This is a genomic window from Thalassospira sp. CA1, from assembly GCF_059052855.1.
This window is the reverse complement of the sequence record NZ_JBZCIA010000006.1, coordinates 1-230,686: the sequence shown is the minus strand read 5'-3', so window position 1 is coordinate 230,686 and position 230,686 is coordinate 1. Positions and strand designations below refer to the sequence as shown.

Sequence of the window (230,686 nt, the reverse complement as noted above, 5' to 3'; positions counted from 1 at the left end):
GAGGCCTACTTCACTAAAATTGTCGGCGCTGGCGTCATTCCGATTGCCGTCGGCGGTGATCATTCAATCAGCTATTCAATCCAGAAGGCGGTGGGCAAGGATCGCCCGGTTGGCATGATCCATCTTGATGCCCATTGCGATACCTGTGGGGCCTATGACGGTTCGCGCTTTCATCATGGCGGCCCGTTCCGCGAGGCGGTAATGGATGGCGTCCTTGATCCGGAACGCACAATCCAGATCGGTATTCGCGGTGCGTCGGAATATGTCTGGGAATTCTCCTATGACAGCGGCATGACCGTGATCCACGCCGAAGAAGTGCCGAAAATGGGCATTGATGCCGTGATCGCCAAGGCCCGTGAAGTGGTCGGCGATGGCCCGGTTTATCTGTCCTTTGATGTTGATTGCCTCGATCCGTCCTTCGCACCGGGTACCGGCACGCCAGAGGTCGGTGGCCTCACCTCGCGCGAGGTGTTGGAGATCCTGCGCGGGCTCAAGGGGCTTGATTTTGTCGGTGCCGACGTTGTTGAAGTCGCCCCGCAATATGATGCCACCACCAACACCGCCCATATCGCCGCACAGGTTCTGTTCGAAGAACTGTGTCTGGTGGTCGATGCGATGAAACGCCGCGACGCTGGCGCGTAAATACAAATGATGTCGCCTGCCCACGTCATTCACATGACGGGCAGGTGATGTCGGTTTTATGCCCGATTAGGGATCAAGACTTGCGATAAACGCGCCGGGGCTGACACCCCACATGGCCTTGAAGTGCCGGTTCAGATGGCTTTGATCGGCAAAGCCGGTGGCGGCGGCCGCATCGGCAATGCTCGCCCCGTCAAACAGCAACCGCTTGGCCCGCCGTAACCGCATATGATTGAAATAGGTGTGCGGCGGAAGTCCGGTTGCCGCGCGAAACACGCGCAGCAAATGAAACCGGCTGAGCCCGGTAATCATCGCAAGATCATCAAGGGATATGTTCGCATCCAGATGTGCCGCCATATAGTCAATCACCGCCCGAACACGTTTGTCCTCTGACCCCGGCTGATAGAGATAGGGCGGGGCATCGGCATGGCGCAGTGCAAGGCGGGCGGCACTGTAAAGAAGCTGACTGTCACGCTCCAACAAGCTGTTGTTGCCGTTGCTGCCATCGTCATTCGGGCGAAACAGGCGGTGCAGGCCTTGCAGTTGCAAATGCAATTCCGGGTCGTTGACGACACAGGATCCGAAAAACGGCAGGCCGCTGTTTTTGGGCGAAAGCTCCGTCACCAGATCGCCAAACACCTTCGGGTCGATGAACATGATCTGGTATTGATAGCCATCCTCGGATGCCGGACTGCCATCATGCACCTGCATTGGGTTCATCATCAAAAGCTGCCCACGGGCGGCGACATAATTTGTCCCGCGGGTCGTAAACTGCTCCGCCCCGTTCAGGACAGTGCCAAACGCGTAATAGTCGTGGCTGTGCTTGGGGAAAGAGAAATTCTTGTAATCGGCTTCGAACATATCAATGCCGTCGGCTGCCCGCCAGTGGCGGGCAATCTCGCGGGGGCGGCCGGTCGCCGGTCGCGATGACGTCTGGCGACGCTGGGCTGCCGTGTTCTGTCGCGCAGCACTGTTCATAAGGCCATTATAACGCCAAGGCCGGGTGCCAGCTTGTACAATATTGTCATCATGACATTTTAGTTGGCATCATTCCAAAAAATCGCCGGAGGCCTGCGAAACCTTGCGGCGGAGGGTCGAGTCGCGGTCGATTTTTGGAAAATCACAGTGTTGACCCGCTTCGAAACGGATAATGACCTTCGTCCAATTGTATAATGTGATGTTCATATGAACATTTTCGGGCGGCCAGAATGTTGTTTTGCGCAGCGCAAATCACCATCCGGCACCTTGTTTGATCGACAAATGCGGGTTTCATCCAACTGTTACAAAACCGCGCCCTGCACCCATGTATGAATCGCGCCAAACGTAAATTTTGCTGTTTGGATGTCCCATGTTTCTTGATCGCATTCGTATCGGATCGCGCATCTTCGCCGGTTTCTTTGTTCTGGTTGTTCTGCTGGTTGGCCTGTCTGCCTTGTCATCAACCTATCTTCTGGGCTTTGGCGCGCATGCAGACCGCATTGCCAAAAGTACCGGTCTGGTCGGGCTTGCCAATGACTATGCACTGCGTCTGGAACGTCTTTCAAATCAGGTCCTGTTGTTTGCCCAGACGGTTGATCCGCTTGACCGCGAAGGCATTACCACCATGCGCGAGGCAGCCGAGCAAAGCGGTGCGACCCTTGTCACCCAACTGCGTCAAAACGGCGATAGCGATCGCGCAGATGCGCTTGAAAGCCTCAGTGCTGATTACATCGCAACGCTGGAGCCCCTTGTGCTGCGGGCGGAAAACCTGTCGGCAGCATCGGAAACCATGCTGCTTGGCGCCAATCAGCTTGGCAAATCCGCAAGCCAGCTTGAAGATTTCATCGCCAAACGCGATCCGGTGATTGCCGAGAAATATGCAGACAAGCTTGGTGCTGCCAATCTGGCCGCCATCGTCAATTCCCTGCAATTCCCGATCCTGCGTACCGCGGACTCACTTGATGCCGCCCGCACGCAGACCTCGGCCCTGACCGATCTTCAGGAAGAAATCAAAGCGTCCTTTGATGGCCTGACGCGCAACGAGAAAAAACTGTTCTCCTACGCGATCCGCGACAATGACTTGCTAAAACAGGGCGCGAACCAGCTCGAAGCCTCCATCGCAGGCTTCCGCCAATCGATGGATGACTTCAAATCGGCCGTCCGTGAAGTCCAGACCATCACCCAGAATATCCGAACAGACGCCATGACCAATCAAACTGCCCTGGTCGAGGCCGCCCACAATCAGTCGGAAAACTCGGCCCTGACCAACATCGTGGTTGCCGCCATCGGGGTTCTGATTGCCGTCGCCCTTGCGCTTGGCATCGCGATGAGCATCCTGCGTCCGCTGCGTCGGGTGAATGGTGACATGACGCGGCTGAGTGAAAACGACACCGATATCGCCCTTGCCGATATCAAGCGCCGCGATGAATTCGGCGCGATGTCGCGCACCGTTGCGATCTTCCGCGAAAACGCGCTCAAGATCGAAAAAATGGCCGAAGAACGCATCACCCTTCAGCGCATCGAAGAAGAAAAACGTCGCGCATCGCTTGGCGCGATGGCCGAAACGATTGAGGGCGAGACCACCGGTCTTGTCAAATCGGTCAATCATCAGGTGACCCGCATGCGCGAAGCCGTGGTCGAAGTCGCGGCCGCCGCCGAACGCGTCACCGGTCAAACCGAAACCGCAACCAGTGCCGCACATGACAGCCAGTCACATTCCAATGCCATCGGCGATGCTGCCAACCGTCTGCGCGAAGCCATTGTCTCGATCGCCAATCGGGTCGAACATCAACGCGACATCGCGCAAAGTGCTGTTGGTTCGACCGAGGAATCGGCAAAGGCCGTCGATGACCTGCGCGAAGTCGCCACCAGCATCGAACAGATTGTCGACCTGATCCGCGGCATTGCCGGGCAAACCAACATGCTGGCGCTTAATGCCACCATCGAGGCCGCCCGTGCGGGGGATGCCGGCAAGGGCTTTGCCGTTGTCGCGGCAGAGGTCAAAAACCTTGCCAGCCAGACCGAACGTGCGACCGAGCAGATCACCGAACATGTCAACGCCATGGGCGCTGTCACTGATCGGTGTGTTGCCTCCATGGAGGATGTCGGGGTCACGGTGCGGTCGATGATGTCAATTTCCGAAGAAGTCGCAGGCGATGTTGAACATCAACGCCGCGAGACCGAGGAAATTACCGGTGCCATCGCCCTTGCCGGCGATGCGGTGCGCAATGTTGCGACCGCCATCGGTGCGGTATCCGAAGACATTGAAGTCACCCGCAAGCTCAGCCTTGATCTTAATCGTCGTGCCGACGAGGTTGATCGCAATGTGACCGAGCTCACAGCATCCCTTGACCGTGCGGTGGCTTCTGCGGCTGGGAGCGAGGACGCTGATGGCACTGACGACAACGCCGAAGAAACCACCATATGGCACGATGATAATCTGGTGGTCTTCCCGCAAACGCAACAGCGTGGTGCCGCCTGATTTACCTGCACCGGCCCGCGGTTTCACTGCTGAAATTCAAAATTGAACAACAAAGGCCTGCACACCGTATAGAGGGTGTGCAGGCCTAATGCATTTGGTCAGTGCTATCGGCGCAAAACGCAGGATTTGTCAGCAGTTAAGATACAAACTGCGACGTTTCTGATACACTTTTTGTGTGGTTCTCACTGGCGGGTTGCAATATCGTTCGGGGCAACGGTATTTCATCAAAAGCATAAAGCCTACTATTCGGTACTGAATTGAAATACCGGCACTTTCCCGGCGCGGGAACAGTGTCATTTGCAGTAAGGTTGTTTGGTCAGCCCGACTTGGAAGTATCAATGTGATGGCGCGTAAATCAACGCTTCTGATCGCAGGTGTTGCACTGATTGTTGTTGCGGCCTCTGCCTATATCTTTGCCAAAGACGACATCACGGCGTTAATCGCGCCCGATGCGCAACCCGCAAGCACCGGGCAGCGCGGTGGCGGCGAACGCAGTCTTCCGGTCATTGCCGAATATGCCAGCCTGATGGATGAAAAGACCGTTGTCGAAGCGGTCGGCACGGGCAAATCGGCCCTGGGTGTTTCGATCTATCCGGCCGTGTCGGGCGAAGTTGCCGATGTGCTTGTGCGCGCCGGTGACAAGGTAACCGAGGGACAGGTTCTTGTCATTCTGGACTCTGATCGCGAACGCCTTGCCCGCGATCTTGCCGCTGTTCAGGCCCGCGATGCCGAACAACTTCTTGCCCGCTATGAAAAGGCCCGCCCGCTGGGTGCCGTTGCCGAAAGCGAAGTCGACAGTGCCCGCACCGCCCTGGCCGAGGCCCGCATCGCCCTTGATCAGGCAGAGGTCAATCTGGCCGATCGCACCATTCTGGCCCCGTTTGATGGCATCGTCGGCATCCCGCAGGTCGAGGCCGGCGACCGTGTTGACAGCTCCACTGCCATCGTAACGCTTGATAATATCGATAGCATTCTGGTCGATTTCGAAGTTGCCGAAACCCGGTTTGACAATGTACGTCCCGGCCAGTCTGTCCGGGTTGAAACCTGGAGCCTGCCGGGCGAAGAATTCACTGGGGTGGTTGAATCTATTGGCAGCCGCATTGACCCTGAAAGCCGCACCTTTGCCGTGCGCGCCCGGGTGCCAAACCCCAATAGTCGTTTGCTGGCCGGGATGTCCTTTGCGGTTTACGTCGATATCGAAGGCAAACAATATCCCGCAGTTGCCGAAATCTCGGTCCTGTGGGGCGATGAAGGTACCTATGTCTGGCGGATCGACGATGAAGACAAGGTCTCGCGCGTTCCCGTCCGTGTTGTGAAACGGACCAATGGCCGGATCCTTCTGGATGGCGGGATTGCCGAGGGTGATCTGGTCGTGGTCGAGGGTGTCTTGCGTCTGCGTCCGGGCCGGACTGTTTCGGCAACCATTCGCGGGGATAACCCCGCGCCTGAAAATGCGCCGTCTGATGCGGGCGGCGTTGCCACCCGCGAAGGCGCTGGCGAGGGGTCCTGATCATGACGACAGGAAGCGAAAATCACGATCATAACGACCTTGCATCGCTAAGTATCCGGCGCCCTGTTCTGATCAGTGTGGTGTCGATGCTGATCATCCTGGCCGGTCTTGCTGCGATGCTGGGGGTCGAAATTCGCGAACTGCCCAATGTCGACCGCCCGACCATCACCGTGACCGCCGACTATGACGGGGCATCGCCGGAAACGGTCGATTCCGAAGTCACCGGGATCATCGAAAGTGCGGCATCGCGTGTCAGTGGCATCAAGGAAATCAGTTCGCAAAGCGAAGAGGCCAACGCCCGCATTCGCATCGAATTCTACCCAGATGTTGAAATCAACGATGCCGCCAGTGACATCCGCGAAGCCATCAGCCGTGCCGAACGCAGCCTGCCCGACGGGGTGGAAAACGTCCGCGTGGTCAAGGCCGATGCCGATGCCAGTGCGATCATGCGCATTGCGGTTGTCAGCAACAGCCTGACCGAGGAAGAACTCGCCAACATCGTCGAAGACCAGATCAGCCCGTCCTTGCTGTCGGTGCCCGGCGTGGCCGAGGTCGGGGTTAACGGGGATCGCGAACGTGTTTTGCATGTACGCATCGACCCGCTGCGCATGGCCAGTTACGGCCTGTCGGTTCAGGATGTCGCCGACCTTTTGCGCACAGCCCAGTTTGATATTCCCGCCGGCAGCTTTGAATCATCCGATCAAAAACTGTTTGTCCGTGCCGATGCATCCGTTTGGGAGGTCGACAGACTGAACCAGATGCTGGTGCGCGATGGTGTCCAGATGGGCGACGTTGCCGATATCTATTATGGCCCGGATGATGCGACGTCCTATGTGCGGCTGAATGGTCGCACCGTGATCGGGCTGAGTATTACCCGTCAGGCACAATCCAACACAATCGCGATTTCCAATGGCGTGCGCGATGTCGTTGAACGCCTTAACGAGCAGTATGACGATCTGGATGTGTTCGTGAACTCCGATGACGCGGTCTTTATCGAAGGCGCGCTATGGGAAGTGATCTTTAGTCTCGGTCTTGCCATCGCGATTGTGATCGGGGTGCTTTACCTATTCCTCAGATCCTTTACCGCGACGCTGATCCCGACCATCACCATTCCGATTGCCCTGATCGGTACGGTTGCCGCCATCTGGGCGATGGGCTTTTCGATCAACATCCTGACCCTTCTCGCACTTGTTCTGGCAACCGGCATGATTGTCGATGACGCGATTGTTGTGCTGGAAAATATTCAGCGCCGCCGTCATCAGGGGCTTGGCTCGATGGCCGCCGCAGTGCTGGGCTCGCGCCAGGTGTTCTTTGCCGTGATCGCCACCACGCTGACACTGATTTCGGTGTTCGTTCCGATTTCCTTCCTGCCAAGTACGGCGGGCCGTCTGTTCCGCGAGTTCGGTTTTGTGCTGGCCTTTGCGGTGGTGGTGTCATCCTTTGTCGCACTCTCGCTGTGTCCGATGCTGGCATCGCGCCTGAAACATATCGATCCGCATGATGGCAAAGCCGATGATGCGCCCAACATGCTGGAACGTTTCGGCTTTTTCTGTGCGGGGATTTATCGCCGCATTCTCGAAGCCGCCCTTGGCAGCCCGATCATTACCGTAATGATTTGTGTCGTTGCCGGTGGGCTTGCCTTCGGTGTCTATACCAACGTGACGCAGGAATTGCTGCCCGATGAGGATCGCGGACGTATTCTTGTTTCCATGCGGGGACCGGACGGGGTCGGCATCGACTATATGGACCGTCAGGTCGAGGCGGTTGAAGACATCCTGCGCCCGGTGGTCGAGGCAGGTGATGCTTATAACATCTACACCATTGTCGGCCTGTGGGATCCGAACCGCGCCCTTGTGATTGCTCCGCTAAAACCGTGGGAAGAACGGTCCCGCTCGCAGCAGGAAATTACCGCGTCAATCCGTGGGGATCTGAATGCCCTTCCGGGTGTGCAGGCCTATGTCTGGCAACCTAACAGTCTCGGCTTGCGCGGTGGTACGGGCGAGGGACTTGAGTTTGCCCTGACCGGGACAAGCTATCGCACGCTGGCCGAAAATGCCCGCGCCATGCAGCAGGAGATCGAGGCAAACTATCCCGGCCTCACCGGCCTTCGGGTATCCTATCAAACCACCCAGCCGCAGCTTCTGGTTAATATTGATCGCAAGCGCGCCTTTGATCTCGGCATCCCGATCGAAGAACTTGATACTACGCTGCGTGCGATGATCGAGGGTTATGAAGTCACCGAAATCAATGTCGATGATCAGAACGTCCCGATCAAGCTGCGCAGTGCGCTGGGCAGCATCAATGACCCATCGGACCTTGAAAACCTGTTTGTCACCGGCACCAATGGCCGCATCCTGCCGCTGTCTTCTGTCATCACCTTGACCGAGGAAGCCGTCGCCTCCGAACTTGAACGCGAAGGCCAGCAACGTGCTGTGACCATTTCGGCCAATCTGGCGCCGGGCTATACCCTGGCCGAGGCGGTTGCGGATGTGAACACGGTCGGCGATCAGTTGCTGCCGCCCGGTGTCGGCATCCTGTTCCTGGGTAATGCGGCGGCCCTTGGCGAAACCGCCAACGACGTGCAGATCACCTTCCTGATTGCGGTTCTTGTCGTGTTGTTGGTTCTGGCCGCCCAGTTCGAAAGCTTTACCTCCGCGCTTGTCGTGGTATTGACCGTGCCGTTTGGTTTGGCGGCGGCGATCTATGCGCTGGCGCTCAGTGGCACCTCGATCAATATCTACAGCCAGATCGGGTTGGTCATGCTGGTCGGGCTGATGGCCAAGAACGGGATTCTGGTTGTCGAATTTGCCGATCAGCTCCGTGATGCCGGTAAATCCGTGCGCGATGCCGTGCATGATGCCGCGATGGTGCGTTTGCGCCCGATCATGATGACCATGATTTCCACTGTTCTGGGCGGCTTGCCGCTTGTCCTTGGCACCGGTGCCGGGGCCGAGGCGCGCGCGGCCATCGGTTGGGTGGTATTTGGCGGTCTTGGCTTTGCCACGGTCTTTACATTGTTCCTGACCCCGGTGCTGTACTTGTTGCTCGCCCCCTTGGTGTCGGCCCGTGCCGATGGCGGCAAGAAACTGCAATCGCAACTGCGCGCCGCCGAAGCCATTCCCGATCATGGCGAGGCGGCATCACATGTCGCGGCGGAGCCCAGAAGTGGCGGTCTTCAAGGAAGTGCGAAATAATATGAATAATCCTCACATTTCTGCGATTTCGGGAATTGCCCTTCTGCTCGCACTGGCTGGCTGCCAGTCTGTCGGGCCGGATTATACCGCGCCGAACTTCGATCTTGTCGGCGCCTATACCCCGGAAATCCCGGTGATTGCCGCCAATCAAAGCAAACAGGACCGCTGGTGGGAAAGCACCACTGACCCGGTTTTAAATGGTCTGATTAATGAAGGGGTCGACAATAATATCGACCTTCAGATCGCAATCAGTCGCATCCGTGCGGCTGCGGCGACTGCACGTGGTGTTGCCGGGGCGAATGGGCCACAGGTTGGCGCATCGGTTAACGGATCGGCCAGCCGATCGACCTCCAGCCGCGCCAGCGGCGATCAGGTGACCGATATGGGCTATGGCGCGGGCATTGATTTGTCCTGGACCGCCGATATCTGGGGCGGTCAAACCCGTGAGGAAGAAGTCGCCGAGGCCGATTATCTTCAACAGGTTTACCTGCGTGAAGATGTTTATCGTGTGATGATTGCGGATATCATCCGCAACTATATCGAACTGCGCGGCGCGCAGCGGCGTCTCGCCCTTTTGCGGGACTCGCTTGATCTGCAACGCCAGACCAGCAACATCGTGCAGGTCCGTTTGCAAACCGGGCTGGGTTCCGAGCTTGATCTGTCACGGGCACGCGCCGAGGTCGCCGATCTTGAGGCAACAGTTCCGATCCTGCAGACCACCATTGACCGGTCGATCAACGCGATTTCCATTCTGGTCGGCGCACAGCCGGGCACCCATCGCGACCTGTTGCTGGATGCATCGCCACTGCCCGAATTTCAAAGCAGCCCGCCAATTGGCATCCCGGCCGATTTGCTGCGTCGTCGGCCAGATGTGCGCGCGGCCGAGTTGGCGCTGATTTCCGCGACCTCGCAAATCGGGGTGGAAACCGCAACGCTGTATCCGGAATTGACCCTTGATGGGTCGCTTGCGCTTGGGGTGACCGGCTATGGCACTGGCCCGATTGTTCGAACGGCCATGGCCGCCATCGGGGCACTGATTGATGCGACCCTGTATGATGGCGGCGAACGGCGTGCGAATATCACGGTGGCCGAGGAAGAGGCAGAACAAGCCTTCCTCACCTATCGTCAGACGCTTCTGAGCGCGATTGAGGAAGTCGAAAGTGCGATTTACGGCTATGTCGGGGCGGTGGCACAGCGCGATTCCCTGATCGCATCGGTGCAATATCACCGCGACGCCTTTGAACAGTCGCGTGTGCGCTACGTACAGGGATTGTCGGACTTTCTTGATGTGCTCGATTCCCAGCGCAGTCTGACCACATCGCTGCAATCACTGGCTGATTCCGAGACCGATCTGGAACTTGAAACCATCAATCTCTATAGCGCGGCGGGACTGAGTGTTGAGGATGTCGAACGCTATGCCAACGAGGCCGGTGTGACGTTGGTAAACGGTTAGAACCTGTTGCGGCAAATCACATATCAGCAAACTGTGGCTTGAGTTTCGCCGCCGTTCATCCTAGGTCTTTGGCAATCTGCATTCCGGGGAAAACCATGACCGGCGATCTGTTTGCCAATGAACCACCACGCAACCTTTTGCCCTTTGATGGCGAAGTGCTGTTGCTGCGTGACATCATGGATGCTGATGAAGCCGACAAAACCTTTGCCCGGCTTCAAAGCAACATCGTCTGGCAACAGGAAATCGCCAAACTCCATGGCAAGGAAATCCCGGTTCCGCGCCTGACCGCATGGTATGGCGAAGTCGCCTATCGCTATAGCGGGGTGTACCACCCGGCAAGCCCGTTTCCCTCTATCGTCGCCCCTTTACGCACCTTGGCCGAAGAACTGGCAGGGGCGTCGTTTAACACAGTCTTGCTCAACCAGTATCGCGATGGGCGTGATAGCGTCTCCTGGCACGCCGATGACGAGGAAGTTCTGGGCGAAAACCCGGTGATTGCCAGCCTGACATTCGGGCAGAAACGCCGGTTTCATTTCCGCCACAAGAAAACCGGTGATCGCCTCAGCATCGATTTGCCGCATAACTCTGCCCTGATCATGTCAGGCGCGACACAGCATTGCTGGCTGCATCAATTGCCCAAAACCGCCCGCCAGGTCGGGCCGCGGATCAACCTGACCTTCCGCAATACCCACCCCGAAAGCCGATAAGTGATCGTATCCTGACGCGGTAATGCGTTCTGGTAGTATCGTCCCGGTTCTGGCTATAGTGTCGGCAATTCAACTGGGTAAAGATCACACACGACAGTTTCGGGGATAAGGCACGCATGGCAAAACGCGTAAAACTTCTGGATGTCGCCAAGGCGGCCGGGGTTTCGCAAGGGACAGCCTCCAATGCGTTTGGTAAACCTGATCTGGTCCGCCCGGAAGTCCGCGAACGCATCTTTGAGGCCGCGCGCGAACTGGGTTATCGCGGGCCGCATGTGATGGCGCGCATGCTCCGCACCGGCAAGGCGGGGGCGCTGGGTGTCGTGTTTCCCGACAATCTTGAATATGCCTTTACCGATCCGGTGGCGATTGAATTGCTGCGCGGGATCGGGCGCGAATGCGCTCGCCACGGCGTCAATGTCATGATCATTTCGGCCGAAAACCCCGAACAGGCGATTGCAGCGGTCAATAACGCCGCGGTCGATGCCTTTCTGGTGCATTGCTATTCGGATAATAACGACATCATCGCGGCCATCCAGCGCCGCAATCAGCCACTGATCAGCATTGATACCGACATTGCCGGTGCGGCGGGGACCGTGGTGCTTGATGACTTCTCGGCGGCAAAAAACGCGGCCCAGCATTTACTTGATTGCGGCGCCTCGAAATTCGCCATTCTGTCGCTGCAGGCAACCGAGCACGATCATTTCGGCCCGATGAGCCCCAACCGTCTGGGCGCGGCCAGCCACCGGGTGGTGCGCGAACGCCTGGCGGGGTATCACGCGGCGCTTGAAGCCGCCGGAATTGCCGCAAGTGATGTTGTGCATATCGAATGCGACAACCAGTCCGAACAAAGTGCGCAAATGACGACAGAGCTTCTGTCAGACCATCCCGAAATCAACGGCATTCTCGCCATGTCGGACGTGATTGCCATCGGCGCAATCGACGCCGCGCGTGCCATCGGGCGCAACGTGCCGGGCGATCTCAAGGTCATTGGCATTGATGGTATTCCTGCTGGCGAACGCACCGACCCGCCACTGACCACCATGCATCAGGATTCGGTGGAAAAAGGCCGGCTTGCCGCTGAAATGGCGCTGTCCGATGAACCGGGCAAAACCATCACCCTGCAAACCAGCCTGTTGCTGCGCGGGTCTACTCAGGAAAGCTCGGGGTAACGGTAACAGTCGGTGGTGTGGTCCATCACGATCCCGGTGGCCTGCAGGAAGGAATAGATGATCGTGGTGCCGACAAACTTCATGCCGCGTTTTTTCAGATCCTTGGAGATATTGTCACTGAGGTCGGTCGAAACCGGCACGTCCGACATGCGCTTCCAGTGATTGATCACCGGCATTCCTCCGACAAATGACCAGATGTAGGAATCGAAGCTTCCGAACTCTTTCTGGATCGCGATGAATGTTTGCGCATTTTGAATAGACGCCGCGACTTTTAATTTATTTCGAATAATCCCCGGATCGGCCAGAAGGGCTTCCTGCTTGGCCGCGTCATAGGCCGCGACCTTATTCACATCGAAATTGTCATAGGCCGCGCGATAGGTATCCCGCCTTGCCAGAATGGTCAGCCAACTCAAGCCCGCCTGCGCACCTTCAAGGATCAGCATTTCAAAGAAATGTCGGTCATCATGCACCGGCACACCCCATTCCTTGTCGTGATAATCGACATAGAACGGCTTGTCGGCATGGCTCAGGGCCCAGCCGCAGCGCGGGTGGTGCTGGTGGCGCAGGTGATCTTGGTTCTGCATGCTAAATCCTCCTTGTGGCGTGCGCATTCTGGCCGTGGAGCATGCGAACCCGCAAGCTGTAATCGGGGTGCGCCTGACATCTCCTGACAGTTTCTGGCAGGCGTTTTGGCAAGCCGGTTGGTGAGCATGATCACAAAGCGATGAAAACTTCCCCTCATTTGCGGCAAAATCAACGCTGTGTGCTTGCGTTGGGGGCAATTGCCGACTAGGTTTTGCTGCGTGCAAACATCTTTCCGGGCCCAAAGCATCCGTGCGCCCGGCGATTGTAAGGAGCGGCGATGCTGGCGATTTTTTGGCTTATTGACACTGTGGTGGGTATCTACATTTTCATGCTGATTGCATCTGCAATCCTGTCATGGCTTGTGGCGTTCAACGTGATCAATACCAGCAACCGGTTTGTTTATTTGGTTGGTGATTTCCTCTATCGGGTTACCGAACCGGTATTGCGCCCGATCCGGCGGATCATGCCCGATCTTGGCGGCATTGATATTTCGCCGATCATCCTGATCCTGATTTTGCAGTTCGCCAACATGCTGATCCAGACCGATGTCCGGATGGCGCTTGTCGGCTATTGATGTCTCATTTCGCCTAGTAAAATGTCTCATTTAGACAATGTCTGATCACGCGCCCGTGTTACGGTCCGAGCCATCAGGGGTTCGGCTGTTTGTTCGGTTAACACCAAAGGCATCGCGCAATGCGATTGGCGATGTGGTCGCCGATGCCAATGGGCAAGAGCAGCTAAAAGTCTCGGTGACGGCGGTGCCGGAAAACCGCAAGGCCAATCAGGCACTGATAAAACTTTTGGCAAAAGCGGCCAAATGTCCTAAATCGTCGGTCAGGATTGTTTCCGGGCAAACTGATCGCACCAAAACGCTGCTGATCGACGGAAATCCCGAAGAGCTGATGGCGAAAATATCCCAACTCACGGGGCGGACAGACATATGAGTGACGCGAAAATCATCGACGGCAAGGCATTCGCAGCCAAACTGCGCACCGACATCACAGCCGAAGTATCGAAACTTAAAACCGAACATGGCGTAACACCGGGTCTGGCCGTCATTCTGGTCGGCGAAGACCCCGCCAGTCAGGTTTATGTCCGCAACAAGGGCAAACAGACCCTTGAATGCGGCATGAATTCCTATGAGCACAAGCTTCCGGCGGAAACCAGCGAGGAAGACCTGCTGGCCCTGATCGCCAAGCTGAATGCCGATGAAAATGTCCATGGCATTCTCTGTCAGCTTCCGGTGCCCAAGCACATCAACGAGCAGGCCATTCTGGCCGCCATCGACCCGGCCAAGGATGTGGATGGCTTCCACGTTGTGAATGCCGGTGCACTGGCAACAGGCGGCGAAGGTTTCGCCCCTTGCACGCCGTATGGCTGCCTGATGTTGCTCAAGGATACCCTTGGGGATTTGTCGGGCAAACGTGCGGTCGTGGTTGGTCGTTCGAACATTGTTGGCAAGCCGATGGCGCAGTTGCTGCTGAAGGAAAGCTGCACGGTCACCATTGCGCATTCGCGTACCCGTGATCTGCCTGAGGAAGTCCGCCGTGCCGATATCGTGGTTGCCGCCGTTGGCCGCCCGAACATGATCAAGGGTGACTGGATCGCCCCGGGTGCCACCGTGATTGATGTTGGCATCAACCGCGTTGAAGGTGCCGAGGGCAAAATGAAGCTGGTCGGCGATGTCGAGTTTGAAACCGCCTCCAAGGTCGCCGGTGCCATCACCCCGGTCCCGGGCGGTGTCGGCCCGATGACCATTGCGTGTCTTCTGAACAACACCCTGATTTCGGCTTGTCGTGCCAACGGCCTTGAAGTACCGAACCTTGGTTTTGATGGCTAAGACAAAACAGTAAAACAAATGTCAGAAGGGCGCTCCTGTTCAGCGCCCTTCTGCTTCTTGAAATAGTCGTGATCAGTTCGACTACAGTAATTCGGGTCTATTTGCCACCAGGACGTTAACTTTCCTTGATCGAATCTGATCAATGGCAATCATCTATGGCGACTTGGAAGTTTCGCTTGCCAACGGATCATATCAGCAATAATTGGGAAGATATCATTGTGTTTTGCTCCAAAGCGCATCAACCCATTTTGAAACGATCCAATATCCCGGTTTGCAGTACTAATACTCTCGGGTAGCCATTTTGTAAGCTCTTGGAGGCCGTATCGGTCGATTTCTTCCTCGCTTAGTTCATAGTATCGCCATACCGGATTAGAGTGGGAAAAATCAATCTCATCAAGAGCAGACATTAATTGATCGAACAGATCTTCTGCATTTTCTGGTCGTCGATTACTGAAGTTTAAGTCATAGGTTAGCTTCGCTAGAGCCTTTAAAGTTACAGGCTGTGCTGCAATCGTTTGCTCTTTTGCTCCCTTTTCACCAAAACCACTAATTTGCCCGATTTGATGCCACAAGCGTTCGACGATAGGTTGTCTTGGTTCTACAATGGCGGGTGTGGCGCCGGATGCATTAGATTTGTTTAGGAATGCAAGCGAAGTAACCGCAACAAGGTCCTTCATCGCCAGTTCACCTTCGTCTTGCGACCAATCTTTTACGTCAGCATTGCTCACGTTAACCAGCCCGTTGGCGACAATTGAATTCTTGATGAACTGAGTAATTGGGTTTGAGCTGTCAAACTCAAGCGCCATACTTGGATTAACTCGCTTTCCGAGCTTGTTTAAGTCATGGAAAAGCTGACGTTCTTGATCCACGCCTAGTCCAAGATGGACCTCAACAGTAAGTGTGGCGTACGATCTTGCCGCGTCATAGGCCTCATTCCAAACTTTCATTTCCTCAACGGAAACAACCTTCCCCTTTTCTGGGAACAGCACAGGGGCTTTGCCTGGATACTTTCCGCTCTGACGCACATCTTGCAAGAAAGTCATTACCATTTCTGCTCCGGCTCTACGATGCTGGCCGTCAATCACCCAGAGGATATGGCGCTCGGAGAGGAAAACGCGGAAGGCAGCTGTGTCTCCACGATCTGTCTGCAGGCGCATGCCTCGAATACCACCTGCTCCATTGCCGCCATATGGAATATTGCGAATGTTGCAAACAATAGGTTGTAGTGAGAAATAAGGCTGGTTGCCTAATGCATCCAATACATCGTCAAAAGCAGGTAGTGGTTCTTGGTCTTTAATTTGACGACGCAACTTTGCTGCGGAGACTAAGCCGCGAAGCATGTACTTCGCGAGGTTCCGCGCATGATTTTTATCTAAAGGCCTCTGGGCTACAGGACCGGCGTCCCTGTCATTTGCTACATCTGAAATTTCGTAAAACTGTCGGAAAGGCACCGACATTGTAAAAACACGGTGTCCAAGGTTATGGCCGATAAAAACATTGAATGGTGTTTCGTTGATATCGCCCTCTGCTGAGAGCGCATCGAGGTCGTCCAAGTTTTCGCGATCAGTGAGTGGTTGAGGTAGGCCATCAATTGAGGGATGCATAGTGTTGTTCCTTTTTTCTGGCAGGCAAAATCAGTTCGTAATTCAATTAATTATCCTCCTGGAATGTTTATGTCAAACGAAAAAATATCCCAGGATGATTGTAGTTATATATTTATCTGATTTTATTGATTTTTTTTGTGATGTAATTTATTCCCTGGTGTAAATAGGATTGGATTTTCCTCTTGGTGTAATGTGCACGGTTGGCTATTTCAGGGAGCTTAAGCGCGGAAACAATCTGCTTCTGATGCGTCTCGTGTAATTACAACGAGTTCTCCAGGAAGCTGCTGGAGGTCAATCGCCGGAAATTATAGCGGCCACACCCACAACAACATCGGCACACCAACCGCCACAACGATGATTTCGATCGGCAGGCCGAGGCGCCAATAGTCGCTGAAGCGGAAGCCGCCGGGGCCGAGGATAAGCGTGTTGTTCTGATGGCCGATGGGGGTCAGGAAGGCGCAGGAGGCGCCGATGGCGACTGCCATCAGGAACGGGTCGGAGCTGGCGTCGAGTTGGGCGGCACTGCCTATCGCAATCGGGCACATGACAGCGGCGGTTGCGGCATTGTTCATGAAGTCCGAGAGCGTCATGGTGACAATAAGGATCAGGGCAAGGGCAACTGGCGCGCTTCCCTGTGCGACGGTATCGAGCAGGAAGCGCGCAATCAGATCGGCACTGCCAGTACTTTCCATGGCATTGGCGACCGGGATCAGCGCGGCCAGCAACACAACCACCGGCCAGTCGACCGCATCATAAAGGGTGCGCGGCGAGACCACACCCACCAGCAAAGTGGCAAGCACGCCAAGTGCAAACGAAATGGCGGCAGGCAGGATGCCAAAGGCCGCAAGCGCAATCGCAACGGCCATGATGGCGGTGGCCTTAAGGGCCTGTGTCTTGTCGCCAAGGTTGAGCGACCGTTCGGCCAGCGGCGCGCAGCCCAGGCGATTGCCAAATTCGTTAATGGCCGCAGGCGTGCCTTGCATCAAAAGCACGTCCCCGGCCTGCATTTTCATGGTGCGCAAGCGTGACATCGAACGGTGTCCCTGACGGGACAGGGCCAGCAAGTTGATGCCATAGCGGCTGCGGATGCGGATATCGGCCGCAGATCGCCCGATGAAGGAGGCGTTCGGCAGGACCACGACCTCGATCAGGGAGATATCGTCTGACTGAAGGGCCGTTTTCTTTGTATCAGAGTCCTTTTTCTCCGATTTGGTGGTGTCATCCTTTTCGGCGTCAGCCTTTGGTGCGTCACCAGATTTTTCGGCTGCCTTTTGCGCCTTTTGCGCGCGGACCTGTTCCTTGGCCTCTTCCTTTTGTTCGGCGTTGGCTTCTTCGCTGCGCAGTTCGGCTTCCAGGGTCAGCTCAAGGCCAGACAGGGCACTTGCCAGTCCTTCGGGTTCGGCTTCGATCAACAGGATGTCGTCCTGTTGCAGTTCGCGATAGGGGCTTGGTGCCGGAATGCGGCGTTCGTTGCGGATCAGGCCGATCACCTGCGCGTCCGACTTTTCAAGCTCGTCATTGATGTCGCGCATGAACATGCCGATGGCCTTGCTGCCCTCGGTAATGCGGGCCTCGGTCAAATAGGATCCGGTCTCGAACCCTTCTGCCCCGGCACGTTGGCGGGTCGGCACCAGAAAGCGGCCCAGCAGAATGACAAATAGCAGTCCGGCAAGGGCGATGGCAACGCCGACCGGGCTGTAATCAAACATCGAAAATCCTGCCCCGTTTACCTCGGCCCGAAAGCCCGAAACGATCAGGTTGGGGGGCGTGCCGATAAGTGTTGTCATGCCGCCAAGGATCGAGCCAAAGGCAAGCGGCATCAGGATTTTGCCTGGTGGCAGGTCCTGTTTGTTGGCGATCTGAAGGGCAATCGGCATCAGAAGGGCCAGTGCCCCGACATTGTTCATGAAGGCTGACAGGATGGCCGCCAGAAGGCTGAGAGCTGCCATGGTGACAAACGGCCCGGCCGATTGCGGCAGGACAGTGCGCGAAAGGGTATCAACCGCCCCCGACCTTTGCAGGGCGGAAGACAGGATCAGGATACAGGCGACCGTGATCACAGCCGGATGGCCAAATCCGACAAAGGCGCCGTCAGTCGGAACCAACCCCAGAACCACACAGACCAGAAGGGATGCCATCGCCACCATATCATGGCGCCAGCGGCCCCATAAAAACAGCACGACGGTGCCAAGCAGCACGGCCAGAATCATGATTTGCGGGGTGGTCATTCGGGCTGTCCTGTTTGTTGGGGCGCTTTTGTCGCGATCAGGATTGAAGCCTATGAGGGCGGTGATGCGCGGTCAAGTTCGTCCGTGCGAACGACGGCAAAATCATCCTGCCAGAATTGTCAGGAGCGTGTGTTAGCATGCACCTGTTTTTATTCGATTTTCCAAGTGTGTCCTGATGCCGATTGACAGTGCTGCCACCCCGTCCCCGACCGTTTCGATATCTGCCAAACAGGCGCGTAACCTGGCACTTGTCGGGCAAGGATTTGCCACCAATCCCGACCGGGATGTGACCAAGCGCCAGATCCTTAAAACCATCCGGGCGACCAATATGTTGCAGGTCGACAGTGTCAATGTCCTGACACGGGCGCATTACATGCCGATCTTTTCGCGGTTGGGCGTTTATGACCCGAAGATGCTTGATGAAATGGTCTGGGGGACGGCGCGCCAGCGCAAGCTGTTTGAATATTGGGGCCACGAAGCATCGATGATCCCGGTTGAGGATTATCCGCTTTATCGTTGGCGGATGCGGGATGCCGAACGGGGCATGGGCACGTGGGGACGGATCGCACGGGTTCAGCGCGAACAACCCGATCTGATTGACAACATCCTGCGCCATATAGACCAAGAGGGCGCGGTTGCGGCCAGTTCCCTTGAGACCGAGGGACGCAGCAGCGAGAAATGGTGGGGTTGGTCGAATACCAAAACCGCGATGGAATATCTGTTCTGGAGCGGACAGGTGATGGCGCGCAGACGGCGCAGCAGTTTTGAGCGTGAATATGATCTGCCGCATCGGATCATTGGCGACGCGGCACACGAACCCGACCGGGATCGGCAGGATGCGATGTGCGATCTGATCTGTCAGGGGATTGCCGCCATGGGGGTGGCCGCCGAGATTGATCTGCGCAAATATTTTCGGCTGCCAACCGATGAAACCAAGGCCTGTCTGGCGCGACTGGTCGAAGAGGGCCGGTTACTGCAAGCCGACGTCGAAGGATGGAAGCAGCCGGGTTATCTGTGCCCGAAGGTCAATCCGCGGTCACGAGCCAAGCCGACATGCCTGATGGTGCCGTTTGATCCGGTGATGTGGGAACGTGATCGGGTGGAGCGGATTTTTGGCTTTAACTACCGGATCGAGATTTATGTGCCGGCCGAGAAACGCCAGTACGGCTATTACGTTCTGCCGTTCATGTTAAACGGCGAATTTGTTGCCCGGGTGGATTTGAAATCAGATCGGCAGGCCGGAGTGCTCAGAGTGCAGAGCGCGCATCTTGAAGACCATGTAAGGGCCGCCGATGTTGCCGGGCCGTTGATGGCAAACCTGCAACGCTTGGCGGTCTTTCTGGGACTGGGCGGGGTCGAAGTGATGCCCGCCAATGACTTTTCAAAGTATATAGGGTCAGCACCCATTAATTTGGTTTAAATGGTTAAACAGATTTGTGTGGATACGCGGAGCAAAGCCGCAGGAAGATATGCATCTTTCAAGGTTTTGCGACAAAGTAGCCCGTGCAAATCCGTTTAATCCGTAGGACAGGCGTTAAATTTGCAAACTCCTGCGTCAAAATCCTTGCGCGGGATACCAACCCGCTCGGCGGACTTTTCCTTGGATTTCGCAAATTTAACGTCTGCCATTCAAATCAAATTAATGGGTGCTGACCCTATCCAGCGTACCCATAAGGTAAACGGGGCGCAGGTCCCACATCCGCGCCCCGTTTATCCGTCGAACTGGCTGACCACAAAAGCTTCAGGACAATGTGGTCATATTGTTTCACCTGGCCTTACCAGCAGGTGTAACCCCCATCTGCCAGAACGATGGACCCGGTCATCAGGCTGGAAGCATCAGACGCGAGGAACAGGACAACCGATCCGATTTCTTCGGTCAGGCCAAGACGGGCCATCGGGGTGCCGTTGATCCATGCGTCATACATTTCCGGCTTGGATTTTACGAATTCATTGAGCGGTGTTGCGATATAGGTCGGTGCGACCGCATTGACGCGCACGCCACGGTTGCCCCATTCGGCCGCCAGCGACTTGGTCAGGTGATGGACCGCTGCTTTGGAGGCATTGTAATAGGCCTGTTCCTGCGGCTTGTTGACGATGAACCCAGACATGGAACCGACATTGACGATGACGCCGTTTTTCTTTTCAAGCATCTGCTTGCCGAATTCACGGCAGCACCAGAAGGTGCCGTTCAGGTTGACGTCAATGACATTGAGCCAATGTTCATCGGTAACGGTTTCCGCCGGGGTTTCCGAACGTGCGATACCGGCATTGTTGACCAGGATATCAACGCCGCCCTGCTTGGCCATTTTTTCGGCACTTGCACGGACCTGATCGGTGTTGGTGACATCCATGATGTCGATATCAGCCGAATAACCTTTGGATTTCAGGTAGTCGCGGCCTTCTTCAGCAACACCTTCGCTGATGTCACCGATGATGACGTGGGCGCCGGCCTCTGCCAGAGCTTCGCAGCAGGACAGGCCGATGGCACGACCGCCGCCAGTGACATAGGCCCGACGGCCCGTAAGATCGAACTTTTTCAGATACATTTTGGACTCACAAGTGGCTTGGTTGGTAAGACGGGATCGCAATGTTTGTGGGACATCGCGATCCGGTTTTTTGCACGTATCAGGATTTGGCCAGCGCCAGCCCTTGGGCATCAAAGCGATGGATGCGATCCTGTTCCGGGGTCAGGAAAATCTTGTCATGTTCGCCAAGCGGGATTTCCCCGGTGGCACGGACCGTCATCGGACCGAGACCGTCGGCTTCGACATGAAGATATGTTTCGGCACCAAGGTGTTCGGCGATTTTGACGGTTGCCGGGATTTCACCCTTTTCGGTGCTGACCGCGAAGTGTTCCGGGCGAATGCCGATTTCGTGGCAATCGTATTTTTTGGCAAGCTCCCCGCCCAGGAAGTTCATTTTCGGTGACCCGATAAAGCCTGCGACAAACTTGTTCGTCGGGTTGTTGTACAGTTCCATCGGCTTGCCGACCTGTTCAACACGGCCGGCCTGAAGGACCACGATCTTGTCGGCCATGGTCATGGCTTCGACCTGATCGTGGGTCACGTAGATCATGGTGGTTTTCAGTTCCTGATGCAGACCGGTGATTTCAAGCCGCATGTTCACACGCAGCGCCGCATCAAGGTTGGAAAGGGGTTCGTCAAACAGGAAGGCCGCCGGATTACGGACAATCGCACGGCCAATGGCAACACGTTGACGCTGACCACCCGATAGTGCGCCCGGACGACGTTCAAGATAGTCGGTCAGGTTCAGGATCTTGGCCGCAGACTGGACTTTCTCTTCGATAACTTCCTTGCTTTCACCGGCCATTTTCAGGCCGAAGGCAATGTTGTTATAGACGGTCATATGCGGATACAGCGCATAGGACTGAAAGACCATGGACAGGCCGCGTTTGGCCGGGGCCTCGTTGGCGACATCGGTTCCGTTGATCAGGATTTTGCCATCGGTGACGTCTTCAAGGCCTGCAATCAGTCGCAGAAGCGTTGATTTGCCACAGCCCGACGGACCGACGAAAACCACGAATTCACCGTCATTGATATCAAGATCGACACCGGGAATAACATCGAGTGTGCCGAAGGTTTTCTTGACTTTTTCCAGTCGGATAGCACCCATTTTGGTGTTCCTTCTTTCCAGATTGCTATCAGGCTGCGGTTACTTGACCGCGCCGAATGTCAGACCACGAACCAGCTGTTTCTGAGAGAACCAGCCAATCACGAGAATTGGGGCAACCGCGAGCGTCGATGCGGCTGAAAGCTTCGCCCAGAACAGGCCCTCGGGGCTTGAGTAGGAGGCGATGAAGGCTGTCAGCGGGGCTGCATCGGACGTTGTCAGGTTGAGCGTCCAGAAGGCTTCGTTCCATGCCAGAATGATGTTGAGCAGCATGGTCGATGCGATGCCGGGAACCGCCATGGGCAACAGCACAAAGATGATTTCCTTGGGCAGGGTTGCGCCATCCATGCGGGCCGCTTCGAGGATGTCGGTCGGGATTTCCTTAAAGTAGGTATAGAGCATCCAGACCATGATCGGCAGGTTCATCAAAAACAGAACCATGATCAGACCAAAGCGGGTATCAAGCAGTCCCCAATCGCGGAACACCAGATAGATCGGGACCAGAACGCCGACCGGCGGCATCATCTTGGTCGACAGCATCCACAGAAGGGCGTCCTTGGTGCGCTTGGTCGGGTTAAAGGCCATTGCCCATGCGCACGTCACGGCAAAGACCAGACCGACCAGGGTGGAGCCGACAGCCAAGATCACCGAGTTCATGGCGAACTTGAAATAGTTCGAGCGTTGCTGGACCTCGGCATAGTTTTCCAGTGTCCAGTCGAACGAGATGAAGCTCGGCGGGATGGACACCGCTTCGAGTTCGGTCTTGAAGCTGGTCAGCACCATCCAGAAAATCGGGAAGAAGATCAGAAGACCCACGATCCACGCGAAGACCGAGAAGCTGACATAGCCAAGGGGTGTTTGTTTGCTTTCCATGTCGTGCCCCTATTTGTCCAGGTTCTTGCCGATGAGGCGGATCAGGAAGATCGCCACGATATTGGCCAGAATGACCGCGACAATGCCGCCGGCAGATGCGCCACCAACATCGAACTGCAACAGCGCCTGCGTATAAACGAGGAAGGCGATGTTAGTCGTTGCCAGGCCCGGACCACCACCAGTGGTGACAAAGATCTCGGCAAAGACGGTAAGCAGGAAGATGGTTTCGATCAGAACGACCACCGTGATCGCACGGCTAAGATGCGGAAGCGTAATATAGAAGAAGATCGCGACCGGACCGGCACCGTCCATCTGGGCGGCTTCTTTTTGATCGCGGTCAAGCGATTGCAGGGCAGTCAACAGGATCAAAACGGCAAAGGGCAACCATTGCCAGGACACCATGATGATGATCGAGGTCAGCGGTGCATTGGTAAACCAGTCAATCGCGGGCAGCCCGAACAGGCTGGCGATCCAGGCAAACATGCCTGACACCGGATCCATCAAAAGGTTCTTCCAGACCAGCGCGTTCACGGTCGGCATGATGAAGAACGGTGCAATCACCAACAGGCGCAAGACACCGCGCCCGAAGATCGGCTGATCCAGCATCAGACCCAGAAGGATGCCACCCACCACCGTGATGACCAGAACAGACCCGACCAGCAAAAGGGTATTGGTAAGGGACGCGAAGAACGCCGGATCTGTCAGGAAGAATTCGTAGTTAAGTGTACCGATCCACTCTTCCATTCCCGGCGACAACAGGTTGTAGCGCAGGAAGGAGAAGTAAATCGTCATGCCCAGCGGGACGGCCATCCACAAGAACAGGACGATGATCGACGGTGCGGACATGATACGCCCGGTAAGGGTCGAGGCCCGTGTCGACATGATGTGCTCCCCGAAATTGTCGTTTCGATCCGTGACTTTAAGGGAAAAAAAGGGTGGTGTGTTTTGCAACCACCACCCAAGTTTCTCTCAGGTCAAGGAGGTTCAGACCGGACGTCGCATCAAGGACGGAAGTCCGGTCTGGGTAGTGTATCAGTAGTAACCGGCCTTGCGCATGGTGCGATCGGTGCTGGACTGAGCGGCCGAAAGGGCCTCTTCAACACTCATCTGACCTGCAAGGGCTGCGGAGAACTGCTGACCGACCGTGGTGCCGATACCCTGGAATTCAGGGATTGCAGCGAACTGAACACCAACATACGGCTTCGGTTCCAGGGTCGAGTTGATCGGGTCTGCGCTGTCGATCGCCAGAAGGGTCTCGTCTGCGAACGGTGCCGCTTCAAGATATTTCGGGTTCTGATAAAGCGACATACGGGTGCCCGGCGGTACGTTTGCCCAACCTTCTTTGGAGGCAACCAGTTCCAGATAGGCTTTCGAGGTTGCCCAGGAGATGAACTTCTGAGCTGCTTCTACTTTCTGGGAACCCATCGGAATGCCAAGGTTCCAAGCCCAGAGCCAGTTGGCGCCGGTGCAGGTGACAGCGCACGGTGCTTCGGTGAAGCCGACCTTGTCTGCAACTTTGGATTCTTTGGGGTTGGTCACGAAGGATGCCGCAACGGTGGCATCAATCCACATGCCGCACTTGCCGGAGTTGAACAGCGAAAGGTTTTCGTTAAAGCCGTTCGAGGTCGCACCGGGAGGACCGTAGTTGCCAAGGACGTTGGTATACATGTCGAGGGCATTTTTCCACTCGGCACTGTCGAAGGTCGGGTTCCAGTTCTCGTCGAACAGGCGTGCACCAAAGGCATTGCCCATGGTGGTGATCAGCGCCATGTTTTCACCCCAGCCGGCCTTGCCACGCAGGCAGATGCCATAGACACCTTCGTCAGGCTTGTGGAGTTTCTTGGCGATTTCAAGGGTCTGGTCCCAGGTCAGGCGACCGTTGATTTCAATACCGGCAGCTTCGAACAGGTCGGTGCGGTACATCATCATCGAGCTTTCGCCGTAGAACGGTGCAGCATAAAGCTGACCATCGTTGGAAACGGCAGAGCGGATCGCAGGCATCAGGTCATCGACGTCATAGTCGGAACCAAGATTATCAAGCGGTGCGAGCCAGCCTTTTTCAGCCCAGATCGGCACTTCGTAGGTACCAATGGTCATGACGTCATACTGACCGCCTTTGGTGGCGATGTCAGTGGTAACGCGCTGACGCAGGGTGTTTTCCTCGAGCGTGACCCACTCAAGGGAAATGTCAGGATTTTTGGAGGTGAAATCATCCGTCAGCTTCTGCATGCGGATCATGTCACCGTTGTTGACGGTAGCGATGGTCAGTTTCGTTTCGGCATTGGCGTGTGCAACACCGCCTGCCAGCAGCGCACAAAGCGCTACTCCCATTACGCGTTTCATATTTCCTCCCAAAGGACTATTTACCCGCTGAGCAACTTCGGTTGCCCACATTGATCATTTGTTCAGGTAATGAGCATTCACTCAATTTCACCATTGCTTGTCAAACAAAATCGTTTTTGCGGCGCACAAAGAAACGCCCTGCCGACACGGGTGGCAGGGCGCAGAACTATTTGCTGTGTGGGTGAAAAATGCCGCGTGCTAGCGCAGCAAACTTTCCGCGGTGGCTTCGTCGGTAATCAGCGTTGAAATCAGTTGCCCGCGCATCGCACCGCGAATCGCGGCAACCTTTTTCGCACCCTTGGCAACCGCAATGGTGTTTGTTGCGGGCTGGACAGCCGGCGCACTGGTGACACAGTGATTGACCGGGTGATCAAGGATATTGCCGTCCTGATCAAACGACCAACTGATCACTTCGCCGATGCCACCACTTTCGCGCAGCGACACCAGCTCGTCTTTCGAGATAAAGCCGTCAATATGCAGCGGCGCATCATCGCCAAGATGCCCGACCCCGATAAAGCGGATGTCAGCTTCGCGCGCGAGCTTGAGGATATTGTCCATCGGGGGCTGTTGCTGCATGCGTTCACGCATTTGCGGATCGGCAATGATCACCGGGATCGGCAGCGGGTAATGCGGCGCACGGGTGCGGTCGGCAAGATCGGTCACCGCGTCATAGAAACTGGCCGCCCCGTCATGGGCGATGGTGCCGACCAGCGAGACGATCTTGTGATGATAGGCATCAATACGCCCGATTTCATCGACCATGGCGCGCATGGCACGCCCGGTACCGAGTGCGATGATTTTTGGTTCCGTGGAATGCAGCGCACGTTCGAGATAGTTTGCCGCCGCCTGCGCCATGCCAAACATCGCATCGGGTGCCGCCGGATCGGTTGGCACCACATCACAACCGGCAATACCATAGGTCTCGCAGATCGCCTTGCCCAGTTCCATGCAACGCGCAATCGGATGATCAAGGCGAACCTTTACCAGCCCCTCGCTGACGGCAGCGGACACCAGACGCTGTGCGGTCGGGCGTGACACGCCAAGCTTCTGGGCGATTTCATCTTGCGTGTTGCCAGCACAGTAATAAAGCCAGCCAGCGCGGGCGGCTTCATCGAGGCGGGCCGCTTCCTTGCGGGTGCGTTTGACCATCTCATTCCCCGGACTTTTTGATCCGTTGCCAAAAGGCGAACAGGTATTTTTTGCTTTTGAAAATTTGTCTTCTTTTTCCCTAGCGCCTTTTTTTGCCTCTGACCAGCATCTTGCCGGGATATGGAACGACAAAACCCGCCCATGACAGGCGGGTTTTGGTTGAAATCTGTTGCGGACCTAAGGGATCGCTTATTTCTTCGGCAGGAATTCTGCGACCAGTTTTTCGGCAATCTGAACCGCGTTCAGGGCAGCACCCTTGCGCAGGTTGTCGCCAACACACCACAGTGACAGGCCGTTTGCGACCGTCGGGTCCTTGCGCACGCGCGAGACAAAGACATTGTCCTCGCCCTGGACTTCCTGCGGGGTGACATAGCCTTCGTCCTGCCGGTAATCGACAACCGAAACACCGGGGAAGTTTTTCATCGCCTTGCGGGCTTCTTCGACCGTGATCGGTTTTTCAAACTCGATATTCACCGCTTCGCCATGGCCGACAAAGACCGGGACGCGCACGCAGGTGGCGTGGACTGCGATTTCCGGTGCAAGAATTTTGCGGGTCTCGACCGACATTTTCCATTCTTCGCGGGTCGCACCATCATCCATGAAATTGTCGATATGCGGGATGACGTTAAAGGCGATCTGTTTGGTGAATTCCTCCTTCTTGGGCGGATCATTCACATAGATGCCTTTGGTCTGGTTAAACAGCTCGTCCATGGCGGCACGACCGGCACCCGACACCGACTGATAGGTCGCAACAACGATGCGTTTGATCGTGGCAATGTCATGAAGCGGCTTAAGGGCCAGAACCATCTGAATGGTTGAGCAGTTCGGGTTGGCGATGATGTTCTTTTTGGCGTATCCGGCCAGCGCATCGCCATTGACCTCGGGCACGACCAGCGGAACACCCGGTTCCATGCGCCAATAGCTGGAATTGTCGATGACAACGCAGCCTGCCTCGGCAGCCTTGGGTGCCAGTTTCTTGGCGGTTTCACCACCGGCCGAGAACAGGGCGATATCGGCCTTTGAAAAATCAAAGGTTGCGGCATCAAGAACACTGATCTCGTCATCTTCGCCATAGCCCACGGTGCGCCCGATGGATTTCGACGATGCCAGCGCAAAGATTTCGTCTGCCGGGAATTTGCGTTCGGCAAGGGTGTTAAGCATCTCGCGCCCGACATTTCCGGTCGCGCCGACAACAGCGATTTTGTAGCCCATCAGGGTGCCTCTTTCAGTCTTGTCGGCATGGCGGTCACAACGGTACCGGAACGGGAAAACCCCGTGCGACAACGGATGACGCAGCGACCATGCCTTTGGGTAATGTCTGATAATCTGCGGCGAGATGTAAGGGTTTCTCGGCGATTGCGCAAGCATGTCGTTGCCAATGTGATCATGATTACTACTTGAGATCGCAGAAAAATCTGGCAGAATTACCAAAGGGGTTCATGTAGCGAACCTGAAATCAGAAACGTTTTGCATCTTGCCAGGTTGATTTCTGAATTTCTGCCTGGTTGGCGTCCATGCCACCGATGTGACCACCTGACGATCCTCCGGACGGCCAGACAAAACGATCCTGATCACGGGTTCGATGCAGATATGCGGTGTTGCCGCATATGGGGCGATCACTACTCGGACTTTTATAAAAAGGACGGCCAATGACGTACCCGATGAGTTTGGATTGGACACAGAAAAAGGTTCTCGATTTCTTTCGGGAACATGTCACGCGCGGGACCTTGGTATTCCGTGTGGATGACAAGCACGAGGTTGTGCTGGGAGATGGATCAGAACCGCGGGCGGGTATGACCGTCCCGGATTGGACCAACACACTTAAAATGGCACTGAGCCCGGACCCGGGCTTTGGTGAAGCCTTCATGCATGGCGGGTTCGACCTTGTGAACTGCGAGATGGAGGACCTGATCAAGGTGCTGCGTCTTAATTTCGAAGGCGGGCATTCGACCAGCGGGTTTGGCAGCTTTATTGAAAAGCTGCAGGCGCTGAAATTCCAGATCGGGCAGTTTACATCGGTCAGGGCGGCGTCGCACCGCGTGCGCCATCACTATGATATCGGCAATGATCTTTACACCCGGTTCCTTGATCCGGAGATGCAATATTCATGTGCCTTCTGGGATGATGGGGCCCAGACCCTTGAAGAAGCCCAGCACCGGAAAATGAGCCTGACCACCCAGCGTCTCAAGATCAATGAGCCGGGCCTGCGTGTGGTCGATATCGGTTGCGGCTGGGGCGGGTTAAGCCGCTTTATCCACCGTGAGACCGGGGCGGAAGTGCATGGCATCACGCTTTCGACCGAACAATATAACTGGGCGCAGGAAAAGCGCTCAGAGATGGGCGGTAATATGAAGGCGGGGCTCGATTACCACCTGCTGGATTATCGGCTGTTTGCCGATGCCAATGCCGGGAAGTATGACCGCGTGGTGTCGGTCGGCATGTTTGAACATGTCGGTCGCCATCAGTTCAAAACCTATTTCGAAAAGGTCAGTGAGCTGCTTAAGGCCGGTGGGCGGGCTGTGATCCATACCATCATTAAGCCGCGGGCTGAGTTTACCTCGCCATGGATTGATAAATATATCTTCCCGGGCGGGTATATTCCGGCGGTGCATGAAGTGATCGAGGCTGCCGAACATGCCAACCTGACGGTAGAGGCTTCTAACTTCCATGCCGGTCGCAACTATGCTCAGACGCTTATTGCGTGGCGTGATCGGTTCCGCAAAGTCGCCGATGAACTTGACCCGGAAAAGTACGACGAAGAATTCAAACGCATGTGGGAGTTTTATCTGGCTGGATGCATCAATGCCTTTGATGCGGGCGAGGGCGGCGGCGGCATGCGGGTCGGCCAGTTCGTCTTTACCAAGCCGGGCTTTGAATATGCCTGAGGGTCGCAATGATAGAGGGCGGGGAGCGATGGTTTCCCGCCCTGTTTGTTTTCTGCTTGCTGCTTCCCATATTCAATAAAGAGCCGTGCGACCCTGTTGCGGCGAAATGCACCGCATGACTGCAAATCAAAATCAAAACAAAGAAGATCAAAGACGTGCCTTCAAACCAAGCCACATCGCGTGATGGACCGGCACGACAGATGTGAAAAGCGACATACCGGTCATTCAGTCGGGAGGAAACGACATGTTTGAAATGATCAACCGGGATGACGCGACCCACGCCAGAGACGGTGACACAGCGCTTGCACCGCATATCGGGCGGCCAGAGGACTATGTCCGGGCCCTGGCCGAAATTGAAATGTCGAGCTGCGAACGCGATATGCTGCGTGCGCACGCCAAAGCCCCGGGGCGCAAGATTACCGGCCTGAAACTGGCCGAGACGGTCGGGCATTTCGGATGCCGTATTGGAAATAAGAAGTATGGCCGGCTTGCCGCCAAGATCGCGGCCGCAGCAGACCTTCCGATGTGCAAGAGTGATGTCAGTGATTATCTGGCGGCGATATTCACCCTTGCCGAGGGAACGCAAAGTGATGGCGAGGACTGGACATGGGTGATGCATGACAATGTCGCCCGCGCGCTTGCGGATGCGGGCATTGTCTGAGGTCCCTGATTGCTGATTTGATAAATTTCGAATTTTACGGGCGGGTCGTGTAACGCGGGCCGCCCGTGTTTCGTCCTTGTGGGCAGAAGGGGAACATTTCCACTGTATTCCTCGTGTCACCAAGGAGAATTGCCATGACCCGCTTTGCCTTTCATGAAGTCAGCCCGAAACTGTTCCAGGCCCAGTTTGACCTTGCCACCAAGCTTGGCGAAAACCCGCTGATTGCACCGGTGCTGCGTGATCTTATTGAATGTCGGGTGTCGCAGATCAATGGCTGTGCCTATTGCGTTCGGATGCATTCTGACAGCTTTGCCAAACATGGCGGCGATCCGGTCAAGCTTGCGATGTTGCCGGTTTGGCAGGGTGCCGAAGGGTTCAACGCGGCAGAGCGTGCGGCACTGGCATGGGCCGAATGCCTGACCCGGGCGGAATGCCAAGTCACGATTTCGAAATGCCATCGCGTGCTTCTTGATCATTTCGAAGAAGCCGAGATTTCGGAGCTGACCTGCATCATTGCCACGATGAATGCATGGAACCGGTTGGGCATCGCGCAGCATGAATTTGCATGATCGTCGCAAGCTTCCTGACGGAGGCGTAAAAACCCCTTACAATCGGAGACACACAGCGATACGGGATTTCCCCGTATCGTTTCACGCGTTTGGTGGGACATCTGTGGCAGATCGGATTTTTGAACAACACAGGGCACGGTTGACCGCGTTGGCTTATCGTATGCTGGGCAGTCACGCCGATGCCGAGGATGCGGTTCAGGATGTCTGGTTGCGGTGGCGCAATCAGGATCTTGAGACGATCAATGACGCCACCGGCTGGCTTGTCCGGGTGTGCAGCAATATCTGCCTCGATGTTTTGAAATCAGCCCGCCGCCAGCGCGAAAACTATGTCGGTCACTGGTTGCCTGAGCCGTGGTTGCCGCCCGAACAACCCAAAGCCGAAACGCAACTGATCGAACAGGACGGCCTTGGGCAGGCTTATATGTTGATGCTTGAACGTCTTGCACCGGTGGAACGTGTTGCGCTTGTGCTGCATGAAGTTTTTGATTGGATGCATGACGATATCGCCCCGCTGATCGAACGCACGCCGAACAATACCCGTCAGATCCTGTTCCGCGCCCGGCGCAAGATGCAGCGCGACAGTGATCGCGATGCGACGCCCGAACCGAATGCAACCGCCTGTGATCGGGATCGTCTGGATGCGTTTGTCACGGCCATCGGGACGAGTGACGTTGGCCGGTTGCTAGATCTTCTGGCACCTGATGTTATTTTGCATTCCGATGGTGGTGGCAAGGCACTGGCGACCGCCAATCCGCTGTTTGGTGCCGATCATGTGTCGCGGTTCTTTCTTGGTGTCTGGGGCAAGCGCAGCCCGGGTGAGCGCATCTTTGGCGTCACGATCAAGGATCAATGCTGGATCCTTCTGGCCGAGGACGGAGTTGTGGCAACCGCACTCTGCGCGACCGAACGCGACGGAAAGATTGTTGATCTGTTTGTCCATCGGAACCCGGACAAGTTGGCGCTGTTTTCCGGCATTCTTGCCGATGCCGTCGAGATTATCCATTAATGCAAAAAGGCCGGATAACTATCCGGCCTTTTTAATATCGGGATCGCTTAAAACGATCAGACGAGCTTGTCGAGTTCGTTGATCAGCGACTCACCCATAACCGTGGTCGAGACCTTGGCCATGCCCGGCTGCATGATGTCTGCGGTACGCAGGCCGCCCTTAAGGACGTTCTGTACAGCGTCTTCGATCAGGGTGGCGTCGTCGCCCATGTCAAACGAATAACGCAGCATCATGGCGAAGGACAGGATGGTTGCCAGCGGGTTGGCGATGTCCTGACCGGCGATGTCCGGGGCGGAGCCGTGTACCGGCTCGTAAAGCGCCTTGCGCGCACCGTTTGCATCGGCCGCACCAAGGGATGCAGACGGCAACATACCAAGCGATCCGGTCAGCATGGCGGCACAATCCGAAAGGATGTCGCCAAACATGTTGGTGGTGACCATCACGTCAAACTGTTTCGGGTTACGCACGAGCTGCATGGCAGCGTTATCGACATACATGTGGCTCAGTTCGACTTCCGGGAAGTCCTTGGCAACACGTTCGACAACTTCGCGCCACAGAACGGTGGATTCCAGAACGTTGGCCTTATCGACAGAGCACAGGCGCTTGTTGCGTTTCATCGCCATGTCAAAGGCAACGCGCGCAATGCGTTCGACTTCCGGCTCCGAATAAACAAGGGTGTTGAAGCCGTGACGGACACCGTCGCGTTCTTCGATGCCGCGCGGCTGACCGAAATAGATGCCACCGGTCAGTTCACGCAGGATCATGATATCAAGACCCTTAACGACGTCTTCTTTAAGCGTTGATGCACCGACAAGTGCGTCAAACACCAGTGCCGGACGCAGGTTGGCAAACAGGCCCATTTCCTTACGGATCTTGAGCAGGCCACGTTCCGGTTTGATGTCGAACGGCATGTCGTCCCATTTCGGACCACCAACAGCACCCAGAAGAACAGCGTCGGCTGCCATTGCATCGGCCAGCGTTTCGTCGGTCAGCGGGTTTTTATGGGCATCAATGGATGCGCCGCCGATCAGACCTTCGGTGATTTCGAAATTCACGCTGCGCTTTTTCGCCATCCAGTCCATGACGCGCTGAACCTGACGCATGACTTCCGGGCCAATTCCGTCGCCCGGCAGCATCAGTACTTTTTTGGTGGTGCTCATAAATGCTTCCTTCCCATATTTTTTGGGGCCGCTCACCCCGTAACGATCAGAAAACGGGCGGCAAACCGATGTTTGCCGCCCGTTTTTGCAATTACAGCGACAGCCAGGGCTGCGATGCAGCGCGCTTGGCTTCGAAATCGTTGATGGCATCGGCCTTCTGCAGGGTCAGGCCAATGTCGTCGAGACCATTCAGCAGGCAATGCTTGCGGAATTCTTCGACTTCAAATTTGATGCAGCCGCCGTCCGGCCCGGTGATTTCCTGATTTTCAAGATCAACCGTGACGGTGGCATTGGCACCGCGTTCGGCATCGGCCATCAGTTTGTCGACATCTTCCTGCGGCAGACGGATCGGAAGGATGCCGTTCTTAAAGCAGTTGTTATAGAAAATGTCGGCAAAGCTTGGTGCGATCACGCAGCGAATGCCGAAATCAAGCAGCGACCAGGGTGCATGTTCACGCGACGAGCCACAGCCGAAATTGTCACCCGATACAAGGATCTTGGCGTTGCGATAGGCCGGTTTGTTCAGAACGAAATCCGGAATTTCGTTACCGTTATCGTCGTAACGCATTTCATCAAACAGGTTCTTGCCAAGGCCCGAACGTTTGATGGTTTTGAGGAACTGTTTGGGAATGATCATGTCGGTATCGACATTGATCATCGGCAGCGGTGCTGCAACACCGGTGAGCTTGGTGAATTTTTCCATTATCTTATCCCTTGCTTCCAGTTTCCCAGGCCAGACCGAGTGCTTCGATCAATTCTTCGGTCGCGTCGAGTTCCTGTGCTACGAAGTCCGGCAGGTTGATGCCGGTCAGTTGCGGCAGGAGGTGCTCAAGCACCGGTGCGCGGCCCAGACGAGGGGCACTTTCGCGGAAATTGATCAATGTGTGATCGGCCATGGGGAACCTTCCTTAACCGAGTTTGCGAATGTCGGTCAGATGACCGGTGATCGCAGCCGCAGCTGCCATGGCCGGGCTGACGAGGTGGGTACGACCACCACGGCCCTGACGGCCTTCGAAGTTACGGTTCGAGGTCGAAGCGCAACGCTCGCCCGGGGCCAGACGGTCCGGGTTCATCGCCAGACACATCGAGCAGCCCGGCTCGCGCCAGTCAAAGCCTGCTTCGATGAAGATCTCATGCAGGCCTTCTGCCTCTGCCTGTTCTTTCACAAGGCCGGAGCCCGGAACGATCATGGCATTGACGGTTTCGGCAACCTTGCGGCCCTTGGCGACTTCGGCAACAGCACGCAGGTCTTCGATACGACCGTTGGTGCAAGAACCGATAAAGACGCGGTCGATCTTGATTTCCTCGATCGGGGTGCCGGCGGTCAGACCCATATATTCCAGCGAACGGGCAATGGCCTTTTGCTTGCCGGCATCCTTGCCGTCAGACGGGAACGGAACGGTGCCGGTAACCGGAACGACGTCTTCCGGGCTGGTGCCCCAGGTAACCTGCGGGACGATTTCGGCGGCATCGATTTCGACAATCTTGTCGTAATGTGCGCCTTCGTCAGACGGCAGGGTCTTCCAGTATTCAACAGCCTGCTCGAACGCGGCACCTTTCGGGGCCATCGGGCGGCCCTTGATATATTCAAAGGTTTTCTCGTCCGGGGCGATCAGGCCTGCGCGTGCACCGCCTTCGATCGACATGTTGCAGACCGTCATGCGGCCTTCAACCGACAGCGAACGGATGGCCGAGCCAGCATATTCGATGACATAGCCGGTGCCGCCAGCCGTGCCGATGCGACCGATGATCGCAAGGGTGATGTCCTTGGCGGTCACACCCGGATGCAGATCGCCTTCGACCTTGACCAACATGTTCTTGGCCGGTTTCTGAACCAGCGTCTGGGTGGCCAGAACGTGTTCAACTTCGGACGTGCCGATACCAAAAGCCAGCGCACCGAATGCGCCGTGGGTAGAGGTGTGGCTGTCACCGCAAACCATGGTCACGCCAGGAAGGGTGAAACCTTCTTCCGGGCCGACAATGTGCACGATGCCCTGACGGAGATCGTTCATCGGGAAATAGTGAATGCCGGTATCCTTGGCGTTCTGGTCAAGGGTTTCAACCTGGATGCGGCTGTCTTCTTCCTTGATGCCTTCGGAACGGTCAGAGGTCGGAACGTTGTGATCCGGCACAGCGAGCGTCAATTCCGGATGGCGCACTTTGCGGCCCGAATTGCGCAGACCTTCGAAGGCCTGCGGGCTGGTCACTTCGTGGACGAGATGACGGTCAATATAAAGCAGGCAGGTACCATCATCCTGCGTGTCGACCACATGGCTTTCCCAAATCTTGTCAAAAAGGGTTTTAGGTTGACCCATCTCGACCTCCTCATAATACATCGATCTTTTGAGCAGCAACGATCAAGCCGCTGGGTGCGGTTCTGGATGGGACGAAGATCGCGGCAATACCTGCTTTTGACGGCGGGTAGGGCTTGGCGTTTCTCCGGCGCAACCGGCTTTATCCGGTTTGCGAAATTTTATTATCCAGAACCACGCGGGTTTGTTCGTTTTTGCCGCGGGAGTGCCTTTATACACGCCGCCTTCCAAATCGCAAGGTATCGGGCGCGTGTTTTTGGATGATGCACACTTTTAAATAGAGTGTGCCATTTTACAGCATCCCAGAGTAGCCAAATCAGTGTTTAACGATATAGGTAAGGGATATCTGATATAATGAAAGCTGATAAATTTATCGTCGGATTTCTGCGGGGCTGCATTCTTTGAGGTTAAATCCGGCGATTCGCTATAATGCAACTAAAGAGTGCATTCAGTGGTTTCTGATCTCGTTCTGACCAGGGACCGGAAACGAAGACGGGCCCACCCGAAGGTGAGCCCGTCTTTGTTCTGATGCTGAAAACAGCGAAGAATTACTTCTTCTTGCGTTCTTCGGCGGTCAGTTTGCCTTTGTGGCCGGTGGTCTGCTCGGCGATACGTGCAGATTTACCGGTACGGCCACGAAGGTAGTAGAGTTTCGCGCGACGTACGTCACCGCGGCGAACGACTTCGATTTTGTCGATGGCCGGGGAGTACGACTGGAAGATACGCTCAACGCCTTCGCCCGATGCGATTTTACGCACGGTGAAGGAAGAGTTCAGGCCGCGGTTCTTACGCGCAATGCATACGCCTTCGAACTGCTGGATACGCTCACGGGTACCTTCAACGACTTTCAGGTGTACACGGACGGTATCACCTGCATCGAATTCCGGAACTTCGCGCTGCGCAACGATTTTGTCGAGCTGCTCTTTCTCGAGCTGCTGGATGATGTTGGTCATGGTTTAACCCTCTTTGATGTTCCCGTTTGCCACGTACCGGTCCCAAAGGTCCGGGCGTCGCGCGCGGGTAATTTCTTCTGCCTGAGCATGCCGCCAGGCTTGTACCTTGGCATGATGTCCGGAAAGCAAGATCTCCGGCACTTCACGCCCGTTCCAGTTGGCCGGGCGCGTGTAATGCGGATATTCAAGCAACCCGGTTTCAAAGCTTTCCTCGTCGACAGACTCGGTCTTGTTGACCGTTCCCTCGATGAGGCGAATGCACGATTCAATCAGGACCATGGCCGGCAGTTCGCCGCCCATGAGGATGTAATCACCGATGCTGATTTCCTCGGCCTCGTGTTCATCCAGAACCCGTTGGTCGATACCTTCGTAACGACCGCAAAGCAGGATGGCACCCGGGCCTGCTGCCAATTCGCGGCAGCGTTTCTGGTTCAGCACTTTTCCCCGCGGGCTGAGATAAATCAGCGGCAACTGCGGTGCAGAGCCACGCAATTCACGCAGGGCGGCGTCGACAATATCCGGGCGCATGACCATGCCGGCCCCGCCCCCGAAGGGATTGTCGTCTACAGTGCGGTGGCGGTCGGTTGCATGATCGCGGATGTCTTTGACATCAAGCGACCAGATCCCGTTTTCAAGCGCCTTGCCAGCCAAAGACTGACCAAGCACACCCGGAAACATTTCCGGGAACAGGGTTGCAACTTTTGCCTGCCACACAGACATCGATCAGGCCTCCTTCCCGCTGCCGGTCGCGGTTTCCGCGCCTACTGCATCTGCAGCAACGGCATCAGAATCGCGGTCGGCCTGAGAGTCCTTGCGGGGTTTGTTCGGACGACGGTTACGATTACCGGGTCCGTCCTCATCCTGCAGTAGCCCCTCGGGCGGATTTACCACCATCTTGCGTTCCGAAAGAATGACCTCGGGCACGACTTCCTTGGTGAAGGGAAGAACAACTACCTTGTTTTTGGCTTCTTCGAGCGCGACTTCGATTACGTCGCCAGCGCCAAAATCAGCCACACCCCGTACGGTGCCAAAAACCGAACCATCAATGTGGAATGCTTTCAGGCCGACAAGGTCAGCAAGGTAGAATTCATCTTCTTCAACCGTGTCAGGCAGTGCAGCACGCGGTACATGCAGCTTGGTGCCCCGCAGCCGTTCGGCAGCGTCCCGGTCGTCCACACCTTCGATCTTGGCGATCAGCTGGTCGCGGACATGTCCGACAGGAGACAGCTTGTATTTCACGCGTCCCTTGGCGTCGAACAACGGGCCGTAACCGACAAGGTTATCCGGATCGACGGTATAGCTTTTGACGCGCACGGCACCACGCACCCCGTGCGGGGCGGTGATCATGCCGACGCAGACATAAGCTTCGTCGTTTTTGGATTTGCGGGTATCAGCCATTTCGGTTCACAAGTTTCCGGTATCTGATCAAAGCGTGCGTTCAGCGATTACTCGCCTGCAGCTTCTTCTTCAGCAGGTGCTGCTGCTTCGGCAGCGGCTTCCGCAGCAGCGGCAGCAGCAGCTTCGGCTTTCTCAGCTTTCTCACGAAGACGTTCCTGAGCTTTCGCTTTCGGAGCAGACTTCTGCGGCTGTTCGGTCGGTTTGAACGCGTCAGCCAGGCCAGCTTTGCCCAGGAAACGTGCAACACGATCGGTCGGCTGTGCGCCAACGGACAGCCAGTATTTGATGCGCTCTTCTTTGAAAGTCACGCGGTTGTCAGCATCCTTCGGGAGCATCGGGTCATAGGTACCGACGCGCTCGATGAAGCTGCCGTCACGCGGGGCACGAACGTCAGCAACTACGATACGGTAGTACGGACGCTTCTTGGCACCGCCACGGGAAAGACGAATCTTGACAGCCATTCGGATAAGTTCCTTTCAGCTTGGGTTTGTAGTCTTCTAAATCATGACCCCGAGGGGCCTATTCACTTGGTCTTTGATCCGGCTTTGTGGGCCGGTTTTGGTTCCTAAGAGGAATTCTTGAAGAACCCATTTCAGAACCGGGGGCTTGGCTATTTCTTTTTGCCGAACCCCGGGAATCCCGAAGGCAAGCCACCGCCGCCTCCCAATCCCGGCAACCCGGGCGGCAAACCGCCCCCGCCACCGGTAAATCCTTTTGGCAAGTTGTTGAGGTCGGGCATATCGCCGCCCTCAAGCATTGCCGGGTCCATTTTCGGCATGCCGCCAAACAGACCCTTTTTACCCATCTTGCCCATCTTTTTGATCATGGTGGACATGGTCTGGTACTGCTTCAGAAGCTTGTTCACATCCTGAACGCTCAAGCCACAGCCAGCGGCAATACGCTTTTTGCGCGATGCCTTGATCAGGGCCGGGTTTTCACGTTCCTTCGGCGTCATCGACAGGATGATCGCTTCCTGGTGGGTCAGAAGTTTGGGATCAAGCTTGGTCTGCGACATCTGCTTTTTCAGCGCGCCCATGCCCGGCAGCATCCCCATGATGCCGGAAAGATCACCCATTTTCTGAAGCTGTTTGAGCTGTGCCAGAAGGTCGTTCAGGTCAAACTGACCCTTGCGCAGCTTCTTGGCCATTTTCTCGGCGTCTTCAGCCTTGATGTTTTCGGCAGCCTTTTCAACCAGGCTGACAACATCGCCCATGCCAAGAATACGGTTGGCGATACGATCAGGATGGAAGGCTTCCATCTCGTCGATTTTTTCGCCGATACCGATCATCTTGATCGGGCAGCCGGTGATCTGACGCATCGAAAGGGCGGCACCACCGCGCGCATCACCATCCACACGGGTAAGAACGATACCGGTGATGCCGACCTTGTCGGCAAATTCCTTGGCAACGTTTACCGAGTCCTGACCGGTCATCGCATCGGTAACCAGAAGGGTCTCGACCGGGTTGACCGCATCACGGATCTGGGCGACTTCGCTCATCAGTTCCATGTCGATATGCAGACGACCGGCGGTATCAAGGATGACCGCGTCATAGCCTTCCTTGCGGCCGGTATCCATTGCACGTTTGGCAATCGAAACCGGTTTTTCGCCCATGACGATCGGCAGAATTCCAAGACCGTTATCGTCGGCCAGCACTTTCAGCTGCTGCTGGGCGGCCGGACGATAAATATCAAGCGATGCCAGAAGGACTTTCTTGTTGCGCTTTTTGGTCAGGTTCAGCGCGATCTTGGCGGAACTGGTGGTTTTACCCGAACCCTGCAGACCGACCATCAGGATCGGAACCGGCGGGGTGGAAGCGAGATTGATTTCCTCGCCTTCGCCCAGCATGTTTTTCAGTTCGTCATGGACGATCTTGACGACCATCTGGCCCGGCGTGACCGAGCGCAGAACATCAGCACCAACTGCACGTTCGGTGGCGTTGGAAATAAAGGTTTTAACGACCGGAAGTGCCACGTCCGCCTCAAGCAGGGCGACGCGTACTTCGCGCATGGCCTCCTTGACGTCGGATTCTTTCAGCGCGCCACGTTTGCGCAGCTTATCGAGAACCCCGCCAAGGCGATCGCTTAGTCCTTCAAACATTCCAAATCCCGTCTGTGTTGCTGGTGTTTCCACCGTGTGCGCACAAAAAACTAAAACCCAGTGCTCGAAACTCGAGGACTGGGGGAGTCACCTCTTGGGCGACCTTTGGTGGGGAGGGTTTATTGGATCAGGGTGTGGGAGTCAAGCGCAATCGGGCGCAAAAGCGCGTTATTCTGCGCTTTTCATCCTGTTTGGCGCGCAATCGGCGATTCCGCCACTGTGCCCGGGTGTTTAACCGGCAGTCATGCCCGGCTCATGCCCAGAATTACGCAGGCTCAATTGCGTGATTGTCAATCAGACGAGCCTTGCCCAGCCGGGCGGCAACAAAGATTCGGGCCGGTTTTGTCACCGTATCACTGATCAGTTCCAGCGTATCGGCATCGCGGACTTCAAGGTAGTCAATCGGATCAAACCCGGCAGACAGGATATCTTCGCGCCCCTTGGCCAGAAGCGGGCCGAGTTCGGCGCCCTTGGCGGCCTTGGCGGTGATTTCAGCAAGCACTTTGTTGAGTGTCGGGGCAATCGCACGTTCGTCAGGTGTCAGATAGCGGTTGCGCGATGACATGGCGAGACCGTCATTTTCACGCAGGATTTTTGCGCCGATGATCTCGACCGGAATGTTCAGATCTGCGCTGAAACGTCGGATGACCATCAGTTGCTGATAGTCTTTCTGTCCGAAAATCGCACGATCGGGCAAGGCCTGAAGCAGCAATTTGGTCACCACCTGTGCCACGCCATCAAAGTGGCCGGGCCGGGCCGCCCCACACAGTACATTGGTCATCGCGCCATCAACAGAAACCTTGGTGGCAAAACCGTCAGGATACATTTCCTCGACCGAGGGGGCAAAGCACAGCTCGACCCCGGCGTCATCAAGCAGTTTCTGATCGGCGGGCAGGGTGCGGGGATAGGCGCCGAAATCCTCGTTGGGCGCAAACTGGGTCGGATTGACGAAAATCGAAACAATCACCCGGTCGGCGTGTTCACGGGCAAGATGTGTCAGGCTGATATGGCCATCATGAAGCGCGCCCATGGTCGGAACCAGGGCGACACGCAGGCCTTCGGCGCGCCAGTTGGCAACAGTCGCGCGCAGATCAGCGACAGTGTGAACAGTCGTAAGGGACATCGTTTTCGTCGTATCGAAGATTGCAGAAAATCGCGGCGGTCTGGATCAGACCGCGCGCAACTTACCTTTTTTCGCTAACCCAAAGCAATGTTCATCCGTCGGGAACTGACGGGTGCGCACTTCGTCGGCGTATTGGCCGACGGCCTCGGATACCGCATCGCCAAGATTGGCGTAGCGTTTGACGAATTTTGGCGTGAAGTCGGAAAACAGACCAAGGATGTCTTCGGTGACCAGAACCTGCCCATCACAGGCGACCGAGGCACCAATGCCAATGGTCGGGATGTCGATGGCCTCGGTGATCTGACGTGCGACCGGCTCAACCGTGCCTTCGACGACAACCGAAAAGGCGCCGGCCTTGGCAACCGCCTTGGCATCAGCAACGGTTTTGCGTGCGGTTTCTTCATCGCGGCCTTGGCTTTTGAAGCCACCCATGGTGTTGACCTGCTGGGGCATCAGGCCGATATGGGCCATGACCGGCACGCCGCGCATGGTCAGGAATTCGATGGTTTCGGCAAGTTCGGCACCACCTTCAAGCTTAACAGCGGCACAGCCGGTTTCAGCCAGAATGTGGGATGCTGTGCGGAACGCCTGTTCTTTGGATTCCTGATAGCTGCCAAAGGGCAGATCAACAACAACACAGGCATTCTTTGATCCGCGCATCACGGCCTTGCCATGGTTGACCATCATATCGACGGTCACGGCAAGCGTGCTTTCCATGCCATAGACAACCATGCCCAGTGAATCGCCGACCAGAAGCAGGTCGCAATGTTCATCAAGGCGTTGCGCCATCGGCGCGGTATAGGCCGTCAAGCAGACAATCGGATCTTTGCCCTTGCGGGCACGGAGTTCTGGGACGGATGTCCGGCCCATCTTTTTGCTGGTGGCACTCATGACGTTTCTCCCCCGGTACAACCGGATTTCGCTGCCCGATCTTTGTCGAGCGTGCGGTCATGTTTACAATATCATGACCGCGATCGGGAAACCTTTTTTGCAATCGCGAAATAGGCAATTCGGCCAATAACCGGGATTTTGGGCGTGGTTTGGCTGATCGTTCGAAGGATCAGCGTCCTAAAATGCTATTGGCCGATTACAGGCACGCAGAAATCACAGACCTTCGGCAAGATCTTCAAGCATGTCGAGACCGACCGCCTCGATATGGCGGTTATCCTTGAGCGTAATCGTTGCTTCCTTGCGCAACTGGGTCAGGGTGCGTGACACGGTTTCAATGGTCAGACCCAGATAGTCGGCAATGTCGGAACGGCTCATGGGCACGTTGATGGTCTCGCTGCTTTCGCCCCGGTGTTCCTGACGGCGGGCCAGCATCAAAAGGAAGGATGCGACCTTTTCCTTGGCGGTCTTGCGGCCAAGCAGAAGCATCTGATCCTGTGCGGCGGCGAGTTCATCGACCGCCATGCCCAGCATGCGTTTTTCAAGATGCGGAAACTTGTCGAACAGTTTTTCCAGTTTCTGGCGCGGGAACCGACATGCGGTTACCGGTTCAATCGCCTCGGCGGTGTAGCTGTAATTGGCATTCAGAGCGAGGCCAAGAAAGTCACCTGCAAACAGGAAACCGGTAATCTGACGGCGGCCATCGCCCAGCAATTTATACAACTTTACAGAGCCGGATGTGACGTTGAAGACGTAGTCTGCGTCTTCTGCCTCGTGGAAAATCGTGGTGTGCGGGTCATAATGTGCATGCGTGAGCAATTGACGCAGCTGATCATGTTCATCGCCATGCAATGCGGAGCAAAAAGTTAAGTCCTTGATAGAACAGGCTTCGCAGATTTGGGGGCGGACTGCCATCGTAGACTCCGATGCTGGTGACCCGGTAGGGGCATTGTAAACAAATCTATCCGATGAGATAGCCCTGTTTCAAGCAATTCTAACTATCGCCTTCATGGAACTTCTTTGAGTTCCCCGGAGGCGTGACGTCATCGTCATCAAACAGAATGCGATTTGCCGCACCTTCCATATCGTCAAACTGCCCGGAACGCAACGACCACAAGAAGGCCCCAAGGCCCAGAAGGCCCAGAAACAATGCAATCGGGATCAGGAGAAGGAGGTTGCTCATGGCATTATATCCCTGCCTGCTGCGACAACGTGGTCGCCGGTTTGATGCCGACCCCGTCAGACTTGCCCGATTTTGCGTGTAAACGCAAGGCATTGGCGATCACGATCAGGGATGAGGATGACATGGCGATTGCCGCAAAAAGCGGGGTGACAAACCCTGATACCGCCAGCGGGATCGTGATCACGTTATAGGCAAAGGACAGGGCAAAATTTTGACGGACAAGCCGATCAGCCTTGCGGGCGACATCAATTGCCTCGATCACGGCGCCAAGCCGATCACCCTGAAACACGATATCGGCCGCATTTTGCGAAATTTCAGCAGCCGCCGCCGGCGACATTGATGCATGGGCGGCGGCAAGGGCCGGTGCGTCGTTGATGCCATCGCCGACCATCAAATCATGGTTGCCGCGATCAGCGCGGGCCTGAATATGGTTGGCTTTTTCGGTTGGCGACATCCGTGCCATCCAGCTGGTAATGCCAAGTGTTTCGGCAAGCTGGCGCACGGTGCTTTCGCGGTCACCCGACAACAGGGTCATTTCAAAGCCACGCGTGCGCAGGGTGTCGATCACTTCGGGTGCGTCGCTGCGCATCGTATCGCGGAAGACAAACCGGGTCGGGGCAATGCCCGGTTCAGATAGCCACAATTCCGGTCCGGTAATATCGGATGGCACATCGGCGTTTTCGGCAACATCGCAGAAAGCACGACTGCCAAGGCGGATCGGACCCGCGGGACCCTGCATCATCAGGCCAAGGCCAGCTTGTTCGGTAACATTGGTTTGCGGGGTTACGTTTCCGGCGGCACGCACCAGTGCGCGGGATAACGGATGATTGCTGTTGGCGGCCATGCCGGCGGCCAGCATCAGTTTGTCTTGTTGTGGTTCGCCGACCAGTTCGGGTTTGCCTGTGGTCAGTGTGCCGGTCTTATCGAAAATGATGCCGGTAATCTTGGTCAGTCGTTCAAGGGCGGTTGCCGATTTGACAAGAATACCCGCACGCAACAGACGCCCGGTCGCAATCACCTGAACCACAGGGACCGCAAGGGCCAATGCGCAGGGGCAGGTAATGATCAGAACCGCGATGGCGTTCATCAGCGCATCCTGCCAGCCAATCCCGCCAATCAGCCACCAGCCGATAAAGGTCGCCAGCGACAGGGTATGAACAACCGGCGCATAGGCCTTTGCCACCCGATCTGCGATCGCGACGTACTTGGCACGGCCTTGTTCGGCATTTTCCATCAGACGCACGATTTCGGACAGCAACGTATTGCCTCCGGTTGCCGTGACTTCGATACGAAGCGGGGCGGAAATGTTGGTGGTTCCGGCAAATACGGTGGTGCCCGGACGGGTCAGGACAGGGATGCTTTCACCGGTGATGATGCTGGTATCGACATCAGATTGACCGTCGATCACCTTGCCGTCGATGCCGATGCGTTCACCGGCTGCAGCCAGAACGATCATACCCGGTGTGGCCTTTTGCGGTGCGATCAGACGCCGCGTGCCATCAGGTTCAATCACGTTGATTGAGCGGGCATTCAGCGACAGAAGATGTTCAGCGGCCGAGCGTGCCTGCCCGCGTGCGCGACCATCAAGATAGCGCCCGATCAGCAGGAAGAACAAAAGGGTAATCGCACTGTCGAAATAGGCATGCGGTTCGCCGCGAATGGTTTGTGCCAAGCTCATGCCAAGTGCCAGAATGACGCCCAGACTGATCGGCACATCCATATTGACCCGGCGATTACGAATGGCCCCAATTGCAGAGCGATAAAACGGCAATCCGGCATAGGCCGCCGCAGGCAGTGCGATCAGGGCCGATATCCAGTGAAACAGATCGCGGGTCGCCCCGCCCATGCCCTGAAAATATCCGGCCCAGACCGAGACCGACAGCAACATCACATTGCCCGCCGCAAACCCGGCAACCGCCAGACAGCGCAGCAATTCCTTGTTGCGCGATGTTGTTGCCTGCTCTAGGGCGGCCGGATCAAACGGGATCAGGCGATAGCCCATCTGCATCACCGGGCGAATGATGTCTTCGATATCGGAAACATCGCCTTGCCAGCTCAGGCGCAGGCGGCGTGTCGTCATATTAACGCGGGCCTGCAACACGGCACTGTTTCGTTGCAACAGGGTTTCGATCAGCCAGACACAGGCCGCGCAATGGATGCCATCGACCATCAGGTTCAGATGATGATGACCGTCGGTATCGGTGCTGGCCAGTTCGGTGAAATCAAAGCTTGCGATTTCGTCTTCGTCCGGGCGAAGGGCCCGGACCTTGGGATCGATTGCACGTCGGTTGTAATAGGATGTCAGCCCCATTTCGCCCAATAGCTCAAAGGCGCCAGCACACCCGGCACAACAAAAGTCGGGTGCGGCAGGTGACATGGCTGTCACCGGCTCGCCGCAATGGCGACAGGGCTGAAGGGCGACGTTCATGGATTTACGACGACATACTCGACAGTTTGATAATCATCCCCCATCGCGTTGGCGATGGTGCGCAATTGCCAACGACCATAAACCGGGAAGGCAGCACTTGCACGATATTCACCCGGTGCGATTTCGGCCATCGCGATGGTGGTATCAAGATCATCACGATCTGCCCGCGACATCACAATGGACATCTTTGCCCCGGTGATCGGGTTGGAATCTTTGTCGCGGAACAGGACGGTGATGGTGCCGTTTTGATCAATGACACCATCGACACTAAGCTTGCTGCGCCAGCCCAGTTCTTCCTGACGGGCAGCACCGGAAATGGCCGCGTTATAATTGTTGCCCTCTTCGAAGGCATGCTTGGTCACAAGGCCATTCCAACTGGTCATCGAAAACGTGATCAGCGAGATATTGGCAATCAGCATGACGGCGAAGCCGCCGACAAAATACCACGGAATCCAGCGATCCGACTTGCGCGGGCCATTCTGATCTGTGGAAGGTGATGTCATCTGCATTGCCATATCTTGTCTCCTGAACTGAAACGCTTTTGCGATCAGCGGTCGTTTTCCGGACCGGCGAACACTGTATCATATGTTTCGGTATTGCCGGTTTCCTTATCGGTCACCGTGAATTCAAATGGTGTCGATTTACCATCAAGTGTTTGGGGATCCGCTGCCACAAAGACACGGAAACTTCCGACCCGGTCCGGGGCCACGTCCAGATCATAGGTGCCGTCCTGGTTCGGGGTCAGGCCGATGATCTGGAAGTCAGTTGCGTCAATCCCTTCAAGCGACAGAACATAGGTTTTTTCTGCCTGTTCCTTGTTGAGAACCTTAAGGGTATAGCCGTTGCGCACGTCACCATCAGACAGGGCGACGAACAGCGGGTTGCGGTCGCGCAGAACATTGAGCTCAAGCACCGAACGGTTGGCCAGACCAAACATCATGACCACGGCAATGATCACCAGCAGCAATGAATAGAAGATGGTGCGCGGGCGAATGATGCGCACGCGGGTCGCCTTGCCCTGTGAACGAAGCTGGGAGTTCTGGACCGAGTCGAACCGAACCAGATCGCGCGGGAAGCCGACCTTGTCCATCATCTCGTTGCAGGCATCGATGCACAGCCCACAGCCAATGCATTCAAGCTGCAGGCCATCGCGGATATCAATGCCGGTCGGGCAAACGTTCACGCAGGCGTGGCAGTCGATGCAGTGACCGGTTTCGGGCACTTCGCCGCGCACAAGGTTTTTACGTTTGATCGGACCACGCGTTTCCCCGCGCCAGCTTTCATAGGTGACGATCATGCTTTCATCATCAAGCATGGCGGACTGGAAGCGCGGCCACGGGCACATATAGGTGCAAACCTGTTCACGTGCCCAGCCTGCCAGAAGGTAGGTCGAGCCCGTCAGGAATGCGATGGTGACATACGTGCCAAAGGTGGCGTTGGCGGTGAAGATATCGACCATTACGGACGGGGCGTCATGGAAATAAAGGACAAAAGCACCACCGGTCGCCATGGAAATGACGATCCATGCCAGATGCGTTGCACTGATTTTCCAGATTTTTTCCAGCGTCCATTTCGATTTGTCGAGGCGGACACGGGCGTTGCGGTCACCCTGAATATAGCGTTCAACCAGCATGAACAGATCCGTCCACACCGTTTGCGGGCAGGCATAGCCGCACCAGATACGCCCGAACAGTGACGTTGCAAGAAACAGCCCAACGGCTGCCATGATCAGGATGCCGGTGATGTAATAGACTTCCTGCGGCCAGATTTCGATGAAGAAGAAATAGGCACGCCCCAGATCCATATCGATCAGAACGGCCTGATCCGGTGCGCTTGGCCCACGGTCCCAGCGCAGCCATGGCACGACCCAGTAAATGGCCAGAAGTGCAATCAGCGCAAACCACTTCAGGTTCCGGAAACGTCCTGAGACGCGCTTCGGATAGACTTTGTCGCGCTTTTTATAAAGCGGGACTTCATCATAATCGCCTTCGTCGACGATGTGCGGGACGTTTTTGGGTTCGATATCTGGTTGCTGCAAAGTGGACATGGCCATGTTCGCTACCTGGTTGTTGCTCTGAACCTTGCGACTGCTCTCTGTGCGGGGCGAACCCGCCAGTCGCTTTGAAGGTTGGTCTGTCAGGAGAACTTGGGTTTCTGGCAGCTTTGCAGAGCAAACTCTAATTATTCAAATCTCAGGCAGAAAATACGAGAGACCCGGCTTGTCCACCATGACACATGTCAATTTATTAGCCGATATTGGGATGAATTGTTGTGGCTGGGCTGCCCGGCAAAGAAAAAGGCCCGCGATTACAAATCACGGGCCTTTTTGGAAAAGTTGTCTTGGACTGCGGACTTCGTATGCGGACTTACTGGCCGCCACCGAGCGAGTGGACATAAACCGTCAGCATTTTGATGGTTTCTTCGTCCAGACGGCCTTCCCATGCCGGCATGACGCCGCGACGGGAATTCATGACCGTTTCGGTGATGGTTTCTTTCGAACCACCATAGAGCCAGATGGCATCAGTCAGGTTCGGTGCACCGAGATCCTGAATGCCTTTGGCATCGTCACCGTGGCAAGAAGCGCAATTTTCCTCAAAAACGACTGCACCGCGATCGGCCGCAGCGGCGTCAGTTGCACGGTCCGTGAAGGACAGAACATATTGAACCACATCTTCGATCTGGTCGCGTTCAAGCAGTTCGTCACGCCCAAATGCCGGCATATCATTGAAGCGGGTATCTTCATTGGCATCCCAGCGCACACCGACATGCAGTGTCTGGTTGATGGCATCAAGCGTCCCGCCCCAAAGCCACGCATCGTCCTGAAGCGACGGGAAGCCCGGGTTACCCGAACCACCGGTGCCATGGCACGGTGCGCAGTTATCGGCGAAAACGGCCTTGCCGCCAGCCATGGAGAAGTTCAGAAGTTCGCTGTCATTGGCGATTTCCGATACATCCAGGGCAGCCAGACGTTCCATGTAAGGTGCACGTTCGGCCGCAACACTGGCCATGGTTTCGTGCAGTTCGGTACGGTTGGTGGTGCCAAACATACCTTTGAGGTAGTCATTGGCAGTCGGCCAGGACGGGTAAACCACCCAATAACCAACTGACCAGATGACGGTGATCCAGAAGACATAGACCCACCAGGACGGCAGCGGAGTATTCAGTTCCTTGATGCCATCCCATTCATGACCGGTGGTATCTGTGCCCGATACCTGATCTTTCTCGACTTTTGTCGACATTGCTCTGTTCTCCCCTCAATCCTGATCCCGGAAGGGGATCTGCGCATGCGATTCCATGTCCTTGTTGCGCTTTTTGCTTGGCCACATGACCCAGGCAATAATCGCGCCGAACAGCAGCATCAGCCACAGACCCCACAGAGGGCGGAAAAAGTCAGCGAGTTGCGTAAAGAATTCCATGACGATCCCCTTGCATTAGCGCAGGTTCATCTGCGGGTTGTAGGTGGTGAAGTCGACCATCCGGCCCAGGACCTGCAGGTATGCGACAAGCGCATCCATTTCGGTCAGTTCTGCCGGGTTGCCGTCAAAGTCACCTGTTGCCGCATTCGGATAGCGCGCGAGGAAATCATCGTCATAGGCCGCATCCTCGCTGGCCTGCAGATACAGGTCTGCCTTGGCTGCCTCGATCATCTCGTCTGTGTAGGGGACACCTACCATCTTGAGGGTCTCGAGATGTGCCTGAGCGTCGTCGAAATTCAGTTTGCGTTCCGCCAGGAACGGATAACCCGGCATGATCGATTCCGGCACAACAGCGCGCGGGTCAATCAGGTGGGCCACATGCCATGCGTTGGAATATTTTCCGCCGACACGTGCCAGATCCGGACCGGTTCGTTTTGACCCCCACTGGAACGGATGGTCATACATCGACTCTGCTGCAAGGCTGTAATGGCCATAACGTTCGACCTCGTCACGGAACGGACGGATCTGCTGGGAATGGCAGTTATAGCAACCTTCGCGGAGATAGATGTTACGACCGGCCTGTTCGAGTGGCGAATAGGGACGGACACCTTCCACTTTCTCAATGGTCTGCTCCATCGTGAACAACGGTACAATTTCAACGATACCGCCGATGATGATGGTCAGGAAAATACCAAGGATCAGAAAGAAGACGTTCTTTTCTACGATATGGTGTTTTTTAAGAAGCATCTCTGGTTCCCCCCTTATTCGGCTGCAACGGGTGCAGGTGTACCGATTGGTGCTTCGTTACGGAGGTCACCCTTGATGGTCTTGTAGATGTTCCAGACCATCAGCAGCGAACCCAGCAAGAACAGCAGGCCACCAGTTGCACGAATGATGTAGTAGGGATGCATTGCCTCGACAGTTTCGATGAAGGAATACTGCAAGAAGCCAAGGTCGTCATAGGCGCGCCACATCAGGCCCTGCATGATCCCCGAAACCCACATCGAGGTGATGTAAAGAACGATCCCGATGGTGCCGAGCCAGAAGTGATGAGCCACAAGGCGCATCGAATACAGGCGTTCACGGTGCCAAAGGACCGGGATCAGGAAGTAGATTGCACCGAACGATACGAAGGCAACCCAGCCAAGCGCACCGGAATGCACGTGACCAATGGTCCAGTCGGTATAATGCGAAAGACCGTTAACTGCCTTGATCGACATGACCGGGCCTTCGAAGGTCGACATGCCGTAGAAACCGACAGCCGCGACCATGAAGCGCAGAACCGGATCCGTGCGCAGTTTGTCCCAGGCGCCCGAAAGCGTCATCAGACCGTTGATCATCCCGCCCCATGACGGCATCCACAGCATGATCGAGAAGGTCATGCCAAGGGTCTGTGCCCAGTCAGGAAGTGCGGTGTAGTGCAGGTGGTGCGGACCAGCCCAGATATACAGGAAGATCAGCGCCCAGAAGTGGATGATCGACAGGCGATAGGAATAAACCGGACGTTCGGCACGTTTCGGAATGAAGTAGTACATCATGCCGAGGAAGCCAGCCGTCAGGAAGAAGCCCACAGCGTTATGGCCGTACCACCACTGGGTCAATGCATCCTGCACGCCAGAGAACATCGAATAGGACTTCGTGCCCATGAACGAGACCGGAATGGCAAGGTTGTTGCCAAGATGGAGCATCGCAATGGTCACGATAAAGGCCAGATAGAACCAGTTCGCGACGTAAATGTGCGGCTCGGTACGTTTCAAAAGGGTGCCGACAAACATTGCCAGATAGCAAACCCAGACGATCGTGATCCAGATATCAACGAACCATTCCGGTTCGGCATATTCACGACCCTGGGTCACACCGGTAACATAACCGATGGCCGCCATCACGATGAACAGCTGGTACCCCCAGAACACGAACGCCGGAAGTGCGCGGCCGCCATAAAGCGGTGCGCGGCAGGTACGCTGCACGACATAGAATGACGTTGCCAGGAGCGCGTTACCGCCAAAGGCAAAGATCACTGCCGAGGTGTGCAGCGGACGCAGGCGTCCGAAGTTCAGAAATTCTGTATCAAAATTGAGAACCGGAAATGCGAGCTGCCATGCAATGACATCGCCCACCAAAAATCCGACTACTCCCCAAAATACGGTCGCAAGTGCGGCCCAGCGCACAACGTCCATATTATAATTGACAGCAACTGAAGGCGATGCTGCCTGTGCCATGCTCCCCTGGCTCATGCTTGACTCCCGTTCAAGGTGGTCGGGTGAACTGCCCAAAACCCTCTCGGGCAGTTTCAATAGTCCCGATGAACCGACGACCTTCTTGATCTTCGGTCCACCTGCACAAAAAGCCCCACCCAAAATGCACCTTGTCTGAAAGTCAGGGCGCGTTATTCCGGGCGAGGTTTCCCAATTCGTTCGGCGAGTATGCGGACAGTTCATCCAAAAGCCATTGACCTACGTCAATCTCGGCTTGCAAACCCGTCAGAAATTCAATCGGCGGAAACGTATTGGCCCTTCGGCTGGGTACTTCTGTACTGGCTGTGTTTATGCGCGCCAAACCCTCAAAAGGTGTTGATACACATCAAGGTGGGGCCGATTTATTTGCGGCATGATCTGCTAAATTCCAGAGGGCAGGATCATGTCAGAAGCCTATAAGTCACTTCCACTTACAGCACAGACAGCGGATATGACATATCCGCTGGTTCAGATGTTGAAAGTCGACATGTCTTTTGACCGTTGGCGTGCATTCGTCGATCAGTATTGCATGCCGGTTAACAAGGAGTCCGTTGGTGCAGGCACCGACGCTGATGACATCCTCTGGCAGCGTGAGCGCGGCATCATCGTGATCGCCAACGAGCGCGGCTATATCCATGGACTGTTTTCGTATTATGTCCGCGATGACATGACCGATGGCGTTGTCTTGCATGTCGACAACGTGATGGCGGTTGAAATCGTGTCGGGCGACTATGTCCTTGATGCGATGCGAGACGCCATGAGCCGACTTGCCCGCGTGCATGCGTGCAGCAATGTCTATGTCTCGCTTGGTGAACCGGATGAACGTCTCAGGGCCTATTTTTCCCGGGCCGGTTATGCGCCAAGCAAGGTGCGCTATTGTGCGCCGACAACCCCGCGGCTTTCTGCCTGATTTATCCTTTTTCGGATGCGTGACAGTGCAATTGGCGTTATGCCGATAAAGCTTGCGATCTGTGCCTGTGTCAGGCGCGGGACAATATGGGCGTAATCTTCAAGAAATCCCTGATATCGATCCTGGGCGGACAGGCACAGGAATTCGTATTCGCGCTTTTCCTTGCGCATGCTGACCTGTTCGTTGAAATCAAAAAAGATCGCCATCAGGTCGGGTGCACGCGCGGCAAGTTTGCGCAAGCCGTCATAGGGCACAGCGGTAATTTGGCAGTCCTCAAGACATGTGATGGCGAAGTGGCTGGGCTCGCCCAGGATTTGGCAGCGCCTTGCTCCCATGATCGCATTTTCCGCAAAGAAGCTCTTGATCCATTCCTTGCCCTCGAATGTGACATAGGACATCTGTGCAAGGCCTTTGCGCAGAAAGATCACATCGCCGCAAACCTCACCCTGTTTGATGATCTGGCTGCCTTTGGCATGGGTTGTGGTCCGTATCTTTGGTGCCAGATCCGGATCAGCCCTGAGCTGTTCGATCAAATCGTAAATGTTCATGCCCAATAAACCCAGGTTAATGCCAGTCCCACTGCGTAATGGCCAACTGTCGCTGATCTGAACTCCAGACTACGCGGATGGGAAGCCAATATGAACACAGAATCAGGAACTGTCCTTATTACCGGCGCAACATCGGGAATCGGACGCGAATTGCTGGGCATTTATCATGCGCAGGGTTTTAAAGTGATTGCGCATGGCCGATCCGAGGTGAAGCTTCATGACCTGAAAGACCACTATCCGGGTTTGCAAACCGTGTGCGCAGATCTGGCGCATCCTGCATCCGTTGATGCGATGATGGCCGATATTTTGCGCGATGTTCCACGCCTTGACCTTGTGATCAATAACGCCGCCGTGCAGGAAAGGGGCGTTTTGACAGATGTGGAATTCAGCGCGTCTTTGGCGGATCGGGAAATTGCGATTAACCTGCAGGCGCCCATCCGCATATGTCATGCGGTGATCAAGGGTTGGACTGAACAGGGCCATACCGGCACACCGCAACGGACCGGGGTCTGGAGTCGCATCGTCAATGTATCATCCGGGCTGGCCTTTTTCCCCAAGACGGGCAGTGCGATCTATTGCGCCAGCAAAGCTGCGCTTCACAGCTTTTCGCAAAGCCTGCGTTACCAGCTTGTTGCCGCAGACCTGCCGATTGCCATCAGCGAGGTTTTCTTGCCGGTGGTCGACACCCCCATGACCGCAAGCCGTGACATTGCCAAGATCCCCGCACAGCAGGCCGCACTTGCCATCCATGACGGCATTCTTGCCGGGCAGGATGAAATCTATGTCGGCAAGGCACGGTTGATCCCGGTGGTCACCCGGTTGTCGCCGTCTCTGATGAAATCAATTTTGCGCAAGGGGTAGGCAATCATGAAAGATCTTCTGAAAACCGGATTGGTGCTTGCGACCTGCTTTGCGGCGACCTTCGGGATATTGATCGCAACCGGGCTTCTACAACGCGATGATGTCGTGCGCTGGCTGGAATATGCCGAGCAAATTGATGCGTGGCTTGTCGCAACGATTGTCATTGCGCTTCTAGTGGCGGATTTGTTCATTGCTGTGCCGACCATGACCCTCACCGTGTTGGCGGGATATTTCCTGGGGCCGCTTGGCGGCGCATTGGCAGCGGCAACCGGTATGATCACCGCTGGTGCGATGGGATATGGGATCAGCACGAAATTTGGCCGTTCGGTTCTGCGTCGAATCATTTCCGATGAAGAACGTCTAGGCGAGATGGAGGAGGTCTTTTCACGCTATGGCCTGGTTGTCTTGATGATTTGCCGTGCAATGCCGATCCTGCCCGAAGTGTCATGCTGTCTGGCCGGTGTAACCCGGATGCGTTTTGTGAAGTTCGGCTTTGGCTATCTGATCGGCACGGTTCCCTATGTGATTGTGTGTGCCTGGCTCGGCGCGCAAAGTTCGGCCGCCGATCCGATGCCCGCCATTTGGGGGGCTGCGACAGTTTCGGTTGTCATGTGGTTGTGCTGGTTTTTCCTGATCCGTCATCACAGACGGTCGCATCGCCGGGTTTGATGGAGTGGTTGCGCCAGACTGTGAATAACCCACATATGGACGTGCTTTGGAATCACGACTATAAGGCGGGTATGAACGGTATTCCTTTTGTCAAAATGCATGGTTTGGGAAATGATTTCGTTGTCTTTGACGGACGACGCGATCCCGCTGTGCTTGATCTTGATGACGCGACCGCTGCCCGTATTGCCGATCGCAAAACCGGGGTCGGTTGTGATCAGTTGATCGTCATCGAACCGGCCCGCGATGATTTGGCCGATGCCTTCATGCGCATTCGCAACAATGATGGCGGCGAGGTTCAGGCGTGTGGCAATGCGACCCGCTGTGTGGCCAACATCGTCATGGGCGAACTTGGCCGCAAAGACGTAATCATTGAAACCGTTGTCGGTTTGCTGGATGCCAATGGCTTGGCCGATGGCCGTGTTACGGTTGATATGGGGCAGGTCAAACTCGATTGGCGTGATATTCCGCTGGCCGAGGCGGTCGATACCAACCATATTCCGCTTTCACTCGGCCCGCTTTCGGATGCAGTGGGTGTCAATGTCGGCAATCCGCATGGTGTTTTCTTTGTTGATGATGCCGAGTCCATTGATATCGAGAAATTCGGCCCGGTGCTTGAACATCACGAAATGTTCCCGGAACGCGCCAATATCGAAGTTTGCAGCATCATTGATGAAAACAAGATCCGTATGCGTGTTTGGGAACGTGGTGTCGGCGTGACCCGTGCGTGTGGGACGGGCGCCTGTGCGGCTGGTGTTGCGGCGGCACGCCGCGGCCTGACCGGTCGCAAGGTCGAAGTGATCCTTGATGGCGGGCCACTGACCATTGAATGGCTGCCTGACGATCACGTGTTGATGACCGGCCCGGTCGCGACCAGTTTTTCTGGCTTTTTGCACGCGTCCCTTCTGGGAAACCATTGATCAGGTTTTCCTGATTGGTTTTTTGACCGGTTTGATCTGGCCTTGCGTCGGGTGAGTTGATCGGGCAAAACAAGGCGCATCAGGATTTGGTTCAATCCATGTCGGGACACCCAATCCCGTCTTTTGTGAAACTCAAAAGCAGGTTCAGATAATGGCTGACTTCAATACGCTTGACGGTGTCAATGTCGCTGGCAAGCGCGTTTTGCTGCGCGCTGATCTTAACGTTCCGATGAAGGATGGTGTTGTTGGCGATACGACTCGTATCGACCGCACCGTACCGGGCCTGATCGAACTGGCGGATGCCGGGGCGAAATTGGTGGTGATTACACATTTCGGTCGTCCAAAAGGTGCACGCGTCCCGGAAATGAGCCTGAAACCGGTTGCCGATGCCCTTGCCAAGCAGCTTGGCCGTCCGGTGAAGTTTGCGGATGATTGCATCGGTGATGCAGCGGAAAGCGTGGTCAACAGCCTGAAAGACGGCGAAATCGCCCTTCTGGAAAACCTGCGTTACCACGCCGAAGAAGAAAAGAACGACCCGGCCTTTGTTGCTGAGCTGGCAAAGCTTGGCGATATGTATGTCAATGACGCGTTTTCCTGTGCGCACCGTGCACATGCCTCGACCGAGGGGCTGGCACGCGCGCTTCCGGCCTATGCCGGTCGATTGATGCAGGCTGAGCTTGAAGCGCTTGGCAATGCGCTTGAGGCACCCAAGCATCCGGTTATGGCGATTGTTGGCGGTGCAAAGATTTCCACCAAGCTTGATCTTCTGGGCAATCTCGTTGCCAAGGTCGATCAACTGGTGATTGGCGGTGGCATGGCCAACACTTTCCTGGCAGCCAAGGGTGTCAATGTTGGCAAGTCCCTGTGCGAGCATGACCTGCTTGATACCGCGCGCGAGATTTTCAAAAAGGCCGAAGCTGCCAATTGCGAAATCGTCCTGCCGGTCGATGGTCTGGTGGCCAAGGAATTTGCCGCCAATGCGCCGCATGATGTTTGTGACATCAATGACGTAGCTGCCGATGGCATGATCCTTGATGCCGGTCCTGCAACCATCGAAGACCTGAACAAGCGTCTTGAGACTTGTGAAACGCTGGTCTGGAACGGCCCGTTGGGTGCGTTTGAAATTACCCCGTTTGACACTGCAACCGTTTCGGTTGCCCAGCATGCAGCAGAACTGACCAAGGCCGGCAAACTTCTGTCGGTTGCAGGTGGTGGTGACACGGTCGCGGCCCTGCGTCATGCCGATTCTGATCAGGCATTTTCCTATGTCTCGACCGCGGGTGGTGCGTTCCTGGAATGGCTGGAAGGCAAGACACTTCCGGGGGTGGCGGCCCTTCGCGCCAGCTAAGCCATTTGGCTTGGGCACAAAACAACAAACCCCGCCAAATTGGCGGGGTTTTTCTTTGCGGCGCGCTTTGGAAGCCTAGTCCTTTTTGACGTCAGGCAGGCTGTTTTGGGCCGTGCTTTGCATGATTTCATCGCGTTCGGTCAGGAATCCTGCGTAGCCGTTTTCCATCATGGCTCCGCCCAGTTCGATATAGACGGTGAACAGGCGCGATAAGGTATCGGCCTCGTCCGTATCCAGAACCGACAGCAATTCACCCGATCTGGCTTGCCCGGTTTCGAAATGCTCCCAGGCATGTTCTAGCAGGATTTTACCGAGATAATCGAGATCACCATATTTGCCTTGGCCGATGGCATTGCGGATTTCACCAAGGGTGATGTCGGCAGCAATCAGGACTTCTGAGGGGATGGTGACAAGGCGGTCGGGACCTTTGATGTCTTCGGGCAGGTCGCGCAGGATGTGGATGATATAGCAAAAAATCGCCATGTCCCGCGCGTGATAGAGCGGCGGGTTGGTCAGTGGCGAAGTGTAGCCGATCTCTGCGTCATATCGGGCCGACAACAGATAAACAAAAATCGATGCCGGTGCCGCGGTTGCCCCTTCGCAATAGGCGATAAAATCTTCCCATTCGTCCATCGGTTCTTCGGCGATGTCACGATGAAGCGCGTCAGCCAGTTCGATCCATGGATCTGCGGGAAGGTCGCTGCGTCCCAAGGTCAGGCGCAGGGCCTGATAGACCTCGGTTGACAAAGGGCCGTTTTCGGGCAACGGATTATCCAAATCTGCCTTGGCGGCGATGACCTGTGCTTGCCATTGATGAATGGTTTGCAGGACAAATTCGCGTTGGGCATCGCGCTCTGCATCGGGAAGTTCAAGGAACCCGTCATCGACGATATCGTCGATCACACGCATCGAGGCATAGGCTGCCAGAAAGAAACGCTGCCGTTCAGGCGAAAGGCGCATTGCGGCACGATACAGATTGGCATTCTTTGCAGCTGCCAGTTCGTTGCAGGCATCGAATGGTGGTCCAAGTACAGCGTGTTCAGGAGGGAGCGAATGGCTCATGCGTGTCTGGATGTCCCGTTGGTTTGCTTTCAAACAGTCATACAGCACTGCCAGCGCTGCGCAACATCCGAATTGGGAATTGTCAGGGGCGTTGGCATCCGGTGCGCAATTGCATGATCAGAACTGGATCCGGTATCTGGCCGTCAGCCCCAACATGGCATCAATGCCATCAAGTAGACCGTCACTGGGGCTCGTTGTGGTCAAATCACGTGAAACCGAGCCATGCAGACCGATCCAGATATCTTCGAGCGGCATGTAGGATAGTGAGCCGGCAAGTCCGGCATCGTTGGTCAAGCCTGTGCCGGTAAAACCGAACCTTGGACGCGCACGATGTTGCATACCGAATGCATCGGTCTGGTAAACACCAAAATTGCCCGGTGTCGCGGCATCAAGATCAACGAACGGTCCGACGGTAAAACCAACATCAGGGGACGGTGAATAGCCAAAGCCGATTTGCGCATTCATGCCGTGATCAGAACGCGGTGTGCCACCAAATTCAAGCCAGTACTGTGCCGGATTGTGAGGATCTGTTGCATCAGGACCAAGCGTCAGGCCATAGCGCGCCGACGGGGTAAAGCTGCGATCAAAGCCGGTTGGGTTTGAGGATGAAATGCCGCCGGGGCCAAATGCGCTGCCGCCCGGGATCAACGTGACGCCGGTTTGCGATGTTGGTTCAGTTTGAAGCGATTGGGCAAAAGCCGGGGGGTTCTGAACCAGACCCGCATGCAGCAAAGCCGTCAGAAATATCCATATCCGGTGTCTTTTTGCCCAATTTGGCCAATGCAGCTTTTTCATGTCGCCTGTGCCCACAGGTGATCAAATAACCACAGCAATCGAGGCAACAGCCAGACGGCGTCCTTTGCCGGACGCTTGAATGGTTTGATTTTGTCGGTCCCAACCAACAACCGTTGAACCCTTGCTGCGTTCTCGGCGCGTAGCAAACTTCTTCGGGTTCTTGACGGACGGGGTTTTCAGGCGTGACTTGATCCTGCGATTTACCGGGGATTGCCGGTCAGGATGTGCTCGTGCTCAGAAAGTCCCGAATTGCGTCGATTTGCGCTTTATCATTTAAGTGGGGTGCGTGCCCGCAGTTCGCCACTGCAAAAACCGGCATTTGTGGTTTTTTCTGTTTCATTTTATCGACGATGGATTTCGGGATCAGGTCAGACTGTTCGCCGCTGATCAGCATGACCGGGCAGGGCAGGGCTTCAAATTCGGCCCAGGCATCAAAGTTATCAATATGTTCGGCGAAGACCCGCATCACTTGCGGGTCGTAATGCATCATGAAATTACCGTTCGGCAGACGGCGGACGGATCGGGATGCCAAAAACGCCCAGGTGGCGTCATCAGCCACCCCGAAGGATGCATAAACAAGCCGGACGAGCTGTTCGACTTCGTCAATTGTTTGAAATTCAGGTGCGGCCCCGACATAGGATTTGATGCGGGCAACCGCGGCAGGATCAAGTTCGGGGCCAATATCATTAAGCACCAGCCGTTCGATGCGTCCGGCAACTTCGGTTGTGGCATAAAGACCAATCAACCCACCCATGGATGTGCCGATCCAGTCGCAGGTATCAATGTTGAAATGATCGAGCAGTTCAAACATCTGCGCAACATAGAAGGGCACGGTGTATTCCGTGTCCGGATCGCTGGCCCAGCCGGAAAAACCACGCCCGATCATCGAAGGACACAGCACATAGTATTTGTCGGTGAAATGGGGTGCTACATGATCAAAGTCATCGGCCAGACGGGCAAGCCCATGCATCATCAGAAGCGGTCGATTGGCCGGATCGCCCCACGCCCTGACATGGACTTCATAGCCACAGCATTTGACGAAATGTTCGCGAAAATCGGCCATGGGGTGCTCCTTGTCAGGGATGTCTTGTTCGGGTTGTCAGGCGGACTTCTTGCGGGCGATCATGAATAGGCGATTGAACGGAAACAGGGTACGTCCGTCATCGCGTGACGGATAGACCTGATTAAGCCGTTCCTTGTATTTCGCAGTGAATTTTGCGCGCGCTTCATCATCGGGCAGGGCATCCATGACCGGTCGCAGGATGGTTGAACTGGTCCAGTTATAGACCGCGTCAGGCCCGGTCAGCACGTGGCAATACTGGGTTTGCCAAAGGTCGACTTCATCACATGCAGGTGTCAGCACATCGAAATAATCACCCGGGCGCATGATGCGGGCCGCGTGCATCGCGGTTGCCACTTCCTTGCGCCAGTCCATCCCGGCTTCGCCGATCAACTGGTGGCTGGGTGCCAGGAAATTGTTGGGCACCTGAATGGCGATAATGCCGCCGGGGCGAAGATGTTCAAGAAGGCGTGGAAACAGCTTTGAGTGATCGGGCACCCAGTGCAGGGCCGCATTGGAAAACAGCAGATCAACTGGCGCGTCCGGTTGCCAGTCGGCGATGTCAGCCTTTTGCCAGGTGATGTTTTCACCCCGCTTGCGCGCGGTTTCAAGCATCTCGTCAGACGAATCAACGCCCGTGATACGCGGTCCGTCAGGATCGCTTGAGCCATATGCATCGGCAAGTATGGCTGTTACCGAACCCGGGCCACAGCCCAGGTCGACAATATGACGGGGTGAAAACCCGCTTGCCGGTTTGGGCAAACGCGAAATCAGATCTATGGCCGGTCGCAGGCGTTCATTGCCAAACAAACCGTAACGGGCAGGATCCCAGTGTGTATTGCTCATGGGGAAAGTCTTATCGCGTTTCGGATGTCATTTGAAGCATCGAGGAGAGGTGCCGCCAAAAACAAGCGCCCCAGACCAGAGGTTGGGGCGCAGAAATCCGATGATACGTCAAACGCAGCGATCAGTGATCGGACGCTTCGAGCTGGTCATAATGGCCCTTGATCAGATGGAACATGAACAGCACGGCACCAATGAACATCGCAAGTCCGACGAAGTAGGAATAACCGTCCTGTGAACCTGACGCGTAAAACAGGCCGAAAAGACCGACCACGATGGTCAGAACACCAAAGATCAACCGATCCATACCCATGTTTGAACTCCTCTAAGCCGAATGTTTGTTATTCAAATTTATCGAAAACTGTACTGCGATCAAACCGCAAACATCGTCTTATGCCTGACCCTTTTCGCGAATTCTTTGCGGTATGTCATGAAACTCGGCGGCAATTTGTAAATAAACCGGCCTTTTGAACGGTACGATAAGGTCTGGCAGGGTTGCCAGATCGTTCCAGCGCCAGCTGTCAAATTCCGGATCCGGGACATCAATGTTGATGTGTTTGTCCTTGCCGGTAAAGCGCATGGCGAACCATTTCTGTTTCTGGCCGCGATACTTGCCCTTGAAGGCCTTGCCGATCAGGTGTTCGGGCAGGTCATAGGTCAGCCAGTTCGGTGTTTCGGAAATGATTTCGGCCTTGTCGGTGCCGATTTCTTCCTTGAGTTCGCGCATGGCGGCCTCAATCGGCGTTTCGCCGTCATCAATGCCGCCTTGCGGCAGTTGCCAGGCGCCTTCAAACCCGAAACGGTTCCCCATCCAGACCAATCCGTCTGCATTAAACAGGGCAATACCGACGCATGGCCGATAAGGAAGATCATCTGCCGTGACTTTGTCTGCGTTCGGGGTGTCGGACTTCTTTGCCATGACTGCTCCTGACTGACAGAGCCGGGGTACCGGCATCTGTCATTAGTTCTCGATTGTGTTGGCGGGTTCGTCGGGCTCCGCCGGACCGGCAGGTTCAGAAAGTGCTTCTTCCTGCTCTGCCTGTTCGGCCATGACCTCACGTTCGCGTTCCTCGGCTTCAAGGCGGGCGGCCTCTGCCTCGTCGGCAGATTGCGGCGTGACCTGCTGGCCTGATACGGCACTGACCGGGACCAGAACAACGCCCTGACGTTTCAGGCGGAAGGCCCAGTTGCGCAGTCGCTGGATCGTCACCGGATAGGATTGCGCAATCCCGACGGCAACGCCATTGCGTTTGGCGATCTCGACCAGTTCGGCCAGCCGCCTGTCGATGTGGCGGCGGCTTGGTGTGTCATCGATGATGACATTGCTGATCGCATTCGGTGTTCCATCGTTTGCCGCCAATTGCGCGCCATAGCTGGCGACACCGCTTCCGGTGCCTTCGACATACATAAGGCCAGTACGCGAAATGAATTCGATCACCGGGCGAATGGCGCTGTCCAAGCTTCCGAATTTCGATCCCTGACGGCTGACAAGACCGGCATAGCCGGGGAAACGGGCCAACAACCATTCCAGCCGGACAAGGTTTTCACCCTCTGACAGGGATGTCAAAAGTGCGCGCGGTCCGGGGTCTGACAGCGGGAAGTCCGCCGGCTCCATCGGAAGTTCGAGGAAAACCTCGTGGCCCATGGCGCGTGCTTCGCGGGCAACCGTTTGCAGATCGCGGGCATAGGGCGAAATTGCCAGTGAAATGTTAAGCGGCAGATCATTGATGGCCGCGTCGGTGCGCTCTTCGTTCAGGCCAACACCGGTCAGCATGACGGCGACAACCGGGGTACCTTCGGGCAGTTCGAACGGGCGTTTGTAGGCTTCAAACGGCGTGGTGCCATCATCGCCGATGCGCGGGATGCGGCCAAAACTGCCTTCCTCGTCAAGACCGGGCAAGGGGGCCGGGCGCAAGGGATCGGGTTCGATCGGTTCGTCAAACGATCCTTCTTCCTCGATCAGGGCGGCGAGTTCTTCTGGTGTCGGGGCCCCATCACCGGTGCCATCGGTTGCCCCCGGTGTTCCGATCAGGTCGGAAACGCCATCAAGGTTGCCGGCAATGTCTTCGGCCGACTGGCCTTGGCCATTTGCACCATTGGCGGCCTCCATCGCGGCGCGATCGCGATCCTGAATGTCCTTAACGCCGCGCGCGATTTCTTCTTGCAGTTCGCGTTCGGTGCCCGGAACCGTGATCGTGGCTTCCGGCCCGCCAGCATGAAACAGCCGCCAGCCGGTTTCCGGATCAAGCACAGGGATCATCGCGACCGCAGTTGCGCAAAACGGCGACAGGAACAGGGTAATAATCAGCAGTTTCGAAAGCCAGCTGCGCCGTGATTTTGGCCGCTTTGGCATTCGTTTGAACTGCACTTCGATCGGCAGTTCATTAAAGGGAAGGTCATCGAGATTGACGTTGTCTTCATCGTCGTCGGCGTCAGTCATCCCGTCGCCAAGGTCGTCGGCCAAATCACTGGCCATGTCCTCGTCGATGTCACCGTTCTTTTTCTTTCGGAACGGCAAGGAATTTAGGATTTTCCTGAACACGCGCAACTAGTCTCTCACGATGCCGGGTCCAACCTTACCCATTCGGACGCGGGCCAAACAGCGAAATACCCCGGATCATGTCAAGCGCGCGCGACAGCTGATAATCATCAATCGCCAGCTGTTCGGCCTCGTCACGGCGGGAATTTGCATCCTGTTCCGCATCTGTGATGCCTTCGTCCTCGTTACGAAGGGCGCCACTAAGCGATGCTTCGGAGCGACGGGTATCCGCCTCGATGCTTTCGACACGTGCCTGCGGAACGATGATGTCCGGCACAATGCCGACTTCCTGAATGGATTTGCCTGACGGCGTGTAATACCGCGCCGTGGTCAGACGAAGTGCCACGTTTCCGGGCATCGGCAGGATGGTCTGGACCGATCCCTTGCCAAAGCTGCGCGTGCCCATAATGACCGCACGGCGGTGATCCTGAAGGGCGCCGGCGACAATTTCGGATGCCGAGGCAGAGCCATCATTGATCAGAACCACAATCGGCAAGCCTTCGCTGAGGTCACCACTGCGTGCGTTGTAACGTTCGGTGTTTTCGGTGTCACGCGGACGGGTCGATACGATTTCACCCTTATCAAGGAAGGCATCGGAAACCGAGATCGCCTGATCAAGCAAGCCGCCCGGGTTGTTGCGCAGGTCAATCACCAGACCCTTGATTTCCGGGCCGATTTCTTCGCGCATGTCAGCAATGGCGCGCTGCAGGCCGCTGGCGGTCTGTTCGTTGAATTTGGTGATACGGATATAGCCGATATCGTCTTTCGGTTCGGCGCGGACCGACTGGATCTTGATCACCGCACGGGTCAGGGTGACATCGAACGGTGCCTGTTCGCCCTTGCGGATGATGGTCAGGACGATGTCGGTATTGACCTTGCCGCGCATCATCTCAACCGCGTCATTCAGCGTCATGCCGCGAATGGCGGTGCCATCGATATGCGTAATGAAGTCGCCCGGCTGAAGGCCAGCCTTTTCGGCCGGCGTGTCATAGATCGGGGCGATGACTTTGACAAAGCCGTCTTCCATGGTGACTTCGATGCCAAGACCACCGAATTCGCCGCGGGTATCGACCTGCATTTCCTCGAAATTATCCATGTTGAGATACGAGGAATGCGGATCAAGCGATGTCAGCATGCCGTTGATGGCCGCTTCGATCAGTTTTTTGTCATCGACTTCTTCGACATATTTGCTTTTGACCTGTTCGAACACATCGCCAAACAGGTTGAGCAGCCGATAGGTCTCAGCCGAGGAGGTTGAAGATTGCGCCAAAACTGGCGACGCAAGGCCGATAGTCATGCCGGTCGCGAGTGCGAGTACTGCCAATCGTGAGGTTTTCATCCACTTACCTTGCCGTTTTTCGAGGCCAGCCATGGAAGCGGATTGATTGCTTCCCCGTTCTGGCGCATCTCCAGATATAGTTTTGGCGAAGTTTCACCCATAATACCAACAGGTTCGCCCGCCAATAGATATTGTCCTACCACACTGTCCAGCCGATCAAAACCGGCGATAAGGCTATGGTATCCTTCGCCGTGTTCGATAATCAAGAGTCGGCCATACCCGCGGAACGGGCCAGCAAAGACAACTTTGCCGTCAAAAGGTGAGACAACCTGCGCATTTGCGCGTGTGCTGATCTCAATTCCCTTGGACCTGTTTACGGTCAAACCATCCGGGCCGCGTGATTTTTCACCAAAAAGTGTAACCACTTTACCACTGGCGGGCATGCGGAGGTTACCCTGTGCCAGTGTGATCGAGCTGCCAACAGCGAATTCTTCGTCACTTGTGTCGTTACCACCGGTCTTGCCCGCATCAGATTTGCTTTCGGGCGGCGGTGGCGGTGTGTTTTTGGCAATTGTTGTCGCACCAAGCGTGTCTGCATCCGGTTCGGTACGTGTCGCAACACGAACTTCCGGACGCGCGCGCGGACGTGGCAGCCCTTCGGCACGATTTTCCAGATTACGCAAAAGCTCGCCCAGCGATTTGGCTTCATCGGCAAGCACACTTACGGCCTTGGCGGCTTCCTCGGCTTCGGCCTCTGTCTGGGCGCGCAGGCGGCGCTTTTCATCCAGAAGGGCGGCAAGGGATGCGCGTTCTTGTTGCAATTCCTGGGTGGCAGCGGCCAACTCGCTGCGACGATTGCGAATATCTTCGCGCAGCGTGGCAATCTCGCCCAGTTCCTTGCGCAGATCGCGGGCATGCTGTTCGACACCGGGCAAGGCGGCCTTAAGCAATACCGCCGAACGCAACGTATCCTGCGGCGATGTCGGCAGGGCAATGACTGCTTCGGGCGGGGTGGTCGACAGGCGCTGCAGGGCCATCAGGATGCGAGCATATTGCCCGGCCTTGTCTTCAAGGCTGGTGGCCGCGACCTTTTCGCGTGCTTCAAGGGTTTCGAGCTGATCTTCCAGTTCGGTCAGCGTCGTTTCAAGGCGCTGGGTGCGTCTGGCGACAGATATCGCCTCGGACTGAAGGGCTTGTTCCTCGGTCCAGAGTTCCCGGGATTTGCGTGACAGGAACTCTTCCTGTTTTTGCTGTTCGGAAAGCTGGTTTTCAAGTTGATCAAGTTGCTGATCAACCTTTTGCAGCGATTGGGCAAAAGAAGGCGCAGCCCCGCCTGCAGCAAAAACCGCAAAAGCGATCAGCGCAGGCAGGGCGATCTCATAAGCTAACTTAGCTCGCAAGAAGCGCGTCATTCTGTTTCAGGCCCTTAAGCAAGGGTTTACCGGTCATTTCGGCCGGTTGCGGCACGCCAAGCAATTGCAGCAAGGTCGGTGCGACATCGGCCAAACGACCATCTTCCAATGTTACCCCTTCCGGACCGTTAACAAGGATGGTCGGAACGAGATTAAGTGTATGTGCCGTGTGCGGTTCGCCGGTTTCCGGATCAACCATCACTTCGCAGTTGCCGTGATCGGCGGTAACAAAGGCAACGCCGCCGACCGACTTGATCGCGTCAATCACTTTGCCAAGGCAGGTATCAACCGCCTCGGCGGCCTTCATCGCGGCTTCAAGAATGCCGCTATGGCCGACCATGTCCGGGTTGGCAAAGTTCAGGATGATGGTGTCGTATTTTTCCGACTTGATGGCAGCGACCAGTTTTTCAGTCACTTCCGGTGCCGACATTTCTGGCTGCAGGTCATAGGTCGCGACTTTGGGGGAGGCGACCAGAATGCGGTCCTCGCCCTCGAATACCTGTTCTTCGCCGCCGTTAAAGAAGAACGACACATGCGGGTATTTCTCGGTCTCGGCGATGCGAAGCTGCTTCATGCCGGCCTTGGAAACCACTTCGCCAAAGATATTCGGCAGGGTCTGCGGCGGATAGATCGCATCCATATATTTCGCATGTTCGGACGAATATTCAACCATCCCGGCCTGAACGGCAAACTTGACCGGCGTGCCGCGATCAAAGCCGTCAAATTCCGGTGCGCAAAGGGCTGCAAGGATTTCACGTGCGCGATCCGCCCGGAAATTGGTCATCAGAAGGCCGTCGCCATCCTTCATGCCGTCATAATCGCCAATCACGGTCGGCAGAACAAATTCATCGGTCGTACCGGCTTCATACGCGTTGGCAATCGCGGCCTCCGCACTATCAGCACTGCGGCCATCGGCGTAATTTTTGCCCTGAACCATGGTGAAATAAGCCTGGCTTACACGTTCCCACCGATTGTCGCGGTCCATGGCGTAATAACGGCCGGTGACTGTGGCGATTTCAACATTGGCATCGCCGATCAGGGCGCGGAATTTCTCAAGGAACTTGGCGGCACTTTTCGGTGCGGTATCACGGCCATCAAGATAGGCGTGAATTTTCACCGGTACACCGGCACCTGCAATGATCTTGGCCAGGGCCGCCATGTGCGCCTGATGGGAATGCACCCCGCCTTCGGACAGAAGACCCGCGATATGGCAAACGCCCTTGGAATCGGAAAGTTTGGCAATGATCTTTTTGACGGTGTCGGTATCGGCGATGGTGCCGGTTTTTACGGCCTCGTCAATTTTGGGTAGTTCCTGCATGACCACACGGCCAGCACCAAGGTTCATGTGACCGACTTCCGAGTTGCCCATCTGACCTTCGGGCAGGCCAACATCCAGACCGCAGGCCTTGAGAAACCCGGTCGGATTGTTGGCGTAAAGGTCATCCCAGACAGGCGTGTTGGCAAGGGCGACAGCGTTGTCCTTGCTTTCTTCGCGATAACCCCAGCCGTCCAGAATGCACAGCACCACAGGGCGCGGGCGCTTTACGGAATTCGATACAGTCACGTTCATAAACCCCACAGATAAAGGAAAAGGCTGAATGTCCCGTAAATATGGTGACTTACGGGTTCTTTCGCCATCAATCCCGCCATGCGGACAGGGTGGGTCAGTCTTCGCGCACGACGGGTACATCAATTACCAGGGCAATTTAGCACGATTACCGTTGCTTAACAGCATCTGCCGCAGAAAATTTTGCAGATGCAAACCAGTTCTTTTGACAGTGTCTAAAGACGCAGATAGTGTTCAATCTGACGGTGAACCTCTGAGGTGGCAGAAATGTTATCTCGCACCGTGACGGGAGAGTTCGGATATCACGCGATTTGCATGATGTACGGCGCCGAAGGAGCAATGCCTCATAAACACTCTCAGGCAGATGGACCGTCACGGAAGAGGCTCTGGAGAGAGAAACCAAAAAGCGCCTGGGAGAAAGCGCTGGTCAGGTTTCCACCGAAGGATGAACGCCCCAAGCCGATCTTGATCAGGCAGGGCGGATAATCTCAGGTCAAGGGACAGAGGGGGCAAAAACACCGGTTCGTAAACAGCGCGAAAACAAGCGCGTTATTGAGCCGTGAAGGAGGCCCTTGATGACAAATCCCGCGACCGATCCCTCTTCGGGATCGCAAAAGAAATCCCAACATGACGTCAACCTGTCGGTTGTCGATCTTTACACGATTGGTATCGGTCCTTCGAGTTCGCATACGGTTGGCCCGATGCGCGCGGGATATCGTTTCTGCCTTGAACTTGAGGCGCGCAATCTTTTGCAAAAGACCGGCAGTGTCGTGGTTGATCTTTATGGATCGCTTGCCCTGACTGGCAAGGGGCACGCAACCGATACCGCGGTGATCATGGGCCTGAATGGCAAGCGCCCGCGCAATATCGATCCTGATGATATCGTGCCGACTGTGGCTGCGATTGATGAAACCAGCCAGTTGCAGCTTTACGGGCAGTATCCGGTTGCCTTTAACCGCGATACCAATCTGGTGTTTCATTTCACAGAAACCCTGCCGCAGCATCCCAATGGCATGCGCATTACCGCCTTTGACCAAGATGGCGTGAAAATCCATACCCAGGAATATTTCTCGGTCGGGGGTGGCTTTATCGTATCCAGTGACGATCACGGTGCGGAATATTCCGGCGATAACATCACCTTGCCATTTCCGTTCTCGTCCGCCGATGAGCTGATGGAAATCTGCAAGCGTGAAGGGCGCTCCATCGCCGAAATCATGATGGAGAACGAGCAAAGCTGGCGCAGCTCTGATGAAACCATTGCCTTTGTTGATCGCGTTCATGACGCGATGATGAGCTGCATTGACCGTGGCATCCGCACTGACGGTATCTTGCCCGGTGGCCTGAATGTCAAACGTCGGGCATCGAACCTTTACAAGGAACTGACCGAAAAGCCCGAAGCAGGCCTGCGTGATCCGCTAACGGTGATTGACTGGGTCAATCTTTATGCCCTTGCCGTGAACGAAGAAAATGCCGCAGGCGGTCGGGTTGTGACCGCACCGACCAACGGGGCCGCAGGCGTTATTCCCGCCGTTCTGCGTTATTACGAAAAGTTCGGTGCCAACGCCAATCAGCACAAAATTCGTGAATTCCTTCTGACCGCGGCGGCCATCGGGTCGATCTATAAAAAGCGCGCCTCAATCTCCGCGGCCGAAGTTGGCTGTCAGGGCGAGGTGGGGGTTGCCTGTTCAATGGCTGCGGGCGCGTTGTGTGCCGTGCTGGGCGGAACGCCCGAACAGGTCGAAAACGCTGCCGAGATCGGTATGGAACATAACCTTGGCCTGACCTGCGATCCGATTGGCGGTCTGGTGCAGGTGCCCTGCATTGAACGCAATACCATGGGCGCGGTCAAGGCGATCAACGCTGCGCGTCTGGCACTGCGCGGTGACGGACAGCATACCGTGTCGCTTGATAAGGTGATCGAGACCATGCGCCAGACGGGACTCGACATGCAAAGCAAGTACAAGGAAACCAGTCAGGGCGGTCTTGCGGTCAATGTCAACGTGGTCGAGTGCTGATCCCAACTCTTAAGAATAGGGCGGAAAACCGGGCTTTTGGGCACCTGCGCTGTAAATTAGACGGTTTTCTGTTCTTGTTTCTTGCGACTTGCGGTTGGTGTTTTGCTATGATTTGCCGACTAAAAATAGGGGCAAAGACCCCAATATCGGTTGGACATAGACATGAGCAAAAAACTGTTCCGCATTTACATCGCGGTCAGTCTGGATGGCTTCATTGCGCGTGCTAATGGTGCGGTGGACTGGTTGGGGGAATATGACCCGGCCGAGTTCGGCTTTGATGACTTTCTGGACTCCGTCGGTACGCTGATCATCGGGCGAAACACCTTTGATCAGGTGATGGAATTTGGCGACTGGCCCTATGAGGCCCGCCGCACAATCGTTTTGACTTCACGCGAACTGCCCAAAGATCGGCCTGCCAATACCGAGGCCTATGGCGGGAGTATCATCGAACTGGTCGATCAATTGCGCGACCGGCGGTCGGCGGATGGTGACATCTGGGTCGTCGGCGGGGGCAGTGTGGTGACACAGTTCCTGTTTGGCGGCTTTGCCGATCAGCTTGATATCTTTACCATCCCGGAAGTGCTGGGTTCCGGTATTTCATTGTTCGGGCGTGACGCTGGTGGGCTTAAGCCCCGTCTTCTGGCGTCCGAGCGATACAATTCCGGTGTCGTGCGCAGCCAGTACGGTTTGGCCTAAGCCAGAAAATAAACAAAGCCCGCATCTGGTGAACCGGATGCGGGCTTTGTGTTCCTGTGCTGTTTTTGGCGCAGGATAAAGGCTTAGATCTCTTCAAGTGCCTCAAGCGATTCTGGCAGGATCTGGCCACCATCGACCACGATCTGCTGGCCGGTGATATAGGCGGCTTCATCGGATGCAAAGAACAGGGCGGCATTGGCGATATCCTCGACACTGCCCAGACGTTTCAGCGGGATCGAGTTCGCCATCGAGCTCAGATAATCCTCGCCAAGATCGGCCAGGCCCTCTGTCATGATATTGCCAGGCATGACGGCATTGATCGTCGTGTTATAGCGCGACAATTCCATGGCAGCCGTCTTGATAAAGCCAAGCTGGCCGGCCTTTGACGCGCCATAGTGCGACCATCCGGGATAACCGGTGATCGGCCCGGTGATCGAGGACGTGATCACCACGCGGCCCTTGCCAGCTTTTTCGAAATGGGGAATGCAGGCCTTCACGCACAAGAAGCTGCTTTTAAGGTTGGTCGACATCACCTGATCCCAGTCATCCGCCGTCATATCGACCATCTTGACCTGCGGAAAGATGCCGGCATTGGCGCACAGGATATCAATCCCGCCAAAGGTCTTGGCCGTGTAGTCGGCAAGCGCGGAAACCTGATCGAAATCCGAGACATCACACAGGAACATGTCGGCGGTGCCCCCGGCGGCCTTGATTTCATCCACGGTCGCGGCTGCATCCTTTTCGGTGCGGGCGGCGATCATGACCTTTGCTCCCTTGCTGGCAAATACCTTGGCGATGCCCTTGCCAATGCCCTTTGAGCCACCGGTGACGATGACGCTTTTGCCGGAAATCGAAGTCAGCATGGTCGATCCTTTCGTGAAGTCATTGGGCAATGCGCCAGCTTTGCAGTGTGCTGCGGATTGCCGGTTCCCTGATTGTGCGCTGCGTTATGTTTTCTTGATGATTGGTCGAAATATTCCGTGATGCAACAAAAAATGTTGCAAGTTACACATTTTGTGCCGCATTATTCACAAAATGACACTGAGACGGTCCTGAAACGGCGCGAAACATCCATTTCAAGGCGGTCACGAAACAGCGACAGGAGGCATCAATTGGGCGGCATTTACGATGACAACATGATTGATGTCCTGAAAGAGGGCGCCATATCAGTCCTGCCCGGTTGGGGCATGGGGCCGGATGCCGGGGTGTCGCTTTTGACCGTTTCGGAAAATGCGACTTTTTTGGCAACCGATCCAAATAGCGGGGCAAAACTGATCCTGCGCGTTCATCGGCCGGGCTATCACACCCGTGCCGAAATCGAGTCTGAACTCGCCTGGATCAATGCCCTTCGGGCCAGTGACATTGTCGAAACACCCAAGCCACGCATGCGCAGTGACGGGTCACTGGTTGCCGAGTTTGATCATGGCGGGGTCAGTCGCCATGTGGTCGCGTTTGATTTCATGCGTGGCGCGGAACCCTCTGCTGATGAGGCGCTGGTTGATGGATTTTTCAAGCTGGGCGCGATCAGTGCGCGCCTGCATGGACATGCGCGGCAATGGACGCGATCGGTTAATTTTGTGCGCAAAAGCTGGACATTCGATACTACCCTTGGCGCCAATCCGCATTGGGGGGATTGGCGGGACGCACCGGGACTTGATGAAGATGGTCTGGCGTTGCTTGAACGTTTATGCAGCCATCTTGATCAGAAGCTTGCGTCTTTCGGGATGGGCAATGATCGCTATGGTCTGATCCATGCCGATTTGCGTCTGGCAAACCTTCTGGTCGAAGGTGAGCGGCTGGGTGTGATTGATTTCGATGACTGCGGTTTTGGCTGGTTTGGCTATGACTTTGCGGCTGCGATCAGCTTTATCGAGCTTGATCCGATTGTCCCGGCGCTCAAGGAAGCCTGGGTCGAGGGATACCGGACCGTTGCGCCGTTTTCAGCCAGTGACGCGGCGATGCTTGATAGCTTTGTAATGCTTAGGCGTCTTTTGCTGACGGCCTGGATTGCCAGCCATCCGGAAACACCGACCGCGCAGGAAATGGGCACGGGCTTTACCGCCGGGACCCTGCAAATGGCGCAGGATTATCTGACAGCCGAGAGTGCGAAATGAAGCCTGTGCGCCCCATACTTGATATGAACGCCTATGATGGCAAAACCTCTTTCGCGCAGACCAAGGAGGGTGACGACCTTTTGTCGCGCCGCACCCGGAACTTTGGCGCGGCATCGGTTCTGTTTTACCGCGATCCGATTGAAATGGTGTCGGGATCAGGCTGCTGGATGACGGCGGCGGATGGCACCAGCTATCTGGATTTCTATAACAATGTGCCCTCGGTCGGGCATTGCCATCCGCGTGTGGTGGCCGCCATGTCCGAGCAGGCCGCGAAGCTTAATATCAACAGTCGATACCTGCACCAGACGACCGAGGAATATCTCGATCGTCTGAAGGCGACATTTCCGAATTACCTTGAAAACATCGTTCTGACCTGTAGCGGCAGCGAGGCCAATGACCTTGCGTTGCGGATTGCCCAGCGTGCGACGGGCGCGCGTGGTTTTATCGTGACTGAGTCCGCCTATCACGGCAACACGGCGGCAGTGACCGACATTTCGCCATCGGCATTGAAGCGGGGCAACCTGCCCGATCACGTCATTGCCATTCCAGCCCCGAGCAGATTGATCTACGGCGATGATATTGCCGCTGGTTTCGCCGATGAGGTCAACAAGGCCGCACTGGTTTTGCAGGATCGCGGATACGGGGTTGCGGCCCTGATCGCCGATAGCATTTTTTCCAGTGACGGTGTGTTTTCCAACCCGCGCGGTTTCCTGCGTCTGGCAGTCGCGATTGTGCATCGGGCGGGCGGGCTGTTTATTGCCGATGAAGTGCAACCTGGGTTTGGCAGAACCGGTGATGCCTTCTGGGGCTTTGCCCGACACGATGTCGAACCCGATATTGTCAGCATGGGTAAACCGATGGGCAATGGTTTTCCGATGGCGGGCATTGCCGTGCGTCCGGAATTGCTCAGCGCATTTTGCGACGATGTCGGATATTTCAACACCTTTGCCGCAAGCCCCGTGGCATCGGCGACGGGGCTGGCCGTTTTGAATGTCATCCGCGATGAAAACCTTCAGGCCAATGCGGCCCTATGTGGCAAATCACTGCGCGAAGGGTTGCTGCATCTGGCTGATATTGATGGCCGTATCAGCGACGTGCGCGGGGCTGGGTTGTTTATCGGTGTTGATCTGTCACCCGATGGCGACCCGACAAATCCCAGCGGGCAACTGGTCAGTGACATCATCAATGCCATGCGCGATAACCGGGTTCTGATCGGGGCGGCCGGGAAATACGGCCAGACATTGAAAATTCGCCCGCCGCTTTGCCTGAAATCGTCCGAGGTCGATTTCTTTATCGAGGCGCTGGCGAAGTCGCTTCGAGCCTGTAGATAAGCGTCCGGACTGCGATTTAGGGATCAGTTGCGCGTCGCTGCCTTGATCATACAACCACCGGCACGGATGGTTTCATCAAGAACCCCCATCGGGCTTTCATCAGTGACCAGAACATCGACCGACGTCCAGTCGCAATAGCGCGCCGGGAAGGCCTGATTGAACTTGGTGTGATCGGCAACGATCATGCTGCGTGTGGCGCGTTCCATCATGACGGAATAAACGTCAGCCGCCTCGATCAGCGCATCGCTTGCCCCGTCACCGTCAAGGCCACTGGCACCCAGAATGGCCCATTCCACCCGATAGTTTTCTAAAAACCGCACGGTCTGCGCGCCGTGCATCGCACCTTCCTGTGCGTGATAAAGACCCGGCGCCATGATCACCCGGATCGTCGGGTTGATGGCGAGAACCGTGGCGACGCCGAACGAATGGGTGATGACGGTGAGATCCGTCATGGTTACCGCCAGTCGTTTGGCGACATGAACCGTGGTGGCCCCTGATCCGATCATGATATGGCGCGCACCGGCCAGAACCGGCACGGATTGTTTGGCGATGCTTTCGCGTTCGGCAATGTGAAGCTGATGGCGTTCATTCAAGCCCGGTTCGCTGGCCTGACGACGGACAGCACCGCCATAGGTACGGTTGATCAGCCCTTGTGACGTCAGTTCGTCAAAGTCGCGTCGAATGGTCTCATTCGAGACATTCAAACGTTCGGCCAGATCCGCGATCCGCAATGACGGTTCGAGGTCTAGTTCGCCAAGAATGCGTTGTTGTCGAAGGGATTTCTTGTTTGCTGCCATGACGCGATGATAGTGCCCGGACCATCATCGCGCCAGCCGTTTTAAGCAATCCTTCAATCGGAATTCAGCCCGTATTTACGGCAGTGGGCGTGGTAGCTGCTGGCAAGTTCATCCGCCCCGATCAGATTGCCGGCTTCGTCCTTGTAGGTCAGGTGGTGTTCAATCGCCTGACCCTGCCAAAGCTTTTCAATCTCGGCCCGTTTCGGCGTCTTGCGGAAATCGGCAATGAAGTCGTTGATGGCGCAAAGCAACGGATAGGACGCCGGATCGGCTGCGACCGCCGCGACATAGAAGAACGGGTGCGGCAGGATCGGCTTGGGCAGGACTTCCAGACGGCCATGCCAAGGGCTTTGCGGGTTCTTCGACGCCCAGTAAAACACCGGATGGTCGCCGGCAAAGGCATCAATCGCCCCGTCGGCAACCGCATCATGCACGCGTGAAATATCGCCATAGGCGATCATGTTCGAGAGCTTGGCAATGCCACCGGGCTTGTTTTCATTATCCGCCCAGCGAAGACCGACATCTTCAAGCACGGCAAGGGCGGCGGGGTCATTAACCGTGCCCAGTACCTTCCCCTCAAGATCGGCAATGGTGTTGATGGATGTGTTGTCCGGTCGGCGGATCAGCGAAAAGTTCAGATAGGTGTAGGTATCTGAAAACGCGACACCCTTGTAAAAATCGCTGGGCGGCAAGGCGCACCAGACAACATCGGCGGGCGGTTGTCCGGCCTTTTTGCCAACAAACAGAAGTTCGGTCAAAAGATCCCACGGATGTTCAATGAACTCGCACTCAACGCCGATGGATTTGGCAAAGGCCTCGGCATAGTCGATATCAATGCCATGCAGCCGGCCCCCTTTTTGCGGGCGGAACGATGCCCCGACCAGTGCCGGGTCAATGGCGATGCGGATTTTGCCGCGCGCCTTGATGTCGGCAAGGCGGTCATAGGCCGGGTCTTCTGGAATGTAACTGGCGGCCAGAAACTGCGAAAGCTTGGTTGATACGTTTGCTGTATCGGTGGTGCAGTTTGAAAGTTTGGCGATTTCGCCCGACGCCCAGCTTACTTTGCTGCGTGTGCGGGCCGATGAGTCTTTGCTGGCATCAAGCAGTTCAAACACGACCTGATTGTGGCCGCTGATATGTTCAAGGCGTCCCGACATCTGGGCAAAGCGATCCTTAAGCCCGCCCAGCGCGTCTTCGATTTCACCACCCAGGCTATCAAGATCATTGCCGATATTGCCCATGCTTTCGCGCAAGGATTTGGTGACATCGGACAGATCAATCAGATCGACCGCTTCGTTGGTGCGCTGCATGGTGCTTTGCGCCAGATTGCCAACCTCCTTGGCAACAACTGCAAAGCCGCGCCCATGTTCGCCGGCGCGGGCGGCCTCGATCGTGGCGTTAAGGGCGAGCAACTTGATCCCCTTGCCGATATCTTCAATCGCACTCAGAACCTTTGCTGCACCTTCGGCCTTGGTTTCCAGGTCCTGACTGATCTTTTCAAGGTCGCCACGAATGGCATCGGTTTTCGACGTGACCGTTGCGCGCGTGCTTTCCTGCACATCGTTTGCGGTATGGGTGCTTTCTTCGATTTCGCGGCGCGTTTGTTCAAGACCGGTACGCAGATTGTTGGATCGCACATCGATCTCGCGCATCAGGCTGTCTTGGGTTTCGCCCGCCGTATTGGCGAATTTCAAAAGGTTTTCAATGTAATCAAGGGCCGTGGAAATACCGCGCATCAGCCCGTCAAGTTGGTCGGCTTGTTGTGGTGGGGTATCCGCCTGCATGGGCTGTGTGTTTGATGATTGTTGCGACCCGTCCTGATCGACCAGGTCCGCACGCGGCGCCAAGATGGTTTCTTCCATTTTTCAAAGCCTCACCACTGCCACTGAATTTTGTGAATTTTTATTTCTTATAAGGAAACTCTATCGTCGGGTGGAAAATGTTGCAAGGCAGCATATTATGAAAGTTGATAACAGGTGCTGTGATGCCTTGAAGTTGCAATGCTTTTCGAATCTCGCAGGGCGCCTGGCACCGGCACACCAGAATTTTGTGCTGCGTTGCATACCTAGTGCGCGGCAATGCCGAACTTGCGGCAATGAGCGTGATACAGGGTTGCCAATTCATCGGCCCCGATCAGGTTTCCGGCCTCGTCCTTGTAGGTCAGGTGATGTTCAAGTGCCTGGCCCTGCCACAGTTTTTCGATCTCGGCGCGCGCAGACGTGCCACGGAATTCGGCAATGAATTCGTTGATCGCGCACAACAACTTCCAGGATGCCGGTTCGGCGGCCACCGCGGCAGTATAGTAATAAGGCAATGGCAGGATATTACCCGGCAGGACTTCAATACGGCCATGCCATGGGCTTTCCGGATTATTTGCCGCCCAGTGAAAGATCGGCTGATCAACCGCGAAGGCATCAACGGTCCCGTCGGCCAAGGCATCATGCAGGCGTGTCTGGTCGCTATAGGCAATCAGGTTGGAAAGCTTGGCAACGCCGCCCGGCTTGCTTTCATTATCTGCCCAGCGCAGCCCCTGTTCTTCAAGAACCTGAAACGCCACCGGATCATTGATGATGCCCAACACCTTGCCATCAAGATCAGAAAGGCGATTGATCGCGGTATTCCCGGCCCGTCGACAAAGCGCGAAGTTGAGGTATGTGTAGGTATCTGAATAAGCGACACCCTTGTAAAAGTCGCTGGGGGGCAGGGCACTCCAGACCACATCGGCGGTCGGTGCACCGGGCTTTGCGCCCACAAAAAGAAGCTCTGTCAGAAGATCCCAGGGATGTTCAACGAATTCACATTCAACGCCCAGCCATTTGGCAAGTGCCCTTGCGTAATCGGCATCAAGACCGCGCAGCGGATCATTTGGCTTCAGGCGGAATGACAGCCCGACAAAGGCCGGTTCAATGGCAATACGGATTTTGCCGCGCGCCTTGATATCGGCCAGTCGGTCATAGGTCGGATCATCATGCAGGTGATGGGACTTCAAAAACTGCGCAAGGTTGTCGTGCGCCAGTGCCGCATCCGAAAGGCTTGTGCTCAGCGCCTTGGTGTCATTATGCGCCCAGGTGACCTTGCCGCGTGTGCGGGCCGAGGCATCCTTGCTGCCCGCCAGCAATTCAAACACCACCTGATTGTGCTCGGAAATATCAGCCAGTCGTTCCGACATGTTGGCAAAGCGTTCCTGAAGGGTGGCAAGCGACCCTTCGATTTCATTGCCAAGGCTATCAAGATCATTACCGATACTGGCCATGCTTTCGCGCAGCGCCTTGGTGACATCCGAAAGATCAATCAGGTCGACCGCCTCGTGGGTGCGCTGCATGGTGCTTTGCGCAAGGTTGCCGACTTCTTTGGCAACAACGGCAAATCCACGGCCATGATCACCGGCACGCGCGGCCTCGATCGCGGCGTTAAGCGCCAAAAGCTTGATGCCCTTGCCGATATCCTCAATCGCGCTCAGGACCTTGTTCGCACCGTCGGCCTTGGTTTCCAGTTCGGCGCTGATGCGTTCAAGGTCGGTTCGGATGGCGTCTGTCTTTGCGGCCACGGTGGCGCGGGTGGCTTCCTGAACGTCATGGGCGACAGATGTGCTGTTTTCGATCTCGCGCCCGGTGTCATCCAGACCGGCACGCAGATTGTTTGATCGCACGTCGATTTCGCGCATCAGGCTGTCCTGGGTTTCGCCCGCCGTATTGGCAAATTCCAGAAGATGCTGAATGTAACCCAGTGCGGTGGAGATCCCGCGCATCAGGTCTTCGATGCCAGCATTGGTTTGGGCGACCTTGCGCGCAGTTTCGCCGTCCTGCGTAGCCAAAACGGTTTGTTCCATATTCAACGCCTTACCATTACCCAAGAGTCATTCTTTGATTTTGGGAATATTTTTTTCTTGTGGGGAATGTTAGCGACGCTGTTTGCATGTTGCAAGGCAGCATGGGCTAAAACGAGAAAATATCTTTATTTTCTCGGGCATAAGTTGAGCTACGGTATAGGGTGCCTTGCACTGCAGGTAGGGCCTGTCCCTATCTTTATGCCGCGATGCGGCATTATTCGCGGTGATAAGGATGATTGGTCTGAATGGCGTGGGCGCGAAACAGCTGTTCGGCGATCAGGGCGCGGACCAGCATATGCGGCCATGTGGCCTTGCCCAGCGACCAAAGCGTATTGGCCCGTGATTTCAGGGCTGCGCCATGCCCGTCCGCCCCGCCAATGGCAAAGGCGATATTGCCGGCATATTGATCCATCCAGCCTTCAAGCTTCTGCGAAAACTCGATCGATCCATATTCCTTGCCGCGCTCATCCAGCGCGATCAGGAAGGCATTTTCCGGAATGACGCCAAGCAGGAGGTCTGCTTCGCGGTCTTTAAGCTGATTGGGCGGGAGTTTCTTTTTTTCTTCGACCTCGCGCAGCACAAAGGGCCAGCGCAGCCGGGCGGCGTAATGGTCAAAAAGATCTTTCTCGGGGCCGGCTTTCATCCGTCCCACCGCAGCAAGGGTGATTTGCATGTCGTCGATCCAGACCGTTACGCAAGATACCTGTTTGGCGCCGTTACCCGCCTTGGGCAGGCGCCAAACAGCGCGGGCTGTTAGTACAGCCGCGCTGCCTGCTGTTTCAGAGCCGGGTTTTCAACGCCCCACATCTCTTCGATGTTGTAAAAGGCACGAACTTCCGGACGGAAAAGATGAACGATGACATCGCCCGTATCGACCAGAACCCAGTCACCCTGTTCCTTGCCTTCGGCCAATGCACGGCCCTGACCGGCATCCTTGATGGCTTCGACAAGGTGTTCAGCCATGGATGCGACCCGGCGCGATGACGAGCCGGTTGCGATGATCATGTGATCGGCAAGGGAGGTTTTATCGGTCAGATCAATGGTAACAAGGTCTTCGGCCTTGTCATCTTCGAGCGTTCTCTGGATCAGCGAAAGCATTTCGCCGGAGGTCAGAGTCTGTTTTGCGGTACCTATGGTCGCCACCTTAATGTTTCGCGCGAAGGCCGGACTTCACCGGCCAAATACATCGCTGCGATGCTTACACCTGCCATCTGCCTTCGGCGCGAATTGCGGTCGAAGAGGCCGGATGGCGCTTGATTGGCAGGTATACCCAGGCCGGAACATCCAGATCGGCCAGCAAACCCGCCCTGTCCATGGGAATGCGCCAGCGTTCCATACGGCGCGCGGCGGTTCCGGACAATGCCTTGTTAGAATACCCTTCACGGTCGAGAACCGCAATGGGAGCACGTAAAATCAACCTTTCCCACCATTTCCATTTATGGAACTGGGCCAGGTTGTCTGCTCCCATCAGCCAAACGAACTTTGTTCGGGTAAAACGGCGCTGCAAGGCTGCAAGAGTGTCGGCCGTATAGCGGGTTCCAAGCTCGGTTTCAATTGCAGAAACAACAATGCGGGGATGCTTTGCCATCATCAGTGCCGAATCAAAGCGGTCGGCAAGGTCGGCCATGCCGGTCGATGACTTAAGCGGGTTTTGCGGCGACACCAGCCACCAGACCGCATCAAGCTGCAGGCGTTTCAACGCTTCGAGCGATATATGAAGGTGACCTTCATGGGCGGGATTGAACGACCCGCCCAACAGGCCGACCCGTGGTGGGGCCGCATGTGATCTGGGGGCAGATGACGTCATGGACGGGTCTGACCGTTACCACGAACAATGTATTTATAGCTGGTCAGCTGTTCGACTCCGACCGGACCACGTGCATGCAGCTTGCCGGTCGAAATGCCGATCTCGGCCCCCATGCCAAATTCGCCGCCATCGGCAAACTGGGTCGATGCGTTAACGATGACGATCCCGGAATCCACCCCGTTGAGGAAGGTGGCCGTTGCGGTGGCGTTTTCGGCAACGATGGCATCGGTATGGTGCGATCCGAACGTGTTGATGTGATCAACCGCCTCTTGCACGCCCGACACAACCTTGATCGACACAATCGCATCAAGATATTCGGTGACCCAATCGTTGGCCGTGGCCGGTTTGATGCGACCATCAATCGCCTGTGCGGTTTCATCACCGCGAAGTTCGCAGCCCTTGGCAACCAGTGCCTCGGAAATGCGGGGCAACAGACGGCCTGCAACTGAACTATCGATCAGGATGGTTTCCGTCGCGCCACAAATCCCGACGCGGCGCATCTTTGCATTGACGACAATGTCGACCGCCTTTTGCGGATCGGCACTGGCATGGACATAGGTGTGGCAAAGCCCTTCCAGATGCTTGAACAGCGGAATGCGGCTTTCATCCGTGATGCGCGAAATCAGCGACTTGCCGCCGCGCGGGACGATGACATCAATGTAATCCGACAGTTTCAGCATCTCGCCAACCGCGGCACGATCCGTCACCGGGATCATCTGAAGGGCATCCTCGGGAAGGCCCGCTTCACGGATGCCAGCCACCATGCAGTCAAAGATCGCACGCGATGAGTGGAAGCTTTCAGACCCACCGCGCAGGATGGCGGCATTTCCCGACTTGATGCACATCGCACCGGCATCGGCCGTCACGTTCGGGCGGCTTTCATAAATGATGCCAATCACGCCAAGCGGGACAGATACGCGCGCGATATCAAGGCCGTTATGTTCCGGGCTCCAGCGCGCCAGCTCACGACCGACGGGATCGGGCAGCTCGGCAACGGCCTCAATACCCTTGGCAATGCCTTCGATGCGATCAGAATCCAGCGCCAGACGGTCCAGCAAGGCCGCCGTCAGGCCCTTGGCGCGACCGGCTTCCATGTCCTTTGCGTTGGCGGCAAGGATGGTATCTGCGTTTTCGCGCAGTTTGGCGGCTGCGGCCTTAAGCGCGGCTTCCTTTGGCTCGGCCGGGACCTGTGCGAGTTCGAGTGCCGCCTTGTGGGCCTTGATTCCCATATCGCGCATCAGTGCTTCGATATCCTGGCTTTCGATACTGGCAAGCGCCGTCATGGTCCTAGTTCCGTTCCTGTCATTCTGGCCAGTGCAAAACGCACTTGGCCAATTGTTCTGAGATTTTATCAACAAATTGGCAAAATAGACATCAAACCGGCTATCTGCAATGTCCTTGAGTGGACAAAGCGCGCTGAATGCTTGCCAAATAGTGCGTAGCGGTCCATCTGTTGATGACACAAAGAGATGACATGCCGTGCACATACCGCAATGCTGCCCGGTTGCTGATTGGGGATAAGGTTTTGAAAAATATGGGTTCCGATCAACCGACTGCGCGTGCAGAGTTCGGCGTCGTGAAGACGTTCCTGCCCTATTTGTGGCCGCGCGGCGAGTTTGAGCTGAAGGTACGTGTTGTTCTGGCTCTGCTGTTTCTGGTCGGCGCCAAGGTGGCAAACGTTTATATCCCGGTGCTGTACAAATACGCGGTCGATGCGCTTGGCGGTGGTGACAAGGCTGGTGATGTGGCGGCAAACGCCGCCCAGTCGGGATCAACAGATACCACCGCCCTGATTGTCGTGCCGGTGGCGCTGATTGTCGGCTATGGGCTTGTGCGGATTCTGGTTTCGGCCTTTGGCGAGATGCGCGATGCGGTCTTTGCCAAGGTGGCCCAGCGGGCCATTCGCAGATCCGCCTTAAGCGTTTTTGAGCACCTGCATGGTTTGTCGCTGCGGTTCCATCTGGATCGTCAGATGGGCGGGCTTTCGCGTGCGATTGAACGCGGGGTGAAGGGCATTGAATTTCTTCTGTCCTTCATGCTGTTCAACATCCTGCCGACCTTGCTTGAGATCTTCATGGTCTCGATCATCCTGTGGGCGCTTTATGATGTCTGGTTTGCGCTGATCACCTTTACCACCATCGTGATCTATATCGTCTTTACGCTGGTGGTGACCGAATGGCGTATGAAGTTCCGTCGTGAAATGAACAAGCGCGATGACGAGGCCAACACCAAGGCCATCGACAGTCTGATCAACTACGAAACCGTCAAATATTTCAACAACGAAGCCCATGAATCGACCCGATACGACAAGGCGCTGAAGGGCTATGAAGTTGCCGCTGTGCAGTCGCAAGTCTCGCTTTCCAAGCTCAATGTCGGGCAGGGTGCGATCATTGCCGTCGGCCTTGTTCTGAACATGCTGCTGGCCGCGCAAGGGGTTAAGGACGGCACCATGACGGTGGGTGACTTCGTTCTGGTGAACACCTATTTGCTGCAGCTTTACATGCCGCTCAACTTCCTTGGCTTTGTCTATCGTCAGATCAAGCAGTCGCTGACCGATATGGAACGCATGTTCTCGCTCCTCGATGTCGAAAAGGAAGTTGAAGACAAGGCGGGTGCCAAAAGCCTTGCCTGTGATGCGGCAACCGTCCGGTTTGAAGATGTGCATTTCTCCTATAATCCGGATCGCAAGATCCTTAAGGGGGTCAGCTTTGAAGTGCCGGCGGGCAAAACCGTTGCCGTGGTTGGCCCAAGCGGGGCGGGAAAATCGACCCTGACGCGGTTGATGTTCCGGTTTTATGATGTGTCGGGTGGCAAGATCACGATTGATGGTCAGGATATCCGCGATGTGACGCAAAACTCGCTTCGTCGCGAAATTGGCATCGTGCCGCAGGATACCGTCCTGTTTAACGATACCATTGCCTATAACATTTCCTATGGCCGGCCAGGTTCGGAACAGGGCGAGATCGAAAATGTTGCCAAGCTTGCCAGCATCGACGGATTTATCGCAGGCCTTCCCGAAGGCTTCAAAACCATGGTTGGCGAACGTGGCCTGAAACTTTCGGGCGGTGAAAAGCAACGCGTGTCGATTGCGCGCATGTTGCTTAAGCGTCCGAAAATCATGATCTTTGACGAAGCCACGTCCGCCCTTGATACCCGCACCGAAAAGGATATCCAGCAGGCGCTTCGTGAAGTGTCGCGCGGGCATACGACCCTGATTATTGCCCACCGATTGTCCACTGTGATTGATGCCGATGAAATCATCGTGCTGCGCGATGGGCAGGTGGCCGAACGTGGTCGCCATCAGGAATTGCTGGATCGTGATGGCCTTTATGCCGAGATGTGGGCCCAGCAACAGGAAATCCGCCAGGCCGAGGAAATCCTTGCCCACGCGGGAGAAATTCCGGGCTGATTTCTCTGCGGGCAGATTTGAAACTGTGGTTTCGGGCGGTTGCCTAAGGCAATGGCCCGAATACCGCGGTGCTATCAAGCAACCAAAGTGCAGCGCTGATGGTGATAAAGGACAGCGATGTGGCTGCCATCAGGGATGCCGCGCCCATTGCTTCGTGCCCATAGCGCTGACAATAGATCGGGTAGACGCTAAACATCGGAGCACAAGCATAACCGACGGCAGCGATCTTCATCACCGGATCAAGATCGGGGACAAGTCCCAGCAAAAGGAAAATGATCAACGGGTGCAGCACAAGTTTGCCAAACACGATGCGCGCCATGTCGAAACGCAAACCGCGCAGTTTGAGCCCGACAAGTCCGCCACCGATGACAAACAGCGCCACCGGGCCCGACGCCGAGGCCAGCATATCAATCACCGAAAAGATCGGACCGGGCAATGTGATCCCGGAAATCGAAATGCTCATTCCGATCACGATGGCGACAATGATCGGATTACGTGCAAGCCGGGCAAGGGTCTTGCGCAGAATTTGCCAGCGGTTCGCCCCCTCTGCCTGAGCGCTGTCACCCAGGATCAGAGCAAGTGGCGTGATGACCAGATTTTCGATGATGAAGCACAACGCCAGCGCAATGCCAGCCGTCGGACCAAGCAACTGCAGGACAATCGGATAGCCGATAAAACCACTGTTGGACACCGACATCCCCATGCCTTGCAGGGCGGCATTCTGTTGGCTTTTCTTGGCGATCAATCGGGCAAAGAAATAGCCCAGCGCAAACACGATCAAGGACCCGCTGCCATACGCCACGAGATAGTTGGTGTTGAACACTTTATTGATATCATGGGCGATTACGGTGCGGAGCAAAAGGCAAGGCAAGGCAAAGTTAATGACAAATGCCCCCATGCCACGCGCGACCGTTTGCGGCACGATATTGCGATAGACAGCGATATAGCCAATGGCGATGATCAGGAATATCGGCGATGTAACGGCAAGGATATCAAGCATCTGGGCCAGAGGCTTTCATTGTGGTAAGGCCTTCATCAGCTAGCCTTCTATTGACCCAAGGTCAAGAAACAGAATGATTTCAAACATGAACCAAACGGTAATGGATTGGCCAGAAGGACTGGATGGCAATAGCTTTTCCGGGGTGGCCCGGCTTGCGAATGTGTCTCCACGTGGGGCACGGGCCGCCGAAATTCTTGGCCGTCACCGGCTACTTGATTGTTTGGCGGCGTATCAGCCCGAGGTTGTCGGGACCTTGCCGCTTGCGATTGATACCCCGGATTCTGACATTGATATCCTGTGCAACGTCCCTGATTTGACAGCGTTTTCTGAACTTTCAGATCAGGTTTTGGGGCATTTTGACGGCTATCGTCTTCACAAGCGTCCTGCAACCAGCCATGTCGCGGCAGCATTGGTTGTGCGATTTGAGTGTGACGGGTTGCCTGTCGAAATCTTTGCCACCGATTGTCCGACACGGTCGCAATACGGTTTTGTCCATATGCTGGTTGAGGCGAGGATACTATTTGTGATGGGCGATGAATTTGCCAGTCAGGTGAGGGCGCTGAAGCAAGACGGGACCAAGACAGAACCAGCCTTTGCCAAGCTTCTGGGATTGTCTGGAGATCCCTATATCGAACTGGCTGAGCTTGTCAGCCTTTCGCCACCACAGCTTTGCCAACGACTTGATTTTGGTGGAAACTAGGTGCTCTCGGTCACCGGATCACCGATGGTGATTGTGCCACCCGCGATCACGCGACAGGTCACACCACCCCGCCAGTCTGGTCTCAAAGCTTCTTGCAGTCCCATGGCAACCGCATCCATGCGATTGCAGGGGTCTGTTTCGCCGGTAATTTCAAACACCACGTCACCGATTGAAAGTTTGCTGCCTTTGCTGCGTGGCAAGGCAATCCCGCGCACAAAAAGGTTGGCACGGCGTTCGGTCCAGTGAATGTCATCTCTACCGATTTCATGGCATGCCGCCTGCCAGTCTTCTTCTGCCAGAATGGTGACCTGACGTCGGCGCAGCTTGCCGCGAAAATCCCTGTCGATGCCACGTTCAGTTGTGACTGAAACGCTTTCAAGGCTTTCCATCGCGGCGCGCGGGCGTGCCTTGCGCGCGATACCTACAAGTTCGGCTTTATCGACCATTCAGGTTTTCCACTGACCGGAGATCACCCAGCGACCTGCAAAGTTTTCCGGCACCAGAATGGTCTGGCGCGGCGTGCCACTTTCATCAAGATCAGGGTAATCGGTGGTGTAATGCAGCCCCCGGCTTTCACGCCGCCACAGGGCAGATTGAATGATCAGCTTGGCAACGACAGACAGGTTACGCAGTTCGAGAAGGTCATTGGTGACACGGAAATTGCCGTAATATTCATCGATTTCCGATAACAGCAAATCAACACGGTGCTGAGCGCGTTGCATGCGCTTGGTGGTGCGGACAATGCCGACAAAGTCCCACATCACGTTGCGCAGCTGTTCCCAGTTATGGGCAACAATGACTTCCTCGTCGGAGTCCGTGATGCCGGTTTCATCCCAGTCCGGGATCGGTTTGAAAAGATCCTCGACCGGCAGGGCTTCGATAATGTCCTTTGCCGCGGCCTCGCCAAACACAAGACATTCCAGAAGCGAGTTCGATGCCAGTCGGTTTGCGCCGTGCAAACCGGTGCCGGCGCATTCACCGATGGCATAAAGCCCGGTCAGATCGGTGCGCCCGCGCAGATCGGTCAGAACCCCGCCGCAGGTATAATGGGCCGCCGGAACAACCGGGATCGGTTGTTGGGTCATGTCGATGCCGTAACTCAGGCAATTTTCATAGATGGTCGGGAAGTGTTCCTTGATGAAATCTGCCCCCTTGTGGGTGATATCAAGGTAAACACAATCCGCGCCAAGACGTTTGAGTTCATGGTCAATCGCGCGTGCAACAATATCACGCGGGGCCAGTTCGCCACGTTCATCAAACCGGTCCATGAAGCGTGTGCCATCAGGCAGCAAAAGCTTGCCGCCTTCACCACGTACGGCTTCGGAAATCAGGAAGGATTTGGCTTGCGGATGATACAGGCACGTCGGATGGAACTGGCTGAATTCCATGTTCATCACCCGGCAACCGGCACGCCATGCCATGGCAATACCATCCCCCGTTGACCCGTCCGGGTTGGAAGTGAACCGGTAAACCTTGCTCGCCCCGCCGGTGGCAAGGATCACGGTCCGCGCATTGAATGACTTGACCTTTCCGGTGCCAAGATCAAGCGCATAGGCCCCGATGCAACGGCGGCCTTCGCCGCCGAACTTGCGATCAGTCACCAGATCAATCGCCAGATAGTTTTCAAAAACATCAATGTTTGGATGATTGACCGCCTGCCCCTGAAGCGTCGTCTGAACCGCACGCCCGGTGGCATCTGCCGCGTGCACAATGCGCCGATGACTGTGACCGCCTTCGCGGGTCAGGTGGAACGGCTGGTTGTTATCCCCATTGGGGTCACGGGTCAGTTGAATGCCAAGTTCATCAAGCCAGGCAATTGCCTTTGGCGCATTGGTGGCGACGAATTCGACGGTTTCACGCTTGCAAAGATCAGCACCGGCAACCAGCGTGTCATGCACGTGGTTTTCAATGCTGTCGGCGGCATCCAGCACGGCGGCAATACCGCCTTGTGCCCAGTTGGTCGATCCATCATCGATCTTTCCCTTGGAAAGAACGGCGACTTTTACATGCGGGGCAAGTTTGAGTGCCGTGGACAAACCGGCAGCACCACTGCCGATAATAAGCACATCATACTGGAAAGAATTTTCGGACATTTTTTCCCATCGCTTTCGGGCGGTGCCAGATGGCGGAAACTGGCGCGGTGGCGTCAACATCGGGCTCCGAACAGAGGCGCAGAATAGGACTGCTTTTCTTCAATCTCAAACATATTTGTCTGAAATGGTGTGATGATTTCTGTCCGCCTGTGTCAGATTTATTGCGCGTTGCTTGCAAATGGCCGCCAAGCAGACAGATTAAGAAGGACCACCCAACACCAACCAGGGGAGTTTGCTGTGGGCAATTCTGCGCACAAGGAGACGGTTTATCGCGGTGGATGTCATTGCGGCGATGTCCGTTATGAAGTTCACGGGCCGGTTGACGATGCGGTGATGTGTCACTGCGAACTGTGTCGCAAGCTGCACGGACATGTCAGCTCTTATGCCCGCTTTGACCGCCATCATCTGAAACTGGCCAAGGATGACGGACTGCGGTGGTATCGCATGTCCGATAAAACCGATCGCGGATTTTGCAAGGAATGCGGCACCGCCCTGTTCTGGCGCCCTGTGCGCAACGACAATATGGCGCTGATGCCCGGAACTCTTGATGATACAAAGGGTATGACCACAGTCGGGCAGATTTATTGCGCGGACAAAGGGGATTATTATCCGCTTGATCCGGCAATTCCCCAACATGATCACTCAGACAAGGCCGAAAATGCTGCCGTTGCCGATCAATCCTGATCGGTAACGCCGGGCACCTTCATCCAGGTCAGTTCGTGCTTGTTGTTATACAGATGCACGACCTTTGATCCGGGGATATCGGCAAACTGGGTGATCGCGGAATAGTCCGTATCGCCCTGCAATTTGATGGTGCAGATGAAATTGGTCGCCATCCCGGCATCCATCCACTGATTGACCAGCGTAAACAGGCGATCCGGATAGCAAATCACGTCCGAGCACAGCCAATCAATATAGCCGATTTCTTCCGGGTTCAGGCCAAAGGCACTTTCCTGTCGGAAATCAACGCGGGGCAGATTGGCGATCTTGGTATCCAGGCGGGCCTTGTCGATTGAAATGACATCGGTGCCGAATTCATGCAAAACCCAGGTCCAGCCGCCCGGGCTTCCGCCCAGATCCATGGTGCGATCGCCGGCCTGCGGATAGGCGCCAAGGCGGGTGAAGGCTTCCCACAGTTTAAGGTAGGCGCGATTTGGTGGGGTGACCTTGTCTTCTTCAAACTCGACCTCGCCGTTTTTCCACGGGCTGGAACAATCGGCCGATGCAATGATGGTATCGGGATCAATCAGCGTCCATGACCCAAGCGGTGCGGTCGGTGCCGGTTCGCCAAATACCTGACGTTTTGCCGAAACATGGGGCAGATGCCCCTCGATCAATTTGGCGCGCGAAAAATGGTCAAACTTGAACAGGGCCCAGTTGCGCTGATTGAACTTCAGGATTTTGGCCGCACCCTTGATCGACGGGATGGCAATGCGCACCGGGTTGCGCCAGACATTCTGCGCCCAGAATACACGCCGCTCCGGACCGGGTGCAAACATCAACCGGTCATGGCGTTCAATGACGTCGCCAAGTTCGGCTTCAAGTTGATCTTCAAAGCCGACAGGGGCAAGGTAGCCGGTGGCATCCATCGGCTCGATTACGGCATCAACGCCGTCCGGGGTATCGAATGTCTGTGTGTTTTCCATCATGGGCCTGCTTTTACGCCGTTTTGACCCAATAAAAAAGCGGGAAAGCTGCATGACAGCTTTCCCGCCCGTGATTGTCGAGAAGTAAGACGACAGATCAGAATTTGTCAGCCTGAACCAGACCGTCGATCAGGATAACCTTAGTCGGATCGCCCTTGATGCCAAAGTCATTGTCGTTGATCATCGCAAGTGCGCCGTCGCCCATGATCGCAAGGCCTTCAAGCTTGTTCGGTGCCTCGGGGTAGTCCGCGCTGTCAAAACGAAGCGTCTTGGAAACCGGGGTGAGATTGATGCTGCCAAGATCGTTTTGCTGTTCCAAAGTCGGACTGGTCGACATGTCATCCCAGCGGGTGGCAAGGATGTTGGTCGCACCTTTAAGTTCGACTTCATGCAGCTTGGTGGTCTTGTCAGTGCGTTCAAGCACCAGCAGACGGTCATTGCCCAGGGCGAGAACTTCGGAAATACGCGGTGCGTTCTGTTTCTTGGACGGATCATTGCGGAAGCTCTGCGGGTCATCCAGCTGATAGATATATTCGCCGCTCAGCTTGGACGCTGCGCGATCATAAACGAACAGGCGGGTGTTCTTGGCCGCCTTGTAGGCATCGGCATTCGGGTTGGCCAGCGGGTTCTGAACCATGAAGTACAGCTTGGTTTCGTCTGGCGATACGGCCATGGATTCAATGCCGCGGTTGGTCTGGCGTTTGACCAGAATGGCCGGAAGGCCACCGATGACTTTATAAGCCGAACCTTCGAAATCCTTTTCCGAACCGGCCGGAACGATACGTTCGATAACGGTGCCATCCGCTGTCGCATGCAGGATCGACGGACCGTTTTCTTCACCAATCCAATACGACCCATCAGATAGACGAATAATGCCTTCGGCATCGATTGAGGACACCGACTGTTCAAGCGGATTGCCATTGGCATCGACCGGCTTTTCGGTTTTCGCCACGGTCAACTTGTTGGTCAGGCCGGTCAACGGTACACCATTTTGATCTTTCAGCGTAATGACGTCCTTGACGTCAAAGCTGCCATCATCATTCAGGAAGATGGTGTAGATCGAGGGCGAGTAATCTGGGGTCGGATAAACGCGGACTTTCTGGCCCTTGCAAACCTGATCGGCTGAAACACCAAGGACGGCTTCAACATCGCCACAGACAAAGTTCGGGCCACGGTCAGAAACGGCATAGAACATGTTGGCCGGATCGCCTGGGCGGCGGTATGCGCCGGAACCAAAGCCGACGGTAAGCGCGCGTGCCTTGCCGCCATCAACCATGACGGTTGAAAGGTTGTTGATCGCGCTCTTGGTTTCAAAAACCTTGGCCTCGGCTGCCATGGCAGAACCCGCCATCAGCATGGCGGTAACACCGAAAAGACCGGCTGCAAACGTCCGTTTCATCACTGGGAATTCCCCGAAAAATTTCACAAAAACACCTAAGCTCAAGCCCGTCATGTACGGGCGAACTGTGTTCCTGTTCACATTAAGGGTTCTGTGTGACAGTTTGTTTGCACTTGAGCGTCGCTTTGATGAAACAAATCAGATGCTTGGCCAAGTTTGGAAGGCACTACTTCCAGAAATCCTCGCGCCGGACCGTGAAGGTTTCCGAAACGCTGGCATATTCCTGATAGCCAAGCCGTGCAAGCGGTTCAAACAGGGTGATATCAACCATGCCATCGCGAATGATGTCATCATCAATATGCAGGCCCACAACGGTTCCAATCACCATCGCGCATGGGCGTTCGGGATTGGCGCTTGGCAGATCGACAATCTGGAACACTTCGCATTCCATATGGATCGGCACACCCTTGATCAGATGCGGTTTGACGCATTTTGCCGGCAGTTTTTCCAGCCCGGCATATTCAAACTCATCTTCGCCCGGCGGCAGCGGTGCCGAGGAAAAATTAAGTTCTTTCAGCATCGCCTTCGGCGCAACGCCGACAACGAACTCGCCGGTATCGCGCGCATTGCGCAAACTGTCGACCGACCCGCCCGATGAAAACATCACCATCGGCGGATTGCCATGCACCGCATTGAAAAATGAATAAGGCGCAAGGTTGGCCCGGCCTTCTTTATCGAGTGTCGATACCCAGCCAATCGGACGCGGCGCCACACAGGCCTTGAACGGATCATGTGGAAGATTGTGGGCGGTTTTTCCGGGCTCGTAAAACATCGGGACGTCCGTTCTGGTTGGCGGTGTCTTTTATCCGACTGCAAAAAGCAATCAGATCACTTGATCATGCGTCATATTTCATTGTCCCGGCGCGTACTCATGCTCACGCACGTGATCCGGGCGGTCTGCCAGATGCAGTCGTGTCTGCGCCATCGGTGTTTCGGCGATGATCTGGCCCCGGCGGATAACGAACAGACGGTTGGCGCGCATGCGGATGGCCTCAATCGTGTCGCGGGCCTGCAGGATGACGAAGTCGGCCTTGTTGCCGACCTCGATCCCGTAGCCTTCAAGGCCAAGGATTTTGGCCGGTTGGGTGGTGACGGCGTCAAAGCAGGCGCGGATATCCTCGCGCGAGGTCATCTGGGCCACGTGCATCCCCATGGAGGCGACTTCAAGCATGTCGCCCGATCCCATCGAATACCAGGGGTCCATCACGCAATCATGCCCGAACGCGACGGTGAGCCCGGCGTTGCGCAATTCTGGCACACGGGTCATGCCGCGGCGCTTGGGATAGGTATCGTGGCGGCCCTGCAGGGTGATGTTGATCAGCGGATTGGCGATGGCGGAAACCTCTGCCTCTGCCATCAGGGCGATCAGCTTGGAGACATAATAATTGTCCATCGAATGCATCGATGTCAGGTGTGACCCGGCTACTCGTCCCTGAAGCCCAAGACGTTGGGTTTCATAGGTCAGCATTTCGATATGACGCGACAGCGGATCATCCGATTCATCGCAATGCATATCAACCAGAAGTCCACGGTCGGCCGCCATTTCGCAAAGCTCTTTGATGCTTTGCGCACCATCCGCCATGGTGCGTTCGAAATGCGGAATGCCGCCGACAACATCGACGCCCTTATCAAGGGCACGGATGGTGTTTTCCTTGGCGGTAGGGCTGCGCAGATAGCCATCCTGCGGGAAGGCAACCAGTTGCAGATCGATATAGGGCGCGACCTGCTTTTTGACTTCAAGCAACGCATCCACAGCCAGCAGGCGATCATCACAAACGTCGACATGGGTGCGGATTGCAAGCAGGCCCTTGGAGACTGCCAGATCGCAATATTTCAGCGCGCGTTCAATCACCGCTTCGGGAGTTAGCAGCGGTTTCAGCTCCCCCCACAACGCGATGCCTTCAAGCAACGTGCCCGACTCATTCATGCGTGGCAGGCCCAATGACAGCGTCGCATCCATGTGGAAATGGCTGTCGACAAAGGGCGGGCTGACCAACATGCCACCACAATCAAGCACCTCGACCGAGGGCACATCGATATGTTCGGCAATCTCGATGATCTTGCCGTTCTGACACGCGATATCGACACCGGTTGGGCCATTGGCGATATTGGCGTTTTTCAGGATCAGATCGGGTTGCATGATGTCATCCTTGGTCTGGTGGTGGCAGTCACAAACGGTTTGCAGTGCTTAGCGCTGGCCCTTGAACCATGGCACAAGAAGTGCCTTGGGGTAATCGGCTTTGCGGGCGACAACAATAAGCGCAATGATCGACAGGATATAGGGCATCATCAGGAAAACCTGCGACGGCAGGAACGCGCCGACCTCGGTCTGCAAACGCACCTGAAACGCGTCAAACGCGCCAAACAGCAACGCCCCGATCAATGCCTTGCCGGGACGCCAGCTGGCAAATACGGTGAGCGCAATACAAACCCAGCCACGGCCATTGATCATGCCAAAGAAGAACGCATCAAAGGCCGACATCGTCAGAAACGCCCCACCGAGCGCCATCAGCGACGATCCGACAACGACCGCACCAATGCGAAGGCCATAAACCGAAAGTCCCTGTGCCTCGACCGAGGACGGGTTGTCGCCAACCGCCCGGATCGCAAGACCAAGCGGGGTGCGATACAAAACCCAGCCGGTGACAAACACCAGCACAAGGGCCAGCATCGTCATCGCCGTTTGCGAAAACAGCGCCTGCCCGATGAAGGGCAGGTCCGAAAGGAACGGGATATCAAGCGGACGGAACGGCTCAATCCGCGGCGGGGACGACACATCGGGCAATGCCGTGCGGTATGTGAAATAGGACAGGCTGGTGGCAAGCAACGTCACCCCGATACCCGACACATGCTGGCTTAGCCCCAGCGGCACGGTCAGGATCGCATGGATCAGGCCAAAGAATGCCCCGGCAAGGGCGGCAACCAAAACACCACCCCAAAGCCCGGCCCCAAGCCACACGGCCATCCAGCCGGCCATCGCGCCGGCGGTAAAGATCCCCTCGATCCCAAGGTTAAGAACACCGGCGCGTTCGCAGATCAAGGCACCCAACACGCCAAATATCAATGGGGTCGCAATGCGAATGGCGGCTTCCCAGAAGCTGGCGGCGAGAAGAATATCGATGATTTCCATGGTCTTTCCCCTCAGCCCTGTGCCGATTTGCGATCAAAGTGAACCCTAAACCGGGTCAGGAACCCGCCGATCAAAACGCACAGCAACGCCATGGCAACGATCAGATCGGCGAGATAGCTTGAAACGCCAATTGCACGACTCATGGAATCTGCACCGACAAAGACCGATGCAACAAACAACGCCGACGCAATCACCCCGATGGGCGACAGACGTGCAAGCATCGCGACCACAATTCCGGCATAGCCATAACCTGGCGAAAGGTCAGTTGCGAGATAGCCACGCGTTCCGGCCACTTCCGACACCCCGGCAAGCCCCGCCAAACCACCCGAAAGGGCGGCGACAAGGAGCATGGTTTTGGTCACCGAAATGCCGGAAAATTTGGCAGCAGCGGCATTTTCCCCAACCGCACGAATTTCAAAACCCCATACCGTGCGTTTGACGAAAATTGCGAATGCGACCGCTGAAACCAGTGCGATGAGAAGCCCGATATGAACGCGCATGCGTTCCAGAAGGGCCGGGAATGCCGCACTATCAATGATCGGTTCGGACTGTGGCCAGCCCATCGACATCGGATCTTTCAGCGCCCCTTCCAGCATCATCTGCACGAACAACAATACGATGAAGTTCAAAAGAAGGGTGGTTACGACCTCGTCCACACCAAGGCGGGTTTTCAAAAGCGTCGGGCCAATCAGCATCAACGCACCGGCAGCCATGCCAGCAATAATCACAACCGGGATCATCACCCAGCTTGGTCCGTCAATCACACCCGAACCAACGGCAACGGCGGCCATGGCCCCCATGTAAAGCTGGCCTTCGGCGCCAATGTTCCAAAGCTTGGCTCGAAATGCGATGGCGGCCGCAAGTCCGGTCAGGATCAGCGGCGTTGCACGGGTCAGCATTTCCGAGGTCGAGAAGACGGAGCCAAAGGCGCCGCTGATCATAAGGCCATAGGCCTCAATAATCGGTGCACCGGCAAGGGCAAGTGGAATGGCGGCGAGAAGTATGGCAATCGTCGCGGCCAAAACCGGCACGCCATAAACTAGAAGCGGGCCGGGATTGCTGCGGGGTTCAAAGCGGATCATGCCGTTTCTCCCGGATTGGTGGTCGTCTTGGCAGGAGGGGCATCGGGGGCATGCGAGGCTGCTTTTTGTCCGGCCATCATCAGGCCAAGTTCGGACCGATCAATGCTGTCGGTTGGCATGGCAGGCGTTATGTGCCCGGCATGGATCACCGCGATCTGATCGGAAATGGTCAGAAGTTCATCAAGGTCTTCTGAAATCAGGATCACTGCGGCCCCGCCCTGACGGGCTTCCAGCAAGCGACGATGGACTTCGGATTGCGCGCCGACATCAAGGCCGCGTGATGGCTGATTGGCAAGGATAAGCTTGGGCGACTTTTCCAGAACACGCGCCAGGATCAGTTTCTGGATATTGCCGCCGGACAACAGGCGCGCCGGGGCATCCGGGCCCGGGCAGCGCACATCATAATCGGCAATCGCATGTTCCGCACGTTTGCGGATGGCGTCGAAATCAAGGAAGCCTAGTTTTTGGTATTCCGGGCTTCGGACATCCTCAATCGCAATATTTTCGGCCACCGTCATTGATCCGACCATGCCATCGTGATGGCGGTCTTCGGGGATGCGTGCGATGCCGTTCTGCGCGAAGGTGTGGGCATCAAACTTGGTAACTTTTTTGCCAAATATTTCGACCGTGCCGCGATCGGGTTTATCAAGCCCGGCGATCAGTTGCGCCAGCGCCGCCTGCCCATTGCCCGATACCCCGGCAATACCAAGAATTTCACCTTCACGGGCGGTGACATTCACCCCATGCAGGGACCGGCGGGAATCTCCGCGATCAATGGTGACATCGGCAAGGGTGATGACGGGCTTCCCGGGCGCGCGCGGTGTACGGCGGCTGGCGGGAACTTCGCGACCGACCATCAATTCGGCGATGGATTTATGGTTCGCGTCGCTGGTTTTCATTTCGCCAACCTTGGCCCCGCCGCGCAGGACCGCAATCCGGTGCGATACGGCAAGAACCTCGGCCAGCTTGTGGGCGATGATGATCACCGCAAGGCCGGTTGCGGCAAGTTTGCGCAGGATGGCAAACAGGCTGTCGGCTTCCTGCGGTGTCAGAACGGCGGTGGGTTCATCAAGAACCAATAGCCGCGCATTGCGATAAAGCGCCTTGAGGATTTCAACGCGCTGCTTTTCGCCAACAGTCAGTTTGTGCACTGGCTGATCCAGATCGACATTCAAGCCCGATCCGGCCATCAGTTCACCAAGCTTTGCGCGTGCGCTGCTGCGATCACGACGGAGCCTGAAAATAGGTTCGGTCCCAAGGACGATGTTGTCAAGCCCGGTCAGGTTCTCGGCCAACGTGAAATGCTGGTGAACCATGCCGATCCCGGCATCAAGGGCTGCCTGCGGGGCGCCCGGTTCAAGCTGCTCAAGGTTCCCGTCGCGACCAGCAACCGTAACGGTGCCTTCATCTGCGACATAGTGACCGAACAGAATATTCATCAAGGTGGTTTTACCCGCACCGTTTTCACCAAGCAGGGCAACGATTTCCCCCTTGTGCACGGTCAGGTCGATGGCGTCATTGGCAACCAGTGGGCCAAATCTTTTGGTGACACCTGCCAGCGACAGCAGCAGGTCTTGCGACGTTTCGGATGGTGTGTGCGCAGCAGATGACATTCGGGTAATCCGTTTTGTTTTTATGCGTCACGCTGTGGGGCAGTGGGCGGCTTTGTGGTGGGTATCATGTCGTAAATGACAAAGGGCAGTTCGATTGTTTAACCGAACTGCCCAATGATTTCAGCGAAATCTTACATTGATGATTTCGGTTCTTCGTCGTTTACGTCGACCGTGAAGGATCCATCAAGGATTTCAGCCTGTTTGGCTTCGACTTCTTCGACCGTACCGTCCGGCAGCAGGGCCGGATCGAGAACGACAGAACCGCCGCCATATTCCATGTAGCTGAACTTGCCATAATCTTCGGCCTTGAATTCACCGGCTTTGACCGCCTCGATGGCGTGGTCAATGGTGGCTTCCATGTGCCAAAGAGCCGAACCCAGAATGGTGCCCGGATAGTCAGCCGCGGTGTCGATCACGTTACCAACGGCCAGAATGCCGCGTTCCTTGGCAGCATCGGAAACGCCAAAGCGTTCAGCATACATGATGTCCGCACCGCTATCGATCATGGCAAAGGCTGCTTCTTTCGCCTTGGGCGGGTCATACCAGCTGTTGATGAAGGTCACCATGAACTCGACATCCGGATTGACCGATTTCGCACCGGCCATGAAGGCATGCATCAAACGGTTCACTTCCGGGATGGCAAAACCGCCAACCATGCCGATCTTGTTGGTTTCGGTCGCCTTACCAGCCGCCATGCCGACAAGGTAGCTCGGCTCATGGATGAAGTTATCAAAGACCGAGAAGTTTTCCCCGTCCGGCGCAAAGCTTGAGCCCATCAGGAACGCGGTTTCCGGATAGTCGGCCGCAACTTTGCGCGCAGCACGCTCAACGCCGAACACTTCACCAACGATCAGGTCCGAACCGTTTTCGGCATATTCGCGCATGACGCGCTCATAGTCGGTGTTGGCGACGTTTTCGGAAAATTCATAAGAAATGTCGCCGCGTTCTTCGGCGGCATTAAGCGCCTTGTGAATGCGCGATACCCACTGCTGTTCGACCGGAACAGTGTAGATTGCCGAAACCTTGAGCGGATCGGCGGCCTCGGCCGGTGCACCAAAGCCGAACGATACGACGGCGGCTGCGCCAGCGATGGCCGACAGCATGGCACGACGCGTTAGGCGGAAAGTACCAGACTTCATTTTTGTCCCCCTGCGGATTTATTGCCGTTGTGCGAAACTCAACCTTTTGCATAGATTGTGGGCAGATTGTATACGCGATCACAAAAGAGGCAAAGCACCTTCTGTCCAAATGGTCAGTTTTCCTCTCTTTGGTGTAAGTATTTGGGAATGCAAGGGGTTTAGGGTGAATTAACGCGTGCAATTGGCAGGTTTCTGCGCAGCCAAAAGGTGATCGTTGGATATTCCGGTGTCGATTGGTGCTGTTTCGCGCAGGCCCGATACCCGAGTCCGGGCTGCATCAACCGCATTTATGATCATGCGGTAGCAGGGGCAAAATCTTCCGGTTTTTCGGGCATAGCGGTTAAGATTGTCTAAACAGGTGACGCACTTTCTAACACAATGCGAATCCTTGAAAAATTTCGGAGTCGGTTAACTCTTTCATTAACTATTTCGGTTGATGCTTTCATCAAGATTTCAAGGGGGAACCTAGAAGGCATCATGACAAAAAAGACATCTTTACCACTTGATCAGGTGATGGTTGGCGATTGCATCGAACTGATGAACAGCCTGCCGGAAAAATCCGTCGATCTGATTTTTGCCGATCCGCCCTATAACCTTCAGCTTGGCGGCGATCTTCTGCGCCCGAACAATTCCAAGGTCGACGCTGTTGACGATCATTGGGACCAGTTCGACAGCTTCCGTCACTATGACGAGTTCACCCGTGACTGGCTGACGGCGGCGCGCCGCGTGCTTAAGGACACCGGTGCGATCTGGGTGATCGGTTCGTATCACAACATTTATCGTGTTGGTAACATGCTCCAGGATATCGGGTATTGGATCCTGAACGATATCGTCTGGCGCAAAACCAACCCGATGCCGAACTTCCGCGGCAAGCGTTTCTGCAACGCACACGAGACCCTTTTGTGGTGTTCCAAAAGCGAAGAGCAAAAGGCCATCACCTTTAACTACGAAGCAATGAAGCAGCTTAATGAAGGCCTGCAGATGCGCTCTGACTGGTTGATGCCGATCTGCTCTGGCTCGGAACGTCTTAAGGATGACAAGGGCAAGAAGGTCCATCCGACCCAGAAGCCCGAAGCATTGCTGCAGCGTGTTCTGATGGCGACCACCCGTCAGGGTGATGTTGTGCTCGATCCGTTCTTTGGCACTGGCACCACCGGTGCAGCCGCACGTCGCCTTGGTCGCCACTTCATCGGTCTGGAACGCGAAGAAAGCTATGCCGAAGCTGCGCGCGAACGCATTTCCAAGGTTCAGATGCTTGATGGCGACAGCCTTGAGCTGACCGAGTCGAAGCGTTCCCTGCCGCGTATCCCGTTTGGTGCGGTGATCGAACGTGGCCTGCTTTCACCGGGCGACAAGATCTATGACAACCGGGGCAATGTGGCTGCCATGGTGCGTGCCGATGGCTCGATCAGTCACAAGGATAATGCCGGTTCGATCCATCAGATCGGTGCCCACGTTCAGGGCGCACAGGCTTGTAATGGTTGGACTTATTGGCATTACAAGTGCGATGGCCGACTGGTTTCGATTGATAATCTGCGCAGTCAGCTGCGTAAGGAAATGGGTCAGGTCCCCGCCTGATCCAGGCCGCAAAGCTCCGGCTAAATCCTTGATGCCTAAAAGAACCGGCGTGGTTGCAAAACCCGCCGGTTTTGCTTTTGGGCAAAAATTTTGCTATATTCCGATCATCAAACTTATCCGCAAGGATAGATGGAGAAGAATATGCAAGCAGGTGCAGTAGGGGGTGCAGCATACGCACCCAACCCGGTACAGATTCAGCAGGCAACCGCGCCAATTGCTGAAACGGGTAATAACGACCTGAATTCACCGCCGACACAGCGGATAGAGCAAGCAGCAGAAACCGAAACGTCGCAGCAGGCAGCCCCGACCCCGACAGAGGGCCGAGGACAGGTGATCGATATTTACGCCTGATCGCGCCGCGCGATGTTCAAAAACAAAAAGTCCCGTGGTTCCGACCGCGGGCCTTTTTAAATTGCGGTGCTTTCATTCGGCACAGCTCATCAGCTCAGGCTGGCCCATATTTCAGGGCATGACGGACGATCTTTTTCATGATGGTCGGCAGCGCAAAGTCCGAAAGCCCGTCGATGGTTGTCCAGCTACCTTCAAGTTTATCGGCCTGATCAGCGGGCAGGGTCGTGGCCAGCACGCTGACACTGAGATGAAAGTGCGTGAAAGTGTGCCCGACTGTACCGTCAAGTTCCGACCAGTTGGCGGATACCGGTGCCTCGGAAAGCATGACTTCATCGGGCGCCTCAATCGCGCGCCAGTCACTGCCCGGCACTTCATACAAACCGCCCAGCAATCCCTTTTCTGGGCGACGACGCACCAAGATGCGGCCATCATCTTCACGCCGGATCCAAAACGCATAGCCAACCCGGGTTGGTTTGGGTTCCTTTTTGCGTTTCTTGGGAAGGTCGGGCGCGATGCCTGATTTGCGGCCTTCACAATCGGCTTGCCATGGGCAAATGCCGCACGCGGGATTGCGCGGTGTGCAGACCGTCGCCCCAAGATCCATCAATGCCTGTGCATAATCGCCCGGGCGGTCGGATGGGGTCAGAGCAGCCGACTTTTCCTTGATTTCCGGTTTGACGTCTGGCAACGGCGTTTCCAGCGCAAACAGGCGTGAAATCACCCGTTCGATATTGCCATCCACCGGGCTTGCATGGCGGTTAAAGGCAATGGCGGCAACCGCGCAGGCGGTATAGGGGCCAATACCGGGCAGTTTCAGCAACCCTTCCTCGGTATCGGGGAAAACGCCGTCATATTCCGATGCGACGACTTTGGCGCATTTGTGCAGGTTGCGCGCCCGTGCGTAATATCCCAGCCCCTGCCAGGCATGCAAAACATCATCAAGTTCGGCATTGGCAAGGTCGGTCACCGTCGGCCAGCGCTTCAGAAAGGCGGCAAAATACGGCCCGACCGTCTGCACGGTGGTTTGTTGCAGCATGATTTCGCTGAGCCAGACATGATAGGGATCTGGCGTCTCGCCTGGTTCTGATCGCCATGGCAGGGTGCGGTGATGGCGGTCGTACCATTCCAGCATGCTTGCTGCGAGGCGTTGGGTATCCTGATGGGTGAAATGCACGTCGATCCCGTGTTATGTTGTTTTGCGGACGCAGAGTTTTGGTCCGAAGGTATGCAGACCCTACGAAAGAAGCGGGCGTGAGCAAGAAAAAAGATAGTGTTGGTACGAAAAGTGGCTCGGTGATGGATCAGGCATCCAAATCCGTTGCGCCCAAAAAGAAGCAGGGCTTTGTCCCGCTGGGTAGCTCGGAACGTCGGATGGGCCTGCGTAATGTTGCACCCCTTGTTGGCAACCTGACCCGGCCGCTGGTGCGCAAGCGCGGCTTTTTCCAAACGGAAATCATCCTGCATTGGGCCGAGATCGTCGGACGTGATCTTGAACAATATACCATGCCGCTGAAATACAGCCCGCCGCCCAAGGAAAGCATGGCCGGTGGTACGTTGCTGATCCGGGTTGTCGGGCCGGTCGCCCTTGAGCTGCAACACCGCATGCCGCAGATCATCGAACGGGTGAACAGTTATTTCGGCTATCGTGCGATCAACAAGATCACGATGCTTCAGGGCGATATTTCAAGGCCCGAACGTACCGTTCACCGCCCGACCGAGGTGCCCGAAGCCGACATCAGTCCAACCAGTCAGGCCGACCTCGAAAAGATCGAAGATCCGCATCTTCGCGAAGTTCTGACCCGTCTTGGTCGTCACATCGCCGGTGCAAGCGGCGGTTTGCGCCCGAAAACAGGCAAGAAATAACGCCCGAACGACCGTAACCGTTGGCATTTGATAACTTGCCCAGCGGTCACGATCTGTTGTCTTGCGCGTCGGGGATAATCGAATCAGTTTCATGAAATGAACGATCACGGAGTTGCCGCAATTGCGCGCCAACTTGGCGACTCGTTGGTGGCATAGCCGTTTTCGGGCGTGTGTTGACTCGCGCGCTGCAACAGGCTTGTAATCACAAAACTTTGTTTTAACGGAGGTTTCCTTGCTAAAGGCAGTTAAGTTTCTTGCTTGTGCGTTTTTGATGATGGTTGGGGTCGCAAGCACCCAACAGGCACAGGCAGTTGAGTGGAATGAACATGTGCTGGGCGATGAAAATGCGCCGGTCACGATGATTGAATATGCATCTTTGACCTGCCCGCATTGTGCGTCCTTCCACACCGAGGTTCTGCCTGAGATCAAGGAAAAGCTGATTGATACCGGCAAACTGAAACTGATCTTCCGCGACTATCCGCTGGATGGTGTTGCGCTGCGTGCGGCTGCAATCGCCCAGTGCGCGGGCGAAGATCGTTATTTCGGTGTGCTTGGCATGCTGTTCAAATCCCAGATGACCTGGGCACGTTCGCAAGACCCGATTGCCAGCATCAAGGAAGTGGTCCGCTTTGCCGGCATGACCGGTGATGCGGTTGATGCCTGCATGGCCGATCAGGAACTGATTGATGGTATCGTCGGCTCACGCATGCGCGGCGAACAGGAATTCAACGTTAGTTCCACGCCAAGCTTCGTTCTTGATGGCGACACCATTGCCGGTTCGCGTGACGCGGAATTCTTTATCGAAAAAGTCGAAGACCTTATCGACTAAATAAAACAATTCTGCCGGACACCGCATGTGTGGTGTCCGGCAACAAGGGACAGGGTCGGACCGGGGGACATGATTGGTCCAGTTTAAATCGCTAAAGCTGACGGGGTTCAAATCCTTCGTCGATTCAACAGATTTATTGGTTGAAGACGGGCTGACCGGTGTTGTCGGCCCGAACGGCTGTGGCAAATCCAATCTTGTCGAAGCATTGCGTTGGGTGATGGGTGAAACATCGGCAAAGCAGATGCGTGGCTCGGACATGTCCGACGTGATTTTTGGCGGCACATCGTCGCGCCCGGCGCGTAACGTCGCCGAAGTATCCGTCACCCTTGATAACAGCGAGCGCAAGGCGCCCGCGATGTTCAATGATTTTGACTTGCTTGAAGTCACGCGCCGTATCGAGCGTGGCGGTGGGTCGAACTATCGCGTGAATGGCAAGGATGTCCGTGCCCGTGATGTGCAATTGCTGTTTGCCGATGCTGCAACCGGTGCGCGGTCAAATGCCATGGTTTCCCAGGGTAAAATTGGTGCACTGATCGGGGCCAAACCGATCCAGCGCCGCCTGATCCTTGAAGAAGCCGCCGGTATTACCGGCCTGCATTCACGCCGCCACGAGGCGGAATTGCGCCTTAAGAATGCCGAACAAAATATGGAACGTCTTGAAGACGTTCTGCTGCAGCTTGATGGCCAGATTGCATCGCTGCAAAAACAGGCAAGACAGGCCGAACGGTATCGCAAACTTTCCGAAAGTGTCCGCGAGACCGAGGCATTGTTGTTCCACATCCGCTGGTCCGAGGCCCAAAAACGCCAGGAAGATGCACGTGAATTGCTGGTCGCGGGCGAAAGTGCTGTGCGTGATCTGACCTCGTCTGTGACCGAGGCGACCACGGTTCAGGCCCATGTGGCCGCAAGCCTGCCCGATCTTCGCAAAAAAGAGGCCGAGGCCGCCGCCGCCCTGCAGCGTCTTTTGATCGAGCGCGAAGGCCTTGATAAGGACAAGGCCCAGATCGAAACCCAGATGGGCCAATTGCGTGCCCGTATTCAGCAAATCGATACCGACCTTGCGCGTGAGGCCGAACTGGCAAGTGATGCGCAAGGCGCGCTTGAAAAGCTCAAGAACGAGCGCGAAGAACTCCGCGAGGCCCAAGGCGGCGAAGATGACGCCCTTGATGAAGCCCGCGAAATGGCATCCGAAAAGGCGCTGCGTGTCGAAGAGCTGGAAGCCGATGTTGATCAAATGACCAACAAGGTCGCCGAGGAAGAGGCACGTCTCAAATCGGTGCAACAGCGCCTCAGCGAACTGAATGCCCGCCGTGCGCGCCTGACCGAACGCCATGACGAGGCTGTCGCCAAACTTGATGATATCCGGATTGAAGCCGACTTCTCCGAGGCGCTTGAAGAAGCAAGCATGCATCTTGAAGAGTGCGAGGAACTGGTCGAACAGCGCAAAATGGCCGTCGAAGAGGCCGAGATGCGCTTGGCTGAAATGCGTGACCGCGAAGATGGCCTGAAAACCGCCGAAAGTGATGCACGCGATGCCTTGCGTGATGCCGAAAGCCGCAAGGCGCGCCTGACTGCCGAGATCGACGCACTTGAAAGCCTGCTGCGCGGCGGTGACGATGATAAATACCCCGGTGTGATCGAAAACATCACGGTGCAAAGTGGCTTTGAACTTGCGATGGCAGCTGCCCTTGGTGAAGACCTTGATGCCCCGGACGCAACCGATGCCGCAATGCATTGGGCCACCATTGACCCGGCGACTGATGATCCCGCCCTGCCCGATGGGGTGTCGGCCCTTGCCAAATATGTCGAGGCACCCGCACTTTTGAACCGGCGTCTGTGGCAGATCGGCATTGTTGAAGACGAAGCAACCGGTAATTTCCTTGCCAAAAACCTAAAGGTTGGTCAGCGCCTTGTGTCGCGCGACGGGGCTCTTTGGCGTTGGGATGGCTATCGTATTCTGGCCGGGGCGGAACTGCCCGCCGCGGTCCGTCTGCGCCAGCGTAACCGTCTTGATGAATTGCGCGGCGAGCTTGAAGAAGCCGATGCGGTGGTCGAAGCCGCAAGCGAGCGCGCCGAGATCGCCAGCGAAAATGTCGAACGCCTTGATGAAGAAATCGAGGCGGCCCGAACGGCCGAACAGGAAGCACACCGCGCGGTGCGCGATGCTGAAACTGCGGCGTCATCTGCACGTGAAGAAATCGCCAATATCAAACGCGATGCCAGCGCGATTGAAAGCCGCCTTCAGAACGCCGAAGAGGCCGAAAAACGCGCCAAGCAGGACCTTGATGAACTGATTGCCGAACAGGAAGAGCTTGCAGCCCTGCCAGAGGAAAGCAGCGAGGGCCTGATGGAAATCAAGGCCGAGCTGATTGAGAAACGCGCCAATCTGGCCGATGCGCGTGCGGACCATATGGAAGCCCGCAGTCAGCTTGAACGCATGCAAAGCACCATGTCAGGCCGCCGCAAGCGCCTTGAATTCGTTGAAAACGAAATTGCCACCTGGAACGAACGTGCATCGGGTGCGGGTGAACGGGTTGCCGAATTGCGCGAACGCCAGGAAGAAGCGCGGATGGAGATCGAGGAGCTTGAACTCAAGCCCGAAGAGATCGAAGAACGCCGTGCCATTCTTTCTGACCGGATCGAACTTTCCGATCAGACCCGCAAAGATGCCGCTGATGAATTGCAGCGCGCCGAGAATGCCCAGCGCGAAGCCGATATCAACCTGCGCGAAGCCGAACAGAAATTGGCCGAGGCCCGCGAAGGTCGTGTGCGCTGCGAGGCGCTGCTTGAGCAAGCCGAACAGCATCGCCGCGATTTGATCGAACGTATCCGCGAACGTGTCAATGCGACGCCGGACCAGTTGGTTGAACTGGGCAAGATTGACCTGACCAAGGACCTGCCAAGCGAAGGCGACATCGAAGCCCGGCTGCAACGCCAGACCCGCGAACGTGAAAATCTTGGGGCGGTTAACCTGCGTGCCGAGGTCGAACTGGCCGAGATGCAGGAACAGAAAGACACCATGGTGTCTGAACGCGATGATTTGATTGCTGCCATTGAAAAACTGCGCAATGGCATCAATCAGCTCAACCGCGAAGCCCGCGCCCGTTTGAAAGCCGCCTTTGACGAGGTGGACAAGCATTTCCAGCAACTGTTTGTCCGCCTGTTTGGGGGCGGCGGTGCGCATCTGATGCTGACCGATGCGGATGATCCGCTTGAAGCCGGGCTCGAAATCATGGCATCCCCGCCGGGCAAAAAGCTTCAGCATCTGTCGCTTCTGTCAGGTGGGGAACAGGCGTTGACTGCCGTGGCGCTTCTGTTTGCGGTCTTCCTGACCAATCCGGCCCCGATTTGCGTCCTTGACGAGGTTGACGCCCCGCTTGATGACGCCAACGTTGACCGCTTCTGTAAGCTGTTGGAGGCCATTGGTCGTCATGCCAATACCCGCTTCCTGGTTATCACGCACCACCGTATGACCATGGCCCGCATGAACCGTCTGTTTGGGGTGACCATGGCCGAACGTGGTGTGTCTTCGCTGGTCTCGGTCGACCTGCATCAGGCAGAAGTCTATTCCAAGAAAGAACAGACCGAACTCGACTTCACCAGTTAATCTGTGCTGCTTATTAAGCATTCCATTAATAAACTGATAGGGCACGCGATGTTACACATCATTTAAACTCAATGATGGTGAAGGTCTGATGTCCCAGAAAGTGCGCGAGCTTTACGAACAGTTTCCCTATCCCTTGCGCGATCCAGGGCAGGAAAAAGACCGCCTGTTAATGCCGCCGATCGATACCCTGTCACGGGTCAATCATTACTGTTTTGGCGGCACAAAGGAATTTGATGCCAACTTCCAGGCCTTGGTTGCCGGTGGTGGCACCGGGGATTCGATGATCTGGCTTGCAGAACAGTTGCGCGATGTCGGTGGATCGGTGACCTATCTCGAACCGTCCGCGGCCAGTACCAAGGTCGCCCGTGCCCGGGCTGAGGCACGCGGTCTTTCAAATGTCACCTACGTCAATCAGACCATCTCTGAATTCGCCAAATCCAAGCCCAAGCCATTTGACTACATCAATTGTGCAGGTGTCTTGCACCATCTTGAAGACCCGGAAGAGGGCCTTCGCGATCTGACGTCGATGCTTAAACCCGACGGTGCAATGGGCATCATGGTGTATGGCGAACATGGGCGTCTTGCCGTTACCGAGTGGCGCAAAATGATCGAGCCATTGCTCGAAGGCAAAGATTTGCAGCAACAGTTGGCGATGACGCGGACATTGCTATCGACCCTGCCCGAAGACAACATGCTGCTTAAAATGGGCGGTGGTCCGGGCTTAATCAAAGGGTTGCTTGAAAACGATCCGGAAATTGTTGATTTGCTGCTTCATCCCGTCGAATGCGCATATGACGTCCACGGGGTATATGATTTTGCCTCTTCTGCGGACCTTCATGTTGCGGCCTTCACCGGCTTTTTCGGGTTTGGCGGAACCGGCAAGGCCCATTACAAGATCGATAATCTGGTGCGTGATCCGGCCATTCTGCGCGAACTGGCGGCCAAGCCACTACGCGATCAGCAGGCCTTTTGCGAACGGTTCAGTGGCGCAATGCCGCTTCATGCATTCTACCTGACCCGCGAAGACAAGGGCCAAACTGCCGAAATGCTGCCAGATGCCGAACTGGCACCTTACTTCTTCGTCCCGCCCAACAAGACCTTTTTTGATGATCTGGTGGCGCTGGCCGGACAACCTGTTCTGATCGAAGACGGCAGTGGCAATGCGGTCGACCTGACCGGTGGGCCGGATCTCGCCCGGTTGCTGGCGGTCTTTGATGGCAAGAAGACGGTTGCAGAACTTGTCGCCATTCTGCGCGATGAAATTCTTGATACCCAGCCGATTGATATGAACTCGATTGCGATCAATACATTGGGGGCTGTGTGGGCGCTGTTTCACAAGTTCGATTGGATGTTGTCATCAAAGCCTGGCGGCTGGCAAAAAACCGACGGTGAACGGACGCTTAGCGTGCGCAAGATCTGATTGGTTTACGGGGTTAGTGCCCCTGCAAGCGTCATTCGGTGACCGCGGGTGAATCGGGAATGCCCACTGTCTTTAATCCACCGATATTTCATGGTTTTGGGCAAAAACGCTCCTGATTTTGGCAAATTGCCGGGGCCCGGTGAAAAACACCAAATTTGTCATCTGTGATGTCAAAGGGTATAAAACCGGCAGGAACCAAGGAAAACCGCCGGTTGCAGGCCACTGGCGCAGATCACTGTCAATTCTTTTGACTGCGACTATTGCCTAACTCTAAAAGTGTTTTCCTTCACATTTAAGGGGTTAAGTAACTGAAATAATTATTATTATTTCAGTTTTCAAAGGTCCGGGGAGACGGGGTTTTACAGCTTGACAGCCCATGGGGTGCTAAGTATGTTGCCCGCGCATTTCCTTGCGACGTTTGCAGGGCTGCCAAAGCGGGGTTCACGACAATGAGCGATGATAAAGATCGCGCTTCATTAGCAGAGCTTGAAAGCAAACTGGCAGCCGTAGCAGGCAAGCGAGAAGAACTGCACAGCCCGAACCGGGCGACCGGCAAACCATCTCAAGGGATGGCGCTTGGCATGAGGATTTCGGCGGAAATGATCGCTGCGGTTCTTGTCGGCTTGCTGATTGGCTGGGCGCTGGATCGGGTGCTTGATACGACACCTTGGCTGCTTGTTCTGTTTGTTTTTCTCGGAGCAGGTGCCGGAGGTTTGAACGCTTATCGCGTTGCCAAGGGTTTTGACAGTGCTGTCGGACTTGGTCGTGCGATGGGGGAGCGCAAGCAGGGGAACGGGGACAAATCCGAACCCTGATAATATTGAGCGAGGATTACGGTGGCTGGACCGCTAGAGCAGTTTGAAATCAAGCCCTTGGCCGAACTTTCGGTTGCCGGCATTGATATTTCCTTCACCAACTCCGCACTTTGGATGGTGATCGCAGCCGTTCTCGTAACGGGCTTCATGACGCTTTCGATGCGTCGCGGCGCGCTGGTTCCGGGCCGCTGGCAGGGATCTGCCGAGGTGATGTACGAATTCGTCGCCAATATGCTCAAGGACAACGTGGGAAGCGCAGGTCGCAAATATTTCCCGTTCGTCTTTACGCTGTTTATGTTTGTTCTGTTCGGGAACCTGCTTGGCATGATCCCGCACAGCTTTACCTTTACGAGCCACATCGCTGTTACCTTTGCGATGGCTCTGGTGATCTTCCTCGGTGTGACGGTCATCGGCTTCATGCGTCACGGTACGCATTACCTTCGGATGTTCTTCCCTGAAGGTGCGCCGATTGCGACCGCGATCATTCTGATCCCGATCGAAATCATCTCCTATTTCTCTCGTCCGTTCAGCCTGGCGATCCGACTGTTTGCGAACATGACCGTCGGCCACATCATGCTGAAAGTTATCGGTGGGTTCGTCGGCCTGATTGGCATTCTCGGCGTGCTTCCCTTTGCTTTGCTGACGGGGATTACTGTTCTGGAGTTTGGCATTGCTGCGCTTCAGGCTTACGTCTACACAATTCTCACCTGCATCTATCTCCATGATGCAATCCACATGCACTGATGTGTGTGGTTTGGTGTGATCTCTTCTGATTGCCTTTAAGAAATTCGAAAGGGTGAAGTTATGGAACTCGATGCTGCTAAGATGATCGGTGCTGGCCTGGCTGCTATTGGCATGATTGGTGCCGGTATCGGTGTTGGTAACATCTGGTCGAGCCTGATTGCGACTGTTGGCCGTAACCCGGCTGCAAAAGGCGACGTTGAACTGTATGGCTGGATCGGCTTTGCTGTTACCGAAGCTATTGCACTGTTCGCACTCGTCGTTGCGCTGATCGTTCTGTTCGGCTAATCGGCGCCTTTTGCGCGAATACACGGCCCGGCGAGGCACTCCCTCGCCGGCGTCGTTGAATTCGGGAGTAGGCTATGCCGCAGTTTGATATTGCGACGTTCTCGGAACAGATCTTCTGGCTGTTCGTTATTTTCGCCATCTTGTATTTCCTGATGTCGAGAATTGCGCTGCCGAAGGTTGGTGAGGTTCTTGAACGCCGTCAAAAAACCATCGAAGACAACCTTGGCAAGGCTCGGGCGTTGAAAGACGAAACCGATGCCGCCATCGCGAAATACGAGGCTGCTCTGGCAGAAGCTCGTGAAGCCGCTCAGGCTGACATTCGCGAAGCATCGGAAAAGGCTGCTGCAGAGCAAGCCAAGAAAACCGAAGCTATGGTCAAGAAGCTGTCTAAAAAGACATCTGATGCCGAGAAGGCAATTGCGGACGCCAAAGCGGATGCAATGACGGGTGTTGCAGAAGCAGCATCGGAAATTGCCCGTGAAGCAACCGACAAACTTATCGGTGTCAAGGTTCAGGCCAAAACTGCCGACAAGGCTGTTTCGGCAATCGTAGGAGAGTAAGACAATGGCAACCCAAGAGGTTACTTTCCTTACCGATCCATACACCTGGACCACGCTTTCTTTCGTGCTGGTCGTCGGTTTTGGCGGTTTCAAAGCCGTCAAAGGGATCTCTGCCGCACTTGATAAACGTGCACAGAAGATTTCCGACGAACTGGACGAAGCACAGCGTCTTCGTGAAGAAGCCCAGGAGCTTCTGGCCAATTATCAGGCCAAACAGCGTGAAGCGCTTAAGGAAGCTGACGAAATCCGTGCGCATGCCAAGGTGGAAGCCGACCGTATGCTCGAGAACGCCCAGGCAGAACTGAAAGCGGCGCTCAAACGTCGTGAACAGCAAGCTCTGGACCGTATCTCCAACCTCGAAAGCCAGGCTATTGCCGAAGTTCGTGCACATGTTGCCGAAATCGCAGCCAAGGCCACCATGGCCCTTGTTAGTGACAAGGTTTCTGGTGCAAAGGCAGACGAGTTGGTTGATAGCGCGATCGCGGAACTCAAAGGTCGTCTGAACTGATTTTTTCCGGTTTCCGGAAACTGAAAACCCCGCAGCAATGCTGCGGGGTTTTTTATTGTTCGAAGGTCCGGCTTAGGATCAGGACAAATGTTCGCGGCCATGCGGTTCATCAAGGTCCAGGACCGGGCCCAGCGGGACCACGCCGGACGGATTGATCGTCGGGTGGCTTTCGTAGTAGTGGCCCTTGATATGGTTCATAAAGACCGTCTCTTTGATCCCCGGGTGCTGATACAGATCGCGGGTATAGGCCCAAAGATTGGGATATTCGTTCAGCTTGCGCAGGTTGCATTTGAAATGACCGTGATAGACCGGATCAAAGCGCAACAAGGTTGTGAACAGGCGCCAGTCGGCTTCGGTAAGCTGGTTGCCAACAAGGTAGCGTTGCTTTGAAAGGCGTTCTTCCAACCAGTCCAGTGCATCAAACAGCGTGGTGACAGCTTCTTCATAGGCTGATTGCGTTGTGGCAAAGCCGGACTTGTAAACGCCGTTATTCACATCGTGGTAAACCCGTTCGTTCACTGCATCGATTTCGGTGCGCAAATCTTCGGGATAGAAATCAGCCTCTGTTGCGCCAAGATCGTCAAACGCGCTGTTAAGCATGCGGATGATTTCAGCCGACTCATTGCTGACCAGCTTGTTGGTCTTCTTGTCCCAAAGCACCGGCACGGTGACGCGACCGGTGTAATCCGACATGGCATAGGTATAGACCTGATGCATGAAGTCACGGTCTTCGAGATGGTCGGGAAGGCCCGCATCGCGATCAAATTTCCAGCCGTTCTCGCCCATGTGCCAGTGCACGACCGATACACTGATCATGTCTTCCAGTCCTTTAAGGGCACGGAAGATCAGCGTGCGATGGGCCCAGGGACAGGCGTAGGATACATACAGGTGGTAGCGGCCCTTTTCGGCCGGAAACTCGGCATCCTGATCGGCAGACACCCAGTTGCGAAAAGCTGAATCCTGGCGTTTGAATTTTCCGCCGTTGCTTTTGGTGTCATACCATTTGTCGTGCCAGACTCCGTCGACAAGTAATCCCATGTCCGTTTCCCAAATTTTGTTAATCGGTTCTGGCAGGCATTCTGCCGCGGTTAGGCTTTATTGTGCTTATTTGCGCGTTGAAGACAATCCGTTGATGTGACATTAATTTGTTTCCAATCGCGCAACAGTACCCCGCTCAGGAGCCGCATAATGCTGATCGGAAATCTTGACGGCATGACCGTCTTTGCCCGTGTCGTCGAGGAACGCAGTTTTTCCGGTGCGGCGCGCAAGCTTGGCATGTCCAAATCTGCTGTCAGCAAACATGTAACCAAGCTTGAAGACAATCTTGGCATCCGGCTTCTGAACCGAACCACCCGTCGGCTCAGCCTGACGGATGCCGGGTCGACCTTCTATCAGCACTGCGCGCGTGTGGTTGAAGAAATCGAAACAGCCGAACATGCGCTGACCGATTTGCGCGGCACGCCGCGCGGCACATTGCGTATTTCAGCCCCCCTGACCTTTGGGCAGATGTATCTGCCACAACTGGTGACCGAGTTCATGGACAAGTATCCCGGGCTGCATGTCGATATCCATCTGGCCGATCATATGGTCGATCTGGTGGCCGAGGGGATTGATATGGCGATACGCATCACCCGGCTTAAGGATTCAAGCCTGATTGCCCGCAAACTGGCCGATTTCACCGGCCATGTCGTGGCCTCACCGGGGTATCTGGAACAGTATGGCGAACCCAAAACACCACAGGAACTGGCCGAGCACCGAACGATTTCCTACACCAACGTGCCAAGCCCCAATATCTGGGACTTTGACGGACCTGATGGTCAGGTTTCGGTCCGGGTTAATCCAGTGATGTCATGCAACAATGGTGAATTCACATCCGTTGCGGCCATTCGTGGCCTCGGCATTGCCCGTGAACCGGAATTCATCGTCGCAGAGGCGCTGAGCGAAGGGCGTCTTGTCCGCATCCTTCATGATTACGATCCGCTTAGCAGTGGTGGTATTTACGCGGTCTATCCGGAACGCCGCCACCTGCCCAGCAAGGTGCGTGTTTTCATCGATTTTCTGGTCGAAAAGTTCAAAGGCGGATTGTGCAACTTCCATCAGGAAGCCTGTGCGGAATACCGTGAAGGGCGCGGCCGTCAAAGACCTCGACCCTAATCACTTGCTTTCGACCCGCCAGCCCAGCAAACAGATCGCCCCGATCAAAAGCGCGACAAACGGGATCGGCAGCAAGTTTGTAATGCCGCCAATCACGGTCTTGAAACTGTTGGTCTGAAGGAACCCGGCCCAGTTGCTGCCATGCCAGATACGGTCATCGGGCACATGGCGGAAATCGGGCAACCCATCTTCGATCCGGCCGATATAGCCATCATTTTCCGCAACCAGCCCGGCCAAAAGATCCGGGGTGGAATTAGTATTTCGGGTTTCGGCGGTCAGGACATCACGATCGACATGCAACGCGGTTTGACTGCGATCATCCTGATCACGCACCCGAACCCGGATCAGACCGCGGGTTTCAATCGGAACAGTCGCCTGCCAGGATTGATCGGGCAGTTGTTCGAAGGCGGCATTGATCTGCTCGCCGGTTTCCGGATTGATCACGCTGGCAGCTTCGGGGGCCGCGCCGATCTTGCGCCAATTGAGGATAAGGCTCTCGCCATCCGGGCTGCGTTCGGTCAGCACAGTGTTTTCATCAAGGGCTGGTTCCTTCATCAGCCAGTGTGACAAGCGCCGCAGCAATTCTGCCACAGGGCCGCCGCCATCATGGCCACGCTGCCAAAGCCACATCTGATCGGAACTTAACATCGCCACACGGCCTTCCTCGACCCGCTGCATGGTCAAAAGTGGCAGGTCATCGACACCGGTCAGAAGCGTCATGGCATCGGGATCAGAAATACGTGTTTCGATCTGACGATACCATTGGCCCCATTTCGGGGGCGTGTTGGGGGATCCGGCAATGGCGGTTGTAACCGGGTGCAGGCGGCCGGCCTGATTAACACGGGGGACAAAGGCCTGTTCGATAACCCGTCCGGTCGGCGCGGCAGGCATCAGGTCATTCAACGCCGTGCTGGCAAGCCCGTCCGGGCCGACATATTCCGGCCCGGCGACGACCAGTGCCGCGCCACCCCATTTGACGAAATCAACCACCTTTTCCAGATAGTGCGGCGGCAAGACGCCGCGCATCTGATAGCGGTCAAAAATGATCAGATCAAATTGACGCAGGCGAACTTCAAACAGATCGCGGATCGGAAACGGAATCAGAGCCAGTTCATTGATAGGCGTGTCGTCGCCCTTTTCAGGCGGGCGCAAAATCGTGAAATGCACAAGATCCACCCCCGGATCAGCCCGCAAAAGGTTGCGCCAGGCCCGCTCGCCCGGGTGGGGTTCGCCAGATAACAACAACACACGCAAACGATCACGCACACCGGTGGTTTCAAGGATCAGCCGGTTGTTGGACTTGTCGGTTTCTTCCTCAAGCGTATCCATACGCAATTCGGCAAGAACCGATCCGGCATGCGGCACCGGGATGCTGACCCGGCGTTGTTCGTTGGCGGGCAGGGCAATTTCACGTTCCGTACCATCTTCAAGCAGCATCCGAACCGGGATTGCCGTGCCGGGCGGCAGTTGCGGATCGACCGCCTCTATCATGAATTCGGCGTCCTTGCCGACAATGCCGTAATCGGCACTTTGCCGAATGACCAACCGGCGATCACGTTCATCGCGCCCCCCACTGATCAAAACATGCAAGGGCGCGTTCAGATCAAGGCTGCTTGGTACGTCATGAACCTGCCCGTCGGTAATCATCATGACACCACCCAGCCGTTCACGCGGCAACCCGCCCAGCAACCGGTCAAGGACGGCAAACATGCGGGTATCTGTATCACCCGGAACATCTTCAAAGCGAAGCTCTACCGATGGATCCTCGGCAAAACGATCTTGCAGTTCGGCAATCGCCGCATCGGTTTGTGCCGCACGGTTTGCGATATCCTGACTAGCCGATCGGTCGACAAGCACCAGAATGATATCGCTTAGTTTTTCGCTTTCACGGTCGGTAAATTGCGGTGCCAGAAGGGCCAGAAGAACCAGCACCATCACCACCCCACGCCAGACCGTCCCACGCAGCCGGAAGATCGTGAAGACAATGACCGCAATCAAACACAGAACAGCCAACCCTTGCAGGATGGTGATGTCGAGAAGCGGGGAAATCTGAAGGTTCTGCCATCCCTGGTTCATCGGCCCAACCTTTCCAGAATGGCCGGGATATGGACCTGATCGCCCTTGTAGCTCCCCGTAAGGGCATACATCACCAGATTGACGCCAAACCGATAGGCCATTTCGCGCTGCCGGGGGGATATGTCTTCGCTACGCAGTTCATCGCGGCCTTCGGGAATGATCCAGGCCGATGCCCAGTCATTGCCGCCAAACAAAACCGATGCAACCCCGTCCAGACGTTGACTGGGACGCGCATCAAGCCATAGCGGTTCGGAAAACCGGCCAAAGGCATGATCGAGCAGATAGAAGCTGCGAAACAGTATGTGATCACTTGGCGCACGATCCAAAAGCGGGACTTCCAGCCCGGCCAAAAGACGCCTCAAGCGCGCCGGTTGGACTTCGCGGTCCCGGCTGTCGATCAGGATCATGCCACCATTATTCAGATAACGGTTCAATCGTTCCTGTGCGCGTTCGGAAAACGGTTCCTGCCCGTCAACCAGCGGCCAATAGATCAGCGGATAGAAACTAAGCTCGTCGGTTTCCGGATTGACGCCATCGACGGTGTTGAGGTCTGCCGCACTACGTCGGCGCAGGATTTCGGTCAGGCCCGTCATCCCGGCACGGCTCAGGCGATCCACCGGGGCATTCCCGGTCTCAAGATACGCCAGACGCGGTTGCAGGGCTGCTTCGGGCAGTGTTGCCGCCATGGATGGTCCGGGCAGCATCACGCTGGCGGAGGCCGCACCGGTCAGGACGACGGCCAACAAAAGCGATGTAAGGGCATTGCTGCGTCGACTGCGCCGGAGTGAGACATTGTTGAGCACTAGCAAAATCGCGGCATCAAACAAGATCAGGATAAAGGCCGCCAACAGGCAAAGGGCGGCAAGATCAACCTGACTTTGATCGGTGATTTCGCGTGTGCTGATGCCCGATGGCCAAACCACATCGCGGCCGATATCGGTAAGGGACGGGCCAAGGTTCAGTGCTACCGCCTGTCCGTTTTCACCGTAAATGCCCGGTGGATGGCGCGGATTGGGTGTCGGAAGCGGGGTTTGAACCGGCAGGATCAAGGCATCTGGCTGATGCGGTCGACCAAAACCGTCCAGAATGGTCTGGGCTGGCAGGCTGCTTTGCAGTTCGGCGTCGCTGCGATTGCTCGGACTGGCAAGGGGAAGAAGCCGCTGCCACAGTTCGACAAACAGGCCCGACATCGGAAGGTTCGACCAATCTGCCCATGGTGTGACATGGAAAAGTACAATCCGCCCGGCATTGCGCGGTGTGCTGGTGATCAGCGGCGTGCCATCGGTCAGACGTGCCCACGTCTTGCTGACAATGTCTGGGTCGGGTTCGGCCAGCAATTGGCGGGTAACCGTGATGTCGTCAGGCACTTCGACCCCGTGAAACGGGCTGTTGTCCGGAAAGTCGAGCAACCTTTTGGGCTTTTCCCAAGACATTGACCCGCCAAAGTCCCGGTTGCCCAGCCTGAGTGTGACGGGCAGGAATTCGTTGCCGATCTGCGATGAACTGTCGCCTGCAAACCGCACCAGCATGCCGCCTTCATTGACCCAGCGTTCAAGTGCGTCAAACTGGCTACCCAGTCCTGAAATCGGCCCGGCGGAGACCAGAACATCGACCTTGTCTTCAAGCAATGTTCCAAGTGGCGCATAAGTCACATCGGCATAGGGCGAAAGCGCCCGATCAAGGAAGAAATACTGATCAGACAAAACCCCCGGACCGTCGCCAGAACTGACCACGACACCGACCCGGCGTTGTTGCCAGCGCGCACCGGTCTGAAACACCGACGCGGCACTTTCCATCCCCTCAATGCCCACGGATTGAATGGCGTTGGAAATATCACGCGGCAGAAGAATGGCGACATCGCTTTGATCGCTGTCCGGCGTGATTTCGACCGTATGGCGCAAGATCACATTGCCGCGTTCGCCGCGGGCCAGCAGATTAATCTCGCGCGGATGATCGTCGCGATTATGGGCCAATGTTGCCAACATGCCGGTACCGGACCGGCTAAGCGACCGGATGGCGATACGGTCGGAAATAGTCGGTGAAATCGTTGTGATTGGCGCGATATCAAGCAGTTCGGATGCGATCTTGGCCTTGCCGGGGCTGTCCATTTCGCTGGTTAACCACAAGATGCTGCCGACAGCCCGGTTCATTTCCGGCCGTTCGGAGATCAAATCCGAAAGGGCGGCATAATCCGAGGGCCAAGGACGTGGCTGCAAGCGATCAAACAGGTTTTTGGTATCGTTGGGCGATACCGGCCCGACAATGTCTGGCAGTTTCCATGTGGTCGCACCTGCGGCCTCGGGCGCGGTTTGGGCGATATAGACCGTTTGCAACTCGAACCGGGCCTGATTGGCGATCTGTTGCAATGCCGTGCGGTATTGCCGCCAGTTCGCCGCACTGTCCCAGCCATTATCGGCAATGATCAGGATCGCGCCATCATTAGCGGCAAAATCATTGCGGTTCATCACCGGGCGGGCAGCGGCAATGATCAGAAGCGTCAGGATCAAACAGCGCAGAATGGTTTGCCAGATCGGCGCACGCTGAATATCGCGGCGTTTGCTTTTAAGGCCGCGCAAAATACGCGCAGCCGGGAAGATAACGGTTTTGGGTGACCGTGGTGCCGATCTGATCAAAAGCCAGACAATAGGCAATGCCAGCAACCCAGCCAGCATCGCAGGATACAGGAATGTGATGGCCGACAGGCTCATGACATCTCCTGTGTGTTATGGCGATGCAGGTTAGGACGACCGCGCCCGTTCGATCCGCTTTGATTTTGCCGTTCGCTCAGATGCTGATAAAGGGCCAGCAATGTCGGGCTGGCACTTTCGGATGTGACATGCCGGTCATAAAGCCAGTCATTCTGGCGCGCAGCATCGCGGACCAATGCCCGCCATTTCTGGGCGCGAAGTTTATAGCCCTCCGTGAGGTCTTCGAACTTTTCGCTGCGAAAGATCATCTGATCATCGGTATCAAACAGATCAACCCGCCCCTGAAATGGCGGGGCGATTTCCGCAGGATCAAGAATTTGCACCAGCGCACCGTCATTCTGATACTGGCCCAAACGCCGTACCGTGCGTGCCGACTGTTCGCTTTGATCCGCAAATTCAAGGAAGTCGCCAAGGATCAGCACCGAATGTTTGCGACCGGGGTGAATGTTTGTCGCCTGGCCGGCGATGCTTTGTGGACTTGCCAGCATCGCGTGACCCAGTTTTTCAAGATGCTCTGCCGATGTGATGCGCGTACGTTCGCCATCAAAGGTGCCAACGGTCTCGCCGTTGCGGATCAAAAGGTCGGCCAATGCGATGGAAATGATCAGGGTGCGTTCTGCCTTTGACGGCAGCTTGTCACTTGATGCCCAATAGGTCGACGGCGAAAGAACCGGCCAGATCCAGTAATTGTGACTGGCCTGCCATTCGGTCTGGCGGATGAAGGTATGTTCGCTGCGCGCAGATCGGCGCCAGTCAATCTGGTTGGTTGGATCGCCTGGGACATAGGGGCGAAATTGCCAGAAATCGCTGCCCGGCCCGACCTTGCGATTGCCATGCAGGCCACTGCGCAGACTGATGGCCGTTCTGCGTGACTCATCAATCAGCTGTGGCAGTTTCGCCGCAAGGGCGCGGGCGGCGGCAACATGATCCTGCACGGGGGCGGTGACCAATTAGTTTTTCTCCTGCAGGTGGGCCAGCGCATCGGTAATCAGCCCCTTGGCGGTAAAGCCTTCGGCGCGTGCGCCATAGGTCAGGCCAAAACGATGGCGCAAAACAGGAACGGCGAGTTCTTCGATATCCTCGATCGAGGGGGCAAAGCGCCCAAACAGCATCGCACGTGCCCGGCACGCCAGTGACAGGGCCTGTGCCGCGCGTGTACCGGGGCCCCAGGCGACGTTTTCACGAATATCGGCAAGCGATGTGCTTTCCGGGCGGCATTCGCGACACAGGGCAATGATGGTATCAAGAACGCGGTCCGGCATCGGCAGGCGGCGGACAAAGTCCTGTGCCTCGACCAGATCATCGGTTTGAAGAACCTGTCGCGGGCGGGCGGGATACCGGCCGGTGGTTTCGGTCACGATCTTGCGTTCTTCATCGGCATCGGGATAGCCGAGGCGGACTTCAAGCAGGAAACGGTCAAGCTGTGCTTCGGGCAGGGGATAGGTGCCTTCCTGCTCCAACGGGTTCTGGGTGGCCAGAACATGGAACGGTTCGGGCAGTTTGTGGCTGTAACCGGCAACCGAGACTTCGCGTTCCTGCATTGCCTGCAACAGGGCCGATTGAGTACGCGGGCTGGCACGGTTGATTTCATCGGCCAAAAGCAACTGGCAAAATACCGGTCCCTTGATGAAGCGAAAGGCGCGTTTGCCGTCCGCCCCTTCTTCAAGAACTTCGGAACCCAGAATGTCAGCGGGCATAAGATCGGGTGTGAACTGAACACGCTTGTCAAGCAGGCCAAGAACCTTGCCCAGCGTGTGCGCCAGAAGCGACTTGCCAAGGCCCGGCGCACCGACCATCAGGACATGTCCACCGGATAAAATGCCGATAAGTGTTTGCTCTACGGCATCATTCTGCCCAAATATAATACTGGAAATCATTTTGCGGGCTTCGGCCAGCCGTGCGACACACTCGTCCAGACGGGCTGCATCGCGTTCAAGACTGCTTTCCTGGGAGAAACCCATTTCTTCGGGGAATTGTGGCGCGTTTGTCATGGCGGTTGACTGTGCTTCCTATGTTGCAGTGCAGGCGTTGGCAGGCCAGAGAACGCAGATGAAATCGCATAAGCATAACGGGAAAACGTCTGGTTCAGGATCAACTCTACAGCATGAATGAAAACCAAAAAACCATCGATCTCGCCGAGAAGTTGTGGACGCGCTTGCGCGGGCAGAAGCCCGACACCGGGCGGCACCCACAAATCTGTGGCGATATCCCTATGTCTATAGGTCGGGATGGAACCTGGTTCTATCAAGGTGGTCCGATTGGCCGAATTGAGCTGGTTAAGCTTTTTTCTTCCGTGTTGCAGCGTGATGAGGAAGGCGGGCACTGGTTGGTAACCCCGGCCGAGATGGCCCGGATCGAGGTCGAGGACGTCGCCTTTATCGCAGTTGAAATGCAAAACGAAGGCGAAGGCAAAGATCAGAATATCCGTTTTCGGACCAATATCGACCAGTGGGTGGAACTTGATGATGATCATCCCCTGCGCGTCGAACACGACCCCGAAACCGACGAACCATCGCCTTATGTCGGGTTGGAGCGCGGCCTTGAAGCGCGCCTGAACCGGGCGGTATTCTATCAATTGGTCGAATTGGCCGAAGAAATTAGTGACCCTGACCACAACATGATACGTATCGGTGTTTACAGTCATGGGAAGTTTTTTGAGATCGGTCGGATGGAGGCCACGGAATGACACCCGATGACATCGTTGCCGCCTTGCGCGCGCCAACTGGCGATGTTTTGCAGCGCCGTGGCGACCATGCGGTGGACTTTCCGGGTTCGAAATCGCGCGCACGTGCATTTGCTGACGGGGAACTGATTTCGCGTCCGGCAGCCGTTCTGGTGCCGCTGGTCAAACGCGATGCGGGTTTGCATGTGATCCTGACAAGGCGTACTGATCACCTCAGCGACCATGCAGGTCAAATCAGCTTCCCCGGTGGGCGGCAGGAAGAATTCGACGCGACCCTTGAAGAAACCGCGCTCCGCGAGACGGAGGAAGAAATTGGTCTTGCCCGCCGTCACATCGATCTGGTCGGCCGGATTGATGATTATTACACCGTGACCGGTTATCAGGTGACCCCGGTCGTCGGTCTGATTACACCGCCATTTGATCTTAAGCCCGATGACCACGAAGTGGCCGAAGTGTTTGAAGTGCCGCTCAGTTTCATTCTTGATCCGCGAAATCAGAAACTGCAAACCGTGACGTTCGAGGGCACCCGCAGGCGGTATTTTGCGATCCCGTATCGCGAATATTACATCTGGGGCGCGACCGCCGGGATGCTGGTCAACTTTTCTGAAGTCATCCGGGCCAATGCACCATCGCTTAACCGTTAATCCGAATATTAGGACAGAGCTTTATGTTGCGACAAATCATCCAGATCGGTCTACCTCTGATCCTGCCCTTTGTGATTTACGGGCTGTGGCTGAAATGGGCCCGTGCCAAGGCCATCCGTGAAGGTCACGATATCATCCCGCCATGGAACAAGGGGCCGTGGCTGATGCTGTTTGGTTTGGGCGTGTTGCTGACCGCTGCAATCCTGATTTTCACTGCACTTGGGACTGGTGCGCCGCCCGATTCCATTTATCATGCGCCAGTATTGCGTGACGGCGTGGTCGAGCCGGGCTATTTCGAACCCAAGGAATAGAACAGCCCAGCCACCGTCGTGGCACTTGATATGACTGGTGGCAACAAGGCAGCGATGACAGCACTCGAAGTAACCGGCAGATTGCGGCCATACGGGATCATGGTCGCCGATGATACGGCCCGCGTGTTTGATGCCATTGCGCAGCAAGGCGGTTGTGCACGCTTTGTTGGTGGCGTTGTGCGTGATGCGTTGCTGAAACGTGATCTGGTTGATGTCGATATTGCCTGTGATCTCGCGCCCGAGGAAACGCAGGCCGCGCTGGAAAAGGCGGGTATTCGTGTCATTCCCACCGGCCTGAAGCACGGAACTGTCACGGCAATTACTGATGCCGGGGCCTATGAAATTACGACGTTGCGGGTCGATGTCCTGACTGATGGCCGCCATGCCGAAGTCGCCTTTACCGACAGCTGGCTTGAAGATGCCAAGCGCCGTGATTTTACCTTCAACGCCATTTACTGCGACCTTGATGGCACGATCTATGACCCGTTTGATGGCGAAACCGATTTGCGCGACGGGCGGGTGCGGTTCATCGGGGTGGCCGAAAACCGCATTGCCGAGGATTTCCTGCGCATCTTGCGGTTCTTCCGCTTTCAGGCCTGGTTTGGCCGCCCGCCGATTGATCCCGTCGGGGCGGAAGCCTGCCGCAAGGCAGTAAACGGCCTTCATGATATTTCGGTCGAACGTATTCGCGACGAGATGTTCAAGCTTCTGCGCTCGCGCAGTCCTGCTGGCACGATCAATGACATGATCGGGTTTGGCATTCTACCCGCCATTCTACCCACACTGATCCACACCGATTGCCTGCGCATCATGCAGTGGCTTGATAGCACCGCCCTTGCCGATCCGGCGATCCAGCCCGATCCGTTGCGCCGTCTTGCAGCACTGTTTGCGCCGGGGGGTGATCGACGTAACAGCGATGATAACGAAGACAATCTGGCAGCAGCCGAACGCTTTGCGCGTGATTTGCGATTGTCGAACGAAGAAACCGACCGTTTCGCCGAAATGGTTGCGCATGCGCCGCTGATTGATCCGAAATTGCGGCCAGAAATCGTGCGCCGCGATCTTTACCGGATGGGGGCCCCCGCATTTCGTGATGCCGTACTCTTGGCATGGAGCACGCGCGCCGCTGTGCCACCACGTTGCACACGGGCAGAAAATGACGAATGGAAAGCCCTGATTGAGGCCGCGGCAAACTGGCAGCCGGTGAAATTGCCGATACAAGGCCGCGATATTCTAAAAGCTGGCCTTGCACCTGCTGGGCCGCATGTCGGGGCGCTTTTAAGACAGGCCGAGGAATATTGGATCGATCGCGATTTCCAGCCCGGTCGGGATGAATTGATGGACTATATTGCCCGCCAGATCACGGCAGGCGATGAGGAGAAAGAATGACGACAGGCGCAATTGGACATCGGATTTGCTGTTTTGGTGACAGTCTGGTTCATGGTGTTCGCGACGGTGAAAAGGGCGGCTGGCCGATGCGTTTGGCCCGGCGTCTTTTGGACGAGGCCGGGCGTGACGTCACGATCTATAATCTTGGTATTCGCGCTGAAACGTCCGAGGGGCTCAAGGCCCGCTGGCAGGTTGAAGCCAGCCTTCGCATGGTTGAAGAATTCCCGACGGTCCTGATCTTCAGTTTTGGGGTGAATGACGCCAACCATGCCGAAGACCGTGGCGAGGAAACCACCATGCGGGTTTCCCCGGCAAAGTCGGCCGCCAACGCCGCCGAGATTATCGGGGCTGCTTCCAAATTGGCACCGACCCTTTGGGTCGGGCCACAGGCCGTGATTAACGGCAGCAAATCCAGCCAGGAAATCAACCAGCGTCTGGAAGGGCTGAACCAGATTTATCTCGAAACTGCGCGCGGGTTTGATGTGCCCTATCTTGATCTGCTTGCCACGACGCTTGAAGACGATACATGGCAACGCGCATTACGGCGCGGCGATGGATATCATCCCGACAAGTTCGGCTATGACCGGTTGGCAGATCTGATCTGGGAATGGGGTGCTGTGCAAAAGACCATTGGTCTTTCGGCGTTAGACGACTAAGGGTCGGGCAACCAATCAGGTCAGAATATCGAAATACTGGCCACGACCGCCGGCGCCCGAGGTCAGGTTGTTCAACGGATCGCCAGATGCGCTGTATGTCGGCGATGAGATCTTTTCGACATAGCTGTCTGAAATTGTTTTCTGTTCGCCGTCTTTCAGGAACTGCTTTTGTTCATTGCGGTCGCGTTGATAGGACTGAACAGCGCGCTCGATTTCCTGATCCGATGTCAGGACAGAGGCGCGTGTCCCATCAATAATCCGGTTTTGTTCGGCAAACCGTTGCTCATCGCCACGTTGCTGGGCGATGGGGCTGGTCTGGCGGACGGGATTGGACAGCGAAAGATCAGAAAAAGGCGCGATACTTACCATTGACGGAACTGCTCGTTTGAACCGATTGGTGTTTTTAATTCGGCCGGAATATTACTCAGAGTGACTCGGATTTGAAGCCCTAATTTGCGCTTCAGAGCGACAAAAATGACAAGTCTTTGAAAAAGCGATCAAAGAAGTTTTGGTTCGCTGGCGTTGTTGCTGTCCGGGTCATAAATACCTGCCGCGAATCGGCGTGGACTGGTCTTTGCAAGCGCCTTGAGTTTTGCTGCTTCGACCGAAATATGATCAAGCGTGATGTCGGTGCGTTCTGCCGGAATCCGGATCAGTGCAGCACTGACACTCATCAGATCAAACCGTGCGGGTTTCCCATCGCGCCCCTTGCCGGTCAGGTATCCACTTTCACGTGTTTCCGGGTCATAAAAGCTTTTGATCTGGGCATCGAACATGGCCTGAACGCGTTGGACAGCCGCGACCGCATCCTCAAAATCAATCGATTGCACATAGGCAAAGAAATCATCGCCGCCGATATGGCCAACAAACCAGTCATTCTGGCTCAGGACCTTGCCCAGGATGTCCTTGAAAAGCAGGATCGCGCGGTCACCTTGACGGAAACCGTATTGGTCATTGAACGGTTTGAAATTGTCGAAATCGAAATAAACGGCAAATCGGCGTCGGCGCGGCTCGGCCAGGGCGCGGGCGGCATAGCGGTAAATCGCACTATTGCCCGGCAGGCGGGTCAACGGGTTTTCATCGCGCGCATTTAGCGTATTGCGCTCATTGACCGCCCGCAAAAGTGCACTTTGATCCAGAACACCCAGATACTGGTCGTTTTCCGTCAGGATCACCCCATCCAACGCCTCGGTCGCGACAAAGGTTTCAAGAAGCTCCGACAGGCTGGTGCGGATATCGGCAACCGGACAACGACGCAGGAAACGTTTGATATTTGCCCGGTTAGCCGGGTTTTGCAGTAGTTCACGGCCAAACGGCGTGTAGATAAACGCCTTGAATTCTGAATCCCGGACAATGCCCAACGGCTTGCCGTCATGGTCGACGACCGGCACCAGCGAGATATCCGGATTTTGCTGGAAGTAGCTCAGGATATCGACCGGATTGATATCAATCGGCAGGGCCGGTGTTTCCAGCAGGTAGGACCTGACAACATCATCATCGCGATCTGACTGGCGGCGCGAATCTGCCGCGATGTCGGCGGCTGAGGACACAATATCGGTCTGTTCGGGAATATCGAGTGACGGGCGCGCGATAAAGAAACCCTGCACCAGATCACAGCCCAAACGCCGACAGCACAGGAACTCCTCACGGGTTTCGACACCTTCGGCGACGACCTGGGCTGCGATCATGTGGGCGAACGCTGTGATTTGCGTGACAAACAGTTCCTTGCGACGGTCACGGTCGATGCCATCAATAAAAAACCGGTCGATCTTGATGATGTCAGGTTCGCATTCATAAAGCGCACGCAACTGGGCAAAGCCGCTGCCGTAATCATCAATGGCAATCTTGAAACCCTGACTGCGGTACCGCACCAGAATGTCTTTGAGGTAGCCGGCATTGCTGATGTCGTGGCGTTCGGAAATCTCAAGGAAGATGGTATCGCGTTCAAGTCCGGCATCGCTCAGCAGGGCGGCAGTCTGACCGGGTTGATAATCCTCGGTCTTAACGACGCGATTGTCGAAATTATAAAAAAGCTTGAGCCGCTTGGCGCCGGGGAAACGCGCGAACTTCTCAATCGCCTTGGCGCGCAGCATCATATCGACACTGTGCAGGTTGCCAGTATCCCATGCGGTATCAAACAGCGCCTGAATGGATGTAAATCCGGCTTCTTCCCAGCGCCGCAAAAGCGCCTCATAGCCGAAAACATGACCGGTGTGCGGACTGACAATGGGCTGGAAGGCGAAGTCGACTTTTTCGACGACCTGCTGCCAGTTACGGAGCATGACCGGTTGGGTCATGGGTCGGTCGGATATCCACTGTTCATCTGCATCAAAGGTCAAATGCAGTACCCCGATCTTCAAAATGGTCGGCTTTCCCGGAAGTTGTGAGAATTAGAAGTTCCGAGGTTTGCTGTTATCCCAGATATGACAACAAGTTCATGACAGTGGGGTTACGAATATGTGACATCCGCAGAAAACATCCGCTTTTTTATCAAGAAACGGCTGGGTCTCTATACAAAGGGGTTAGACAAATCGACGAACCCGATACTGCTTCGACTAACCAATTGCCCGTGTGGCCAGCGGATGATGTTCCTGAACCAGTCCGCGCAGCCGTGACTCGAGAACATGGGTATAAATCTGCGTGGTCGAGATATCCGAATGGCCCAACATCTTTTGCAGGCTCCGCAAATCTGCACCATTGGCGAGAAGGTGACTGGCAAAGGAATGGCGCAAGACGTGCGGCGATACCTTTGATGGCGGGACACCGGCTTCAATCGCCAGATCCTTGATCATCTTCAGAAACATCTGACGGGTCAAATGCCCGGTTTTCCCCCGTGACGGGAAAAGGTATGAGGATTGCCCGGGGCGATCCACCTGGCCGTTTGATTTGTCTGATGGAATAAAGGCATCACGCACTTCAAGATAATCACGCAGCGCATCACGGGCCGGATCGGAAAGCGGCACCAGCCGTTCCTTGCTGCCCTTTCCGCGCACAATCAGCATCTGCGGATCACGCGCCGCTGCGGCAAAGGGGAGCTCGACCAGCTCCGAAACGCGCATGCCGGTGGCATACATCAGCTCCACCATCGCAAGTAACCGCTTGCCCTTGATGCCCGGATGATTGGTGGCGGCGATGATCAGACGATCAATTTCCTCAATCGACAGGAATTTTGGCAGGGTCTGGCCCTGTTGCGGGCTATCGATATTCGACGACGGGTCATCATTGCGATACCCGTCGGAATAAAGGAACTTGTGAAACTGTCGCAAGGCCGACAGGCGTCGCGCCTGTGTGCGCGGGGCGAGCCCGGCAAATCCCAGTTCGGCCATATAGCGTCTGACATCCGCATCACTTGCCGATACCGGATCGGCTTTGCCCGCAGTCAGCGATGACGCATAATCTTCAAGATCACGCCGATAGGCATCAAGCGTGTGCACACTGGCCCCGCGTTCAGCCGCCATCATTTCCAGAAAGGCCGATATCAACGAGCTTGTCAGTGCCTTGGCCATGACCGGTCCTGCCAGTGATTAAAGAGCCTACTGATTAAACGACATCAGCAGTTCTGTCGCCAGACGCCGCGCGTCATTTTCCTGCCCGATGATCAGAAGCGATGTCACGGTATCGCTCAGGACCTTGGGGTCGGCATTATCAACGGCTGCGACCTGTTGGGCCTGAATGGCCAAGGCCGCGGTTTTCGCCTTTTGCCGCGCAGCCGCAGCTGCGTTGAGTTGATGCGAAACCGCACTGCTGGTTGTCATGCGTTGTTCGGCATAGGGCGCGGTCAGAATGCTGTCCCACAACGTATTGGGGACTTCGATGCCGAAACCTTCAAACAGGTTGAAGATCAGTTCGCTATAACGTCTTGCCGCGGCCTGATCACCGCGCGCAGCCTGCATTTCCTGCCATTCGACCATGCGGGCACGATGACGGGCAAGGGCGGCTGCGCGATCAGATGCACTTTGCACATCCTCCGCCGAGGCCGAGTTGGGTATGACGGTTGCCGATGCCATGCCGCCACTTGATGTCGGTGCGCCCGGCACGACGGCACCACCGAGACCAAAGTTTTGCGTCGGGCCGGATTGCGGATCAGACCCAAAACTCTGCGAAGAACTTCCATCCGTTGCCATAGCTGTCGGTCGAACGGCACCGGTTTCTTCAAGACCGGAAATCGCCAGAACCGGATAAAGCAGGCTCAGGCGTGATGAAATGTCGTTTGAGGCATTCGCCGATGATTTGGCAACCTGAAGCCAGTTCTCTGCCCGCTCGAAATTGTTTGCGGCAATTGATGCCCGAAGGGCGGGAACAGCAAACCACGAAAAGTCGCCATTCACCGGAATGTCGGTCATCAGCGGTGCTGCCAGCCTTGCGGCCTGCATGAAATCGCCTTCAAAATCCGCGGCTTCAAACAGGGCGGCCAGAATTTCGGCCCGTGCGGCAGCAACATCACTTTGTGCCGCGGCCTGATAAAGCTTTGCATACTGGCGCGCCTGAATGCCTTCGCTGGCATCATCAAGAACGCTTTCCAATGCCGTCGGTTCGAAATTCACCGACTGATAGACATCAGCCAGCTTTTCCGGGCTGATCAGGCCGAGGTTTTCAGCCTTGCGGGCGGCCTCAAGGCGAACATCGGTCGCAGTCGCATCGGCGGTGGTGATGCCAATGATCGCGGCTGGATTGTCGGTTTCAAGCTGGCTGGTCGGGATCGATTGTTTGGCAACCGCCAGAAGAGCCAGATCGATCGGGCGCAAATCGGTTAGCAATTCGGCATCGGCAGTGCTGCCACTGCGGATTGCGGAAACCAGACCAAAGAAGGTGGCATCGCCTTCGCCACCCATTTCACGCACAAGATCGACGTTGAAGGCTGCTGAAGTCGGGTCATTGGCGTAAAACGCGCACATCGCCGCCGCCTTGAGCCAGAAAAGTTCCTCGTAACTTGCGCCGTAACCTTCAATCGCGTCACACGCCGCATCGATGTTTGAACCGATCAGAAGGGCGTTAACCTCTGCCTGTGCCAGCATCGAGCCGCGCGATCCTTGCGGGGCGGCGCGGACAAGTTCGATGGCGTCATCAAGCGCGCCCATGTCGATCAACTTCGCAACACGTGCTTCAAGCAGGCTGATATCAGCCGACCCCTGAGGCAGGGCGGCTGCGGACAGCAGCATGCGTCTTTGCAAGTCACGTGCAGCATGGGTCGCCGGGGTCGCTGGCAATTCTGAAATCAGTTGTGCAGCAGACCGGCGGGTGGCGCCATTCCACATATCGGTGCCAAGGCCACCGCGCGATTGATCAATTGTCCCGACGGCCTCGGCGTCGACTGCGCCAAGCGACAGAGATTGCACCGCGTTCGGATCCGACGGGAATGTATCGGTCTGGGTATTGCCAGATGACGTATTGCCGAAGCCGCCTGATCGTGGGGCCGATGTGGCCTCCGGATTTGTCGGGCTTGGGGCAACCTGGCGTTCCGCGTCCTGTTCTGCTTCCTGTTTTAAAAACAACGGCACGGGGGCCGAGTTTTGCGCGCTTGCAGGGGCGGAACCAAGTCCCGTTCCCGTCATCATGGCCAGTACACAGGTCTGCATTAACAGGCGGGAACGCAATGTCATCTTAGTTAAACCTCGAATTCGGGATGGTTTCTTCGATTTGGGCGGTCGGGGCAGGAATGTCCCAGGTCACCAGGAAAGTGGCACCGCCGGCAATCACGGCGATAACCAGCAACAGGATGATGCGCGATAAAATTCTCATTTTAATCCAGACTTCGAAGCGTTTAAGCGATGGACGCGAATACCAGTATGCGGACGAAAATCAAAGATGCAAGAACCGCAACCGCCAATCATTTTGGCGATCCGTCCAAGTATCTTGAACCTGTCATCGCATTGGGTTGGTCGCACTCCAATTCGGCAACTTAAAGGCAGTATAAGTGCCTGTTACTCACAGAGAGTTAATGCCATCACGCAGAACAACATTGGGCAAAACGATGCAAAGGCATGCCTAAAGTGACTGAAAGGGGCAATTTGGCGCAGTATTTTTGTCGTGTTTTCTGTCCGGTTTGCTTGCGTTCGGGGGCAAGCTGGCCTAAAGATTTGGGTAATTTGTATCTCAATGATTGAACCACAGGACTGCAAACCGAACATGGACAGCAACATTGCCGAGTCGGGTTTGCACGAAGACGTGATCGCCAAAATTCGGGACGGCCTGAAAGGCCGGACATTGGTGTTCATTGGACTGATGGGTGCAGGAAAAAGCTGCATCGGCCGTATGGTCGCCAAGGAACTCAAACTGGATTTTGTCGATGCCGACCGCGAAATTGAAGAAGCCGCTGGCTGCTCGATCGCCGATATCTTCAAGCTTTATGGCGAAGAGGCGTTTCGCGACGGCGAGGAACGTGTAATTGCCCGTTTGCTTGATGGCGAACAGATCGTGTTGGCCACAGGCGGTGGTGCGTTCATTCGCGAACGTACCCGACAATTAATCCTCGAAAAATCCGTATCGGTCTGGCTGCGTGCTGACCTTGATCTGCTGATGCACCGCACCAGCGGGCGGACCCATCGCCCGTTGCTTAATAACGGTGATCCCCGACAAATTCTCGCGGATCTGATCGAGACGCGTTACCCGGTCTATGCCGGGGCAGACATTATTTTCGACTGTGATGAATCCTCAAAGGAAGCCACCCGCGATGCGGTTCTTGAACTGCTTGCCAATTCCTTTGATGACAACGGTCAAGTGATCAAGACAGGAACCTGACAGAGTGAGCAATCACGACACCCTTCGCGTCGAACTTGGCGCGCGCAGCTATGACATCCTTGTTGGCAGCAACCTTTTGGCCGATACCGCCAAATATATTGCCCCGTTCGTCAAGAAGGCCGGTGTGGTCGTGATCAGCGATGCGGCACTGTCGGACAATCATTTGCCGACCGTGCTGGCATCGCTTGACGGGGCGGGCATTCCTCACCGCGAAGTCGTCGTGCCGTCTGGTGAAAAGTCCAAAAGCTTTGCCATGTTCGAAAATGTCGTCGAACAGATTTTGGCGATGGGGATCGAACGCTCCACCCTGATCATTGCCCTGGGTGGCGGGGTTGTTGGCGATCTTGCCGGGTTTGTTGCGGCATCTCTGTTGCGCGGTCTTGATTTCGTTCAGATCCCGACCACTTTGCTGTCGCAAGTTGATAGCTCCGTTGGTGGCAAGACCGGGATCAATTCCAAGTCGGGCAAGAACCTGATTGGTGCGTTTCATCAGCCGCGTCTGGTTCTGGCCGATACCTCGGTTCTTGATACCTTGCCAGCACGTGAATTGCGGTCGGGTTATGCCGAGATTGCCAAATACGGCCTGATCGATGATCCGGAATTCTTTGCCTGGCTTGAAGAAAACGGTCAGGCGGTTCTTGATAAAGACGGGTCTAAGCGCCGCCAGGCCGTCATCAAAAGCTGTGCGGCGAAGGCCCGCATTGTGTCCGAGGATGAACGCGAAGGCGGCAAGAGAGCACTTTTGAACCTTGGTCACACCTTTGGCCACGCGCTGGAAGCCGAAACAGGATATGGCGAGAAACTTTTGCATGGCGAAGCCGTTGCCATGGGTATGGTGATTGCCCATGACGTGTGTGGTGCCATGGGTATGGCGCCTGCCGGCGAGAAAGACCGGATTGTTGCCCATCTGAAATCGGTGGGCCTTCCGGTGACGGCGTCTGAGGTCACCGGCATGCATTGGGATATCGACAAGGTGATCAGTCACATGTCGCGCGACAAAAAAGTCCGCGATGGCGAGATCACCTTTGTCATGACCCGCGGGATCGGCAAGGCATTTACATCCAAGGCAATGGATGTTGAAAAAATGCGTGCGGCGATCACCCGATCCTGCCGCGGTTGATCTAGATTATTCTGATCCACAATGCGTGTGGGTCGATGGACGTGCATGGTGGCGGTCACTTCGCGGTGGTGACTTTGCCGCCAATGTGTTGTTGTTAACTTGTTTAACGGCATTTGACCTTATAGATGAACACAGAACAAACTTGCTCTGTTGCAATCACCGCTTGGAGACGGCCCTGAATGACGATCACGATTGTCGTGATTTTTTTGCTGCTGATGCTTTCGGCATTCTTTTCTGGCTCGGAAACCGCGCTGACGGCGGCGTCGCGTCCGGTCATGCATCACAAGGAACAGGATGGTGACATTCGGGCCGCAATCGTCAACAGGTTACGGCGCTATCAGGAACGGCTGCTGGGCGCGATCCTGCTTGGCAACAACATGGTCAACATTCTGGCCTCTGCCCTTGCAACATCGGTGATGATCGAACTGTTTGGTGAAAACGGTGTCGTTTATGCGACGGCTGTGATGACAGCACTTGTTCTGATTTTCTCGGAAATTCTGCCAAAGACCTACGCGCTTCAGCATGCCGATACCATGGCGCTGCGGGTCGCGCGCCCGATGAGCATCCTTGTCGTTCTGTTCGCGCCGATCACCCAGACCATTCAGGTCCTGGTGCAGGCCACCCTGCGCCTGTTTGGCAGTGGCGAGGGCCCCGGTCTTGATAGCGAACGCGAATTGCGTGGTGCGATCGAACTGCATGCCGATGACGTGGTTGTCGGTAACCATCATGCCGAACGCACGATGTTGCACGGGGTGCTTGATCTTGAAGATGTCGGCGTTTGGGAAATCATGGTGCACCGTCGCAAGGTGCAAATGATCGACATTTCCCGCCCGATGGAAGAAATCCTTGATACGGTTCTGGCAAGTCCGCACACCCGTATTCCGATCTACGAAAAGGATCCGGACAACATTGTCGGCGTTCTGCATGCGCGTGAAGTTCTCAAGGCGATTGTACGCGGGGCCAAGCCGGCCAGCGCCGAGGATGTCCGCGAACTGAGTTCCGAACCCTGGTTCATCCCGGATTCAACCACCCTTGCCGACCAGCTCAAGGCGTTCAAGGAACGGCACGAACATTTTGCCATCGTCGTTGACGAATATGGCGCTTTCGAAGGCGTTGTGTCGCTTGAAGACATTCTGGAAGAAATCGTTGGCGATATTGCCGATGAAACCGACGTCGAAGTAGTTGGTGTACAGCCGCAAGCCGACGGATCGGTCATTGTGCGTGGCGATGTCACCATTCGCGACCTGAACCGTCGCTTCGGCTGGCGTCTGCCTGATGAAGAAGCCGCAACCGTTGCGGGTCTTTTGCTATACGAAACCCGGCGTATTCCCGATGTCGGGCAACAGTTCCGTTTCCACGGTTTTGAGTTTGAAGTGCTGCGGCGTATTCGCAACCAGATCACCCGTGTGCGCTTGCGTGCGGTGACGGATCCGGCTGGGGAAGAGCAGGAGTAAACCTTCTTCCCCCGATTTGCCGGTGTGTTGCCGGCAAACCACTATAGCGTAAAAAATTTCAGCTTTATCTACTTATGGGTTAAACTCTTGTTTCAGGGTCTTGACCCAAAGGATTGCAGGGCCACTTGCAAATAAGGGCCCGTCACACTGTGTCATCCAGTGACGTCATTTCTATGTGACGTCAGTCAGTGTGAAACCAGATGATCTGATCGGGTTTGGGCATGTGGCAACAGCAACCTGCAGAGAGAGATGCATGGATACTAAAATTGTACCGGGTGTGGTCCAGGAACAATCCATCGCGACACTCAACCCCGCCGATTCCGTAATGGAAGCCGTCACCATGATGGCCGAGCGTAAGATTGGCGCTGTCATCATCGTTGATAACAACGCCAGACTGGCTGGAATTTTTACCGAGCGTGACCTTGTCAACCGCGTGGTGGCAAAGGGGCTGGATGCGGCATCTGTACCGCTTTCCAAAGTCATGACCGCTGATCCCGATACGCTTGGTCCGAATGATTCCGCCATGAGTGCGCTTGATCTGATGAGTGCACGGCGATACCGCCACCTGCCGGTTGTCGATGGCGACAAGGTTGTTGGCATGGTGTCGATCCGTGACCTGTTTAACGTGGTCAAACGCCAACTCGAAGAAGATGTGCGGGAACGCGAAAAGTTCATCTTCGGCTCGGACTACGGCGTGGCCTGAAGCCACCGGTTTTCTGTAAGCAGCATATGGCATCGGCCTGATCGGGAATTCCCCGTCAGGCCTGTGCGCCGTGAAGAATTCCGATGAATTTCCCGAAATTCCGGTGACCATCTTTCGCCGCCAGGTTTGGGCGGCGGGAATGACGGAAAATGCGTTTGCGACTTGACAGCATGCAGGTGAACGTCTTTACGTTTACGTAAAGGAGAAATTCCGATGCCACTGTCCCGCCCCGCAGAACGCGAACACATCCATACCCGCACGGTGACCTGTCAGGGGTTCCGGCGCAAAGATGGCCTTTGGGATATCGAGGGCCACATCACCGATGTCAAAACCTATGGTTTTTCCAATCATGATCGGGGTGAAATCCCCGCTGGCGAGCCGGTCCACGGGATGTGGATACGCGTTACCATTGGCGATGATCTTGTTATCCGCGAGGTCGAGGCCGTAACCGACTTTGCCCCGTTTTCGGCCTGCGATGCGATTGCCCCGAATTACGAAAAGCTGGTCGGTTTGAAGCTTGGCCCGGGCCTGCGCAAACAGATCCGTGACCGGGTAGGGGGCGTTTATGGCTGTACGCATCTGAATGAATTGATGGGCCCGGTTGCGACCACGGCGTTTCAGACAGTTTTCCCGATCCTTGCCAAGGAATCCCTCCAGGCGCGCGATGAAAACGATGACAAGCCGCCACGACGCAATCCCTTGATCAATACCTGCCATGGCTGGCGCAGTGACGGCCCTGCCGTCAAACGGATATCCCCGGAACTCTATACCGGTGACGATTAACCGGGGCGTCTTGCAAGTGCATCTGTGCGGTCCAATATCCAAATGGTCCGTAACGTGTAATTGTCAGGTGGCGTGTGTTCATGTTGCGCCGGTGTGGAAACGCCAATAACGAGAAAGATTGCAAAGGCTTCTTGCACCCGTTTGAAATGGCGGTGTTCTGTTGTTGCTTGACTGCCATACTGCTTCTGACGGCATCCATGGCGAAGGCACATGATCTTGCATCGCCGCAGGCAGAAGCCGGACAAGCCAATCTTGATGAACAGGATGGCTTCCTGATCTTGCAGACCAACCTGCACCCTCCCTATCAGGAACTTCAGAACGGCATACTCAGCGGATATTCGGTCTCGATCCTGAACTGTGTGTTTGATCGGCTTGATATTGGCTATGGGCTGGCGATTGCACCCCGCCAACGTAACCGCGAAATGGTGCGCACCGGAAAGGCTGACGGGTTCTTTTTGGCCCGCATCAGCGACACGATGGACGAATACGCCGTGGCGTCAAATCCGTTGGCGCTTGAAAAATGGGTTTGGGTGTCGCCCGCGATCAAATCGGATGATCCCCGTGTCAGTCGGCGGCCCAAGCCTGGTGATTTTTCAACTGTCGGGGCGATACTGGGATCGAACGAGGCCGAATGGCTGCTTGAACAGGGTTACACGGATGTGATGCGCGTACCTTCGATTGCGTCACTGGTCGGGCAAGTCGCAGCAGGTCGGGTCGAATATGCCCTTGTCGATAAGCACAGTTTTGAATTCGCCCGCAAGGAACTGCAACTGACAGCCGATAAGTTCCGGGTGCAGTTCGAGCGCTATGTGCCACTGGTTGTGTATTTTTCCAAACATTACGTTGCGACTTTCCCGCGACTGCTTGATGACCTCAATGCCGTTTTGGAATTTTGTGAAACCCGCCCGATGCATTTGGAAGCCTGGGAACGCGAAGCAATCCAGAATGTTCAACTGCCCGGTATTCGCCAGTTTGCAAGTTCGCCGGAACTTTTGGGCCATGTTTTTAACCAGTTGGATGGGACAGAAATACAGGGTGCCGATCAAAAACGTCTTACCGATCAAGAATGGATCACGCTGGCGCGCGAAGGTGCCGCCAGTGCAATCGCGACGGAAATCCTTGGCAATGATTTGTCAAAATACCTTCGCACGTTTCAGGCCAGTATTGGTGAACAAGTGGCAGAGGCATTCGTGTTTGACACCCATGGTCAGATCATCGGCATGAGCCGCCTGACATCGGATTTTGATCAGAGTGACGAAGCCCAGTTTCAGATGATCGATATCCTTAATCGTGAAAAGGCATTGATCACTGATATTTGGTATGACGCCTCGACCCGTGCGTTCCTGTCGCAAATCACGGTGCCGATCATTGACCCGGATAGTGGTCAGACACTTGCCGCCCTGACGGTGGGCCTGAACGTTTCTGCAGCACTGCGTCCGGAAAGCTGAAATCAGGCATCGGTAGGCATGGGTAAATCGCCCGGATTACTTGCCGGGCGGCTCGGAAATTTCAATCGCGATATTACTGTACCAGTCTGCTGCGGCTTGCATCTCCGCATCCGTCAGGTCCTTGGCAATCGGTGTCATCACGTCATGAACCCGCTTGCCTGTGCGAAACGCCTTGAGTTGCGTTTCGATATAAATGTTGGTCTCGCCCGCCAGATTGGGGGCGTCTTCCAGTGTTGAAATGCCATTCGCACTATGACAGCCAACGCAAAGTTCGGGCGCATCATCGTCGGATGTGTCGGCGGGCAGGGTGCCTGATACCTCAAAGTGGCTGAACCAAAGCGCAACATTGCTGATCTGATCATCAGACAGGCCGCTTGCCACCACGGTCATCATTTCATGTTCGCGGTCGCCGGTCTTGAAGGCGTTTAGCTGGGCGATCAGATAATCGACCGGCTCGCCCCCGATATGCGGCGCAATCGGAATGCGTGCCAGACCATCAAGCCCGTGACAGGTGCGACACATTCCGGCAACTTTGCGGCCATCCTGAAGGGCGTCCGCATCAGGCGTGGACTTATCTTGGGCTGCCACAGCAGACACGCCCCCGGCGGACAAAAGCCCGCCGAGGAGTGCGATCATAAATCTGCGCATCAATTGCCCTCATACCAGATGCGATACAGCGCACCGGCCAGATCATCGGAAACAAGGATCGAGCCATCACGCAATTGGGCAACATCAACCGGACGGCCAAGATATTCTTCGTTCTCGTCAATCCAGCCTTCGGCAAATGGTTCGATGGTGGCGTTGCCTTCATCGTCAATGAAGGTCACCATCACCCGCGCGCCCACCGGGGTTGTGCGGTTCCACGATCCGTGCTGGGCCGAAAAGATCGCGTTCTTGTATTTGGCCGGGAACATGTTGCCGGTATAGAAGCTCATGCCAAGGTCGGCGGCATGGGCCACGGTTTCAACCGCAGGCATGACCACATCATACGGCACTTCCTGACCGGCATATTCATTGGTCCGGACATCACCGCCGCCATACCAAGGATGGCCAAAATGTTGGCCTGCGGCGGTTTGATGGTTGATCTCGCCGGGCGGGATATCATCGCCCATGCCATCGACCTGGTTATCGGTCCACCACAATTCACCGGTGACCGGATGGAAGTCATGCCCAACGGAGTTGCGCACCCCGTATGTGTAGACTTCGCGACCGGTGCCATCGGTATTGATGCGGATGATGCCACCAATTCCCCACTCGCGATAAAGATCCAGCTTGTCTTCCGGTGCCACGTTAAACGGCTGACCAAGCGAGATATAAAGCTTTCCATCCGGGCCGATTTTGCAAACGCGCGCGGTGTGGTTATAGCTTTCCTCGGCGGGTGGGATCAGGTCACCCTGTTTAACCACGTTGAACGCGGCAACGTCCGGGCTTTCATAGAAGAACTCGGCCGCCGGGAACACCAGAACACGGTTCTGTTCGGCGATATACAGGAACCCGTCAGACGAGAAACACGGACCGTTCGGGATGCTAAATCGAAGCGACGGGGCGAAGTCCTTGACCTCGTCGGCGACACGGTCCTTGTTGCGGTCTGTTACCGACCACACCTTGTCCTTGCGCGTGCCAACAAAGGTCACAACCCCCTGTGGCCCGACGGCAATATGGCGGGCATCGGGGACAATGGCATAAAGACCGATCTTGAAACCATCAGGAAGCTTGATGCGCTCAAGGGTCTTTTTGATCCCTTCGGCGTAATCACCACCCTGTTCGATGACGGTGAATTCTGTCGTTCCGGTTGATTGGAAGTTGGAGAGTTTTTCAAGATTGTCCGGCGCAGGTGCTTGCGCATAGGCGGTTCCGGACATGGCAAGCGCAATGCTCGCCATTAGAAGGCGTTTCGTCATTACGTAGTCCTCCCGATTGTCGCGGATGCCATTGACCGGCATCCGTGCCGCGCGAATTTCACCATTCGCACGGCTTGTGTGTAAGCATTGCGCCTAATCGGTATGAACGTCTAGGTTGATTTCACTATGTGGAATTATTCTTAATTGTTTTTGTTGGCCAGGGCGGTTTCGTATTCCGCTGGTGTCATGGTTTTGAGTGCCAGCGCATGCACGCGATCTTTCAGCAATGCATCAAGCGCGCCATATACAAGGCGCTGGCGATTGACCCGGTTCTCGCCTTCGAATTTTTCGGAAACCACAAGAACGGAGAAATGGGACTCGCCACGCGGGTCTGCACCGGCGTGACCGGCATGTTTGGAAGAATCATCATTGATCTGTAGTTCGACCGGGCTGAATTGTTCGGTCAGGATGTCACGGATCTGGTTGGCGACCTGCATGGTAAGGGCCTCTGTTTTCTGGTGATGTTTGCAGATTGCTGCAAAAACGGTTCTTTACGTCACGTTCTGTCATGCGGTGACCGTTTTTCAAGCCTTTTATCGCATTTAAAGCACCCGTATGATATTGCGCGCATCGAATTTTCAGAACATATAGACGCAAATGAACCGAGGACACCGCAACAAGCGCAAGACGCTCTACCATGAAGAACCCGTTCTGCCGGAATGTGACTGGCCGGAATGTGACGGGCATGGGGAATTCCGTGCGCCCAAGGATCGCAAGTTGCGTGACTATTACAAGTTCTGTCTGGAACATGTCCGCGAATACAACAAGTCCTGGAACTATTATGCCGGCATGAAGGCCGAGGATATCGAAAACGACATGCGTCGCGATACCCACTGGCAGCGTCCGACATGGCAGTTCGGCCATATCCGCGGATCCAAAAAACCGTTCAACTTCAAATTCAAGGACGGGTTCGGCTTCTTTAACGAAGACGGCGACCAGACCCATCACGGTCCCGGCGCCGAAGCCAGGGCCAATGCCGAACGCAAACGCAAAAGCGAAGAAGCCCAGCGTCGCGCGGGCGCCATGGGCATGCCTGCCGAACAGCAAGAGGCCATGGCGACCCTGGATCTGGGCTGGCCCTTCACCCGCGATGAACTCAAGACGAAATACAAGGCACTTTCCAAAAAGTACCACCCTGATGCCAATGGCGGCGACAAGGCGGCCGAGGAACGGTTCAAGCGGATCAGTGCGGCCTATACGTCACTCACGCGCTATATCCGTGATCTTGAAGCGCGTGTGACACTTTAGCTTTCTGGCTAATTTTCTGCGAAATTTGATCAAAACCGGTCTATCTGGTTGCAGTTTGCGTATCTGGAAGGTCTTATCGACCAAACCTTTTGCGATAATAGATATTTTTTGCGCATCTTCCCTTTGTGTGATGCGTCATAACCGCTATTAATGAGCAAGTTTAACGAAACGACCGCGTCACCAGCGCCGGTCCGAAAAACGCGCGAGTACTTATGAGCCAAGGTTACGAAGCGAGCGGTGCAGCGGCAGAACATCCGCTTGATACACCCGACATCACCATTTCCGTCCGTGAAACGTTCGGGATTGATATCGATATGGAAGTCCCGGCATTCAGTCAGGGCAGCGAACATGTGCCGGCGATTGATCCGACCTATCGTTTTGATCGCGATACCACGATGGCGATCCTGGCGGGCTTTGCCCATAACCGCCGCGTGATGATCCAGGGTTATCACGGCACCGGTAAATCGACCCATATCGAACAGGTGGCAGCGCGCCTGAACTGGCCGTGCGTGCGTGTAAACCTTGATAGCCACATCAGCCGTATCGACCTGATCGGTAAGGACGCGATTGTTCTGCGTGATGGCAAACAGATCACCGAATTCCGCGAAGGCATTTTGCCTTGGGCGCTCAAACGCCCTGTCGCGATGGTGTTTGATGAATATGATGCCGGTCGCCCGGATGTGATGTTCGTGATCCAGCGTGTGCTTGAAGTCGATGGCAAGCTGACCCTTCTTGATCAGAACAAGGTCATCCATCCGCATTCGCATTTCCGCCTGTTTGCAACCTCGAACACGGTCGGTCTTGGCGATACCACGGGCCTTTACCACGGTACTCAGCAGATCAACCAGGCCCAGATGGACCGTTGGTCGATCATTGCGACGCTGAACTATCTGTCGGTCGAAGACGAAACCAACATCGTCACCGCCAAGGTTCCGGCATTTGATACTGCCGAAGGCCGCCAGAAGATCGAGGCAATGGTTGCCCTTGCCAACCTGACGCGTCAGGGTTTTGTGGCTGGTGATATCTCGACCGTCATGAGCCCGCGTACCGTGATCACGCTTGCCGAAAACGCCAAGATTTTTGGCGACGTTTCCTATGCTTTCCGCGTAACGTTCCTTAACCGTTGCGATGAAGTCGAACGTCCGATTTTGGCGGAATATTACCAGCGTTGCTTTGGTGAAGAACTGCCTGAGGAAGCCATCAATGTGATGGTCCGCTAAGGCGTGGCTCTTAAGCAGATTGGCGAACTGGTTCCACAAGCGAGTAGTGCGATGAAGAATGATGAGGCTCTTTCCGGCTTCTTGCGCGGCACGGCAGCGACGTTTCGTGCGCTTGCCGGGCGCAATGATCTGGAAGTCGGCTTTGTCAAAGGCGGGCGTCCGGGCGGCTATGGTGAACATGTGCGTTTGCCAATGCCCAAACAGTCCATGCCCAAGGATGAAGTCGCCGATCTGCGCGGTGTTGCCGATGGCTGGGCTCTTAAGATGCGTCACCATGATGCGACCCTGCACGCCAAACGCATGCCCGAAACCGCCGAGGCTCAGGCTGTTTACGATGCGCTTGAAACTGCACGTGTCGAAGCAGTGGGTTCGCGGTATTTCCCCGGTGTGCGCAAAAACCTTCGCGAACATGCCGAACAGGACTGCCATGCCAAGAATTATCACCGTGTGACATCACGCGACGATGCCCCGTTTGCCGATGCGATCGGGATGCTGGCGCGTGAAGTCTTTACTGGTGAAAAGGCCCCTGAATCCGCCGGTCCGCTGATTGACCTGTGGCGTTCACATATCGAAGAAAATGCTGGCTCAGACCTGAGCAACCTGCGTGATCTGCTCGATGATCAGGATGCCTTTGCGCGCGGCATGCGCAAATTGCTTGATCACCTTTCGCTTGAAGACGACCTCGACGATGCCCCGCCCGAACAGGAAGGCGAGGATGACGAGCAAAAAGACGGCGAAAATGATCCCGATCAGGAAGATATGGAAAGTCAGGGCGGCCAGCAGGGTCAGAATGACGATTCCGAACCTGATGGCAGCGATGATCAAACCGATGCCGGTTCCGAAGAAGCCGATGCCGGTGAAGGCGATATTGACGACCAGCAGCTTGAAGCCATGTCGCAGGAAGAAAAGCCTGCCGGACCGGGCGAGCAGCCGGAATTCGATGGGCGTAACGAGCCGGTTGAACGTGGCTATGAACCGTTTACCCGCGAATTTGACGAGGTCGTCACCGCCGATGATCTGTGTGAAAACCTCGAACTGTCGCGCCTGCGCGCCATGCTTGATAAGCAGCTCGCCAACCTTCAGAACGTGGTTTCCAAGCTTGCCAACCGTCTGCAACGCCGCCTGATGGCGCAGCAGAACCGTGGTTGGGACTTCGACCTTGAGGAAGGCATTCTTGATGCCGCCAAGCTGGCCCGGATCGTCTCGACACCGTCGACGTCGCTGTCTTTCAAGCAGGAACAGGATACCGACTTCCGCGATACGGTTGTCACCCTTCTGATCGATAATTCCGGCTCCATGCGGGGTCGTCCGATCACGATTGCCGCCCTGTCGGCTGATATCCTTGCCCGTACGCTGGAACGTTGTGGCGTTAAGGTCGAAATCCTTGGTTTCACCACCCGTCAGTGGAAAGGTGGCCAGTCGCGCGAAAGCTGGGTCGAGGCTGGAAAGCCGCCAAAACCCGGCCGTCTGAACGATCTGCGTCATATCATCTACAAGGCTGCCGACACGCCATGGCGTCGGGCGCGCAAGAACCTTGGTCTGATGCTGCGCGAAGGGCTGCTTAAGGAAAACATCGACGGCGAAGCACTGCTTTGGGCGCATGAACGTCTTCTCGGCCGCACCGAACAACGCCGGATCATGATGGTGATTTCCGATGGTGCACCGGTGGATGACTCGACCCTTTCGGTCAATTCCGGGAATTATCTGGAACGTCATCTGCGCGAAGTGATCGAATGGATCGAAACCAGATCGCCGGTCGAACTTCTGGCGATCGGGATCGGCCATGACGTGACGCGCTATTACCGTCGTGCGGTGACGATCAACGATCCGGAAGAACTCGGTGGCACCATGCTGCGCGAATTGTCCGATCTGTTTGACGAACAAGGCGCGCGTCAGCCAAAACGCCCGATGCGCCATGTGCCAGCCGATAATGCGCAGGCCCGCGATCACGCCACAGGCGATCGCGACCGCTGGTAAGGGCAGGTGTGCTTAAAGGATGACCGCGATCACCCGCTTTGCACCAAGCCCGACCGGATATCTTCATCTCGGCCATGCGGCCTCGGCCTTGTTTTCTGCAAAACAGGCCGGGCCGGAAGGCCGTTTTCTTTTGCGGATCGAAGATATCGACCAAACCCGATGCCGCCCGGAATATCTTGAAGCGATCTATGAAGACCTCGCCTGGCTTGGCCTTGAATGGGAAGTGCCGGTTCGGGTGCAGTCCGATCACTTTACCGATTATCAGGCGGTGCTGGATCGCTTGTCGGATATGGAATTGCTTTATCCGTGCTTTTGCACCCGCAAGGACATTCAGGCGGAAATCGCGCGCATCGGAAACGCGCCGCATGGCCCGGATGGCGCGCTTTATCCCGGCACCTGTCGGCAGTGTTCGCCAACTGAACGCAAGGATCGCATTGCGGCCGGTGAAAGCTATGCGCTGCGTCTGGATATGGCTGCGGCGATCAAACAGGTCGGCCGCGAACTGATATGGTTTGATCGCGCAGCAGGCAAACAGATCGCCACCCCGGAAATCTTTGGCGATGTGATTCTGGCGCGCAAGGATACCCCGACCAGCTATCATATCTCGGTCACCCATGATGATGCCCTGCAGGGCATAACCCTCGTCACTCGTGGTGAGGACCTGTTTTTTGCCAGCCACCTGCATCGGCTGTTGCAGGAATTGCTGGGCTATGACGTGCCGGAATATCACCATCATGGGCTTCTGACCGGGCCGGATGGCAAGCGCTTTGCCAAGCGTGACAAATCCAGGACGCTCAGATCCATGCGCGAAGAGGGATTGTCGGCGGCCGACGTGATCAAGCTGGCCGATCAATTCTGATTGACCGGGGTTCGGCGGTGATCTCTTAGTAAGCCGTAATATTTTGTGTTTTTCATATTCCCGTTGTCGTTGATTATTACCTCCGTATAGGATGTTTTGATCAAACGATGATGTCGGGGGCACAAGACCAGATGAAAAAAGATGCTGGCTTGGTTAGGGGAATTGCGAAACGCATTCTCGACCCAGGCATAGAAATGAGTGCCGGGGAAGAGTTGAACGGAAAGGTTCAGCGCGACCTTCTTGATCTGGCCTATCGCAACAATTGGGCAAACATTTTGGTCAACCTTGCTGCGGGCGGCAGTTTGGTTGTGATGCTCTGGCTGCTGGGCGATCTTGCACCGATCACTGTGGTCTGGTTGATGGTCGTGACGGTGGTCTGTTTTGTGCGCTTCTGGGGTGGGTATCTGTACCGGATGGAGCGTGAAAACGTCAGTAACCTCTCCGATGCCTTGTTGCGCAAGTGGCGGTTTCGTTACCAGACTGGCGTGGTTGTAACCGGGCTTCTTTGGTCAATGGTCGGAGTGATCGAAATTCCGACTGTCCACGGTGAAAGCCAGTTTCTCACCATGATTATCATCGCTGGTATGGCCGGCGGCGCCACGGGAATTCTGGCGCCCGTCTTTTGGGTCGGGCGCATTTACCTTTGCGCCCTGTTGCTTCCGCCGGCGGTTATTCTATCGCTGATGCCAGAATCGAACTACATCCTGTCGGCATTGGGGCTGGTGTTCCTTATGGTGATGCTGGTGACGCACCGGAACAACCATGCTGTCCTTTATCGGTCCTTTGTCCTCAAACATCAGAACCATGGGCTGGTCGAAGACCTCAGGCAGAAAAACCGGATTACCGAAAATTGGAATGCCACCCTCGAAGCGCGGGTCGAACAGCGCACAGAGGAGCTGCGCAATCTGGTCGAACACGATGCCCTGACCGGTATTCTTAACCGTGACGGGATTGTCGCGTGGTTCGAACATAAAAAGAGATCGGACGCGCTTCTGGATTACGCCGTGCTGTTTATTGATCTCGACCGGTTCAAACAGATCAATGATGGCCTCAGTCACGCGATTGGCGATGAAGTGTTGCGTGCTGTCAGCATGCGGCTTCGGGAATGTGTTGATGACCGCCATGCATTGGGGCGTTGGGGCGGGGATGAGTTTCTGATTGTTCTGGCCGCCCCGCATGAAGAGCTTCACCCACTGGTCGAAACCACGGTTGAACTGGCCCAGCGCGCGGTTAATCAGCCGATCAATATTGTCGGTCATACATTGCATGTCGGGTTCAGTACCGGCGTTGCCTTTTCGTCCGGACGTAATCCGTCGATATCAGAACTGATCCACTGGGCGGATCTGGCCGCGGCCGAGGTCAAGCGATCCGGACGGGGCAGTGTGCATAACTACGACAAGATGCTGCTGACGGAACAGGAACGCCGCCTGAGTGTGACACAGGCGCTGCGCCGGGCGCTGAGTGCCGATGAATTTTATATCGAGTACCAGCCGGTCATTGATGCAACCCGTGGCGACATAATCGCCTACGAGGCGCTTTTGCGCTGGAATAGCGCGGTGCTTGGCACTGTGCCACCCGATGAATTCATTCCAATTGCCGAGGAAAGCGCGCTCATCGTTGATATCGGGGAATGGTGCATGCGGCGCGCCTGCCAGACCCTGCATGACAATACCGAGATTCCGGTCACCACGAAAATTGCCATCAACGTTTCGATCCGTCAGATCGTGATGCCGAATTTTCCCGATATGGTTTCGCGCATCCTGACCGAAACCGGTCTTGCATCTAATCGGTTGGTTTTGGAAGTCACGGAATCGATCTTTGAAAAACGCCAGACGTCCCAGATTTCCGCCGTGCTTGATCATCTGCACGCGATGGAAGTTGGCATTCATATTGATGATTTCGGGACCGGGTATTCATCCTTGTCGCGCCTGCACGAAATTCATGTGGATGCGGTCAAGATCGACAAATCCTTTGTCTTGTCGATGGATGAAAATGCCCGCGTGGTGATCGAGGCGGCAATCCTGATCGCCCATCGCTTTGGTCTTAAGGTTATTGCCGAGGGGATCGAGACGCCACAACAGCGCGCGGAACTCCACGCGATGGGGGTAGATGCCTATCAGGGATACTTCTTTGCCCGTCCGGGGCAGCTCCCGTGTCGTGACATTCACTGGCAAACTGATCCAGATTTGCCGGGCTGACGGTATTTCTTTGGAGCTGACGCAAAAAAAACGGCCTGCCGCAAGCGTGGCAAGCCGTTCACAGTCCTGTTCTGCTGGGGGACAGAATCAGCGGCTAAAATCAATCAGAACAAGGAAGCTGACCGGCACAAGCGCCAGTGCGACATAAATCCAGAAGGACGCGATCGGAACGCCGAACGCGGCAAGAACATAACCGGCAAGATAAAGCGCCAAGCCAATTACAGCGACCAGCAGAATGCCCAAAAGCGGCAGAGAAACTTTGCTATCTGATTTCATGTCCCGTCATGCTCCCGAAACGGATTTCTTAACTCATGGTGTCGAACCTACCATGCTGTGCGCGTAGGCGTTTTGATCCGTATCAATAAACGCGACAGATTGAATCCCAAGGTCTTTGCAGGCATCAAGCTAGGGTACTCTGATTATATAAAGACAGAGAATCGATTGTTCGCACCGTGTCAGAATGGCGCAATTGCCTGTAAATGGGGTTCTTGTTATTGTCGCCCCGGTTTGGAAAACATCAGATTCCGTGCGGTTGAGTTGGGCAAATACCGGCACAAACCAAGGATTATCGACAAAACAGCTCTGATAAGCGTTTTTGTCGCGGTTTTCGGTTGATGAAGGCTTGACGGCATGGGTTAGAGGCGGTAATAACCCGCTTCCAAGCGCGGGCCTGCATGTTCAGGCCAAGCGTCCTTTTGCGAATTTATAGACCAGGAGATCAGGTCATGGCACGTCGCTGCCCGGTATCCGGCAAAGGCGTTTTGGTCGGCATGAATGTGAGCCACGCCCACAATCGTACCAAACGTCGTTTCCTCCCGAACCTGCAGCCGACCTCGCTGCTTAGTGAGTCGCTCGGTCGTTCGGTGCGTCTGCGTCTGACCACCAATGCTGTCCGCACCATCGAAAAACGTGGTGGTCTGGATGCGTATCTGCTCAGCACTGCAAATGCAAAGCTGCCGGCAGATTTGGTGAAAATCAAACGCCAGGTCGCCAAAGCTGTTGAAGCAAAAGCTGCCTAATTAAGGCTTCTGCTTTACAGACAGAATTTACGAAGGCTCGCTTTTTAGCGGGCCTTTCGTTTTTTTCGGCTCTGGGCTTTGGTAACCGATGCATCGGTTCGGGGGCTCCAGACAGGCTGCCAGACATTGTCGGGCGGCTTTTTTTGTGCCGTGCCGTACTGCAGTTATCCAAGGGTTCCTTAGGCTGCGCAAGGGTGCTGTCTCAATAAACGCGACTCGGCAGAACACGAGCTTTGCGCTTTTGGAAATTTGCTCTATACTTTGCTCTATCAGTGGTTTACGTCGCCGTGTCGCCCGGTTTGGTGAAACGTCATGATATGTTCATCAACAGCGATTCCCGGACCTGCTAAATAAGGCAAGCGACTCGGTAAACACGGTGGAGCGGATGGTATGCATTTATCGCCCAATGCGTGTCCGGCACTTGTTCTTAACGCCGATTTTCGGCCGTTGAGCTACTTCCCGCTATCTCTTTGGTCATGGCAGGATACGCTCAAGGCAGTCTTTCTTGAACGCGTCGATGTTCTGTCCGAATATGACCGCGAAGTACGCTCTCCTTCCTTTAAAATGCGCCTGCCGAGCGTCATCTCGCTCAAGGAATATGTCCCGCTCAAAAGCAGCCCGGCCTTTACCCGGTTTAACGTCTTTTTGCGCGATGAATTTTCCTGTCAATATTGCGGTGACCGCCTGCCGACAAATGAACTGACCTTTGATCATGTGATCCCGCGTGCGAGGGGCGGGCGAACCAACTGGGAAAACATCGTTACGGCCTGTTCTGACTGCAACCTGTTTAAAGGCAGTCGATCGGTGCGCGAGGCGGGCCTGCGACTGCGCAGGACGCCGGGACAGCCCTCGATGCACGAACTTCAGACCACAGGACGCCGTTTCCCGCCAAACTATCTTCACGAAAGTTGGCGGGATTTTTTATACTGGGATACCGAACTGGAATACGACTTCTGACAAGTGCACTATCCGGGCATCAAAACAAAGATGCACTGCCGTTGTCGACAGTGCCTCTTGTTGTCAGATTATGTTGGGTATCCTACCAGCGATACTTAAGGGTCGCCATGATGGTTCGGCCTTGGCCATAATAACAGGCTGTCGTGCCCGAGCAGGTGGAAACCCAGCGTTCGTCGGCAAGGTTGGTTGCGTTCAATGCCAAAAGGTAGCCGTCAATCTCGTAATGGATACCCGCGTCAAACAAGGTCGTTGCCGGGATCTGGAAGCTGTTTGACGCATCGCCGTACTGATTGCCGAGATAACGAACACCAGCGTTAAAGCCAAAGCCCTTCATCGCACCTCTCTGGAGGGTGTAGTCGGCCCAGAGTGACGCAGTGTGCTCAGGAACGCCAGTTGGCGTTTTGCCCTGATTGCCATCGTTGTCTTTTGTGATTTCGGCGTCGTTATAGCTGTAGGACGCCTTGGCCACCAAACCTGCGAACGGTTCAATCGTGCCTTCAAGCTCCAATCCGCGTGATCGTACCTCACCTGTCTGGACCTTGCGGTTGGCATCTGCCGGGTCTTTTGTCGTCACATTCTGGCGGCGCAGATCGTAAAGGGCTGCGGTGATTAATCCATCAAAGCTTTGCGGTTCGTATTTGGCGCCAATCTCGACCTGCTGCCCGGTTTCAGGATCAAAGCTCTGGCTGCCCTCACTTGCGACCGGATTGAAAGATTCCGAATAGCTAAGATACGGCACAAGCCCAAACGAGGTTTTGTAAACAAGACCGACTTGACCAGAAAATGCGTGGTCGTTTTTGCTGCTCTCGGCACCATTTTTGGTGTTGTCGTACTTTTTCTCGTCCGACCAGTCCTGACGCCCGCCTAGGGTCAGGGTCCAGTGTTCGTCAAAGTCGATCTGGTCTTGCGCATATATACCAAGCTGGCGAAGGGTGATGTCGTCATCATACCACGTGCTCAGGGTGCCGACGCTTCCGCCATATGTCGGATTATAAACATTCAAATCCGAGGCAGAGCCAAATGCGGCATAGCGATCATAGAGGTAGTGCTGATAGTCGACACCGGTCAACAGTGTGTGTTCTACCGAGGCAGTGTCAAATCTGGTTTCCAACTGGTTGTCGATAGTAATGGCATGGGCATTCTGATCGGTACGCAAAGTGCTGCGTTTCAGAGTTCCTGCATTAACATCAGACCAACCACTTCCGTATGCCGTTTTGTAATCGACATCGACAAAGGCGTAGCGGGCGTTCTGGCGGAACGTCACGTCGTTCGTGACGTCGTGGCTGAATTCATACCCGAAGGATGTCTGAATACGCTCGTATCCTTCAAAGCCCGGCTCGCCGGTGAAGACATCAATCGGAATTGGACCATTTGGGGCGCTATAGATTGTCCCGACGGTCGGTAGCCAGTTATTGGCGGAGCCGGTTTTGTCGTGTTGGTAATGCGTGAGGATCGTAAGCGACGTATCGTCATTTTCCCATTTCAGGGACGGTGCGATATAGATCCGGTCATCATCGACCATATTGGTCTGAGTCCCGGAATCCTGCACAAGACCGGTCAGGCGATACAGGACGCTGCCATCCTCAATCAGCTTCCCGCCCACATCAAACGCACCCTGTTTATGATCAAAGCTACCCGCTTCAAGTGCAACTTCGTTGACCATATTTTCGTGCGGACGTTTGGTGACGACGTTAACGAGCCCTCCCGGCGCATTTTGCCCATACATCACAGAGGTTGGACCGCGCAGCAGTTCGATACGCTCTGCGCCATATGCTTCTTGGCGGAAGGACGCATAGCCTGACGAGCGAAGTTGCAGGCCATCTCGATAAAGACCGCTATCCTGCTGTGCGAAGCCACGCACCTTGAACCAGTCATAACGTGTGTCGTAACCGAACTGGTCAGGCTGAATCCCTGCTGAGTATTTTAGCGCATCCATGACCGTGCCGGCCTGCCGGGTATTCATCTCATCGGTGCCGACAACGGACATTGATCGTGGTGTTTCGGCAATTGGCGTATCGGTCTTGGTCGCAGTGGCACTTTGGGTCGCGACGAAGCCCTCTACCGGTGAGGTTGCGGTTTCAAATTCCCCGTCTGCCTCGATCACAAGCGGCGCCGTTTCGGTTCCCCCAGTGATCTCGCTGTCGTTTGCTGTCGTGTCTACATCGGACTGCGCCAGTGCAAAATGGGGTGCGGCAAAAACCAGCGCGATTGCGGTTCCGAGCATTAGGGCTGAAGACAATTTCTGTCCTGTAAAACGCATGTGGGATTCCCTGTATCGGTTGTCTTTGACGACGACCTGTCGGGCGGGAACCGGCGGGCCATCTATGATGATGGCCTTTCCGATATCATGCGGTGGGGGATGGAATATTGAACCGGATTTCGGCGTATTGAACGGAATTTGGCTTAAGTTACGCGATCTGTTCCTTGCGCCAGGCACCCGGTGTTGTGCCAACGATTTTGCGGAACACGCGGGTCAAATGCGCCTGATCGGCAAAGCCGACCCGAAGGGCGACCGAGGCAAGTGGCGTGTTGGCATCTTTAAGCAGGGTTTTGGCGCGTTCCACCCGGGCTTTCATCTGCCACTGTTGCGGGGGCATGCCAGTACTTTCGCGAAAGGCCGAGCAGAAATAGGATTGCGACAACCCGGTCAGTTGCGCCAGTTCATCAAGGCGAATGGTGCGCCCGCAATTCTGTTCGATATAGTCGACCGACTTGCGCAAATGGTACGGGGCAAGTTTACCGCGTTTGCGTTGCGGTTCGTCGGATTGGGTCGGGCTGAGTAGCGCAGCGGTCAGTGCTGTTACCAAACTCTCGCCATAGATCTGAGGGCTTGTCATCCCATTTTCGAGATCAGTCGCCAACATCCGTGCCAATGTATTGATGCGCTGATCGCAGAAACCCATACGGGGTGTCTCAAGAATATCACGGTTAATTTTGTGCCCCAGGCTGCTTTCCAGGGCGTTGATATCCAGATGAACATCCAGATGACGCAAACGGCATTTACCGAATATCTCGGATGAAATTTCCATGCCGGCGGGTACGTAATAAAGACAGCCCTGTTTGCGATTTGTCGTCTTCGCAGCGTCGCTTGCTGCGCGGACATTCACGCGTGTATCGCCGATGCAATCAAGCAGCGCGACCAGAAGAGGTGCATGCGATACATAGGTCCCCCCAGCTTCCTGTTCGCATTCAACATGCCACAGATCTGTGATCGCTGCGTTCCAGCGACGGAAGCGCAGGTCATCAAGAAGAGAAATCCCTTCGATCTGGCTGATCATTTGTGGATGGAATGCCATGGCATTCATGACAACGGAGTCCTTCATACAGGTGGTCAGCGGGTAGTGCGAATGGCTCTCAATATAGCGGAGAATTTTATGCAAACAATAACAATTCTCATTATCAAATGAACAATTGTATGGTTATGGAACAATTGTTCGCGCAAGAAGAGAGGTGTTGATATGTAAAACCCGTCTGACGTGTCAGACGGGTTTTGTGGGGCTTGGTTTCAGCAGCGTCGAAGGTGTTCGCGGTTATTTCTTCATCCAGCGCGACGGTGCGATCAGACAGAAAACAGTGAGTGCTGCCGAGAAGAACACGTTGACGGTCGGCATGGTGATGCCAAACAGGGTCCAGTCGATCTTGTCACAGCGAATGATCGGTTGCGCCATAAGCTGCGCCTTGAGGTCCGCCACGGATGCAGCACCACTTTGAACACCACCACACATGGCGGGTCCTTGCCACCACAATTCCTGAACACCAACGTGGTAAAACGCAATCGCCGTTCCGACTGCAAAGGTCGCAGTACACAGATAGACCACCGCCCGTGCGGCGGCAGGAAAGCGGATCAGCAACAGCGCGATGATCGAAAGACCGGCAACCGCATAAAACGGCACACGCTGATACAGACACAGCACACAGGGAAGCAACTTCTGGACATATTGCGCGTAAAACGCAAAGCCGATGCTACCCGCTGAAACCAGCAGCAGGGCAAGGGGCGGAAAGGCCGGGATGAAGCGTGGGCGCAGCAAATTGAACATCAGTGGGTCCGTTTATTGGCGTGCATAAGAATTTGGCGTCGGGTCAACCATGCGGGATCAGTTTGATCGCGGCAAACCCGCCGACAAGAACCACGATAAATATGGTGAAAACGAGGCCCAGTCGACGTTCGATGAAGTCGCGGATGACAGGGCCGAATTTCCAGATCAGGGCAGCAATGACAAAGAACCGCAATCCGCGCGCCAGGATCGATGCCAGCGTAAAGACAACCGGGTCAAGTGCGGTCACACCCGACAGAATGGTGATCACCTTGTAGGGGAATGGCGTTACACCGGCAATGAACACCGCCCAGGCACCCCATTCATTATAATAGTCGCGGAACTGATCAAACTTGTTGGCATAACCATAAAGCTCAAGCACAGGCTGTCCGACCGTTTCAAACAGGAAGAAGCCGATACCGTATCCGACAAGTCCACCAAGGACCGACCCAACCAAGCAAATCAGCGCATAGCGCCAGGCGCGCGTGGGGGCGGCAATGATCATCGGGATCAGCAAAATGTCAGGCGGGATCGGAAAGACAGAGCTTTCAATCGCTGCAATGAAAAACAGGGCCCAGCCGGCATGGCGGTGGCCGGCAAGGTTCATGGTCCAGTCATAGAGGCTGCGGATCACGGCAATAGCGCCTTGTCATGTTGTCTGCGATTTAGGAACGGCGCTTGGCCTTGAAAACAGGCCAGATCAAACCGCATTTTGCCGGCAATCGCAATGACGCAGTTTATCCGTATCTACGCAGACGTATTTTTGCACAAAGCCCCATTGACCCGGCGAAATTTACGGCTATTATCCCGCCCGTTGATGGAGGGTGCGCACACGCACCCGAATTGCCTGCCCCTGTGGCGGAATTGGTAGACGCGGCAGACTCAAAATCTGTTTCACTTAGTGAGTGGGAGTTCGATTCTCCCCGGGGGCACCATCGCACTTCTCCTAACTTCCAGCGCTTTTATAATCACGCCAAGAAGAGTTCCATTCCGTATAAAAGTACAGGGTTTGGGAAAGGTCATTTGATGCGCGGTCTTTTGAAAAAGAGACTTCGGTAAAGGTTGTGTCCTACCTGATTTCGAATTAGTGGGATGGAAGCTTCAGCCAGTTTGTCATAAGCAGAGGTTGTGGATCGCGTTGCAGAGTGGCGCGTTCCTCGATCTCGTTTTCATATTCTGAAGCCGAATTTCGATCGGCCAGTTTGACAGCTTATCACTTTCCGAGTAAATGCAAACAATTCGCAATCGCCTTTGATTGCGATGCGGACAGGTTTTGGGAATGGTTGCGACCTTGCGCGATAGGGAACTGTTGACCTTGCTGATTGCCCATCGGGCAGAGCTGGTAAACTATGCGCGCGCAATTGTCGGGGACGCAGCCTTGGCCGAAGACGTGGTGCAGGATGCCTATTTCCGGCTTGAGCGCGCCCAGCAGGTCAAGCTTGATGACAAGCTTGATGAACCGGTTGGCTATATTTTCCGCATCGTACGCAACCTTGCCATTGATGGTCGGCGCCGGATCGGGCGCGAAAGCACACTGATCCAGCGCAATGCCAGCGATTCAACGGATATGATTGCTGCAGACGGCCCCGATCCCGAAGAAAAGGCCATCGCACGCGGTCAGGTTCGGTTACTGGAACAGGCCCTGTCCCAATTGCCTGAAAAATCCCGTATCGCACTTGAAATGCATCGCTTCGGTGGCTGCAAATATGCCGAAATTGCCCGGCGGCTTGATGTTTCGGTTGGAACCGCGCATGCGCTGGTCGCCGGAGCCATCGAGCACTGCAAACAAGTTCTGGCGAAAGGGGGATAAACGATAAAAAAGTCCGCAGAAATTTGAAAATCCGTCGGGCTCGGTTCGTTTATTAAACAGGAGAGAGATGCAAATGTGCCAGAACAGAAAGACAAGCCAAGAAAACTGCCAAAGCGCAGCATTCTGTTCTGATGCCGTTTGGAGAAATGCACGGCCATGAGCAATATGACAATCCCCGCCACGGCAAGTGAATGGATTACGCGCCTTGCAGATGAACCGGATAACGCGCAGTTGCGCCACGCCCATGACGCGTGGTTGATGGCATCTGCGGAAAACCGGGCGGATTGGGATGAGACGCTTCGGGTTTGGCAAATGCTTGATATGACTGTCCCGGTCCATGGGGCGGAATGGGCGCACCGGGTACGTGCAAACACACCGCAACAAGATCGTATTTCGCCCGTCGGAGGTCTTTCGCATTCACTGCGGACAAATCGGCCAGCCAGTTGCGTGCCGGTACAAGGCCATACGCGTCGCTCATGGCGCAGGGCCGGTATTGTGGGTGGTGTTTTTGCCGCCATGGTTGCCTGTGTGCTGTTGCTTGTATCTCCTGCCGTGACCGAGCGGTTGGCAGCTGACTATATTACCGCCACCGGGGAGACACTGGTTGTTGATCTGCCTGATGGCTCCATCATGCATCTTGGGCCGGAAAGTGCGATTGCACTCGATTTTGATGAGGGGCGTCGCATCAAGCTGCTTGATGGGGAGGCGTTCTTTGAAGTCAAACCTGATGAAAAACGTCCGTTTGTGGTGCGCGCCAAAGAAGCCCGGGTGACCGTTCTGGGAACGGCATTTAATGTGCAAAGCGACCGCGCCAGCGTAGATGTCGCGGTGGAGCATGGCCATGTTCGCGTTGATGGTTCCGGCGTAGCAACGCCGCGCGAATTGCATGCTGGTGATTCTGTGAATGTCATGGCAGATGGACAAACCGTGATGCGCAAAATGTCCGCAGCACTCATCGCGTCCTGGCGCAATGGGCAACTGATTGCCAAGGATCAGCCCTTTGCCGACATGGTTGAAACCGTTGATCGCTATCAAAGCGGTTGGGTGGTTGTGACCGATGATGATCTGGCCGCAACGTCTTTGACCGGTTTCTATGATCTGAGCGATCCGTTAGCAGCGCTTCAGGCGATGGCGGACGCACAAGGGGCGGAAATCAAGCAGGTATTCCCATGGTTGGTGCTGATTTCGCCAAAGTAATTTCGCGCCTTATCAAAGACTTGTGCAGAAAAATCCAAGAAAATTGAAATTAATTTGAAAATCGGCCCACGCCGCTTCGTTGCTTGGATGTAGGGTGAATTTAAGTATCATTTGCAATTTGCCCGGTTCAAACAGGCTTAGTGAAGCGGAGAATATGGAATGATGGGGGATCAGTTGTCGGTCGTTACGGGGAAATGGCGTCATCGCCTTGTGGTAACGACTGCTCTGTCGGTTCTGGCGCTGCCGGTGATCGGTTCGCAAGCGGGTGCAAGCGAAGAACTAACGGCAAACATGTTGACTACGGATGCAAGTCGGGAACTTGCACAAGCGTCTGAAACGCACAGCTTTGACATTGCGCCGCAAATGCTGGCCGATGCGCTTGCGCTGTTTGGTCAGCAGGCCGGCGTGCAGGTCTCAGCCGATGGCGAGCTGGTACGCGATGTTGAAACGTCCGGTGTGTCGGGTGAATACCAGACCGAGGACGCATTGCAGCGCCTTCTGGCAGGGACGGGTTTGACATTCCGGATCGCGACAAGCGGTGCGATCACCATCACCGGCTCCGCTCAGAGTTCAGCAAACGATGGTGATGTCCTTGCCCCGGTGATTGTTGAAGCCAACGCCATCTCGGATGACCATGCCGGTGCGGCAGATCGGGCAAGCTCGATCTATGTCACGAAGAAAGATCTCGAACGCCGCAATCCGCAGGATGTCAAACAGGTGTTTGGCGGTGAATCGGGTGTTTCTGTCGGTGGTTCCGTGCCGCTGAGCCAGAAGGTCTATGTTAATGGCGTTGAAGAAACCAATCTTGCGGTTTCAATCGATGGCGCCCGTCAGAACAACAAGGTGTTTCACCATAACGGGACAACTTTGATTGATCCGGCCTTGCTGAAGGCTGCGCGTGTTGATCCGGGTGTTGCCCCGGCTGATGCCGGACCAGCAGCACTTGGTGGTTCCATCGTCTATGAGACGGTAGATGTCGGCGACCTTCTGGCGCCGGATCGTACATTGGGTGGTTTTGCGGTTGCCAGCTTTGATACCAATGGTGGTCGGTTTACCAACGATCTTTCAAGTTATGGCCGCGCAGGCGATGTTGAGCTTCTTGGTTATTTCAAATGGGCCAAGGGCGATGATTTTGAATCCGGCGATGGCGATCAAATGCCAGGTACGGGTTCGGACCTGCGATCCGGCCTTGTGAAAGGCGCTTACGAAGCCAACGATTATCATCGCTTTGAAGTCTCTGCCGAACAGGTCCGCGACAATGCGCGCCGTCCATACCGCGCGAACATGAGTAACCTGACCAACCGGAACGACCCGGCGGAACGTGTTTATGATCTGGCACGGCGGAAGTTCGTGTTTAACTATGACACGCCGACAGCAGACGGCATTTGGGATCCGAGAGTTGTGATGGCCTATTCTGAGTCGGATCTGAGTGTTCCCAGTCCGGACAACAGCGAAGGGCTGTCAGCCAGTTATTCCGGCAAGGTCGAGAACGACTTCAACATCACCGATGTTGATAAAATCACCGCCGGTGTCGATTTCTATCATGACCGTTCAAAATACCATGATCCGAACTATTCGACCGACGAGGTCGCGACCAATGTCGGCGCCTATGGTCAGGCACGCCTGCAACCGCTTGATCCGCTGCGCCTTTCCTTTGGCCTGCGCGGTGACCGTCAGGCTTTTGAAGGTATCGACGGGACAGAGATCGACCTTGATGGTGTAAGCGGCAATGCTTCGGTAGCGTTCGACGCGACCGATTTCCTGACCCTGAAGGCAGGCTACTCCAATGTCTGGGGTGGGATCGCACTGGCCGAGAGCTTCTTGCACAACCCGTCGTGGGATTATAGCAAGGGCGTAAAAGCCGTGCGTGCCGAGAACTACACGACCGGGTTTGAAGCTCATTATGACGGCTTCACATTTAGCGGTGATCTTTTCCGCGGTGTCTTCGATAACGTTCGCAACCCGACCTATAACGGCGGTCCTTCGCTTTACAGTGATTTTGAAACACGCGGATATGGCTTTGGTGTCGGCTATAATTGGGGTGCCGGCTTTGCCCGCCTGAATTACACCGATACTGAAATCACGGTGAATGGTGGTTCTGCCAGTTCTTATGACACGCAATATCTTGGTGCGCCGCTTGGTCGGATCTTTGCGCTTGAAGTCGGTCATACATTTGAGGACCTGAACTTGCGCGTTGGCGGTACCGGTGAAGCTGCGCTGAAAAATACCGATACTCAGGATGCCGGCGGATTGGCACTTGAGGCGTACGAGGTGGTCGGCCTTTACGCGGAATATAAGCCATCCGGGGCGGATTTCCTGACATTGCGTGCTGAAGTCAACAATCTGTTTGATGAAAACTATGCAAGTCGTGCGACCTACGGTCAGGACTTCACAACGGTGGAGCCGCTCTATGAACCGGGTCGTTCGTTCCTGCTACAGGCAAAGGCAACTTTCTAAGTCCGCCATGTTTTGGTGACGTTTCACCCGGGGCAGCATCAGTTGCCCCGGATTTCGTGATTTTGAGGTGGGAAATGAAAACCTTACGGACATGTTTTCTGATTTTGCTTGGAATGCTTGTCGCGGTGCCAGTTGCAAAGGCCAGTAGCGTCACGGTGACCGACATTGCCGGGCGTTCGGTGGCGGTTGAATTGCCGGTCAAACGCATGGTGGTCAGCGAAGCCCGCTATATCCCGTTGCTAGCACTTTTGCGGCCAGATGATCCGGTTGGTGGCATTGTCGGGACCATGACACCGCTTAACTGGACGCATCCAGAACTTGAAGCACAGCTTTTTGAACAGCACCCGAACGCGCGTGATATTCCGCTTTTTGGCGGACAGAACAAGGACAGTGTGTCTGTCGAAAAGATCATTGATTTGGCACCGGAACTGGCGATTTTCGGGCTGAATGATCACGGGCCCGGGGCAAAAAATGCTGAATTGATTGATCAGCTAACAGCGGCAGGTACGAAGATCGTCTTTATCGATTTCCGATCCGACCCGCTTCATAACACCTTGCCATCGATAAGGTTGCTGGGGCGTCTGCTGGGTGCGGAAAAGCGCGCAGAGGAATATGCGGAATTTTATCAAACCCGCTTTGATCGCGTTGTCACCCGCGTCAGCCAGACTGAACAGCGTCCGAGCGTTTTCTTGCAAGCTCATCCTGGGCGCTTTGAATGCTGTTGGGGGATGGCGGATGGCATGCTGGGGCCATTTATTGAAATTGCCGGTGGCACAAACATTGCCGACGCGGTGGCACCGGGGCCGACTGCCCAGCATACAGCGGAGTTCCTGCTAACCGAAAATCCAGATGTCTGGATCGGAACGGCTTCCGGCACCTTTGACGAATTTACCGATGGTGCGGAACCGGTCGCACTTGGCGCAGGCATGACGCCCGAAACGGCATCGCAAAGCCTGACACGTTATTTGTCAGCCCCGGAATTTGCCGCGCTGGATGCGGTCCGCAACGGTCGGTCGCACAGCATCTGGCACAATTTCTATAACTCGCCGTTCAATATTGTCGCGCTTGAGGCCTTTGCCAAATGGATTCATCCGGAGATTTTCAACGACATTGATCCGATGGAAACCCTGGCCGAGATCTATGACCGCTGGCTTCCGTTTACGTTGAACGGGACCTTTGCCGCCACTGTTGGGACCGTCCAATGACAGAGATCGGCGCGACGCTCTATCAACGGTTTGGCAGCATTCACAAGCGGCGTCTTGTGACGGTGTCGGCTTTGGCGGTCGGGGTTGTGGTGATGCTAGGGCTTGATCTTTGGGCCGGGCCAGCCGGACTTGCGTTTTCTGATATCGTTTTGGGATTGATAGACCCGCAACAGCTTGAACTTCGTCATCGCATCATTTTGTGGGATGTGCGCCTGCCCGATGCCCTGATTGCATTGGCGGTGGGCGCGGCACTTGGACTTGCTGGGATCGAGACCCAGACCATTCTCGATAACCCATTGGCCAGTCCGTTTACGCTTGGCGTGTCATCGGCCGCGGTTCTGGGGGCCAGTCTGGCGATTGTCGTGGTGCCAGTTGTCCCATTCTTTGCCGAGGCGGCAGTTTTACCGATGATGGCGTTGCTGTTTGCATTGGGATCGGGGGTGCTGATCCTGATGATCGTGCGATGGAGCAACGGGGCGCGTGAAACCGTGGTGCTGTTTGGCATTGCGCTTGTCTTTTTGTGCAATGCCCTGACGGCTGGCCTGCAATATATCGCCAGTGCTGAGGCGGTTCAGCAGATTGTCTTCTGGACGATTGGCAACCTGACCCGCGCGGGCTGGCCGGAAGTTGCCATGGTCGGTGCGTGCTTTGTGTGTGTCCTGCCGTTTTCGCTACGTCATGTGTGGGTCATGACGCTTTTGCGTGGTGGGGAGGCTCATGCGCGCAGCATGGGGATCAATGTCGCACGTTTGCGTCTTTGGGTGATCTTGCGGGTCTCGCTTCTGGCGGCCTTTGCCGTGTGCTTTGTCGGTGCAATCGGCTTTATCGGATTGGTCGGGCCGCATATCGCGCGGTTGATGCTGGGCGAAGATCACCGGATGCTGGTGCCCGGATCGGCCTTATGCGGCGCGCTGATCCTGTCATGCGCGTCCTTCCTGTCAAAGGCACTGATACCCGGTGTGATTATTCCGGTTGGTATTTTAACCGCCGTTGTCGGTGTGCCGGTGTTTCTTGGATTGTTGTCGGGGCGGAGGCGCATGGCATGACCCGGTTTACAGCACGCGGCATATCCGCGTTTTACGGGCGCAAGCATGTGCTTGACCGGGTTGATCTCCCCGATTTGACGGATAATCAGGTTCTCGGGCTTCTTGGGCCCAATGCGTCGGGCAAGTCGACTTTGATGCGCTGCCTGTCTGGTGAAAAGACAACCGAAGGCCGGATCGCGATTGATGGTGAAACGCGCGCGGATATGGGGCATGACGGTTGGCATCACCGTTTGGCGTCGATGCCTCAGTCCCCACCCAATCCATCTGCGCTTTTGCCGACTGAACTGATGTGGAGTACGGCGCGTGCGCTTGATCTTGATATTTCCGATCAGGAACTGGGGCGTCAGATCGAAGACATATTCAAAAGACTGGGACTGGCAGAGGTTGCCCTATCCCCGCTTCACACCCTGTCGGGGGGCAAGCGCCAATTGGTTGGTTTGGCGCTGGCATTGATGCGCGATCCCGAAGTGTTGTTGCTTGATGAACCGACATCGGCCCTTGATCTGCATTGGCGCATGGTGGTGCTTGATCTGGTGCGTGAACGCTTGGCAGAGCGCGGCGGGGTCGTTATTGCAGCCCTGCATGACCTTGATCTGGCGGCGCGCTATTGCGACCTGATTGTGCTTTTGCATCGGGGCAAGATCATCGCATCCGGAACCCCGTCAGAGGTTTTGACGCCAGCCAACCTTGCACGTGTTTATCGCGTTGAAACCCGCGTCACCGCCGATGAGGACGGACGCCCGATCGTGCATGTCATCCGCCCGTTGCGTGATTTTGAAACCGCATAACGCAAGGTTTATCGTGGCGCCTAGCCGGTTCTAAGCACCTGTGCCTCATGCAGGCGGCGATAGGCACCGTCACGGGCCAGTAGCACATCATGGCTGCCTTGTTCCGCGATGCCATCTTGTGTGATGACAACAATGCGATCCGCATTGCGGATGGTGGCAAGGCGGTGCGCGATCACAAGGGTCGTGCGCCCCTTGGCCAGATCATCAAGCGATTGCTGAATGGCGCGTTCTGTTTCGGTATCCAGCGCCGATGTCGCTTCATCCAAAATCAGGATCGGCGGATTTTTCAGGAAAATGCGCGCGATGGCAACCCGTTGCTTTTGCCCGCCTGATAGCTTGACACCGCGTTCGCCAATGACAGTATCAAGGCCTGCTGGCAGGCTTGCGATCAAATCATCAAGACGCGCACTTTTGGCAGCATCAAGAATTTCATTCTCGCTGGCATCAAGGCGGCCGTAAGCAATGTTGTCGCGCAACGTCCCGGCAAACAGGAAGACATCCTGCTGCACGATGCCGATCTGACTGCGCAGGCATTTCATCGTCATGTCACGAATGTCGGTGCCATCAATGGTGATGCGCCCGTCATCCACGTCGTAAAAACGCGGCACCAGTGAACAGAGTGTGGTTTTGCCTGCGCCGGACGGACCAACAAAGGCAACGGTTTCGCCCGCCTCGACCGTGATGTTGATGTCATCAAGAATGGTGCGGTCCGGGCTATAGCCGAAAGTGACTTTTTCAAAGGCAAGATTGCCCGACAGGACAAGGTCATCACGCGCATCCGGGCGATCGACAATGTCGGGTTCCGTGTTCATCAATTCCTGATAGTTGCGAAACCCCGCGATACCCTTGGGATAGGTTTCAACAACAGCGGCGATCTTTTCAAGCGGCTGGTAAAAGACGTTTACCAGCAACAGGAAGCCGACAAAACCACCAATGCTCAGCCCGCCATTAACCACGAAATAAGTCCCGGCGATCAGGATGACGACCTGAACGATGCGCATGCCGAGATAGTTGATCGCAAGGCTGATCGCCATGATGGCATAGGCCTGCAACTTCACAGTTCGGTACTGCTCGTTATCGTGATGGAACAGGGCGCGTTCGTGATCTTCATTGGCAAAGGCACGCACCACACGCACACCGCCGACATTTTCCTCGATCCGGGCATTGAAGGCCCGCACGCGGCCGAACTGGTTTTGCCAGTTGCGTGTCATGTCCCCGCCGAAACGTACCACCAGCCACATCACCAGCGGTGCGATCGTCATCGCAATCAGCGCCAGCGGCGTGTGGACTGTGAACATCAGGATGAGCGCGCCGACAAAGGTCATGATCGCGACAAACAGATCCTCGGGGCCGTGATGGGCAACCTCGCCGATTTCCTCAAGATCCTTGGTCACGCGGGCAACAAGATGACCGGTTTTCTGATTGTCGTAAAAACGAAAGGAGAGCTTCTGAAGGTGGTCGAACGCGCGGCGGCGCATTTCGGTTTCGATCGTGATGCCCAGAACATGTCCCCAATAAGTGACAACCGCCATCAGGCCGGTATTGACTAGATAAACAATCAACAGACCAAGGGCTGCCAGCAGGATCAGAACCCAGTCCTGTTTGGGCAGCAGGGTGTCAACAAACCCCGCGACTGCTACCGGGAAGCCCAAAGACAGCAAACCCGACAAAACAGCGCACCCGAAATCAAGCAGGAACAAGCGTTTGTGCGGAAGATAATAGGAAAAGAACTCTTTGAGCATGGGGGGCATTCCAAGGGTAACCAATGTTAGTATTTATATAGGAATGCGTCGCAATATCATAGATATTGTGGCGATTATTTTATAGCTAATGATATGAAAATGGTCAGAAGATTTGCTTCTTAGCACACGGGTTGTCGGTCTTGTGTTGCTGATCTTTGTGTACGGCAAAGGGCTGCGTATGTCGCCGGATATCGGGCTGACCAGGCTGCAGAACTGGTCTGAATAATATTGCAATGTGCTGCGCGTGCTTTGGTCTGCCTTCAAAAGCATCCACTAATCGGCGTTTATCGTGTAAGTCGACGTATTGCAAAATCGCTTCAACCGCTGTTTGGTGATCGTCGAGAGCTTACCCTAAATCTTGGAAGACGAAACATCTGGCCCTGACCAACAGTCCCGGAAATTCAGCAGAGCTTTGACCGTGCGGCCAACGCTCACCAACCGTCTAATATTAATGGTCTCGACAAACGCTGTGTTAACGGCGTTTTACTCCAATCATCTGCACTGATTGGTCTGATGATCCGTGAATACAAAACAAAAGCGTTTGCAGACCAGTCAAATCAATGTGCGATTTTTTAGCTGACCGATATGCTTCAAATTAAGGGTCAGCTGCTTTAGAAGATTAAAGTTAAAGGATTTCCGTGCGAAACGTAAGCACGTCTGCAAAGAAGTCGAGGAATATGGCGCAAAACGTCTGGATCGGTAAGCAAGTCACAGATGATGCGCGGGTGCGGCTGTTTTGTTTTCCGTTTGCCGGTGGCGGGACATTGGCCTATCGGCCATGGTTGATGCAGTTTGCGTCCGATATTGATGTGGTGCCGATTGCGTTGCCCGGACGTGAGCAACGGTTTGGCGATCCAGCGATTGATGATATTGCGACCATGATTGAGGCGGTATCGGTGGGGTTAAAGCCCGTTATGGATCGTCCGTTTGCCTTTTTCGGATATTCGATGGGGGCGTTGATTGCCCATCATCTGACGTGCCATTTGCACCAGACGGGGATGGCAACGCCGATGCATCTGTTTGTCGCAGCCCGGCGCGGGCCGAAGATCGCCGGGCATCGGGCACCCTTGCATCTCTTGTCGTCGGATGAATTCTGGCTGGGGATTGCCAATTATGGCGGGACGCCTGCCGAAATTCTGGAAAATGCCGAATATCGCGCCCTGTTCGAGCCGAGCCTTCGGGCGGATTTCAAACTGTCGGAAACAGCAGTTTCGTCGGGCTTGCCAAGGGTGTCCTGCCCGATTACGGCCTTTGGCGGTGCGGATGACCCTAATCCTTTGCCCGTAGAACTGGACGATTGGGCAGAGGCGACCACGGGTAATTTCGCCAAGCACATTTTGCCCGGCGGGCATTTTTTCCTGCGTGATGCGGGGGACGATATCATTCGTGTTGTCACGCACGCGCTGATGGCATGACCTGATCCCGGTCAGGTGTGATGGGGGTGGTGCCCGTCGATGAATTCCCCGTCGCGGACATGGTAAATCTTGTCCGCCGCATCAAACCAGCGATCATCATGGGTGACACAGATGATGATCTTGCCCTGTTTGCGCAAGGATGGCAGGATTTGTTCATAGAACACGGCCCGGAAATGAGGATCCTGATCGGCAGCCCATTCATCGAGAACGACAACCGGCTTTTCTTCAAGCAAGGCGGCGATCAGGGCCAGACGCTTGCGTTGCCCCTGCGAGAGGGAGGTTGTTGAAAAGGCATTGCCATCCAGCGCAACCTTGTCGGCAATTTCCATCTGTTTCAGAAGCGTTTCAACCCGTTCCGGGTCGATATCATCAATGCCGTACAGTTCGCGGAAAAGATGATAGTCCGACAGGACCGTTGCGAAATGGTCGCGGTAAAGCTGCAAGGCATCGGTTGGAACCGGGCAGTCATTGACCACAACAGAACCGCTTGTCGCCGGGCGAAGGCCCGTCAGAACGGCGATGATCGTTGATTTTCCGGCCCCGTTGCCGCCGGTGATAAAGGTGATTTTGCCTTTTTCAAAGGTTGCGTTGATCGGGCCAATGGCAAAGCCCGGACTGTCGGTTGTGCCGTGATAGGCGAAGTGTATGTCGCGCAGGCTGATTTTTGTGATATTGCCAAGCGCATCCCGCAACTTTTCAAACGTTTCCGGCGGCGTTATACCATCATTGGTCTGACGCGCATGTTGTTGATCAAGCGCATCTTCAAGCTGATGGCTGATATTGCTGATTTTACGAAGGGCAACATCGGAATCGGAAAAGCTCGGCACAGACGCAACGACTGCGCCAATCGGGCCGATCATGAATAGGGCAGCAGTTGTGGTTTGTACCGCAACATCATGATAGTCCGACGTGAAGAGCGGCACGATAAAGACCATGGCGGCCATCATGCCATAGAAGGCCAGCTGTATCAGGGCAAATTCGCGCGACCATTGGGCCTTGACCACGGATTTGGTGTCGCGCGCCCGGATAGAGCGATCATCAAGATCGGTCAGCAACGCCTGGCGACGTCGGCTGTTCATTTTGACTTCCTTGAAGCCGTGCAACAGATCGGCCAGACTGCCAAATAGCTGGTTTTCATCATCAATCGCATCACGGGTGGCGGCGTTGATTTTACGGATGCGTTGCAGATGGATGGTCGAAACTACGATGGCCAGAACCGAGATCATCACAAAGGCAAAAGTCGAAAGCCATGCAAGATAGGCGCCGACACAGATGATCAGAACCACCTGCTGTATGCCATTGAGCATCAGGGGCAGGGCCGCCGATACGGTTTGCATTTCCTGTGTCAGGGCGGTCTGGATTGGACCCTGTCCGACCTTGGCCAGTGTATCGGGGGCGGCTTTTCGCACACTGTCAAACAGCTTTAGCCGGAGTTGATGAAGGATGTGTTCGACCTCGGCGGCGATCATGTCGCTGGATTTCTTCTGGGCCCAGATATAGCCAATCAGCGACAGCCCCATCATGCCAAGATAGCGCATGCTGGCCACGCCATCTTCGGCCTGTTCGGCGGCCAGATTGACGATGATCAGGACCATGGTGGTGGCAATGGATGCCAGCGACAGCAGGGCGACGGCATGTCGCAAATCAATGCGGGTTCGGGATCGCAGAAGATCAACAAGCAGCATGATCAGATCCTTCCACGCGGATCATTGCGGTCAAGCTCGTGCAGGGTGCCGGCCTCAAGATGCAGGCGACGGTCGGCGGCGTCAAAATAATGGTCGTCATGGGTGACGGCGATGATGGTTGTTCCGCGTGCCTTGATTTGTGGCAGGATTTCGCAATAGAATTTTTTGCGGAAATAAGGGTCCTGATCGGCGGCCCATTCATCAAGAACCAGGATCGGGCGATGTTCAAGAAGGGCGGTAATCAGGCCAAGCCGTTTGCGTTGACCGGCCGACAGGGCGATGGAAACAAATTTGCCGTCGCGAATGCCGGTGACGTGCGACAGTTCAAACAGGTTGAGCCAGTGTTCGGCTTCTGCGGGGTCGATTTCGGCTGATCCGTGCAATTTGGCAAACAGATGGAAATCGGAAAACACGGTGGCAATCCTGTCGCGGAAGGATGCAATATTTTGCGCGCCAAGCTGGATATCGTCAAACCGGATGGCACCCGATACCGGCCGGTACAGGGCGGTCAGAAGCTTGATCAGGGTTGATTTTCCGGCCCCGTTGCCGCCGGTGATAAAAATCAGTTCCCCCTGTTTGACCGCAAGGCTGATCGGGCCAAGGACAAATCCGTGGCGCGGATCGCGGTTGGGATAGGTGAAACAGACATCCTCGAACACGATTTGCGAAAATCTATCGGGCAGTCTGGTGCCGTTTTCGTCAATCGGTTCGGCGATTGCGCCCAGATCCTGTGACAGGGTGACCATGCGCTGTGCGGCCTGTTCTGCTGATCCGAGAACCGCCATCGCCTGCACCACGGTACTGATCGGGCCGATCATGAACAAGACAGCCGTGCTGACCTTGGAAACCGTGGAACCGAAATTATCGGTATAGACCGGCACGATAAAGACAATCACCGCCAGCAGAACATAAAAGGCCGTCATGCCCATGATCATCTGGCGGAACATCAGGCCATGGGTTTGGGCGGTGACCTGTTCCTTTTCGCGTGAGTTGGCCGAAAAGGCATCAAAAAGGGAGTTGCTGCGCGAAGTCCACATGCGGACCTCGCGAATGCCGGAAAACAGATCGGCGACCTTGCCAAACAGGCCGGTTTCGGTCTGATGGAGGTTGCCAAACCACATGCCAAGCTGCTTGCCCATTTTCAGGTAGATCACAATCCCGATACCGATCACCAGCACGATCAGGAAGAACGCCAGCGTGGACAGCCAGAAGACATAGATCATGACGGCAATAACCAGCAGAAGCGACCGGAATGACATGCCGATCATGTGCGAGTTTTGCGAAATGAGTTGTGTGCTTTGGGTGATGCTGTCAAACAGGCGGGCCTGACCGAACGTTTCAAGCTGTGCGAAATCGGCGCGTGCAATCTGATCAAGCAGCTTTCTGCGGACCTTGTCGATCCCCTGTTCGATCTGGGTCGAGATGTTGCTTAGCAGGAAAACCTCGGCCAGAAAATATACCACGGCAAGCGTGATGAAGCCGCCCGCCAGAAACCAGTCCACCTGATCAACGCCATTATCGGCAATGCTTTCGGCGGCGGTATTGACCAGACCAAGCAGAACCGCACTGCCCGCACCCGACAGCGCACCGGCAACTGCAAGCCGGGCCATCAGTCTGTTATCTCCCCAGGACAACAGTTCGAGCAATTTCATCTGTTTGCAGTCCCCATCAAGCAGGTGGTCAACCACATGGTCTGGCGCGACTGTAGCGGTGCCCGGCGGGGCTGTCCAGTCGGTGGCATATCGCAGGTGCTTTTTCGCGCTGGAAGAATTATGGCCACGGTTTCAGATATATGAGCGGTATGGCAGTGGAATTGGGCCTTCGCTGTTGACCACGAGAATGTTGCTTTGTGCATTCAGACCGAAACGGGCGCGCAGATCTCCATTTTTTGCCACATGCCAGAGCCCGGCAATACCGGCAATGCCGGTATCCCATGTTTCAAGCGGCGGGTCGTCATTGATCCCGGACGAAACCATATCCTGAACCATCCGGGCAAGGTCATCGTCAATTGCGATGCTGTTGGTGCAGACGGTGCGCAGAATTTCAAACGCCGGAAGACTGGGTTTGCCGCAGGACAGCCCGATCATGCGGGTCAGAAGTTGGCCCGGTACAGATGTCAGTTCGCCGGTTAAAAGGCTTTGCCGGATGCAGGCGGCGTTCGTTGCCTCGACCGAGCAGACATTGGGCTTGTGGCCCATTTCATGCCAAAGTCCGATTGCACACCCGGCGGCCATCCCGCCAACACCGCATTGCAAAAAGACATGATCGGGGGTGATGTTTTCATCGCGAAATTGCCGGGCACATTCAATGCCCAGAACCGCATAACCCGCCATAATGTCGCGGGTGACATCAAGTTCATGGCCATAGTCGGTATCAGTAATCAAAAGGACGTCTGGCGATTGTGCTGCATGTTCTGCGGCAAGGACGGCATCGTCATAGGTGCCATCGACGCGCATGATTTCGGCCCCGTTATCGGTGATGCGCGCAATACGGGCCTGATCAACCCCGGAGCCGACATAAATCACCGCACGGCATCCGAATTTTTCCGCCGCCCAGGCAACGGCAAGGCCGTGATTGCCATCGGTTGCGGCAATGGCGGTATAGTTTGCACATTGCGGGCTGCCGGGCTTCAGGCCGCGTTTTAACAGTTGCTGTTTCAGGCCATAGGGCGCGCCAAGTGCCTTGACCCCGCCCAGACCGAACCGTTTGCTTTCATCCTTGATCCAGACGGTGCCAAGATCCAGTTCGCGGGCAAGACCCGTGGCGCGGATCAGCGGGCTTTGTCGATATTCCGGCCAGGATGATATCAGATCGAAAGCCTGATAAATATCTTTGCGCCCCGGTTTGAGGGCGGTGATCGACGTCATTATCTTCTCCGATTATCTGGCCGTGGTCCGGTTTTTTTTTATAGGTTCTTATGGTTTATGAGGGGCATGTGAAGTTGCGTCAAATACAATATGCGTATTGATCATTGTCCATCCTGCCGCGTAGACATTTATGCTAAATCACTGTGATTGTGCGGGTCTTCGATCTTCGTACTCGACGGACTTCCCCATAATCCCTTAGGATACAGGCATTGGTTCATTGCTAACGGCGAGTTGATGATTTTGCGTTTTGAACTCGGCACAAGAATGGTTGCGAGCGGTCTGCTGACAATGCTGTTGTCAGCGTTGGCTGTTGGTGCCTGCGCACAGGACGCCACGACGATAACCGAAGATGCCAATGCAGATATGCCGCGTGTTGATGCCTTGCGGAGCATTGATATCGACAGGTATGACGATGCGATCATTGATCCGGCCACATTCAATCCGGATTTGGTCAATGGCCTGATTTACAAGCCCGATGCCATTCCGTTGTCGCAGTATCGGCGCAAATCCGACAATCCCGACAATATGGCGGCGTTAAGCAATACGGCTGTGATTGCCGGTGACGGACAGACAGAGCCATCCTATTACGCCGCGATTTACAGCGGCAGCACAAGCGGCGTGTATTTCAAGGTCGCCGGTCAGATTTGCGAGATGATGAATCGCACTTTTGAACGCCACCGCGTGCATTGTGTGCCGCTGCGATCCCAGGGGGTCGGCAGCAACATTCGTCTGATGAAAGAAGGGCGGGTGCAGCTTGCGATCGTGCAGTCGAACAATAACTGGGAAGCGCAGAATGGCGTCATGCCGATTCCCGGTGCGCGGTCGGTGATGTCCTTGCATGATGAGATGGGGCTTCTGGTTGTCCGCAATGATTCCGGTATTGAATCGGTTGCCGACCTGCGCGGCAAGCGGGTCAATATCGGGCCGGAAGGATCGGCATCACGCGAATTGTGGCTTGAACTTCTGTCGCGATATGACATCACGCTGGATGATCTTCATACCGTTTACAGTGTTGCGCAGGATTATAACGAACTTGGCATTTGCGAGAATTATATCGATGCATTCGGGCTGTGGATCGGGCATCCGGCGACGCTGATTGAGGATACGCTTGGCTGCGGGGCGCGCGTTGTTGGCATGGGCGGGCCATTGACCGATGCAATGGTCAAGGCAAACCAGTATTTCTTCAATCAGGTTTTACCGGCAAAAACATACAGCGCACAGGAACAGGCGATTTCATCCTATGGCTTCAAGGCATCCCTGATCGCCTATGAACCGGCTGATCCGTATGTCGTGTACTGGATCACCCGGATCATTCATGAAAATATCGACCGCATGAAGGAAATGTTTCCGACATTCCGGAGTGTCGTTGCCGATGACATGTTCGAAAAGGCCAATTTCCTGCCCTTCCACAAGGGGGCGGCATGTTATTGGGAAACCGATGCGCATGCCTGCGACTGGCAACCCTATTATCAGCAGGCCGACCCGCAAGGGCCGCGCAAATGGAATTATTCCTATCAGCAATAAGGTGCCCGGATCCAGCCGATGCGTGGTGCGGTGCCGTGACCGGATGACGGGCAAAAATGGCCGATCAATCGGTCATCTAGAAATTTACGGCAGGACACAAGATCGTCACTGGCACACCAGATGGCGCAATCGGATTTGCGCGGAATTTGGGCATCGGCCTGTGGCCCGATATCCCGACGCAGCAAAAAACGGTTTCCGCCAAATTTCGTGATCAGTCCGTGAATGGCAAGTCCGGTTGAAACCGTGCTGACCAGGCTTGCGAAATTGGTCGGTGCAACGGTGCCTAACATGATGGTGCGACCGTATTTTCGCGCCACGTTGATCCGGTGTTCGACCATCCGGCGTTGCCATCCTTGTCCGCGCCATTGCGGATCAACGGCGACTCCATCAATATGGGCGGCCTTGGCCAACTGATCGGGAGGCAGGTGAAGATCATTCCCGAAATTGGGATCACCGTCACGGGGTAATCCCAACACGCAATAAGCCATCAGACGGTCACCGTTCAAGACACCAAAAATCTGCCCGCAGGCGGCAAGATGATCGGCAAAGAACTGATCGGTTTCGGTGACGGCATTACCCGGCGGCAGGTCTGCAAGCACTTTGTGATGCAGGGCGATGATCGCCGGAAGGTGCGATTGATCAAGCCGGACTATGGGATATTGCGGATATTGCATTTATCGTGCTCATTCGATGACCTCTGCGTAATCAAGCAGCGGCAGCGGCGGATAGATTTTCAGTTTGCGCGCCGATGACAGCCGGATCAAATAGGAAAACCGGTCCAGTGTTTCGACCGGGATATCGGCGGGCGATATGCCATCAATCAGGATTTGTTCGACCTTGCGGGCGGCAAGACGCCCGACAAGTTCATAGCGGCTGACAAGGCCCAGCATGGCGTGCCCGTCGCGGACTTCAAGTTCTGTTGCGCTAAAGGCCGCCAATCCATTGGCAAAACCGGCATCGGTCAGGGTATCGCGATAGGTGCCGATGAAATTATCCGGCCCGATATACAGGATATCCGCACCCCTTTGGGCCAATTGGGCGACAGCAGGGGCAATGTCATCTTCTGACGGTTCGCCTTCGGAGCCAAGGGCAACAGCCAACACATCAAAACCCATTTCGCGCCCCAGTTCTTTCAGATCGGACACGTTGGAAACGGAATTATCCTCCCGGCTGTTAAAAACCACGCCAAGCTTGTCCATAGGACGATAAGCGCGGATCGCATTGATCTGGGCCGGAAGCGGCGCGATGTGGGTGGCCCCTGTGACATTGGGGCGGCTTTGGCCCGCAGGTGCGGCGATGCCGGTTTTCCAAGGTGATGAAACCATCACATATACCACCGGAAGATCGCTGATGTTTTGCGCCGGATTGACAGCATCATATTTGCCGACCACGGCCGATGTGATCCCGGTGCCCCATGTATAAACCAGATCGGGCGGGGTTTTGCGGATGTCATCAATAATGCCGGGCACACGCGAAAGGTCGCGGGCAACGTCATGGATGATCAGGTCAACCGGAATGTCTTTTTCCGCGAAATAGGCGCGAAATCCCTGTTCGACATTGGTTTCGCCGCGCCACAGGATCATGGCGATTTTCAATGGGGCCTGTGGCGATTGCGCGGCGGCCGCCGGCGCAAGGAACATGCCGATTGCAAGTATGAATAATATCGCAAGGACGCCCGTCATACGGCTTGTCGGTCGAAGGCGGGGCATCATTTGGCTGTTCCCCCGTCTTTTTGTTTGGTCGGATGTTCAGCGGGAACATGCCCGATCAGAAGTTCGAAGCACAGAACGCAAAACGCTGCAAAAGCCCCGAAAACCAGAACGGCGTATGTCGTGCCGACCATTAGTGTCAAACCGGCGGCAAGTAACGGGCCCGCAGCCCCGCCCAGCCGTTCGGCCAGGCGCAAGACGGCAAGGACGGGGCCTGTGCCGTGATCCCTGGTGAAATCCTTGCTGAGTTTCAGACTGGCGGAAAGCTGTGCGGGGATCGAGGTTGCCTGTGCAAGACCCAACAGGGCGACCGCCACGGCAAACAGGGCATATTGCGGGAACCAGCCCGCCAGCAACAATCCGGCGGCGGTCAGCCCGCCGCCAATGCCGACCGCGCGGGTTTCGTTCTGGTTCTTGTCTGTCCATTTTGCCGCTGCCCAGCCGGTCAGGATGGCAACCAGCCCGTAAAGCATGATCACCCGCCCGGTTTCAGCCGTGGTCGCCCCCGATTGCAGCAAAATCATAGGGGTCAGGTAATATAGAAAACCGCTGAGGATCAGTTTGGCGGGGATGGCGGCAAACAGGATCAGGACCTGCAAACGGCGATTGCCCAACATGGCACGCAGGGCGGCCCGGGTCGGGATCGGTGGCGGGGTTTTGCCGTGCACCATATTATCCATCAGGAAGAACGCCAGAAGCACCGCGACAAAGGCAATGGCAGCACCGGCGACAAAGGTCATGTCCGGGCCAAAATGACCGGCAATAATCCCGCCGATGGCCGGGCCGCAGATATCGGCCAGCATGATGCCACTGACCATCATGGCCGTGCCTTGTGTGCGGTTGCTGTCATTGGTGGCATCAAGAACATAGGACTGACAGGCGACAAAGGTGGTGGCATACCCGATACCCGACAGGGCCCGCCACAGTACAAGATCCCAGATGCCCGCCGCAAAGGCGGTACCAATTAGGCCGAGTGTTGCCAGAAACGCGCCACACAGATACATGCGAAGGGACCCGACCTGTTCCTGAAACAGGCTGCAAATCGGCATGGCAAGGGCCACCATCAGAAGATGCACCGCCATGACCACACCGGCACCAAGTTGGCCGTCCAGACTGTGCGATGTGATCTGGCCAAAAAAGGCCGGCATGATTGGCCGCGCCAGTTCCTCGGCTAGGACGAACATGAAGGCCAGCATCCGTACACCGATCAGCTTGACCTCGCGTTCGTGTCGGGGATGCGTGCCGACCTTTTGCGCGGTGTTTGTGATCATGGCATTGATCCGTTCCATGAACTGGCCGATTTCGTCACGGGTGCTTTGACCATGCAGCAGGGTAAATTTGCGGTCGCGCACATTGCCAAGCACCTTGCGGGCCACACGCACCGGTAGGGCGACATTCACCGTCAGTACCAGCAACATCAGTTCGAAGGACAGGGTCAGTGTGATGATGAAAATGATGGCAATGTCATAAAGATTGTCTGTGACTGGGCGCATCAGGGCTGCGCGCGCATGGCCAAGCACAATTTGGATATCGTTGTGATCTTCCGCATGGGGCAGGGCCAGACGGGTGATAATATGAGGGGTGCTGTTACCCGTGTGGGCCTGTAATGCGGTGATAATTTCAGCTTTTGGCAGACCACTGGCATGCAGGATTTCACTTTGGTCATTCGTCGCGGCAATCGCCGCAAAAACCAAATCGGGATCGCCGTTGCGAAGCTGATCGACCACGGTTTCAAAGCCGACAATTTCGCGCAAGGGAATGCCCAAACGCAGGGCGTTTTCAATTTTTTCGCCTAGGACCCTTGCCTCGATCCCGGCCTTTTCACGGATTTCGGTTTGCAGATCCGCGCGCGCCAGTTCGGCCGCCCGCCATGAAATTCCGATCAACGCAATGCACAGGCAAACGGAACTGAACAGCAGCAAAATCCAGATCGTCCCCTTGGGGAAAAGGCGGCTGCGCAGGCTGTGGGTATCCGGGGTGCGGCATCTGGTTTTCTGGCTGGCAGAGCGGGTCATTTTTTTTCCTCCGCCAGCGTTTCCGATAGGCCATCCATGCCATCCTGTTTTGCATGTTGTGGCAACTGATCGCGAATTTCGCGATATACGGCGATCAGTTCGATCTCGCTTTCGGTCAGAACATCACCGTCATGGGGGCGGATGTTCGGGGCCTTGCCCGCGACGGCACGCGCCAGGTCTTCGTGCAGTTCCTCAAAAACGCGATGGCGACGGCGCATCAGAACGAACAGAAGGCCAAGGATCGGAATGATCATGCCCATGCCAATCGCGGCTGATTTCCACATTTCCGAGAAGGCATTGGCAAGCTTGGCTTCGGATGCGGCCGTGCTTGCGGTGATGACGACTTGCCCGGCGCACTGACCAAGACTGTCAAGCAGGATTTGACCGGCGGTGACGGTGCCCGGAACAAAATCGATCCATTGATCACGGGCCTGTTGCGATATTGTCTCCCCTGCACCAACCGGGTTATCGGGGGATCGTGCTGCATGACTGATGATTGTGTTGTCACAGTCCAGAACGGCGACATTCCGGATATCGTTGGACATCCCCAGACGCCGTTTCAGAATCGATTGCAGATTTTCCATATTTTGCAGTTTCAGACCAAGGTCAATGCCAGCAAGGACGTCCTGGCTGGTTTCATTGAGAATGACCGTCATACGCTGGGCTTGAAGGGTCTGTAATGTCTGCTCGAATCGCAGGTAGTTCAGGACCGTGGTCATGCTTAATGCACTTGCCAATACAAGGAAAAGGGCCAGCCCAATCTTGGTCGACAGCTTCAAGAACGTGTCTCCGGCAATATAAATTTCAAATCATGGTCCAGCCAAGCCGGTTATATGCTCAGAAACCCGCTTTTACAAACCGTATGGTTGACTGCATCGGGCTTACGGTCAAGGCTGTATAAAACCTTGTTTCGGTTTGCAGAGCTGATCGTTAGCGATTATGATTTGCCAAGGGATAATAAACCGGGGGACGAGATGGGGTCTGAAACGCTTGAAGTGCTGAAACAGCGCAAAAGGCAGCGCCTTGCAGGCGATGTTGTGCGGCGCAATACTCTTTGGGCGGCCACGACCGGTTTTGTACCGATCCCTGTTGTCGATTCTGCGGCCACGGTTGCGGTTCAGCTGAAGATGCTGGCAGAACTGAGCGATGTTTACGGTGTCGCGTTTAATAAAAGCAGCGGCAAATCGGTGATCGCGGCCTTGACCGCGTGCATTACCAGTGGCGTTCTGGGGCGGGCTCTTTTGGGGACCGGCATTTTTTCCAATCTTGCCAAGGTCATGCCGGTGATCGGTTCGACGCTCAGCATTGTGACGATGCCCGGTTTCAACGCGGCATTTACCTATGCGCTTGGCCGTGTTTTCCAGCAACATTACGCCGCAGGCGGCACTATGACAGACTTTGATCCCAAAAAGGCAGAGTCCGACATCCGTCAGAAATTCAAGGAAGGCCTGAAGTTCGAACATGAACGGAAAACGGCGTGAAAAAATGCCTAGGGCCAAAACAGGAATTCGGGTGACCAAGCAATGCATTTGATTTTGATTATGATCTATCTGTTGGCCTGTGGTGTGTGTGGCATGCTCGGACGCAGAACATCGTTCGGATTTCTGGGGCACTTTCTGTTGGCGATTGTGATTACCCCGATTGGCGATTTTCTGGTTCAGATCGTTGCGCGTCCCTCGCGGGAGCTTCGTGAAAAGCTTAAAGACCTTGATTATGAATAAGATGATGACTGACGGGCGATCAGCAAACGTCACGATACACCCGACGACGAGATGATGAATGGTTGATAGCGCGACAGTCGCACCCGGTGCACCGGACGAAAACGGAACTGCCCGCAAAAAAAGGCGGTGGTTGGCCTATATACGGTACTTTTTCATCAGTGCTGGTATACACCTTCGGCATTTGCGCACGACATTTCTGATCGGGCTGCTGTTTTTGCTGATTGCGATTTTCGCGCTGGCCCCGCAGATTTTCATTACCGTTCCTGCCGGTCATGTTGCGGTCATGTGGTATCGGTTCTTTGGCGGGACTGTCGTTGACACAACCTACGGCGAAGGCATTCACATGATCTTCCCGTGGGATGAAATGTATATCTATGACGCGCGTCTGCAAAACCAGGCGCGTGTGTATGACACCATTTCATCAAACGGTCTGTCGATGGAAGTCGATATCGCCGTGCGGTATCGGATCAACCGTGAAGCGGCCGGTATGCTGCACAAGTTGGTCGGCCCCAATTATGCGGAAATCCTTGTATATCCGGAAATCGGCTCGCACGCGCGTGAACTGATTTCGCGCTATACGCCCGAACAGCTTTATACCGAAACCCGAGCTTTCATTCAGGCCGAAATCCTTGAACGTATGGTCAATGAATTGGGATCGTCCCTGGTCAATCAAAGTTTTCAGGGGCGTCTCGTAACGGTTGAAGATGTTTTGATCCGCTCTGTAACCCTGCCGGAACGGGTGGCGGATGCCATTGAACGCAAGGCCGAACAATATCAGGCCATGCTGGAATATGATTTTCGACTGGCGCGCGAAGAAAAGGAAAAGCAGCGCAAAAAGATCGAGGCAGAAGGTATTCGTGAATTCCAGGATATTGTTGCCAAAACGATTACCGAGGAATATCTGCGTCTGCGTGGTATCGAAGCGACCATGACCCTTGCGACATCGAAAAATAGCAAGACGATCATTATCGGTGGCAAGGATGGCCTGCCTGTTATCCTCAATACCGCAGATGCCCCAGCAGGTAGCAGCCCGGATACCAGTTCCGGTGCGGAACTTGTGAACGATACCGCCGAAAGCCTGCCAAATGCGGGGGCGGTTAATGCCCGCGCCCAGGAAGTCGCGCCGCAAAATGCCATTTCGCCCGGAGTGCGTGCGCCGGCCGAACCGGTTGAAAAACGCACAAGAACCGGTGCACAAAATGCCAACGCTATTCCGGTAATGCCGGAAATGAAACCGGCCGCCCCGCCCGCAGACAAGCCAGAGCCTGCCGGAACCGTCGGTAAAACGGCAGAAAATGTTCTAAGATCGATTGCGCCTGTCTTTGATTCGTCTACGACTGCAGGGGGCGGTGCTGTAAAACAAAGTGACATGGAACCGACGGCGACACACGAGCTGGTCGGGCAACCTGAAATTTCAAAAACTGGTAGCAAATAAAGGGTGTTGTTCGTTGCCACTGTTGGTTATTTCAGGTAATCTTGAGGAATAGACTTTGCGTATTGATCATCAACCTACAGGTACAAAATCAAGAGGCGATAATGAGCGAAGCAGAAACCATCGAAGAGACTGAAGAACTGGCCGCCGCGAAAGCGGATGAAATTCGTGCCCAGTCCCGTGACTGCATCCATCGTCATAGCGTTTATGCTGCGGTTGGTGGTCTTGTTCCGATCCCCTTCCTCGAAATGGCGACCAGCAGCACCATCCAGCTTCGGATGCTTGCAAAACTGTGCGACATTTACGGCGTTCCGTTTTCTGAAAACGCGATCAAGAATTCGATTTCAACCCTGGTTGCGACAGTTCTGCCGATGACCGGTGTCGGCTATGCGACAGCGGCAATTGTCCGCAAGGTGCCGGTTGTCGGGACGATCTTTGGCGTTGTGGCAATGCCGACCTTTGCCGGTGCCTGCACCTATGCGCTTGGTCGTGTTTTTGCCTGGCATTTTGCCAAGGGCGGGACGGTTGACAATTTCGACGCCGATGAAATGAAGGGCCGTTTCAAGGACGAGTTCGAAGACGGCAAACGAAAGGCTTCGGAATTCGTCAAAGGCGGCAAAAGCACCGCCAAACCGGCAGCGGGCGAAGCAGCCGCCAAAGCCTGATTGATCATCAAGTTTTTAGATCGTATTTTGAGAATGCCCAAAGCACGCTTTGGGCATTCTTTTTTTGTTTGTTCCAAAAGATGCATCGAAGGTTTAGGCATGTCCGTCAAGCTGCCGATCAAGACCCACCATCTTGTGTTTCAGCGCCCGAAGGGGACGGGAACATTCGCGCCGTCCGATATCTTGCGGGCGACGTTGGCGGTTCTTGATATCGACGGTCTGGACGATGCATCCTGTGGGGAATGGGCAGATACGCAATTGCATCTGGCCGAGATGAAAAGGCTGGCGTCATTCCAACATGCGCGCCGCCGCAAAAGTTTTGTCTGCGGGCGACTTGCCGCCAAGGCGGCCCTGGTGGCCTATTTCCCGGATATTGATCCACAGACACTTGAAATCGGATCGGGTGTTTTTGATCAACCCCTGATCGTTGGCGGTGGAGAATCCTTGCAGGGGATGTCGGTTTCAGTGTCGCATTCCGATAGCTTTGCCGTGGCAGTTGCCTTCCATCGGGCCCATCCATTGGGCATTGATGTCGATCTGCCGACGGTGACGGACGTAGCGGGAATTCTGGATGGTTTCGCACCCCATGTGCAAAAAATGATCCGTATCTGCGATCTTGACGATCATAGTGCAGCCTGTCTGCTTTGGGTCGCGCGCGAAAGTCTGGCCAAGACCCTGACAACCGGCATGATGACGCCGCTTGATCTTTATGTGCCATCGTCGATTGATCGCAACGATACCGGGTTTGAGGTGCGATATGCCAATTTTGGCCAGTATCGTACCGTCATCTGGCCCGGTGAACGCGGGTGGCTTGGTCTGACATTGCCGGATCAAACAGGGTTCGATCCGGCAAGTCTGGCCTGGGGTTCGTTCGTCGCGTTCTAAGTGCTCAATCTGGTCATTTGGTCTTTTCAAGATGCGCGCGAATGCGTTCCGCGACTTCGATCACATCGGGATCGAACATCATCGACCCGTGGGTGCCGTTGACCCATTCAAGGGTCAGATTGTCGCCAGCAACCCTCCGCCAACCGCTATATTGATCGCCTTCGAGACCGGGGGCGGCACGGGTTTCGGTTGTCGGGCGCAACAGCAGGACGTCAATACCGTCAATTTTGGGCGGAACATAATGCACCGCAGCCAGCGCATTGTTCTGAAAAACAGCCAGCAGGCGGCGCATGGTACCACGATCCGCCTCATCGGGCAGAAGATCGCAATTCTTGCCACGTTCGAGCAGCAGGTCAATGCGTTCTTCCGGTGTCAGCGGGCGCAATTCATCAACCGTGACAATCCCGAGTTCGGCAAAGATATCGGCAAGATATTCTGCCTCACCCTTGCGCAGGATGGCGCGCACCGCATCGGGGACGGCGATTGCATCCAGCAGGATGATATTGCGCACATCCATCCCGGCCTGTTGCATGCGAAACGCGGCCTCGAACGCAAGCAACCCGCCGAAGCTCCAGCCGACAACACGGATCGGGCCATCGGGAACCGTTTCCCGGATGGCGGGGATGTAGGCCGCCACCATTTCCTCGACCGTTGGCAGCAAATTCTGGCCTTCTTCAAGGCCCTGCGATTCAATCATATAAAGGGGCTGATCCGGGCCGAATTCGCGGGCCAGGTTTTGATAGCACAGCACATTGCCGCCGACCGGATGGAAACAGACCATCGGCGGTTTGGCCCCCGACGCATTGACGGTAACAATCGGGCTTTTGACATCTTTGGCGTTTTCGAGTTCGGAAATGCGGGCGGCCAGTTTTTCAACAGAGGCACATGTAAACAGATCGCCCAGCGGAATTTTGACATTCGCGACCTTGTTGATTTTTGACAGGAACTGAACGGCAAGAACGCTGTGCCCGCCAAGATCAAAGAAATCGGCAGTCGCATCATCGACGGTGCAGTCAAGGGTTTCGCCCATCAGGCGGGCAACGGTTCGTTCATGCGCGCTGCCAAGCGGTTTGACAGGGGGGCTTGTCGCCTGATCGGTGTTTTCGGGGACGGGAAGCTTCGAAAGATCGATTTTGCCATTCACGGTAAGGGGCAAATCATCAATCATGATCAGGTGACTGGGGACCATATAGTTCGGCAGTGCCTGTTCAAGTGTTGCCCGGCAGGCTGCAATATCGAATTCGGCATGGGCATCGTCATCGGTAACGACATAGGCGACAAGAACAAGATTGCCGTCTTTCTGGCGATCATGGGCAATCACAGCCACGCGGCGAATATGGGGATGGGCAAGCAGGGCATGTTCGACTTCGCCAAGTTCGATCCGGTTGCCGCGCACCTTGATCTGACCGTCTTCCCGGCCAAGGAAAACGATTTCACCATCACTGCGCCGCCGACCCATATCGCCACTGCGATAGAAACGGTTACCGTCGGGGGCGGTAACAAATTTCTGTGCACTCAGGGCCGGATCGTTCAGATAGCCGCGTGCAACACCCGCACCACTAATGCGGATTTCGCCCGGAACGCCATCGGGCAACGGACGGCCCGTATCGTCGCAGATTTCCACATGTACGCCCTGAATGGCCTTGCCAATCGGCGGCGGCAGGATCTGTTTGTGATTGTGTGCGGTCATCACATACTGGGCAGATGAAACGCAACATTCCGTCGGGCCATAGGCATTGACCAGTTTGCGGTCGGTTTGGCCAAGCAGGGCAAAGAAACGTTCAACCAGTCGGGTCGACACCGCCTCGCCCCCCAGAACGACCATCTTTGCCGGGCAGGAAAGGCTGTTTTCTTCCCAGTAATCCAGCAACAGGGAAAACAGGCTTGGCGTCGCATCCAGCTGATCAATGGCGTTGGCAACCATCAGGTTATGCAGTGCTTCGGGGTCGCTGCGTGTGGCCGTTCCGGTGATGTTCAGGCAATAGCCGTTCAGGATGGCGGCAAAAATCTGAACGATGGAGCCGTCAAACCCGAAGGGCGCGACACAGGTCAGGTTAAGCACACGATCCGGGGCATTGGCACCGATCTGTTTTAACTGCGTATCGAGAACCGACTGGGCAAGGTTTACGACCGATCCATGTTCGATCATGACCCCTTTGGGCGCGCCGGTTGTGCCGCTGGTGAACAGGACATAGGCAAGACTGTGCGCGGTGGTGTTCTGTGCGATATGCTTGTCGGGCAGGGCTTTTAACGCGACCTGATCGTGGCGGTGCTTTTGGCGCGGGGCGGGCCGTTTGGCAGGGTCCGATGACAGGACAAAATCGAATGTATAGGGGGCGGGATCGAACCCGTCGGCATTGATTGCGGATCGTTTGGTGACAAAACCACCCTGTTCGCCGGCCCAGTCTTCAAGGAAGCATTGCGGGACAAACAGGTCTTCGAGGAAATCCAGCCGGGTGTTATAGCCTTGGCCGACCGTATTGCGGGCAAACCGGCCCAGATCGGCGAGGTAGGCATCGCGGCGATCTGCATCCCAGACATTGCCAAGATAAATCACTCCGCCCGGTGCCAGCAGGGTTTTGGCCTTTGTCAGGACAGCCCGCAAATAACCGTATCCGGGGAAGTTTTCGATCACGCTGTTCATGATGATCAGATCAAACGAACCCGGTTCGTAAACATCAATATCATGTGCGCTGAGCTGGCGGCCGATGACATGTGTCATGCCAAGATTGATCGCCAGTGCCTCGGTCCGTTCGACGTTGCGGCGCGACAAATCGGTGGCAACATAGGTGCCGACCACCGGGGCGACATGTTCCATGGTGAAACCGGATGCACAGCCGATTTCAAGCACACGCGCATCGCGTGATACCAGTCCGGCAACCTTGTTGCGGGCATTTTCGCCAAAGGCATCCATTGCACTTTGCGCTATCGGTTGCCCGGTAAAGGCGCTTTTCCATCCACCGGCCTGAATATTGTCGGCCTCATCACCCGCCAGATGGTCCCAAAGCTCGACCGACATCAGGGAACCGGGATTTTCGGTCAGGGTATCAATATCGTCGCAATCAAGGCACAAAATGTCGACAACGGATTTGCAGCGCCACTGCAACTGGTGCAGATCGCCGATATGGGCACCTTCGGAAATGATTAGCGGTATCCTTGCATCACGCACCAATGTTGTGCGCCGGATCAATGGCACACTTGGGTCGAGTGGCACAAAGGCAAGGCCAGCCTTCAAAATGCCAAGGGTTGCGGTGATATAATGTTTGTTCCGCCCGGTCATTACCCCGACAAGCGCCCCGTCAGACAGGTTCAAACCGGCAATGAAATGCGCAATACGATTGCTTTGACGATCCAGTTCCCCATAGCTGATTTCGCCAAACTCATCGCGCACGGCGATGCGACCGGGATGAGATGCCGCCATCGTTGCAAACCGGTCAACAATGCTGCCGGTTGTCGCCCGGGTATGGGGATCGGGTCGGGTATCGTCCCCGGACGGCGTATCGAGGGTTTCAAAATCGAAATCGGCGATCTTCATTTTGGGTCCCTTTGGGCATTTTGTGCGGCGGATGCGGCGAACTTGCCAAGGAAGGCCAACCAGCGCTGCATGGTTTCCGCATCGAACAGATCGGTGTCATATTCAAGGGTGAAACGGGCCTGTCCGGCTTCTTCGGTCAGGAACAGGATGATGTCATGTTTGGCCGTGGTATTGTCGATAAAGGCATCCATATTCGCAGGCAGAATGCCTGGGGCATCGGGGGCAAGCAACGGCAACCCGGTCTGCGTCAGTTCGGCCACGGCCTCGAAGCGCTGATATTCAAACACCACATTGACCAATGGCTGTCGGTTGGAATTGCGTTTGGGGGCGACGGCGCGAACCAGTGCATCAAACGGGAAGGCCTGCCGGTCGAGCGCATTGGCAATGTTGGTATGCGTGGCACGGATCAGGTCGCCAAGATTGGTATCATCATCAAGCTGCATGCGGATCGGCAAAACATTGACAAAAAAGCCGATCAATCCTTCGGTTTCGATGCGTTCACGCCCGGCAACCCCCATGCCGATCACCATATCGCGCTGTCGCGTCAGACGATACAGCATGGCCGAAAACAGGGCCAAGCCAACCGACGACAATGTTGTGTCGTGCTGGCGGGCAAGCCTGTGCAGACCGGCCAAAACATCATCAGGCAGCGCAAGATGCGCATGCGCCCCGCGGAAGGACTGTTTTTCCGGCACGGGCCGATCCGTTGGCAGATTGATCTTTTCGGGGGCATTGGCAAGCTGTTGTCGCCAGTAATCGGCGGCATCGGACCAATCCTGGCGGGATTGCCAATGGGCAAAATCCTTATAGGTGATCGGAAGGGGCGGCAGGGGATCTTTGCGGTTATGCAGAACGGCATCGTAATGGGTGCCAAGTTCATTGATCAGGATACGCGACGACCAGCCATCGCCGACGATGTGATGGCTCATCAGGATCATCAGGCTTTCATTATCTGCCACCTTGATGACGCGGGCGCGGATCAGGGGCGGCTGATCAAGGATGATCGGGGTCGCGGCCTCAAGCCGGGTCAGGCGAAGGGCTTCGCGGACCGGGTCATCATGACCGGACAGATCATCGAACGCGACGGTGGGCGGGGTGGTCGCGTGGATTTTCTGGGTGATTGCCCCGTCATGTTCGGCAAAACCTGTGCGCAGAGTTTCATGGCGATCCACAAGTCGGGTCAGGGCGGATTGCAGGATATCGGCCCGTAAATCACCGATGCAGCGGAACACATACAGCATGCCATAGGCACCGCTATTGCCTTCCATCTGCGATAACAGATAAAGCCGTTTCTGCGCGTGGCTGGCCGGGTAATATTCCATTTCCGGTGCGGGCGGGATTTGGCCAGTGCCCGTGACTGTCCTGTCGGTGGGGGCATTGTCGATGTGACGCGCAAGCCCCGCCACCGTCGGATTGGCAAAGAAATCGGCCATGCCGATGCGTATTCCGGTCCGATCCGCAATGCGGTTCACAATCCGGATGGCCATCAGACTGTGACCACCAAGCTGTGCAAAGCTGGCATAGCGGTTCTGGATCGGGGTTGCGAACACCTCGGTAAAGATATCGGCAACCAGTTCCTCGGCTGCGTTGGCCGGTGGGGTATCGGTTCCGTCACCTGTGGCATGGGGCGTGATGCCGGATTGCGTGCGAAGGGTATCAAGCAACGTCTTGCGGTCAACCTTGCCATTGGCGGTGATCGGGATGGTATCGACGATTTGCCACTTTGCCGGGATCATATAGCCGGGCAGGGTGGTGCCAAGCCATGCCATCACGGCCGCGACATCAATATCGCGTGTGGTTCCGTCATCGTTTGAGACAGGCTGAATGCAGCCGATAATCGCCCCGCCGTCTGGGGCTGTGGCATCAAACAGGGCAACCGCATTCCTGATATCGGGGGCGGATTGCAATTGCTGTTCGATTTCATCAAGTTCAATGCGGAAACCACGCAATTTGATCTGATTGTCATGGCGTCCGCCAAATTCGATCCGGCCATCCCGGGTCCAGCGGGCAAGGTCGCCGGTGCGATACAGTCGTTCGCCGGGGTGATCGGGATCGGGGACAAACCGTTCGCGCGTCAGGTCCGGGCGTTTCCAGTATTCGCGCGCCAGCCGCGCCCCGCCAATCATCAATTCGCCCCACACGCCAACCGGCACCCGTTGACCATTGGGATCAAGTATCCGGGTTTTGGTAAAGGCAATCGGTTTGCCAATGATGGTGCTATCGGTGTCGCCCGACAGGTCATCTTCGGTGATCGGGCCGACAACGGCAAAGGTCGTGCTTTCGGTCGGGCCATAGCCGTTGAGAACCTTAACATCCGGGCATGCGGACAGGAAGGTGCGAACATGCTTTTTGCTGATGGCATCGCCACCAACCATCAGGATATCAAGGCATCCAAGCGTGCGGGGATCGTGATCAATCTGGCGGTTGAAGAGCCCTGCGCTCATGAACATCTTGGTAACGCCAGACTGCGACAAGGCCTGGCCGAGTTTCGCCGGATCAAGCAGGTCATCGCGATCAATCACCGCGATTTCCGCCCCGCCCAGCAAGGTGGCCCAGATTTCAAAGGTCGCGGCATCGAACGCCAGGGGACCTGCCTGTGCGACCACATCACCGGCAACAATGTTGGCGTAATCCGCCCCGAAGGCCAGTCGCCGTACCGCACCCTGTTCGATCAGAACCCCCTTGGGCGTCCCGGTCGAGCCGGAGGTATACATCATATAGGCAGGCAAGCCATCCGGGTCGGGAAGGACGGGCAGTGCGAAATCGGCAGGTGCCGGGGCAATCCCGGCAATATTGATCCGCATCGGGGTTGGATCATCGTTTTCGGACAGGGAAGCAAGCGCGTCATATCCCCCGTCATCAACCAGAACCAGTTTTGCCCCGCTGTCGGACAGGATGAATTGATTGCGTGCCGCCGGATAGGCCGGATCAAGCGGAACATATCCGGCACCCACGGCGGTAATCCCCAGAATTGCCGCAATTGCAGGGCGACCGCGTTCGATATGCATCGCCACCAGATCCCCCGGCGCGACCCCGGCTGTTTTAAGGCAATAGGCGATGGAACGTGCCTTGGCCTGCAATTCGGCAAAGGTCCAAGTGCCGCTGGTATCGCGGATGGCGCAGGCATTCGGGGTCAGGGATGCCTGTTGGGCGAATATCGAAAACAGTCCGCCATGTGCGCGGTGATCAAGGTCAATATGCGGTTGGGGGCCCTGTTCCCATATTGCGATGTTCTTGCGATGATCATCGGGAAGAAGGTCAAGATCGAAAACCGGCAGAGTGGTTGCAGTGGTTTGCGTCCCGACCAGATTTTGCAGCGTTGTGGTAAAGACCTGAGCAAGTTCGATCATGCGGGCCCGATCAAACATATCGGCATAATAATCGAACGAGATGGCCATTCTTTCCGGCAGGTCACGGACAAAGATTGCCAGATCATTCTTGCATTGCTGGCGGCCAAGGCCGATGGGGCGCATGCTGTCGGTCTGATCATCGGGTCCGTAATCCCCTTGCGCATAGTTCATGTAGGACAGGGAAACCTCGGACAGCAACGTGCGTTCGGGGGTTGCCGGTGGCGACAGGTCATCAAGCAGCAGATCAAGGAAATAGGCCCGGTGGCGCAGGGCATCAATATGATGGTTTTGTACCTTGTGCAAAAGGGTTGCAAAGGTGTCTTCATCGGCAATCTGCATGCGGAGCGGCAGAAGCGATACCATCATGCCCGGCACATTGCCAAACCCTGTGCCGTCGCGCTGGTTGACCGGGACGCTGATGACCAGATCGTTGGTTTCGGTGATCCTGCCAAGCACAGCAAACCATGTCGCCATCATCAGCGAGAACATGGTCACACGTTGATCAGATGCGAATTTGCGGGCCGATTTCAACAGGGCCGGATCAAGTTCAAAACCGATGATTTCGCCTCTGAAACTGTGAACAGCCGGGCGTCTGCGATCCGATGGCAGATCCAGTTTCGGAAGGGGCCCCTGATAGAGTGATAGCCAGTAATCACGCGCCTTTTCAAGTCGTTTCAGGTTTTCGGGTTGCCGGGTCCAGCAGGCATAATCGCGAAGTTGATAACGCAGCGGTGCCAGCGCCTGTCCGCGATAAAGGGCCAGCAATTCCCCCAACAGCATTTCGATGGTAAAGCCATCGGAAACCGTATGATGGATATCAAAAAACAGTGCCTTTCGGCCATCTGCGGCACATAAAAGACGCCAGCGCGCGGGAATTTCCGTTGCCAGATCGAACGGCGTGACAAGATCGGCACAGGCATCTTCAAGGGATATCGAAGGATCAGGTTCGATCAGCGTCAGATCGGTCAGGGCGTCCAGAAGGGGCAGAATTTTCATGACCCAGTCATCGCCATTGGCAATCAACCGGGTGCGCAGGATTTCATGACGTTGCGTCAGTTGGGCGATGGCATCGCGCAGGCGATCAGGATCAACATTGTCATCGAGCATGAAGGCATGCGGCAGGTTAAAGGCCGTGCCCATATTGCCGCTCTGTTCGGCATGCAGCACGGAAACCTGTTCGGGCGCCAGCGGATAGATTTCCATTTCCGGCGCGCGGCGCGGGTCGATATCCGTTTCGGTTTCAGTGTTTGCGGGCGGTGATGTCGGGAGCTCTGCCGTTATGGCGGGGGGCGGGATGGCTTGCGCTGGTTCGGTCAACGGCGATATCTTCGCGCCAAGCGCTGCGCCCAGTGCGGTGATCGTCGGGGTTTCAAACAGGTCTGCAAGGCTGATGTCGCAGGCAAGATCGGTATTGATCCTGTCAACAATCTGCATACCGGTGATCGAATCCCCGCCAAGGGCAAAGAAATCCTCGTCCGGGTCGATGCTGTGATAGCCAAGGATTTCAGCCCAGATTTTTGCGATTTTGCCGACGGGGTTAAGTGTTTCACCCTGTGTTTCAGGATAATCGGGCGTTTGCGACATTGGCGGTGCGAATTGTGCAGACAACTCAGCCACAGTCGGTGTGGCAAACAGATCCGAAATCGACAGCACCATGTCCAGTTCGGCATTGATCCGGTCAACGATCTGCATGCCGGTAATTGAATCCCCGCCAAGGGCAAAGAAATCATCCTCCGGGGCGATGGCATCATAACCAAGCGTCTCGGCCCAGATTGCCGCGATTTTCTGTACGATATCCATCGCCGGTGCCGTTTGTGGCCCGGTAATTTCGCGGGCGGTCGTCGAAACGGGATGTGTCGGATGGTCGGGTGTTTCCCCGGCAAGGGCCGGGGAAAGCACAACAAGCTGTGGTGCTGTGCTGCGCATGGCATCGCGCCAGAATATCGGGGCTTGTCGCGGGGTGATTGTCGCCCCGTCCTGACGCGGAACATTATGGCGTGCGGCCATGCCCTGTTCGCCAAGGGCGCACCAGTCGATGGTCAGTGCTGGGCGGCCCTGTGATCTGCGGTAACGGGCAAAGCCATCAAGAAAGGCATTGGCGGCACTATAGGCGGCCTGCCCCGGTACACCGGCTATGGCCGTCAGGCTGCCGAACATGACAAAGGCCTTTATCGGGTCATTCAGGGTCAGGGCATCAAGATGACGGGCCCCGTTGATTTTGGCGGCCATGATGCTTTCGAATGCATCCATATCGCGCACCGCCAGGAACCCGCCATCAGCAAGCCCGGCGGCATGGGCGATGGCCGTGATCGGGCCAAGCGTATCGCGGATCGTGGCAAGGGTATCGGAAAGGGCGGCCCTGTCGGCCACGTCACAGGCAAGGATCGAGATATCAATCCCCTTTGCACGCAAGTCGGCAATCCTTGACTGTGCCGTGGCCTCCAGACCATCCTCCCCCCGGCGCGAAAGCAGGGCAAGCTTGAGCTTCCCGCCCGCTGCCATTTCTTCGGCAAGGGCCATGGCAAAGCCGCCGGTACCGCCGGTCACGACACAAACCCCGTGATCGGGCCAGTTGGCGCGTGTCAGGTTCTCGTCCCCTGAAACCGGGTGGAGTTTCCGGTGATACCGGACCTGATTGCGATAAACCGAAACCCGGTCGCGGTCCGGTTCGCATGCCAATTCGATCCCGATATGGGCAATGAAATCATCCGGTGCGATATCGGCAAAGCTGAGCACAAGACGCGGTTCCTCGGCTGCCACCGCGATGGCAACACCGGCCGCCGCACTTTGATCCGGGTCGGGTGAAACACTGTCATGATCGATCTGACAGGCGCCACATCCGGCAACGACAAGCCGCATCCGCCCGCGCATGCTGCGCAGGATATCACGCAGGCATTTTGCGGTTCGAAGCGCCATGTCATCACCTGGCTGCAACGCCAGAATGACGTTTTGCGCCGTTGCCAGCAACGCCTTGCCACCAGAACGGATGACATCGGGATGGACGCACTGGCAGGCAGGCGGGACCGGCCAGAAATCGCCATCGGAAATCATCAGGGTATTTTCAGGAACCGGATGCAGTTCAACGGTGTTTGGCACCCAGTCAATTTTCAACAAGTCCGGCACTGCGGGCAGGTCTTGGCGGCGGTCATCCCGGGAGAAACTAATACCCTTGATGCTCAGAAGCAGCTTTTCGCTGTCTGCGTCAAAGAAGGTGAGGTTGACCTGCCCCGGATCACGCCGTTCGGCACAGACAATCACGTTGCCGGTAAAGGGCGCATGAATTGTTATTGCATCAATGCTGATCGGGACAACGCCCTGATCGTCGGCCGTCAATATCATGCTGCAACCAATATCAACCATCGCCGGATGTATGATCCAGTCATGCAGGTCGGCATGATATTGCGGTTTCAGCTTAAGATGCATGACCGCCATGGTTTCGTCGGCGCTGTAATCCATGGACACCCGGCAATCCCAGCGGTTGCTGATCGTGATCGGGCCGACCTGACGAGCATAAGGCATGACATTGGCCGGAAGGGTGCATTTTCCCCGCGTGTGATCAAGGGAAGGCAAACCATCGCCGTAGTTTCTTGCGGGTCCGTTACGTGACCAGCGTGCCGTGGCAAAGACCGACCATTTCCCGTTTTTCAGACGGCCCCCCAGTTCGGCCAGCCCGTCATTGCCAAGCAACAGCGTTGCCGTACCATCGGGCAGGGCATTGGGCAGCAATGCCCGTTGCCATTTAAGGTCGGAAATTTGTACTGACGGGTCGCCCGTTGCGTTGCGGACCGCCATGGCGATCAGGGCAGGAACGGCCATGCCGACCAGTGTCGGCTGTCCGTTCAGGTAATGCTCGCCCGTCGGCCAGAAGGACGGGGCACTGACCGGAATGGCAAAGCAACGGCCTTTTTCCGTTTCGACCGGGCCAGTCATAATGGCGCTTTCGGGGGGGCGATTGCCGCCAAAGACAGGTTTGCAGATGATTTTTGCAAAGGGCGCATGCGGAAGTGCAACACGCTTTGCCCGAATATCCTGCGGCCAGACCAGATTGGCACCCGCCAGCCATTGGCGGGCATTGGCGGTTGCATCGTCAAGATTGCCAGATGCCGCCGGAACCGACAAGGCATTGGTGGCGGGTTTTGGGGCCGCACAATTTGCCTTGTCACCCGCAATCAATCCGGCAAGGGCATTCAGAAGGCTGTCACGATCCGAAACCGCAACGGCAAAGCGATGCCTTAGCTGATCCCGCCCGGTTGCCAGCGTATGGCAAATGTCGCGGACATCAAGGCCGGGGTTGTTGGCAATATTGCGATGCAGTTTGGCCCCATAGTCGCTTAATGCGGCATCGCTGGCGGCGGAAAGGGCAAGGATAAACACCCCGTTTTGCCTGATAGTATATTGTGTATTTGCCGCATGTTTCGGGGCAGCTTCAAGGATCACATGGGCGTTGATGCCGCTTAGCCCGAATGAACTGACCCCGGCCCGTCGTGGTACGCCACGGTCGGCCAATGGTTCAAGGCGGTTGGTCGGGCGCACCGGCGCACGGGCAAAATCAATCCGGCTGTTGGGGGTTTCAAAGAAGGGTTGCGGCGGGGCCTGATCAAAACGCAGCGCCATGATGGCGCGTGCAAGACCAAGCGCACCAGCCGCACCATCCAGATGGCCGTAATTTCCCTTTCCTGAACCGATCAGGGCAAAACCTGTTTCATCCGTGCTTCCGGCAAAAGCACGGGTCAGGCCATCGATTTCAATCGGATCGCCAAGCGATGTGCCCGTACCATGGGCCTCGATATAGGATATGGAACCCAGTTCGATATCGGCTGCGCGCGCGGCCTCGCGAATGACATCGGCCTGCATGGCCGGGTTGGGCGCAGCCGCCCCGCTTGACGCGCCGTCCTGGTTAACGGCACTGCCACGGATGATGGCATGAACCGGATCACCATCGGCAAGTGCATCGCCGAGCGGTTTTAGGACAAAGACCACGCTGCCTTCGCCCATGCCGGTGCCATCGGCACTATCGTCAAAGGCGCGGGTGCGGGCGGTGGAGGAATCGATGGTAAACCCGCCATCGGCATCGGGCGGGCAGGGGATCAGTTTGGCACCACCGGCAAGGGCGATACTGCACATACCGCTTCGCAGGTTCTGACAGGCCTGATGAACGGCAACCAACGAGGACGAGCAAGCGGTATCGACAATACTGGCCGGGCCGTGCCAATCCTTGAGGAACGACAAGCGTGTTACCATGTTGGATGGCACATTCAGGGCAAAGACCTGTTCTGCCTTGTCACGTGCAACATGTTCCATCGCAATGCGCCATGCCGGGTTTGCCCCGCCACCCGCAAAAATACCAACTTTTTGCCCCCTAAGGGCCTGTCCGCCATAACCGGCATTTTCCATTGCCATCAGGGCGGTTTCGATAAACAGGCGCTGTTCCGGGTCAATCAGGGCGGCGTCGGCCGGTGCCATGCGGAAGCGGCCCGGATCGAAATCAAAGATGCGGTCAAGATAGGCAGCCTGACGGAAATTTTCTGGAACCTGTCGCCCGATGGCGGACATGATTTCGCGGGTTTCCTGATCACGTTTGGTCGGAAGCGGACGCACACGGTCTGTCGCCTGTGCGACATCCGACCAGAATGTGTCGATATCGTCCGCCCCGGCAAGCTGAAGTCCGATGCCGATGATGGCAATCGGATCAGTGGTTGCAAGCTGTGAAGCAGGTGCAGGGGCAAGATCATCTGCCGGAATATCCCGCCCGGCCAGAAGTTCGGCCTGACGTGCGATGGTGGCACTGGCAAAAAGATCGGCAATGCTGACCTTGCCGGGCCAGCGGGCGTTGATCTTTTCATGCAGCCGCAGCAGCAAAAGCGAATTGCCACCGATATCAAAGAAACCGTCATCACGGTTGGCGATGACACCGGGCAAAATTTCCTGCCAAAGCCGTTGCAGGACACGTTCAAGGTTTGCCAGTTCTTGATGATCGGCATCGGGCTGTGTCGCGATGACGGGTTTTGATTTCCCCCCGGCGATTTTGGGCGACCCCGTCATCGGTTTACCCAAAAGGGCTTTGCGATCAACCTTGCCGCTGCTGGTAAGCGGCAAATGATCAAGGGCAAAGAAACGCGCCGGGATCATATATTCAGGCAGTCGAGTGCGGAGATGATCGCGCAGGATGCCAATGCTCAGGGCATCATCGCCCAGCACAAAGGCATGCAATTCATCCAGATCGCCAACGCGCACCGCCTTGACCAGTGCGCGTTCAACCATGGCGTGGCTTTCAATCGCGGTTTCGACTTCGCCGCATTCAATGCGGAAACCGCGAATTTTGACCTGATGATCAATCCGGCCAAGATATTCGACCGACCCGTCCGCAAGCCAGCGGCCAAGATCGCCGGTGCGATAAAGTTTGTGCCCAGGATGGCCGGGATCGTCGGGGAATTTTTCGGCCGTCAGTTCCGGACGGTTGCGATAGCCACGTGCAATCTGCCGGCCGCCAAGCACGATTTCACCAGCGATGCCAATCGGCATGTCGCCCAGTTTGTCGTCAAGGATGCGAATGCTGGTATTGGCAATCGGTTTGCCAATCGGGACAATATCGGGGTTGTCCAGTGGCGAACAGGCATGCCATGTGACATCGACTGTGGCCTCGGTCGGGCCGTAAAGATTATGCAGTTCCGTTCCGAAACGATGAAACAACAGATTGTTGAAACGGTGTACCAGTGCCGGGTCAAGCGCCTCGCCACTGGCGAAAACACGTTTGAGGCTGGCAAGGTTTTCAATATCGACCAGGCCGTGCTCAATCGAAAACAGGAAACTTGCCAGCATCGAGGGCACGAAGTGCATGGTCGTAACACCATGGTCGCGAATGGCCTCGGCCAGTTGTTGCGGATCGCGTTCAACACCCGGATCGGGCAGGACAACGCGCGCGCCGGTCCATGACCACCAGAACAGCTCCCACACTGACACATCGAATGTGATCGGGGTTTTTTGCAAAATGACGTCGTCGGGGCCAATCGGAAAGGCATTCTGCATCCACAGAATACGGTTCAAAACACCGCGATGGGCAATTTCCACGCCCTTTGGCCGCCCGGTTGATCCCGATGTGAACAGCACATAGGCAAGGCTATCGGGTGCGTTGACGGGATCAAAGATATCGGCATCTTCGCTGCCATCAATGATCAGGACTTTATCGGCGTCAAACAGATGTGCCAGATCGGCGGTGGTGATCACACGCGGATAGCCAAGATCATCAAGCATATCCTTGCGGCGCTGTTCGGGGTGATCCGGGTCAAGTGGGCTGTATGCCGCACCCGCCAGAAGGATACCGTGAATGGCCGCCAGCATGTCAATCGACCGTCGCACGGCAACGCCGATCACATCACCGCGTCCGACCGATGACGCGCGCAGTTTTGCCGCAATCCCGGCCGCACGCCGGGCAAATTGCGCGTAGCTTAGCGTTGCCGATGTTCCGATAACTGCCGGTGAGTTTGGTGTGGCGCGAACCTGATCAATAAACGGTTCGGAAATACTGCGTTCAATCGCAAGATCAAGATCGGTGGCATTGAATTGATCAATCTGCGCCTGTTCCGTCGCAGGCAAAATCGGCAGTTTGGCGATTTCGGTTGCCGACCCCGCCGACAGGGCCGCCCTGGCAAGGGTTTCAAGCCGGTTGAAAATCGCCTCAATGGTCGATTTGTCAAACAGGTCGGTATCAAATTCGATCTGGCAAACAACGGTCTCGTTGCGTTTGCTGAAATAGAATGCAAGATCGAATTTCGAAAACGGAAATTCGGATTTCAGAAGCGTGAGTTCCGCATCGCCAAGTTTGCCAAGGTCCGGGATACTGTCCTGCCAGGCCACCAGAACATCAAACAGCGGATTGCGCGCGGGATCGCGCGGTGCATGGACGGCTGCGACCACATCCTCGAACGGGGCGGCCTGATCGGCAAGGGCATCAATGATGGTTTTGCCGGTTTGCGCCAGATGGTCGTCAAACCCGGCATCAGGGTTGACTGCCTGGCGCAGTACGACGGTATTGACGAAGAAACCGACAACGTCATCAAGGGCCGTCTGTTCGCGTCCCGCCACCAGCATGCCAAGTGGAATATCGGTCTGCCCGCACTGCCGATACATCAGGATCTGAACAAGTGCGGTCAGAACGGAAAAGGCGGTTGTGCCGTGCCGGTCTGCCGCATCATTGATCAGGCGGGCCGTGTCGTCGCCAAAGACCGTTTCATAAAAATCACCGGCAAACCGGCGGGCCTTCGGGCGGCGGCGATCTGTCGGCAGGTTCAGCGGTTCGGGCAGCGGGGAAAGCCGGTCTTTCCAGCGACCCAGCAAATCGGTGCCTTCTGTCGAATTCAAATATCCCTGTTGCCAGGTTGCAAAATCTTCGTAATGCCGTTCAAGGATTGGCAAGGATGATGCAAAATGGCCGGTTTGCGAGGCGTAAAGGGCGGCAAGATCGCGCAACAATGTCGGCATCGACCAGCCATCGCAAATCGCATGATGCAGCGAAACCAGCATCCAGTGGCGGTTCGGGCCCAGCGTGATCAGATCGGCGCGCGCCAGTGGTTTGTCTTCAAGGTCGAATGGACGGACGGTTTCGTGTGCGATGAAAAGGTGCGCACGGCCTTCGTCCATTTCATGACGCCCCAAAGACAATGAACCGGCGGGTGCCAGATACTGGCTGACGCCATCGGGGTGATGGGGATCGGATTTGAACCGCAGGCGCAGCGCATGTTGGCGTTCTTCAAGCTGATGCAAAGCCGCCTGTAGGGCATCCGCATCAATCGAGCCATTGATTTCAAACGCGGCCGGGACGGAATAAACCGCCATATCCGGTTGCATGCGTTGCAGGACCCAAAGGCGGGCCTGTCCACTTGAAAGGGCGAATTTCGGGCCGTTTGCCTTCGGGATCAGGAATGGTTGGCCATCCTGTTGATGGTCGGTAAGCAGGGCGGCGATCCTGCCAACCGTGCGGGCAACAAAGATATCCTGAAGTTTCGGGCGAATGCCGGTCGATTTTTCCAGCAATCCGGCAAGACGCATGGCAACAAGACTATGCCCGCCCAGCGCAAAGAAATCCGATGATGCGGTGATGTCCTTTTTACCAAACAGGGTCCTGAAATGTTCGGCAACGATCTGTTCAAGGTCGCTGCTGATGGCGTTGTCGGTCTGTGCGGAAAGCTGTGCTGTGTTTGTCAGTTCAGCAAGAAGCTGCTTGCGATCAACCTTGCCATTGACGTTAATCGGCAAATGATCCAGCACAACAAATCGTTCCGGGATCATATAATCAGGCAACTTGTCGCCAAGCACCTTTATCCAGGCAATGCTGTTATCCTGATCAGACGCGATTGCCGCGCCAAGGAACGCATCCGCACCGCTGCCAACCGCCATTACACAGGCATTGCGGATACCGTCAATCGTGCCAAGCTGCTGTTCAATGGCACCGGTTTCGATCCGATGGCCGCGAATTTTGACCTGTCCGTCACCGCGTCCGCCAAATTCGATGATACCATCTGAGCGCCAACGCGCCCGGTCGCCCGTTTTATAAAGGCGGGTTTCGGGCAGGTGATCAAACGTGACAAATGCCCGTCCGGTGCGTTCCGGCGCACCGGAATATCCCAGTGCCAGCCCGTCGCCCGCGGCATAAAGCTCTCCCCAAACCCCGGTCGGGGCCGGTTGCCCGCGGTCATCAAGAATGTATGTGCGCGTATTGCCAATCGGTTTGCCAATCGGAATGCTTGTGGCGCGGGCATCCTGGGCTGAGATCGGATGGGTGCAGGTAAAGGTCGTATTTTCCGTCGGGCCATAACCATTGATCAGGGTAAGGTCCGGGCAGGCTTGCATGACTTTTTGCAGATGCACCGGGCTCAGCGCTTCGCCGCCGCTTAACAGAGTCTTAAGTGATGCAAAGCAATCCGGGGCATCATCGGCAATGCGGTTAAACAGGCTGGCTGTCAGCCACATGGTGGTGACACCGCCATCTGTTAGAGCCGTGCGCAGGGCCGAAGGATCAAACAGGGTTTCGTTATCAATCAGAACCAGCCTGCCGCCATTCAAAAGCGGAGCCCAGATTTCAAGCGTGGCCGCATCAAAACCAAGTGACGCGGCCTGTGCCATGACAAGGTTGTGATCAAATGCAAGTGACCGGTTGTTGACAACCAGCCTTGCAACTGCCCGGTTCGGGATCAGGACACCTTTGGGTGCCCCGGTCGAGCCGGATGTAAACATGACATAGGCCAGATCATCGCCCGCACGTTTTGCGCATGGCGCGCCTGATGTTGCATTGGTGTAGGGGGCGTCGGGCAGTTGTGCGATGCGAACATGATCGGAAATGCCCGACAGACGTTCAAATTCGCTATTGTCACAAACCAGAATATCGGCACCGCATTCTTTCATCAGTGTGACAACGGCATCGCCTGGCAGCGATTTGTCAATCGGCAGATAGCCCGCACCATGCCACGCAATACCAAGAATATTGATAATCGCATCAAGCGACCGGTCGGCGGCAAGTGCGACAATTGATCCGGCGGTGATGCCAAGTGCATCAAGGCCCGCCGAAATCGCGGCCACCTGTTGCCCAAGCATGCGATAGGTGATTTTCCGGTCGCGATCCTGCAAGGCAATCTTGTCGGCATTGGCCGGGTTTGCAATCTGCCGGGCCAATAGTTCGCCAAGTCCGCAATCGCGCGGGTAATCCGATGCGGTATCATTCAGCCGGGTGGTCAGATGGTTAAGTTCATCTTCGGGCAAAAGATCAACAAGACCCAGCGGCATGTCGGGATTGTCGGCAAGTGCATTGGCAAAGGTCAGGAAACGCTGTGCCAACCGTTCGATCCATGCATCGCTATAGATGTGGCTTTGATACTCGACAGCCAGAAATGTTTTCGGACCGTTTTTCATCATACCGATCATCAGGGGGAATTTACCGGCACCAAAGTCGATATCCTCGATCACAAAGGTATTGTCGCTGATTTCCATCACATTGACGGCATCAAACGGTTGGCCGGTCGGCCCCTGTGCGACTTGCATCAGATCATGCATCAGCCGCGAAAGCGGATAATCCTGCACATCAAGTATTGAAAGAACCTCGTGGGCGACCTGTTTGGTCAAATCCTCAAGGGTTCCGGTCATATCCGGTTTGATCGCAACCGGCAGGACATTCACAAAACATCCCATCGCCTGCATGGTTTCCCTGTCCTTGCGTCCGGCAAAGGGCAGGCCGATCACGGCAGTACCGTTTTCCTTGTGGCGGGCAATGACAGCGATGGTCAGGGCCGTCCACAGGGTGGTCAGGGTGGTTTTGCGGGCATGGCGCGCAAGCGTTGCGAAGGCGTCGGCATTTTTGCCGGTCAATTCGATCAAACGGCGTTTGCCAGTACCATCGGGATCTGCGTCCGGGTCGTCCGGCAGGCCGACGGATAACAGTTTGTCACTGCGTGTTGACCAGAAATGCCGGGCAACTTCGCCACGTTCGCAATCCAGATCGCGATGCGCATTGCGGACAATGTTTTCGATATCCGGGGCATTGCCGGGTCTGTTTCCGGCAAGAACGGCAAGAACCTCTTTTTGCAGCAACATGATCGACTGGCCGTCAAAACACAGATGATCAATTGCCATGGCCAGTTTCGGTGCCGGATTATCGTCGTGTTCGATATAGCCAAACCGGGCCAATGGACCGTTTGCAAGATCAAAAAGCGCAAGACGGATTTCACGGGGGTTGTCGATTTTACGCACATCGACGGGCATAAAGGCATGAACACGCTGTATCAGTTGACCGTCACGTTCGACAAAGGTCGATCTGAGCGCATCGTGACGTTCAACAATCCCTTTGATGGCATTGCGTACGGCATCGAACGACGTCCCGGGCGGAAGGGTAAAGCCGGTAACAATGTGGTAATTGGCGTTTACCGGTTGATCGCAGCGCGCAATCCATTGCCCTTCGATGGCCGGGTGGGCCGGGAAGGATGTGATAACCGGGCCCGCCGAGGAACCATTTACCTGCATATCGGACGGTTCCGCCAGCAAACCGATAATTTCCGCTTTCAGGTCACGTGTGCGCGATTTCAGCGCATCATCAAACGCGCCTGTCGGGGCATCAAAACAAAGATCGCGCCCATTGGCATGCAGGCTTAGCACAATGCCGAGCTGACGCAGATCTTCAAGCAGGTCGCGGGCCGATTGCGTGCGGTGAAACAGTTGATCTGTATTCATTATAGCACTCCCGTTTCGCGTGACGGCCGGGGGACTGTGGCGGGTGCATTTGGTGTGGCTGTCGTAACAGACGGGGCGTTGATGGTCGGCGTGGTTTGGCGATCAAATGACGCAAGCAGATCGACCACGCCCGCAACCGTGCGGCCTTCAAACATCACAGCGGCGGGAATTTCGGCATTCAGAACCTCGGAAAGCCGTGTCGCGATCCGAACCGCAAACAGGGAATCTCCGCCAAGTTCAAAGAAATCATCATCGGGACCAATTGCCGGGTCGCCAAACATATCGCGCCAGACTGCAAGAATGGTGTAGTGCGGCTGCATGTCGCTTGGCGCGTTTTCCACATTCCGAACCGTCGGCAATGTGGCTTGCGCAGGGGCAGAAGGCACGGCGAACGGCGTTGCGCCCGATGCAAAGTCAGATGTTGCGTCAGATGTCGGGATATTGTTCGTTTCGGGCCAGAACCGGCGGCGGTCGAACGCATATGTAGGCAACGGAATGCGGCGTGCCCCCGCGGTCCGGTTGACCCTGTCCCAATCCGGTTTAGTTCCCTTGACCCAAAGTTTGGCAATCGCATCGGCCAATGTGTTTGACCCTTTGGGGGCGCGCGCAGCATTTCGGGTGGTATCTGGGCCGGGGGCCGGTTGCACGGCAATGCTGTTGGCGGTGTGCGTGCCATTGACGATGGCAAGGCGGCTTGCCGTGTTGCCAAAACCGCATTCGACCATGATCATATCGGGCATTTCAGCCAGAAGTCCCTTGATGTTATCGCCAAAGCGTACTGCATTACGCAGATGTTGGACCCAGTAATCGGGATTGCGGGCATCCTCGGCGGCCAGCCAGCCACCCGTCAGGTTGGATCGGATCGGAAGTGTCGGTGCGCTGAGCCTGGTTTTGGCAACGACATCGCGGAATGCATCCAGAACCGGGTCCATCATACGTGAATGGAAGGCATGCGATACGACAAGCCGACGACCGGAATTCCCCTGTGCCGTGATATGTTCTTCAAGCGCATTGATGCATTCTATGCTGCCGGCCACCACACATTGACGGGGTCCGTTAATGGCTGCCATCGACAGATCGGGACCAAAGACCGACAGCAGGTCGCCCACCTCCGCCTCGGTCATCGAAAGGGCAAACATTGCACCTGGCGCAGTCTGGCCCATCAGGCGGCCGCGCATCACCACAAGGCGAAGCGCATCGTCAAATGACATCACCCCGCCAATGCAGGCCGCGACATATTCGCCAATACTGTGACCGACCAGTGCCGCAGGCGACATGCCATTTTCAATCAGCCAGTTTGCCAGTGAAAACTGATAAATGAACAAGGCCGGTTGGGCGATTTCGGTGCGTGCCATGCGGGCGGATGTTTCCGGGCTTTCATTCGGGATGGTCAGCAAATCCAGAAGATCATCCGGTCCGCCGTCTTGTGCGACCTGTCGGCATGCCTGTCGGATGCGGTTTGCCGATGCCGGATCACTGGTATAAAGGTCTGCGGCCATGCCCGGTCGCTGCGACCCCTGGCCGGGGAACAGGAATGTCATGGGTTGGGTATTGCGTTGGACAACACCCTGATGATGGGTGGATAATTTCGGATTGGTCAGGGCGGAAATGGCACTGTCGATATCCGGCGCAACAATCGCGGCCCTGAAACGATGGGCATGGCGCCGCGACAGGCTGTTTGCAACATCGGATATCGCAAGTCTCGACCTGTGCTGGTCCAGCCAGATTGCGGTTGTGTCCATCAGTTTGTGCAAGGCGGCTTCGCTTGCCGCCGAAAACGGCAGGACACGGGGAACATCATCTGGTATCGGGCGGGATGCAGGGTCATCTTCATCGTGCGGTGGCGCTTCTTGGATGATCACATGTGCATTGGTGCCGCCAACCCCAAAGCTGCTGATGCCTGCGCGCAGTGGTTCGCCATCCTCATTTGATAATGGTTGAACAATGTTGTTTACCTGAAATGGCCCGTGCTCCAGACCAAGCTTTGCATTGGGCTGGCTGAAATGACAGGTCGGCGGAAAGGCCCGGTGGCGCAGGGCCAATATGGCCTTGATCAGGCCGGCGACACCGGCGGCACTGTCAAGATGGCCAAGATTACCCTTGACCGACCCAAGCCAGACCGGACGCGATGGCGGCGTGTTGGATTGCGCATAGGTCTTGTTTAGTGCGGCGATTTCTACCGGGTCGCCAAGGGCGGTGGCGGTGCCGTGCCCCTCGACAAAGCGGATGGTGGCCGGATCAATTCTGGCATCCTCAAGGGCCATTTGAATGGCCCCGGCCTGGCCATCGACACTCGGCGCGCTAAAGGCGGCCTTTACCGCGCCGTCATTGTTGGTGCCAATCCCCTTGATTACCGCATGGATGGTGTCCTTGTCGGCAATGGCGTCGCCCAGACGTTTCAAAAGGACAATCGCGGCGCCGCTGCCGCCGACAACGCCATCGGCCTGTGCGTCAAACGGGCGACACACGCCGCTGCGCGATCCCATGCTGCCCTCGGTGAAATAATATCCACCCGCCGGACTGATTCCAAGCGCGGCCCCCCCGGCCAGCGCAACGCGGCATTGCCCGGATCGCAATGCAGAGACGGCTTGGGCAACATTGATCAGCCCGCTTGAGCACGCGCTTGCAGATGCGATGGCAGGCCCGGTCAGGTTCAGTTTGTAGGCAAGCCGTGTGGCGGCAAAATCCTTGTCATTGCCAAGGGAAATGCCATAGCGGATCGCATCGGGGCGAGGGCGCAGGCGATCCCCAAGACCGTCGATCAGATAGGTCGGAAAACCGACCCCGACATAGGCCCCAACCGGGCCATCGCGCGCCGGGTCGCAAGACCCGTCTTCGAGCGCGCCGAGCGCAACTTCAAGCAACAAACGATGTTGCGGATCGGTTTCGATGGTTTCGCCTGCGGTCATGGCAAACGGGGCGGGATCGAACATGTCGATATCGTCAAGAATCCCGTGGCGAGCGACAAAGTCCGCATCCTCAAGCATCGCGGGATCACCACCCAGCGCACGCAGCCGCGAAATATCTATATCCCTTATCTGATCAACACCGTTTTCAAGCAGTGACCAGAATGCCTCGCGGTTATCCGCACCGGGCAGGCGCATGGCCATGCCGATCACCGCGATGTCATTCGCGATGTCATGATTGTCAGACTCATTTCGACGGGGTGGGACCGGACTGGGCTTTGCGGTTTCGGCACCTGTTTGCTCATCGGTACAAAGATACCGGGCAAAGGAATTGATGGTCGGGTGCTGGAATATTTCCACCGATGCAATTTTGCGCCCGGCCAGTTTTGACAGCGCAAATTGTGCACGCGGCACCAGCAGGGAATGGGCACCGGCTTCAAACAGGTTGGTATCAAAATCAATATCGTCCGTTTCGATCAGATCCATCCAGATGCGGGCAATTTGCCCGGCCAGTTGATGCAAACGCATCTGATCGGGTTTGCTGGTGCGGGCGGGTGGTTGCCGGTTTGCGTACGCAACGGGTGGTTTGCCATCGGGCTTTTGCGCCAGATCGACAAGCGCCCTGCGGTCCACCTTGCCTGATGGCAGCAACGGAAGCGTTTCCACCCAATCCAGTCGGCCGGGCAGGGCCGCATCGGACAGATGGCGTGCCAGTTCACGGCGCACAGCGCCAATATCCGGGCGCGTCGCCGCAGGTCCGTCAGGTGAAAGATAACCGATCAGTTCCCCGCCATGATGGCCTTTGACATACAATACCGCGGCCTGCCCGATGCCGGAGATTCGCGAAAGCTGATATTCTATTTCCCCGATTTCAATCCGTTGTCCACGGATCTTGACCTGCTCGTCCGTGCGGCCGTGATAACAAAGCATCCCGTCGTCCGCCCAGGACACCAGATCACCCGTGCGATAAAAGGTATCGGCAGTTTCGCCGGTCGGATCTTTGACAAATTTTTCGGCGGTCACGGCAGGCATATTGATATAGCCGCGATTAAGCCCGATTCCACCGATATACAACTCTCCGGGGACGCCAAGCGGCACCCGTTTTCCGTCGTCATCAAGCACGCGGACAACCGCCCCCTTATCCACCGGGCCGATCGGGATGTTTTTGGTTTGAACATCTTTGGGGATCCGGTACATGGCGATATGGACGGTCGTCTCGGTCGGGCCATAACAGTTCCAGATATCCGCACCGTCCAGAACGTCATAAAGCCGCCGGACAAGGCCGGGCTGCAGGACTTCACCGCCGGCAATCATCCGGCGTAGGCGGAAATCACCATCGACCGGAAGGGCATCGATCACGCTTTCATAAACGGATGGCACCGACATCAGGTGGGTGACCTGGTGCTTGATCACACCGTTCCAGAATTCATGACCGTCACGAAGGATCGCATGCGTCATCAGCCACATGCGATGCCCGCAGGTCAACCCGACACAGAATTGCAGCATCCATGGATCAAATCCCGGTGACGGGAACAGCCCCACTCTTTCCGGGGTGCCGTTTTCAACCGACCCGATGCCGAATTGTTCAATGGCGACATCTATCTTGTCGGCAAGGGATCGATGATGGACCGGCACCGGCTTGGGCTGCCCGGTTGACCCCGACGTATGGAAGACAAAGGCAATATCATCGCCGCAAATCTCGGCGCGGATATTGTCAAGGGCGATGCTGCCATCAATGCCCTGAACGGTATTGATATCGCTTTCCGTGATGGCGGTTTGACCGGCGTCGTGCCATGCCCCGGTGTTATCCGTCAGAACCCGCCGGCATCCAAGATGCCCCGCCATCAACCCATTGCGTGCCACAGGCTGCAACGGATCAAGCTGCACACAGGTCGCCCCGCATTTCAGGATGCCGATCACGGCGGCAATCTGTTGCGCGCCGGGGGAAATATTCATGCCGACAAAATCACCCGGCGCAATCCCGTTCCGTTGCAGGTCATGGGCGACCGCATTGGCCATATTGCCCAGTTTGGCGAAGGTCACTTCCCGGCAATCGTCGGTGATCAGTGCCACGTCATCGGGGCGGGATGCAATCGCCTGATCAATGCGTTCGGGAATAAGGCATTCGGGATGCGGGCGGGCAAAGGCCGGACCGGTTTCAAATGAACGGATGGTGGCAAGCTCATGCGCGGGGGCGGCGGCGATGGCGGCGATATCCTGATCCGGATTGTCCAGCGCGCGCGACAGAAAACACCGGAACCGTTCGGCAATGCGGGTTACGGATTTATGGTCGTGGCAGCCGGTATCATACTGCCAGATGATCTCGGCCTCGTGCCGGTCGGGGGTGATTGCCTGCATCATATAAATCAGACCAAGGTCGCTGACCGGTCCGTTATAGATATTGACCCGGCGTGTGATAAGCCCGCCACTGGCCCCGGCAAAAGATAATGGCTCCGTCCCGTCCAGACTGTTGAAAAATGCCCCGCTGCCCGAAAGGCCCCTGGCCCCCAGCCGGGCGGCCCGCATGCGCGGCGCGCCCAGGCGCATATGACGGACATCGCGGCGTGCCTTGGCAAAAATATCGCGCGCCAGATCGGAAAACCGCAGCGTTTGATCCAGATCGGCATCAAACGGCACGATATAGGAAAAGGCACCGGGCATATTGCGCTCCGCCCGGCCCATCCGGTTGAGTAGCGGCAAGGTAATATTCGGGTGTCTGGTATGGGTCACCTGGCCCAGCAGGATGAAATAAACCGCCATGACAATTGCCGTCGGCGACGTGCCACAGGCCTTGGCGGTTTGGGACAGTCTGGCCATCTCCGCATCATCAAGTGTTTGTTCAAGTCGTGCCTGAACCAGCTTGCCTGTCGGTTTCTCCTGTGAAAACCGGGTGATTTCCCGATCCTCTTTCAGGCGGTCCTGCCAATAGGCAAGGTCACGCGCAATTGCCGCTGTTTCGGGGTAGTGCGCATCGGCATTGATAAAATCGCTATATGACCGGAACATTGTTTCGGGCACAGGGGTATCGCTTTTAAGCGCGCGATAGATTTCCGCTGTGCGCTCGGCCATCAAGTGTCCGGCATATCCGTCACAGACCAGATGATGATACACCCGAACCCACCAGAGACGCCCCGTACCAAGTTGCAGCAGGCGGTGGCGGCAATGATAGCCGTTTTCCGGATCAAGCGGCCGACGGCGGATCTCCTCGACCTCGTGTGTTGCGACCTGCACAGGATCGTCGCAAAAACTTAAATCAATGACGCTGAAATCGGTTTCGCGGCAGGCATCAGTAAAGCTCTGGAACGGCTGGCCGCCGCAGGAGCCGAACCGCAGCCGAAGGGCATCATTTTCCTGATCGGTTCGGACAATCGCCTGATGCAGGGCAGAAACATCAAGATCGCCCTCAAACCGGATGACGCTGCAAATATTGTAATTTGCACAATCATCACCCGTTGCCCAGTCAAGCCATATGCTCGACTGCGGCATCGTAAGCGGTTCTTCTCCCTGCCGTTCTGTCCCCGGCGCAAACGTGCTTGCTTGTTTATGCAACGTCTGACCTTTCAAACGTTGTTATCGCCATCTTGTGACACGGCCCATGTTCCCGTTTCTAGGGTTATGGACACAGGCGCATCGCAGTAGGCTTTTCCCCAGACATATCTGGTTGAATATGCCGAGGATCACCTTCGCTTTGCAAGTGGCTGTTGTGAAAAATCGATGTTAAATAAGTGAAAATTCAGCCAAAGGTTGGTGCGGACGCAATCCGCAAATGCCTACCCCCTGACCGGGATGGCACGATCCCTGCGATAGCGCTGCCAAACGTATAGTATGGCCGGGCCCGTAATTCCGCATGGCCGGGCGGGAAAAAAATCACGACCCGGATCACCATATCGGCAAATTTCCCGCCAGGATGGATCAACCGGACCAATCCGGACGAAAACCGGTGAAGGTTATATGCGCGATTCGCGAAATGGGGTCCGCCACAGAGACATGCCTCCCGTGCCGTTGGTACCAGAATACCGATTTTTGTTTTGCGGAAATGGCGAAAGAATAACAAGTGATCAAATGGGCGGTGCTCTTGATCTCACGGTTGAAATGAAGCCGGGGATCTAAATTTTCTTGACAGCGTCGATCATGGCTTTCTTATACGCAATTCCCGTCGACATTTCCTATTCCGTAAACTTGTGGGAACTCTTCAAAACTTCTCCCCTGTAAGACTCTTTAGTCGTTTGGTTATTAAGAAATATCATTGATTTTATTGCATTATTTTCTGCCTCAAAATCTGTTTCACTTAGTGAGTGGGAGTTCGATTCTCCCCGGGGGCACCATCACTTTTCCCAAAAGATAGAATGACAAAAATTGCGAGCTTGGTGAGACAGGCTGATCGCCTGCATGTTTTGCCGGAGCGATAACCGATCATGTAAGGTGTTCGATTGATCGGTTGCCGCTCAAATTTCTTTTAATGATCGCCGTTTTGAGCCATTTTTTGTTGGCATTATAATTGCTGCTCCCTGAGTCCTTATCAACTTAGGGAGGAAAAAATGCAAAAAGCAAAAATGCTTGTCTCTGCATCCATGATGCTTGGTCTTATCGGCGCAATAGGTTCCGCTTCGGCCGATGACCGGTTTACATCACCGTTTGGACCTGATGATCAAATCGGGGCAGCGAACTATCTGACTTCGGAAGTAACACTTGCAGCCAGTAAGCTGATTTCCGAAGGCAAGGTCTATTCACTGGGGATGGAAATTTCACGTGATACGCCGGCCTTTGCACCACGTGGTGTCGCTGTGACGGTTTTCTCGCCTGGACAAAGCGGTAACAAAACAATCGGCAGCAATGCAGGAACCTATAACGATGACATGTTCACCGGCTGGCTCGGTGTCGGGACACAGATTGATGGTCTGGGCCATCTGGGTGATCATCATACCTATTATAACAATAACCACGCCGAAGACATGGTCGCAGCCACCGGCCTGACCAAGCTGGGCATCGAACATGTGCCGCCAATGGCAACACGTGGTGTCTTGCTCGACGTTGCTGCGATCAAGGGGACTGATCGTCTTGAAGGTGGCTATGTCATCACCCTTGAGGACATCTTGGCGGCCCAAAAAGCTGCGGGTACCGAAATTCGCAAGGGAGATGTGGCTCTGATCCATACTGGATGGCTCGACCTGGTTGGTAAAGACAATGAGCTTTATGGAACGACCGAACCGGGCCTTGGTCTGGAAGCAGCAGAATGGTTGGCAAATCAGGGTGTTGTGGCCGTTGGTGCCGATACATGGGGGCTTGAAGCTGTTCCCCATGAAGATCCGAGTGCTTTCTTCCCGGTCCATGTGAAGCTTCTGGCAGAAAACGGTGTCTATATTCTTGAAAATATCGTCACACGGGACCTGGCCGCAGACCGGGCGCACGAGTTCCTGTTTGTTCTCGGGCAGGCAAAGCTTAAGGGCGCTGTACAGATGATCATCAACCCGGTTGCCATTCGCTAAGCCGGTCTGATCATCTTGATAACTTTAGAACCGGCGGCCAAGCGACCAAACAGGCCGCCGGTTCTTGTGCCACGATACAAACCGAAGTTTGCAAACGGGCAAATCAATAAACGCTCCGATAAATCGCCTCGATCTCCTTGGCGGTCATGTCGCGCGGATTGCTGTCGATCAGGCGATGGATCTTGGTAAAGACTTCCTCGGCCATTTCCGGCAGGGACTCTTCGGTGACGCCAAGATCGCGCAGGCGGATTTCAAGACCGCTGGCCGGGACCATTTCCTCGATCCGTTTGACGAACGCCTCGGCGGCGGCGTCTTCGCTGCCGAAATCGATCCCTTCGATCAGGCACGGGGCGAGTTCAGCATACAGCTTTTTCGCGGCTGGCAGGTTAAAGCGGATGACTTGTGCCATGACCAGCGCATTGGCATGACCATGCGGTATGTGGAAACGCGCGCCCAGCGGATAGGCCAATCCATGAATGGCGGCAACCGATGCATTGGCAAAGGCCATCCCGGCAATCAGCGATCCCTGCAACATGGCAGAGCGTGCTTCCTTGTCGCCCGGATTCTCAATCACCTTCATCAGGTTCTTGCCAAGCAGCGAAAGGGCGGTGACCGCCATGCCATCGGCAATCGGGTTTTTGCGTGTGCGGCTGGTATAGCCTTCGATCGCATGGACCATGGCATCAAGGCCCGTGGCTGCTGTGACCTTTTGCGGCAGGCCATAGGTCAGTTCCGCATCAAGAAGGGCGATATCGGGCATCAGTTGCGGGGTGTAGACAACCTGTTTGAGGTGGTCGTTATCGGTAATCACCGACACCCATGTAACTTCTGATCCGGTCCCGGCGGTGGTCGGGATCTGGATCAACGGCAGGCGATCACCGGTTGCCTTGTCTACCCCATAGATCTCTTCTATGGTCTGATCGCTGTTGGCAAGCAATGCAACCAGCTTGGCACTATCAAGCGAGCTGCCGCCGCCAAGGCCGATTACGCCATCCGCCTTCCAGTCACGTGCACCGGCAATGGCGGCTTCGACGATTTTCTGGGGCGGGTCCGCTTCAACGTCAGAAAATACCTGAACCGCGATACCGGCGGCCTCAAGTGCATCTTGCGCCGTTTGCGCAAAGCCCAGTTTGACGATGCCCGGATCGCAGACAATGGTGACACGGCTGGCGCCGAGTTCCGTCATCAGGCTGCCGGTCTTTGCAATGCCACCGGCTTCGCAGACGATGCGCGGCACGCTTCGGAACATGAAACTCATGATGTGTCTCCTTATCCGGGATCAGTTGGCATTCCCGGCAAGACCGCCGAGGCACATATATTTAATCTCGACAAAATCATCGACGCCGTATTTTGACCCTTCGCGGCCGATGCCGGATTCCTTGACCCCGCCAAACGGGGCTGATTCGGTCGAAATTATGCCTTCGTTGATGCCAACGATGCCGTATTCAAGCGCCTCGCCAACCCGCCAGATGCGGCCGATATCACGGGCATAGAAATAGGCCGCCAGACCAAATGGCGTGTCATTGGCCATGCGAATGGCGTCTTCTTCGCTACTGAATTTGAACAGCGGCGCAACCGGACCAAAGATTTCCTCGGAGAAAATCCGCATATCCGACGTCACCCCGGTCAGGATGGTCGGGGTGTAGAAGTTGCTGTCTGCCTTGACGCGATCACCGCCCAGAACGGCTTTTGCACCACGGGAAACGGCGTCTTCGACAAGTGCCTCGACTTTTTCAATTGCCTTGGCATTGATCAGCGGCCCTTGGGTAACACCTTCTTCGGTCCCGTGGCCAACGCGCAGTTTGCCAACGGCCTCGGCCAGTTTGGCGGCAAAGGCGTCATAGACACCTTCCTGAACCAGAATGCGGTTGGCACAGACGCAGGTCTGACCGGCATTGCGGTATTTCGAGGCAATCGCGCCTGCAACGGCCGCATCCAGATCGGCATCGTCAAAGACAATAAACGGTGCATTGCCGCCAAGCTCCAGGCTGACTTTTTTGACGGTATCAGAACACTGACGCATCAAAAGTTTGCCGACCTGTGTGGAGCCGGTGAAGGACAACTTGCGCACGATCGGGTTGGCAGTCAGTTCACCACCGATTTCCGCCCCGTGTGATGCCGTGACGATATTGATTACGCCATCGGGGAACCCGGCACGTTTGGCCAATTCGACCAGTGCAAGCGCGGTAAGTGGCGTATCTTCCGCCGGTTTGATGACGACAGTGCAACCCGCGGCAAGGGCCGGGGCACATTTGCGCGTGATCATTGCCATCGGGAAGTTCCACGGCGTGATCGCGGCAACAACACCAATCGGCTGTTTGACGGTGATGATGCGTTTGTCCGCCCCATGCGACGGGATGACATCGCCATAAATGCGTTTGCCCTCTTCGGCAAACCATTCAAGGAAGGACGCGCCATAGGCCACTTCGCCGGATGCCTCGGCCAGGGGTTTGCCCTGTTCGCGGGTCATCAGCAATGCAAGGTCGGCCTGTGCCGCCATGCAGAGGTCAAACCATTTGCGCAACACATTTGCACGTTCCTTGGCGGTTTTGGCCCGCCAAGTTGGAAGGGCGGCATCGGCGGCATCGATCGCACGATTGGTTTCGGCCGCGCCCATATCGGGCACATCGGCAAGATGTTGGCCGGTGGCCGGGTCAACAACCGCAAAGGTCTTGCCGCTGTCGGATGCAACCCATTTGCCGTCGATATACCCCTGGGTTTGCCAAAGGCCAGTATCATTTAGCTGGATGGTCATGGTGGCTATTCCTTTTCGTTACAGCACGGCGGCATAGATCGCGCGGGCGGCGTCGAACGTCATTTCACGCGGATTGTTGATCAAAAGGCGTTCCACCTTCATCGCATCGGTCGCCAGCATGTCCAGATCGCTTTCCGCCACGCCGACTTCGCGCAAGGTGCGGCTGAACGGCATGCGTTCGACCATGTCGGTCATGAAAGCAATGAAGCGATCACAGGCAGCATCATCATTTGCGAACTTTTCATCCGGCAGAATGGCGCGGGCGAGTTCGGCATATTGCGATACGGCCGCATCCCGGTTGAATTTCAAAACCTCGATCAGGACCAGCGCATTACTGTGTCCATGCGGGACATGGAAATGCCCGCCGAGAGGATAGGCAAGGGCATGAACCGCTGCGACCGGGGCATTGGCAAAGGCCATTCCGGCCAGCATGGACCCCTGAAGCATGGCTTCACGGGCTTCGCGTGACGGGGTGGCAGAAACCGCATCATCGATATGGGCGGTCATCAGCTGCATCGCGCGGATGGCAAGTCCGTCCGACAGGGCATTTTTCTTGTGCTTGGTGGTGTAGGCCTCGATGGCGTGCACCATGGCATCAATGCCGGTCATGCCCGTGATCGGGGCCGGAAGACCCATGGTCAGTTTGGCATCAAGCAGTGCGACATCGGGATAAAGCAGGCTGGATACCACGCCCTTTTTCTCGTGCGTCGGTGTGGTGACGATCGAAATCGGGGTGACTTCCGAACCGGTACCCGCCGTGGTCGGCACCTGAATAAGCGGCAGGCGCGGGCCGGTTGCCAGACCGATGCCATAGATCCCGTCAAGTTTCTGATCCTTGCCACACAGAAGGGCGACCAGTTTTGCGGTATCAAGCGATGAACCGCCGCCAAGGCCGATGACGATATCGGCCTTGAAGTCACGGGCGCCTTTGACCGCGGCAAGAATGCTTTCCTCGGGCGGGTCTGCCTGAACATCGGTCCAAAGCAGGGTTTCAATCCCGGCTTCCTTAAGTGCCGCATAAGGGGCGTCGATCAGGCCAACCTTCTGCAAGCCCGGATCGGACAGAAGAACGGCGCGTTTCGCGCCGAACTCCTTGCACAGGGTGCCGAGTTGCAAGGCACCGTCGAACTCGCAGATGACGCGAGGGGTGGTTTCAAACACAAAGTCTGACATGGGGACCTCGTCTTTTGACATGTCTGTTGTTGGGGCTGTCGTCGGGATCAGGCGGTTTCCAGTTCCGCCTTGGAAACGGTGCCACGTTCGATGCGATAACTGCCCGCCACCAGATCGGCGGAGTGGCTGTCATCAGATTCAGAGATCAGAACGCACAGCCCGCTGCTGCCAAGATCGGAAATGACTTCCGACAGTCGGCGTGACAGGACCGGTGCGACCCCTTCGAACGGTTCATCGAGCAACAAAAGATTGCGACCGGGCATCAATGCACGCCCGAGCGAGACCAGTTTCTGCTGACCGCCGGAAAGCTGCAGCGCACGGCGATCCCGGAACTGGGCGATTTCCGGCAGCAGGTCATAGACCCATTTCAACCGTTCCGCGGCGTCCGCAATACCGTTGGTCCAGGCCGGAAGAAGAATGTTTTCCTCGACCGTCAGGGACGGGATCAGACGGCGATCTTCGGGCATATAGCTGATGCCGGCTTTGGCACGGGCAAAGTCAGCCATCTTGCGCAGGTCCTGCCCATCAAAGGTGATGGTGCCCTGATCTGCGTCCAGAAGGCCCATGATTGCACGCATCAGCGTGGTCTTGCCCGCCCCGTTATGGCCGATCAGGCCAAACATCTTGCCGGACGGCACCGAAAGCGAGACATCGCGCAGGATCGGAATATTACCGATCGATACATCGAGATTACTGATTTCCAGGGTCATGATGCGCCATTCCCTTGTTTGGTTGTGGGACGATGGCCGGTCACAAGATCGCGGACCTGCTGATCGGCGAGAACAGCCGCAGGTTCGCCATCAGCAATGATTTCGCCGCTATAGAATGCCAGAACGCGCGAGACATAGCGTTCGACGACATCCATGTCATGTTCGACAAACAGCACCGTCACGCCATGCTGACGCACGGCATTCATGACCGTATCCATCAGGTCGGTTTTTTCATCCACGCTGACGCCACTGGTCGGTTCATCAAGCAGCAGCATCTGAGGATTGCCGATCAACGCCATGGCGATATCAACCAGTTTACGCGCACCCTGCGGAACGGCGGTTACCAGTGAATCGCGATAGTTTTCGACACCGAATTCCTTAAGGATTTCCTCAGCTCTGGCGATGCGGGCATCGCTGCGAAGGGGGCTTAGGAAACTCGGACGGGCGCTTTCGGCCGCAGCCAGCGCGACAATCAGGTTGTCGAGCACGGTCATTTCCGGGAACAGCTGCGCAACCTGGAAGGAACGCGCCATGCCGGCCCTCGTGATCGCGCGCGGGGAATGGCCCATGATAGACTTGCCGTTAAACAGGATCTCGCCGCGCGTCGGCTTGAGATAGCCCGTCACCATGTTGATGAAGGTCGTTTTGCCAGCCCCGTTGGAGCCGATCACACCAACGACTTCACCCTTGTTGATCTGAACGTTCAAATCCTTTGCGGCGATGACCGCGCCGAATTCCTTGTTCAGCGAACGTGTTTCAAGAATGCAGGTCATGCCCGTTCTCCTGTTTTTTTACGGCTGACCAGGCTCCACAGCCCTTTGGGCAGGAAGATAATGACCGCAAGCAGCGTGAAACCGAGGATCATCTGCCAGGTATGGGGAACGAATTCGATGGCGTAGGTCCGCACGAACGAGAACACGATGGCCGCAATAAACGGAGCTGCCACGTGGCCCAAACCACCCAAAAGCGCGATGAAGACAAATTCGCCCGACGTGGTCCAATAGGCCATCTCCGGATCAACGTGACCGGTGGCCAGCGCCGTCAAACCGCCGCCAAGGGCCGATACCGCCGCCGCAGCAACATAGTTGCCATAAAGCAACCAGCGCGGTGACAGACCAAGATATTCAACACGGACTTCATTTTCGCGAACAGCCTCGCAAATGACGCCAATGCCTGCCTTGGTGTAACGATGGATCAGAACAGCAACGATCAGACCAGAGACCACAGTCATGGTAAAGACGGTGTGCTGGCTGCCAGCGCCTGCTTCGGGGGCCCAGCCAAACAGGGTCCAGTCATGAACGTTAAAGCCGTCCGTGCTGCCCAGTTCCTGACTTTTGACAAGGATGCCAAACAGGATCATCGAAAACGCCAGCGACAGCATGGCAAAGAAGATTTCGCGATAGCGCGTCAGCAACAGACCCAACAGCATGGCAACAACGATTGCGACAAACATGCCAAGTGACAGGGCAGCAATCGCATCATGAATGCCAAAGAACTGGCCACCCATGCCAACGGTGTAACCACCGATGCAATAGAACAGGCCCTGACCAAAGGATACGAGGCCGGAACGCATCTGCATGACGACGCCCTGGACGACAAGTGCCTTGGCCAGTGCGATGGTCAAAAGGAAGATCAGCCAACCCGGCGAAACGAAGCCGAACAGAACGCAGGCAAGCGCGATCAGTCCGAGCGAGATTTCAGTTTTATCAAGGCGCATGTCAGATTTTCCTCGCCAAAGTACGGCCAAACAGGCCTTCGGGACGGAACGCCAGAACCAGTGACATCACGCCATAAATGACGAACAGTTCGAATTCAGGGGCATAGTGAACGGCGGCTGCACGGCTTAGGCCGACCAAAAGGGCACCAACAGCGGCCCCCCCGATGCTGCCAAGGCCACCGATAACCACCACGGCAAAGGCCAGAACGATCACTTCGATGCCGATCCCCGGCACTACTGAGATCGCAGGCGCAGTCAGCGCACCGGCAAGTGCGCCCAGTGTGGTGCCCAGAACGAAGGTGATGGTGAACATCAGTTTCACGTTCACGCCCATGGCAACCGCGATTTCGCGGTCATGGATCACTGCACGCAGGACCTTGCCCTGGTTGGTGCGTTCAAGCCACGCCCACAGGCCAAGCCCAAGCAATGCGGAAACCCCGACCAGGGCGACGTCGTAATTGGAAACCTTAAGCAAGCCGAGCGATGTTCGCCCAAGCTCGGAATAAGGCTGATAGGCGAAATACGGGCTGACACCCCAGACGATTTTCATACCGTCTTCAAGGATCAGAAGAAGGGCATAGGTAATGATCACCATCAGGATTTCGTCGCGGCCATACATGAGGCGCAGCAATCCGCGTTCGACGATCACACCGACAATCAGACCGGCAACCAGCGCGGCACCAACCAGCAATAAATAGCTGACCCATGCCGGGCCCATGCCGTTGTTGAAATACCAGCCAACCAGTGACGCTGCCGAATAGGCGCCGATGGCATAAAAGCTGCCATGCGCCATGTTCAGGATGCGCATCACCCCGTAAATCACGGTCAGGCCGGCAGCCACAAGAAACAGCCACGATGCATAGATCGAGCCATCAATCAGGACGGCAAGAAGACTTGTCATCACAAATATCCAGTGTGCAGGGAAAGGGGCGGACATCCCAAGGGAGACGGGATGTCCGCAGGATCAGGAAGCTCTGTGAAACAGAGCGGTCAACTTAGTTACACTTAGCGCCCGGGAAGCCGTCTGCGATCCAGTCCGCAGCAGCAACACCTTCCGGGGGTGTTACGCATTCGCCATCAAACGAAACAGCGTTCTTGATCGAGGCAACGCCATTTTCATAGTGGTATTCACCATAGGTGATACCCTGCATGGCCTGATGACCATTGCCGCGTGCCATTTCAACCGTGCCCGAAACCGACTCAAAGGTTGCACCCTTCATCGCAGCAGCAAGTTGCTCTGCCGACGGGATTTCCTTATCGGCGACACCGGCATTCTCGGCGGCATATTTCAGACCAAGGATCGCCTGGGCCATCTTGGTTGCCGGATAGACCGGCTCAAGGTCATAGGCGTTTTGATAGACACCCTCAAACCAGGTGTTCAGTTCGTTGTCCGGAGCAAACTGGCCAAACGGGCCACGTGCACCGATGATCATGCCGTTCGGGGCTTGATCCTTGTAAGTGGCAAAGGATGCTTCGCCGCAGGTCAGAAGGCCGGTGGCGTCTTCAAGCAGACCACGGGCATTTGCCTGCAGAACCAGGGCTTCCATGTCACCGCCCCAGAAGGAGCTGTGAACGATTTCCGGGCGTTTCACGGACAGGGCAGAGATTTCAGCACCGTACTGGCCCTGATAGATTTTCGGGAACTGTTCTTCGACAACTTCTGCCTCAGGGAGGAGTGCCGATGCAGCGGCGGTGAAGTCAGCCCAGCTGTCCTGACCCCAGGAATAGTTCTGCTGAATGCCGGCAAGACGTGTAACGTCCGGGCGGGTTGCCGCAAGGTAACGAACAGCACCGATGTTATCGACAGATGCGTCAAGACCGGTACGGAACATGTATTGCGCGTCCGGGTTATCCGCAAACAGGCGGGGAGTACCGCAATCATATGCGATGGTGAAGGTTTTCAGTTCTTCGGCAACCGGCGCAATTGCCAGGCAGTCGCCCGAAGAAACATAGCCAATGACAGCATCGACTTTCTGACGCTGAACAAGGTTGCGGTATTCTTCAACCTGCTTGGTTGCACCACCGGCTTCGTCGATGATCACAGCTTCGATTTCAGCACCATTGATGCCGATCTTGTCGTATGGTGCGGGCAGGTTGCCCTTGTTCAGTTCTTCAACAAGAACCTTGGCGGCATTTGCCGACGGAACGCCGAACGGACCAGCTGCCGGACCGGACAGGAAGGTCACGATCCCGACGCGGAATTTGCCGTTCTCAGCGGCCGATGCAGAACCGGCTGTGCCAGCTGCAAGGGCAAGCGCTGCGACGCCCGATACAAGGTATTTGCTGAATTTTGATTTATTGTTCTTCACTATTTCCTCCCTTGGGAAAGGTCATGGAGTTGGCGGTGGAACTGCCTCCGACCCGCCGGCCACGGCATCGCGGCGACGTTTGACCATCTCTTTTGATGGTTTGAGGTCTTCGGCATCGTAGATCGCCCAGTTCCCTACCATCAGTTTCGATGGCGGAAAGTCTTCGTTGTGGACGACCGTGCCCACGGCTTGCGCCTGGACAATCTGGTGAGTTTCGGGATCGATATAGGATGCAAATCCCGGCGGATCTTCGGGCAGGGCCAGTTGCAATCCCTCAAGTGCGGTGATGAGCGCGCGGTCATCGTCAACGCCGCCAGCCTTTTCAATGGCGCGTGCAATGGCGATGATCCCGGTATAGGCGCCTTCGGCCGCATAGGTCGGATAACGCCCGGTCATGTCGTGAAACTGTTTGACGAACCGCTTGTTACGTCCGGTGTCGGGCCAGTTATTGTGATGGCGTGCCGACAGGATCAAACCCGGATAGGGCTGATCGCCAAGGGCCATCATCACATCGTAATTTGCACCGGTATCGAAATTGGCCAGACGGGTGGTTTCAAAGAAACGGGTTGATGCCGCCTGTTTGATAAAGGCGATGAAATCCCCGCCCCAAAGGGCGGTTACGACCACGTCGGCCTTCGCCGATTGCAGGGCGTTGATATAGATCGAATAATCCGGCTCATAAAGCTTCGGCCACAGATCGCCGACGGTCTCATATTCGACACCCAGTTCATCAAGGGCGAGTTGCAGGTCCGTCCAGGAAACATGGCCGTAATCATAATCCGGTCCGACAAAGGCAAGGCGTTTCCAGCCGGTTTCCTTTTGCAGATCGCGTAAATAGCGCGCACCGGCGGCCATCGACGTCCAGCTGTCATTGGTGACGCGGAAGTAATAATCGTGACCGGCCTCGATGCTGAGCCGCGATGACGCATGATCGGTACCGACCATGATGATCTTTTCGTTCTTGGCGAGATCGCTCACGGCGTGGGCCACACCTGATGACACGATGCCGCAGAAGAACTTGGCATTGTCATTGGTGATGAAATCCTGTGCCAGCCGGACCGCATAGGATGCCTTTGATCGCGGGTCATCGGCGATGACGCGCAGATTGGGCACATCCAGGCCGGATTTTGCTTCGGCTTCGAGGTCCTGAAGGGCGATCTTGATGCCGGAAATACTGTCGCGGCCATAGGTGGCCGACCGTCCGGTCATCGGGTACAAACAGCCGATGACAGCATCTGCGTTCTGTGCAGATGCGCCCAGCTCAAAACGTTCTGCCTTTGCGGTATTGGCCGCAAACAGTGCGAACGTGGCTACAATAATGGTGATGCACCCGGAAACCGGGTGTTTGAGCATCTCCATGACTTTCCTCCCTGCGAATGGTTGTTCCATCCGCGTTTGTACCTTTGTCTCGCTATTCCGCAAAGGCTGTGCCAGTTGCGAAATTTCGGCGCAAAGTCAGGAAAGCCGCGCGATTGACTGTTTTGGGCCAAAATCATGGAACGGTCTTGAGCGCGAATTTGAGCGTTAGGCGCTCAAACAGCAAAACACCCTTGAGCGGAAACCGCTCAAGGGTGCATCGGAAATGCTTCGGGTTGGGGATAAGTTATTGCAGGCCCAGCCTTTGTAGTCGGCGTTTCAGGGCATGACGTGAAATACCAAGTATTTCTGCCGCACGGCCTTTGTGACCGTCGGCCTGATCAAGCGCGTCTTGCACCAGATGACGCTCGGTGTTGTCCATGCGGTCCTGCAATTGCGCATTACCATCCGAAACTCCGCCATGCAGATCATCCGGGTTATCATCCGTGACGTGGAATTCAGCCGGCAGCAAGTCCGGCGAAATCTGTTTGGACGGATAAAGAATGGTCAGACGCTCAATCAGGTTTTTAAGTTCGCGCACATTGCCGCGCCAGCGATGGTGGCGCAGCAGATTAAGGGTTGCATCGTCAAAATGGATCGGATGGCATCCTTCGGCCTTGGCCTGATGATCGGCGAAATGGTCGACCAGTTTGATAATGTCCTCGCCGCGGTGGCGCAGGGCGGGGATATCAATGGTGATGACGTTCAGGCGGTAAAACAGGTCTTCACGGAAATTGCCCAGACGGACTTCCTCGGCAAGATCACGGTTGGTCGCGGCAATCACGCGGACATCGGCCGATGCGGAATGTTCGCTCCCGACCGGGCGATAGTCGCCGTTTTCAAGGAAGTGCAAGAACTTCGCCTGCAGCGCCAGCGGCAATTCGCCGATTTCATCCAGAAACAGACTGCCACTATCGGCAAGACGGACAAGGCCGGTGCGTTTCTGATGCGCACCGGTGTAGGAGCCCTTTTCGGCGCCAAACAGTTCGCTTTCAATCAGCTGTTCTGGCAGGGCGGCACAGTTGACCTCGATAAAGGCGTTTGAAGCACGCGGGCTTTGGCCGTGAATGGCACGCGCAACCAGCGCCTTGCCGGTCCCGGACTCGCCTTGCAACAGGATGCGGCTGGCACTGCTTTGTGCGACACGGTCGATTGTTGTGCGCAATTCGCGCATCGGTGCGCATTCGCCAATCAGACCGTTGGTCGGGACATTGCGCTTGCGGTGGTAATCAAGCTCAAGCGCAGTGCGGTTCTGATCAAGGGTGGTGTTGATCGTGTGGATCAGCTCATCAAGTTCGAACGGCTTGCTCAGGTAATCGGCGGCACCGAGTTTGACGGCCTTTACCGCCGCACGGGTATCGCCATGGGCCGAAATCATGATGACGGGCACGTCGATATCAAGTTTGCGGATGCTATCAAGGACCTCCATGCCATTGGCACCGGGCAGGCGCAGATCAAGCAGGATGATATCGAACTTGTTTTCACGGACTTGCAAAAACGCATCTTCACCGGAATGGACGCCGGTGACATCCATGCCTTCGGTACGAAGGGCAAAGCTTAGTGATCGGACGAATGATTCCTCATCATCAACGATCAGAATCCTGATCTGGCGGGGCATTTTTCGATGTTTCCTCCTTTGAAGTTTCCGATTTCGTTGCCGGGAACTTCAATGTGATTGTTGTGCCCTCTTGCGGGGCACTTTCAATATGGATTGAACCGTTATTTGACTCGACCAGTTGTTGGCTGATTGTCAGGCCAAGTCCGGTTCCTTTGCTTTTCATGGTAAAAAATGGCTGCACGACGTCAAGCAAATGCTCTTTGGGGATGCCCGAACCATCATCGGTGACGCGGATCTCGACCTGATCCTGGTGGCGTTCTGCGCGCAGGCTCACAGTGCCGCCGGGCTGGCAGGCCTGAATGGCGTTGATCCCGATATTCAGCAGGATCTGCAGCACCTGGTCCGGGTCGACAAAGATCGTCAGGCGGGAATCGCCGCTGGTGTAAAACCGCACCTGGGCCTCTTCGGCGACCGGGGTCAGGACGCGCGATGACTGTCGGAAAAGATCCCGTATTTCGGTTTCCTGCGGGCAGGCCTCACCCGGTCGGCCATAAGCCAGAAGATCATTCACCACGCGTGACAGACGATCAATCTGGTGGCCCATATCATCCAAAAGTGTTTTGCGCTCGCCATCGGGTTCCTTGCGCACAAGGGCCTGAACGGTGGTTTTCATCGTGGCCAGCGGATTGCGGACCTCATGCGCCACACCGGTGGCAAACTGGCCCAGAACGGCAAGCTTTTCGGCGCGCACTGTCCGATCAATCAGGTCTTTAAGCTGCCAGGCCATGGTGTTGAAGGCCTTGGCGACCGTGCTGATTTCATCGCGACGGCGACCTTCGGGCAGGCGGTAATACAGATCGCCCGACGCAATACTGTGTGCCCCCTGAACAAGTGTATCGACCCGTCGGCGCAGGCTGCGCGACAGGGCAAAAAAGATCGCCAGAATAACCACAATGATGACGGCGGCTGTCACCGTCAGCCAAAAGCGCGTTTCATCAATCGGTTGCAGGATGGTGCCCGGTCGAACACTCATTACAAGGTTCCATCCCGGAAGGATGCTTGGGCCTTCAATCAGTTCGCCAGTGACCTCGGTCGGGCGCCCGGTCGCATCAAGAACAATACCGCCCGGCGTACGCAAAAGCGGATCAATCACGCCCGACACCCCGGCACTTGCCAGAAGCTCGGTCAGGGATGCCAGACGGACATGCAGGGCGACAGACGTGTTCTGCCCCAGACCGGTATCACGAATATGTGCACGCATTAAAATCCAGCCGGAATTGCCATTTTCAGGCAATTTGGGGCCGATAAACTCAATACCTTCATGCTCGACACGCGGCAGGCCGGAAATATCCCAGCCGTTTTTCGACCAATAAGGCGGTCCCGACGCGGCTTGGCCTGCGACCAACCGATCAAGATTATCGTACCAGTCAAAAAACAGCACACCATAAAGGTCAGGCGAATCTGCCTCCACCCGAAGCAGCGTCAGGGCCTCTTCCGCCTGTGGGGAGTTCGGCGCTTCAATAAAGGCCGGCAGGGCCGGGTGGTTTGACAAGGTGACCAACTGATAGATGCGCGCATCAAGAAAGGCAGAAAGCTTGTTTGATGTCGCCGCGACCTGCGCGCTGAGCCGTTCGCCTGTCAGACGGTCAATCAGTTCATTGGAAAAGCGCTGATAAAAGAAACTGAGTGCCAGAAGCGCGCACACGACAACACCGACCGACAACAAGGTATATCGGCCAACAAGGCTTAGTCGTTGATTTCGGGACCAATGAAATCCGGCCAAAAGCGTTCCCTTGAATTAGGACTCGGTTCTCGAACTATAAATTGGCCCACGTGCCAAAGAAACGTGTTTAATTTAAATGCTCAAGTTTGACGGCGAGGAGGCATCCATGGCTTTAGCGATGCGCCATGCTTGCGGTGCTGCAGGCGTGTGTGACACGGCCCCATTCGATTACCTGCGCCAGGCATTTCTCATAGCGGCTGGTTTGATCGGCTGAAAGTCGATCTGCGAGTTCCGTCCAAAGTGCCACGCCATAGGTTGCCGCGCTGATCTGCATATAATCGTGGGCGAATTTTTCCGGCGTGTCACTGGCGATGATTTCTGATGTCATCTTTTGCCAGTATGCCAAAAGCTGTTTTGCCAGCTCGTTATCACCGCGGGTGCCCGCGATCAGGTCGCTGATCAGGGCCTCGAACGCCCTGGCACTTGCGCCGTCCTTGTGGCGGGTCAAACGACCGGCAAGGGTCAGGGCATGAATGCCGTTTGTGCCTTCGTAAATCTGGCAGATGGGCGCATCGCGAAGCGTTTGTTCCACCCGGTATTCGCGCAAATAGCCATACCCGCCAAGGACCTGTATACCGATCTGGGCGGCTTCAACCCCGGCATCAGTGCTGAACGATTTGCAAATCGGGGTCAGGAATTCGATCAGGTCGGAATTTGTACCGGTCTCCATCAACGCAAAGGTCTTATAGGCCATCAAGCGACCGGTCATGGCCAGCATGTCCTGGCGGGCCAGCATGCGCGCAACGTCGTGATGCTGATCGATGGAAATCGGTTGACCGGTGTTTCGGTCACGGCCCTGTTTGCGCTCTGCGGCATAGCTTTGGGCGATGTGATGGGCGCGGGTGGCATGTGCCACCCCCTGCAAGGCGACATCAAGGCGGGCATGGTTCATCATGGTGAACATGCACATCAAGCCCTTGCCAATCGGGCCAATCGGCGTGGCGGTTGAGCCGTCAAACGCCAACTGGCAGGTGGGTGATGCATGCAAACCCATCTTTTCTTCGATCCGGGTGACCGTGACGGCGTTGCGTTCCTTCTCGCCACTATCGGATGGGCACAGAAACAGCGTCAGCCCCCGAACCCCCTCTTCGCGGGTGCCGGTCCGCGCCAGAACCAGATGCAGTATTTCATCACTCAGATCCTGATCCCCGCCAGAGATAAAGATCTTCTCCCCGGTCAGAACCCAACTGCCATCTTCTTGCTGGCTTGCGACCGTGCGGATATCTGAAAGGTCTGAGCCTGCTTGCGGTTCGGTCAGGCACATGGTGGCAAGGTGGCTGCCCGATGCCAGTTTTGGAAGCCATGTCTGGCGTTGGTCATCTGTGCCAAATTGCGCAATCAGTCTGGCCGCACCGGGGACTAGTCCGGTGACCATCTGAAACGAATGACAGGCACCGGCCAGTATTTCGCTGATCGCGCCACAGACGGTGGCCGGGGCACCCTGACCACCAAATTCCTCGGCCAGAGAAATCGATTGCCAGCCCTGTTCGACATAGGCCTGATAGGCGTTGCTGAAACCCGATGGCATCCGGACCCGGCCATCCACAATCTGGCAGCCTTCCTGATCGCCCGGTTCGTCAATCGGGGCGATGACGTCTTCGGCAAAGCGGGCAAAATGATCCAGAATTTCGCGGGTGATTTCCGCATCAAAGCCGTGTTCTGTGGCGCGGTTTTCATCGCCGGTCACTGACAGGGCAAACAGAATATCGTCAATCGGGGCTTTGAAGGGGATCACGACGGCGTCTCTTAAACTTGCGTTTCCTGATGGAGTGTGAGGCGGATAACCTTGTCTTCTGACAAGGCGGCCTTGACCGCATCAGGCACGGGAACGGCAACCAGACTTGCCGGGTTGTCCGGGTTAGCACGTCCCCAGACGCGGGTTTGCGATCCTTCAAGCAAGGTGGTTTCACCCAGCGTAAAGCGATGGGAAAGGTCGAACGATTTACCGCCCCAGCGTGATACCTCGACATGATGCACGATCAAATCCCCGACCCGGGCAGGGGCCATAAAACTGGCATCACCACGCACCAGCGGCGTTCCGCGAAAATCGGCATCCTTTGCGATCATGGTGGCAAGGTCGAACCCGGCAACCGAAAGCAAGGCCAGAAGTCCGCCTTCCATCCAGTTATAAAAGTTCGGGTTATAAACAATCCGGGCCGGATCGCAGTGACCCCATTCAACACGGATTTCACGGGACAGTCGCAACATGGAACCTTACCTGATCTAAGCGTTATTTGACCTGCTGAATACGGATCAGCATCTCTACAAGGTGCGCGCGTTCTTCGGGATCGAACCCCTCCAGAAGTTTGTCTTCGTGCTTTTGAACCGCACGGCTGGCCTCAAGGAAAAGCTCGATCCCCTTTGCGGTGGTGCGCAGCGCATAAACGCGACGATCGGTTGGCACCTTGTTGCGCACGATTAATCCGCGCGCCTGAAGTTCATCGACCATGACGACAATGTTCGACCGCTCCATGGCAAGAGCCCGCGCCAGATCGGTCTGACTGATGTCTGGGTTTTCATTGATGATGGCAAGCGCACTATAGGTCGTCGGCTTCAGGTCAAGATGCGTCAGACTGGCGACAAAATCGCTGTGGATCGACATATAGGCACGCTTGAGGTTATAGCCGACAAAGCCGCGCAGCGGACTGTCGGGCGACAATCCCGCAATACCGGTATCCGTATCGTTTTTCTTCTTTTTGTTTGCTTGCAACGGTGTCTCCATCTTTTTGGGCGCGGCTATCCTGTGACGATATCCACCAGCCAGAATGTCAGTACCGGAAACGCGACAATGATCGCGATGCGCAGGCACTCGACAAGCAGGAACGGCACCGCCCCGCGGAAAATCTTGCGGGTCGGAATATCGGGTGCCATCGCCGATATCATAAACAGATTAAGCCCGACCGGGGGTGTGATCATCCCCAGTTCGACAACAATCAGGGTGATGATACCAAACCACAGCGCCTGATGGGTCGGATCCATCCCGAAATCCATCGCCATGAAGGCCGGGAAAAACACCGGCACGGTCAGAAGGATCATCGACAGGCTGTCCATGATGCACCCCATGACGATGTAAAACAGGATCACCACCATCAGAACCGTCATCGGCGCGATCCCGGCCGTGCCGACCCACTCAGCGGCCATGGTCGGTACCCGGGTCAGGGCAAGCGCGACATTGAAAAGATCCGCGCCAAAAATGATGGCAAAGATCATTGCCGTGGTCCCGGCAGTCTCGATCACGCATTCAAAAAGGCCCTTGATCGACAGGCTGCGCATGAGAAAGCCGGTCAGCGCAATTAGCACCACCCCAACAGATGCCCCTTCGGCCGGGGTGAAGGCACCGCCATAAATCCCGCCCAGAACGGCGATGAAGACAAGCGCAACATGCCAGATCCCGCCAAGCGACCGGATGCGTTCGCGCATCGGAAGTCCCGCGTGGGCCGGGCCTTCTTCAGGGAACAGGCGAACATAAACGCCAATCGCCAGGATAAAGCCAAGCACGGCCAGAAGTCCCGGAATGGTCGCGGCCAGGAACAGTTTGACAATGTTCTGTTCGGTCAGAAGCGCGTAAATAATCAAAACCACCGACGGCGGAATCAGGATGCCAAGCGTGCCACCCGCGGCAAGCGTTCCGGCCCCCAGTGCGCCGGAATATCCGTGGCGTCGCATTTCGGGCAGGGCCACCCGGCCCATGGTGGTTGCGGTCGCAATCGAGGATCCGCAAATCGACCCAAATGCTGCACAGCCGGCAACCGATGCCATGGCAAGTCCACCCCGCCAATGACCAAGCCAGGCATTGGATGCGGTAAAGATCGCCCGGCTGATACCGGTTCTGGTGGCAATCTGCCCCATCAGGATAAACAGCGGAATGACCGCAAGGTCATAGGAAATGTATTTATCGACAATCGCGGTCTTGAGATAGGCCGACAGCGGCATCCATCCCGACAGGACGACATATCCGCCCGCCCCGACAACGGCCATTGCCAATGCAATAGGCATGCGCAGGAAAATAAGCGCCAGCAGGACGACGACCATAATGATGCTGATTTCAACCGGGCTCATTGTGGGGCATCCGTTTGCGATGGGGTGGTTGGGCGAACAAACTGTTCGATGACGTTCGACAAGGCGGTCAGGGCTGAAAGCCCAAGTCCGAACAGTGCGAAGCCATAGATAATCCAGGTGGGCATTCTCAAAAGCATGCTGCGGTCGTTATAATCAAACATATCAATCAGGCCGTAAGCGACCCGCCAGGAAATAATCACCCAGCCACAACAGAACAGGATCTCCCAAAGTTGATCCAAAATGGTGCGGGTGCGTTGGGGGAAGGCCATGCTGAAAATGTCGACCATGACGTGGTTGCCCTTGCGTTGGCACAACGGCAAAAACAGAAATGCGGCGATACCGCATCCCATTTCGACAATTTCAAAGTCACCACGAATGCCGCCAATGCCGATATATCTCATCGTCACTGACAGCGTTACTGTGACGGCGACAGCAAGCATGACGGCACCCGCAACAGTAGCGGATGCAATGCAGGCACGATCAACAAACTGACCAAGAAAATGAATGGGCGCAGCGCGATTGCCGCGCCCATTTTGATCACGGGTGGCTCCTGACATGTCAGGCGGTCTCGGCGTCGATCAGCTGATTAAGGCGACCAATCATCGCCTTGCCATCATGTCCGGCATCATTGAGGGTCTCGATCCACTCATCGACGACTGGCTGGGTGGCTGACTGCCAGCGTTCAATTTCGTCTTTGGGAATCTCGACGAACTTGTTGCCGCGATCAGCACACATTTTGTAGCCAACCGATTCAAAGCTATCGAACTGTTTGCCGATCTGGCGTGACAGATCGATACCGGAATTGGCATCAATCACTGCTTTCAGATCATCGGGCATGCTTTCATAGGCATTGCCCGCCATCAAAAGCGCAAACGAGTTGGCATAAAGACCACGTCCGCCTTCTGCCGGGGCGCAATGCACCGATGTCAGTTCATGCAGTTTGAAGGCCGGAACCACTTCATAGGGCAGGCAGGTGCCATCAATCACGCCATTGGCAAGGCCAACCGCCATTTCCGTAACCGGGAAGAAGACCGGCTCAGCCCCCAGAATGGACAGGGCCTTACCGACATTCTGGTTCGGGGCACGGATTTGCAGGCCGTCAAGATCAGCCTGATTTTCAATCGCCTTGTCGCGCATATGGAACTTGCCACCGGCATGAACATGATAGGCCAATGGCTTCATACCGCGGTATTCGTCCTGACCAAACTCATCCATGAACTTGTGCATGGCCACCGATGTTGCCTCGGCCGTTGTCACCATGAACGGCAGGCTCAGCGTTTCGGAAATCGGATAGCGACCCGGGGTGTAAACGGTCAAGGTCCAGGCGATATCCACAACGTTGTTTGCCACCTGTTCGGCAAGCTGCGGCGGTTTGCCGCCAAGCTGCATGGCCGGGAAAATCTGAATATCGATACGGCCATCGGACTGTTCGCGGATGGTCTTGGACCACGGTTCGAAGAACGCCTTGTGCATCGGGGCAACCGGCGGCAACATATGATGCAGACGAAGGGTCACTTCGGCTGCACGTGCCTTGCCAATGATTGCAGGGGCTGCAAGTGCGCCGCCCATGATGCCGAGCATCTGGCGGCGATTAACGGAAAATCCTGACATCGAACGTCTCCTCACATTATGGGCGCACCGGTTTTTTTGGGTGGCCCTGTTCCTTCCTGAATGTTCTGGCGTCCGCTTTGTGCGGTTTCTTGCCGATCCTTGATCTTATGGTATGCGATCTGATGGCCGCAATTATCTGCGGCTCTGTTATAGGCGGTTACTTGAAATTAGGTGCACGTTTTTCAAGAAACGCCTTCAATCCTTCCTGTGCATCTTCGCTGGTTTGGGTCAGGGCGGCACACAGGCTTTCGGTAAACAGACCATCGGTTTTTGCCATGTCTTCGATCCGTGACAGGGCCTGGATCATGACATAGTTCGAAAGCTGCGCATTTTCGGCAACCGTCTTGGCAAGCTCGATGGCCTTTGCTTCGGCGGCCTGCTCGCTGTCACAAACATAGTGAGTCAGACCAAGGCGAAGGCCGTCCTCGGCGTTGTATTTGCGCCCGGTCAGCATCATCTCGATCATGCGATCCGCGCCCAGAATCCGGCCGACCCGGACCGATGCGCCGCCGCCAACGAAAATGCCACGGCGTCCTTCGGGAAGCTGGAAAAATGCGGTTTCATCGGCAATACGAATATGGGTCGCACTGGCCAGTTCAAGGCCGCCCCCGATGACCGCCCCCTTAAGCAACGAAATCACCGGCAATCCACCATACTGGATCATGTCCATGATGCGGTGCCAGTTGCGGGAATGGCGCATGGTATCGGCGGCATTTCGTGCAACATGCTCGGCCAAATCAAGCCCGGCTGAAAAATGCCCGCCTTCACCAGCCAGGATAACAACCCGCACCCCTTCGGGTGGATTGGCAAAAAACGCCTCAAGTGCTGCCATCAAAGTATCGCTGACCGCGTTACGCTTTTCAGGTCGCGTGATGGTCAAACGGGCAATCGATCCGTTGATTGCGACGTTCAATACGTCATTCGCGCCGTTGGTCATGTTCTTGTTCCTTACGTAAAGCAATCTGGTCTTTATTTTGCCTGCAGGCGAACCGCGCCGTCGATACGAACGACGGTACCATTCAGCATGGTATTTTCGACGATATGGCGGGCGAGGTCGGCATATTCCTGTGCCTTGCCCAGCCGCTTGGGAAACGGAATGTTGGCTTCAATCGCCTGACGGGCTTCCTCGGGCAGGGTGTCGGTCATTGCGGTGGAAAACAGTCCCGGCGCAATCGCCATCACCCGCACGCCGATCCGCGCCAACTCGCGTGCGGCTGGCAGCGTCATCGACGCAATCCCGCCCTTCGATGCCGCATAGGCGCACTGGCCGATCTGCCCGTCTTCATACCCGACGGATGATGTGTTGATGATCACGCCGCGCTCGCCATCGTCATTTACCGGGGTTGCTTCCGACAGCAACTGCGCGGCATAGCTCATGGTGATGTAGCTGCCGGTCAGATTGACGTTGAGTGTTCTGATAAAATCATCAATCGGAAGGCTACCATCGCGTGGCAGAATACGGTTGGCGGTGCCAATACCGGCACAATTCACAAGGATGCGCGGCAGGCCAAGATTTTGTTTCACGGTTTTGAATGCAGCTTCGACCGAGCTTCGGTCAGAGACGTCGACTTCCAGGCCAATTCCGCCGGTTTCACTGGCGACTCGTTTGGCGGCGTCGCCGTTGCGATCAAACACCGCGACCTTCGCGCCTGCAACCGCAAATGTGCGTGCGGTGGCGGCGCCAAGGCCGCTGCCGCCGCCGGTAATGATGGCGGGAACCTGATTGAGCTGCATTTCCTTACCCAAAGTTTGTTATGTTTTATAACAATTATGTTTACACAGTAAAAGAGCGGCGTCAATCGTCATTAGTCAACTGAAATCGCATCGAAATTCGCACCTCTCGCGCGCGAGCATAATTATACTCAAGGTCAAATTGTTGGGTCCGCGTACACGCATAAAGATATTGCGCTTGATGTGATGAATTATGATTGTTATGAATTATAACAAATAAGAAAATGAAAACTGGAGGGTTCGTCTCATGCCTATGATTGCTGAACCCGGACTCCGTCCGGTTCGCATGGGAGATACGCGTGTCTCGATGTCCAAAAAGGACAACGGCACGATCTATATCCGATCAACGGAAACGCCGGATGACTATCCGCGCGCCATAACCGACAAGCTTGACCATTGGGCGCAACAAACACCCGATCATCTGTTTCTGGCCGACCGTGACAAAACCGGCGGCTGGCAAAAACGAAGCTTCCTTGAAACCCGAAACGAGGTCCGCAGTCTTGCGCAATACCTCATCGAACAGGACCTGTCCGAAGATCGCCCGGTCCTGATCCTGTCGGGCAACAGTCTTGAACACGGACTTCTTGCGTTGGCATCGATGTATGCCGGTATTCCCTATGCGCCGGTATCACCGGCCTATTCGCTGGTGTCGTCCGATTTTGCCAAGCTGCGCCATATCTGTGATCTTTTGAACCCCGGTCTGATCTTTGTTGATGATGGTGCCAAATATGCCAAGGCACTGGCCGCCGTCATGCCAAAGGACGCCCGTCTGCTGGTTCTGGAAAACCCGCTTTCGCAATATGACTGCGATGTTTTCAAAGATGTCCGTCAGACCACGCCGACCGATGCAGTCGATGCCGCCAATGGCAAAATCACCGAAGACACGATTGCCAAGTTCCTGTTCACGTCCGGCTCCACCGGGATGCCAAAGGCCGTGATCAATACCCAGCGCATGCTGTGTTTTAACCAGATGATGTTGCGTCACGCGCTGGCATTCCTGCAGGATGAACCGCCGGTGATGGTTGACTGGTTGCCATGGAACCATACCGCTGGCGGCAACCATAATTTCGGCATCGCGCTTTATAATGGCGGCAGTTTCTATATCGATCAGGGCAAACCGACCCCGGACGGTATTCATGAAACCGTGCGCAACCTTTGCGAAGTATCGCCCAACATCTATTTCAACGTCCCCAAGGGGTACGAGGCACTTGTCCATCATCTGCGCGAAAACAAAACACTGCGCGAGATGTTCTTTGCCAAGCTCAAACTCATGCAATACGCCGGTGCCGGTTTGTCGCAATATGTCTGGGACAATCTGGAAAAGATCGCCGAGGACACGGTTGGCGAAAAGATCGTCATCGTCACCGGCTATGGCTCCACCGAAACGGCCCCCTTTGCCTTTACCACCACCTGGGCGGTTGATCAGGCGGGCAGTGTTGGTCTTCCGGCCGTCGGGCTTGATATCAAACTGGTGCCCAATGCCGAAAAGCTCGAAGTCCGCCTTAAGGGACCCAGCATTACACCGGGCTATTGGAAGCAACCTGATAAAACCCGCGAGTCTTTTGACGATGAAGGCTATTACCTGATTGGGGATGCCCTGAAATTTGTGGATCCGGATAATATCGAACGGGGCTTCCTGTTTGATGGTCGGGTCTGCGAAGATTTCAAACTCTCGACCGGTACCTGGGTGCATGTCGCTGCCATCCGCACCGCCATTGCCCAGACCTTTGCGCCCTATGTGCGTGATGCGGTGCTGACCGGTTTGAACGAAGGCTATGTCGGTGCGCTGATCTTTGCCGATTTCACCGCCTGCAAAAAACTGTGCCCGGATCTGCCCGCCAACGCGTCGGAGCTTGACATCGCAACCCACCCGGCCGTGCAGGCGCATTTCCAGAAATGCCTGAATGAGCTGGCGACCAAATCGACCGGCAGTTCGAACTTTGTCGCGCGCGCGATCCTGCTTGAAAGTTCGCCGGAACTCGATGCGCACGAAGTCACAGACAAGGGCTCGATCAATCAGCGCGCGGTTCTGACCAAACGCGCTGACAAGGTGGCCGAACTCTATACCGACCCGTCACCCGCCGGTGTCATGATTGCCAAAAAGGGATAAGCAGAATGACTGCGAACGCCAAAGGTCTTCGGACCGAATTTGAAGATGTCTGGCTGCTGGGCGGAAAGCGCACACCGTTTGTCGATTATACCGGGGCCTTCGGGCTGGTCTCCCCGATTGATCTTGGCATCAAGGCGGCCCGCGCGGCCATCGAGGACGCCGGGGTGAGCGCCGCTGATATCGATTTTACCGTCGCCGGATCGATGGCCCAGGCATCCTATGATGCCTATATGACGCCGCGCCATATCGGGATTTACGCCGGGGTGCCGGTGGATCGCCCAGCACACCTTGTGCAGCGGATCTGCGGGACGGGCATCGAAGTCATCCTGCAGGCTGCTGATCATATTTCACTTGGTCGTGGGGATCTGGCACTTTGTGTCGGCACTGAATCCATGAGCCGCAACCCGATTGCCGCCTACACCCATCGCAGTGGCTTTCGTATGGGGCAGGTCGAATTCAAGGACTTCCTGTGGGAAGCGCTTCTGGATCCGGCGGTCAGTTGCACTATGGGCGACACGGCCGAGAATCTTGCCAAGAAATACAACATTACCCGCGAAGAAGTGGATCGCTTTGCCGAACGCAGCTTTGCCCGTGCCGTGAGCGCACAGGAAAACGGCTTCCTTGCCGGTGAAATTGCCACCGTGACCAACGAAACCTTTGAATTTGCAGATGGCAATGCACGCTCCATCCGTCTGCCGCGCAAGATCGATCAGGTCGACCGCGACAGCCATATCCGGCCATCGCCCTATGACATTCTGGCAAAGCTGCGCCCGGCCTTTGGCGGGGTGCAGACGGGGGGCAATTCATCGGCCGTGGTGGATGGCGCCGCCGGCGTTGTTCTGGGCAGTTCCGATTATGCACGCAAACATGGCCTGACACCGCGTGCCCGCATCATTGCAGGTGCTGCTGTCGGTGTGCCGCCGGAAATCATGGGCATTGGCCCGGTGCCAGCCATCGAGGCTGTTCTTGATCAAACCGGTATGACCCTTGATCAGATTGACCGGATCGAAATCAACGAGGCCTTTGGGGCACAGATCCTGGCCTGCATCCGCGAACTTGGTCTTGATGAAGACAAGGTCAACGTTAATGGCGGCGCGATTGCCATTGGTCATCCGCTGGGCGCAACCGGGGTTCGGATCACCAATACGCTGGCGCGCGAATTGGTCAAATCCGGTCAGCGGTATGGCATCGCATCGGCCTGTATTGGTGGCGGGCAGGGCATAGCTGTTCTGATCGAAAACACGAAATTGGCATAGCACGATCCAGGGCGCCATCAGTTGCGCCGGGTCGCGACAAACGGAGACGTTATTTTTGACCGGGACATTGGTTTTGGGCCCGGTTTGGAGATCAGTCCAACCATTGGGGCAAAGGCTTCCAAGGGTGGTCTGATCAAATCGAGTAACCGACAGACAAGGCAACAAAAACAAAATTGCCAGTGTCGGTTTTCTCAGGGAGGAAACAATGAAACGACTTAAACTTGGTTCAGTGATTGCCTTGGCGTCAGTTGTCGCCATGTCTGCCATTTCCGGTGCGTCTGCCCAGGAAGTGAATTTCCGTCTGGCCCACTGGCTGCCGCCAACCCATCCGGTGCAAACCATGGGTCTTGAAGAATGGACAAACTCCATCCGCGAGGCATCCGGGGGTAAAATCGACTTCACCATTTTCCCGGCCCAACAGCTGGGCTCAGCACCTGATCACTATGACATGACCCGCGATGGCATTGCCGATATCGGCTATATCAATCCGGGTTATCAGGCCGGGCGTTTCCCGATCTATGGCCTGACCGAAGTGCCGTTCAATGTGAAGGATGCGGTCAATGGCTCGGTCGCCCTTCACAAGTGGTATGCGAACTACGCCGAACAGGAAATGCCGGAAGTCAAACTCTGTCTGGTGAACCCGCATGATCCCGGCACCATCCATTCAAAAATGCCGGTCCGCGTGCCGGAAGACATCAACGGCCATGCAGTGCGTCCGGCCCATGCGACCATGGCACGGTTTGTAAACCTGCTGGGTGGCGCAAGTGTTCAGGTCCCAGCCCCCGAGGCCCGCGAAGCCATCGCCAAGGGTACGGCAGATGCGATCACCTTCCCGTGGAACTCGATCTATATCTTCGGGATTGATCAGGAAACCAAATATCACCTTGATATGCCGTTCTATGTCTCCTCGCAGATCCTTGTGATCAATCGCGGTGTCTATGACGGATTGTCGGCCGAAAACCGCAAGGTCATGGATGATCACTGCACGCCGGAATGGTCCGGTCGTTTTTCCACGGGCTGGGCCGAGAACGAGGCGTCAGGTCGCGACAAGATGATGGCGTCCGGCGATCATGAACTGTATCAGCCGACCGCCGATGAACTGCAACAATGGCGCGATGCTGCCGAACCGCTTGTTGCCCAATGGCGCGAAAGCGTTACGGCCAAGGGCGGTGATGCCGACGCCATTTACAAGGCCTTCATCGACGCGCTCGAAGCCGAGAACGCCAAGTATTGATGACACTCCCTGTATCGGCGGCATCGCATGTCGGTGCTGCCGATACCTCTGAAAGTGCATAAATCATGCGGGTCCTTCATCGCTCCCTGACATATCTGGAAGCCTTTTCGCGCAAGGTCGAAATGGTCTCGGCCATTTTGCTTGCGGTGATTACGCTGCTGGTTCTGGCATCCGCAATCGGTCGCTACCTGTTTGCATGGCCGATCCCCGATGCATTTGATTTTTCGCGCCTGTTTCTGGGCGTGGTCATCATGTGGGGCTTTGCCTGTGTGGGCTATCGTGGATCGCACATCAAGGTCGATCTGTTTGCCCTGATGTTGCCCGCGCGTGTTCGTCGATGGACGGATTTCTTTGCCTGGATGGTCTTGCTGGGCTTCACCGGCTTGCTGTGCTGGAAGATGCTGGCGCGTGTTACCAGCGCCTATAACAGTGGCGAGACGACATTTGATCTGCAGGTTCCTGTCTGGCCGGTCATGGGGCTGATCTGGCTTGGCGTTGCGGTCAGCATGCTGACCATTCTGGCACGTGCCTTGATGATCGCGCTGACCAATGCCGGTCTGGATGATTTTGAACCCGCCGAGTCAGAGCCACATATTGCCTCCGACCCGAAAAGACAAAAGCAAACTGGTGGTTCAGGGGGAACTGATGACTGAAGCCGATTTTGTCGCACTTGGCGGATTTGTTGCGCTGTTTGCCCTGATGCTGCTTCGGGTTCCAATCGGCATTGCGATGGGGATTGTCGGTGTCGGCGGCTTTGCCGCAATTGTTGGCCCGACGCCTGCACTCAACCTTCTGGCGCAATCGCCGATCCGCACCATCACCGACTTTAACCTTAGCCTCATTCCCTTCTTTATCCTGATGGGCGTTCTTGCCACCAATTCCGGCATGTCGCGCGAACTGTTTCGCGCAGGGCAGGCGTGGCTGGGATCATTTCGGGGCGGCATGGCGCTTTCGACCATTGCATCCTGTGCCGGGTTTGCCGCCATATCGGGATCATCGGTGGCAACGGCGGCAACGATGACCAAGGTCGCTTTGCCGGAAATGCAGCGCAGTGGCTATCGCGACCATGTGGCAACCGGGGTGATTGCCGCGGGCGGTACGCTTGGCATTCTGATCCCGCCATCGGTTGTTCTGGCGGTGTATGGCTTTATCACCGAACAGGATGTCGGCAAGCTTTTCATTGCTGGGATCATCCCGGGCCTTTTGGCGATTGTGATGTATATGCTGGCCTTTCGGGTGACCTATGCCCGCGGATTGCCGGCGGGCGAACCGTTTGATTTGCGCAACGCCATTCGATCCTTGCGCGATGTCTGGGCGGTTCTGGCCCTGTTCATCGCCATTATCGGCAGCATCTATCTGGGTGTTGTCACGGCAACAGAGGCCGCGGCGGTTGGCTCTGTCCTGACCGCCCTGATCGGGGTGATCCGTGGTCGGCTTGGCTGGCGCAGCATTCTTGATAGTCTGGTCGAGGCCCTGCGCACCTCGGTTGCGATCTATACCATTCTGATCGGTGCGATCCTGTTTGGCTATTTTCTGGCCATCACCCAGACCCCGCAAAAGATCACGGCATGGCTGGTCGGGCTTGATATCGGGGCCTATCCGACACTTGCGTTGATCCTTGTGTTCTTCCTGTTGCTGGGCTGCATCCTTGATGCCATGGCGATGATCATTCTTCTGGTGCCCATCGTGTTTCCGGTGGTCACCCAGTTGGGGTTTGATCCGATCTGGTTTGGCATCATCGTTGTCATGACGGTCGAACTTGGCCTGATCACACCGCCTGTCGGGATGAATGTGTTTGTCATCAACTCGATTGCCCGCGAAGTGCCCCTGCAAAAGGTGTTTCAGGGCGTCATCCCGTTTGTTGCGGTCGACATCATTCGCCTGATCCTGCTGGTTCTGGTGCCATCCATCGTTCTTTTCCTGCCGACGACCATGAACTAAAGAGGCCGATATGAAGCTTGAACTTGAACATTTTTGCGATCTGACGGTCGAGCTGGAAGCCCCGATGGAGCTTGGCAACTCAATGCGTGGCACACGCCGGATCATTCCGATCATTGGCGGTCACGTCGAAGGCAAATCGTTGAACGGCCGCGTTCTGGCATTGGGTGCGGACTGGCAAACCGTTTTTGAAAACGGTGTGGCCGAACTTGATACCCGATATTGCATCGAAACCCATGACGGGGCGCTGATTGATATCCGCAATTTCGGTTTCCGCCATGGTCCGAAGGATGTTCTGGACGCGCTTGCACGCGGTGAACATGTCGATCCGTCGAAATATTACATGCGCACCCAGCCCCGGTTTGAAACCGGCGATGAACGCTATAGCTGGCTTAATCACCGGATCTTTGTCGGATCCGGACAGCGCGAAAAAAGCACGGTATATGTCTCGGTCTACGAAGTTCTGTAACAGCCGCTTTGACGACTTACCACACGTGACCCAAACAAAAACGGCCCCGGTAAATCGGGGGCGTTTTTTTTTGTTGCATGAATCAATTATAAATTGATTTAAGTCTTGAGTACGTG

General features: G+C 55.8%; 186 protein-coding genes, 1 tRNA gene and 1 riboswitch (1 of these 188 cut by a window edge). Of the genes, 77 read left to right on the top strand and 110 right to left on the bottom strand.

Annotated elements, in window-relative coordinates; all coding sequences use genetic code 11:
• A protein-coding gene (gene speB / locus AC5Q5A_RS12560; RefSeq protein ID WP_493895482.1) for an agmatinase crosses the window boundary here: on the top strand, window positions 1–642 show its 3' portion. 414 nt of this gene lie to the left of the window's left edge; 642 of the gene's 1,056 nt are visible here — the last part of the coding sequence; its start codon lies off the left edge, out of view; its stop codon occupies window positions 640–642.
• 66 nt (window positions 643–708) lie between these two features.
• On the opposite strand, the gene AC5Q5A_RS12555 is transcribed toward speB, so the two are convergent.
• Window positions 709–1,617, bottom strand: coding sequence for an AraC family ligand binding domain-containing protein (locus AC5Q5A_RS12555; protein WP_493895481.1), 909 nt, complete (start codon window positions 1,615–1,617; stop codon window positions 709–711).
• 370 nt (window positions 1,618–1,987) lie between these two features.
• Here AC5Q5A_RS12555 and AC5Q5A_RS12550 point away from each other — a divergent pair, with 370 nt between their 5' ends.
• From AC5Q5A_RS12550 to AC5Q5A_RS12525, 6 genes are all read left to right on the top strand, one after another.
• A complete protein-coding gene (locus AC5Q5A_RS12550) occupies window positions 1,988–4,099 on the top strand; it encodes a methyl-accepting chemotaxis protein (protein WP_493895480.1) in 2,112 nt (703 codons plus the stop codon).
• Window positions 4,100–4,442: 343 nt separating this feature from the next.
• Window positions 4,443–5,609 carry an efflux RND transporter periplasmic adaptor subunit gene (locus AC5Q5A_RS12545; RefSeq protein ID WP_064788736.1) on the top strand — a complete coding sequence of 389 codons (1,167 nt, stop codon included), beginning with the start codon at window positions 4,443–4,445 and terminating at the stop codon, window positions 5,607–5,609.
• Between the two features lie 2 nt (window positions 5,610–5,611).
• Window positions 5,612–8,803: an efflux RND transporter permease subunit gene (locus tag AC5Q5A_RS12540; RefSeq protein WP_493895479.1), complete on the top strand. Its 3,192-nt coding sequence runs from the start codon at window positions 5,612–5,614 to the stop codon at window positions 8,801–8,803.
• Window position 8,804: 1 nt separating this feature from the next.
• The gene (locus AC5Q5A_RS12535; protein ID WP_493895478.1) at window positions 8,805–10,256 is read left to right on the top strand and encodes an efflux transporter outer membrane subunit; all 1,452 of its coding nucleotides are present in this window, start codon (window positions 8,805–8,807) and stop codon (window positions 10,254–10,256) included.
• A 95-nt stretch (window positions 10,257–10,351) separates the two neighbouring features.
• Window positions 10,352–10,963: an alpha-ketoglutarate-dependent dioxygenase AlkB family protein gene (locus AC5Q5A_RS12530; protein WP_493895477.1), complete on the top strand. Its 612-nt coding sequence runs from the start codon at window positions 10,352–10,354 to the stop codon at window positions 10,961–10,963.
• Window positions 10,964–11,079: 116 nt separating this feature from the next.
• Complete coding sequence (locus AC5Q5A_RS12525) at window positions 11,080–12,132, top strand: LacI family DNA-binding transcriptional regulator (RefSeq protein ID WP_493895476.1); 1,053 nt, start codon at window positions 11,080–11,082, stop codon at window positions 12,130–12,132.
• On the opposite strand, the gene AC5Q5A_RS12520 is transcribed toward AC5Q5A_RS12525, so the two are convergent.
• On the bottom strand, window positions 12,114–12,716 hold the full coding sequence (locus tag AC5Q5A_RS12520; RefSeq protein ID WP_493895475.1) for a DNA-3-methyladenine glycosylase I: 603 nt from the start codon (window positions 12,714–12,716) through the stop codon (window positions 12,114–12,116). The two genes, AC5Q5A_RS12525 and AC5Q5A_RS12520, sit on opposite strands and share 19 nt — an antisense overlap.
• A 278-nt stretch (window positions 12,717–12,994) precedes the next feature.
• Here AC5Q5A_RS12520 and AC5Q5A_RS12515 point away from each other — a divergent pair, with 278 nt between their 5' ends.
• Genes AC5Q5A_RS12515 through folD form a run of 3 tightly spaced genes read left to right on the top strand, consistent with a single transcriptional unit; the run spans window position 12,995 to window position 14,557 of the window.
• A complete protein-coding gene (locus tag AC5Q5A_RS12515) occupies window positions 12,995–13,291 on the top strand; it encodes a YggT family protein (protein ID WP_008889791.1) in 297 nt (98 codons plus the stop codon).
• A gap of 37 nt (window positions 13,292–13,328) precedes the next feature.
• On the top strand, window positions 13,329–13,661 hold the full coding sequence (locus tag AC5Q5A_RS12510; protein WP_493895474.1) for a DUF167 family protein: 333 nt from the start codon (window positions 13,329–13,331) through the stop codon (window positions 13,659–13,661).
• Window positions 13,658–14,557, top strand: coding sequence for a bifunctional methylenetetrahydrofolate dehydrogenase/methenyltetrahydrofolate cyclohydrolase FolD (folD, locus tag AC5Q5A_RS12505; RefSeq protein WP_493895473.1), 900 nt, complete (start codon window positions 13,658–13,660; stop codon window positions 14,555–14,557). The genes AC5Q5A_RS12510 and folD overlap by 4 nt, the downstream gene beginning before the upstream one ends.
• 149 nt (window positions 14,558–14,706) lie before the next feature.
• On the opposite strand, the gene AC5Q5A_RS12500 is transcribed toward folD, so the two are convergent.
• Window positions 14,707–16,161 (bottom strand): DNA sulfur modification protein DndB, encoded by a 1,455-nt coding sequence (locus AC5Q5A_RS12500; RefSeq protein WP_493895472.1) that lies wholly within the window; start codon window positions 16,159–16,161, stop codon window positions 14,707–14,709.
• A 305-nt stretch (window positions 16,162–16,466) separates the two neighbouring features.
• Window positions 16,467–18,389 (bottom strand): SLC13 family permease, encoded by a 1,923-nt coding sequence (locus AC5Q5A_RS12495; RefSeq protein WP_493895471.1) that lies wholly within the window; start codon window positions 18,387–18,389, stop codon window positions 16,467–16,469.
• Between the two features lie 175 nt (window positions 18,390–18,564).
• On the opposite strand from AC5Q5A_RS12495, the gene AC5Q5A_RS12490 reads away from it, so the two are divergent.
• Window positions 18,565–19,809 carry a winged helix-turn-helix domain-containing protein gene (locus AC5Q5A_RS12490; protein WP_493895470.1) on the top strand — a complete coding sequence of 415 codons (1,245 nt, stop codon included), beginning with the start codon at window positions 18,565–18,567 and terminating at the stop codon, window positions 19,807–19,809.
• 355 nt (window positions 19,810–20,164) lie between these two features.
• Here AC5Q5A_RS12490 and AC5Q5A_RS12485 read toward each other — a convergent pair whose 3' ends face one another.
• From AC5Q5A_RS12485 to AC5Q5A_RS12455, 7 genes are all read right to left on the bottom strand, one after another.
• The gene (locus AC5Q5A_RS12485) at window positions 20,165–20,935 is read right to left on the bottom strand and encodes an SDR family NAD(P)-dependent oxidoreductase (protein ID WP_008889797.1); all 771 of its coding nucleotides are present in this window, start codon (window positions 20,933–20,935) and stop codon (window positions 20,165–20,167) included.
• 79 nt (window positions 20,936–21,014) lie between these two features.
• Window positions 21,015–22,022, bottom strand: a complete 1,008-nt coding sequence (locus tag AC5Q5A_RS12480; protein ID WP_063089204.1) for an ABC transporter ATP-binding protein — start codon at window positions 22,020–22,022, stop codon at window positions 21,015–21,017.
• 39 nt (window positions 22,023–22,061) lie between these two features.
• Entirely contained in the window at window positions 22,062–22,892 is an 831-nt protein-coding gene (locus tag AC5Q5A_RS12475) for a carbohydrate ABC transporter permease (RefSeq protein WP_008889799.1), read from the bottom strand.
• Between the two features lie 9 nt (window positions 22,893–22,901).
• The gene (locus tag AC5Q5A_RS12470; RefSeq protein ID WP_008889800.1) at window positions 22,902–23,774 is read right to left on the bottom strand and encodes a carbohydrate ABC transporter permease; all 873 of its coding nucleotides are present in this window, start codon (window positions 23,772–23,774) and stop codon (window positions 22,902–22,904) included.
• A 150-nt stretch (window positions 23,775–23,924) separates the two neighbouring features.
• The gene (locus AC5Q5A_RS12465; RefSeq protein ID WP_040823061.1) at window positions 23,925–25,235 is read right to left on the bottom strand and encodes an ABC transporter substrate-binding protein; all 1,311 of its coding nucleotides are present in this window, start codon (window positions 25,233–25,235) and stop codon (window positions 23,925–23,927) included.
• A 198-nt stretch (window positions 25,236–25,433) separates the two neighbouring features.
• Window positions 25,434–26,384 carry a sugar-binding transcriptional regulator gene (locus tag AC5Q5A_RS12460; protein WP_063089203.1) on the bottom strand — a complete coding sequence of 317 codons (951 nt, stop codon included), beginning with the start codon at window positions 26,382–26,384 and terminating at the stop codon, window positions 25,434–25,436.
• A gap of 189 nt (window positions 26,385–26,573) precedes the next feature.
• Window positions 26,574–27,596, bottom strand: a complete 1,023-nt coding sequence (locus AC5Q5A_RS12455; RefSeq protein WP_063089365.1) for an aspartate-semialdehyde dehydrogenase — start codon at window positions 27,594–27,596, stop codon at window positions 26,574–26,576.
• A gap of 449 nt (window positions 27,597–28,045) precedes the next feature.
• Here AC5Q5A_RS12455 and AC5Q5A_RS12450 point away from each other — a divergent pair, with 449 nt between their 5' ends.
• From AC5Q5A_RS12450 to sigJ, 4 genes are all read left to right on the top strand, one after another.
• A complete protein-coding gene (locus AC5Q5A_RS12450) occupies window positions 28,046–29,269 on the top strand; it encodes an SAM-dependent methyltransferase (protein WP_063089195.1) in 1,224 nt (407 codons plus the stop codon).
• 244 nt (window positions 29,270–29,513) lie between these two features.
• Entirely contained in the window at window positions 29,514–29,930 is a 417-nt protein-coding gene (locus AC5Q5A_RS12445; protein ID WP_493895469.1) for a hypothetical protein, read from the top strand.
• A 134-nt stretch (window positions 29,931–30,064) separates the two neighbouring features.
• Window positions 30,065–30,499: a carboxymuconolactone decarboxylase family protein gene (locus AC5Q5A_RS12440; RefSeq protein ID WP_493895468.1), complete on the top strand. Its 435-nt coding sequence runs from the start codon at window positions 30,065–30,067 to the stop codon at window positions 30,497–30,499.
• Window positions 30,492–31,505: an RNA polymerase sigma factor SigJ gene (gene sigJ / locus AC5Q5A_RS12435; protein WP_493895501.1), complete on the top strand. Its 1,014-nt coding sequence runs from the start codon at window positions 30,492–30,494 to the stop codon at window positions 31,503–31,505. The genes AC5Q5A_RS12440 and sigJ overlap by 8 nt, the downstream gene beginning before the upstream one ends.
• Before the next feature lie 56 nt (window positions 31,506–31,561).
• On the opposite strand, the gene leuB is transcribed toward sigJ, so the two are convergent.
• From leuB to ccoN, 20 genes are all read right to left on the bottom strand, one after another.
• The gene (gene leuB / locus AC5Q5A_RS12430) at window positions 31,562–32,665 is read right to left on the bottom strand and encodes a 3-isopropylmalate dehydrogenase (RefSeq protein WP_493895467.1); all 1,104 of its coding nucleotides are present in this window, start codon (window positions 32,663–32,665) and stop codon (window positions 31,562–31,564) included.
• Between the two features lie 91 nt (window positions 32,666–32,756).
• The gene (leuD, locus tag AC5Q5A_RS12425; RefSeq protein ID WP_008889809.1) at window positions 32,757–33,368 is read right to left on the bottom strand and encodes a 3-isopropylmalate dehydratase small subunit; all 612 of its coding nucleotides are present in this window, start codon (window positions 33,366–33,368) and stop codon (window positions 32,757–32,759) included.
• A gap of 4 nt (window positions 33,369–33,372) precedes the next feature.
• A complete protein-coding gene (locus AC5Q5A_RS12420; protein WP_008889810.1) occupies window positions 33,373–33,561 on the bottom strand; it encodes a hypothetical protein in 189 nt (62 codons plus the stop codon).
• Between the two features lie 12 nt (window positions 33,562–33,573).
• The gene (leuC, locus tag AC5Q5A_RS12415) at window positions 33,574–34,980 is read right to left on the bottom strand and encodes a 3-isopropylmalate dehydratase large subunit (RefSeq protein WP_008889811.1); all 1,407 of its coding nucleotides are present in this window, start codon (window positions 34,978–34,980) and stop codon (window positions 33,574–33,576) included.
• Window positions 34,981–35,525: 545 nt separating this feature from the next.
• Complete coding sequence (gene rplS / locus AC5Q5A_RS12410; protein WP_008889812.1) at window positions 35,526–35,930, bottom strand: 50S ribosomal protein L19; 405 nt, start codon at window positions 35,928–35,930, stop codon at window positions 35,526–35,528.
• A 3-nt stretch (window positions 35,931–35,933) separates the two neighbouring features.
• Window positions 35,934–36,650, bottom strand: a complete 717-nt coding sequence (gene trmD, locus AC5Q5A_RS12405) for a tRNA (guanosine(37)-N1)-methyltransferase TrmD (RefSeq protein WP_008889813.1) — start codon at window positions 36,648–36,650, stop codon at window positions 35,934–35,936.
• Window positions 36,651–36,653: 3 nt separating this feature from the next.
• Window positions 36,654–37,328 carry a ribosome maturation factor RimM gene (rimM, locus tag AC5Q5A_RS12400; RefSeq protein ID WP_008889814.1) on the bottom strand — a complete coding sequence of 225 codons (675 nt, stop codon included), beginning with the start codon at window positions 37,326–37,328 and terminating at the stop codon, window positions 36,654–36,656.
• Between the two features lie 47 nt (window positions 37,329–37,375).
• Window positions 37,376–37,789, bottom strand: coding sequence for a 30S ribosomal protein S16 (gene rpsP / locus AC5Q5A_RS12395; RefSeq protein WP_008889815.1), 414 nt, complete (start codon window positions 37,787–37,789; stop codon window positions 37,376–37,378).
• Window positions 37,790–37,938: 149 nt separating this feature from the next.
• The gene (ffh, locus tag AC5Q5A_RS12390; RefSeq protein WP_493895466.1) at window positions 37,939–39,426 is read right to left on the bottom strand and encodes a signal recognition particle protein; all 1,488 of its coding nucleotides are present in this window, start codon (window positions 39,424–39,426) and stop codon (window positions 37,939–37,941) included.
• A 265-nt stretch (window positions 39,427–39,691) separates the two neighbouring features.
• Complete coding sequence (gene panC, locus AC5Q5A_RS12385; RefSeq protein ID WP_493895465.1) at window positions 39,692–40,549, bottom strand: pantoate--beta-alanine ligase; 858 nt, start codon at window positions 40,547–40,549, stop codon at window positions 39,692–39,694.
• Between the two features lie 45 nt (window positions 40,550–40,594).
• Entirely contained in the window at window positions 40,595–41,440 is an 846-nt protein-coding gene (gene panB, locus AC5Q5A_RS12380; RefSeq protein ID WP_063089188.1) for a 3-methyl-2-oxobutanoate hydroxymethyltransferase, read from the bottom strand.
• A 213-nt stretch (window positions 41,441–41,653) separates the two neighbouring features.
• Complete coding sequence (locus AC5Q5A_RS12375) at window positions 41,654–42,352, bottom strand: cyclic nucleotide-binding domain-containing protein (RefSeq protein ID WP_051007599.1); 699 nt, start codon at window positions 42,350–42,352, stop codon at window positions 41,654–41,656.
• Between the two features lie 79 nt (window positions 42,353–42,431).
• Complete coding sequence (gene ccoS / locus AC5Q5A_RS12370) at window positions 42,432–42,620, bottom strand: cbb3-type cytochrome oxidase assembly protein CcoS (protein WP_493895464.1); 189 nt, start codon at window positions 42,618–42,620, stop codon at window positions 42,432–42,434.
• A 4-nt stretch (window positions 42,621–42,624) separates the two neighbouring features.
• Window positions 42,625–44,997 (bottom strand): heavy metal translocating P-type ATPase metal-binding domain-containing protein, encoded by a 2,373-nt coding sequence (locus tag AC5Q5A_RS12365; protein WP_493895463.1) that lies wholly within the window; start codon window positions 44,995–44,997, stop codon window positions 42,625–42,627.
• A 47-nt stretch (window positions 44,998–45,044) separates the two neighbouring features.
• A complete protein-coding gene (locus AC5Q5A_RS12360; protein ID WP_008889822.1) occupies window positions 45,045–45,563 on the bottom strand; it encodes a FixH family protein in 519 nt (172 codons plus the stop codon).
• Window positions 45,564–45,595: 32 nt separating this feature from the next.
• Window positions 45,596–47,101, bottom strand: a complete 1,506-nt coding sequence (ccoG, locus tag AC5Q5A_RS12355; RefSeq protein WP_493895462.1) for a cytochrome c oxidase accessory protein CcoG — start codon at window positions 47,099–47,101, stop codon at window positions 45,596–45,598.
• A 313-nt stretch (window positions 47,102–47,414) separates the two neighbouring features.
• Window positions 47,415–48,287: a cytochrome-c oxidase, cbb3-type subunit III gene (gene ccoP, locus AC5Q5A_RS12350; RefSeq protein WP_064781177.1), complete on the bottom strand. Its 873-nt coding sequence runs from the start codon at window positions 48,285–48,287 to the stop codon at window positions 47,415–47,417.
• A 15-nt stretch (window positions 48,288–48,302) separates the two neighbouring features.
• Entirely contained in the window at window positions 48,303–48,464 is a 162-nt protein-coding gene (locus AC5Q5A_RS12345) for a cbb3-type cytochrome c oxidase subunit 3 (RefSeq protein ID WP_008889825.1), read from the bottom strand.
• A gap of 15 nt (window positions 48,465–48,479) precedes the next feature.
• Entirely contained in the window at window positions 48,480–49,211 is a 732-nt protein-coding gene (gene ccoO, locus AC5Q5A_RS12340) for a cytochrome-c oxidase, cbb3-type subunit II (protein WP_008889826.1), read from the bottom strand.
• Between the two features lie 14 nt (window positions 49,212–49,225).
• A complete protein-coding gene (gene ccoN, locus AC5Q5A_RS12335) occupies window positions 49,226–50,683 on the bottom strand; it encodes a cytochrome-c oxidase, cbb3-type subunit I (protein WP_008889827.1) in 1,458 nt (485 codons plus the stop codon).
• Between the two features lie 418 nt (window positions 50,684–51,101).
• On the opposite strand from ccoN, the gene AC5Q5A_RS12330 reads away from it, so the two are divergent.
• Window positions 51,102–51,608, top strand: a complete 507-nt coding sequence (locus tag AC5Q5A_RS12330) for a hypothetical protein (protein ID WP_493895461.1) — start codon at window positions 51,102–51,104, stop codon at window positions 51,606–51,608.
• Here the strand turns inward: AC5Q5A_RS12330 and AC5Q5A_RS12325 are convergent.
• The gene (locus AC5Q5A_RS12325; protein ID WP_493895460.1) at window positions 51,572–52,156 is read right to left on the bottom strand and encodes a Crp/Fnr family transcriptional regulator; all 585 of its coding nucleotides are present in this window, start codon (window positions 52,154–52,156) and stop codon (window positions 51,572–51,574) included. The two genes, AC5Q5A_RS12330 and AC5Q5A_RS12325, sit on opposite strands and share 37 nt — an antisense overlap.
• A gap of 90 nt (window positions 52,157–52,246) precedes the next feature.
• Between AC5Q5A_RS12325 and AC5Q5A_RS12320 the strand changes: the two genes are divergently transcribed.
• The 4 genes from AC5Q5A_RS12320 (at window position 52,247) to AC5Q5A_RS12305 (ending at window position 55,951) form a co-directional block, all read left to right on the top strand.
• Window positions 52,247–53,017, top strand: coding sequence for an SDR family oxidoreductase (locus AC5Q5A_RS12320; protein WP_493895459.1), 771 nt, complete (start codon window positions 52,247–52,249; stop codon window positions 53,015–53,017).
• Between the two features lie 6 nt (window positions 53,018–53,023).
• Window positions 53,024–53,686, top strand: a complete 663-nt coding sequence (locus AC5Q5A_RS12315; protein ID WP_493895458.1) for a TVP38/TMEM64 family protein — start codon at window positions 53,024–53,026, stop codon at window positions 53,684–53,686.
• A 71-nt stretch (window positions 53,687–53,757) separates the two neighbouring features.
• On the top strand, window positions 53,758–54,603 hold the full coding sequence (gene dapF / locus AC5Q5A_RS12310; RefSeq protein ID WP_417836997.1) for a diaminopimelate epimerase: 846 nt from the start codon (window positions 53,758–53,760) through the stop codon (window positions 54,601–54,603).
• A 151-nt stretch (window positions 54,604–54,754) separates the two neighbouring features.
• Window positions 54,755–55,951, top strand: coding sequence for a phosphoglycerate kinase (locus AC5Q5A_RS12305; RefSeq protein ID WP_493895457.1), 1,197 nt, complete (start codon window positions 54,755–54,757; stop codon window positions 55,949–55,951).
• Between the two features lie 75 nt (window positions 55,952–56,026).
• Here AC5Q5A_RS12305 and AC5Q5A_RS12300 read toward each other — a convergent pair whose 3' ends face one another.
• From AC5Q5A_RS12300 to gpmI, 10 genes are all read right to left on the bottom strand, one after another.
• On the bottom strand, window positions 56,027–57,013 hold the full coding sequence (locus AC5Q5A_RS12300) for a squalene/phytoene synthase family protein (protein WP_417836995.1): 987 nt from the start codon (window positions 57,011–57,013) through the stop codon (window positions 56,027–56,029).
• A gap of 117 nt (window positions 57,014–57,130) precedes the next feature.
• A complete protein-coding gene (locus tag AC5Q5A_RS12295; protein WP_493895456.1) occupies window positions 57,131–57,808 on the bottom strand; it encodes a hypothetical protein in 678 nt (225 codons plus the stop codon).
• Between the two features lie 217 nt (window positions 57,809–58,025).
• On the bottom strand, window positions 58,026–58,871 hold the full coding sequence (locus tag AC5Q5A_RS12290) for an alpha/beta fold hydrolase (protein WP_493895455.1): 846 nt from the start codon (window positions 58,869–58,871) through the stop codon (window positions 58,026–58,028).
• A 36-nt stretch (window positions 58,872–58,907) separates the two neighbouring features.
• Window positions 58,908–59,714: a methyltransferase domain-containing protein gene (locus tag AC5Q5A_RS12285; protein ID WP_064781168.1), complete on the bottom strand. Its 807-nt coding sequence runs from the start codon at window positions 59,712–59,714 to the stop codon at window positions 58,908–58,910.
• Window positions 59,715–59,835: 121 nt separating this feature from the next.
• Complete coding sequence (locus AC5Q5A_RS12280) at window positions 59,836–60,024, bottom strand: hypothetical protein (RefSeq protein WP_008889835.1); 189 nt, start codon at window positions 60,022–60,024, stop codon at window positions 59,836–59,838.
• Between the two features lie 78 nt (window positions 60,025–60,102).
• A complete protein-coding gene (locus tag AC5Q5A_RS12275) occupies window positions 60,103–60,630 on the bottom strand; it encodes an RNA pyrophosphohydrolase (protein WP_008889836.1) in 528 nt (175 codons plus the stop codon).
• 42 nt (window positions 60,631–60,672) lie between these two features.
• Entirely contained in the window at window positions 60,673–62,229 is a 1,557-nt protein-coding gene (locus AC5Q5A_RS12270) for a divergent polysaccharide deacetylase family protein (protein ID WP_493895454.1), read from the bottom strand.
• 58 nt (window positions 62,230–62,287) lie between these two features.
• Window positions 62,288–63,589 carry a S41 family peptidase gene (locus AC5Q5A_RS12265; protein WP_063089172.1) on the bottom strand — a complete coding sequence of 434 codons (1,302 nt, stop codon included), beginning with the start codon at window positions 63,587–63,589 and terminating at the stop codon, window positions 62,288–62,290.
• On the bottom strand, window positions 63,586–64,941 hold the full coding sequence (locus AC5Q5A_RS12260; RefSeq protein WP_493895453.1) for a murein hydrolase activator EnvC family protein: 1,356 nt from the start codon (window positions 64,939–64,941) through the stop codon (window positions 63,586–63,588). Before AC5Q5A_RS12260 ends, AC5Q5A_RS12265 begins: the two co-directional genes overlap by 4 nt.
• A complete protein-coding gene (gene gpmI / locus AC5Q5A_RS12255) occupies window positions 64,919–66,511 on the bottom strand; it encodes a 2,3-bisphosphoglycerate-independent phosphoglycerate mutase (RefSeq protein ID WP_493895452.1) in 1,593 nt (530 codons plus the stop codon). Before gpmI ends, AC5Q5A_RS12260 begins: the two co-directional genes overlap by 23 nt.
• Window positions 66,512–66,784: 273 nt before the next feature.
• Window positions 66,785–66,890: riboswitch (glycine riboswitch) on the top strand.
• Between the two features lie 193 nt (window positions 66,891–67,083).
• Here gpmI and AC5Q5A_RS12250 point away from each other — a divergent pair.
• Both AC5Q5A_RS12250 and AC5Q5A_RS12245 read left to right on the top strand, forming a co-directional pair.
• The gene (locus AC5Q5A_RS12250) at window positions 67,084–68,523 is read left to right on the top strand and encodes an L-serine ammonia-lyase (RefSeq protein ID WP_493895451.1); all 1,440 of its coding nucleotides are present in this window, start codon (window positions 67,084–67,086) and stop codon (window positions 68,521–68,523) included.
• 162 nt (window positions 68,524–68,685) lie between these two features.
• Window positions 68,686–69,219 carry a dihydrofolate reductase family protein gene (locus tag AC5Q5A_RS12245; RefSeq protein WP_008889843.1) on the top strand — a complete coding sequence of 178 codons (534 nt, stop codon included), beginning with the start codon at window positions 68,686–68,688 and terminating at the stop codon, window positions 69,217–69,219.
• 83 nt (window positions 69,220–69,302) lie between these two features.
• Here the strand turns inward: AC5Q5A_RS12245 and fabG are convergent, their stop codons facing one another.
• Complete coding sequence (gene fabG, locus AC5Q5A_RS12240) at window positions 69,303–70,082, bottom strand: 3-oxoacyl-ACP reductase FabG (RefSeq protein WP_493895450.1); 780 nt, start codon at window positions 70,080–70,082, stop codon at window positions 69,303–69,305.
• Between the two features lie 249 nt (window positions 70,083–70,331).
• On the opposite strand from fabG, the gene AC5Q5A_RS12235 reads away from it, so the two are divergent.
• Complete coding sequence (locus AC5Q5A_RS12235) at window positions 70,332–71,333, top strand: phosphotransferase enzyme family protein (protein ID WP_493895449.1); 1,002 nt, start codon at window positions 70,332–70,334, stop codon at window positions 71,331–71,333.
• Window positions 71,330–72,664 (top strand): aspartate aminotransferase family protein, encoded by a 1,335-nt coding sequence (locus AC5Q5A_RS12230; protein WP_493895448.1) that lies wholly within the window; start codon window positions 71,330–71,332, stop codon window positions 72,662–72,664. The genes AC5Q5A_RS12235 and AC5Q5A_RS12230 overlap by 4 nt, the downstream gene beginning before the upstream one ends.
• Before the next feature lie 23 nt (window positions 72,665–72,687).
• Here the strand turns inward: AC5Q5A_RS12230 and AC5Q5A_RS12225 are convergent, their stop codons facing one another.
• The 7 genes from AC5Q5A_RS12225 to AC5Q5A_RS12195 form a co-directional block, all read right to left on the bottom strand.
• Window positions 72,688–73,461 carry a DeoR/GlpR family DNA-binding transcription regulator gene (locus tag AC5Q5A_RS12225; RefSeq protein WP_064781160.1) on the bottom strand — a complete coding sequence of 258 codons (774 nt, stop codon included), beginning with the start codon at window positions 73,459–73,461 and terminating at the stop codon, window positions 72,688–72,690.
• A gap of 53 nt (window positions 73,462–73,514) precedes the next feature.
• Window positions 73,515–75,323: a methyl-accepting chemotaxis protein gene (locus AC5Q5A_RS12220; protein WP_493895447.1), complete on the bottom strand. Its 1,809-nt coding sequence runs from the start codon at window positions 75,321–75,323 to the stop codon at window positions 73,515–73,517.
• A 203-nt stretch (window positions 75,324–75,526) separates the two neighbouring features.
• Window positions 75,527–77,290, bottom strand: coding sequence for a methyl-accepting chemotaxis protein (locus AC5Q5A_RS12215; protein ID WP_493895446.1), 1,764 nt, complete (start codon window positions 77,288–77,290; stop codon window positions 75,527–75,529).
• 214 nt (window positions 77,291–77,504) lie between these two features.
• On the bottom strand, window positions 77,505–77,963 hold the full coding sequence (rlmH, locus tag AC5Q5A_RS12210; RefSeq protein WP_120225710.1) for a 23S rRNA (pseudouridine(1915)-N(3))-methyltransferase RlmH: 459 nt from the start codon (window positions 77,961–77,963) through the stop codon (window positions 77,505–77,507).
• Between the two features lie 80 nt (window positions 77,964–78,043).
• Window positions 78,044–78,433, bottom strand: coding sequence for a ribosome silencing factor (gene rsfS / locus AC5Q5A_RS12205; RefSeq protein ID WP_051007601.1), 390 nt, complete (start codon window positions 78,431–78,433; stop codon window positions 78,044–78,046).
• A gap of 55 nt (window positions 78,434–78,488) precedes the next feature.
• The gene (locus tag AC5Q5A_RS12200; RefSeq protein WP_040823073.1) at window positions 78,489–79,097 is read right to left on the bottom strand and encodes a nicotinate-nucleotide adenylyltransferase; all 609 of its coding nucleotides are present in this window, start codon (window positions 79,095–79,097) and stop codon (window positions 78,489–78,491) included.
• Complete coding sequence (locus AC5Q5A_RS12195; protein ID WP_493895445.1) at window positions 79,094–80,380, bottom strand: glutamate-5-semialdehyde dehydrogenase; 1,287 nt, start codon at window positions 80,378–80,380, stop codon at window positions 79,094–79,096. The genes AC5Q5A_RS12200 and AC5Q5A_RS12195 overlap by 4 nt, the downstream gene beginning before the upstream one ends.
• 251 nt (window positions 80,381–80,631) lie before the next feature.
• Here AC5Q5A_RS12195 and AC5Q5A_RS12190 point away from each other — a divergent pair, with 251 nt between their 5' ends.
• Window positions 80,632–82,506 carry an ABCB family ABC transporter ATP-binding protein/permease gene (locus tag AC5Q5A_RS12190; RefSeq protein ID WP_493895500.1) on the top strand — a complete coding sequence of 625 codons (1,875 nt, stop codon included), beginning with the start codon at window positions 80,632–80,634 and terminating at the stop codon, window positions 82,504–82,506.
• Between the two features lie 43 nt (window positions 82,507–82,549).
• On the opposite strand, the gene AC5Q5A_RS12185 is transcribed toward AC5Q5A_RS12190, so the two are convergent.
• Window positions 82,550–83,506: an AEC family transporter gene (locus tag AC5Q5A_RS12185; RefSeq protein WP_493895444.1), complete on the bottom strand. Its 957-nt coding sequence runs from the start codon at window positions 83,504–83,506 to the stop codon at window positions 82,550–82,552.
• Between the two features lie 85 nt (window positions 83,507–83,591).
• Between AC5Q5A_RS12185 and AC5Q5A_RS12180 the strand changes: the two genes are divergently transcribed.
• Complete coding sequence (locus AC5Q5A_RS12180; protein ID WP_493895443.1) at window positions 83,592–84,206, top strand: DUF4269 domain-containing protein; 615 nt, start codon at window positions 83,592–83,594, stop codon at window positions 84,204–84,206.
• Here the strand turns inward: AC5Q5A_RS12180 and AC5Q5A_RS12175 are convergent.
• The gene (locus tag AC5Q5A_RS12175; RefSeq protein WP_493895442.1) at window positions 84,203–84,652 is read right to left on the bottom strand and encodes an MOSC domain-containing protein; all 450 of its coding nucleotides are present in this window, start codon (window positions 84,650–84,652) and stop codon (window positions 84,203–84,205) included. The genes AC5Q5A_RS12180 and AC5Q5A_RS12175 overlap by 4 nt on opposite strands.
• Window positions 84,653–86,299 carry an L-aspartate oxidase gene (gene nadB, locus AC5Q5A_RS12170; RefSeq protein WP_493895441.1) on the bottom strand — a complete coding sequence of 549 codons (1,647 nt, stop codon included), beginning with the start codon at window positions 86,297–86,299 and terminating at the stop codon, window positions 84,653–84,655.
• Window positions 86,300–86,536: 237 nt separating this feature from the next.
• On the opposite strand from nadB, the gene AC5Q5A_RS12165 reads away from it, so the two are divergent.
• Entirely contained in the window at window positions 86,537–86,983 is a 447-nt protein-coding gene (locus AC5Q5A_RS12165) for a GFA family protein (RefSeq protein WP_493895440.1), read from the top strand.
• Here the strand turns inward: AC5Q5A_RS12165 and AC5Q5A_RS12160 are convergent.
• The 8 genes from AC5Q5A_RS12160 to AC5Q5A_RS12125 all read right to left on the bottom strand — a co-directional run bounded on the left by AC5Q5A_RS12160 (window position 86,974) and on the right by AC5Q5A_RS12125 (window position 96,308).
• Window positions 86,974–87,948, bottom strand: coding sequence for an SAM-dependent methyltransferase (locus AC5Q5A_RS12160; RefSeq protein ID WP_493895439.1), 975 nt, complete (start codon window positions 87,946–87,948; stop codon window positions 86,974–86,976). The two genes, AC5Q5A_RS12165 and AC5Q5A_RS12160, sit on opposite strands and share 10 nt — an antisense overlap.
• A gap of 94 nt (window positions 87,949–88,042) precedes the next feature.
• The gene (locus AC5Q5A_RS12155) at window positions 88,043–89,344 is read right to left on the bottom strand and encodes an esterase-like activity of phytase family protein (RefSeq protein WP_493895438.1); all 1,302 of its coding nucleotides are present in this window, start codon (window positions 89,342–89,344) and stop codon (window positions 88,043–88,045) included.
• Window positions 89,345–89,510: 166 nt separating this feature from the next.
• A complete protein-coding gene (locus tag AC5Q5A_RS12150) occupies window positions 89,511–90,116 on the bottom strand; it encodes a flavin reductase family protein (protein WP_008889862.1) in 606 nt (201 codons plus the stop codon).
• A 78-nt stretch (window positions 90,117–90,194) separates the two neighbouring features.
• Window positions 90,195–91,484, bottom strand: a complete 1,290-nt coding sequence (locus AC5Q5A_RS12145; protein WP_493895437.1) for an amidohydrolase family protein — start codon at window positions 91,482–91,484, stop codon at window positions 90,195–90,197.
• Window positions 91,485–91,532: 48 nt separating this feature from the next.
• Window positions 91,533–92,474 (bottom strand): ABC transporter permease, encoded by a 942-nt coding sequence (locus tag AC5Q5A_RS12140; RefSeq protein WP_008889864.1) that lies wholly within the window; start codon window positions 92,472–92,474, stop codon window positions 91,533–91,535.
• 11 nt (window positions 92,475–92,485) lie between these two features.
• Window positions 92,486–93,556: an ABC transporter permease gene (locus AC5Q5A_RS12135; protein WP_493895436.1), complete on the bottom strand. Its 1,071-nt coding sequence runs from the start codon at window positions 93,554–93,556 to the stop codon at window positions 92,486–92,488.
• A complete protein-coding gene (locus AC5Q5A_RS12130; RefSeq protein WP_493895435.1) occupies window positions 93,553–95,169 on the bottom strand; it encodes an ABC transporter ATP-binding protein in 1,617 nt (538 codons plus the stop codon). The genes AC5Q5A_RS12135 and AC5Q5A_RS12130 overlap by 4 nt, the downstream gene beginning before the upstream one ends.
• A 131-nt stretch (window positions 95,170–95,300) precedes the next feature.
• Window positions 95,301–96,308, bottom strand: a complete 1,008-nt coding sequence (locus AC5Q5A_RS12125; protein ID WP_493895434.1) for a BMP family protein — start codon at window positions 96,306–96,308, stop codon at window positions 95,301–95,303.
• A 477-nt stretch (window positions 96,309–96,785) separates the two neighbouring features.
• On the opposite strand from AC5Q5A_RS12125, the gene AC5Q5A_RS12120 reads away from it, so the two are divergent.
• Complete coding sequence (locus AC5Q5A_RS12120) at window positions 96,786–97,886, top strand: site-specific DNA-methyltransferase (RefSeq protein ID WP_063089153.1); 1,101 nt, start codon at window positions 96,786–96,788, stop codon at window positions 97,884–97,886.
• A gap of 445 nt (window positions 97,887–98,331) precedes the next feature.
• On the opposite strand, the gene mutY is transcribed toward AC5Q5A_RS12120, so the two are convergent.
• Window positions 98,332–99,411, bottom strand: coding sequence for an A/G-specific adenine glycosylase (mutY, locus tag AC5Q5A_RS12115; protein ID WP_493895433.1), 1,080 nt, complete (start codon window positions 99,409–99,411; stop codon window positions 98,332–98,334).
• 77 nt (window positions 99,412–99,488) lie between these two features.
• On the opposite strand from mutY, the gene AC5Q5A_RS12110 reads away from it, so the two are divergent.
• The 9 genes from AC5Q5A_RS12110 to AC5Q5A_RS12070 all read left to right on the top strand — a co-directional run bounded on the left by AC5Q5A_RS12110 (window position 99,489) and on the right by AC5Q5A_RS12070 (window position 108,868).
• Window positions 99,489–100,100 (top strand): DUF721 domain-containing protein, encoded by a 612-nt coding sequence (locus AC5Q5A_RS12110; RefSeq protein WP_063089150.1) that lies wholly within the window; start codon window positions 99,489–99,491, stop codon window positions 100,098–100,100.
• A gap of 232 nt (window positions 100,101–100,332) precedes the next feature.
• The gene (locus tag AC5Q5A_RS12105; protein WP_493895432.1) at window positions 100,333–100,929 is read left to right on the top strand and encodes a DsbA family protein; all 597 of its coding nucleotides are present in this window, start codon (window positions 100,333–100,335) and stop codon (window positions 100,927–100,929) included.
• Between the two features lie 73 nt (window positions 100,930–101,002).
• Window positions 101,003–104,536 carry a chromosome segregation protein SMC gene (smc, locus tag AC5Q5A_RS12100; protein WP_493895431.1) on the top strand — a complete coding sequence of 1,178 codons (3,534 nt, stop codon included), beginning with the start codon at window positions 101,003–101,005 and terminating at the stop codon, window positions 104,534–104,536.
• 88 nt (window positions 104,537–104,624) lie between these two features.
• Window positions 104,625–105,956 (top strand): class I SAM-dependent methyltransferase, encoded by a 1,332-nt coding sequence (locus AC5Q5A_RS12095; RefSeq protein ID WP_493895430.1) that lies wholly within the window; start codon window positions 104,625–104,627, stop codon window positions 105,954–105,956.
• A 449-nt stretch (window positions 105,957–106,405) separates the two neighbouring features.
• On the top strand, window positions 106,406–106,771 hold the full coding sequence (locus tag AC5Q5A_RS12090; RefSeq protein WP_040823076.1) for an AtpZ/AtpI family protein: 366 nt from the start codon (window positions 106,406–106,408) through the stop codon (window positions 106,769–106,771).
• Between the two features lie 21 nt (window positions 106,772–106,792).
• Window positions 106,793–107,515 (top strand): F0F1 ATP synthase subunit A, encoded by a 723-nt coding sequence (locus AC5Q5A_RS12085; protein WP_008889876.1) that lies wholly within the window; start codon window positions 106,793–106,795, stop codon window positions 107,513–107,515.
• Between the two features lie 60 nt (window positions 107,516–107,575).
• Window positions 107,576–107,800 carry an ATP synthase subunit C family protein gene (locus AC5Q5A_RS12080; RefSeq protein WP_007089066.1) on the top strand — a complete coding sequence of 75 codons (225 nt, stop codon included), beginning with the start codon at window positions 107,576–107,578 and terminating at the stop codon, window positions 107,798–107,800.
• A gap of 74 nt (window positions 107,801–107,874) precedes the next feature.
• A complete protein-coding gene (locus AC5Q5A_RS12075) occupies window positions 107,875–108,360 on the top strand; it encodes a F0F1 ATP synthase subunit B family protein (RefSeq protein WP_008889877.1) in 486 nt (161 codons plus the stop codon).
• 4 nt (window positions 108,361–108,364) lie between these two features.
• Window positions 108,365–108,868: a F0F1 ATP synthase subunit B family protein gene (locus tag AC5Q5A_RS12070; RefSeq protein WP_064781144.1), complete on the top strand. Its 504-nt coding sequence runs from the start codon at window positions 108,365–108,367 to the stop codon at window positions 108,866–108,868.
• A gap of 78 nt (window positions 108,869–108,946) precedes the next feature.
• On the opposite strand, the gene AC5Q5A_RS12065 is transcribed toward AC5Q5A_RS12070, so the two are convergent.
• Window positions 108,947–109,906, bottom strand: a complete 960-nt coding sequence (locus AC5Q5A_RS12065) for a glutathione S-transferase family protein (RefSeq protein WP_493895429.1) — start codon at window positions 109,904–109,906, stop codon at window positions 108,947–108,949.
• Between the two features lie 150 nt (window positions 109,907–110,056).
• On the opposite strand from AC5Q5A_RS12065, the gene AC5Q5A_RS12060 reads away from it, so the two are divergent.
• Window positions 110,057–111,022 carry a LysR family transcriptional regulator gene (locus AC5Q5A_RS12060; RefSeq protein WP_008889880.1) on the top strand — a complete coding sequence of 322 codons (966 nt, stop codon included), beginning with the start codon at window positions 110,057–110,059 and terminating at the stop codon, window positions 111,020–111,022.
• On the opposite strand, the gene AC5Q5A_RS12055 is transcribed toward AC5Q5A_RS12060, so the two are convergent.
• Genes AC5Q5A_RS12055 through AC5Q5A_RS12040 form a run of 4 tightly spaced genes read right to left on the bottom strand, consistent with a single transcriptional unit; the run spans window position 111,023 to window position 117,797 of the window.
• Complete coding sequence (locus AC5Q5A_RS12055) at window positions 111,023–113,098, bottom strand: hypothetical protein (RefSeq protein WP_493895428.1); 2,076 nt, start codon at window positions 113,096–113,098, stop codon at window positions 111,023–111,025.
• Entirely contained in the window at window positions 113,095–115,806 is a 2,712-nt protein-coding gene (locus AC5Q5A_RS12050) for a DUF4159 domain-containing protein (protein WP_493895427.1), read from the bottom strand. The genes AC5Q5A_RS12055 and AC5Q5A_RS12050 overlap by 4 nt, the downstream gene beginning before the upstream one ends.
• The gene (locus AC5Q5A_RS12045) at window positions 115,803–116,756 is read right to left on the bottom strand and encodes a DUF58 domain-containing protein (RefSeq protein ID WP_197146643.1); all 954 of its coding nucleotides are present in this window, start codon (window positions 116,754–116,756) and stop codon (window positions 115,803–115,805) included. Before AC5Q5A_RS12045 ends, AC5Q5A_RS12050 begins: the two co-directional genes overlap by 4 nt.
• Window positions 116,757–117,797: an AAA family ATPase gene (locus AC5Q5A_RS12040; RefSeq protein ID WP_063089141.1), complete on the bottom strand. Its 1,041-nt coding sequence runs from the start codon at window positions 117,795–117,797 to the stop codon at window positions 116,757–116,759.
• 113 nt (window positions 117,798–117,910) lie between these two features.
• Between AC5Q5A_RS12040 and AC5Q5A_RS12035 the strand changes: the two genes are divergently transcribed.
• From AC5Q5A_RS12035 to AC5Q5A_RS12015, 5 genes are read left to right on the top strand one after another with little or no spacing between them, the layout of a single operon-like run.
• Window positions 117,911–118,492 (top strand): DUF1285 domain-containing protein, encoded by a 582-nt coding sequence (locus AC5Q5A_RS12035; RefSeq protein WP_063089140.1) that lies wholly within the window; start codon window positions 117,911–117,913, stop codon window positions 118,490–118,492.
• Window positions 118,489–119,133: a CoA pyrophosphatase gene (locus AC5Q5A_RS12030; RefSeq protein ID WP_063089139.1), complete on the top strand. Its 645-nt coding sequence runs from the start codon at window positions 118,489–118,491 to the stop codon at window positions 119,131–119,133. The genes AC5Q5A_RS12035 and AC5Q5A_RS12030 overlap by 4 nt, the downstream gene beginning before the upstream one ends.
• 23 nt (window positions 119,134–119,156) lie before the next feature.
• Window positions 119,157–119,444 carry a hypothetical protein gene (locus AC5Q5A_RS12025; RefSeq protein ID WP_008889887.1) on the top strand — a complete coding sequence of 96 codons (288 nt, stop codon included), beginning with the start codon at window positions 119,157–119,159 and terminating at the stop codon, window positions 119,442–119,444.
• A 30-nt stretch (window positions 119,445–119,474) separates the two neighbouring features.
• Complete coding sequence (locus AC5Q5A_RS12020; protein WP_493895426.1) at window positions 119,475–120,833, top strand: CCA tRNA nucleotidyltransferase; 1,359 nt, start codon at window positions 119,475–119,477, stop codon at window positions 120,831–120,833.
• The gene (locus tag AC5Q5A_RS12015; protein ID WP_493895425.1) at window positions 120,830–121,489 is read left to right on the top strand and encodes a DUF459 domain-containing protein; all 660 of its coding nucleotides are present in this window, start codon (window positions 120,830–120,832) and stop codon (window positions 121,487–121,489) included. The genes AC5Q5A_RS12020 and AC5Q5A_RS12015 overlap by 4 nt, the downstream gene beginning before the upstream one ends.
• A gap of 15 nt (window positions 121,490–121,504) precedes the next feature.
• On the opposite strand, the gene AC5Q5A_RS12010 is transcribed toward AC5Q5A_RS12015, so the two are convergent.
• From AC5Q5A_RS12010 to AC5Q5A_RS11990, 5 genes are all read right to left on the bottom strand, one after another.
• Window positions 121,505–121,858 carry a hypothetical protein gene (locus tag AC5Q5A_RS12010; RefSeq protein ID WP_493895424.1) on the bottom strand — a complete coding sequence of 118 codons (354 nt, stop codon included), beginning with the start codon at window positions 121,856–121,858 and terminating at the stop codon, window positions 121,505–121,507.
• A gap of 128 nt (window positions 121,859–121,986) precedes the next feature.
• Window positions 121,987–123,786, bottom strand: coding sequence for an EAL domain-containing protein (locus tag AC5Q5A_RS12005; protein ID WP_238538672.1), 1,800 nt, complete (start codon window positions 123,784–123,786; stop codon window positions 121,987–121,989).
• A 258-nt stretch (window positions 123,787–124,044) separates the two neighbouring features.
• Window positions 124,045–124,995 carry a site-specific tyrosine recombinase XerD gene (locus tag AC5Q5A_RS12000; protein ID WP_493895423.1) on the bottom strand — a complete coding sequence of 317 codons (951 nt, stop codon included), beginning with the start codon at window positions 124,993–124,995 and terminating at the stop codon, window positions 124,045–124,047.
• Window positions 124,996–125,022: 27 nt separating this feature from the next.
• Window positions 125,023–127,089: an antifreeze glycopeptide gene (locus AC5Q5A_RS11995; RefSeq protein WP_493895422.1), complete on the bottom strand. Its 2,067-nt coding sequence runs from the start codon at window positions 127,087–127,089 to the stop codon at window positions 125,023–125,025.
• A 1-nt stretch (window position 127,090) separates the two neighbouring features.
• On the bottom strand, window positions 127,091–127,228 hold the full coding sequence (locus AC5Q5A_RS11990; protein WP_165374927.1) for a hypothetical protein: 138 nt from the start codon (window positions 127,226–127,228) through the stop codon (window positions 127,091–127,093).
• A 387-nt stretch (window positions 127,229–127,615) separates the two neighbouring features.
• On the opposite strand from AC5Q5A_RS11990, the gene AC5Q5A_RS11985 reads away from it, so the two are divergent.
• The 6 genes from AC5Q5A_RS11985 to AC5Q5A_RS11960 all read left to right on the top strand — a co-directional run bounded on the left by AC5Q5A_RS11985 (window position 127,616) and on the right by AC5Q5A_RS11960 (window position 133,735).
• A complete protein-coding gene (locus AC5Q5A_RS11985; RefSeq protein WP_338177437.1) occupies window positions 127,616–128,227 on the top strand; it encodes a shikimate kinase in 612 nt (203 codons plus the stop codon).
• A 4-nt stretch (window positions 128,228–128,231) separates the two neighbouring features.
• Complete coding sequence (aroB, locus tag AC5Q5A_RS11980) at window positions 128,232–129,347, top strand: 3-dehydroquinate synthase (RefSeq protein WP_493895421.1); 1,116 nt, start codon at window positions 128,232–128,234, stop codon at window positions 129,345–129,347.
• 179 nt (window positions 129,348–129,526) lie between these two features.
• Window positions 129,527–130,801, top strand: coding sequence for an HlyC/CorC family transporter (locus AC5Q5A_RS11975; protein ID WP_008889896.1), 1,275 nt, complete (start codon window positions 129,527–129,529; stop codon window positions 130,799–130,801).
• A 253-nt stretch (window positions 130,802–131,054) separates the two neighbouring features.
• Window positions 131,055–131,504: a CBS domain-containing protein gene (locus tag AC5Q5A_RS11970; RefSeq protein ID WP_493895420.1), complete on the top strand. Its 450-nt coding sequence runs from the start codon at window positions 131,055–131,057 to the stop codon at window positions 131,502–131,504.
• A 213-nt stretch (window positions 131,505–131,717) separates the two neighbouring features.
• Entirely contained in the window at window positions 131,718–132,287 is a 570-nt protein-coding gene (locus AC5Q5A_RS11965; protein WP_493895419.1) for a DUF2889 domain-containing protein, read from the top strand.
• 167 nt (window positions 132,288–132,454) lie between these two features.
• Complete coding sequence (locus AC5Q5A_RS11960; RefSeq protein WP_493895418.1) at window positions 132,455–133,735, top strand: transporter substrate-binding domain-containing protein; 1,281 nt, start codon at window positions 132,455–132,457, stop codon at window positions 133,733–133,735.
• Window positions 133,736–133,771: 36 nt separating this feature from the next.
• Here the strand turns inward: AC5Q5A_RS11960 and AC5Q5A_RS11955 are convergent, their stop codons facing one another.
• The 3 genes from AC5Q5A_RS11955 to AC5Q5A_RS11945 all read right to left on the bottom strand — a co-directional run bounded on the left by AC5Q5A_RS11955 (window position 133,772) and on the right by AC5Q5A_RS11945 (window position 136,073).
• Window positions 133,772–134,383 carry a c-type cytochrome gene (locus tag AC5Q5A_RS11955; protein ID WP_493895417.1) on the bottom strand — a complete coding sequence of 204 codons (612 nt, stop codon included), beginning with the start codon at window positions 134,381–134,383 and terminating at the stop codon, window positions 133,772–133,774.
• The gene (locus AC5Q5A_RS11950; protein ID WP_063089129.1) at window positions 134,383–135,636 is read right to left on the bottom strand and encodes a PQQ-dependent sugar dehydrogenase; all 1,254 of its coding nucleotides are present in this window, start codon (window positions 135,634–135,636) and stop codon (window positions 134,383–134,385) included. The genes AC5Q5A_RS11955 and AC5Q5A_RS11950 overlap by 1 nt, the downstream gene beginning before the upstream one ends.
• 140 nt (window positions 135,637–135,776) lie before the next feature.
• Window positions 135,777–136,073, bottom strand: a complete 297-nt coding sequence (locus AC5Q5A_RS11945) for a BolA family protein (RefSeq protein WP_120225676.1) — start codon at window positions 136,071–136,073, stop codon at window positions 135,777–135,779.
• Between the two features lie 160 nt (window positions 136,074–136,233).
• Between AC5Q5A_RS11945 and AC5Q5A_RS11940 the strand changes: the two genes are divergently transcribed.
• The 5 genes from AC5Q5A_RS11940 to AC5Q5A_RS11920 all read left to right on the top strand — a co-directional run bounded on the left by AC5Q5A_RS11940 (window position 136,234) and on the right by AC5Q5A_RS11920 (window position 143,138).
• The gene (locus AC5Q5A_RS11940; protein ID WP_008889903.1) at window positions 136,234–136,884 is read left to right on the top strand and encodes a DnaJ domain-containing protein; all 651 of its coding nucleotides are present in this window, start codon (window positions 136,234–136,236) and stop codon (window positions 136,882–136,884) included.
• Window positions 136,885–137,096: 212 nt separating this feature from the next.
• Complete coding sequence (cobS, locus tag AC5Q5A_RS11935) at window positions 137,097–138,104, top strand: cobaltochelatase subunit CobS (protein WP_008889904.1); 1,008 nt, start codon at window positions 137,097–137,099, stop codon at window positions 138,102–138,104.
• A 51-nt stretch (window positions 138,105–138,155) separates the two neighbouring features.
• Window positions 138,156–140,081, top strand: coding sequence for a cobaltochelatase subunit CobT (gene cobT, locus AC5Q5A_RS11930; RefSeq protein WP_493895416.1), 1,926 nt, complete (start codon window positions 138,156–138,158; stop codon window positions 140,079–140,081).
• A 19-nt stretch (window positions 140,082–140,100) separates the two neighbouring features.
• Window positions 140,101–140,940, top strand: a complete 840-nt coding sequence (gluQRS, locus tag AC5Q5A_RS11925) for a tRNA glutamyl-Q(34) synthetase GluQRS (RefSeq protein WP_493895415.1) — start codon at window positions 140,101–140,103, stop codon at window positions 140,938–140,940.
• A 194-nt stretch (window positions 140,941–141,134) separates the two neighbouring features.
• Window positions 141,135–143,138, top strand: a complete 2,004-nt coding sequence (locus AC5Q5A_RS11920) for a putative bifunctional diguanylate cyclase/phosphodiesterase (protein WP_493895414.1) — start codon at window positions 141,135–141,137, stop codon at window positions 143,136–143,138.
• 87 nt (window positions 143,139–143,225) lie between these two features.
• Here AC5Q5A_RS11920 and AC5Q5A_RS11915 read toward each other — a convergent pair whose 3' ends face one another.
• The gene (locus tag AC5Q5A_RS11915; RefSeq protein ID WP_008889908.1) at window positions 143,226–143,414 is read right to left on the bottom strand and encodes a hypothetical protein; all 189 of its coding nucleotides are present in this window, start codon (window positions 143,412–143,414) and stop codon (window positions 143,226–143,228) included.
• A gap of 449 nt (window positions 143,415–143,863) precedes the next feature.
• On the opposite strand from AC5Q5A_RS11915, the gene rpmB reads away from it, so the two are divergent.
• Together rpmB and AC5Q5A_RS11905 are read left to right on the top strand one after the other, a co-directional pair.
• Window positions 143,864–144,157, top strand: coding sequence for a 50S ribosomal protein L28 (gene rpmB / locus AC5Q5A_RS11910; protein WP_008889909.1), 294 nt, complete (start codon window positions 143,864–143,866; stop codon window positions 144,155–144,157).
• Window positions 144,158–144,547: 390 nt separating this feature from the next.
• Window positions 144,548–145,114 (top strand): HNH endonuclease, encoded by a 567-nt coding sequence (locus AC5Q5A_RS11905; RefSeq protein ID WP_008889910.1) that lies wholly within the window; start codon window positions 144,548–144,550, stop codon window positions 145,112–145,114.
• Window positions 145,115–145,196: 82 nt separating this feature from the next.
• Here the strand turns inward: AC5Q5A_RS11905 and AC5Q5A_RS11900 are convergent, their stop codons facing one another.
• The 4 genes from AC5Q5A_RS11900 to AC5Q5A_RS11885 form a co-directional block, all read right to left on the bottom strand.
• Window positions 145,197–147,353 carry a TonB-dependent siderophore receptor gene (locus AC5Q5A_RS11900; protein ID WP_493895413.1) on the bottom strand — a complete coding sequence of 719 codons (2,157 nt, stop codon included), beginning with the start codon at window positions 147,351–147,353 and terminating at the stop codon, window positions 145,197–145,199.
• A gap of 169 nt (window positions 147,354–147,522) precedes the next feature.
• Window positions 147,523–148,437, bottom strand: coding sequence for a helix-turn-helix domain-containing protein (locus AC5Q5A_RS11895; protein WP_493895412.1), 915 nt, complete (start codon window positions 148,435–148,437; stop codon window positions 147,523–147,525).
• A 207-nt stretch (window positions 148,438–148,644) separates the two neighbouring features.
• A complete protein-coding gene (locus tag AC5Q5A_RS11890; protein WP_493895411.1) occupies window positions 148,645–149,151 on the bottom strand; it encodes a disulfide bond formation protein B in 507 nt (168 codons plus the stop codon).
• Between the two features lie 43 nt (window positions 149,152–149,194).
• A complete protein-coding gene (locus AC5Q5A_RS11885; RefSeq protein ID WP_493895410.1) occupies window positions 149,195–149,782 on the bottom strand; it encodes a YqaA family protein in 588 nt (195 codons plus the stop codon).
• 215 nt (window positions 149,783–149,997) lie between these two features.
• Between AC5Q5A_RS11885 and AC5Q5A_RS11880 the strand changes: the two genes are divergently transcribed.
• The 7 genes from AC5Q5A_RS11880 to AC5Q5A_RS11850 all read left to right on the top strand — a co-directional run bounded on the left by AC5Q5A_RS11880 (window position 149,998) and on the right by AC5Q5A_RS11850 (window position 157,651).
• Window positions 149,998–150,083, top strand: a tRNA-Leu gene (locus AC5Q5A_RS11880).
• A gap of 344 nt (window positions 150,084–150,427) precedes the next feature.
• On the top strand, window positions 150,428–150,958 hold the full coding sequence (locus tag AC5Q5A_RS11875; protein WP_493895409.1) for a sigma-70 family RNA polymerase sigma factor: 531 nt from the start codon (window positions 150,428–150,430) through the stop codon (window positions 150,956–150,958).
• Window positions 150,959–151,114: 156 nt separating this feature from the next.
• On the top strand, window positions 151,115–152,155 hold the full coding sequence (locus AC5Q5A_RS11870; RefSeq protein WP_493895408.1) for a FecR family protein: 1,041 nt from the start codon (window positions 151,115–151,117) through the stop codon (window positions 152,153–152,155).
• 159 nt (window positions 152,156–152,314) lie between these two features.
• On the top strand, window positions 152,315–154,612 hold the full coding sequence (locus AC5Q5A_RS11865) for a TonB-dependent receptor (RefSeq protein WP_493895407.1): 2,298 nt from the start codon (window positions 152,315–152,317) through the stop codon (window positions 154,610–154,612).
• A 125-nt stretch (window positions 154,613–154,737) separates the two neighbouring features.
• Window positions 154,738–155,817 (top strand): ABC transporter substrate-binding protein, encoded by a 1,080-nt coding sequence (locus AC5Q5A_RS11860; RefSeq protein WP_493895406.1) that lies wholly within the window; start codon window positions 154,738–154,740, stop codon window positions 155,815–155,817.
• A complete protein-coding gene (locus tag AC5Q5A_RS11855) occupies window positions 155,814–156,863 on the top strand; it encodes a FecCD family ABC transporter permease (protein WP_417836940.1) in 1,050 nt (349 codons plus the stop codon). The genes AC5Q5A_RS11860 and AC5Q5A_RS11855 overlap by 4 nt, the downstream gene beginning before the upstream one ends.
• Entirely contained in the window at window positions 156,860–157,651 is a 792-nt protein-coding gene (locus AC5Q5A_RS11850; protein ID WP_417836939.1) for an ABC transporter ATP-binding protein, read from the top strand. The genes AC5Q5A_RS11855 and AC5Q5A_RS11850 overlap by 4 nt, the downstream gene beginning before the upstream one ends.
• Before the next feature lie 20 nt (window positions 157,652–157,671).
• On the opposite strand, the gene AC5Q5A_RS11845 is transcribed toward AC5Q5A_RS11850, so the two are convergent.
• A complete protein-coding gene (locus AC5Q5A_RS11845) occupies window positions 157,672–159,393 on the bottom strand; it encodes an ABC transporter ATP-binding protein (RefSeq protein WP_493895405.1) in 1,722 nt (573 codons plus the stop codon).
• 677 nt (window positions 159,394–160,070) lie between these two features.
• Here AC5Q5A_RS11845 and AC5Q5A_RS11840 point away from each other — a divergent pair.
• Window positions 160,071–160,808: a thioesterase II family protein gene (locus AC5Q5A_RS11840; protein WP_493895404.1), complete on the top strand. Its 738-nt coding sequence runs from the start codon at window positions 160,071–160,073 to the stop codon at window positions 160,806–160,808.
• Window positions 160,809–160,819: 11 nt separating this feature from the next.
• Here the strand turns inward: AC5Q5A_RS11840 and AC5Q5A_RS11835 are convergent, their stop codons facing one another.
• The 3 genes from AC5Q5A_RS11835 to AC5Q5A_RS11825 all read right to left on the bottom strand — a co-directional run bounded on the left by AC5Q5A_RS11835 (window position 160,820) and on the right by AC5Q5A_RS11825 (window position 165,360).
• Window positions 160,820–162,493, bottom strand: coding sequence for a cyclic peptide export ABC transporter (locus AC5Q5A_RS11835; protein ID WP_493895403.1), 1,674 nt, complete (start codon window positions 162,491–162,493; stop codon window positions 160,820–160,822).
• 2 nt (window positions 162,494–162,495) lie between these two features.
• The gene (locus AC5Q5A_RS11830) at window positions 162,496–164,145 is read right to left on the bottom strand and encodes a cyclic peptide export ABC transporter (protein ID WP_493895402.1); all 1,650 of its coding nucleotides are present in this window, start codon (window positions 164,143–164,145) and stop codon (window positions 162,496–162,498) included.
• 132 nt (window positions 164,146–164,277) lie between these two features.
• A complete protein-coding gene (locus tag AC5Q5A_RS11825; RefSeq protein ID WP_493895401.1) occupies window positions 164,278–165,360 on the bottom strand; it encodes a diaminopropionate ammonia-lyase in 1,083 nt (360 codons plus the stop codon).
• Window positions 165,361–165,624: 264 nt separating this feature from the next.
• Here AC5Q5A_RS11825 and AC5Q5A_RS11820 point away from each other — a divergent pair, with 264 nt between their 5' ends.
• Window positions 165,625–166,884 (top strand): TAXI family TRAP transporter solute-binding subunit, encoded by a 1,260-nt coding sequence (locus AC5Q5A_RS11820; protein ID WP_493895400.1) that lies wholly within the window; start codon window positions 165,625–165,627, stop codon window positions 166,882–166,884.
• On the opposite strand, the gene AC5Q5A_RS11815 is transcribed toward AC5Q5A_RS11820, so the two are convergent.
• The 4 genes from AC5Q5A_RS11815 to AC5Q5A_RS11800 are packed head-to-tail and all read right to left on the bottom strand — an operon-like array spanning window position 166,875 to window position 171,387.
• Entirely contained in the window at window positions 166,875–167,558 is a 684-nt protein-coding gene (locus AC5Q5A_RS11815; protein WP_493895399.1) for a GNAT family N-acetyltransferase, read from the bottom strand. The genes AC5Q5A_RS11820 and AC5Q5A_RS11815 overlap by 10 nt on opposite strands.
• Before the next feature lie 9 nt (window positions 167,559–167,567).
• Window positions 167,568–168,596 (bottom strand): ABC transporter substrate-binding protein, encoded by a 1,029-nt coding sequence (locus AC5Q5A_RS11810; RefSeq protein WP_493895398.1) that lies wholly within the window; start codon window positions 168,594–168,596, stop codon window positions 167,568–167,570.
• A complete protein-coding gene (locus tag AC5Q5A_RS11805) occupies window positions 168,593–170,608 on the bottom strand; it encodes an MFS transporter (protein ID WP_493895397.1) in 2,016 nt (671 codons plus the stop codon). The genes AC5Q5A_RS11810 and AC5Q5A_RS11805 overlap by 4 nt, the downstream gene beginning before the upstream one ends.
• Complete coding sequence (locus AC5Q5A_RS11800) at window positions 170,605–171,387, bottom strand: hypothetical protein (RefSeq protein ID WP_493895396.1); 783 nt, start codon at window positions 171,385–171,387, stop codon at window positions 170,605–170,607. Before AC5Q5A_RS11800 ends, AC5Q5A_RS11805 begins: the two co-directional genes overlap by 4 nt.
• 195 nt (window positions 171,388–171,582) lie before the next feature.
• Here AC5Q5A_RS11800 and AC5Q5A_RS11795 point away from each other — a divergent pair, with 195 nt between their 5' ends.
• The 5 genes from AC5Q5A_RS11795 (at window position 171,583) to AC5Q5A_RS11775 (ending at window position 175,311) form a co-directional block, all read left to right on the top strand.
• On the top strand, window positions 171,583–172,089 hold the full coding sequence (locus tag AC5Q5A_RS11795; RefSeq protein WP_493895395.1) for a YcjF family protein: 507 nt from the start codon (window positions 171,583–171,585) through the stop codon (window positions 172,087–172,089).
• A 42-nt stretch (window positions 172,090–172,131) separates the two neighbouring features.
• A complete protein-coding gene (locus AC5Q5A_RS11790; protein WP_493895394.1) occupies window positions 172,132–172,329 on the top strand; it encodes a hypothetical protein in 198 nt (65 codons plus the stop codon).
• Between the two features lie 58 nt (window positions 172,330–172,387).
• Complete coding sequence (locus tag AC5Q5A_RS11785) at window positions 172,388–173,764, top strand: prohibitin family protein (RefSeq protein ID WP_493895393.1); 1,377 nt, start codon at window positions 172,388–172,390, stop codon at window positions 173,762–173,764.
• A gap of 101 nt (window positions 173,765–173,865) precedes the next feature.
• Window positions 173,866–174,426 (top strand): YcjF family protein, encoded by a 561-nt coding sequence (locus AC5Q5A_RS11780; RefSeq protein ID WP_493895392.1) that lies wholly within the window; start codon window positions 173,866–173,868, stop codon window positions 174,424–174,426.
• A gap of 99 nt (window positions 174,427–174,525) precedes the next feature.
• A complete protein-coding gene (locus tag AC5Q5A_RS11775; RefSeq protein ID WP_493895391.1) occupies window positions 174,526–175,311 on the top strand; it encodes a 4'-phosphopantetheinyl transferase family protein in 786 nt (261 codons plus the stop codon).
• Between the two features lie 13 nt (window positions 175,312–175,324).
• Here the strand turns inward: AC5Q5A_RS11775 and AC5Q5A_RS11770 are convergent, their stop codons facing one another.
• The 3 genes from AC5Q5A_RS11770 to AC5Q5A_RS11760 are packed head-to-tail and all read right to left on the bottom strand — an operon-like array spanning window position 175,325 to window position 200,864.
• Window positions 175,325–178,846: an alpha/beta fold hydrolase gene (locus tag AC5Q5A_RS11770; RefSeq protein ID WP_493895390.1), complete on the bottom strand. Its 3,522-nt coding sequence runs from the start codon at window positions 178,844–178,846 to the stop codon at window positions 175,325–175,327.
• On the bottom strand, window positions 178,843–194,409 hold the full coding sequence (locus AC5Q5A_RS11765; RefSeq protein WP_493895389.1) for an amino acid adenylation domain-containing protein: 15,567 nt from the start codon (window positions 194,407–194,409) through the stop codon (window positions 178,843–178,845). The genes AC5Q5A_RS11770 and AC5Q5A_RS11765 overlap by 4 nt, the downstream gene beginning before the upstream one ends.
• Window positions 194,409–200,864: a hybrid non-ribosomal peptide synthetase/type I polyketide synthase gene (locus AC5Q5A_RS11760; RefSeq protein ID WP_493895388.1), complete on the bottom strand. Its 6,456-nt coding sequence runs from the start codon at window positions 200,862–200,864 to the stop codon at window positions 194,409–194,411. Before AC5Q5A_RS11760 ends, AC5Q5A_RS11765 begins: the two co-directional genes overlap by 1 nt.
• 989 nt (window positions 200,865–201,853) lie before the next feature.
• Here AC5Q5A_RS11760 and AC5Q5A_RS11755 point away from each other — a divergent pair.
• A complete protein-coding gene (locus AC5Q5A_RS11755; RefSeq protein WP_493895387.1) occupies window positions 201,854–202,801 on the top strand; it encodes a cyclase family protein in 948 nt (315 codons plus the stop codon).
• Between the two features lie 103 nt (window positions 202,802–202,904).
• Here the strand turns inward: AC5Q5A_RS11755 and AC5Q5A_RS11750 are convergent, their stop codons facing one another.
• The 19 genes from AC5Q5A_RS11750 to AC5Q5A_RS11660 all read right to left on the bottom strand — a co-directional run bounded on the left by AC5Q5A_RS11750 (window position 202,905) and on the right by AC5Q5A_RS11660 (window position 223,566).
• A complete protein-coding gene (locus tag AC5Q5A_RS11750; RefSeq protein WP_493895386.1) occupies window positions 202,905–204,059 on the bottom strand; it encodes an iron-containing alcohol dehydrogenase in 1,155 nt (384 codons plus the stop codon).
• A 21-nt stretch (window positions 204,060–204,080) separates the two neighbouring features.
• Window positions 204,081–205,556: an NAD-dependent succinate-semialdehyde dehydrogenase gene (locus tag AC5Q5A_RS11745; RefSeq protein ID WP_493895385.1), complete on the bottom strand. Its 1,476-nt coding sequence runs from the start codon at window positions 205,554–205,556 to the stop codon at window positions 204,081–204,083.
• An 18-nt stretch (window positions 205,557–205,574) separates the two neighbouring features.
• Window positions 205,575–206,729, bottom strand: coding sequence for an iron-containing alcohol dehydrogenase (locus tag AC5Q5A_RS11740; protein WP_493895384.1), 1,155 nt, complete (start codon window positions 206,727–206,729; stop codon window positions 205,575–205,577).
• Window positions 206,730–206,776: 47 nt separating this feature from the next.
• On the bottom strand, window positions 206,777–207,439 hold the full coding sequence (locus tag AC5Q5A_RS11735; protein ID WP_063089116.1) for an ABC transporter ATP-binding protein: 663 nt from the start codon (window positions 207,437–207,439) through the stop codon (window positions 206,777–206,779).
• Window positions 207,436–208,212: an ABC transporter ATP-binding protein gene (locus AC5Q5A_RS11730; protein WP_063089115.1), complete on the bottom strand. Its 777-nt coding sequence runs from the start codon at window positions 208,210–208,212 to the stop codon at window positions 207,436–207,438. Before AC5Q5A_RS11730 ends, AC5Q5A_RS11735 begins: the two co-directional genes overlap by 4 nt.
• The gene (locus AC5Q5A_RS11725) at window positions 208,209–209,156 is read right to left on the bottom strand and encodes a branched-chain amino acid ABC transporter permease (RefSeq protein ID WP_493895383.1); all 948 of its coding nucleotides are present in this window, start codon (window positions 209,154–209,156) and stop codon (window positions 208,209–208,211) included. Before AC5Q5A_RS11725 ends, AC5Q5A_RS11730 begins: the two co-directional genes overlap by 4 nt.
• 1 nt (window position 209,157) lies before the next feature.
• Window positions 209,158–210,057: a branched-chain amino acid ABC transporter permease gene (locus AC5Q5A_RS11720; protein ID WP_008889930.1), complete on the bottom strand. Its 900-nt coding sequence runs from the start codon at window positions 210,055–210,057 to the stop codon at window positions 209,158–209,160.
• A 94-nt stretch (window positions 210,058–210,151) separates the two neighbouring features.
• Window positions 210,152–211,465, bottom strand: a complete 1,314-nt coding sequence (locus AC5Q5A_RS11715; RefSeq protein WP_493895382.1) for an ABC transporter substrate-binding protein — start codon at window positions 211,463–211,465, stop codon at window positions 210,152–210,154.
• 21 nt (window positions 211,466–211,486) lie between these two features.
• Complete coding sequence (locus tag AC5Q5A_RS11710) at window positions 211,487–212,824, bottom strand: ABC transporter substrate-binding protein (RefSeq protein WP_493895381.1); 1,338 nt, start codon at window positions 212,822–212,824, stop codon at window positions 211,487–211,489.
• A 244-nt stretch (window positions 212,825–213,068) separates the two neighbouring features.
• A complete protein-coding gene (locus AC5Q5A_RS11705; protein WP_493895380.1) occupies window positions 213,069–214,439 on the bottom strand; it encodes a sigma-54-dependent transcriptional regulator in 1,371 nt (456 codons plus the stop codon).
• A complete protein-coding gene (locus AC5Q5A_RS11700; protein WP_493895379.1) occupies window positions 214,408–216,162 on the bottom strand; it encodes a sensor histidine kinase in 1,755 nt (584 codons plus the stop codon). The genes AC5Q5A_RS11705 and AC5Q5A_RS11700 overlap by 32 nt, the downstream gene beginning before the upstream one ends.
• 112 nt (window positions 216,163–216,274) lie before the next feature.
• Complete coding sequence (locus AC5Q5A_RS11695; RefSeq protein ID WP_493895378.1) at window positions 216,275–217,897, bottom strand: acyl-CoA dehydrogenase family protein; 1,623 nt, start codon at window positions 217,895–217,897, stop codon at window positions 216,275–216,277.
• Window positions 217,898–217,908: 11 nt separating this feature from the next.
• The gene (locus AC5Q5A_RS11690; protein ID WP_493895377.1) at window positions 217,909–218,370 is read right to left on the bottom strand and encodes an acyl-CoA thioesterase; all 462 of its coding nucleotides are present in this window, start codon (window positions 218,368–218,370) and stop codon (window positions 217,909–217,911) included.
• 22 nt (window positions 218,371–218,392) lie between these two features.
• Window positions 218,393–218,872: a MarR family winged helix-turn-helix transcriptional regulator gene (locus AC5Q5A_RS11685; RefSeq protein WP_158586134.1), complete on the bottom strand. Its 480-nt coding sequence runs from the start codon at window positions 218,870–218,872 to the stop codon at window positions 218,393–218,395.
• A gap of 26 nt (window positions 218,873–218,898) precedes the next feature.
• Window positions 218,899–220,221, bottom strand: a complete 1,323-nt coding sequence (locus AC5Q5A_RS11680) for a TRAP transporter large permease (protein WP_493895376.1) — start codon at window positions 220,219–220,221, stop codon at window positions 218,899–218,901.
• A complete protein-coding gene (locus AC5Q5A_RS11675; protein WP_493895375.1) occupies window positions 220,218–220,778 on the bottom strand; it encodes a TRAP transporter small permease in 561 nt (186 codons plus the stop codon). The genes AC5Q5A_RS11680 and AC5Q5A_RS11675 overlap by 4 nt, the downstream gene beginning before the upstream one ends.
• A 1-nt stretch (window position 220,779) precedes the next feature.
• Window positions 220,780–221,832, bottom strand: coding sequence for a TRAP transporter substrate-binding protein (locus AC5Q5A_RS11670; protein WP_493895374.1), 1,053 nt, complete (start codon window positions 221,830–221,832; stop codon window positions 220,780–220,782).
• 157 nt (window positions 221,833–221,989) lie between these two features.
• A complete protein-coding gene (locus AC5Q5A_RS11665; RefSeq protein WP_493895373.1) occupies window positions 221,990–222,769 on the bottom strand; it encodes a crotonase/enoyl-CoA hydratase family protein in 780 nt (259 codons plus the stop codon).
• Window positions 222,770–222,801: 32 nt separating this feature from the next.
• Window positions 222,802–223,566: an SDR family NAD(P)-dependent oxidoreductase gene (locus AC5Q5A_RS11660; protein WP_493895372.1), complete on the bottom strand. Its 765-nt coding sequence runs from the start codon at window positions 223,564–223,566 to the stop codon at window positions 222,802–222,804.
• Between the two features lie 244 nt (window positions 223,567–223,810).
• Here AC5Q5A_RS11660 and AC5Q5A_RS11655 point away from each other — a divergent pair, with 244 nt between their 5' ends.
• The 6 genes from AC5Q5A_RS11655 (at window position 223,811) to AC5Q5A_RS11630 (ending at window position 230,570) form a co-directional block, all read left to right on the top strand.
• Entirely contained in the window at window positions 223,811–225,673 is a 1,863-nt protein-coding gene (locus AC5Q5A_RS11655) for a feruloyl-CoA synthase (RefSeq protein WP_493895371.1), read from the top strand.
• Between the two features lie 5 nt (window positions 225,674–225,678).
• Complete coding sequence (locus AC5Q5A_RS11650; protein ID WP_493895370.1) at window positions 225,679–226,929, top strand: thiolase family protein; 1,251 nt, start codon at window positions 225,679–225,681, stop codon at window positions 226,927–226,929.
• Window positions 226,930–227,134: 205 nt separating this feature from the next.
• Window positions 227,135–228,163 carry a TRAP transporter substrate-binding protein gene (locus tag AC5Q5A_RS11645; RefSeq protein WP_493895369.1) on the top strand — a complete coding sequence of 343 codons (1,029 nt, stop codon included), beginning with the start codon at window positions 227,135–227,137 and terminating at the stop codon, window positions 228,161–228,163.
• Between the two features lie 65 nt (window positions 228,164–228,228).
• A complete protein-coding gene (locus AC5Q5A_RS11640; protein ID WP_493895368.1) occupies window positions 228,229–228,816 on the top strand; it encodes a TRAP transporter small permease in 588 nt (195 codons plus the stop codon).
• Window positions 228,809–230,104: a TRAP transporter large permease gene (locus AC5Q5A_RS11635; RefSeq protein WP_063089092.1), complete on the top strand. Its 1,296-nt coding sequence runs from the start codon at window positions 228,809–228,811 to the stop codon at window positions 230,102–230,104. The genes AC5Q5A_RS11640 and AC5Q5A_RS11635 overlap by 8 nt, the downstream gene beginning before the upstream one ends.
• Window positions 230,105–230,114: 10 nt before the next feature.
• Window positions 230,115–230,570, top strand: coding sequence for a DUF3237 domain-containing protein (locus AC5Q5A_RS11630; RefSeq protein ID WP_063089091.1), 456 nt, complete (start codon window positions 230,115–230,117; stop codon window positions 230,568–230,570).
• The last annotated feature ends 116 nt before the right edge of the window (window positions 230,571–230,686 follow it).

What these genes read in the sequence shown, in the direction of transcription:
- AC5Q5A_RS11645 (WP_493895369.1), top strand. Translation starts at nt 227,135, where the DNA reads ATGAAACGACTTAAACTTGGTTCAGTGATTGCCTTGGCGTCAGTTGTC.
- AC5Q5A_RS12480 (WP_063089204.1), bottom strand. Translation starts at nt 22,022, where the DNA reads ATGGGTGCTATCCGACTGGAAAAAGTCAAGAAAACCTTCGGCACACTC.
- AC5Q5A_RS12230 (WP_493895448.1), top strand. Translation starts at nt 71,330, where the DNA reads ATGAAGCCTGTGCGCCCCATACTTGATATGAACGCCTATGATGGCAAA.
- AC5Q5A_RS12520 (WP_493895475.1), bottom strand. Translation starts at nt 12,716, where the DNA reads ATGCAGAACCAAGATCACCTGCGCCACCAGCACCACCCGCGCTGCGGC.
- AC5Q5A_RS12365 (WP_493895463.1), bottom strand. Translation starts at nt 44,997, where the DNA reads ATGTCACCTGCCGCACCCGACTTTTGTTGTGCCGGGTGTGCTGGCGCC.
- AC5Q5A_RS12360 (WP_008889822.1), bottom strand. Translation starts at nt 45,563, where the DNA reads ATGGCAATGCAGATGACATCACCTTCCACAGATCAGAATGGCCCGCGC.
- ccoG (WP_493895462.1), bottom strand. Translation starts at nt 47,101, where the DNA reads ATGGCCATGTCCACTTTGCAGCAACCAGATATCGAACCCAAAAACGTC.
- AC5Q5A_RS11655 (WP_493895371.1), top strand. Translation starts at nt 223,811, where the DNA reads ATGCCTATGATTGCTGAACCCGGACTCCGTCCGGTTCGCATGGGAGAT.
- AC5Q5A_RS12015 (WP_493895425.1), top strand. Translation starts at nt 120,830, where the DNA reads ATGACGACAGGCGCAATTGGACATCGGATTTGCTGTTTTGGTGACAGT.
- AC5Q5A_RS12005 (WP_238538672.1), bottom strand. Translation starts at nt 123,786, where the DNA reads ATGACCCAACCGGTCATGCTCCGTAACTGGCAGCAGGTCGTCGAAAAA.
- AC5Q5A_RS12175 (WP_493895442.1), bottom strand. Translation starts at nt 84,652, where the DNA reads ATGGTCGATAAAGCCGAACTTGTAGGTATCGCGCGCAAGGCACGCCCG.
- AC5Q5A_RS12295 (WP_493895456.1), bottom strand. Translation starts at nt 57,808, where the DNA reads ATGAAAAAGCTGCATTGGCCAAATTGGGCAAAAAGACACCGGATATGG.
- AC5Q5A_RS11810 (WP_493895398.1), bottom strand. Translation starts at nt 168,596, where the DNA reads ATGATGCCCCGCCTTCGACCGACAAGCCGTATGACGGGCGTCCTTGCG.
- AC5Q5A_RS12440 (WP_493895468.1), top strand. Translation starts at nt 30,065, where the DNA reads ATGACCCGCTTTGCCTTTCATGAAGTCAGCCCGAAACTGTTCCAGGCC.
- AC5Q5A_RS12320 (WP_493895459.1), top strand. Translation starts at nt 52,247, where the DNA reads ATGAACACAGAATCAGGAACTGTCCTTATTACCGGCGCAACATCGGGA.
- AC5Q5A_RS12150 (WP_008889862.1), bottom strand. Translation starts at nt 90,116, where the DNA reads ATGTTTTACGAGCCCGGAAAAACCGCCCACAATCTTCCACATGATCCG.
- AC5Q5A_RS11710 (WP_493895381.1), bottom strand. Translation starts at nt 212,824, where the DNA reads ATGGAGATGCTCAAACACCCGGTTTCCGGGTGCATCACCATTATTGTA.
- AC5Q5A_RS11770 (WP_493895390.1), bottom strand. Translation starts at nt 178,846, where the DNA reads ATGAAGATCGCCGATTTCGATTTTGAAACCCTCGATACGCCGTCCGGG.
- nadB (WP_493895441.1), bottom strand. Translation starts at nt 86,299, where the DNA reads ATGTCCGAAAATTCTTTCCAGTATGATGTGCTTATTATCGGCAGTGGT.
- AC5Q5A_RS12280 (WP_008889835.1), bottom strand. Translation starts at nt 60,024, where the DNA reads ATGGGTATGGATCGGTTGATCTTTGGTGTTCTGACCATCGTGGTCGGT.
- AC5Q5A_RS12495 (WP_493895471.1), bottom strand. Translation starts at nt 18,389, where the DNA reads ATGACCACCCCGCAAATCATGATTCTGGCCGTGCTGCTTGGCACCGTC.
- AC5Q5A_RS11975 (WP_008889896.1), top strand. Translation starts at nt 129,527, where the DNA reads ATGACGATCACGATTGTCGTGATTTTTTTGCTGCTGATGCTTTCGGCA.
- AC5Q5A_RS11875 (WP_493895409.1), top strand. Translation starts at nt 150,428, where the DNA reads ATGGTTGCGACCTTGCGCGATAGGGAACTGTTGACCTTGCTGATTGCC.
- AC5Q5A_RS12500 (WP_493895472.1), bottom strand. Translation starts at nt 16,161, where the DNA reads ATGCATCCCTCAATTGATGGCCTACCTCAACCACTCACTGATCGCGAA.
- AC5Q5A_RS12095 (WP_493895430.1), top strand. Translation starts at nt 104,625, where the DNA reads ATGTCCCAGAAAGTGCGCGAGCTTTACGAACAGTTTCCCTATCCCTTG.
- AC5Q5A_RS12535 (WP_493895478.1), top strand. Translation starts at nt 8,805, where the DNA reads ATGAATAATCCTCACATTTCTGCGATTTCGGGAATTGCCCTTCTGCTC.
- AC5Q5A_RS11725 (WP_493895383.1), bottom strand. Translation starts at nt 209,156, where the DNA reads ATGCGCCTTGATAAAACTGAAATCTCGCTCGGACTGATCGCGCTTGCC.
- fabG (WP_493895450.1), bottom strand. Translation starts at nt 70,082, where the DNA reads ATGCTGACTTCGATTTCCGGCAAAAGCGTCATCGTCACCGGTGGCTCA.
- AC5Q5A_RS11640 (WP_493895368.1), top strand. Translation starts at nt 228,229, where the DNA reads ATGCGGGTCCTTCATCGCTCCCTGACATATCTGGAAGCCTTTTCGCGC.
- AC5Q5A_RS12070 (WP_064781144.1), top strand. Translation starts at nt 108,365, where the DNA reads ATGGCAACCCAAGAGGTTACTTTCCTTACCGATCCATACACCTGGACC.
- AC5Q5A_RS11835 (WP_493895403.1), bottom strand. Translation starts at nt 162,493, where the DNA reads ATGCTGCTTGTTGATCTTCTGCGATCCCGAACCCGCATTGATTTGCGA.
- AC5Q5A_RS11905 (WP_008889910.1), top strand. Translation starts at nt 144,548, where the DNA reads ATGCATTTATCGCCCAATGCGTGTCCGGCACTTGTTCTTAACGCCGAT.
- AC5Q5A_RS11795 (WP_493895395.1), top strand. Translation starts at nt 171,583, where the DNA reads ATGGGGTCTGAAACGCTTGAAGTGCTGAAACAGCGCAAAAGGCAGCGC.
- trmD (WP_008889813.1), bottom strand. Translation starts at nt 36,650, where the DNA reads ATGTCTGTGTGGCAGGCAAAAGTTGCAACCCTGTTCCCGGAAATGTTT.
- AC5Q5A_RS11635 (WP_063089092.1), top strand. Translation starts at nt 228,809, where the DNA reads ATGACTGAAGCCGATTTTGTCGCACTTGGCGGATTTGTTGCGCTGTTT.
- AC5Q5A_RS12125 (WP_493895434.1), bottom strand. Translation starts at nt 96,308, where the DNA reads ATGAAGTCTGGTACTTTCCGCCTAACGCGTCGTGCCATGCTGTCGGCC.
- AC5Q5A_RS12465 (WP_040823061.1), bottom strand. Translation starts at nt 25,235, where the DNA reads ATGAAACGCGTAATGGGAGTAGCGCTTTGTGCGCTGCTGGCAGGCGGT.
- AC5Q5A_RS11825 (WP_493895401.1), bottom strand. Translation starts at nt 165,360, where the DNA reads ATGACGTCGATCACCGCCCTCAAACCGGGGCGCAAAGATATTTATCAG.
- AC5Q5A_RS12460 (WP_063089203.1), bottom strand. Translation starts at nt 26,384, where the DNA reads ATGGTCAAACGCACCCGCAAGGAAGCGGCCCGCCTCGATGAAGCCGCC.
- AC5Q5A_RS12090 (WP_040823076.1), top strand. Translation starts at nt 106,406, where the DNA reads ATGAGCGATGATAAAGATCGCGCTTCATTAGCAGAGCTTGAAAGCAAA.
- AC5Q5A_RS12030 (WP_063089139.1), top strand. Translation starts at nt 118,489, where the DNA reads ATGACACCCGATGACATCGTTGCCGCCTTGCGCGCGCCAACTGGCGAT.
- AC5Q5A_RS12075 (WP_008889877.1), top strand. Translation starts at nt 107,875, where the DNA reads ATGCCGCAGTTTGATATTGCGACGTTCTCGGAACAGATCTTCTGGCTG.
- ccoS (WP_493895464.1), bottom strand. Translation starts at nt 42,620, where the DNA reads ATGAGCAACCTCCTTCTCCTGATCCCGATTGCATTGTTTCTGGGCCTT.
- AC5Q5A_RS11820 (WP_493895400.1), top strand. Translation starts at nt 165,625, where the DNA reads ATGGTTGCGAGCGGTCTGCTGACAATGCTGTTGTCAGCGTTGGCTGTT.
- AC5Q5A_RS11995 (WP_493895422.1), bottom strand. Translation starts at nt 127,089, where the DNA reads ATGACATTGCGTTCCCGCCTGTTAATGCAGACCTGTGTACTGGCCATG.
- ccoN (WP_008889827.1), bottom strand. Translation starts at nt 50,683, where the DNA reads ATGGCACAGGCAGCATCGCCTTCAGTTGCTGTCAATTATAATATGGAC.
- AC5Q5A_RS11775 (WP_493895391.1), top strand. Translation starts at nt 174,526, where the DNA reads ATGTCCGTCAAGCTGCCGATCAAGACCCACCATCTTGTGTTTCAGCGC.
- AC5Q5A_RS12525 (WP_493895476.1), top strand. Translation starts at nt 11,080, where the DNA reads ATGGCAAAACGCGTAAAACTTCTGGATGTCGCCAAGGCGGCCGGGGTT.
- leuC (WP_008889811.1), bottom strand. Translation starts at nt 34,980, where the DNA reads ATGGGTCAACCTAAAACCCTTTTTGACAAGATTTGGGAAAGCCATGTG.
- AC5Q5A_RS12510 (WP_493895474.1), top strand. Translation starts at nt 13,329, where the DNA reads ATGTCTGATCACGCGCCCGTGTTACGGTCCGAGCCATCAGGGGTTCGG.
- AC5Q5A_RS12305 (WP_493895457.1), top strand. Translation starts at nt 54,755, where the DNA reads ATGGCTGACTTCAATACGCTTGACGGTGTCAATGTCGCTGGCAAGCGC.
- AC5Q5A_RS12250 (WP_493895451.1), top strand. Translation starts at nt 67,084, where the DNA reads ATGACAAATCCCGCGACCGATCCCTCTTCGGGATCGCAAAAGAAATCC.
- AC5Q5A_RS12220 (WP_493895447.1), bottom strand. Translation starts at nt 75,323, where the DNA reads ATGGAAGAAACCATCTTGGCGCCGCGTGCGGACCTGGTCGATCAGGAC.
- AC5Q5A_RS11970 (WP_493895420.1), top strand. Translation starts at nt 131,055, where the DNA reads ATGGATACTAAAATTGTACCGGGTGTGGTCCAGGAACAATCCATCGCG.
- AC5Q5A_RS12200 (WP_040823073.1), bottom strand. Translation starts at nt 79,097, where the DNA reads ATGACGTCATCTGCCCCCAGATCACATGCGGCCCCACCACGGGTCGGC.
- AC5Q5A_RS12540 (WP_493895479.1), top strand. Translation starts at nt 5,612, where the DNA reads ATGACGACAGGAAGCGAAAATCACGATCATAACGACCTTGCATCGCTA.
- AC5Q5A_RS12330 (WP_493895461.1), top strand. Translation starts at nt 51,102, where the DNA reads ATGTCAGAAGCCTATAAGTCACTTCCACTTACAGCACAGACAGCGGAT.
- AC5Q5A_RS11670 (WP_493895374.1), bottom strand. Translation starts at nt 221,832, where the DNA reads ATGTCAGGATTTTCCGTTAATCGCCGCCAGATGCTCGGCATCATGGGC.
- AC5Q5A_RS12485 (WP_008889797.1), bottom strand. Translation starts at nt 20,935, where the DNA reads ATGTATCTGAAAAAGTTCGATCTTACGGGCCGTCGGGCCTATGTCACT.
- AC5Q5A_RS11780 (WP_493895392.1), top strand. Translation starts at nt 173,866, where the DNA reads ATGAGCGAAGCAGAAACCATCGAAGAGACTGAAGAACTGGCCGCCGCG.
- AC5Q5A_RS12515 (WP_008889791.1), top strand. Translation starts at nt 12,995, where the DNA reads ATGCTGGCGATTTTTTGGCTTATTGACACTGTGGTGGGTATCTACATT.
- AC5Q5A_RS12490 (WP_493895470.1), top strand. Translation starts at nt 18,565, where the DNA reads ATGCCGATTGACAGTGCTGCCACCCCGTCCCCGACCGTTTCGATATCT.
- AC5Q5A_RS12160 (WP_493895439.1), bottom strand. Translation starts at nt 87,948, where the DNA reads ATGATGGAAAACACACAGACATTCGATACCCCGGACGGCGTTGATGCC.
- AC5Q5A_RS11720 (WP_008889930.1), bottom strand. Translation starts at nt 210,057, where the DNA reads ATGACAAGTCTTCTTGCCGTCCTGATTGATGGCTCGATCTATGCATCG.
- AC5Q5A_RS11990 (WP_165374927.1), bottom strand. Translation starts at nt 127,228, where the DNA reads ATGAGAATTTTATCGCGCATCATCCTGTTGCTGGTTATCGCCGTGATT.
- AC5Q5A_RS12375 (WP_051007599.1), bottom strand. Translation starts at nt 42,352, where the DNA reads ATGGCAGTCCGCCCCCAAATCTGCGAAGCCTGTTCTATCAAGGACTTA.
- ffh (WP_493895466.1), bottom strand. Translation starts at nt 39,426, where the DNA reads ATGTTTGAAGGACTAAGCGATCGCCTTGGCGGGGTTCTCGATAAGCTG.
- AC5Q5A_RS11850 (WP_417836939.1), top strand. Translation starts at nt 156,860, where the DNA reads ATGACCCGGTTTACAGCACGCGGCATATCCGCGTTTTACGGGCGCAAG.
- AC5Q5A_RS12215 (WP_493895446.1), bottom strand. Translation starts at nt 77,290, where the DNA reads ATGGAACAAACCGTTTTGGCTACGCAGGACGGCGAAACTGCGCGCAAG.
- AC5Q5A_RS11955 (WP_493895417.1), bottom strand. Translation starts at nt 134,383, where the DNA reads ATGCGCAGATTTATGATCGCACTCCTCGGCGGGCTTTTGTCCGCCGGG.
- AC5Q5A_RS11755 (WP_493895387.1), top strand. Translation starts at nt 201,854, where the DNA reads ATGCAAAAAGCAAAAATGCTTGTCTCTGCATCCATGATGCTTGGTCTT.
- AC5Q5A_RS11985 (WP_338177437.1), top strand. Translation starts at nt 127,616, where the DNA reads ATGGACAGCAACATTGCCGAGTCGGGTTTGCACGAAGACGTGATCGCC.
- cobS (WP_008889904.1), top strand. Translation starts at nt 137,097, where the DNA reads ATGAGCCAAGGTTACGAAGCGAGCGGTGCAGCGGCAGAACATCCGCTT.
- AC5Q5A_RS11965 (WP_493895419.1), top strand. Translation starts at nt 131,718, where the DNA reads ATGCCACTGTCCCGCCCCGCAGAACGCGAACACATCCATACCCGCACG.
- AC5Q5A_RS12180 (WP_493895443.1), top strand. Translation starts at nt 83,592, where the DNA reads ATGAACCAAACGGTAATGGATTGGCCAGAAGGACTGGATGGCAATAGC.
- AC5Q5A_RS12470 (WP_008889800.1), bottom strand. Translation starts at nt 23,774, where the DNA reads ATGTCGACACGGGCCTCGACCCTTACCGGGCGTATCATGTCCGCACCG.
- AC5Q5A_RS12025 (WP_008889887.1), top strand. Translation starts at nt 119,157, where the DNA reads ATGTTGCGACAAATCATCCAGATCGGTCTACCTCTGATCCTGCCCTTT.
- AC5Q5A_RS11895 (WP_493895412.1), bottom strand. Translation starts at nt 148,437, where the DNA reads ATGAAGGACTCCGTTGTCATGAATGCCATGGCATTCCATCCACAAATG.
- AC5Q5A_RS12530 (WP_493895477.1), top strand. Translation starts at nt 10,352, where the DNA reads ATGACCGGCGATCTGTTTGCCAATGAACCACCACGCAACCTTTTGCCC.
- AC5Q5A_RS12245 (WP_008889843.1), top strand. Translation starts at nt 68,686, where the DNA reads ATGAGCAAAAAACTGTTCCGCATTTACATCGCGGTCAGTCTGGATGGC.
- AC5Q5A_RS11650 (WP_493895370.1), top strand. Translation starts at nt 225,679, where the DNA reads ATGACTGCGAACGCCAAAGGTCTTCGGACCGAATTTGAAGATGTCTGG.
- gpmI (WP_493895452.1), bottom strand. Translation starts at nt 66,511, where the DNA reads ATGAACGTGACTGTATCGAATTCCGTAAAGCGCCCGCGCCCTGTGGTG.
- AC5Q5A_RS12155 (WP_493895438.1), bottom strand. Translation starts at nt 89,344, where the DNA reads ATGAAACGGACGTTTGCAGCCGGTCTTTTCGGTGTTACCGCCATGCTG.
- AC5Q5A_RS12020 (WP_493895426.1), top strand. Translation starts at nt 119,475, where the DNA reads ATGACTGGTGGCAACAAGGCAGCGATGACAGCACTCGAAGTAACCGGC.
- rpsP (WP_008889815.1), bottom strand. Translation starts at nt 37,789, where the DNA reads ATGGCTGTCAAGATTCGTCTTTCCCGTGGCGGTGCCAAGAAGCGTCCG.
- cobT (WP_493895416.1), top strand. Translation starts at nt 138,156, where the DNA reads ATGAAGAATGATGAGGCTCTTTCCGGCTTCTTGCGCGGCACGGCAGCG.
- leuD (WP_008889809.1), bottom strand. Translation starts at nt 33,368, where the DNA reads ATGGAAAAATTCACCAAGCTCACCGGTGTTGCAGCACCGCTGCCGATG.
- AC5Q5A_RS12120 (WP_063089153.1), top strand. Translation starts at nt 96,786, where the DNA reads ATGACAAAAAAGACATCTTTACCACTTGATCAGGTGATGGTTGGCGAT.
- AC5Q5A_RS11945 (WP_120225676.1), bottom strand. Translation starts at nt 136,073, where the DNA reads ATGCAGGTCGCCAACCAGATCCGTGACATCCTGACCGAACAATTCAGC.
- AC5Q5A_RS12055 (WP_493895428.1), bottom strand. Translation starts at nt 113,098, where the DNA reads ATGAACCAGGGATGGCAGAACCTTCAGATTTCCCCGCTTCTCGACATC.
- AC5Q5A_RS12475 (WP_008889799.1), bottom strand. Translation starts at nt 22,892, where the DNA reads ATGGAAAGCAAACAAACACCCCTTGGCTATGTCAGCTTCTCGGTCTTC.
- AC5Q5A_RS12060 (WP_008889880.1), top strand. Translation starts at nt 110,057, where the DNA reads ATGCTGATCGGAAATCTTGACGGCATGACCGTCTTTGCCCGTGTCGTC.
- AC5Q5A_RS12035 (WP_063089140.1), top strand. Translation starts at nt 117,911, where the DNA reads ATGAATGAAAACCAAAAAACCATCGATCTCGCCGAGAAGTTGTGGACG.
- AC5Q5A_RS11845 (WP_493895405.1), bottom strand. Translation starts at nt 159,393, where the DNA reads ATGCTCAAAGAGTTCTTTTCCTATTATCTTCCGCACAAACGCTTGTTC.
- AC5Q5A_RS11745 (WP_493895385.1), bottom strand. Translation starts at nt 205,556, where the DNA reads ATGACCATCCAGCTAAATGATACTGGCCTTTGGCAAACCCAGGGGTAT.
- AC5Q5A_RS12065 (WP_493895429.1), bottom strand. Translation starts at nt 109,906, where the DNA reads ATGGGATTACTTGTCGACGGAGTCTGGCACGACAAATGGTATGACACC.
- AC5Q5A_RS12130 (WP_493895435.1), bottom strand. Translation starts at nt 95,169, where the DNA reads ATGTCATCTGCTGCGCACACACCATCCGAAACGTCGCAAGACCTGCTG.
- AC5Q5A_RS12185 (WP_493895444.1), bottom strand. Translation starts at nt 83,506, where the DNA reads ATGCTTGATATCCTTGCCGTTACATCGCCGATATTCCTGATCATCGCC.
- ccoO (WP_008889826.1), bottom strand. Translation starts at nt 49,211, where the DNA reads ATGCTTCTTAAAAAACACCATATCGTAGAAAAGAACGTCTTCTTTCTG.
- AC5Q5A_RS11660 (WP_493895372.1), bottom strand. Translation starts at nt 223,566, where the DNA reads ATGCAGCTCAATCAGGTTCCCGCCATCATTACCGGCGGCGGCAGCGGC.
- AC5Q5A_RS11840 (WP_493895404.1), top strand. Translation starts at nt 160,071, where the DNA reads ATGGCGCAAAACGTCTGGATCGGTAAGCAAGTCACAGATGATGCGCGG.
- AC5Q5A_RS11665 (WP_493895373.1), bottom strand. Translation starts at nt 222,769, where the DNA reads ATGACCAACGGCGCGAATGACGTATTGAACGTCGCAATCAACGGATCG.
- AC5Q5A_RS11630 (WP_063089091.1), top strand. Translation starts at nt 230,115, where the DNA reads ATGAAGCTTGAACTTGAACATTTTTGCGATCTGACGGTCGAGCTGGAA.
- panB (WP_063089188.1), bottom strand. Translation starts at nt 41,440, where the DNA reads ATGAGTGCCACCAGCAAAAAGATGGGCCGGACATCCGTCCCAGAACTC.
- AC5Q5A_RS12190 (WP_493895500.1), top strand. Translation starts at nt 80,632, where the DNA reads ATGGGTTCCGATCAACCGACTGCGCGTGCAGAGTTCGGCGTCGTGAAG.
- AC5Q5A_RS12285 (WP_064781168.1), bottom strand. Translation starts at nt 59,714, where the DNA reads ATGAGCAATACACACTGGGATCCTGCCCGTTACGGTTTGTTTGGCAAT.
- AC5Q5A_RS12265 (WP_063089172.1), bottom strand. Translation starts at nt 63,589, where the DNA reads ATGAAAACCTCACGATTGGCAGTACTCGCACTCGCGACCGGCATGACT.
- gluQRS (WP_493895415.1), top strand. Translation starts at nt 140,101, where the DNA reads ATGACCGCGATCACCCGCTTTGCACCAAGCCCGACCGGATATCTTCAT.
- AC5Q5A_RS12555 (WP_493895481.1), bottom strand. Translation starts at nt 1,617, where the DNA reads ATGAACAGTGCTGCGCGACAGAACACGGCAGCCCAGCGTCGCCAGACG.
- AC5Q5A_RS12260 (WP_493895453.1), bottom strand. Translation starts at nt 64,941, where the DNA reads ATGACGCGCTTCTTGCGAGCTAAGTTAGCTTATGAGATCGCCCTGCCT.
- AC5Q5A_RS11815 (WP_493895399.1), bottom strand. Translation starts at nt 167,558, where the DNA reads ATGCAATATCCGCAATATCCCATAGTCCGGCTTGATCAATCGCACCTT.
- AC5Q5A_RS12050 (WP_493895427.1), bottom strand. Translation starts at nt 115,806, where the DNA reads ATGAGCCTGTCGGCCATCACATTCCTGTATCCTGCGATGCTGGCTGGG.
- AC5Q5A_RS12315 (WP_493895458.1), top strand. Translation starts at nt 53,024, where the DNA reads ATGAAAGATCTTCTGAAAACCGGATTGGTGCTTGCGACCTGCTTTGCG.
- rplS (WP_008889812.1), bottom strand. Translation starts at nt 35,930, where the DNA reads ATGACCAACATCATCCAGCAGCTCGAGAAAGAGCAGCTCGACAAAATC.
- rimM (WP_008889814.1), bottom strand. Translation starts at nt 37,328, where the DNA reads ATGGCTGATACCCGCAAATCCAAAAACGACGAAGCTTATGTCTGCGTC.
- AC5Q5A_RS11865 (WP_493895407.1), top strand. Translation starts at nt 152,315, where the DNA reads ATGATGGGGGATCAGTTGTCGGTCGTTACGGGGAAATGGCGTCATCGC.
- AC5Q5A_RS12290 (WP_493895455.1), bottom strand. Translation starts at nt 58,871, where the DNA reads ATGGCCGATTTTCGCGAACATTTCGTCAAATGCTGTGGCTATGAAGTC.
- AC5Q5A_RS12010 (WP_493895424.1), bottom strand. Translation starts at nt 121,858, where the DNA reads ATGGTAAGTATCGCGCCTTTTTCTGATCTTTCGCTGTCCAATCCCGTC.
- AC5Q5A_RS11915 (WP_008889908.1), bottom strand. Translation starts at nt 143,414, where the DNA reads ATGAAATCAGATAGCAAAGTTTCTCTGCCGCTTTTGGGCATTCTGCTG.
- AC5Q5A_RS11855 (WP_417836940.1), top strand. Translation starts at nt 155,814, where the DNA reads ATGACAGAGATCGGCGCGACGCTCTATCAACGGTTTGGCAGCATTCAC.
- AC5Q5A_RS11830 (WP_493895402.1), bottom strand. Translation starts at nt 164,145, where the DNA reads ATGAAATTGCTCGAACTGTTGTCCTGGGGAGATAACAGACTGATGGCC.
- AC5Q5A_RS12225 (WP_064781160.1), bottom strand. Translation starts at nt 73,461, where the DNA reads ATGGCAGCAAACAAGAAATCCCTTCGACAACAACGCATTCTTGGCGAA.
- AC5Q5A_RS12455 (WP_063089365.1), bottom strand. Translation starts at nt 27,596, where the DNA reads ATGGGCTACAAAATCGCTGTTGTCGGCGCGACCGGAAATGTCGGGCGC.
- AC5Q5A_RS11740 (WP_493895384.1), bottom strand. Translation starts at nt 206,729, where the DNA reads ATGTCAGACTTTGTGTTTGAAACCACCCCTCGCGTCATCTGCGAGTTC.
- AC5Q5A_RS12140 (WP_008889864.1), bottom strand. Translation starts at nt 92,474, where the DNA reads ATGGAAATCATCGATATTCTTCTCGCCGCCAGCTTCTGGGAAGCCGCC.
- AC5Q5A_RS11790 (WP_493895394.1), top strand. Translation starts at nt 172,132, where the DNA reads ATGCATTTGATTTTGATTATGATCTATCTGTTGGCCTGTGGTGTGTGT.
- folD (WP_493895473.1), top strand. Translation starts at nt 13,658, where the DNA reads ATGAGTGACGCGAAAATCATCGACGGCAAGGCATTCGCAGCCAAACTG.
- AC5Q5A_RS11690 (WP_493895377.1), bottom strand. Translation starts at nt 218,370, where the DNA reads ATGTTGCGACTGTCCCGTGAAATCCGTGTTGAATGGGGTCACTGCGAT.
- panC (WP_493895465.1), bottom strand. Translation starts at nt 40,549, where the DNA reads ATGTCCCTTACGACTGTTCACACTGTCGCTGATCTGCGCGCGACTGTT.
- AC5Q5A_RS12445 (WP_493895469.1), top strand. Translation starts at nt 29,514, where the DNA reads ATGTTTGAAATGATCAACCGGGATGACGCGACCCACGCCAGAGACGGT.
- dapF (WP_417836997.1), top strand. Translation starts at nt 53,758, where the DNA reads ATGAACGGTATTCCTTTTGTCAAAATGCATGGTTTGGGAAATGATTTC.
- AC5Q5A_RS12000 (WP_493895423.1), bottom strand. Translation starts at nt 124,995, where the DNA reads ATGGCCAAGGCACTGACAAGCTCGTTGATATCGGCCTTTCTGGAAATG.
- AC5Q5A_RS12300 (WP_417836995.1), bottom strand. Translation starts at nt 57,013, where the DNA reads ATGAGCCATTCGCTCCCTCCTGAACACGCTGTACTTGGACCACCATTC.
- AC5Q5A_RS12345 (WP_008889825.1), bottom strand. Translation starts at nt 48,464, where the DNA reads ATGGAATTCTTTACGCAACTCGCTGACTTTTTCCGCCCTCTGTGGGGT.
- AC5Q5A_RS12420 (WP_008889810.1), bottom strand. Translation starts at nt 33,561, where the DNA reads ATGGCCGATCACACATTGATCAATTTCCGCGAAAGTGCCCCTCGTCTG.
- AC5Q5A_RS12135 (WP_493895436.1), bottom strand. Translation starts at nt 93,556, where the DNA reads ATGATCCGCTTTGAACCCCGCAGCAATCCCGGCCCGCTTCTAGTTTAT.
- AC5Q5A_RS11675 (WP_493895375.1), bottom strand. Translation starts at nt 220,778, where the DNA reads ATGTCAGGAGCCACCCGTGATCAAAATGGGCGCGGCAATCGCGCTGCG.
- rlmH (WP_120225710.1), bottom strand. Translation starts at nt 77,963, where the DNA reads ATGCAAATCACCCTTGCTGCGGTGGGACGGATGAAAGCCGGCCCCGAG.
- AC5Q5A_RS12080 (WP_007089066.1), top strand. Translation starts at nt 107,576, where the DNA reads ATGGAACTCGATGCTGCTAAGATGATCGGTGCTGGCCTGGCTGCTATT.
- AC5Q5A_RS11785 (WP_493895393.1), top strand. Translation starts at nt 172,388, where the DNA reads ATGGTTGATAGCGCGACAGTCGCACCCGGTGCACCGGACGAAAACGGA.
- AC5Q5A_RS12145 (WP_493895437.1), bottom strand. Translation starts at nt 91,484, where the DNA reads ATGCAACCCGATCTGATCCTGAAAAACGCCAATATCGCCAATGGCCCA.
- leuB (WP_493895467.1), bottom strand. Translation starts at nt 32,665, where the DNA reads ATGAGCACCACCAAAAAAGTACTGATGCTGCCGGGCGACGGAATTGGC.
- AC5Q5A_RS11870 (WP_493895408.1), top strand. Translation starts at nt 151,115, where the DNA reads ATGAGCAATATGACAATCCCCGCCACGGCAAGTGAATGGATTACGCGC.
- AC5Q5A_RS12040 (WP_063089141.1), bottom strand. Translation starts at nt 117,797, where the DNA reads ATGACAAACGCGCCACAATTCCCCGAAGAAATGGGTTTCTCCCAGGAA.
- rpmB (WP_008889909.1), top strand. Translation starts at nt 143,864, where the DNA reads ATGGCACGTCGCTGCCCGGTATCCGGCAAAGGCGTTTTGGTCGGCATG.
- AC5Q5A_RS11730 (WP_063089115.1), bottom strand. Translation starts at nt 208,212, where the DNA reads ATGACCTGCATTCTTGAAACACGTTCGCTGAACAAGGAATTCGGCGCG.
- AC5Q5A_RS11735 (WP_063089116.1), bottom strand. Translation starts at nt 207,439, where the DNA reads ATGACCCTGGAAATCAGTAATCTCGATGTATCGATCGGTAATATTCCG.
- AC5Q5A_RS12195 (WP_493895445.1), bottom strand. Translation starts at nt 80,380, where the DNA reads ATGACGGCGCTTGCCAGTATCGAAAGCCAGGATATCGAAGCACTGATG.
- AC5Q5A_RS11920 (WP_493895414.1), top strand. Translation starts at nt 141,135, where the DNA reads ATGAGTGCCGGGGAAGAGTTGAACGGAAAGGTTCAGCGCGACCTTCTT.
- AC5Q5A_RS11940 (WP_008889903.1), top strand. Translation starts at nt 136,234, where the DNA reads ATGAACCGAGGACACCGCAACAAGCGCAAGACGCTCTACCATGAAGAA.
- AC5Q5A_RS12275 (WP_008889836.1), bottom strand. Translation starts at nt 60,630, where the DNA reads ATGGCAAAGAAGTCCGACACCCCGAACGCAGACAAAGTCACGGCAGAT.
- AC5Q5A_RS11750 (WP_493895386.1), bottom strand. Translation starts at nt 204,059, where the DNA reads ATGAGTTTCATGTTCCGAAGCGTGCCGCGCATCGTCTGCGAAGCCGGT.
- AC5Q5A_RS12550 (WP_493895480.1), top strand. Translation starts at nt 1,988, where the DNA reads ATGTTTCTTGATCGCATTCGTATCGGATCGCGCATCTTCGCCGGTTTC.
- ccoP (WP_064781177.1), bottom strand. Translation starts at nt 48,287, where the DNA reads ATGTCGACAAAAGTCGAGAAAGATCAGGTATCGGGCACAGATACCACC.
- AC5Q5A_RS12325 (WP_493895460.1), bottom strand. Translation starts at nt 52,156, where the DNA reads ATGAACATTTACGATTTGATCGAACAGCTCAGGGCTGATCCGGATCTG.
- AC5Q5A_RS11680 (WP_493895376.1), bottom strand. Translation starts at nt 220,221, where the DNA reads ATGAGCCCGGTTGAAATCAGCATCATTATGGTCGTCGTCCTGCTGGCG.
- AC5Q5A_RS11950 (WP_063089129.1), bottom strand. Translation starts at nt 135,636, where the DNA reads ATGACGAAACGCCTTCTAATGGCGAGCATTGCGCTTGCCATGTCCGGA.
- AC5Q5A_RS11765 (WP_493895389.1), bottom strand. Translation starts at nt 194,409, where the DNA reads ATGAATACAGATCAACTGTTTCACCGCACGCAATCGGCCCGCGACCTG.
- AC5Q5A_RS12450 (WP_063089195.1), top strand. Translation starts at nt 28,046, where the DNA reads ATGAGTTTGGATTGGACACAGAAAAAGGTTCTCGATTTCTTTCGGGAA.
- AC5Q5A_RS11705 (WP_493895380.1), bottom strand. Translation starts at nt 214,439, where the DNA reads ATGCCCCGCCAGATCAGGATTCTGATCGTTGATGATGAGGAATCATTC.
- AC5Q5A_RS12545 (WP_064788736.1), top strand. Translation starts at nt 4,443, where the DNA reads ATGGCGCGTAAATCAACGCTTCTGATCGCAGGTGTTGCACTGATTGTT.
- AC5Q5A_RS11805 (WP_493895397.1), bottom strand. Translation starts at nt 170,608, where the DNA reads ATGACCCGCTCTGCCAGCCAGAAAACCAGATGCCGCACCCCGGATACC.
- AC5Q5A_RS11890 (WP_493895411.1), bottom strand. Translation starts at nt 149,151, where the DNA reads ATGTTCAATTTGCTGCGCCCACGCTTCATCCCGGCCTTTCCGCCCCTT.